The organism is Spongiimicrobium salis (assembly GCF_043678055.1).
GTDB classification, from domain to species: Bacteria; Bacteroidota; Bacteroidia; order Flavobacteriales; family Flavobacteriaceae; genus Spongiimicrobium; species Spongiimicrobium salis.
In genome coordinates, this window is sequence record NZ_JBHEQA010000003.1 from 1 (window position 1) to 163,109 (window position 163,109).

The 163,109-nt window shown below is 38.8% G+C and carries 131 protein-coding genes and 1 other RNA gene; 49 read left to right on the plus strand and 83 right to left on the minus strand.

The features are described from left to right. The 33 genes from ACEXOE_RS14940 to ACEXOE_RS15100 form a co-directional block, all read right to left on the minus strand. Positions 1-2,762: non-ribosomal peptide synthetase (locus tag ACEXOE_RS14940; protein WP_394749637.1), on the minus strand; the 2,762-nt coding region annotated here is incomplete at its 3' end. 152 nt (positions 2,763-2,914) lie between these two features. Continuing rightward, the gene (locus ACEXOE_RS14945; RefSeq protein WP_394749638.1) at positions 2,915-4,858 is read right to left on the minus strand and encodes a carbamoyltransferase family protein; all 1,944 of its coding nucleotides are present in this window, start codon (positions 4,856-4,858) and stop codon (positions 2,915-2,917) included. 232 nt (positions 4,859-5,090) lie between these two features. Continuing rightward, positions 5,091-7,547: a TonB-dependent receptor domain-containing protein gene (locus tag ACEXOE_RS14950; RefSeq protein WP_394749639.1), complete on the minus strand. Its 2,457-nt coding sequence runs from the start codon at positions 7,545-7,547 to the stop codon at positions 5,091-5,093. A 296-nt stretch (positions 7,548-7,843) separates the two neighbouring features. Further along, the gene (locus ACEXOE_RS14955; RefSeq protein ID WP_394749640.1) at positions 7,844-9,169 is read right to left on the minus strand and encodes an aspartate kinase; all 1,326 of its coding nucleotides are present in this window, start codon (positions 9,167-9,169) and stop codon (positions 7,844-7,846) included. A gap of 132 nt (positions 9,170-9,301) precedes the next feature. After that, a complete protein-coding gene (locus tag ACEXOE_RS14960) occupies positions 9,302-10,939 on the minus strand; it encodes a cyclic peptide export ABC transporter (RefSeq protein WP_394749641.1) in 1,638 nt (545 codons plus the stop codon). 196 nt (positions 10,940-11,135) lie between these two features. Beyond that, positions 11,136-11,843 carry a thioesterase II family protein gene (locus ACEXOE_RS14965; RefSeq protein ID WP_394749642.1) on the minus strand — a complete coding sequence of 236 codons (708 nt, stop codon included), beginning with the start codon at positions 11,841-11,843 and terminating at the stop codon, positions 11,136-11,138. A gap of 86 nt (positions 11,844-11,929) precedes the next feature. After that, positions 11,930-13,870 carry an alpha/beta fold hydrolase gene (locus tag ACEXOE_RS14970; RefSeq protein ID WP_394749643.1) on the minus strand — a complete coding sequence of 647 codons (1,941 nt, stop codon included), beginning with the start codon at positions 13,868-13,870 and terminating at the stop codon, positions 11,930-11,932. A gap of 33 nt (positions 13,871-13,903) precedes the next feature. Beyond that, entirely contained in the window at positions 13,904-18,349 is a 4,446-nt protein-coding gene (locus ACEXOE_RS14975) for an amino acid adenylation domain-containing protein (RefSeq protein WP_394749644.1), read from the minus strand. Positions 18,350-18,544: 195 nt separating this feature from the next. Continuing rightward, entirely contained in the window at positions 18,545-20,407 is a 1,863-nt protein-coding gene (locus tag ACEXOE_RS14980) for a lanthionine synthetase LanC family protein (RefSeq protein ID WP_394749645.1), read from the minus strand. A gap of 55 nt (positions 20,408-20,462) precedes the next feature. After that, on the minus strand, positions 20,463-21,347 hold the full coding sequence (locus tag ACEXOE_RS14985; RefSeq protein ID WP_394749646.1) for a DUF6734 family protein: 885 nt from the start codon (positions 21,345-21,347) through the stop codon (positions 20,463-20,465). 13 nt (positions 21,348-21,360) lie between these two features. Beyond that, a complete protein-coding gene (locus ACEXOE_RS14990) occupies positions 21,361-23,856 on the minus strand; it encodes a non-ribosomal peptide synthetase (protein WP_394749647.1) in 2,496 nt (831 codons plus the stop codon). A gap of 266 nt (positions 23,857-24,122) precedes the next feature. Next, on the minus strand, positions 24,123-24,473 hold the full coding sequence (panD, locus tag ACEXOE_RS14995; protein WP_394749648.1) for an aspartate 1-decarboxylase: 351 nt from the start codon (positions 24,471-24,473) through the stop codon (positions 24,123-24,125). A 231-nt stretch (positions 24,474-24,704) separates the two neighbouring features. Next, entirely contained in the window at positions 24,705-25,241 is a 537-nt protein-coding gene (locus ACEXOE_RS15000) for a UpxY family transcription antiterminator (protein WP_394749649.1), read from the minus strand. Positions 25,242-25,821: 580 nt separating this feature from the next. Beyond that, positions 25,822-26,073 (minus strand): hypothetical protein, encoded by a 252-nt coding sequence (locus ACEXOE_RS15005; RefSeq protein ID WP_394749650.1) that lies wholly within the window; start codon positions 26,071-26,073, stop codon positions 25,822-25,824. Then, complete coding sequence (locus tag ACEXOE_RS15010) at positions 26,070-26,459, minus strand: DUF4280 domain-containing protein (protein ID WP_394749651.1); 390 nt, start codon at positions 26,457-26,459, stop codon at positions 26,070-26,072. Before ACEXOE_RS15010 ends, ACEXOE_RS15005 begins: the two co-directional genes overlap by 4 nt. Positions 26,460-26,468: 9 nt before the next feature. Continuing rightward, positions 26,469-27,875, minus strand: a complete 1,407-nt coding sequence (locus tag ACEXOE_RS15015) for an ATP-binding protein (protein WP_394749652.1) — start codon at positions 27,873-27,875, stop codon at positions 26,469-26,471. Continuing rightward, on the minus strand, positions 27,812-31,564 hold the full coding sequence (locus tag ACEXOE_RS15020; protein ID WP_394749653.1) for a contractile injection system tape measure protein: 3,753 nt from the start codon (positions 31,562-31,564) through the stop codon (positions 27,812-27,814). The genes ACEXOE_RS15015 and ACEXOE_RS15020 overlap by 64 nt, the downstream gene beginning before the upstream one ends. Continuing rightward, positions 31,561-34,437: a hypothetical protein gene (locus ACEXOE_RS15025; protein ID WP_394749654.1), complete on the minus strand. Its 2,877-nt coding sequence runs from the start codon at positions 34,435-34,437 to the stop codon at positions 31,561-31,563. The genes ACEXOE_RS15020 and ACEXOE_RS15025 overlap by 4 nt, the downstream gene beginning before the upstream one ends. 7 nt (positions 34,438-34,444) lie before the next feature. Further along, positions 34,445-35,206: a hypothetical protein gene (locus tag ACEXOE_RS15030; protein WP_394749655.1), complete on the minus strand. Its 762-nt coding sequence runs from the start codon at positions 35,204-35,206 to the stop codon at positions 34,445-34,447. Positions 35,207-35,224: 18 nt separating this feature from the next. Beyond that, complete coding sequence (locus ACEXOE_RS15035; RefSeq protein WP_394749656.1) at positions 35,225-38,839, minus strand: hypothetical protein; 3,615 nt, start codon at positions 38,837-38,839, stop codon at positions 35,225-35,227. A gap of 22 nt (positions 38,840-38,861) precedes the next feature. Next, a complete protein-coding gene (locus ACEXOE_RS15040; protein ID WP_394749657.1) occupies positions 38,862-39,344 on the minus strand; it encodes a GPW/gp25 family protein in 483 nt (160 codons plus the stop codon). A gap of 11 nt (positions 39,345-39,355) precedes the next feature. After that, positions 39,356-41,140 (minus strand): type VI secretion system tip protein VgrG, encoded by a 1,785-nt coding sequence (vgrG, locus tag ACEXOE_RS15045; protein WP_394749658.1) that lies wholly within the window; start codon positions 41,138-41,140, stop codon positions 39,356-39,358. A 7-nt stretch (positions 41,141-41,147) separates the two neighbouring features. Further along, on the minus strand, positions 41,148-41,825 hold the full coding sequence (locus ACEXOE_RS15050) for a CIS tube protein (protein WP_394749659.1): 678 nt from the start codon (positions 41,823-41,825) through the stop codon (positions 41,148-41,150). 1 nt (position 41,826) lies between these two features. Then, positions 41,827-41,985 (minus strand): DUF5908 family protein, encoded by a 159-nt coding sequence (locus ACEXOE_RS15055; RefSeq protein WP_394749660.1) that lies wholly within the window; start codon positions 41,983-41,985, stop codon positions 41,827-41,829. Positions 41,986-41,989: 4 nt separating this feature from the next. Then, positions 41,990-42,436 carry a phage tail protein gene (locus tag ACEXOE_RS15060; RefSeq protein ID WP_394749661.1) on the minus strand — a complete coding sequence of 149 codons (447 nt, stop codon included), beginning with the start codon at positions 42,434-42,436 and terminating at the stop codon, positions 41,990-41,992. A gap of 2 nt (positions 42,437-42,438) precedes the next feature. Further along, positions 42,439-42,900, minus strand: a complete 462-nt coding sequence (locus ACEXOE_RS15065; protein ID WP_394749662.1) for a phage tail protein — start codon at positions 42,898-42,900, stop codon at positions 42,439-42,441. Positions 42,901-42,947: 47 nt separating this feature from the next. Beyond that, positions 42,948-44,732: a phage tail sheath family protein gene (locus ACEXOE_RS15070; RefSeq protein ID WP_394749663.1), complete on the minus strand. Its 1,785-nt coding sequence runs from the start codon at positions 44,730-44,732 to the stop codon at positions 42,948-42,950. A gap of 18 nt (positions 44,733-44,750) precedes the next feature. Next, a complete protein-coding gene (locus ACEXOE_RS15075; protein ID WP_394749664.1) occupies positions 44,751-45,767 on the minus strand; it encodes a hypothetical protein in 1,017 nt (338 codons plus the stop codon). 2 nt (positions 45,768-45,769) lie between these two features. Beyond that, positions 45,770-46,348 carry a DUF4255 domain-containing protein gene (locus ACEXOE_RS15080; RefSeq protein ID WP_394749665.1) on the minus strand — a complete coding sequence of 193 codons (579 nt, stop codon included), beginning with the start codon at positions 46,346-46,348 and terminating at the stop codon, positions 45,770-45,772. Further along, the gene (locus ACEXOE_RS15085; protein ID WP_394749666.1) at positions 46,345-46,647 is read right to left on the minus strand and encodes a hypothetical protein; all 303 of its coding nucleotides are present in this window, start codon (positions 46,645-46,647) and stop codon (positions 46,345-46,347) included. The genes ACEXOE_RS15080 and ACEXOE_RS15085 overlap by 4 nt, the downstream gene beginning before the upstream one ends. Further along, the gene (locus ACEXOE_RS15090) at positions 46,644-48,410 is read right to left on the minus strand and encodes a glycosyl hydrolase family 18 protein (protein ID WP_394749667.1); all 1,767 of its coding nucleotides are present in this window, start codon (positions 48,408-48,410) and stop codon (positions 46,644-46,646) included. Before ACEXOE_RS15090 ends, ACEXOE_RS15085 begins: the two co-directional genes overlap by 4 nt. Positions 48,411-48,815: 405 nt before the next feature. Beyond that, positions 48,816-54,320 (minus strand): ExeM/NucH family extracellular endonuclease, encoded by a 5,505-nt coding sequence (locus tag ACEXOE_RS15095; RefSeq protein ID WP_394749669.1) that lies wholly within the window; start codon positions 54,318-54,320, stop codon positions 48,816-48,818. A gap of 261 nt (positions 54,321-54,581) precedes the next feature. Next, positions 54,582-59,402 (minus strand): BspA family leucine-rich repeat surface protein, encoded by a 4,821-nt coding sequence (locus ACEXOE_RS15100; protein WP_394749670.1) that lies wholly within the window; start codon positions 59,400-59,402, stop codon positions 54,582-54,584. A 269-nt stretch (positions 59,403-59,671) separates the two neighbouring features. Here ACEXOE_RS15100 and ACEXOE_RS15105 point away from each other — a divergent pair, with 269 nt between their 5' ends. Continuing rightward, positions 59,672-60,175 (plus strand): hypothetical protein, encoded by a 504-nt coding sequence (locus tag ACEXOE_RS15105; RefSeq protein ID WP_394749671.1) that lies wholly within the window; start codon positions 59,672-59,674, stop codon positions 60,173-60,175. On the opposite strand, the gene ACEXOE_RS15110 is transcribed toward ACEXOE_RS15105, so the two are convergent. The 5 genes from ACEXOE_RS15110 to ACEXOE_RS15130 form a co-directional block, all read right to left on the minus strand. Next, positions 60,172-60,708 carry a 1-acyl-sn-glycerol-3-phosphate acyltransferase gene (locus ACEXOE_RS15110; RefSeq protein WP_394749672.1) on the minus strand — a complete coding sequence of 179 codons (537 nt, stop codon included), beginning with the start codon at positions 60,706-60,708 and terminating at the stop codon, positions 60,172-60,174. The two genes, ACEXOE_RS15105 and ACEXOE_RS15110, sit on opposite strands and share 4 nt — an antisense overlap. Before the next feature lie 163 nt (positions 60,709-60,871). Further along, positions 60,872-61,582 carry an HAD family hydrolase gene (locus ACEXOE_RS15115; RefSeq protein ID WP_394749673.1) on the minus strand — a complete coding sequence of 237 codons (711 nt, stop codon included), beginning with the start codon at positions 61,580-61,582 and terminating at the stop codon, positions 60,872-60,874. After that, on the minus strand, positions 61,573-62,301 hold the full coding sequence (kdsB, locus tag ACEXOE_RS15120) for a 3-deoxy-manno-octulosonate cytidylyltransferase (RefSeq protein ID WP_394749674.1): 729 nt from the start codon (positions 62,299-62,301) through the stop codon (positions 61,573-61,575). Before kdsB ends, ACEXOE_RS15115 begins: the two co-directional genes overlap by 10 nt. Before the next feature lie 19 nt (positions 62,302-62,320). Beyond that, positions 62,321-62,890 carry a DUF4126 domain-containing protein gene (locus ACEXOE_RS15125; protein ID WP_394749675.1) on the minus strand — a complete coding sequence of 190 codons (570 nt, stop codon included), beginning with the start codon at positions 62,888-62,890 and terminating at the stop codon, positions 62,321-62,323. A gap of 29 nt (positions 62,891-62,919) precedes the next feature. Then, the gene (locus ACEXOE_RS15130; RefSeq protein WP_394749676.1) at positions 62,920-64,356 is read right to left on the minus strand and encodes an ATP-dependent DNA helicase; all 1,437 of its coding nucleotides are present in this window, start codon (positions 64,354-64,356) and stop codon (positions 62,920-62,922) included. Between the two features lie 101 nt (positions 64,357-64,457). Between ACEXOE_RS15130 and ACEXOE_RS15135 the strand changes: the two genes are divergently transcribed. From ACEXOE_RS15135 to ACEXOE_RS15165, 7 genes are all read left to right on the plus strand, one after another. After that, a complete protein-coding gene (locus ACEXOE_RS15135; protein WP_394749677.1) occupies positions 64,458-65,108 on the plus strand; it encodes a hypothetical protein in 651 nt (216 codons plus the stop codon). Beyond that, a complete protein-coding gene (locus tag ACEXOE_RS15140) occupies positions 65,086-65,916 on the plus strand; it encodes a DUF3822 family protein (protein ID WP_394749678.1) in 831 nt (276 codons plus the stop codon). Before ACEXOE_RS15135 ends, ACEXOE_RS15140 begins: the two co-directional genes overlap by 23 nt. Then, the gene (locus tag ACEXOE_RS15145; protein ID WP_394749679.1) at positions 65,916-66,461 is read left to right on the plus strand and encodes an RsmD family RNA methyltransferase; all 546 of its coding nucleotides are present in this window, start codon (positions 65,916-65,918) and stop codon (positions 66,459-66,461) included. Before ACEXOE_RS15140 ends, ACEXOE_RS15145 begins: the two co-directional genes overlap by 1 nt. Positions 66,462-66,628: 167 nt before the next feature. After that, entirely contained in the window at positions 66,629-67,258 is a 630-nt protein-coding gene (locus ACEXOE_RS15150) for a DUF6624 domain-containing protein (RefSeq protein ID WP_394749680.1), read from the plus strand. A gap of 149 nt (positions 67,259-67,407) precedes the next feature. Further along, positions 67,408-67,884 (plus strand): hypothetical protein, encoded by a 477-nt coding sequence (locus ACEXOE_RS15155; RefSeq protein WP_394749681.1) that lies wholly within the window; start codon positions 67,408-67,410, stop codon positions 67,882-67,884. Positions 67,885-68,037: 153 nt separating this feature from the next. After that, positions 68,038-68,871 (plus strand): helix-turn-helix domain-containing protein, encoded by an 834-nt coding sequence (locus tag ACEXOE_RS15160; RefSeq protein ID WP_394749682.1) that lies wholly within the window; start codon positions 68,038-68,040, stop codon positions 68,869-68,871. 144 nt (positions 68,872-69,015) lie between these two features. Then, complete coding sequence (locus ACEXOE_RS15165; protein WP_394749683.1) at positions 69,016-69,429, plus strand: GlcG/HbpS family heme-binding protein; 414 nt, start codon at positions 69,016-69,018, stop codon at positions 69,427-69,429. Between the two features lie 110 nt (positions 69,430-69,539). Here ACEXOE_RS15165 and ACEXOE_RS15170 read toward each other — a convergent pair whose 3' ends face one another. The 4 genes from ACEXOE_RS15170 to ACEXOE_RS15185 form a co-directional block, all read right to left on the minus strand. Further along, the gene (locus tag ACEXOE_RS15170; RefSeq protein WP_394749684.1) at positions 69,540-71,414 is read right to left on the minus strand and encodes a S9 family peptidase; all 1,875 of its coding nucleotides are present in this window, start codon (positions 71,412-71,414) and stop codon (positions 69,540-69,542) included. A gap of 1 nt (position 71,415) precedes the next feature. After that, entirely contained in the window at positions 71,416-72,861 is a 1,446-nt protein-coding gene (locus ACEXOE_RS15175; protein ID WP_394749685.1) for a sodium:solute symporter family protein, read from the minus strand. Positions 72,862-72,956: 95 nt separating this feature from the next. Further along, positions 72,957-73,613 (minus strand): hypothetical protein, encoded by a 657-nt coding sequence (locus ACEXOE_RS15180; RefSeq protein WP_394749686.1) that lies wholly within the window; start codon positions 73,611-73,613, stop codon positions 72,957-72,959. Next, on the minus strand, positions 73,614-74,828 hold the full coding sequence (locus tag ACEXOE_RS15185) for a dipeptidase (RefSeq protein WP_394749687.1): 1,215 nt from the start codon (positions 74,826-74,828) through the stop codon (positions 73,614-73,616). 417 nt (positions 74,829-75,245) lie between these two features. Here ACEXOE_RS15185 and ACEXOE_RS15190 point away from each other — a divergent pair, with 417 nt between their 5' ends. From ACEXOE_RS15190 to ACEXOE_RS15210, 5 genes are all read left to right on the plus strand, one after another. Then, a complete protein-coding gene (locus tag ACEXOE_RS15190; RefSeq protein WP_394749688.1) occupies positions 75,246-77,426 on the plus strand; it encodes a polysaccharide lyase 8 family protein in 2,181 nt (726 codons plus the stop codon). 284 nt (positions 77,427-77,710) lie between these two features. Continuing rightward, a complete protein-coding gene (locus tag ACEXOE_RS15195; RefSeq protein ID WP_394749689.1) occupies positions 77,711-79,081 on the plus strand; it encodes a mercuric reductase in 1,371 nt (456 codons plus the stop codon). 121 nt (positions 79,082-79,202) lie between these two features. After that, positions 79,203-80,039 (plus strand): helix-turn-helix domain-containing protein, encoded by an 837-nt coding sequence (locus ACEXOE_RS15200; RefSeq protein ID WP_394749690.1) that lies wholly within the window; start codon positions 79,203-79,205, stop codon positions 80,037-80,039. An 89-nt stretch (positions 80,040-80,128) separates the two neighbouring features. Beyond that, positions 80,129-80,686: a YbhB/YbcL family Raf kinase inhibitor-like protein gene (locus ACEXOE_RS15205; RefSeq protein ID WP_394749691.1), complete on the plus strand. Its 558-nt coding sequence runs from the start codon at positions 80,129-80,131 to the stop codon at positions 80,684-80,686. Between the two features lie 200 nt (positions 80,687-80,886). After that, on the plus strand, positions 80,887-82,500 hold the full coding sequence (locus ACEXOE_RS15210) for an NAD-dependent malic enzyme (RefSeq protein WP_394749692.1): 1,614 nt from the start codon (positions 80,887-80,889) through the stop codon (positions 82,498-82,500). Positions 82,501-82,540: 40 nt separating this feature from the next. On the opposite strand, the gene rnpB is transcribed toward ACEXOE_RS15210, so the two are convergent. Continuing rightward, positions 82,541-82,845, minus strand: an RNA gene (gene rnpB / locus ACEXOE_RS15215) — RNase P RNA component class A. 143 nt (positions 82,846-82,988) lie between these two features. Here rnpB and ACEXOE_RS15220 point away from each other — a divergent pair. After that, positions 82,989-84,782, plus strand: a complete 1,794-nt coding sequence (locus tag ACEXOE_RS15220; protein ID WP_394749693.1) for a DNA polymerase III subunit gamma/tau — start codon at positions 82,989-82,991, stop codon at positions 84,780-84,782. Here ACEXOE_RS15220 and ACEXOE_RS15225 read toward each other — a convergent pair. Genes ACEXOE_RS15225 through ACEXOE_RS15255 form a run of 7 tightly spaced genes read right to left on the minus strand, consistent with a single transcriptional unit; the run spans position 84,771 to position 91,574 of the window. After that, positions 84,771-85,133: a transmembrane 220 family protein gene (locus tag ACEXOE_RS15225; protein ID WP_394749694.1), complete on the minus strand. Its 363-nt coding sequence runs from the start codon at positions 85,131-85,133 to the stop codon at positions 84,771-84,773. The genes ACEXOE_RS15220 and ACEXOE_RS15225 overlap by 12 nt on opposite strands. A 3-nt stretch (positions 85,134-85,136) precedes the next feature. Further along, complete coding sequence (locus ACEXOE_RS15230) at positions 85,137-86,513, minus strand: alkaline phosphatase family protein (protein ID WP_394749695.1); 1,377 nt, start codon at positions 86,511-86,513, stop codon at positions 85,137-85,139. A gap of 7 nt (positions 86,514-86,520) precedes the next feature. Next, on the minus strand, positions 86,521-87,714 hold the full coding sequence (gene eboE, locus ACEXOE_RS15235; protein ID WP_394749696.1) for a metabolite traffic protein EboE: 1,194 nt from the start codon (positions 87,712-87,714) through the stop codon (positions 86,521-86,523). 1 nt (position 87,715) lies between these two features. Next, positions 87,716-88,888, minus strand: coding sequence for a 3-dehydroquinate synthase (locus ACEXOE_RS15240; protein ID WP_394749697.1), 1,173 nt, complete (start codon positions 88,886-88,888; stop codon positions 87,716-87,718). Between the two features lie 12 nt (positions 88,889-88,900). Then, entirely contained in the window at positions 88,901-89,770 is an 870-nt protein-coding gene (eboC, locus tag ACEXOE_RS15245) for a UbiA-like protein EboC (RefSeq protein ID WP_394749698.1), read from the minus strand. A gap of 32 nt (positions 89,771-89,802) precedes the next feature. Next, a complete protein-coding gene (locus ACEXOE_RS15250; RefSeq protein WP_394749699.1) occupies positions 89,803-90,711 on the minus strand; it encodes a TatD family hydrolase in 909 nt (302 codons plus the stop codon). Continuing rightward, positions 90,711-91,574, minus strand: coding sequence for an EboA domain-containing protein (locus ACEXOE_RS15255; RefSeq protein WP_394749700.1), 864 nt, complete (start codon positions 91,572-91,574; stop codon positions 90,711-90,713). The genes ACEXOE_RS15250 and ACEXOE_RS15255 overlap by 1 nt, the downstream gene beginning before the upstream one ends. Positions 91,575-91,750: 176 nt before the next feature. Here ACEXOE_RS15255 and miaE point away from each other — a divergent pair, with 176 nt between their 5' ends. Further along, on the plus strand, positions 91,751-92,332 hold the full coding sequence (miaE, locus tag ACEXOE_RS15260) for a tRNA-(ms[2]io[6]A)-hydroxylase (RefSeq protein ID WP_394749701.1): 582 nt from the start codon (positions 91,751-91,753) through the stop codon (positions 92,330-92,332). A 54-nt stretch (positions 92,333-92,386) separates the two neighbouring features. Here miaE and ppk1 read toward each other — a convergent pair whose 3' ends face one another. From ppk1 to pyrR, 7 genes are all read right to left on the minus strand, one after another. Continuing rightward, a complete protein-coding gene (gene ppk1, locus ACEXOE_RS15265; RefSeq protein ID WP_394749702.1) occupies positions 92,387-94,459 on the minus strand; it encodes a polyphosphate kinase 1 in 2,073 nt (690 codons plus the stop codon). Between the two features lie 3 nt (positions 94,460-94,462). After that, complete coding sequence (locus tag ACEXOE_RS15270) at positions 94,463-94,948, minus strand: SixA phosphatase family protein (protein ID WP_394749703.1); 486 nt, start codon at positions 94,946-94,948, stop codon at positions 94,463-94,465. Between the two features lie 12 nt (positions 94,949-94,960). Continuing rightward, positions 94,961-95,608, minus strand: a complete 648-nt coding sequence (pdxH, locus tag ACEXOE_RS15275) for a pyridoxamine 5'-phosphate oxidase (RefSeq protein WP_394749704.1) — start codon at positions 95,606-95,608, stop codon at positions 94,961-94,963. A gap of 110 nt (positions 95,609-95,718) precedes the next feature. Beyond that, positions 95,719-96,624 (minus strand): ribonuclease Z, encoded by a 906-nt coding sequence (locus ACEXOE_RS15280; protein WP_394749705.1) that lies wholly within the window; start codon positions 96,622-96,624, stop codon positions 95,719-95,721. Positions 96,625-96,638: 14 nt separating this feature from the next. Beyond that, positions 96,639-96,971, minus strand: coding sequence for a ribonuclease Z (locus ACEXOE_RS15285; protein ID WP_394749706.1), 333 nt, complete (start codon positions 96,969-96,971; stop codon positions 96,639-96,641). Positions 96,972-96,977: 6 nt separating this feature from the next. Continuing rightward, on the minus strand, positions 96,978-97,904 hold the full coding sequence (locus tag ACEXOE_RS15290) for an aspartate carbamoyltransferase catalytic subunit (protein ID WP_394749707.1): 927 nt from the start codon (positions 97,902-97,904) through the stop codon (positions 96,978-96,980). 3 nt (positions 97,905-97,907) lie between these two features. Continuing rightward, positions 97,908-98,447, minus strand: coding sequence for a bifunctional pyr operon transcriptional regulator/uracil phosphoribosyltransferase PyrR (gene pyrR, locus ACEXOE_RS15295; RefSeq protein WP_394749708.1), 540 nt, complete (start codon positions 98,445-98,447; stop codon positions 97,908-97,910). Positions 98,448-98,760: 313 nt separating this feature from the next. On the opposite strand from pyrR, the gene ACEXOE_RS15300 reads away from it, so the two are divergent. From ACEXOE_RS15300 to ACEXOE_RS15325, 6 genes are all read left to right on the plus strand, one after another. After that, positions 98,761-99,801, plus strand: coding sequence for a sugar-transfer associated ATP-grasp domain-containing protein (locus ACEXOE_RS15300; RefSeq protein ID WP_394749709.1), 1,041 nt, complete (start codon positions 98,761-98,763; stop codon positions 99,799-99,801). Between the two features lie 80 nt (positions 99,802-99,881). After that, entirely contained in the window at positions 99,882-100,919 is a 1,038-nt protein-coding gene (locus ACEXOE_RS15305; RefSeq protein WP_394749710.1) for a sugar-transfer associated ATP-grasp domain-containing protein, read from the plus strand. Between the two features lie 111 nt (positions 100,920-101,030). Then, positions 101,031-102,617, plus strand: coding sequence for a M1 family metallopeptidase (locus ACEXOE_RS15310; protein ID WP_394749711.1), 1,587 nt, complete (start codon positions 101,031-101,033; stop codon positions 102,615-102,617). A 164-nt stretch (positions 102,618-102,781) separates the two neighbouring features. Then, positions 102,782-103,261: an RNA polymerase sigma factor gene (locus tag ACEXOE_RS15315; RefSeq protein WP_394749712.1), complete on the plus strand. Its 480-nt coding sequence runs from the start codon at positions 102,782-102,784 to the stop codon at positions 103,259-103,261. A 13-nt stretch (positions 103,262-103,274) separates the two neighbouring features. Then, positions 103,275-103,916, plus strand: a complete 642-nt coding sequence (locus tag ACEXOE_RS15320; protein ID WP_394749713.1) for a hypothetical protein — start codon at positions 103,275-103,277, stop codon at positions 103,914-103,916. Between the two features lie 216 nt (positions 103,917-104,132). After that, complete coding sequence (locus tag ACEXOE_RS15325) at positions 104,133-105,542, plus strand: alpha/beta hydrolase family protein (RefSeq protein WP_394749714.1); 1,410 nt, start codon at positions 104,133-104,135, stop codon at positions 105,540-105,542. A 74-nt stretch (positions 105,543-105,616) separates the two neighbouring features. Here ACEXOE_RS15325 and rpsA read toward each other — a convergent pair whose 3' ends face one another. After that, positions 105,617-107,464, minus strand: a complete 1,848-nt coding sequence (gene rpsA, locus ACEXOE_RS15330) for a 30S ribosomal protein S1 (protein ID WP_394749715.1) — start codon at positions 107,462-107,464, stop codon at positions 105,617-105,619. Positions 107,465-107,789: 325 nt separating this feature from the next. On the opposite strand from rpsA, the gene ACEXOE_RS15335 reads away from it, so the two are divergent. Continuing rightward, a complete protein-coding gene (locus ACEXOE_RS15335) occupies positions 107,790-108,170 on the plus strand; it encodes a LysM peptidoglycan-binding domain-containing protein (RefSeq protein WP_394749716.1) in 381 nt (126 codons plus the stop codon). A gap of 50 nt (positions 108,171-108,220) precedes the next feature. Here ACEXOE_RS15335 and cmk read toward each other — a convergent pair whose 3' ends face one another. Both cmk and lon read right to left on the minus strand, forming a co-directional pair. Then, positions 108,221-108,913 (minus strand): (d)CMP kinase, encoded by a 693-nt coding sequence (gene cmk, locus ACEXOE_RS15340; RefSeq protein WP_394749717.1) that lies wholly within the window; start codon positions 108,911-108,913, stop codon positions 108,221-108,223. Between the two features lie 163 nt (positions 108,914-109,076). Continuing rightward, positions 109,077-111,530 carry an endopeptidase La gene (gene lon / locus ACEXOE_RS15345; RefSeq protein ID WP_394750086.1) on the minus strand — a complete coding sequence of 818 codons (2,454 nt, stop codon included), beginning with the start codon at positions 111,528-111,530 and terminating at the stop codon, positions 109,077-109,079. Between the two features lie 220 nt (positions 111,531-111,750). Here lon and ACEXOE_RS15350 point away from each other — a divergent pair, with 220 nt between their 5' ends. The 4 genes from ACEXOE_RS15350 (at position 111,751) to ACEXOE_RS15365 (ending at position 114,781) form a co-directional block, all read left to right on the plus strand. Beyond that, complete coding sequence (locus tag ACEXOE_RS15350; RefSeq protein ID WP_394749718.1) at positions 111,751-112,302, plus strand: RNA polymerase sigma factor; 552 nt, start codon at positions 111,751-111,753, stop codon at positions 112,300-112,302. Between the two features lie 2 nt (positions 112,303-112,304). Then, positions 112,305-112,868 (plus strand): hypothetical protein, encoded by a 564-nt coding sequence (locus tag ACEXOE_RS15355; RefSeq protein ID WP_394749719.1) that lies wholly within the window; start codon positions 112,305-112,307, stop codon positions 112,866-112,868. A gap of 65 nt (positions 112,869-112,933) precedes the next feature. Continuing rightward, a complete protein-coding gene (locus tag ACEXOE_RS15360) occupies positions 112,934-114,022 on the plus strand; it encodes a DUF4097 family beta strand repeat-containing protein (RefSeq protein WP_394749720.1) in 1,089 nt (362 codons plus the stop codon). A gap of 27 nt (positions 114,023-114,049) precedes the next feature. Beyond that, positions 114,050-114,781: a head GIN domain-containing protein gene (locus ACEXOE_RS15365; protein ID WP_394749721.1), complete on the plus strand. Its 732-nt coding sequence runs from the start codon at positions 114,050-114,052 to the stop codon at positions 114,779-114,781. 89 nt (positions 114,782-114,870) lie between these two features. On the opposite strand, the gene ACEXOE_RS15370 is transcribed toward ACEXOE_RS15365, so the two are convergent. The 4 genes from ACEXOE_RS15370 to glgB form a co-directional block, all read right to left on the minus strand. After that, complete coding sequence (locus ACEXOE_RS15370) at positions 114,871-116,199, minus strand: MFS transporter (protein WP_394749722.1); 1,329 nt, start codon at positions 116,197-116,199, stop codon at positions 114,871-114,873. A gap of 72 nt (positions 116,200-116,271) precedes the next feature. Beyond that, entirely contained in the window at positions 116,272-117,081 is an 810-nt protein-coding gene (locus ACEXOE_RS15375; RefSeq protein ID WP_394749723.1) for a M48 family metallopeptidase, read from the minus strand. A 37-nt stretch (positions 117,082-117,118) separates the two neighbouring features. After that, complete coding sequence (locus tag ACEXOE_RS15380) at positions 117,119-119,518, minus strand: glycoside hydrolase family 31 protein (RefSeq protein ID WP_394749724.1); 2,400 nt, start codon at positions 119,516-119,518, stop codon at positions 117,119-117,121. Positions 119,519-119,619: 101 nt separating this feature from the next. Beyond that, the gene (gene glgB / locus ACEXOE_RS15385; protein WP_394749725.1) at positions 119,620-121,515 is read right to left on the minus strand and encodes a 1,4-alpha-glucan branching protein GlgB; all 1,896 of its coding nucleotides are present in this window, start codon (positions 121,513-121,515) and stop codon (positions 119,620-119,622) included. A gap of 180 nt (positions 121,516-121,695) precedes the next feature. Between glgB and ACEXOE_RS15390 the strand changes: the two genes are divergently transcribed. From ACEXOE_RS15390 to ACEXOE_RS15420, 7 genes are all read left to right on the plus strand, one after another. Next, complete coding sequence (locus ACEXOE_RS15390) at positions 121,696-122,247, plus strand: collagen-like protein (protein ID WP_394749726.1); 552 nt, start codon at positions 121,696-121,698, stop codon at positions 122,245-122,247. Positions 122,248-122,383: 136 nt separating this feature from the next. After that, entirely contained in the window at positions 122,384-122,890 is a 507-nt protein-coding gene (gene msrB, locus ACEXOE_RS15395) for a peptide-methionine (R)-S-oxide reductase MsrB (RefSeq protein ID WP_394749727.1), read from the plus strand. Positions 122,891-123,004: 114 nt separating this feature from the next. Further along, complete coding sequence (msrB, locus tag ACEXOE_RS15400) at positions 123,005-123,406, plus strand: peptide-methionine (R)-S-oxide reductase MsrB (protein ID WP_394749728.1); 402 nt, start codon at positions 123,005-123,007, stop codon at positions 123,404-123,406. 41 nt (positions 123,407-123,447) lie between these two features. Next, a complete protein-coding gene (locus tag ACEXOE_RS15405) occupies positions 123,448-123,972 on the plus strand; it encodes a DUF1572 family protein (RefSeq protein ID WP_394749729.1) in 525 nt (174 codons plus the stop codon). Positions 123,973-124,131: 159 nt separating this feature from the next. Next, positions 124,132-125,523 carry a dihydrolipoyl dehydrogenase gene (lpdA, locus tag ACEXOE_RS15410; protein ID WP_394749730.1) on the plus strand — a complete coding sequence of 464 codons (1,392 nt, stop codon included), beginning with the start codon at positions 124,132-124,134 and terminating at the stop codon, positions 125,521-125,523. 16 nt (positions 125,524-125,539) lie between these two features. Then, positions 125,540-126,091 (plus strand): PepSY-associated TM helix domain-containing protein, encoded by a 552-nt coding sequence (locus tag ACEXOE_RS15415; RefSeq protein ID WP_394749731.1) that lies wholly within the window; start codon positions 125,540-125,542, stop codon positions 126,089-126,091. 3 nt (positions 126,092-126,094) lie between these two features. Beyond that, positions 126,095-126,379, plus strand: coding sequence for a DUF3817 domain-containing protein (locus ACEXOE_RS15420; protein WP_394749732.1), 285 nt, complete (start codon positions 126,095-126,097; stop codon positions 126,377-126,379). A 7-nt stretch (positions 126,380-126,386) separates the two neighbouring features. Here ACEXOE_RS15420 and ACEXOE_RS15425 read toward each other — a convergent pair whose 3' ends face one another. The 5 genes from ACEXOE_RS15425 to ACEXOE_RS15445 all read right to left on the minus strand — a co-directional run bounded on the left by ACEXOE_RS15425 (position 126,387) and on the right by ACEXOE_RS15445 (position 130,044). Further along, the gene (locus ACEXOE_RS15425) at positions 126,387-127,577 is read right to left on the minus strand and encodes a PQQ-dependent sugar dehydrogenase (protein ID WP_394749733.1); all 1,191 of its coding nucleotides are present in this window, start codon (positions 127,575-127,577) and stop codon (positions 126,387-126,389) included. A gap of 99 nt (positions 127,578-127,676) precedes the next feature. Then, complete coding sequence (locus ACEXOE_RS15430) at positions 127,677-128,405, minus strand: Dph6-related ATP pyrophosphatase (protein WP_394749734.1); 729 nt, start codon at positions 128,403-128,405, stop codon at positions 127,677-127,679. Beyond that, on the minus strand, positions 128,406-128,819 hold the full coding sequence (aroQ, locus tag ACEXOE_RS15435; RefSeq protein ID WP_394749735.1) for a type II 3-dehydroquinate dehydratase: 414 nt from the start codon (positions 128,817-128,819) through the stop codon (positions 128,406-128,408). An 80-nt stretch (positions 128,820-128,899) separates the two neighbouring features. Beyond that, a complete protein-coding gene (locus tag ACEXOE_RS15440) occupies positions 128,900-129,364 on the minus strand; it encodes a hypothetical protein (RefSeq protein WP_394749736.1) in 465 nt (154 codons plus the stop codon). Positions 129,365-129,552: 188 nt separating this feature from the next. Then, entirely contained in the window at positions 129,553-130,044 is a 492-nt protein-coding gene (locus tag ACEXOE_RS15445; RefSeq protein WP_394749737.1) for a hypothetical protein, read from the minus strand. 176 nt (positions 130,045-130,220) lie between these two features. On the opposite strand from ACEXOE_RS15445, the gene xerD reads away from it, so the two are divergent. Both xerD and ACEXOE_RS15455 read left to right on the plus strand, forming a co-directional pair. Then, positions 130,221-131,120 carry a site-specific tyrosine recombinase XerD gene (gene xerD, locus ACEXOE_RS15450; RefSeq protein WP_394749738.1) on the plus strand — a complete coding sequence of 300 codons (900 nt, stop codon included), beginning with the start codon at positions 130,221-130,223 and terminating at the stop codon, positions 131,118-131,120. A 115-nt stretch (positions 131,121-131,235) separates the two neighbouring features. Then, entirely contained in the window at positions 131,236-132,933 is a 1,698-nt protein-coding gene (locus ACEXOE_RS15455) for a glycoside hydrolase family 13 protein (RefSeq protein ID WP_394749739.1), read from the plus strand. Positions 132,934-132,937: 4 nt separating this feature from the next. On the opposite strand, the gene ACEXOE_RS15460 is transcribed toward ACEXOE_RS15455, so the two are convergent. Beyond that, on the minus strand, positions 132,938-134,230 hold the full coding sequence (locus ACEXOE_RS15460; protein ID WP_394749740.1) for an NAD(P)/FAD-dependent oxidoreductase: 1,293 nt from the start codon (positions 134,228-134,230) through the stop codon (positions 132,938-132,940). Positions 134,231-134,366: 136 nt separating this feature from the next. On the opposite strand from ACEXOE_RS15460, the gene ACEXOE_RS15465 reads away from it, so the two are divergent. The 3 genes from ACEXOE_RS15465 to ACEXOE_RS15475 all read left to right on the plus strand — a co-directional run bounded on the left by ACEXOE_RS15465 (position 134,367) and on the right by ACEXOE_RS15475 (position 137,096). Continuing rightward, entirely contained in the window at positions 134,367-135,797 is a 1,431-nt protein-coding gene (locus ACEXOE_RS15465; protein ID WP_394749741.1) for an amidohydrolase, read from the plus strand. A gap of 140 nt (positions 135,798-135,937) precedes the next feature. Further along, entirely contained in the window at positions 135,938-136,432 is a 495-nt protein-coding gene (locus tag ACEXOE_RS15470) for an RNA polymerase sigma factor (RefSeq protein WP_394749742.1), read from the plus strand. A 4-nt stretch (positions 136,433-136,436) separates the two neighbouring features. Next, complete coding sequence (locus tag ACEXOE_RS15475; protein WP_394749743.1) at positions 136,437-137,096, plus strand: hypothetical protein; 660 nt, start codon at positions 136,437-136,439, stop codon at positions 137,094-137,096. 1 nt (position 137,097) lies between these two features. Here the strand turns inward: ACEXOE_RS15475 and ACEXOE_RS15480 are convergent, their stop codons facing one another. After that, positions 137,098-137,838 carry a lysophospholipid acyltransferase family protein gene (locus ACEXOE_RS15480; protein ID WP_394749744.1) on the minus strand — a complete coding sequence of 247 codons (741 nt, stop codon included), beginning with the start codon at positions 137,836-137,838 and terminating at the stop codon, positions 137,098-137,100. 108 nt (positions 137,839-137,946) lie between these two features. Then, a complete protein-coding gene (locus ACEXOE_RS15485; protein WP_394749745.1) occupies positions 137,947-138,588 on the minus strand; it encodes an NUDIX hydrolase in 642 nt (213 codons plus the stop codon). Between the two features lie 31 nt (positions 138,589-138,619). On the opposite strand from ACEXOE_RS15485, the gene ACEXOE_RS15490 reads away from it, so the two are divergent. After that, a complete protein-coding gene (locus tag ACEXOE_RS15490; protein WP_394749746.1) occupies positions 138,620-139,351 on the plus strand; it encodes a peptidylprolyl isomerase in 732 nt (243 codons plus the stop codon). 40 nt (positions 139,352-139,391) lie between these two features. Here ACEXOE_RS15490 and ACEXOE_RS15495 read toward each other — a convergent pair whose 3' ends face one another. Together ACEXOE_RS15495 and ACEXOE_RS15500 are read right to left on the minus strand one after the other, a co-directional pair. After that, complete coding sequence (locus ACEXOE_RS15495; protein WP_394749747.1) at positions 139,392-140,000, minus strand: trimeric intracellular cation channel family protein; 609 nt, start codon at positions 139,998-140,000, stop codon at positions 139,392-139,394. 3 nt (positions 140,001-140,003) lie between these two features. Continuing rightward, complete coding sequence (locus tag ACEXOE_RS15500) at positions 140,004-140,720, minus strand: RDD family protein (RefSeq protein ID WP_394749748.1); 717 nt, start codon at positions 140,718-140,720, stop codon at positions 140,004-140,006. Between the two features lie 34 nt (positions 140,721-140,754). On the opposite strand from ACEXOE_RS15500, the gene ACEXOE_RS15505 reads away from it, so the two are divergent. Genes ACEXOE_RS15505 through ACEXOE_RS15530 form a run of 6 tightly spaced genes read left to right on the plus strand, consistent with a single transcriptional unit; the run spans position 140,755 to position 146,858 of the window. Then, the gene (locus ACEXOE_RS15505; RefSeq protein ID WP_394749749.1) at positions 140,755-141,729 is read left to right on the plus strand and encodes a stage II sporulation protein M; all 975 of its coding nucleotides are present in this window, start codon (positions 140,755-140,757) and stop codon (positions 141,727-141,729) included. Then, positions 141,710-142,594 (plus strand): hypothetical protein, encoded by an 885-nt coding sequence (locus ACEXOE_RS15510; protein ID WP_394749750.1) that lies wholly within the window; start codon positions 141,710-141,712, stop codon positions 142,592-142,594. The genes ACEXOE_RS15505 and ACEXOE_RS15510 overlap by 20 nt, the downstream gene beginning before the upstream one ends. A 44-nt stretch (positions 142,595-142,638) precedes the next feature. Then, on the plus strand, positions 142,639-143,337 hold the full coding sequence (locus ACEXOE_RS15515) for a DUF4129 domain-containing protein (RefSeq protein WP_394749751.1): 699 nt from the start codon (positions 142,639-142,641) through the stop codon (positions 143,335-143,337). Beyond that, complete coding sequence (locus ACEXOE_RS15520) at positions 143,330-144,547, plus strand: DUF4350 domain-containing protein (protein ID WP_394749752.1); 1,218 nt, start codon at positions 143,330-143,332, stop codon at positions 144,545-144,547. The genes ACEXOE_RS15515 and ACEXOE_RS15520 overlap by 8 nt, the downstream gene beginning before the upstream one ends. Next, positions 144,537-145,520 carry an AAA family ATPase gene (locus ACEXOE_RS15525; protein WP_394749753.1) on the plus strand — a complete coding sequence of 328 codons (984 nt, stop codon included), beginning with the start codon at positions 144,537-144,539 and terminating at the stop codon, positions 145,518-145,520. The genes ACEXOE_RS15520 and ACEXOE_RS15525 overlap by 11 nt, the downstream gene beginning before the upstream one ends. Positions 145,521-145,526: 6 nt before the next feature. Next, the gene (locus ACEXOE_RS15530; protein ID WP_394749754.1) at positions 145,527-146,858 is read left to right on the plus strand and encodes a DUF58 domain-containing protein; all 1,332 of its coding nucleotides are present in this window, start codon (positions 145,527-145,529) and stop codon (positions 146,856-146,858) included. 31 nt (positions 146,859-146,889) lie between these two features. Here ACEXOE_RS15530 and ACEXOE_RS15535 read toward each other — a convergent pair whose 3' ends face one another. The 3 genes from ACEXOE_RS15535 to mnmA all read right to left on the minus strand — a co-directional run bounded on the left by ACEXOE_RS15535 (position 146,890) and on the right by mnmA (position 150,056). Next, positions 146,890-147,699, minus strand: coding sequence for a type 1 glutamine amidotransferase (locus tag ACEXOE_RS15535; protein WP_394749755.1), 810 nt, complete (start codon positions 147,697-147,699; stop codon positions 146,890-146,892). Positions 147,700-147,882: 183 nt separating this feature from the next. Beyond that, positions 147,883-148,824 (minus strand): NAD(P)H-dependent flavin oxidoreductase, encoded by a 942-nt coding sequence (locus tag ACEXOE_RS15540; protein WP_394749756.1) that lies wholly within the window; start codon positions 148,822-148,824, stop codon positions 147,883-147,885. Positions 148,825-148,865: 41 nt separating this feature from the next. Further along, positions 148,866-150,056: a tRNA 2-thiouridine(34) synthase MnmA gene (mnmA, locus tag ACEXOE_RS15545; protein ID WP_394750087.1), complete on the minus strand. Its 1,191-nt coding sequence runs from the start codon at positions 150,054-150,056 to the stop codon at positions 148,866-148,868. Positions 150,057-150,266: 210 nt separating this feature from the next. Between mnmA and ACEXOE_RS15550 the strand changes: the two genes are divergently transcribed. Next, positions 150,267-152,240, plus strand: a complete 1,974-nt coding sequence (locus ACEXOE_RS15550; RefSeq protein ID WP_394749757.1) for a fasciclin domain-containing protein — start codon at positions 150,267-150,269, stop codon at positions 152,238-152,240. A 397-nt stretch (positions 152,241-152,637) separates the two neighbouring features. Here ACEXOE_RS15550 and yidC read toward each other — a convergent pair whose 3' ends face one another. The 3 genes from yidC to ACEXOE_RS15565 form a co-directional block, all read right to left on the minus strand. Further along, positions 152,638-154,491 carry a membrane protein insertase YidC gene (gene yidC / locus ACEXOE_RS15555; protein WP_394749758.1) on the minus strand — a complete coding sequence of 618 codons (1,854 nt, stop codon included), beginning with the start codon at positions 154,489-154,491 and terminating at the stop codon, positions 152,638-152,640. Between the two features lie 67 nt (positions 154,492-154,558). Continuing rightward, complete coding sequence (locus tag ACEXOE_RS15560; RefSeq protein ID WP_394749759.1) at positions 154,559-156,196, minus strand: CTP synthase; 1,638 nt, start codon at positions 156,194-156,196, stop codon at positions 154,559-154,561. Positions 156,197-156,250: 54 nt separating this feature from the next. Next, positions 156,251-156,481 carry a DUF3820 family protein gene (locus ACEXOE_RS15565; protein WP_394749760.1) on the minus strand — a complete coding sequence of 77 codons (231 nt, stop codon included), beginning with the start codon at positions 156,479-156,481 and terminating at the stop codon, positions 156,251-156,253. 126 nt (positions 156,482-156,607) lie between these two features. Between ACEXOE_RS15565 and ACEXOE_RS15570 the strand changes: the two genes are divergently transcribed. Both ACEXOE_RS15570 and ACEXOE_RS15575 read left to right on the plus strand, forming a co-directional pair. After that, positions 156,608-157,471: a hydroxypyruvate isomerase family protein gene (locus tag ACEXOE_RS15570; protein WP_394749761.1), complete on the plus strand. Its 864-nt coding sequence runs from the start codon at positions 156,608-156,610 to the stop codon at positions 157,469-157,471. Positions 157,472-157,631: 160 nt separating this feature from the next. Further along, complete coding sequence (locus ACEXOE_RS15575; RefSeq protein WP_394749762.1) at positions 157,632-158,189, plus strand: hypothetical protein; 558 nt, start codon at positions 157,632-157,634, stop codon at positions 158,187-158,189. A 35-nt stretch (positions 158,190-158,224) separates the two neighbouring features. Here ACEXOE_RS15575 and ACEXOE_RS15580 read toward each other — a convergent pair whose 3' ends face one another. The 3 genes from ACEXOE_RS15580 to guaA form a co-directional block, all read right to left on the minus strand. Then, entirely contained in the window at positions 158,225-158,752 is a 528-nt protein-coding gene (locus ACEXOE_RS15580) for a DUF922 domain-containing protein (protein WP_394749763.1), read from the minus strand. A gap of 80 nt (positions 158,753-158,832) precedes the next feature. Then, positions 158,833-160,962, minus strand: coding sequence for a LysM peptidoglycan-binding domain-containing protein (locus ACEXOE_RS15585; protein ID WP_394749764.1), 2,130 nt, complete (start codon positions 160,960-160,962; stop codon positions 158,833-158,835). A 2-nt stretch (positions 160,963-160,964) separates the two neighbouring features. Next, positions 160,965-162,497, minus strand: coding sequence for a glutamine-hydrolyzing GMP synthase (gene guaA / locus ACEXOE_RS15590; RefSeq protein WP_394749765.1), 1,533 nt, complete (start codon positions 162,495-162,497; stop codon positions 160,965-160,967). 331 nt (positions 162,498-162,828) lie between these two features. Here guaA and ACEXOE_RS15595 point away from each other — a divergent pair, with 331 nt between their 5' ends. After that, entirely contained in the window at positions 162,829-163,023 is a 195-nt protein-coding gene (locus ACEXOE_RS15595) for a hypothetical protein (RefSeq protein ID WP_394749766.1), read from the plus strand. The last annotated feature ends 86 nt before the right edge of the window (positions 163,024-163,109 follow it).

Below are 163,109 nucleotides of genomic sequence, written 5' to 3' on the forward strand. Positions count from 1 at the left end.
CGGTGGCCGCGTACCTTCACCTGGTGGTCCATACGGCCCATGAACTCTATCGTGCCGTCAACAAGCCATCGGCCCAGATCACCCGTGCGGTACATCAGGTCCCCTTCGCAATAGGGGTTCGAAACGAACTTCTCAGAGCTCAGACCCGGATTGTTCAGGTATCCCCGTGCAAGGCCGTCACCGCTTATGCAGAGCTCCCCAACAACGCCTATCGGACAAAGACTATTCCCCATGCCCAATATATAGATACGATAATTTAATAATGGTTTGCCAATAGATAATTGATTACTCTCCTGTATTAGCAATGCATTGCTCCATAATGTTGTTTCTGTAGTTCCATATATATTATAGACTTTTGTAGTGGTTAATTTTTTTAATTTTAGATAATTATCATTAGTTAGACTTTCTCCTCCAATCAGTATAACCTTTAATTTTTTTAACGATTCAACCTTATTATCAGCAACAATCATTAATTGTTCTAAACGAGCCGGGGTAATTTGTAAAGTATCTACTTCTCCTTTTTTTATGCTTTTCAATAGGGCATTTGGATCTCCTTGTAAGAGATTAACAGACATTCCACTTGTTAAGGCACCTAATATTTCAAGTACCGATATATCAAAGGTGTAATTTGCCGCTGCAGCCCAACATGATTTAGGATGTAGACTGAAAAACTTATATATATTTTCGAAAAAAGAAACTACGGATGAATGTTCTGTCATGACCCCTTTTGGCTTGCCCGTGGAGCCCGAGGTGTAAATGACATAGGCAAGGTTCTTTGGACCGACTACGGAGGGAAGGTTCTCGCCGCTGAGCGAATCCAGCTCCTCCCTGTAAAGGGAAAGCTCATCACTATCGATCAGCACCTTACAGGCGATGTCCTCCAGCATGTAGCGGATGCGGTCCTCCGGATAGTCCGGGTCGATCGGGACATAGGCCCCGCCAGCCTTCAATATCCCCAGTATGCAGACCACCATCCAATCGCTGCGCTCCAGGCAGATCCCCACCATGTCCTCCTTCCCGATACCGTGACGGTCCCTTAGGTAACGGGCCATCCTGTTCGAGGATTCGTTGAGCTCTTGGTAGGTAATCCTTTTGTCCCCGAACACCAGGGCGGTCCCATTCGGCCTTTTATCCACCTGCTCCCCGAAGAGGTCGATGATCGTTCTCTCCCTTGGGTAATCGGCGGCCGTATCGTTGAAGGTCTCCAAAAGCTCCCTCCGCTCTTCCGCCCCAAGGTACTCCAAACGGTACAGCGGAAGCGAGGGGTCCGCTACGGCAGATCCCATCAATCGTTCAAAATGCCCCAGCATGCGCTCGATCGTCGAACGGTCATAGATATCACTGTTATACTCGATACCCATTGCGATTCCGTCATCGACTTCCTCAAACTCAAAACTCAAATCAAATTTGCTTGTTTCGTGACTTTTTCCAGAATACGGAATTATTTCAAAATTATTTGGAGATTTTTCATCCAGTGCTATATTTTGGGTATTTTGGAGCATAACCATCACATCAAAAAGTGCATTCCTGCTCATGTCTTGTTGCAAGTCCAACTGGTCCACCAGTTCGTCGAAGGGGTACGATTGGTGCTCGAAGGCACCCAGCGATACCTCGCGCACATTTGACAACAGCTCCCCGAAGCCGGACCCGCCAGCGAAACGCGTACGCAGCGCAAGCGTGTTCACATAGAAGCCGATCTGATCCTCCAGGTCCAGGTGCGATCGACCCGCTATAGGGCTACCTATGATGATGTCCTCCTGCCCAGTGTAACGGTACAACAGGCTTTTTACCCCTGCCAACAGCCCCATATAGAGCGTGCCCCCTTTTTCGCGGCAAAGATCCTTTAGAAGTTCGGTGGGGCCCGCGCCAAGGACTCCCCGTACGACCCCGCCGTTGTACGTCTTTACGGCCGGACGGGGACGGTCCGTCGCTAGGTTGAGCACAGGAAGGTCCCCCGAAAAAACATCCGACCAATAGCCCCGCCCCTTCTCAAGGGAACCCCCCTCCAATAGCGAACGTTGCCATACCGAATAGTCCTTGTACTGGATCCGCAAGGGAGGGAGAAGGCCATCGCCCCCCGTAACGAGGGAATTGTAGTACCACAGGAGCTCCCTGATCAGTACCCCGAGCGACCAGCCGTCGCTTATGATGTGGTGCATCGTATAGGTGAACAGCCATCTATCCCGGGACAGGCGGTAAATGCCAGCACGCAAAAGCGGGCCCTCCGAGAGATTGAAGGGTATCGACGCTTCGCGATCCACCAGGGATCGCACCTCTACTTTTTGTCCCTCGACATTACGCAGGTCTTCCTCCAAAAGTGAGAAGCCCGATCGATCCGAAGACGCGATATATTGCCGCACGTCCCCGTCCCCGTTCTCCCTGAAGGTCGTGCGCAGTATCTCGTGCCGATCGATCAGCCTCTCGAAGGCGGTCCGAAGGGAGGGAACGTCAACAGGGCCTTCAAAAATATAGGCACCGGGCATATTGTAGGCCACGTTCCCCTCCTCGAACTGGCTCAGTACCCATAGACGGCGCTGGGCGGACGAAAGCTCATAGTCCAATGAATCCACTGCCATGGGGAAAGGATTATCTGTAGGATTGGCTTGCTCAGTCAAATACGCGATGAGTTCAGTTTTTCTTTGCTTAATTTCCTGTAAAAGCTCTGAATCCAATCCATCTTTCGGGAATTTTAAAGAAAGTTTACCATCTACCAATTTGAGATGCATATCTTTTTCTCCTAATAAATCTAAGAATTTTCTCATGTATTAATAAGATATTTATACTTTTTAGCCATATATAGACATCAGAGAAGTATCCATATATTTATATAGCTCTTTAAAAAATGGTGAGATTGATTTTTGAAATAGTGTTACTAAAACAATACCTATTGTACTGTTTTTTATCTAGTTTGACCTTATACCATTGCCAAACATGGTTCTACCATAATAAGTCTTTGTCTCCAAATATCTTTGAATTCCGCCAAAAGAGGGGAATCACCAGAAAAATTAATAGGTTCTCCCGATTTTAAAAATTCCCATAATGCTTTTGATATTTGGATATTCTTTTTCAAATAAGAATTATGTAGAAAAAATCCAGACGTGTCTTTAAATCCATCAGATAAACTAACAAAGTCATAAAACGAACTATTGAGATAAATAGGTTTATCCTCGTTTAATACTTTTTTATGAACTATGTAGTTTTCCAAAACAATAGAATTCACATCACAAGTTAGCAGAAAACTAATTGCATTGGCAGGGGTATGAACAATAGGTTCAAAATTATTGTTGAATGAAGTATTTAACAATACCGGAGTATTTGTTTTTTCGTAAAATGAATTGATTAATTTCCAAAAGATAGTATTGTGTTCTTTTGAAACTGTTTGCACTCTTGATGTCCCATCTGTATGGACAACTGCCCCTAGATCTTGTTTATATTTTTCCTGAGCATTCAATATGAAGGTCATGAAGGGAAAACTCCTTTGTCCATTCGCTGGAATTTCAAAATATTTATCTACAAATTCTTCCAATATTGCAGGTGCGAACGGCCTAAACCCTTCCCTCATTTTAATAATTGAATTAATTCTTTCTTTATTTTCAGCGGGCCTTGGATCAGCAACTATGCTTCTATTGCCCAATGCTCTTGGCCCGTATTCTTCCCTACCTTTAAACCAACCGAGAACCTCGCCTTTGGCAAGTAGATTACCTGCATCATTATAGATATTGTCAGATCTCTCTATCTCTACAAGATCTTTCCATTTCTCCAATTCAGTTTCAATTTCCTTTAAATCAAAATCCAAACCAAGAGAGGTAGAGGTAATTTTATTATTTATAAAATTATTTTTGGTCTCTATTTGACATGCAAAAGCAGCACCCGCCGAAAGCCCATTGTCCCCAGAAGCAGGATAAACGAAAACCTCTTCAAACAAATCTGAATACAACAGCTCACCTTCCATTTTACAATTTAATGCTACACCGCCAGCAAGGCAAATTTTCTTTAAACCCGTTGATTTTTGTAGCGGGGCAATGATATGGAATATGATTTTTTCTAAAGAAGCCTGTAAAGCCGCAGCAATGTTTTTATGATTTTGATCAAATGGGTCTCCTTTTTTCCGTTTAGGGCAAATCGTATGTAACAAGTATAACTCACTGGAATTTATTTCATAATCACCATTTGGCAATAAGGTATAAAAGGACTCAAATAATTCACTATGTTCCGCAGCATCACCGTAAGGGGCCAACCCCATAACTTTATACTCATCAAAAATTTCCATACCGAGAAACTCGGTAATATCCAAATAAAAATAACCGAGGGATTTTTTGACAGGAAAATCTTTTAAAAGAGACAATCTACCGTTTTCCCCCTTATATATTGTTCCTGACAATCCATTTCCGGCACCATCAAGGGTTACTACAAGGCTTTCTTTAAATCCTGATTGACAAAATGCTGAAATGGCGTGACAGTAATGGTGATCATAAAGTTTTATCTTGTCAAAATCCATTTCATAATTTGTATGGCTTTTGAATATCTCTCTCAAAACAAATAAACCGGCATGTGGGGGAAGTGGTTCTTCCATAAATTCTTTGGCGTAACCTTCCAAGGTCTCCAAACTTATGGGAAAGGCAAAATAGTCAATGTCATCATAACTAACCGCATTATAAGCCATACACTTTTCTAATGCCATTTTCGGAAAATAATTGGTATGCTTAATTCTAGTCGCTCTTTCTTCTTCAAGAGCGAAAATTAAATTCCCATCCTTTAAAAATGCTACCGATGAATCATGTAATTGGCCATGGATAATTTCTTTTAGAAATTCATTTTCAATATGATTTGGTCCTCCATTTATTCCTAATATATTCATGTTTTTCAAATATGATTTATAAAAACTATTGGTTTTTGACTACTGGATAAAGTTGCCCGTAAAGGCTTATAATTTTGTTGAAATGTTATGTGAATCAGATGATAGGTGGTCATCGCATAGAAGCAAGGTTTTTACATTGAATACCTTCTATCCCACGATTTGGTTTCATCTTATTTTCCCCTAAAAAGGAGATTATTAAAAAATAGCGGTCTGGTGGAGCGCCTGGATAATATTAATTTTCTCTTACCCTGTTCTCTTCATTCGAAGATCCTTTACTTCTACTTCTAGGGCCTTTCACATCAGAGCTTCCAAATTTGTAGGAGACTCCCAATCTAAAAATTCGCGTCTCTTCCTTTTGGTCTAAATTGTAATTCAGTAAGGGGATTTCACTGGTAAGCCTTACAATATTTGTATTAAAGATATCGCTCACAGAAAATTTAATGCTTCCTTTTCCTTTAGCAAAGGACTTATCAATTCCGAAATCTATTGCTGTAATAGGATCAATTTTATACGTATCAACAACCTGTGAAGACACGTAAAACCCAGAAAGTTCAGCGCTTATGGTAGGACTAATTTTAATGGCATGATAGGAGCTGAATTGTAAAGAGAGTTGACTACTATTAAATGGCAATCCCATAATATTCGGTGTCTCAAAGTCATTCTGAAAAACAGTGAAATTATTGTCCGTATTCCAAAATTCGGCAATTGCAATAGGAACATTCAAACTTATATTGTAACTAGTTTTTTCTGCTAAATTCAAGGAAGTGATCGCTAGCGTACTATTGATAGGATCTGATAAAAATACATCTGAAATTACATCATTGGTCTTACTGTAACCAAGGCTCAGACTATAGGTATCCTTGTACGTCCATGACAGTTCAAATGAATTGGTATACTGAGGATTTAAAAATGGGTTTCCTTGCTCAAAAGTAAATAAATCAACAAACTCCGTAAATGGATTTAAAGCTGCGTAATCTGCTCTATCAATACGTCTATTGTAATTAAATCCAAATGCATTATTTTCTGTCAATGCTAAATTTATGGCCAAACTAGGGAAAAAATCCAGAAAGCTGCGATCTACAACAACTTGCTGGGTTATAGAGTTTGCCTCGGAATTTGTCTGTTCTGCCCGTAAACCGCCCTGTAAAGTAAGTTTTTTTAAATTTTTACTTAGACTTATATAGGCAGCATTCACATTTTCGCGATAGATAAATTGATTGCTCCTTTGGGTATCATTAACAAATTGTCCATTGATCAAGTTTTCAAAACGAAAATCATTATCCGTTTCTACCAAACTACTTTTCAAACCAGTCTCCAATTTAAAATCTTCACTAAAAGCATAACTATAGTCTATTTTGGCGGATAAAATATCTATATCTGTAGGTGAAATATTTCGAAAAACAATTTCCTCACCTTGTGGCTGTCCGGAAGCATCAAAAAAAGTATTATTGAAATTATTATTTCTTCTATTGCGATATCTACCGTAGTCCAAATCTACATTTATTTCTTGCCCTAGTGTATCCAATAGAGTGATAAAATTAAGGTTATATGCAAGATTAGAAAACCTTCCAGTTAAAGGGTTATCTGTTATTACTGTAGAATCAATGATATTAGGTTGAGAGCTAATGAATGTTTCACTGATGGAATTGGCCCTCCTTCTATTGGATTGACCATTTACCGTAAGGCCCAAAGTGTTTTTCTCATTAATGAACCAGTCAATTCCAGCTTTATAGGAATTATTGGTAAAACGATTTCTGGAGTCTCCATTTTGATCAAAAAATGTGACTTCATCGTCCAAAACATTCTCTCGCAACAAATCTAATATTGTGAGCGTGTTATTGTTAGAAAAGTTATAACTACCATGAATATTGACTTTTTCATTTCGATGATTTAAACTAAGAGATGTATTGGTCTTGGAATCTTCCCCATATCCTACACCAGCGCCTATATTTCCATTAGTGCCGTAGCTCCGATTTTTCTTAAGTTTTATATTAATAATGCCCGAACTTCCTGAAGCATCATATTTTGAGGAAGGATTTGGAATCAGTTCTATAGTACCAATGGAGTTACCGTCTGTTGTCCGTAACAGTGTTAGGAGCTCTTCTGAATTTAGGAATGTAGATTTCCCATTAATCATTACCAATATTCCCTGCCTTCCGCGCAAGCTAATATTTCCAAAATTATCTACATTTACCCCAGGGGCTCTCCGTAAAATTTCAAGTGCTGTATTTCCTGCGGACAATACGCTTTTTTCTATATTCAATACCGTCTTATCACTTCGTTTCTCAATGAATGAAGACTGCGCGGTAACAGTAACAGCATCTAATGCTATACCCGATTTTTCAAGTATAATTTTTTTCTCATTTATAGTATTCCCAGCCTCGTTAAGCGTAAAAACACGGGAACGAAATTTTTTGTATCCAACATGGGATATTTCAAGGAGGTAACTACCGAACGCTACATTTTCAAAAACAAAGTTTCCCTCTTCATCGGTAATAGATCCTTTGACCAACAATGAATCTTTTGAACTCAATAAACCAATAGTAGCATAAACTATGGGTTCTTGATCTTCATTAACAAGGCTCCCTGAAATTATTCCCTTACTTTTAATGGATTGAGAATATACCGAAGTACATATTGCCATACAAATTAAACTGGTGAATAGTAAATTTCTTGATGTTTTCTTCATAGAAAAAAGATTATGCCTTATGAATTTGTTTTATTGTTAATCTCTGTTTTAGGCCAATAGGCGTATAGATTTTTTGCGTTCTCTAATATATTAAGTTTAATAGTATAAATACATATGACATACTATTAACTTTCAAAAAAATAACTATAAAAGTCATTTTTTTGTAAATAATAAGCTACGTTTATATTAGTTATGATTTCCTTTATTTTTGTGACAAATATCTTGTGAGGCTGCCGCTTTATTATTTCAAGTTTTCGTTATTTCGAAATCATACTGCAGTGTCCATACAACTACATTTAAATTATTTCATCAATTTCTTTCAAGAAAAGTCGAGAATTTAAGCCTCTTAAAGTTTGAATTTTATTTTTTGATGGTACTAAGGTGAGTATTCCTAATTTGCTCAACGACATAACTTCGCCATTAAACGAAATATCCTTCAAAATCTCTACATGATCCGCAGTAATATTTTTATTTGATTCTTCACCCACTATGCAAATACCGCATAGATTTTTCTCTAGTTTAATGGCAACAATCTTTTCCAATTCCCTTCTTAAAAGGGCAATTTCAATATTTTGATTTATTATGACGCCTATTTGATGTTTTTTTTCATAATAAAAATATACGGGGACATTATGTTGTTTGAATACACTAATGATATCCATTTTAAGATTTTCATCAATATATTGAGAAACTGTATATAAGATCATTAAATTATCTTTGGCTGCAATTGCCTTAATACCATTATTTATCAACTTATGGTCTATAACTGTGCCTTTTCCACTACTATTGTAGGTGTTTTTTAAGTATATGGGTATGTTTAGATCTTTTGCTGGAAAGATGGTCTTCTCATGTAAAATTTTGGCTCCAAAATAAGCTAACTTGGCGGCTTCATCATAGGATAAATGTGGAATGGAATAGGTGTTCTCTACATATCTAGGGTCATTATTTTGCATACCATCGGTATCGGACCAAATTTGTATCTCTTCTGCTCTTAATGCTGCGCCAATTAAGGTGGCTGTATAGTCGCTTCCTCCGCGTTCCAAGTGCCGTACTCCCCCATTCCTGTCAATTCTAATGAACCCTTGTGTTATGAATAAATCACATGCTTCTTTTTTTTCTAGAATATTTTCCAATTTGCCTGCTATCAAGGAGATATTCGGATTATCCAAAGTCTCCACAAACATAAAATCCTTAGCATCCAACAAAATATTTTTTATACCTATTGAAGTCAAATAGCACGAGTAGATTGTAGTTAATAAAAGCTCTCCATAAGTAATTATTTCACACTCCTCATTTAAGGATAGTTCACTCTCAGAGAGTTCCAATATGTTGCCCAGTGATACATCGACGAATTCGGAAAGTGTTTTCTTCATCTTCTGGTCAAACATTAAGTCTTCAATTAAATTACAATGTTGAATTCTCAGTATTTCAATGAGACCAGGAATCAATTCTCTATGATCGTTCTTTACATTTTCTACTAGATCAACAAGGATATCCGTTACCCCAGAAATTGCTGAACACACCACAATTTTTTTTCCCTCACAGGATTTTATGATGTTTTCTATTCTAAACAACCCGACACTCTTGCCTACCGAAGACCCCCCGAATTTTAAGATTTTCATGTGTGTTTTTTCCAAAAAAGTTACCCTCTTGACCTCTTGCTATAATTCAAGGCTGCAACGAGATCTTGTGGCAAAAAAGAACATTTCCATTTAGTTGAAGCAATACAGAAGTATTTTGAAAATGTATTAAGTTTATTTCCCCCAAACCACTTCCGCAAGACTTTCATCAGTATTGATTTGAACGTCTTTTACAATTTTACCAAAATCAAACTTTACGATTCTATTTGCAAGATGGAAATAGGCATCATCATGTGTAACTGCGATAATTGTTTTTCCTTCTTTTTTTAATTTGGGTATTAATTCTTCATAAAAGAATTTTCTAAAATGTGGATCTTGATCCGCTGCCCATTCATCCAAAACTAGAATAGGTTTATCTTCCAAAAGTGCAAAAATCATTGATATACGTTTACTTTGTCCTTTAGAAAACTTTTTCCTAGCCGATTCTTCTTTATCGTCTTTTATCACCTTGTCCAATTGCATTATATTGAGTAAGTTTTGATAATCTTCATTGTTTACAAGGCTATAATTATCATAGTTATTTCCAAAAACATAATTGTTCGTGAACACGGCTGCAATAGATTCCTGTAAATCAATGTTTCCATTTGCTATGACCTCTCCATTAAAAACAATTTCTCCATCACTAGGTTTATATAGTCCGGTCAAAATGTTAATAAAGGTGCTTTTTCCAGAACCGTTTCCTCCTACTATAAAAAGTACTTCGCCCTGTTTTACTTCAAGATCTATTGGTCCTAAGGCAAAGGTTTTTTCATTATCGCCATCATCGTAATCAAAACAAATATTATTAAATTTCAAAGAATTCATTATAGGTTTACTTTCTTTTTCAATAGGAAATTTTTCTTCTTTTTCCTGAAAATCCTTCATGAAATTTTTAATCCTATTATTAGCAACTGCAAACTGCGTATAGTTCTGTTGCATGCCAATTAAACTGTTTATAGGGCCAGAAATAAAAAGTATAATCACTACATATGCTATAACATCGGCTTGTTCCAATAAGTCGAATAATGGCAAAACAAAAATAATGACCGCAATTACCATATAAAGCCCATATTGACTTATTATACTTATCGTTTGAAATACATAATTAACTCTAAAATCAACATTTTCCGAATCGTCCCTGTTTGGCCCTAGGTAGTTGTCCATAAGATTTTTTCTTCTATTTGCACTTAATTTCAACTCTTTAAACCCAAGTATCAAATCGTCAACAAGACTAAAATAACCTTCTGCAAAACCTCTTAATTTTTCCACCAGTTTGCCCATTGAATTCATAATGATAAAATAACAGGCAGCAACCAAAATGATCATGCAAACAACAATAATTGCCGCAATGGATGAAATAGTAAACATATACACAATACCTAAAATCAGAACAAGAAGGGAATTGACCGTATTTGTCATTACAAAAGGTAAATCGCTAAAGACCCTTAAATCTTCCACTGCAGTATAAAAACGCTGCGTTCCAAATTTTTCTATTCTACGCAAAGGAGCTCTAAGTACCTGTCTAAAGAGTTTCTTTTCATTTTCATACAGTATCTTATAGGTATACTTATTAAGTCCTTTCTGAAAAATAATATTGAGCAAGTAGGTATAGACAACAAGTGCTGAAAAAACGATTATCATATAATCCTTTAAAAAAGCTTCACTCCCTGCCAAGACATTATTGATGATGTAAATAATACCAAAATTCAGTATCGTATTTGGTATAGCATATAACAGTAAGTAAATAAAGTCTTTACGTTTTATTTTAAACATGTCCTTAAAATTAATTGTTAAAGTATTTTTTTCGTTTCAAGAATTCAGCAAGAAAGTGTTCTGTGCTAGATAGGCTATATTGCGTATTTTGTGATTAACATAAATTTGCTCAGAAAAAATTTTGTCATTGTACTGAACCAAACCCAAGTTGAAATTATTGGTAGCCCTTTTTGAGTCCCTATATAAATTAGCTTTGTCAGCTATGCGCTGGAGCCAACAAAGTAGATTTCATTATTTTTGAAAGTGTATCACTTTGATCATATATAAAAAAGTGTCCCCCGGGAAAAACGGTGTAGGAACAATTCTGCAAAGAGAATTTATTCCAATTGTCTATCTTATCCACGGTTTCTTCTTTATCTCCCATTAAAGCATGAATAGATGTTTTCAATAAAAGACCTTCTTCCGAATAATCATCTTCTTCCAATAATTTGAAATCGGATCTTATTATTGGATCAAAGAGTTCATACAATTCCTTGTTTTCCAAAACTTCCTCGGAAACACCACCGAATTTCAATAACATCTTTTTAAATTCTTCTTCTCCTAGTAAATATCGTTTAGGTTTCTTTTTTTCTTCTTTTATCGGTCCCGCATTGCCCGAGACCAATAAGTTTACGGGGGCATCCCCAACCTCTTCCATTTTTCCAGTAACTAAAAGCCCTAAAGCAGCTCCCATACTATGCCCATATATTAAATATGGTTTTGAATTTCTTAAACTCATAATTTGATGAACATAATCATCAACTGCTGCATTCTTATTTGTAATACACTTCTCGTTTATTCTCCCTCCTCTTCCTGGCAATTCTAATGGTATAAATTCAAATTCCTCATCGAGATATTTTTTTAAAAAATTATAGGAATACCTATTCCCTCCAGCAAAGTGCAATAAGAATATCTGTTTTTTCATTCTGGTATGCGTAAAACGGTATGTTTTAAGCCATTTTTTATGGGTTTATATGGTATCTGCGCAGCCCTTTATAAGAAGATCTTTGACTATATCATTTGCCAATAAAACAAATAAGCAGCCAAAAGAATATTTGAAAACAAAATTGAAAATACAATACTCCTATTTTTTATTTTTCTAAAACTTATGGTGAGGTATATTGTAGATAGCGCCAATAGTACCATAAAAATCAAAATTCCCGTAAAAATGTATCCATAGGACTTTGGCAGTCCAAAAACAATTGTATAAAAATTTTGTTGAGCATTCTGAACAATGGCAAATATTAGGCTAATTAGACTTGCCAGACCAACGAAAGATGTAACTACTACGAGGATTCTAACAATTTTATCCGGTATTGAAACGTATTTCTTCCTAAAAAAATTAACTAAGTGAACAAAAAAGAATACAAGGGCAATTCCCAAAGCAATAATTAGGGGTCCCAGAAAAAGTAAATTAGGTTCGATAAGACTTCTTCCAACATTTATGACCCCTGGATTCAATTTGATATCGCCGATAAACTTAGCCTTGGATTGCATAGTGAATTCATTATCATTAGGTTTGACCTCAGGATTTTTAATAAATTCTAAAGCCATTTGAACACCAGTATCTGAAAACCCAGGAACATGTCCATAGTTCGGCGCTCGTATTAAATAACCCTTTTTAAACACATCTAACATTGCTTCTCCATTTGTGGCAGGAGTAATCGGATCAAATCCTCCCGAAAAAACAAGCACTGGAATGTCCAACTCTTTTAGATTGGACAGGTCTTGCACTATACTTAAGGTATCTTTCGCATCCTTATGCCATGCCATGAATACATCAAAATCGGATTTATAAAAAGATATTCCTCCTTTCAATTCCTTGTACTTTGAGGCATCTTGTCTATAATCTGAAAAATTATTAAAGGGAAGTACCTCATTACAACTAACACTAAAGTAAACCCCATAATCCATTTCCAAGGCTTCAGAAAAAGCGGCTACCAAAGAAGCTAAAACCCCTTTATTCCGATTATGAAACTCATATATCAATAAAGGAATCACCTCAATTAAGTTTTTATCATAAAGTCCCTGTTGTAAGGCAATTTTAAAATCTTCCATGTTATAGGTAAAACTTCCAGAAGTCACAATTTCTTTATCTACCGCTACCGTGATTGGTTTTTCCTGAAGCATTGAAATAGTTTGATAGTATATTTTTTCCAAATCAGGGTACTGTGAATTACATTGGGGGTCGTTTTTACATTGCTCAAACACCTTATACAAGCTTTTTATATAGTTGCCGGTGTTTTTGGTATAATAATTTGAAATGTCCGGTATAGCAGAATCCAACACTAGCGACAGTATATCATCCGGGTACTGGCTTGTGTAAACTTGTGCCATATATGTTCCATACGAGACTGCATATACATGCCATTTAGCATATCCCAATTCCTTTTTTAACGAATTCAAATCTTTAGCTACAGATGTACTGTTATACTGAGTAACATCTATTCCTTGAACCAATAGACTATTCTTGCATGTAATAGCTGCCGCTACTTTTTGTTTTTCATCTTCAAGTATCGATTGGTCTTTGGCAAGAATTTCTAAAAAATCTTTTCCTAGATCAGGACAAAGTCTTGGTTCGGAAAACCCTGTACCTCTAATATCGAGAAGTACAATGTCATGTTGAGCTCTCAATGGATGGTTTAACCAAAATAAAATACTGGAAATACCATCTCCTCCGGGTCCCCCTGGAATATAGACTATGGCATCAGATGCAGATTTTCCTGAAGTATTTTTTAAAACTGCAACGGCCAAATGTATTTCATTACCTTTCGAATCATCCCAATTTTCTGGAACAGATATCTTACCCCAAACAATATCTTCCTGTTCAAATAAATCTGTGTCGGGGTAAAAGGAGGTTGTTTTTTGGAATTGTACTTGACCGATTGCCGATAAAGTTGCCAATAACGCAAAAATAATAGTAGCAACCCGTAACTTCATTTTAAACTTCATGTCATAAAGGTTTTAGTATTTTGGAATAATCATTTACTCAAAAGAGAAATCGATATTTATTTTCTCTTGTTCGTTTAAGTTAACTTCAGTATCAATGGAACTCATCAACACATCTGGATCCGATATAATTTGCCCCAATACTTTTTCATATATCATGGTTAAGATTGAAATCGTTTCCGTACTTAGGATATGTGGATCAAATTGAAACTTTCCAATCAATCCGTCTTTTTTCTGAATCATGGTAATTAATAGTGGAAGTCGGGCAAATTCCACGATTTCAGGTTGTATGATTAATTTCAAAAAGCTATCAACTTCAATATATCTATAATCCAAATTGAGTGTTTGCAGCGCAAATATGGTGTCTAAACGTATGTTCTTTTGAACATGATTTGGAATATCCTGATATTTATCGAGTTTCAATATATCGGCATGTGTTTTCTGCAGAAACTCAGAAATCGGCATGTTACAATCCAGTTTTGACCTTAGGGGTAATGTTTTTACGAACATCCCTATATTATTTTGAAGATCGGGGTGGTTTCTTCCCGATGATAGGGAGCCCACACAGAGGTCTTTAAGGTTTCGCATACCTCCAATAGCAATGTTAAGAGCTGAAAACAGCAAAGTATACAGGGTTATATTCTTTTCTTCGATAATCTTAAAAAGGCTATTGAGAAAATCTTTATCCCATTCAAATTGGTATAGTTCTAGTTGATATTCCGAAGCATTGGGGTTTTTCTCATTTGAAAATAAGGGCATCCAGTTATAATTCTCTAAATAAACTTCCCAGAACTTTAGGTTTTTTGGACTATTGATGAGCGCTTGTTTTTGCTGCCAATCGACATAATCTATGAATTGAACTTCCAACTCTTGAGGTTTATAAACGGTTTTTTTGCTTAAAACCCTATAATTAAAAACTACTTCATTAATTAGAAGTTCCAAAGACCATCCATCCATGATTAAGTGATGTGTATTGAACATCAATAGTTTTTCGTCGTTATTTACTTCCAATATAACTGCTTTTATCAATAACTCTTTCTCTAAATCGAAAGCTTGATTGGTATATTTTTTCTTGATATTCCCTACTTCTTGGACAGTCGTTTTTTTGATATCAATAGTAAATAATCCATCGTCATACGGTTGTATTAACTGATAAGGAATTCCATCTCTTTCAATAAAATTTGTTCGAAGTGCTTCGTGTCTTTTAATCGCATAAGCAATAGAAATTTCTAAAATCCTATATTCGATTTCCCCTCTTATTTTGTAAATAGCAGACATGTTATACGCCGCTGATCTATGATTATTTTGGGAAGCCAACCAAATGAATTCCTGTGATGGCGTAAGGGGGTAAAAAGGTTTTTTAGGTGTTTTTTTGAGCGTGTTATTAATTTTTTTTTCCTTGGACTGGAGGTAATCCGACAATTCTTTTACTGTAGGATTTTGAAATATATCCCCTAGGCTAATTTGATAGAGTAATGATTTTTCTATAAAATGGGTTAGTTTCACGGCACTTAGAGAATGACCGCCAAGTATAAAAAAGTTATCGTTGAGTCCTATTCTTTCCGTTGTTTTAAGAATTTCTTGGAAACAATCACATAATTTTGCCTGCAATTCTGTCTTAGGAGGCTGATATACTGACAATATGGGATATTCTTCTATTTCCCTTTGAGAGAGTGCTTTTCTATCTATCTTCTTATTCTGAGTCAATGGAAAGTTTTTCAAAGAAATTATCGTCTGTGGAACCATATATTCCGGCAATTCTTTTCGCAAGTCGTTTATAATTTCCAAACGGTCAAAAAAATTTGTTTTGGGAATTATAAATGCTACTAGAAAAGCATCTTCTTCCTTTTTTCTTTTGGCAATCACAACGGATGATTGGATAACATCCATTTCATCCAATTTAGCCTCTATTTCACCCAATTCTATACGGAATCCACGAATTTTAACCTGAAAATCGTTTCTCCCTATAAATTCAATTTCCCCATGCGAGTTCCACTTTCCCAAATCTCCCGTATCATATATGACTTCATCGGAGGCAAAAGGATTTGCAATAAACTTTTCCTTTGTGAGTATTTCATCCCTATAATACCCTTTGGCAAGTCCATGGCCTCCAATATAGAGTTTTCCAATACTTCCAATGGGTAATAAGTTCAGGGATTCATCAAAAATATAGAACGACGTATTGCCAATAGGTTTTCCAATATTGGATGCTTCTGAAGCTTTTAATATTCGCTTTGTACTAGACCAAATGGTAGTTTCTGTAGGTCCATACATATTCCACAGTTCACTTGTAGTACCCATTAACTTTTCTGCTAATGATTCACCTAACAGATCACCCCCACATAGTACTTTTAATTTCGTATTTCCTTGCCATCCTGCATTGTAAAGCATTTGAAAGAAGCTAGGAGTTGCTTGTATCATAGTAGGTTTCACCTTTTCAATACCTTCTATTATTTTTCTAGGGTCCTTCAATGTTTCGGTATCCGTTACGTATAGTTTTCCTCCGGAAATCAAGGGTAGAAAAAACTCCAAATAAGAAATGTCAAAGGATGGAGTAGTTACAGAATATATAACATCATGATGATTGATTCTTGGCTTTTTTTGAATGCTCAAAAGAAAATTTAACAACGACTTATGACCAATTTCCACTCCTTTTGGCTTCCCCGTTGATCCAGAAGTATATATAATATAGGCAGTATAGGATGATTTAACTTCTTTAGATATCCAATCTTCACTTAAATTTGTTGTCAGCAATTCCGATTCATTCAAGAAAGTGACGATCTGTGAACATTCTATACTGGGGGTAGATGTTCCAATTACAGCCTCAACCTTACTGTGATCAATGATGTATTCAATTCGTTGTTTTGGAAAATCAGGATCAAGGGGAATAAAGGGACGGCCAGTTTTTAAAACACCCAATATCATGGCTACCATATTTGCCGAACGTTCCATAAAAATGCCTATTGGCATTGGTTTTTTCTCCTTTAATTTTCGCCCTATTCCTATTGCTATCCTATTCGTAAGATCATTCAGCTCGGTATAGGTATATTGATATTCCCTATCTGCAATGGCTATTTTATTCGGAAAATCCTGTACTTGCCTTTGAAAGAAGTCTAAAACTGTCTTTTTTTCAGGGTATTTAAAAAATGTCTTATTAAAATCTGTTAGCAATAAACGTTCTTCCGAGGCGGTGAAATATGAGTATTCATTTAGCTTTTTTCTGGGGTTTTCAAGGATTTCAAAAAGCAGTTTTTCAAAATGTCCTACCACTAGATTGATTTGAAATTCTTCGAAATAACTAAAGTTATAATCAAAATCAATCTTCACTTCTTGTGTTTCATCAAACTCTCTTACGTATATTGATAGCGCTACACGCTCAGATTCATGGGTTAGCGGGATTACCTTTGTTTTCGTATTCTTAAAATTAGCCCCATAATTTTGCTTTTCATAAGAAAGCGTCATGTTGAACAAGCGGTCTTTTTCAAGAAAAAGACCTAACTCTTTTACCAATTTCCCAAGTGGAAAACGTTGATAACGATAATCTTGTCTAAGTTGTTTCTTAATCTGTAACAACAATTTTTCAAAAGTATCTTCAAAATCGATTTGGATTCTAAGAGGAGATACACCCATAAATAGTCCGACCGTCTTCTTAAACTTAGATTTTCCCCGATTAAGAACTGGCAACCCTATGGTTAGGTCATTGCAGTTCGTTTTTCGGCCAAAATAAGTGTATACCAATGCCAGAATCGCATGAAAAGTGGAACCGCCAAATTGCTTTGCCATACTTTCAAGCTTCTTGTATTTCGACGAATCAATAAAAAGTACTTTTCTCCCACTTTTATTTGCATTGCTTTTTTTGTCAATACGTTCAAAAATTCGATCTGGGAGCTGTTGAAATTTATCGACCCAATATTCCCTATCGTTTTTATAGGCTTCCGATGATCGATATTCCTTGTCATCAGAGACAAAATCCGAATAGGTAAATGGATATTCAGTGATTATTTTTCCTTGTTCGATCAGCTCGTTATAATTTGTTACCAATCTTTGAAACATTAAAGAGGTTCCCCAACCATCTGTAATGATATGATGGTACATGGAGAATAAATAATAAAAATCCTTTTTCACCTTAATCAAAGTAAACTCATGGAGCAATTGCTTTTTGGTAAAGCTGAACGTATTTGAAAATCTAGCCCTCATAAAATCACTTGCCTTTCCAAATGGATCATCAGTTTTTGAAAAATCTTTTGATCCCAATACGGAATTGTGCTCGGGAAGTATCATCACTTGAGCATCTGTAGTGTTGGTTAGAATCACACTTCTATATGCATCGTGTTGATCAATTAATTTTTTATACGCTTCGTTTAATATCTCGTAGCTAACTTCTCCCTTTATCTCAATTTTGGCTCCAATATTATAGATAGGATCATTTGGATAAAGGAGTTGTTCAAAATAGACATCCTGTTGTGGTAATGTCAGTTTCATCTTTTTTACTGTTTAATGCTAGGCATTTAATAAACGATATACCGCTAAAAATGAAGGCCGTGGAAAGTAGATCAAATGAGGTGAAAATTGCATGTTATTGACCAGAAATGCGGCGTGTTCATCTATGCACAATACTATAAATGGAGAATTGTTTATATTTTTAAACGATTAGGGGTAATGCTTGACCAATCCTATTCACGCAAACTTCAAAATACCATCGGCTATTAGAATTTTGATTTGATACGGAAATACAAAAGGTAATCTTCTAATAAGATCGGCTCTATTTTTAGAGTTTGAATACGTTATCAACGGATGTAATGCTTGATCATCTAGTAATTCACAGTAGTAAAGCAAATCTTTGAGAGCAGATTTAATGCATTTTGGTTTTCTAAATAAATCAAGTAAAAATTTTATTGGTTCAAGATTTATTTCAACTACTCCTTTTTCCAGATCATACTTCCAAAACATAAGTACACCCGCAGTGTTATGCGATGACGGCATAGAGCTTATGGAAATAGGGTGGAACTTCTTTAGCATTGCTGTTTCCGAAAGTATTATATCTTCTAATTCCAATCGTTCTTCAGGTATTTGCAACGCATTCATTCGAGTACCAAGGACATCCATATATTTTACATGATAATACGGGTTAAACCTTTGTTCCAATCTAAGGTGGTTTAATTGCTTTTCGTACTCAAAGATATTCCTGACCGCATTTAAAACCACTCTATCTTCATTAGTCGATTTGATTATATCCATAAAAAAAGCTTCTGGATCTCCCCAGGCTTTCCTCAGATTCCGTTCAAAATTGAGCATAGGAAGTTGATTAGTAACATCGGTTGTTTTCGGAAATCTCTTTTTGGTTAACGAATTATAAATATCCGCATCGGATAAAAATGAATTGCTTAACGAAGAGTTGGTACTGTCTGGATAGAAATCAAATTGGGGAAAATGAAAAATGCAAGAAGTCCCTTTAGACATTGCCAACCTTAATGTTGCCAAGGATATATATTCTTTTTCCCCTTTTTGTAAATTCAATTTTGACAAGAACTCCTTTGCATTTTTATAATATTCTTCATCTTTTTTTCTACTAAAGAGTTCCAATTGTATTTGTGCAATACCTATGACCTCTACACTAGAAAACAACTTTTTTTTATTATAACTTGGAATTCTATCTATTGAACCCTTATCATTTAATTGAGAATATATAATACCCGCACTACCATGGGCTATGGAATGATCTACATTAGGGTTTTTGAAAAAAGAAATCTCCCCATTTGAAAACTTCTCCATATGTTCCGCCAAATCTTTTTCATCAACAATATTCTTTCTGAAATCACACCAAGAATTGGAATTTTCGTCAAGGCATTGCTCATTTATATAAAAAAAACTTCTGTTTGCTATTTCGTTAAAGGGATCATGATTGAAATACTTACCCAATAATTGAAATACATAAGCAATTCCCGATACCCCATAACCAAATGAGCACAAAGGCCTAATTATTAATTCAAAAGGATTGTACCAGGCCAATCCACCTTTTATTTGAACTGCATTTGAAATTATTTTCCGCGATAATCGATCAATTAGGTGTAAAAGTCTTTTTTCTTTCGACAAATGAAATAGGTAGAAGGTATTGAGCAAGAGACCAGATCTCCCAGCAAAAAGACTTTCGCTAACTTGATCAGATTCTAGGAAATAATCTGTACAATTATCAATTAACAACAAGGCTTCTCTGAGGTACATATCATTTTTCGTAAGCTTATAAAGCCATACGTAAATATAAATAATCCCACTTCCTCCATCTTTAAAGCTCATATTGTTGGGAGACAAGGAATATACATTTTGCGCTTGTTTTAATAATTTATGAACTACTGACAGGTGTTCTATATTCTTTGAAATAGAAAATACCTGTAACATAAAAAAAGCTATTTCTAATCTTTTTCCGTTTTCCCGTTGACTACTATTCTCCACATCTTTCAGGAAGTTATGAGAGCAGAAATAGTCAGCATCCTCTAAAACTTGTGATTTAAATTCTTTAATTACCGTCCTATCCAAAATCATAAAAAGATATATTTAGCTCCCTGGATTGCCACTGTCTTGATGCGTTTGAAAAAAATTAAATTAAATGCTGTTTCAATGATTTTATCAGTCTGTAGTAATAATCGGGATGCGTTTTCTTCAAGGTATAATCCAGTAACTTTCCCGTTTCAATTCTTTTTTTAAAAGCGCCAACAGTATGAATATAATCTGTTTTTATTGGCGCTCCAGTTAGGTTAACGTACTGATCCAATAATTCTCTCTGATCGTTAACCAGAAAAGTAATGTTCAAAGTCTTCTGTTCTGCAAGACGTAGAAAAAGATATTGCTCGTAAAACATGTTAAAAGAGCCAGTATCCAAACCTGCCATTTTATCACTATTCTTATGAATAAAATCAAATACAACAGTAGCGTATTCCTCAAAAAAATTGATATTGTTTCCCCCCATTATTCCTGCGTTAACACTTGTTATTTGAGTTCCTTCGGAATAATTCATAAAATCGGGAAAGTAGTTAAAGTAACGTTTTACATGATTGTACACGTGTTCATAACCAGGTTCGTCTACCTCATAATTTTGTGCGCATAGCGTGGCTTTTTCTATTGCGGCGGGCAGCCTATTCCAAATAAAAACATCTCCATCAACATGTATAAAAGGTTCTTTTTGCAAACCATAAGTATATATTTTTCCCAATGCCCATAAATTATTGTGATAGCCATTTAAGTCATCCAGTTTCACCTTAACCTGGGTATATGGAAGTTTTAATTGCTCTATTAATAGGTTATATCCTGCCTCATCGGTCACCAGCTCAACCTCATTATAGAATTTGCGTAATTGCAAACAACTTAAGGTCCAACTCATATAATTATGCTTTTTCTCTAACCACCCTCCTAGATTTCTATTATTTGGATTTAAACCAGATTCATCTGAACTTGGCTTGGACCAATAACTTTGCACAATTTTCATTTAACTCTTGTTATTAAATAATGGTTTCTTCGTACTCAGAAGTCTGTGATATCCCATTGTTGTCATTGTTCCTAAGTTGAGGCTCTATTTTCTCTATAGTAGCCAACAACATAAAGTCTTTAACAGAAATGGTTTTATTCATTTTTTGTGACATCCTATTAATGATTTGCGTGACCATTAAACTATGACCTCCCAGCTCAAAAAAATCATCATTGACCCCTATTTTTTGTACGCCCAGAACATCTTGCCAAATTTCAGCAATTTCTATTTGCACCTTATTCTTTGGAGCTATATAAGGTCTCTGTATTATGTGATCGTCCAGCAAAGGAGGCAATGATTCCCTTTTCAGCTTGCCATTTTTCTTAACGGGCAAGGAATTTAAGTTTACATAAAAACTGGGAATCATATATTTTGGAAGGCTTTTTTCTAGTCGAAAATTTAAGGTTCTTTTCTCAAGTTCCATTCCCTTTTCCCAAACTATGTAGGCGGCAAGCACTTCATTTTGTTTAAAAGATTTTAAATCTACGATTGCATGCTTAATTTCGGGTTGGATCATTAAGCTTTTTTCTATTTCTCCCAACTCTATTCTGTATCCTCTTAATTTTACCTGGCTGTCCGATCTTCCAATATAATCTACGTTACCATCCTGAAGCCATTTAGCCAAATCACCAGTATCATACATTTTGGAGTTTAAGTCAAAAGGATTCACAACAAATTTTTCACTTGTAAGCTTTTGGTTATTGACATATCCTTTTGCCACTCCTACACCCGAAATAAATAGATTCCCAATAACTCCAATAGGTGCAGGTTTTTTATACTTGTCCAAAATAAACAACTTAATATTGTCTATTGGTTTTCCAATTGGTGGCACATTGTAGTCATTTTTTTCAGTACAATTAAAATAGCTCACATCTATTGTTGCTTCGGTAGGGCCGTATAAATTCATTAGAAAAACATTCGACAATAAGTTGGTAAATTTCTTCTTTACCCCTTCTGTCAGGACTTCGCCACTTGCAAAGACCTGTTTAAGGGTACTCAACTTCTTCTTTTCTTCAGGATTATCTTCTAAAAAATCCAGAAATAACGAAAGTGCAGACGGAACAAAATGAAGAACACTTACTTTATTTTTAAAAATCTCTTGAACTAAAATTTCCGGATCTTTTTCAATTCCCGGCAAAGGAACAACAAGTTTGGCACCGTACATACCCCACCAAAATATTTCCCAAACGGAAACGTCGAAGGCATAGGTCGTTTTTTGAATAAGGGTATCGGTCTTATCGAGTGAATAGGCCTTTTGCATCCATGTTAATCGATTAACAAGTGACGTATTCCGTATCATTACTCCTTTTGGAAAACCAGTTGTCCCCGAAGTATAAATAACATAGGCCAAATCATCTGGAGAGCTCTTTTCTGATAAATTTGAATCCGGATAACCCTCTTTTTCTTCCAAAAAAGATTCCATAGCCGATACATCAATTATGGTTTTACAATTTGTATCGGTTGTCATAAAATCTATTCTTTTTTGGGGATAGTTTGGATCAATTGGCATATAAGCTCCACCTGATTTAAGAATTCCATAGATGGCAATAACCATTAATTCACTTCTTTCTAGTTTAACCCCAATAATATCATTGGCCTTTACCTTGTGGTTTTCTCTCAAGTAATGCCCTAACTGATTGGTAAGCGCATTAAACGCTGCATACGTCAGCCGTATGTTCTTATGGACAAGAGCAGTATTTTCTGAAGACTTTTCAACTTGTTCTTCAAATAAGCCAATTACTGTTTTATTCTGTGGATATTGGACCTCTGTAGCATTAAATTGAGTCAAAATTTGATTTTTTTCCATGGTATCCAATAACTCAATTTCACTCAAGGGAATATTTAGAATGTTCTTGAATCCAATAAATATTTGCGCCATTTTTCTTGTGAAATGCTCCAATACAGATACATCAATAAAAGTGTGATCGTATCTAAAATTAAGTACTAGATTTCCATTATCCAAAGCTCCTACATTCAGGAGTAATCCAAAGCCATTGTTGGCAAAGCCATCACCGGTATCCATACCAAAACGACTATAATCTGAGAAAGAATTTATGCGTAACTTTTGGTATACGGTATTATTTTGATAGTTTCTGTACTTAAAACAATTTTCAAATTCATCTTTTACATTTAACAAATAATTTTTAAAGATCAAATCTTCCGTTTCGCTAAACATTAAAATCAAAGGTTTACCCTCTTCGTTAACTTCCCAATCATTTTTTAACCAAATCACATCATTAAAATCTATGAAATATTTCTTGAGAAGATATGCATATACAGCAGTGATCAAGGTTAGTTTTGATAGTGCATCATTTTTTGTAATCTTATTAAAATAGGACAGTTCTGATTCGCTAATTACAAGCGTTTTCGTTTTATAATCCTGTCGCATGAAATTAACGTAGGTTTCCTTGTTCTCTAGTTTTTTCACCCAATAATCATCTGTCAATCTGTTCTTAATAGCTACATCCATACATATAAAGCTTTCACTAAGGATTAATTTTAATGGTATCAATAATGCAAAGACCTCTAGATTTGTTTTCCATCCGTTGTTAAGATCGATGTTTTATAAAATGTCTAAAGTATTTGAATCTTAAAAAAGAAGTTTATTTTGCCAGAACTCAATATTAAACAAAAGAGTTTCTCCTGCTATTTTGAAGTGTCCAGAAGTTTGAACTCCCAAATATTTTATAATTACCTTTTCGATTCTTGTCCTAAGCTTATCCCCGTTTTCGAAAATTACTTCAACAATTTATTTTCTTCATTCGGAAATACAATTGAGGGGTTAAAGGTTTTTGCCTCCTCAATATCGAGTGTCGCATACGTTATCAAAATTAGGATATCACCAATAGCTACTCTCCTGGACGCTGCTCCATTTAAGGTTATTTCACCACTTTCACGTGGGCCGGGTATCGCGTAAGTCTCTAAACGCTCGCCGTTATTATTGTTCACTATTTGGACTTTTTCTCCTCGAATTATGTTTGCCGCATCCATTAAATTTTCATCAATTGTAATACTACCAATGTAATTTAAATCTGCCCCAGTCACCTTCACCCGGTGTATTTTTGATTTTACTACCTCGATTTTCATATGTCGTTTATTGATTAATATAATATTTGTATTTCGCGAACCTTGTAGCCCTAAAAAAGAATGAAAATCCCATAGTTTCCAGTCTTCGTTCCATAAGAATATTTCTAAAGATTTGGTGTGCTATCGTATATTGGCAAATTCAATGTTCTTTTAGAGAAAAAGATTTTTTCAGGAGATAAAATGTAGTCCATCCCAGGTCATTTTTTATTTAAAATAACGCGAACGATACATTTATAAAGCCTCTATCTTGGCATGTGAACGCTGGCATAGATATTTAAGGGGTACTATGGCTGTAATGTTCCTCTTTAAAGAATCAACTCTCACGAAGACTCTATTTTTATTATTTGTTTTGAGTACTTCACAGTTTAATCCTTTCAATGGTCCAAAATCTATTAGCATTAATTCACCCTTTGCAGGGATATTGGAAATGGTATCAATTTCAGAAACACCGTCTAAATTCAAAAAATATTTGATTTTTTCTATTTCACTATCATGTAACTTAGCATAGTTTCCTCCAAACTTGATATATTTAAAAACTCCATGAATATCCAAAACCTTAAAAAAATCCTGTTTCGAATGAATCTTTAAAAAGATATAAGTGGGAAAAAGAGGTTTAACTACTTTCTTTTTTCTATCTGCCCATTGCCGCATAACGGTTATCGTTGGCAAAAAAGACTCAAATCCTGATTCTTTCAATACTAAATCTATCCTTTTTTCGTGCTGAAATTTGACATATAGCACATACCAGCCAGAATATATATTACCCATAAGTTGTAAATGTTTAATTTTTATGTAGGGCTTCGCCTATCCGACTTACATAAAAATTATTTTAGTGAAGGTTTTATCGGGCTACTAATATAATATTTTCTTTTAATAATATATCCCATCAATGTTTTTTTTCTAAAATAATTTAAATTTGATAAATCAGGGGTTTCATGATTTTATTCAAACAATGAATTGCACCCAATGTTCAATCATACAATTGAAGTCTGATTACCAGTAATTTAACTTGTTTTCACAAGCACATTCCTTCAGCTTTTCAAACCTTATTTTTTTACTTTGTTTTGAATGAACACTTAAATATTTGCAATGAAACAAATGAAGAATATTTACTCCTAAAATAGAAACCAAACATCTTGTATTTCCAAAAATATTGTACGAAATTTTAATAAAAATCAATGCTTAAAGGATTTTAAATGGAAAGAATTTTCCTATAAAAAATTAAGGAATAGTAGTTATGATAATCCTTTTTTACATTGCAGAATGATTTCTTTTTTCGTTTTTCCTTACTTCCAAGATCAAGCAAATGAAAAAATAACAAAATGAGAAACTTTCTCGGTTGCAAAAGTCAGTTTCCCGGCTTTTTTCTAATCGTTCCATGATAAATTTTGACCCCACCTTTTACAATCTTAAAAAAAGATTGTAAAAACATAAGTATACCGTAGATTCCTATTCCGTGTTTCCAATGAATATCCAGATTTGGAACCGAATGCTTATAAATTTGTTCTACCCCCACAGCAATTAGACCTATGGATAGCACCAAATTTACATATGGGTGTTCCAACAATTTGGAAACATACCCAAAGACAAGTGATATCATGAAACTGTAGTTTTTAGTTGTCCGGCAAAACTAATGGAAATAGAACCGGCCCACATGCAATTGCAGGTACTGCCATCGTCCAAGGCCGACACCCCACCTATCTTTACATCTGCTATTCCTGGAGACCAAGGAGTAACTGTTGCCGGTATACAAGGCATGGGTGTTAATACTCCCAGGGCTGCCGTAGTTGCCGTGGCTACCACAGGATTGGATAAAGAAGAACACATTCCAAAAGTCATGATATTGACCAATGGGACATGGTCCATAATGGTTGCTGCAGGCATGACACTGGTATTTACCCTATTCAAAGGTAGTACCATTAAACTTGAAGGTGCCGCACCAAAAGAGCATGTCAGCATTGCTCCACTACATACTTGATTTGCCATAATGATATTTTAATTAAATGTTTTATTGGATTTCCGATATTCTCTTTTAATTGCCGTCATAAGATGGGCCATACTGATTTTCTTTTCTCCCTTACTGGCCGCTTTTATAGCACAGTACCTTACTACATTGATAATTTCCCCACCAGACAACTCATAATCCCTAGCAATTTTATCCAAAACCTCTTTTCCTTCGATTATCGTAAAGATATCTCCTATCAATTTTTCCCACAACAGTTTGCGTTCTTTATATTTTGGTTTAGGGAAATGCACCGTGTTTTGAAAACGCCTTAAAAAAGCTTCATCAATATTATGCTGTAAATTAGTGGCTAGAATGACCAAGCCGTCAAATTCTTCAATACGCTGCAATAAATAGGCTACTTCTTGATTTGCATGACGATCATTGGAGGAATTACTCTGTGTACGTTTACTGAACAATGCATCTGCTTCATCAAAAAATAAGATCCAATTTTTGGCTTCTGCCTCGTCAAACAAACGACCTAGATTTTTCTCGGTCTCTCCAATATATTTGGAAACCACCATAGACAAATCTACTCTAAAAACCATTTTTTGGGTTGCTTTTCCCAAAAGGGTCGCGGCCAAAGTTTTTCCGGTTCCCGGGGCTCCATAAAACAAGACTTTGTATCCAGGTTTTAGTGTTTTATGCAGCCCCCAATCGTCTAGAATTAAAGCGCTGTGTGTGAGCCAGTCTCCTATTTCTGTCAATTGTTCCTTAATATGTTGCTCTAAAATAAGATCTTCCCACTTCAATTTTGTATCGATCAAACGTGCAGGAAATTTAGAGTTATAGCTGGGAATATAGGATTTACCACTAATAATGGAACTCAAATATTCTTGGGACAACCGTAATTTTTCATGCAATGAAATTGGATAATGGTCTGCTTTCAAAATGCCTTCCCTATAGAGCAGGTAGTTTTGATTTATTTTAGCCATAAACTGGAGTCGAATGCCCAGATCATGCCCCCCTCCCAATAGAAAACAAGCCGTTTCCAAGGTTGGAACAAAACCATGAAACCCTTCCACTTTAGCACCTCCAAATTCTGCATAAGGCGCATCGAAGTTCTTATCTTTGGTCAGGAATATTGCCAAGCTCTGTGGTTTTATATAGGGCGTAATGGCCAAAATAAGGATCAAGCGTGCTTCAAAGTTCAAATCATAGGAACGAAGCAATCTATCGTATCCTGAATCCTCTTCAATGAGTGGCGGAGGTTGAATCTGGCTAATGCTCGTATAACTGCTTTCGTTTTGAAAATATAATTCCATGGCAATAGCAATCACATTTTCCAACCAAGTAAGCTCATTTTGCAATGCTGACACCTGTATACCTTTCTTCTTTATCTCCATACTATTTCCAATAATTTTTTCATCCAACTCAACTTCAACACGCTTATGTTCCACGGAATCTGATCTAATAGCATATCAAATGCCTTTTGTTCTACATGAAGCACATATTTATCTTCTTCCAGTACGATACGGCCATCCCTATTGAGAAAAGTTTCCCTGAGGCCTTCTATAGTCGTATTTCCTATAGCGGGCCAATTTGAGATCACCGCATCCAACATGCCATCGATTATTTGCATTTCGTCTTCCTTAAGCCCTTTTATTTGCTGTATGGGTTCATAAATAGACTTTCCACATATAATTTTATTCAGTACGAGCTGATGTTCCTCTGTACTTGTATTTCCCCCCACCGCATACTGCAAACTTTCCATGCCTTTCTGAAGGCAAGATTCATCTTTAAACTGTTTATTTTCAAGTAAACCCAAACGCTCAAAAAGCATAGGAATATAAGGACCCAATAAAACCATTCCCGCATTGTGGATATAGATGGATTCCCCCAAGATTTCTTCTTCCATGACCTTCTTTTTTTCTTCAATTACTTCGATGTCCCTATTCTTTTCTTCACCGCCCATCAATCTTTTTATATGCTCAACAATAACCATTTCCTTAGGATTCTTTACAAGAATTCCATGGATGATAGCTTGACCTTCTTTTTCCTTTAACACCTCTTTCATAGTATACACAAGAAGCGAGACCCATTCATTTAACGCCCATGACTTGTGTTTTCCTAAGCCTATGGCAAAAAAAATCCGATCGGCAAAAACATGCCAGACATGGGTTTTTTGGGACATTGTTAATTTTTTGTTTATTTCTTCCAGAACACTCACAATCCGTACAAAACGTTCATTTTCTCTTGTATTTAAAAATAATTTTAGTACAGTAAGATGTGTCTTTTTGTGTAAGGAGGTAATAAATTGATCCCTGAAGGGTTGCTGTTTCAATTGAGAAAGCAGGTTTTGCGGATTGGTTTTATGTGTTTGCTTTAGAACAAGTACAATTTCTTTCTCTGAAAACGCTGTAGTTTTTCTACCTATCTCGGTAATAACTTCCATGAAATGCGTCCATTGACGTTCTTGCATTGAAGACATTTTTAAAGACATTACATCTGCCGGGAAACAAGCTTCCAATTTCTTTTTTCCTTGGGTACCTATGGCGCTCTTCTTAAGTTTGTCTCGAAACATTTGCCCCATATCATATGCCTTACATGTAGCATACGTAGACAACTCTTGCACGATTTGGATAAAGATCGTTTTCAGCGGTTTATTAAAATGTGCTATCGCACTTTTAAGACTTAAATACCGTATTTCAATGGCATCCTGAGTGGACCCTCTACCAAATCCGCTTAAGTCTTCACGGAATACTTCTATCCATATTTCCTGTACTTTCAAAAATAATTGACCCACTACAGGAGCAGCATAATGACATAGCAGTTCGTAATCTTTATCATCCAATATTCCGATAATTTTTCTTTTAAAGCTCGATTTTGAAAACCAAGGTATTAGATGTTCTGGATATCCATTTAGGATCTCGGAAAAATAGATTGCAAGGATTTTCATGGAGTTACTTTCTGCCCACCATGGCAATACACCTTGTGCGCAAAAAAAGGCGACCAGATCGCGTTTATACACGATATCAGGAATTTTCACCTGATTTTTCCTGCTTTCTTCCAAAACAATCTCCTCAAAAATTTCCTGAAGCAGTAGATGTTCCCTGCTATTATCTATATATTGACCAAGTTCTTTTACGGTTTTCGCAACACTAAGGTTATACTTATCGGCAAATGCTAAAATCAACTGCCGCGCTTTCGTACTACTATTAACCATGGAATATTGATACAACTGAGCCGACAAGCGATTCACCAAAAACTGGTATGGTGGAACTATGGGTATCTGCTGTCTTTCCCTAAAGGTACTAGGTTCTCCTTTACTCAACAGGACACTTGCTATTCCATTATAGAGTTTTTCATCCACAGTAAGTAAATCCAGTACGAACAGCATTTCGCCTAAAATATCAATTGGTTTTTCTCCCTTTTTTGCAAGTTCATCTCCATGTTTTCCCAACCACTTTACAATGTCTTCTTGGGTATAACCCACATTTTTTTTAATAATATCCAACAAATAAGAAGTCCACTGTAACACCATCTTTGAGTATCCCCTTTGACATAATTGTTCATGAAATTCTGTAATGCTCTCGCTGCCATTTGCTTTATAAAAAGGATAAAGTGATTTGGAAAACCCTAGGAAGGCAAAATCATTGACTTGGGCTTCTGAAATTGGGGTTTTCCTATTTTGAAAGCCGTCCACAAAACTTTTCATGGCATTTCTTCCGGGAACCCCTCCCAATCCTTCTGTATGGGCCAAAAGTTGTACAAATTCTGGGTCAATTCCCAGTTTGCGTTGAACTTGTGATAGAAAAGCTTCAATTTCTTGATCATTGGTCATGTTATCCTTTCGAAAACAAACCTCCATCATTAACCTTCCTCGTTGCTTTTGTATCGTATTCAGCATCCTGGATTTTTTTTTGGAGTATTCCATTGATCCTGCACCTTGTTCCAAGAAGGATAAAAAATTGGAAATCGTTTTAGGTTCATACGTATCCATTAGCGTATTCAGAAAAGTATCGGGGAATTCCCGCTTTAAGCGGTAGGTAGAAGAGGTATCATTGCGCAAAACATTGAAAACTGAAACAAGGGCTTTTGGGCCTTTTTTTTCCAGATTTTCAAGAAGGTTATAAAGTTGATGTTTAGATGTAACGGATTGTCCCGTAGGGATCGCCCCGTACTTTAAATAGTACAAAAGGAGTTCAGCGGCACCCAACATATTGGCCTTGAAAGTTGTCTCGGACATCTGATGCCGCAGGGTACTATTTTTTTTGTTTTCATCTTCCCGCAAACTAAACAATATTCGCTCAAAATCAATCGCCGACCTTTGAGGTCCATTCTTCCGGGATATTCCACGGCACATCAACTGTAAGAGTGCTGCATATCCAAAACCAAAACGCCTTGCTATGTTAAGTATCACATAGTGTAGAAAGTTTTTTCTATTGGAAAAATTGGTAACCTCTGTAAAAATATACGCCAATACGATTTCCCACAAAACTTCCTTGAAGTTGCCCGAATTGGTATGCACCCATTTGTACTTCTTTTGTTGTATTTCTATGTGATTACGACAAGTATTGATGTATTCCCCCTCATCCCGCACAACAGCTACAACAATACCTTCCAAAAAAGTAGTATTCATTTGGGCAATCATCCTCTTACGAATGTGTTCTTTTGTCCCATATCGTTTTAAGATTTTCACCAATTCTTCCGGACTTTCCTGGAATAGCGTATTGAAAATATCCGTTGGACCTAGGTTATGGGCCGTATCCCATGGTAAATGTCCATATCGCAGGAAGAATTCAAACTGCTGTAAATTTCTATTGAACAACCGAATTCTTTTGCCTTTTTTTAGGGTATTCCCCTTGCTGTTGTTTTTAAAAAAATTCTGCAAGGATTCTTCAATTCTGAGGGGCAGTTCCTTTTCAAAGTTATACGGAGAAAGGGTCCCAATATCCAAAGTAACCTCTTCAAACTGATCTAGGAAATCTATATCTGAATACGAATCCATTACCCGTTGAAGCACATTTTCAATCTCGTATTTTTGCAGCAAACTTACTTTTGATTGATATTTTTGGGCTTCAGACGCCTTCTTCAAATCTATCTCATAACGTTGATTTTTAATGATATGTGTTTGCCCCTTCTTCATGAATCGGATCCATTTTCTGTCCAATTTTGGAGTAAAGTGATAAGTTTATGAGCCTGCGCAACGCGAGTTTCTATAGACTCTTTCTGTTGTAATAGTGCCAACCATCTAAGGTATAATTCCTCAAATTGACACATAGTATTGAAGTCTTTCCAAAAAAAGCTTGAGGCGATATGAATGGGCATTTCCCCATACACGGTTTGTTCAAAAATACTTTTGAAGTTTTTGCTCTGAAAACGCACAGGCCAAGACGGCGCAACAAAACTCGTGCGAAAAGAGAAAAAATCTTCGTCCACTGCTTCTTCCCCAAAAAACACTTTGCAACCTATTGAAGCTTCCAATACTTCCTTTTCAACTTCTTGAATCCCATTTTTTATTCTTTGTATTTCCTCTATGGCTTCTTGCTCGGAGCGATATTCATTTCTTGAAATGGCCAGCAATTTGTTCTTAGGAGTTTTGAGGTAGATCTTACCATTTCCTTTTTGTTCTTCCCAAATGAATTGCAATTTTCCGTTGCTCAACAAAGCCACAAGTTGCAAGACTCCATGATCTCTTTCCCTACAGGATGACAGTTGTGGTTGATGGATTTCCAAATGGGCTCCCTTAATTATCTTGGAAAAGTCCAGTTGAAATCCAAAATAATCCCCGCTGTAAGGAGGAAGCAATAACAGGTGTTCCACGACAAAGAAACCTTCACTTTTTTGATTCAATGCCACTAGGAAATCGATAGCTTTTTTTATTGCTGTTTTGGCAGCCCCCATACTCTTGGAAATATGGGCGATATTGGACTTTTGATCTCCCCGATGGTACATTACATAAAAAGTCGCTTCGTCCATAGTATCTTGTTGAATGGTATAGTTCTTCCGGAGCACCCCATTTTTTAGGACCTCTTCCAATAAGGTTTCCTGAGCGCCAACGTAATGCATGGTATTGTATAACTCTCCTTTTGTAGTGGTACTTATGCTAATTTCCTCTGTTTCTATAATATGTATCTCTCCTTCCGGAGTGTGTATATCTATCTCATTTACAATAAGCTTAAATTCTCTGGATTCAGGTTTTGGAATCAGGTTTTGATCTATGATATTCTTCGTCAATGATTTGACACCCGCTAAATTGATTCCTAAAAGAATGGCTATTTTCCGAATGGTCCCCGGAAGATTCTTTAACTGTTCTTTTTCCGTTGATGCCACATCTAGCTGATGGTAATCAAAAGATCGGGCTCTATTGTAACTTATAGATGCGTATTCCTTTATCATCCTTCGTTTGGCCCGCAGCAATTGCTTTTCAAATTTTTGAGAGGCCAAAGTTCCTCCATAACTATTGCTATTGATCTTCCTTAAGGAATAGGTTGGAAAAATCTCATCAAAGCGAGCCAATATATGATCTAGGACCGAATTAAAACGATCCATAGCCTGGGTATCGAAACGCTTGTTAAGACGTTGGAGCAATTGATTCCAATGCGCTTTAATTTCATCCGGATCCGTTTGATGTTTTGGTTTTTTAACCATATCAAGGAGGGTGTCGATATCCGGCACATTTTGGGTAAAATAAGAGCTTTTCTTTTCCTTTTCTACATCGTATAGGGCATGTACATTTTTCAATTGTGCCAAAAAATTAACCATTAGCTGATCAAATGGCATCAAATATGCTTTCAATTGCTTTACCTGTGCCTTGCGCAAAGGCGGAGCATTCGTACCAATGCCCATTTCCCCTATCCCATATACCTGTGGGAATTGTTTTCGTAAAGGGTAATAGGCCATAAAATCCTGATAGTTCCCTTTTGGAATTGTCAACTCATTTAAGGAAGTAGAAGCTTTCCGAAAATCCCCATAATTCAAAGCTTGTATAAAAGCTAGTTGTTTTTTAGTCTCTTCTAAATCCGGGTTAAAGACAACCCCTGAATTTTCAAAAATCATTTCTTTGGTATCCTTAGGAAACAAAATAGTCGCCGTGGTATATTCAGGAATATTAAAAATATCTTTAATCTTAACGTCTTCCTTCGTCGCGGTATCCTTATAGCTCAAATAAAAATGAGGCACTCCCTTCACTCCATGAATTGTAGTAATCAATGCTACAATTTCCGAAATCACAATTTGTTTACGAGGTTCTTGTAGGTCCTCATCCATAATGAATCCGCTGCTCAACAGAGGTCCATTAAAAATAGCATTTGTAGCCCTTTCTTGCTCTTTCAATTTCCAAAGGGAATAGTATTTTATTTCCGGAGCTAAATATTGATTGATCTTATTGAAAATATTTGCCAAAATCTCTTCTCCTTTCACCTCATCGGAAAGCGTAATTTTAAATTGCATGGAAACATCCAGCGGTTTAAAAATCTCTGAACTAAAGATATCTTCGCATAAATTTCGGTGTCGATGGTATACGTTTCTTACTTCTTTTCTAATTCTTATGTTATCTTCCTTTTCCTGCTCTTCATCTGTCCAGTAGGTGTACTTTTCGATAAGAACATGCAAAAGTCCTTTTGTATTTCGAATATGGTTATTGGCATTATCAATAGGATAAACCCATACATTTTTTACATTGACAATTTTATCTATCCAGAGTTTTCGGTAATCGTTAAAAGTAATGGGGCCTGTGGTAAGTATGTCCGAAGCTGTAAAAAGACCATTGTCTCCCGATTGCAATGTTTCCCCTCTTTTTGAAATCAAAAGATCTTTGATAGGAGTTCTGGATTTATAGGCCAATTCCGTAAGCGTATAGGCAATATTTTCGAGCAAAGTTACGCCAGGATCGTGTTCATTATAATCTGTCCACACCTCACCACAAAGCTTTTGAAGAATTTCCAATGCTTCCTGATGCAGGCTTTCGTATTCGCTTGCCTCCTTTTTTTTCCTGGAAATGTATCCCTGGCGCTCCATCTGTTATTTACTCGTTCTTATTAAAAAAATTCAAGGTATCGGTATCCCATAATTTGGTCATATAGAAGTTTATATGATGTCCTACACCATAGTCCGAACGTGTTTTTACTTCCAATTTAAAATTCTTGATTTTCCCACTAAATCGAATAGCGATCTTGTTCCAGAACCAACCATAATGGGCTTGCGTTCTACGAATTCTGTGATGCGACCGTCCGAACGTACTCAGGGCATGCGCATGTAGTAGTGCGTATTTGCCCGTATTCTTTTTCCCTACCTGGGCCAGGACTTCAAAGGCCACACAACCATTCAGTTCATCTGCAATAGTATGCCAATTGCCATCTGCACGTACAGAGCCCAATTTATAGGTCCCTATACGCGCGTTCATTCCCAGGGTTCCATTTACTTCCAATTGGGTTCTTGGAGTTTCTGTCCCAATACCTATGGCTCCAGATTTCTGGAAATACATAGCAGTAGTACTGTTCTCTTTAGCTGTAGGAGTCAAAATAGATAGCCCCTTGTCACCGCTTTGATTTAAAGCAATACTCCATTCTGCCAATTCGTCCTCAATATTGTCATAAAAACTAATCAAATGATCAGATTCCTTGCCTTGTGGAGATAAAATCAATCCATCTTCCGGTGTTTTGGATATCCCATCGTCTATTTTGTTGACCATGGAATCTATTAAACTGGCAAAATTACTTTCTTTGGGCCTTGCACCGGCACTGAAGAACGCTTTTAAGCTATTTCTATCCAATAGTTTTATTTTCATAGGTAAGGTATATAAGGTTTATTCTATTTTAAAAGTCAATATGCTATGATCACCCGGAGTAGGTTTTTGATCATCCTTTAGTTTTTCTTCTGACAACTCCGCCTCCCCATTCTTAACATCATCATTATTTTCACCATTATTATTTCCATCATCCTTTTCAATGATATAGTCCACGCCCACTTGAAGGTTTTGTGTCTCTATTTCTTCCATCGTTCCTTCTTCCAAAATTGTGGGTAGAAAAATATTATGTCTTGTTTCTGGAGTCAAAATGGCCCATGGGGTCGTAGGTTTCACTTCACTGTTCTCAAGATGGGTTTTCAAGCTAAACTTATTGATGCCACGCTTTACAATATGTTCAATATCCAGATTCTTTACTGATTTTATATAAGGCAGATGTTCTATATGACTCACGAGCATTCTGGGCACTACTGTGGCCCCAATCCCCATTACGGCAGTTTCTCCTGTAAGGGTAAGGGGACTCAAATATTCATTTATAACGGTATTGAGTTTATTCATGTAATAGCCCCCCATATCCTTTTCCTCAAACTCCACAACACAATTAACCAATACCCATTCAACGCTAGGGTTTCTCACTTCAACATTGATGAAAGAATTGCATTTTGTTCTAATAAATGCTTCCATTCTGTACAATTCATCCACATTAAAATACCAATGATGGTGATAGGCCCATTTTTCTCCCAAAACGACAAGGGTTACTTCTCCAGCAAGCGGATTAAAATCCTTATCTAAATTTGTGCACTTCACTACTTCTACTTCATGAAAGTATTGTAACAGCAATTGTTCATAATCTTTTAAGGTAACCGCCCTATCCTTGTGCCGTAATCGCTGGCTGACCCTGGTATAAAATTGTTCGGGTGTTCCTGCCAATTTTCCGCCATAAGAAGCCGCTGGTTGTATGAGCTGTTTTATGCCCGATATCTTATTTTTTAATTTGTTAATAGTCCCCGCGGGAAGCTGTTTCCCAATAACCTCTTCAGATTCATCCATACAACTGGCCGTTACGGCATTGGGATACAAATGGGTAATTACGGGGTAAATATAAGCATCGGCCTTAGCCATAATACGCAATTCATATATCCCATTTTCTTGAGGTTGTATGGCATTGGGAAGCACCAATTCTATGATACCCGAATTTGTCAATTGCCCTGTACCATCCGAAATAATATGTTTTTTATCCAAGGTTTCCCAACGATCTGCTGTTTTGTACTGGAGACATACATTGCCCTGCTGTCTATTATGTTCCGGATGTACATTCCACAAATCAAAATACATGGATATGGTCGTTTGAGGTTCAATTCCAGTCAAGTCAATATAAAGGTATCCCTCCCCTTCAAAACTCGGCACCATGGTATTTTTGAACACTTTGCTATCACTTATTATTTTGCGTGTTCCAAAAGGTGTTATATGAACAAAATCTCCCAATAATGTCCCTGAACTATCTGAACTGGAGAAAGATTTATTGAAATACATAACATCATTAGCGCTATAATCCAAACTTAGCTCCTTCACTTTAGGAACAAAGGGGCGTCTTGGTAGCGGAAGCATTTCTTTATGTTTTGCGTTATGCATGGCCACCTCCATATAGTTCTTTTGAAACAGATCATGGCCAAAGGCATATTCTGGAGTGTGAAGCATTAAACGTATAAATCCGCTTTCTGTATGCACATTAAATGTGAGAGGATCCTTTATGTTAAAATTCCTAGAGAACTCAAAAGGCCCCATCTCTTTTACTTCTATTTCTCGTTTAGAAACTACGATGGAGGTATCATAACCTTCAGGGCTCAGACAAGTTTCTGTTTCAAATAAATCAACAAGATGTCCATCCTTTGGATTCTCCGGAAACCAGAAGCCATTAGACAAGGCTTGTATTGCCACTTTAAAGGAAGTATTATCAAAATCTTCGGCATATGCCTCATAGTAGGTTTCAAAACCTCCATAGTTCCTTGGTATATTGTCCCATTCAATATGTATGTTGAAGTCCTTTATGGCTTTTTTGAACAACTCACTCTTTCCTATCATCAGATATCCCCCCACGGAAGGAGAAGGTCCAAAAAGATCAAATGACTTGGCTAAGGGCATTTTACCAATATTGTTATATAGCGTAAGGTTTTTGATTCCACTCACCGCTACATCGAGTTCAATGGAATACAACTCCATACCCCTAAAAAAAGAATACGCATATATTGGGGCATATTCATCCAACAACACTTTCACCATAGGCCATTTTGAATGTTGCGCTTCCGATACCAAAGAAGCCATTGGTGGAGCACTGATACCCAATACAAATTGTAAGCAAAAACTATGTTGGTCCGGATTTATGGAAAGTTCGTAAGACGTTACAGATTCCCATCCTTTTATACTGGTATAGCCTACTTTAAAACTCTTTTCAAACACCTTATTAAAAGCAATATCCAAAGGCACTTTTTCATTATTCACAATCTCTTGCAGCAACTTCCAGAAAATGCCGTTCCAAGATTCTTCTTCAAATACAAAGGTTATAGAAATGCTACGTCTTCCATCTTCCAAAGACAATATTGGCGCTCCAATCATACATCCAATATCTGCAGTGCTTTCCTTCGTGATTTCGGAAGTGATCAGAATATCCTGATCGGCGCCAAATAAGGGCCACTTTTTTTTCGCCATTCCTTTCTTACTGTTCAGCGGAATTTCTCTTTTTAAAACATTGGAAACAATAGGGCGATCAGTGCCAACTTGTATATACGGATTCTTATTAAAATAAAGCGTTCGCAATGCTGTTATGCGAATGGGATTTGCCAAAATGGGTTTTTCTGTATGAAAAAAAACGTCTTTATTACTTCCAAATAGTTTTCCGGCCGAAAGGGATGTTTCTTGTGGAATTTCAATATCCTTTGCGCCAGATGCCACTTCAAAACAAATGACCGCGGTAGTAGAAATACCTTCATCCAAAGTCTGTCTCAGTACATCTTCATAGTAAAAATCCAGATGACGTTGGGAAATGGCATTAATATCTTTCTGTATTTTCTGGTAGAGCAACGCAAAGGCAATATACATAGCACTATGGGGACTATGGTTCTTTTTTGTAAAAACGTGATGCCTCAAATAGTGACGCGTAAAATCTTGAATGTGTAGTATGGATTTCCTAAAAGTATTGCCAATCTCTTCCAAAGAAACTTGCTGTGGAGGCGCTGGAATCCCTAGAAGTTGTTCTTTTTTCTGGCTGTAGGCGCTCAACACATCCCTTTTATCCTTTAGGACATCTATCATAATATTCTTAATCTTATTGGCCAAGACCTTCTCGTTCAAATTTTTGAGATTCCTGTGCCAATCCTCTATTTTGGAGTACCAATGTAACAATACCATGATGATATGCTCATCGGGCATCTTATGCGCCCTAAGATATACCGGTTCCTCAACGATCATGGCCATATAAATTACAGGGTCGTTCAGAACCAGAGCCTCCCAATTCCCATCTAAACTATTGTCTGTATCGTAAAAATTAATATGCCTTAAGTAGGAACAGATATAGGCCAAAATAGTTTCAAAAGACCGATCATCTATCTTAAAATTTTGATGAAGGGGATGGTCCTTTTTTATATGGTTCCGTATGGTTCCTTTTCGCCTTTCTAGCATCCGACTAAATTGTGTGGGTTAATTAGGAGTCCGCAGTCCGTACTGAGGATTCATGATTTTTTACAGCCGTGGTTTTTTCTCTATATAACAATGGAATATCCGTGCCCTCGACCTTGTAATATGGAAATACCAAATTGAAGCGTGTGTTCGATAAAGGAACCTTATAATCCAGATGAATCCTAATAATTCCTTCGAGATAATCTGACTCATCCAAGCGTATTGCCAGCAATTTAATCCGAGGTTCAAATTTGAGTATGGCCGTGCGAATCACTTCTTTGATCAAATGCTCTCTGGAATTCGAAATTGATTCAAACAAATAGGTATACAGATCACAACCGTACTTAGGTTGCATAATGCGTTCCCCTAATCTGGTATGCAACAAAATTCTCAAGGATTGCCGGATATCTTCTTCATTGGACACCATGGCAACCCCGGATTTAACGTCATTGTGAAAAGTTGGCGGAAAAGCCCAGCCAGTTCCTAGGAATGATTTCTTTGTATCCATTATAATTATTTTTAATTAAGATTCACCATTGTTCCCTTTACATTGGTCTGACCGCTACTGCTCACCGTACATTCGGTATTACCGCTTATTGAAACCGATTGATTGGCCGATGCATCTATGGTACCTCCGCTAATGTCCACACTATTATCTGCCTTTACCGTTATGGAAGAAGCTTGTATTGTTAGATCATCTGCAGCTTTAATAGTCATACTCGATTTACTTTCTATAGTAATTCCGCTATCGTTCAGCTGTATTTGGTTCTCGTTCTCATCGGTGATCGTCACTCCCTTATCGGCATCACTGATTACCAAAGTATTTTTATTTGGGGTCACTAAGGTCATTACGACATTCTCATCGTCAAACTGAAATTGCAATTGACTCTTGGTCATCAACATCTTAATATTATTATTGGCATCTTCTATAGGGACAGGTGGTGGTAGAGCGCTACTATATACACTTCCAAGAATAATGGGAAATCTGGGATCTCCGTCAATAAAACCAACAATAACCTCATCGCCTTCCTCTGGGTAGAAAAAAGCACCAAAATTTTCACTTGCATAGAATGTGGAGAGTCTTGCCCACAACATTTCCGTTTTATTATTGATTACCGGAATCTGTACCTGAACCCGGAATTCCTTCTCATCTTCGTCGTATATCGATTGAACCTTTCCTACCTGAAGTCCTTTTACACCTTTTAATGCTCCGGAAGCTACAGATCCAGAGGAAGAAGCAACCTTCTCACTAAACCATTCTTTGGAGAGCCCTATGGTCACTTCCGTTTTCCATTGCCCGTCACTTAAACTATGTGATACTGCAGACACATAGGCGTTGCCATTAAACCGAGTCCCCAATCCTTCCAAAGAAATCATTGAATTTGCTTTTATACTAGATGAGCCTTGAAATGATATGTTGCCCTGAAAGCGACTCAGCCTATATTTTAGCATGGCGGCATCTGCCCAAGACTGCGTCTCTTCTTGTGTCAACGGCACGGCCGCATTTAGCTCGTTTGAGGCCGAAAGCACATCATCCAACTCGGAAACGGAAAGATCTCCCTGCTTATTCAATGATGGTTCGCTAGCAGAAACACTGACTTGCTCTTGTTGATCAACATCCCAATAACTCCCTGAAACCGATTCATATTGATCCGTAGTTTCAAGTTTGGTATCCATTTCCAGAATATCACGTCCGTATTTTAATCCTATTTCCGGAGTAGCATCCACAGGAGGTTTGGCTACAGTAAGTGTCCCCTTATCCGTAACTACCACCATACCGTTCAACTCGGCTCTATTGACGATAAAATCCCAATCGGTGGCATTGTACTGCACAATGCTCTCATGTTCCACCTCAGTCTCGGCAATGCTTTTGGAAAGTTTGAGTGTACTGGCAATCTGCTCCATAGCATCACTATCTTTTTTATTTTCCAAGACCAATTTAGATTTGGATTTTGTTGCTTTTACCACACTGTCTTTACAACTGATCTGTAGGGTGGTTCCCGAGTCTCCGATTTGGATGGATTGGGTTACTACTATACCCGAGAATACTTTTTCATTATTTCCATTATAGCCCAAACTAATCTCTATTTTCACTCCCGGTTCAAAGGTACCGGCATCTGTAATCTTGAACATTTGATCTGCTGCGTTACCATCCCTTAACGTAATCTGTGCCGTAGCGATAACATTGATCTCTTGGGATATGCTAATGCTGGTAACTCCATAGGTATCTGGAATAGGGCTACCGTCGGACTCTATGGTATACGATAAAATAGTATTTCCTTCCTGTATTGGGGAATTGGCCATATTTCAATTATTTTAGGGGAGGTAGATAGATTTCCGACCCCGGTTTCAATGTTCTGAAATTTAAAATGTTATTGTATTGGGCTACTTCCAAATAATAATCGCTATCTCCATATACCCTATAACAAATGAGTGGTAAAGTGTCCCCTTCTTTGACCACTACAAGATGGGTAAGGTCTGGTGAATGGTTATTAGCTTCCTTCGCAATAATATCTGCATCTACAGCTTCCTCAAAACTTACGGTCAACTTTGCCCTTAACGGAGTACCATCATCTTTAAACAAGGTATAAGAGATGCTCAAGGAAATCAACTTGCACTTAAAAACGAGGGATCCCCATGAAATGATCAGATAATTGGGCTCGTGAATATCCCCATTGTAGGTAAAACAAACTTCTTTGAATTTTTGTATCTGCTCGTCAACGCTGGTCGGTGAACTTAAACTGACCACCGAAGTGGGGCGAACAGCTCCCGTAGCGTCAAAATAGATATCAAAGGATACTTTTTCAGGAGGGGTACCCTTAAACCATATGGTGGTTCCCGGAGTGCCCAGTGCCTGATAATTGTTATAGTTTGTAGTATGTTCATGTGTATAAGAGGCGGGATTGATCTGTACCTCGCATTTAGAGATGCCCGAACCCGAGTATTCACTGCTCGAATATGCCGTAATTTGCATTAAGTTTTTGGCCATCTTAACGTTCTTTAATTTTTTCCAATTGCCGTTTCACTTCTTTTCTGCAGCTTTCGGCTATGGTTTTTTTAAGTGCTTCCATATTGAGAGGTGCCGTTTTTTCGGCTGTAGGTTCCCCTACTTTTACTTTTATCACAAGTTCTCTAATTTCTACAGGCATACCATTATACGATTACGGAATAGTCAAAACTGAGTTCCAGGGTTTCTATTAGAATTTCATTATTCATCGAATTCAATGGGGAAAACTCCCATTTTACCGGCCAAGCATTGATAAAACTCCAATTTTTAACGGGAATACTATTCTCATTTAAGAGACTCAACAGTACCGTCTGTGTTGTTATAGGAACAGACAACCCACCTACCAAAGTGGCTTCGCACCACAGTGATAAAGGGGAAACCAGTGTACTTACTCCTCTTTTTAATACGAGGTTCTGATATTTTGCTCCGGTAGGAACCCGGTGTTTAAACCGGTTTTCCCCACCTTCTGCAATTTCTTCGACCCCCATTTCAACTTGTAAGCCGGACACTTCTTTAAACGAGGTATCCAACAATCCAGATAAGGCTGGAATTGAAAGTCTAAAATAAAAACCTGTTATTGGATAGTCGCTCATGATCAACCGTTGGCTATGGTCAATCCTTCATGTGCCAATTCCAAGGTCTCTACGGCAACTTCATTCCCATCTGATTTTAGGTCCGTACCTGTTATTTTGGTTGGCCATGCATTCGTTAAGGTCCAAGTCATCGTAGGTGCCCCGGTCTGATCTAATAATTGAATGACCACGGTTTCTCTTTTTATGGTATTCATCTTAATAGCATCGTACCATTTCCAAAAATTATTGTCTTTTACAAAAATTCCTTTTTTCAAAGTAACGTTCCCTACCTTAGCAATACCGGGCATTTTTATCGGGCTGAACGTTTTGCTATCTCCATGCCGATATTCTATAATTTGGGTTTCCGTATCTAATCCTGATACTTCTTGAAATGAGGCCGTGTTGTCCTGAGATCCTAAATTAACGGTAAAATAAAACTTGGGCAACGGCCATACTGCACCTTGTGCTGATCCATCTTCTGCCATGATTATATATTTTTAAATTGATTATTTTGATTTTCTAAGTGATCCGATTATCCTTTTTGCATTTCCTGCTGGAAGGTAATCTCTATAAATTCTGCTGGATGCGATACGGCTACTTTCACGGCCACAATCATTTTTCCCATAAGGATGTCTTCACCGGTCATGGTGCTTCCCAATCCTACACTTACTGAAAAAGCATCTGCTGGTTTAGGTCCTACCAAACCGCCTTGGTTCCAAAGGCCCAATAAAAAGTTACTGATCATACTCTTTACGGATACCCAAGTATTTGCATCATTGGGAGCAAATACATAAGCCCTCGCCGCTTCTTTTATGGACTGTTCTATATAAATCAAGGTTCTCCTGACATTCACATAGCGCCAATCATTGGAATTTCCATCCATGGTGCGTGCCCCCCATACCAAAACGCCATATCCTGGAAAAGAGCGAATAGCACAAACGGACTTTCCGTCCAAAGGCACATTAAGATCTTCCTGTGCCTGAAGATCTATCTTCTCGGCCGGGGAGACTACACTTTGTACGGCAACATTGGCAGGCGCTACCCATACTCCTTCATTGTTATCTACCGTAGTATAGATTCCGGCCATGGCTGCACTTGGAGGCATCAAATTAAGATGGTCCAACATGTGATTCAATAACAGTTTATAGGATTTGCTCAAGTTTTTCAGTACAGCATCTGCCTTTTCCTGACTGATGGGTTTGGTTACCGGTTTTGTTGCCGTTTTAGAAGTACTCCCTTTTTTAGCAGGAGTAGTACTCTCTTCCACATCCGAAGATGCACCAAATAAAGCCGTTACATACTGTTTCATGGGATTATCCACCATATTCCCGGAAATCTTGTCTTTCACTTGTGGAAACTCATTGTTCAATATAGTCGTTACGGTACTTTGACTTTCCGTGGCTATATTTTTATAGGAAATATCTCCTAGTTGGTTCACCGAAGTATGTAACCAAGGATAATAGGCAGCAGCATAACTATTGAATTTGGGTAAAGTACCGTTGACATTATCACGAAACCCTACAACACTGGAATCTCCCACTTTAGGCTCATTAAAGCCTCCTGGCACATCCAATAATGCAACTCTCTTCAGCATCTCCCCACAATGATTGATCATTTGCGACTGAAGACCATAGCACAGTTTATATTTTTCGCCCCACTCCTTTTGGGTATCATCCTTTAATTCCACAGCATCGGGAATCACGATCATGGTAGGTTCTTCTTCTTTTTCCAACACTTTAAGGGCATCTTCAAAGGGCCCACTTTCCGATAAGGCCGTAAGCGTATAATCATAGGCCCCAGTGGAGATAATATAGCAAGTACCTCCTCCATTTTCATAGAAGAAATGAATGGCACTGTGCATACGGTAGTTTACTGTTGTGGTCGTAAGATTATAATCAGCCCCTCCAACTGAAAAATCTGGTGTTTTTGCTGTAGATGGTTCTCCCTCTGTCTTAGTTTCTCCTTTGGGATCTGCCTTCGGATCTGCTTTAGGAGCTGGCTTTGTGTCCGCTTTAGGAGCGGGCTTTAGATCTTTTTTTTCTTCTTTGGTTTCGCCATCCGTGGGAGCACCTCCTACCTGCGTGATACTGAATTGAATTTTTGGCGCCTCTTTGGCAACGTTTACAAAAATGGCATAGTAATCTGCCAAGGAGGTTATTCTCACCGCCCGATTTACTAGATTTTTACCATTGTAACTGCTCTGATCCGTATATCCTATAAAGACAGGAATCGCGGTGGGAACAGGAACAACAGCATTGCCAAAGGCATCCAACTCTTGGATATACACCCCTGGGGTCTTTCTTGCTGTTACTGACATTCTTTTAATAATTAAAGGTTAGACATAAACTATTATTTGGGAATAAAAACTATTCCCATTCGGTTCTATTTTGGTTTTCATATTTGTAATACTTGGTAAAGGCATTTTGATATCCATGTCCAATACCGTATCTGAAAAATCATTGGTATACTGCATTTTCAGCAAGGGGGACCTTGTTGCCTTTTCCTGTAATTTCAAAGGTTCTGGAGATGTGAATATTCGGGCTTTCTGTGCTCCAATAGTTTGCATCTCAGGTCCAGAGAATGGGGCACCATCAACGCCTTCCACTATAATATTTTTAATATTTATTTTTTTATCCTCAGCGACAATTACATGATATTGCCAGTACACTTGCCTTACCTCAAAATTGATGCTAAGTCCAAGTATATTATCTCCACCTAACAGAGGCAGCAGCAAAGGCATTTGAAGGTGAACAAGCCCAAAACAACCCTCTTGAACAGCTTCTGCACTGCCTATAAAGTTTTTAGACCATTTTCCATTGATCCATAGCTCATAAATTCCTGTCCCATAGACACGGAGGTCAACAATCATGACCTGCTGGTTTTCCATACTTGTCTCATTGAAAATTTCTTCCCCGTCTTTCTTTTTAACTTGTACGACAACGGGAGTAGAAGCTCCTAAATCCACAGTAAAACGCAAACCTTGCATAGGAAGATATTCCGTAGCATCTGTCATTTCCAAAGGTGCCTGTTTCTTATTGGTCAGGTAGAGTAGATTGTCTTCTTCCTTAGCTGAAGTATTTGCGGTATAGTTTCTGAAGTAAGGGTCTGTATTGATCAATTGAAAGTATAAATCCCTTGTCGGAAGGATGTCTTCCCATTTCTTGCTTGCATCCCCTTCTACATACATGAGATACCGATTATTCATAGGCCGCAAACGAATACCATAATTTTTTAGGATGCTTCCCGTATCTGACAGGGGTATCAATTGAAAAACTTTACATTCCCCTTGATCGAAATACCCGTGGGATATCTCCAAACTAAGCCAATGACGAAACGTTCCTGTTCTACTCATATCTATTTCTTTAAGGCATTTCCGGCAAGGCCGCTGACTTCTGGGATTTCTTCTTTGATTTGTCCTTTTTGTATTCCTACCATGCGTACTTTATAGATCATGGAAGGCACATACTTGGCCCCGATACCACTCCAAACATGGCTCAATTCCTGTATGGGGATGTTATATATCTCAAATGTTAAACGATCGATAGACGCATCAAGATCGGGGTAATTGGCCGTGGTAAAAATGAAAGACGATTGAAAAAATCCAATAACTGCGGAAAGCATCTTCACTGCCTCCAGATAATTTTGCGAATTGTAATTTGCCGATACCAATAAGTAAATATTCAAATAGATCGGTGGGTTTACTTTACTAAAATTTCCTTGATGATCGGGAATATATCCCCCTACATTCTTTACATTGGTCTCATGTTCCAAGTTGATGATGGAGAGCACTACTTTGTTTTCAATATTATCAGTAACGCTTCCATCCAGGTTAATGAGGCTCCCGGCTACTACAATATCATCCGTCAGACCATAGGTCATTTTCAGATTCCTGTTTAAAAAATTGGTAATAAAAAGTAATGCCTTATCTATCATTTTTTATTTTCTAAATGAGTTTTTACCGCCATGGCAACGATTCTTGAAAAATAAACCCCTATGACACATAGTATAAATAGGGTCTTGAACGAAGCGGTGTCACCAGCTATAATCTGTATCACTTCTTGAATGTTATAGAGTTTATATTGTGCAATGACATAGGAACAGATCAATGCCAACACAACACTTATCAATACTACCAGTAACAACCATAACAGTTCTTTGGATGCTATTTTTTTTAGGGTTTCAAGGAGTTTTTTAAACTTCCCTGCACTTTCTTTCAATTCCTTTTCGTTCATGGCAGGTTTTGTTTGAAATATTCTATCAATTTATTGGCGATGTAAAAGGCGAAAGCTCCGAGGACAAAACCAATGATCAATACCACAGTAATATCATTGATCAGGTCCAATAACCTGGTCACCACCACAAGAATGACCATCATAAAGCCCATATAATATGATCTTAAAGCAGTATTGCCAAAAAAGGCACTTCTGGTATTTGGCAGGAACATCGCGGCAACAAAGCCTACGCATCCAAAAAACAACATGAAAGACAAGAGGTATAGTAATACATATTTGTAATCCCCTATATCTGGTAATTTTTCCTCTACTTGATTTATGGTACCCTCGGGGTCATTGAGATGCAACATATCCGAAATGCGCTGCATCAGGGGCTTGCTCACCGTGTCCGTTGGCTGTGTTTTTTCTTCAGAACCACCTTTTTCCTTTGAACCATCATTTGGAAAAGCCTCTTCATTGCTAGCATCTGGAATACTATCCGGATGCATTGCCATTTTTTCACTAATAACCTCCCAGATATCATCATAGCCTTTGTCGTAGCCTAAGGCCCAAATGCCAAGTCCCGCCAATTTTTTATCCTTAATAAAATCAATTTTATAGCTAAAGGTGGAATCATTTTCAAACCAACATTGTCGATACCCATTTTTGCTTCCATCTATGGAATAGGCAGCATAGGCACTTTTACTTACTGGTTCGATAAAAGTAGTTGCCCTAGTTTCAATTTTGGATTTGATGTAGGAATAGGTTCGGGCACCTACATATTTCTTTACCTCGGATTTTAATTTTAAGCTTTGGGTTTCCCAAAGACTCCCATAATTGGGCAATGCCAATAGTAGTTTCGTATTGGGAATACCCTTTTTCATATAGGCATCCACTGAATACTCTAAGTCATAAGGCCACCATTCCTTTCCGCTATCCAAAGGAGCAACGGGTCCGGCTATTTTACTTGTTTTTCCATAATAATCGTATCCCATGATCACGAAACGGTCTACCACTTTAACCAGACTTCCATAGTCCAGGGATTTACTAAAATCCACACTAGGGATGGCCATGTAAATCTTATACTCCTTTAATTTATTGGCGAGGTTAATCATAAAGCTGGTATACCGATCCTTATCTTTCTTTTCCACACCCTCAAAGTCAATACAGACTCCATCTGCCCCACGTTTGGCCAACAGTTCTTGAAGATTGGTTATTAGCTTATCCATAGCCTTTGGGTTTCGTAAAAAGCGCCTGTTGTTGCGGATGCCGAAATTACTTACCGTGAGCAATACTCTTTTGTTAGGATAAGCTCGGATGGAGTCGATCAAATCCGTACTTTCCCAATCATGTGTAGAAATGGCATTTCCTGAGCTAGGGTCCACTTCATAGGAGAAATAGGCCACTGTGGAGAGTAAAGAGAAGTTAATATGCTTATAATAGTTCTTTTCCCAATAGGGATAAAAACCAAAAACCTCATAGCCCAATCGGAAGTCATCCGCAGTTTCAAAAAAAGAAGATTTCAGGTTCATGCTATCCATTCCCATAGCAAAATTCACCCTACTATCTTCTTTTAATAATTTATGGTGTTGATGAATAAATTTGCGGGCTTGTTTGGCCGAATCATTGTGTTGAAACAAGCGTTTAAAAAAACCTGGCTTTTTTGAGTTGACCTTAGCCGTGTCTTGCATAGGCATATAGGTTCCTACGGGAAACATTGCCTGGGCATTGTCCTGAATAAAAAAAATAGAGAATAGGATGAATAGCGTCCTTATCCGTCTCATCTGGAATTTGTAATCAAAGTTTGGTTCGTTATGCTCTCACGGTTCAGGTAATGGAAATCAATGCTATACCAACATGGTGATGCGGTATGCAATTAGAATTTCGATCACATGAATATTTCGGATAAAATAGTGGTCGGGAAAGCTATTTTATATCTCTACAATTTTACGTACAACAGATAGGGGCAATCTTATTAGTGTGAGGGAATATTTCTAAAATAAGATTATTAGTATTACTTTATAAAGTTAATTTTTTATTTACAGTATGCAAATAAATATGATTTAAAAGTAGGTTTTTTTTTACTTTTTAAATGAATTTAGAAGAGTGCCAAAGGTTTCCTTGGGCTATTCATTGAAAAGGCCCCTTAGAAAAGGGGCCTTATATAAATTTAGTCCGTAATGGTTTACTTAGCGTTTATCCACTAAAAGTCGTCTTTGACTCATTTTTCCTTCGCTATCTACGGTATTCACAATATACATTCCTCCTTGCATTTGATAGACCGGTAAGCGATATCCATCTGCGTTTCGTACTTCCGCCGGAGCGTATTCTGCAATCTTTCTTCCTTGCAAATCGAATATTTGTATTTTCACAATATCCACTTCCCGATCGGAAACCGTTAGATTCACATTGGTGGTGGCTGCATTCGGATATAGAGAAACAGCATAGGGGGCAATGGCATTGGATGGTGGTATAGTCTCTACTATGTCAAAGTCAATAGTAAAATTTGACCCGGACAAACCACCTCTAGCAGGTTCGGAAAAAGCTACCGCGCTGATGTTGTAGCTTCCTACTCCCAGTGTTCTGCCAAAATAATCCGGAGCTACATCGCCAAAAACTGCATAAGGTATCACATTTTCCGTTCTTACGGTACTTACAGCACCACTGAGTTGTAAACGCACACTTTGCGTATCTTCAGATGCATTGGCACGAATATTCAAAAAGTCTGTGGGCAAATCAGCGATATTGATTTGCATTCCCTCTTCCAATTGTAGAATGTCCTCATCTGTTTCCGCGTCCACCAAGGTAAAACTTATAATGGATGGTCTTTGTTCTATGAATTCAAAATTGATGGTTAAGTCTGTACCTGCATCGCCTTGCAAACCATCTTCCGCAAATGGAATTGCAAATAAAGTGTAAGTTCCCAATGCAAAATCCCGTCCATTAAAATCCCCTGCAGGAAAATCTCCCAAAAGTGCATAAGGCGCTACGTTTTCCGTTCTACTGCTATTAAAGGCTCCGCTAACTTCGAAGCGTACACTTTCAACAATGCCAGAAGTCTCTACACGAAAATTTAAATTCTGTGTAGGTAGTGAAAGTTGATCGATGACCATGCCTTCCGTTATTTCCATAATATCTTCATCCGTATCTGCATTGACTAAAACGAAACTAGTTACGGCCCTTGGTTCTACCGTATTATTATTAAGGTCCAATCCCACCACAATAGGGTCATGATCTGAAGCTCTGTAAGGATCTGCATTGTAGAACAATTCAATCTGTGCGGGAGATTGTCCGTTGACATTATAATCCAGGGCTACCGGTTCATCGGCATTGATATGCCAAACAGTACTTCCTGTAATTTGTCCCGCTAAACTACTATTGGCAAAAGCATTGTCCAAAGATCCCCATTGCCCCCTGAACACGAAGCTATAGGAATCAGAACCTTCCAATTGTACATAATCATCTTCAGTGCCCTCTGTATCGTCTGCACCAGCGCGCATCGCGGTAATAGGATCTTCCATTTGGTACGCATTGAAATCCCCTAGAACAATAAGGTCATTGTCTTCAGTTCCCGTGGGGTTCGTTGCAAACCAATCTACCATAGCTTGTGCCGCGGTAGTACGGGTAATATTACAATTTCCCTGTCCGTCTCCTGTATCTGGATCTCCAAGTGCATTACAATCGGACCCTTTGGATTTTAAATGAGTGATGGCTACCGTCAAACGCTCACCCAAATCAGGATTATTACTATCTATAACCGTGAAGGTTTGCGCCAATACAGGCCTGTTCTGATTATCGATAAAACGGGGATCTACCGAAGCATCCAATATCGCAAAAGTTCCAGATTCCTCAACAACGGCAGTTTTATAGATGATTCCTACTTTGATTTGATCTCCACCGATGATTCCCGCATCCACAAAACTCCAAGTATTGGTTCCATCCAATGCATTTAATCCATCGATCAACGATTGAAGCGAGGCCGTTGCATTATTTTCCAATTCGATCAAACCAACAATGTCTGCTCCAATAGCCGAAATGGCAGCAATAATCTTATCGCGTTGCCTATCAAACTCCAGTTCTGATTCCGCACCCCGTTGATTTAGGGTAGTAAAGAAATTCAATACATTGAAGCTTGTCACTTTGAGGTTACCTCCTACTTCTTCCGGCGTTACTGTTCTGGGATTTGAAGCCGTAAAATTCACTTCTCCTACAGGTTGAATCCTATATTCATCAAAACCTTCTCCTAGAACCCCTGTGAAGCCAGCCGGCAAGGAATCTCCGCCTCTTAAGCTGTTCAAAGCACTAAAATTACTTGGAAACACCAAAGGTTCAGGATCTCTTCCCGTTCGCCCATCATCCAAAATAATGCGGTCTAAGCTATTGGCCTGGGCCAAGGCATTTGCCGCAGCTCCCGGAGCAGCTACTGCCGTAGGCTGGAACAAACGATCTAGCTGGGATGTTAACACCACAGATCCAAATCGCGTTAAATCAAAATGTTCCGTAACATAAAGGGCATCTGCCGAGGATATTAACATGCCTTCAAAGCTTTCCAAATCGGTTAAAGCCGTTACGGGTAAGTCCAATATCGCCGGAGTAGGCAATACATTATCACTGTCAATCAGTCGAAGTCCGGTCATTACAATCTGACTTTGTCCTCCAAATTCTGCAGGAGTTCCCGTTACTTGCACTCGGTCTCCCACATTGATATCGGTAAAAGAGCCGCAATTATTGGAACCACAGAACACAAAAATACCTTCAGAAGTAGCAGCATCGGCGTCGGCATCCGCATCTTCTTCTTGTACATAAAAACCATCCAATTGATCATCATTTTGGAAATCGCCCACCACAATGGCCTCCACTGAAATTTCCTGAGTAATGGCAACTGTTGGTCCACTTCCCTGAATATCATGTATCAAGGTAATGGCCAATTCGGTATCATCATCCTGAATCGTTCCTTCCGCCGTTGCCGTTAATAAAATAGCATCGTTGGTAGGATTCGACAAGGTTACTGTAAAACTTTCGTTGGTTTCTTCCTCAAGATCCCCTGAAACGCCCAAGGTAATGGTCTGGCTAGTTTCATCGGCTACAAATTCCACCGTTCCAGAGGGTAAAGTTCCTCCAAAATCATTGGCATCAACACTTCCGCTCACGACATAATCCACAGCAGTGGTTCCTGAAGTATCTCCCCCACGCGTTACCGTGAAAGTAAAATCGGTAATTCCCTCATTTCCTTCAGATCGGGAAGCATTTTCAGGAGAAATCGCCAAGGTAATGTCATTGCCTCCAAGTGCCGCTCCAATTCGGAAAGCGTCCATAGCGATATCTTCATCTCCTGCATCCAGGCCAGAAATCGTTAATCGTAAGCTAATGGTCGCTCCTGTGGCTGCAATATTTTTAGTGAATTCTTGTGCCGTAGGCGTTAATGCTATACCATCTCCAATACCATCGAAGTCCGTATCTTCCAAAGGTTCTGTATTGGTTCCCCCCGCCGCTTCAAAAGCCAAAAGGTTTTGGAAAGCACCGCCATCAATAGCATATTCAATACGCACGGAACTATTATCGTCCCAATCTTCATTACCATCACTGGAATCATCCTCAGCGAAAAGTCCACTAAAAGCAATATCCTGTAAGCCTTCAATATTAATATCGGACCACGTTAGTTGTACTGTGGTAGGTCCGCCTTCCCCATCCAAATCTTGGGCAGCTAAAAATGAACCTTCAAAACCTGTAAACTCTGCAAAAGAACCTATGGTTGAGCCATCGGTTATCGTAAAGTAATCTCCGGCTCCATCCGTAAAGAAAGCCCCGGCAGTAATAGCAAACTGATCTTCAGTATCAAAGGGTTCAAACAGCCCTAGAGGTGCTACAGGTACATCTTCCATAATTCGGAGAGCATCAATGGCGATATCTTCATCACCTGCATCAAGACCTGCAATGGTTAATCGCAGTATTAAGTTACTTCCCGTTTCAGGGATAATTTTCATAAACTCCTGTGCAACATTCGTTAAGGCCAAGCCATCTCCAATACCATCAAAATCAGTGTCTTCCAAAGGTTCTGTATTGGTTCCCCCTGCCGCAGCAAAAGCAATTAAGTTTTGAAAAGCGCCTCCATCAATGGAATATTCCAGCAGGACAGAACTATCGGCATCCCAATCTTGATTGGCAGCGTCATCGTCCTCTGCGAAAAGACCTTTAAAAGCGATACTTTCTATTCCCTCTATATTAATATTTGACCAAGTCAATTGCACTGTAGTTGGTCCTCCTTCCCCATCCAAATCCTGTGCGGCAAGAAATGGGCCATCAAAGCCTTTTAATTCAACAAATGAACCAATATTGCTTCCATCGGTTATCGTAAAATAATCTCCGAAGGTATCTGTAAAGAAACTTCCAGCAGTAATATCGAATTGGTCCTCATTATCAAAATTTTCAACAAGTCCAAGTGGCCTGTTGACTACTTCCTCTTCTTCAATAACCAATGCATCGATCGCAATATCCTCGTCCCCAGCATCCAATCCACTAATGGTCAATCGCAATACCAAGGCACTTCCTGTTCCGATAAGTGTTTTTGTAAATTCTTGTGCCACTGCCGTTAGCGCTAGGCCGTCCCCTATACCATCGAAATCGGTATCCTCCAGAGGTTCTGTATTGGTTCCCCCGGCAGCTGCAAAAGCAATTACATTTTGAAAAGCAGCGCCATCAATCGAATATTCCAACAATACAGAACTATCCGCGTCCCAATCTTGATTGGTCCCATCATCGTCTTCTGCAAATAGTCCGCGAAAAGCAATGGTACTCAAGCCTTCGATATTAATACCGGACCAAGTTAATTGTACCGTTGCGGGCCCACCTTCTCCATCCAAATCCTGTGCCGCTAAGAACGAACCCTCAAAGCCACTTAGGTCTACGAAAGATCCAATAGTTGAACCATCGGTTATGGTGAAGTAATCTCCCGCTCCATCGGTAAAAAATGCTCCTGCCGTTATATCGAATTGTTCGTCATTATCAAAATTTTCTACAAGTCCCGTAGGGGTATTTACGACGGCGTCCCCTGTAACTTCAATACGATCAATAGCAATATCCTCATCTCCTGAATTTAAGCTAATGGTAATGCGAATATCTAAACTCGATCCCGTTCCAGCTATGACATTTCCAAAAGCGGTAAAGGTGGAGGTAATGGCTGCTCCATCTGCTACGCCATCAAAATCAGTATCGATGCCCGGTTCTTGATTAAAAGCGGTACCGTTATCGATTTCCTCAATAGCCAGAAGGTTTTGAAACCCTCCGCCATCGATTTGATATTCCACACGAAGAAAATCACTATCGTCCCAATCCTGGTTGGCAGCATCGTCATCCTCCGCAAATAAGGCGCTGAAATTTAAATTTTCAAAATTACTAATGTCAATTCCCGAAAATGTTAGCGTCTGCTGTGCTGCACTTCCTTCTCCATCGATATCCTGGGCTACAAAATAGAAATTGCCATCGGCTCCGAAAACTTCATAAAACGCGCCGATATTGCTGCCATCGGTTCGGGTAAAAAAATCTCCAAATCCGTCACTGAATTCTGGGATGGAAGTGGTGTAGCGCGTCCCGTTTCCATCGGTCTCAAAAGACTCGCCCAGTAAGACCGTTTGGGCGGTCAATGTCGCAAAAGACGCTAATGCAGTTACTAAAAGTAGCGTAATTTTCTTTATCATATGTTCTTCTTTAATTGGTTAAAATGTAGGGTTATAAAATTAGTATTGTAGTACAATTTGGCTAAAAAATACTGTTTATTTTTAAATAACGCACTAAAATACATGGAATTGATAGTTTTAATAGGGCCTATGAATAAATTTGAACCAAGGATAACCATTCCTTAATACAAAAAAAACGTGCGAAAATTGGAAATATCAAAATAAAAAAGGGACGCTACAAAAGCGTCCCTTCTTAGTATATTATTTGAACTAATTTGTTTGCTAATGGTCTACCAAGAGACGCATTTTATGAACTCCTCCCCGATCATCTATTGTGCTCACTATATACATACCTCCTTGCATGTGATATACCGGCAACGCATACCCATTCCCATTTATAACTTGATTGGGAACATATTCGCCCACTTTTCTTCCCAGCATATCATGGACTACAATCGTCTGCAATGTCCTATTTGGATCGGAAACCGAAACATTAACCGTGGTCGTTGCTTTATTGGGGTATAAGGATACTTCGTAATCACTAGTTACGGATCTACTTGGTCCTTCCAAGGAAAAGCGAATTGTTCTTGTTTCACCAGCTTCCCCTGAACCATTTGGCCCGGTATATGCAGTGACATTTAAGTTATAGGTTCCTTCAACAAATTGAATTCCATTACCACTGCTTGCTTCAAATAGTGTATATGGTGCCGTATTATCTGTAAATTCCTGATTTACAGCTCCACTTAATGAGAAAACAACACTACCTACAGTTTCTGGATTGGTATTCGCACGAATCGTATGCAGGAAATCAAACAATGTATTGACAAAATATGTTTGTTCATTTTCCAATCTAAAAAGTTCTTCATCAAAAGGTGGGAAATCGGTGATATCCAGAACTAATAGTGTTAAGGATGTAATACTTGCAGCATCATTACAATTTCGATCTCCATCGGTAATCGTCCAACCAAAATTATCCACCAATGACCGCCTAGATTCATCTCCTAAACAATATTGAATTGGATTTGCCCCTAATGTTATATTTCTAGGGATGGTTGTTTCGTTTGTGTCTAACGTTGACCATCCTATTAAGGTATTATCATAATTTTCCGAAGACAACATCGAACCACTGAGCATTTCGTCCATACTGCGCATAGCACTAATATTCCAATTCCCTAGATTTTGATTGAAAGCTGTTGCTTGGAAAAACATAAAATTCATTCGCTGAACCTGTGCAGTATCCCAATTACCAATATCTTGATTAAATTCTTCCGCTCTCGAAAACATCCCGCTCATATTCTCAACATTAGACATATTCCACCTTGATATGTCTTGATTAAAGAATGTTGCATTAGCAAACATACTCGTCATTGTAGTCACTTGACCAACATTCCAATTTCCTATATCTTCATTAAATGCTGTCCCCGCAAACATGAGGTTCATATTGATAATATTTTGAACATTCCAATTTACAAATGAAGCATTTCCTGTTAAAGAAGTACAATCCAGAAACATCCTATTTAATGACCTTACATTGGATAAATTAGGTATATCTTCTGCAAAAACTTGCATATTACCACAATATTCAAATGCATTTTCCATCGAATTCCATTCTATATCTCCCCATTGATTCACAGCTAAAAGTTTTCCATTGAAATCATCCAACGCAAAACGCGGATGGGGGAACATTCCAGAAATAGATACAGTATATGTCCCAACCGTAGTATAGGTATGGGTCATTGTTTGACTTACATTGGTATTAGAAGTACCATCTCCCCAATCAACAGTATAATTGTAGATTTCACCATCAACAACAGGAATTACTATCTGATTATTGTTTCCTGGACCGCGATTATCTGTTTTCCAAGTGGTAATAAATGATCGTTGAGGGGCTTCTACTGTAAATGAAAGGGATATAGTTTCTCCCTGTTCCCCTGTTCTATCTGGACCACTGTATGGTGTGACAGTTAGTGTATATTCCCCTTCAATCAATTCCCGACCAAAAAATTCTCCGTCAAAATCTCCAAAAAGTGTATAAGGTGATACATTTTCTGTAGCTTGTCTATTCTCTGGGCCTATTAAAGAAAAAAGAATGCTACCGCCATTTACGGGGAAAGTTTGAGCTACAATATTTATTCCTCTTCCCAAATCTTCTTGACTTATCACTGTTCCATCTGAAAGTCTGGAAATATGAATTCCTGTACCTATTTCTACAATAGTAAAATCTACAATTTCGGGAACTATTTCATTACAATTTCTTCCATCATCAAAAATCCGCCAATTAAAATTGTCGATTAAATTTTGTCTAGCATCTTCCCCCAAGCAATAATTACTTAACTCTGCCCCGAAAACAATATTTTCCGGAATTCTAGTTTCATTTTCACTTAAAGTAACCCAACCTATTAAGGTGTTATCATAATTTTCTATGGAAAGGGCATTGTTAAACATGGACTCCATGTTCACGGCATTACTGATATCCCAATTCCCCAAATTTTGATTAAAAGGAGAAAAAATAAACATTTCAAAAAAGTTAGTCACATTACTTACATCCCAATTACTGATATCCTGATTAAATGAGGAAGTGACAAACATTCTCGCCATTGTAGTTACATTACCAACATTCCAATTCCCAATATCCTGATTAAAAGAGGTGGCAAAGAAAAACATCTCTGTCATATCTCTAACATTACTTACATCCCAATTCCCAATATCCTGATTGAATGGTGTATCTGTGAACATGTTTGAAGTACTTCTTACATTACGAACATCCCAATTGCCTATTTCTTCATTAAATTTAGTGCCTTCAAATAGCCCATCCATGTCAATAATAGTGCTAACATCCCATTCTCCAAAAGCCGGGTTTCCAGAAAGGTTAAAACATTGAGAAAACATGAATTGCATTGAGGTTACATTTGATAAATCTGGTGTGTCAATTGCCGTCACATCCAATCTATCACAGTGCATAAAGGCGCCCTCCATAGACGACCATTGAATATCTCCCCACTGGTTCACTAACCTGATTTTTTCTATATTCCTGTCACTAAAATCATCATAAACAAACCTGATTCTCGGAAAAATACCACTTATGGTTACCGTGTACTCGTCCAATGTTTCATAACTATGGGAGATGTCTCCTGTTACTCCAGTATCCATGGTGCCATCACCCCAATCTACATTGTAATCATAGGTTTCTCCGGCAACAGTGGGTATGGTTATACTATTTGGCGATGCATCGTTATTCACATTCCTTAAATCCCAAGTGGTCACAAAAGGACGCATTTCGGGTGCTGATTCCCTAATCCTGAAATTTAGGCTAAGTGGAGTTCCTGCTTGACCTCCGCCTCTTTCTCCTGTAAATGCCGTAGCAGTTAACGTATATGTTCCCACAGGAAGGTTTCTTCCAAAAAATTCTCCTTGAAAATCCCCAAAAAGGGTATAGGGAGACACATTTTCCGTCATTTCCCTATTTTCAGGACCTGATAATGAAAAAACGACGCTCCCCACGGTTTCAAAATTGGTATTGGCAATAATACTCACCCCTCCGGCTGAGATTACAGTTGCTTCATCGATTACAACACCTTCTGTTAAGGGTTGTATTTCTGTACCCGTTCCCGCAGCCACCAAGGTGAAATGTACTACCTCAGGTAGAATACCATCACAATTTAGACCACCATCGGTTATGGTCCAGCCAAAAGCGTTACTCAATTCCTGTCTTGCCGTTTCAGCCAAACAAAATTGGCTACCCCCTGCATTAAAGGGTATATTTTCCGGAATCCGAGTCTCATTGGTATCTAAAGTAGCCCAGCCAATTAGCGTACTATCGTAGTTTTCTAAAGATAAACCTGCTCCTTCAAACATCTCAGACATTATAGTGACATTACTAATATCCCAATTGCCTAAATCCTGATCAAAGTTAGAAACAAAGAACATCTCTCCCATGTTTGTTACATTAGATACATCCCAAGCACTGATATCTTGATTAAACCGAGTATCTGCAAACATCAAATTCATATTCGTTACTTTAGACACATTCCAACCACTGATATCTTGATTAAAAGCTCCATTCGCAAAAAACATGCCTCCCATGTTGGTTACATTACTAACATCCCAGCCACTGATATCTTGATTGAAAAACACCTCGCCAAACATGGAGCCCATATTCGTGACATTACTAACATTCCAATTGTTGAGGTCATGATTAAAGCTAGTCAGAGAGAACAATGAGCTCATATCTTCAACAGCACTAACATCCCAATTCCCAAAGGTGGGATTTCCGAACATTCCGAAACAATTTGCGAACATTGAAGCCATAGAAGTCACCTTAGATAAGTTAGGGATATCTGTGGCCAATACATCCAAGTTTTCACAATTGACAAAGGCAAACTCCATAGAAGACCATTCATTATCTCCCCATTGGTTTACAAATCTAATTTTTTGATTATTTTCATCGCCTAAATTAGGAGCAAACCGAATTCTAGGAAAAACACCACTTATGGTAACCGTATATTCGTCCAATGTTTCATAACGATGCGTGATATCTCCAGTAACTCCAGTATCCATAGTGCCATCGCCCCAATCCACATTGTAATTATAGATTTCCCCGGGAACGGTAGGAATGGTAATGCTATTTGGTGATACACCATTATTCACGTTACGTAAATCCCATGTCGTAATAAAAGGTTTGGCATCTGGTTGGGCAACCACCCTAAAATTAATGGTAAATGGATCTCCAGGGATTCCCCCACCTCTTTCTTCCGTAAAGGCTGTAGCTGTTAAGGTATAGGCACCTTCAGGAAGGTTCTCACCAAAATACTCCCCATTGAAATCTCCAAAAAGGGCATATGGCGCAACATTCTCTGTCATATTTTTATTTAGAGGACCATTCAAGGAAAAAACAACACTGCCCACCGTAGCAGAAACAGTATTGGCTCTAATATTAATGCCACTTGCTGTTGTGGCAGTATTCAATACTGTTCCTTCTGTGAGTTCCAGTATTGTATTTCCAGAACCCGCTTCCACCAGGGTGAAGCTTCCAATCTGTTCCGCTTGTCCAAAAGAAAAAAAGGCATACAAAAAGAAGCATACCAGTAGGGTAATTTGTTTCATAAATTTGTGTTATCGTGGTTAATTTGATTTCGATACTAAAGTAGCATCATCGAATATATTATATGGAATAAATTCGACAAAATCGACAAAATACCGAATATCACGGTTAAAATACAACTGTCGATAATCTTAATCTTAAGCGAAGTTTCGTACCTTTAAGTCAGAATCTCTCAGACAAGACTCATTACAGAAAATGAAGTAGAAGAGAATTCCTTTTGTTCCCATTGTAAATAAATGTTCGGAATCCCGACCTAGTAATAAACGAAACTATGCGTTATATTTATTCTCTTGTTCTACTATTTAGTTTTTTTAGTGTTTCCCAGGCCAATGCCCAGCAAATGAATGCCGAAAAACTGGAAGAACTTATTACCCAAGTTGCAGATACGGTGCAAAAACAAGGCAATGCCTTGCAATTTATCTATAAGGAACGCGTACTGATCTGTATTTATGATACCAATGCCAATCGTATGCGTATTATATCTCCGATAGTGGAACGGGATAAAGTAGAAGAGAAGGAATTACTAAATGCCTTAGTGGCCAACTATCATTCTGCCTTGGATGTAAAATATGCCTTAAGTGATGAAATCATTTGGTCCGTATTTGCGCATCCTTTGGAAGAATTGTATGAGCACCAATTATTGGATGCCATTAATCAAGTGTTTCTTGCTGCTGCAACCTTTGGCACTACCTATTCCAGTACCAATTTGGTCTTCCCCGGAAATACACAACGCAAAGAAGAAGAGGCTCCAAAAAAGATTCTTAAGAAAACCTAGGAATACTCGGGAACCTTTCCCACAACCCCATTAAAGAATTCATGTTTTTTCTCCAATTCTCCTTCCTTAAAGGATGATATGGGATATGGATCGGATATTTTTACCTGTTTACTTCCATAATCAAAGGCCACCATCACTATGGGAACATTGGCCGCTTGTGCAATGTAATAATATCCTGTCTTCCAGGCCGACACTCGTTTTCGGGTGCCTTCAGGAGCCAAGGCCAGTCTAAAGGTATTGCGTTCCGAAAAAATTTTGGCAATGGCTTTTACCATATCATTGTTCTTACTCCTATCAATGGGCGCACCACCCATCCATTTAAAGTACCACCCGAATGGCGGTTTGAAAAGGCTTTGTTTGCCTATGAAATTAATTTCCTCATTCCATAATTTACGCACCAATATACCGATAAAAAAATCTACCCAACTGGTATGTGGTGCTACAATTATGACACATTTATCTACCTTCGGAAATGTTCCTTGAAGACGCCAGCCTAGGATTCTAAAATAGATAAATTTTGCTAGTGTTTGCATAAAATTAAAAGCAGAATTAAGCGATTCTTACTAGATATTTCAGGGTCAATATACGGTATTATTGTTGGGAAGTTATCCTAATTTTACTTTTTTGCAGTATCTAGTGTTTGAACGGTGTGGTTTCCCAAATCGCTTCCCATATCTTGTTTTCGTATTCTGTATTTCAAGTATCAAAATACTCCAAAACAGCACTAAGACGGGAAAGCGTCATATAGGCTTTCTTCCCTCTCCGCTCTTCTTCGGAAACCTCCTCATGCTGCCAAGTGGTATGAAAAGGAACATGGATGGCCTGCGCTCCGATGTTTACAAGAGGTAAGACATCTGATTTCAGTGAATTTCCTATCATTAAAAAAGAACCCACATCAATGTTCAAATGCGCCAGTAAATTTTTGTAATTGATTTCTTTTTTATCGCTCAATACTTCTACATGGTGAAAATATTTTTCCAATCCTGATTTCTCCAATTTTCGTTCCTGATCTAATAAATCCCCTTTGGTCAATACAATAAGTCGATACTTTTTACTGAGGACCTGTAGGACTTCCTCTACCCCATCCAAAAGCTCCACGGGATGATCGATCATTTCCTTCCCTATATTCAAAATAGCATTCAAAGTTGCTGGCGATACGTCATTGTTCGAAATTTCAAGGGCCGATTCGATCATAGATAGCACAAAACCTTTGATTCCATAGCCATAGAGTTGTAAATTCTCCATTTCCTTCTTGAAAAGCTCCTGATCAATCTTATTTTTGGTCTCATATTTTTCCAACAATGTGGCAAAATCTTCTTCGGCTTTTCTAAAATAGGTCTCGTTGACCCACAAGGTATCATCAGCGTCAAAGCCAATGGTTTGTATTGCACTGTAATCTACTTCCATACTTTCTTGGCTTTCTCTAAATCTTCCGGGGTATCAATTCCAATTCCCGAAACCTGGGTTTCTACCATTTTTATCTTCTTTCCATATTCCAAATATCGGATGGCCTCAATCTTTTCCGTAGCTTCCAAAGACAGCATTGGTAAACGTTGAAAATCCATTAGTGCCCTTTTTCTAAAGGCATAGATTCCTTTATGCTTATAATAGGTGCTACTGTTGCTTTTTGCCCTTGGGTATGGAATCGGAGAACGGGAAAAGTACAGAGCAAAATCTCGATTGTCCACAATTACTTTCACAGTATTGGGGTTTTTAATCTCTTCCTCATCAGTAATCCGAACCATTAGGGAAGCAAGATCGATCTCTGCTGCGGTATCCTCGTTGAAAACGGCGATTACTGCGGCCAAACTTTCGGCATCTATAAATGGTTCATCTCCTTGTACATTTACAATGATATCCACTTCCATAGGCGCCACAGCTTCTGCAATACGGTCACTACCACATTCATGTTCTTTTATACTCCTTATGACCTTTCCATTTATTTCGGAAATAGTATCCTGTATAATAGCACTATCCGTAACCACATAGACCTCATCAAACAATCCTGTATTTACAGTGGCTTCATAGGTTCGTACAATTACGGGCTTACCTCCCAAATCTTGCATTAATTTGGCAGGAAATCGAGATGCCGCATAACGCGCGGGAATCATTGCAATAGTCTTCATAAGGTTACTTTGCGCTTTTTTAGGTTTTTTTTCTAGGTCTTAGTTTCCGATATATCCGAAAAATGACAATCAAGATGATAATAACCAGTATGATGGCGATAGGAGGTATCGCTATGGCCGCTGTAGAGACCACTGCAGCTGTACCCGTTTCTATAGTGGCTACTACGGGATTGGCAACGCCGCCGGTGGTGGCCGTAGAGGTCAAGCGTGTTGTTGCCGAAGCTCCTTTGATCATTGTAGCTGTTCCTCCTCCAGCGATAATCGCCAAAGACCAAGTAACAATAGGATCCAGATTAGCGATGGTAGATACCATAACAGCCGTCCCTGCAATAGCGGCCAAAGGCACGGCCAAACTATCCAAAAGATTATCGACCCAAGGAATGAAATAAGCAAAAATTTCCACGAGCATGGCTACCCCTAAGGTGATCAATGCTGCCAAGCTACCGATCCACTGCCAATTCTCATTTAATTCCCAGACGCCCATATAAGAGGCCAAACTCAAGGCAAAAAGGGGTAAAAAGACGCGAAAACCTACCGAAGCAGCCAATCCTATTCCTAAAAAAATACTGATAATGGTTTCGGATGTCATGATAAAAAACTTTGTACTAAATTAGGCGATTAGTCCTCAACAAAAAAATCGTTTTTGAATCCGATAAGGTACAGCTGTTTTTTTGCCCGGGTAACTGCCGTATATAGCCAACGCAAATATTCCTTATCGATACCATTGGGCAAGTAAGGTTGTTCTATAAAAATAGTGTCCCATTGTCCTCCTTGGGATTTATGACAGGTAATGGCATAAGAAAACTTCACTTGTAGGGCATTAAAGTATTTGTTGTTTTTCACCGCCAGGAATTTTTTATACTTGGAAGTTTCCCCACTATAATCTTTCATTACTTCCTGATAAAGCCGATTTCCATCATCATAAGACAGGGAAGGCGTTTCTGCTTTTATGGTATCTAGCAGCAATACGGTTTCCAACGGAGGTTGTTTGGGATAATCTACCATTTTTACCTTTACTTCTGCAAAAGTAAAGCCATAGAGTTCGCGTATCCCAAAAATTTCCAAGACTTCAATAATATCCCCATTGGCAATAAATCCTGCTTCGGTATTCGGTTTTAACCAAAAGTAATTGTTCTTCACCACCATCATATAATCGCCCACAGCAATCTCATGCTCTAAGTAAAGTATCCTATTTCTAATATTTTCATTGTACAAATTTGCCCTTTTATTGGAACGTACAATGATAGAGGTTTCTTCCCTACCATGCTGTCTGTATGCATCGTCTATGGCCTCTTGAATATCATTCCCATCTATGAGGCGTACAATATCGGTAAAGGCACCAACATCAAATTTAAAGCTATCATAGAAGTTATTTTGTAATTGATGACGGAGGTTGGTGGCATTGACTAAAATTCCTGAATCCTCAGCTTGTCGCACTACTTCGTCCAACTCAATTTTCATCACTTCCTTATTATAGTTCAATCCTAAGGTTTTTTCATCCAAAGCCGGACTCAGATCCAAACGCACCGGAGGCAATTGTGCGGTATCGCCAATAAGAATTAATTTGCATTGGTGACCACTATAGACATACAACATCAAATCGTCCAGTAAAGACCCATTTTCGAACAATTTACTATCTGCAGGAGTATCTGGAATCATAGAGGCCTCATCCACAATAAAAACAGTGTTCCTATGTTTATTGGGCGCCAAGACAAATTGAACCCCTCCTCCGCTCTGCTTTTTAGGAAAGTAAATTTTTCGATGTATCGTAAAGGCTTGGGTTCTGGAGTAATTAGACATTACTTTAGCCGCTCTTCCTGTAGGGGCCATCAACACCGCCTTCATGGTTGTTTGCCATAAGCTATTCACCACGGTCCCAACAATAGTCGTTTTTCCAGTTCCGGCGAAACCTTTGAGCAAGAAGGTATGTTCTTTTTCTTTGGACAAAATAAAATTGGCCAATTGTTGCAATGCGACCTCTTGATTAAGGGTAGGTTCGTGAGGGAATTTATCCAATAAGAGCCGGTAAAAAGAGGAAGGTGTCATGGTTTTCATAGGCATCCAAAGATAATCAGGATTTTTGGGTGAAAAACTTTTACCATTAAAAAAAAATTGTAGATTTGTGTCCACCACTATATAATTAATATCATATTAGAATGAAAACCGTATTGCAAATAGTACTTTGGATCGTATGTGTAGGATTGGGATATTTAATCTACCAGTCAGTAAACGCCCCGATAGAATTTAAAAAGACGAAGGAAGATCGTTTCGGCCAAGTCATTTCGGTATTAAAAGATATCGGTAACGCTCAGGAAGCTTATAAGCGAGAAAATGGAAAATTCGCCAATGACTTTAATACCTTAATAGATTTTATAGAAAAAGGAAAGTTCACTATTACCCAGCAACGTGATTCTTCCTTTATGCAGTTTGATGAAACTTATCAAATTGATTTATTGAAGGAAGTAAAGATTATTGACACTCTAGATTTCATCTCTGTTAAGGATTCCCTCTTCAAAAAAGATGATCGTTATAAAACTTTAATGAATGTGCCTTTTGCTCCTAATGGTGAAAAGTTTGAAATGAAAGCTGCCATGATTGACAAAAGTGGTGTAAAAGCTGCTGTATTTGAAGCTAAAGTGAAGAAGAGTATTATTTTGCACGATCAACCTAAAGATTTGCTGGCAAAGGAAAATGCACATCAAAGTGTAGAGCAAGTGAAAGGGGATGAAATCAAAATTGGATCTTTATCCGAAGTAAGCACTACGGGTAACTGGCCTCCTATCTATGACAGAAAAAAAGAAAACTAATCTAGAGGATTCTATATCGAATTATCATAAATTGTCCATTCAAGTTAGCTTGAATGGACTTTCTTTTTGTGTACTCGATACGATTAACAATCATATTCTAATCTCCGAAAGCGATTCTTTTGATCGGGAACTAACTCCTTTTGAGACTCAAAAGCGCCTAGCCGATCTTTTTAAAACGCACGAAATACCTAATTATACGTTTTCGGAAGTTGTTGCCATCCATAAAAATCCATTGTTCAGCATTGTCCCCAAAGCTTTGTTCGATGTCGCCGAATTGGCCAATTATTTAAAGTTCAATACCAAGATTCTGGCCAATGACGAAGTTGCTTATGACGAAATTGAAAGTTATGATATGATGAACGTATATATCCCCTTTACCAATATCAATAATTATATTTATGATTTGTTTGGGGAGTTTGAGTATAGACACCACGGTAGCGTACTGGTACAGACCTTGCTTAATACCCATAGCAACTCCAGTACACCTGTCTGCTACGTCCACGTTTCCAAACAGCAAATGGATATTACAATCATTTCCCATAAACGATTACAGTTTTATAATAGTTTTCAATTTTTCACCAAGGAAGATTTTATTTACCATTTGTTATTTACGCTAGAGCAATTAAAGTTGGATACCGAAAAAATAAAGCTGCGTCTTTTTGGAGCTATTGAGGAAGATGATGAATTGTATTCCATTGCCTATACTTACATTCAAAACGTGGTTATCTTTATTCCTTCAAATCCGTCCTATCATTTTGGGGACCTGGAACAAGGGAGTATTGATTTTACTGTAATAAATGCCCTCTAATGCGTATCATTTCCGGACAATATAAAGGGAGGCGAATCACCGCTCCAAAAAAATTACCCGTACGTCCTACAACGGACATGGCTAAAGAAGGGCTTTTCAATATTTTGAACAATAGCTTTTATTTTGATGAAATCAGTGTATTAGATCTTTTTGCGGGCACGGGGAATATCAGTTATGAATTCGCATCCAGAGGTGCAGAGCACATTATCTGTGTGGATGCCCATTATGGTTGTATTAAATTCATTGACCAGATCGCGACACAATTGGAAGCAAACATCACTGCGATTAAGAGTGATGTCTTCAGCTATTTGGAAAAGACTCAAAAAAAACACGACATTATTTTTGCCGACCCTCCCTATGCCCTACCTGAAGAAGATTTTTCAAAAATTTCGCATTGGGTGTTTAAAAATCAGTTGTTGAAAGAAGAAGGGGTATTGATCATAGAACACTCCAAACATACGGATCTGTCCCATTTGGACTATTTTTCCAGTTCCAGAAAGTATGGTGGAAGTGTTTTTAGTTTTTTTAGTATTAGTACAGATTAAAAATCTCTTTTTCGCCTTAACCTTCCAAATTTAAGCTGTCGTGTTGCACATATGGTCGCCTATCTTCTCCTATTCCCTATATTTCAGGTATTGAATTTTTATTCAACTAAATATTTAGTTTAAACTATTTTTTTAGTTAAATTTGAATTCAAAATAACACCCTAAGAATGAAACTTGTAAAACTACTTTTGCTCTGCTCTCTGAGCATTTCCTTGTATTCCCAAACCCCTTCATCTTCGGTTGACCTATCCTCTAAAACCCTCGATTCGCTACGAACCCATCTGGAAAGCATCTTGACAAAAGACCAGGTATTTCGATCCATATACAAAGAGGCAGAAAACAAACTCGGTAAGGATTCGGCAGCAATGGAGTATTTTTGGGAAGTTGTGGAACAACAGGATAAGCTTCTGGAACAGGAAGTCACTGCCATTTTGGATCAATATGGTTGGTTGGGAATTTCACAAGTTGGCAGACGGGCCAATACCACGCTCTGGGCGGTATTGCAGCATGGTTCCGTAGCTTCCAAAGAAAAATATGCCCCTTTGCTCAAGGCATCAGTACTTAAAAAGGAATCTAGGCCAGCGCATTATGCCCGATTAATCGATCGGATGCTGATCAATAGCAAGCGCCCCCAAGAATATGGAACCCAGTATGAATATGACAAAGAAGGCAATGCCATATTTTTCCCTATTCATGCTCCCGAGTACATAGATCGAAGACGGAAGGAATTGGGGCTTTCCGGGATACAGGAATTTGCGGAACAACTTGGAATAACTTGGGCAATACCACAAAAATGACTTGTAAAACTTACCATAGACCATTGTAACTGCAATTCATCATAAGTCTATGGATTTTCGTGAAAATTCATTATTTTCAATGTACATATGTGTTACGCATATCAAAGCGGTTTTACAATCAGCTTCTTAACCAAAAATCCAACCAAAAAATGAAAACCCTTGTAGTAATCTTAACTTTGGCACTTTGCTGTTGCGCCATATCCACAGCGCAGGAAATTGAAATGAAAACAACCATATTTGGTTATCGGTTTACACAAAATGGAGCGCGCTTATCCTGGAAAGAATTGTCGTCTGCCACGGAATCAAACCTAGATGCCCATTTGCTCATTAAAAAAGCAAGGTCCCAAAATACAATTTCTTCCATTTTGTCTTTTGCTGGCGGATTTTTAATCGGCATCCCTATTGGCCAATCTATAGGGGATAGAGACCCCAATTGGTCTCTTGCCTACATTGGAGGTGGTATAGCTGCCATTGGGATTCCGTTTACGTTTAGCGCATTTAATAAAGTGAATAAGGGAATAGACACCTATAATTTATCTTTAAAAGCTACTTCGCGTTATCAATTCAAGCCCGAATTTACTATTCTAGCTAAGGGAAATGGTCTTGGCTTTATAATGCGTTTTTAGATATCCCAGAAAGGTTTTAAATGTCAACTGTTTCCTGACAGGATACGTATCTTTGAATATGTTGGTAATGTTCCCATTTTACGACTAAGCGGAACAGCATGGCGAAAAATCACGGATTGTCACTGTACATTTTCACATCCCTAAAAATAACAAATGCCCATAGATACCATTCCTGAATCCTATATACAAGGGACAAGCCTTATCCCCGATCCTTTTTTGTACGACTTTAGAATGACTGAAGATGTAGTTAAAACTAAAGTCAATCTAAGCATGCATATGTTCAGTTTCTTGCAGACCGGTAAAAAACAGGTTCATTTTGCCGATACGGCAGTATTGGTAGATAACTCCCAATCCTTACTCATAAAAAAAGGGAATTGTCTTTGGAGCGAATTATTGGACCAGGAACATATCTACTATTGCAAGCTGCTTTTCTTTTCAGAAGAGCGATTAAAGGCATTTTTGGAGAAACATCCGAGATCCGTCTCCATATCTCAAGAGACCTCGTCCTATTTCATCATTGAAAACGATGCGTACTTGGAATCCTACCTCCATTCTTTATCTGCTATCCCTTCAGCTTCCCCTACCCTTAGGAATCATCTGTATTCGGTGAAGTTTGAAGAGCTTTTAATGTATTTAATGAATAAATATGGGGATTCCTTTGAGAATTACCTGTTTTCCCTGATTACCCCAGAAAGCTCACCCTTTAAAAAGAGTGTGGAACAAAATATTCATTCTACCCTTACCCTAGAAGAAATTGCCTTTCTGTGCAATATGAGTCTTTCTACCTTTAAACGACATTTCAGTAAAGAATATGCTGTATCTCCTGGAAAATGGTTACGGGACAAGCGTTTATTGAAAGCCAAGGAATTATTGGAACGTGGAGATGTAAAATCATCGGACATTTACTTGCAATTGGGGTATAATAACCTATCCAACTTTAGTTCTGCTTTCAAAACAAAATTTGGCATTCCTCCTTCCAAAATTTAGGGGACCTTTATATTTCGGTATTTTCTAAAGAAAATCATAATGACCTTTTTTCATAAGTAATTGAACTATAATCGTAAACAAGCGAATAGTTCCCTAAACTATTTTTGCGTCATAAATTATACAATAACAGAAAAAAAACATCTTATGAATATCACATTAGAACAAGCAGAACAGCTTATTGCTGCAGCAAAATCAAGAGCACTAGCCATAGATACCAAAATGAACATCGCCGTTGTAGATGCAGGGGCCAATTTAGTAGCTTTTTCCCGTATGGATGGCGCATGGTTGGGATCTTTGGATATTTCCATCAAAAAGGCAAAGACAGCCCGTTACTTTGATATGAATACAGGGGCAATTGGTGAATTGTCGCAACCCGATGGCCCATTATTCAATATTGAGCATTCTAACAATGGTTTGATCACTTTTCCTGGAGGAATTCCTGTTAAGGATACTGAGGGTAATATCATTGGAGCCGTTGGCGTAAGTGGAAGCACCGTTGAAAATGATCATGATGTTGCCGCTGCCGGGGTTCAAGTACTTCAACCAGCAACTGTTTAATTTACGGCTAAGAAGTAGCTTAAAGCATATTTTAGGAAGGTAAAGGTAGTCGTAGATTACCTTTACCTTTTTACTATATTCAAAGGGCAATGGATAATTATCCTATGTGCTTACTGCAACCATTTTGCAAACCAAGCTTCCAATCGGGTATACATATCTACCCTATTTTGAGGGTTTCTGAACCCATGAGGTTCATTGGGATAGGATTTGCTTTCAAAGACCTTATTCCTGTCTTTCAAAATTTTAACGGCCAGCTCATACTGTCGGAAAGGCGCCCTGACATCGGCCTCTCCATGCATGATCAGTAAGGGTGTTTTTACATTTTCAACTCTAGAAAGTGCATTACTGATCGCATATACTTCCGGACGCTCCTCAGGAGATCCCCCATGTCCCGTTTTTGTAAATATTTTACCTATTCTATCTGCATTGGTGTAGGCATCCCCAAAGTCATAAATCCCGGCCATCGGTACAGCAGCATTAAACGCTTCAGGTACCCTTGTAATGGCCGCCATAGAGGTTATGCCCCCATAACTATAACCATATATCCCTACTTTTTGATTGGACCAAGCTTGTGCGCGTATAAAATCTGAAGCGGCTGCAGCATCTTTAGCCTGACCATTTCCCCAATCATTGATACTTAAATTTTGAAATGTGCGTCCAAATCCGGATCCTCCTCTATAATTGACCGCTATCACAACATAGCCCAACTGTGCCAAGTATTGTTCATTTAGGCTTAATCTTTTGTAATAGGTATTGGTACCTCCCCCGTGAACGTGCACCAAGGATGGGTAGGTTTTTGAAACATCAAAAGCTGGAGGATAGTATACGAAACCCTGAATATACAGGCCATCCCAACTCCGATAACTAATTTCTTCCGGCTCCTGTAATCCCTTCCAGTTCGTGGCAAAATAGGTCAAGCGTTTTGGGGTGCCGCCTTCTGATTTAATGTAATCTACATCATTTCCCCGTGTGGAAGTAGAACGCACAAAGACAAAAGCATCTCCATTTGACGATGCGTGATAATTAAAAAAAGTTCCTCCCATATTTGTCACTCTTGTGGCTACACCTCCAGCGGATGGAACTCGCCATAATTCCACTTCAGATCGTTCTTGATAGGGAAAAAACAACTCTTTTCCATCTCCCGACCAACTCACGGTATGATTGAACAATAAATCTGTGGCATCCACTTGCATTTTCAATTTCTTATCGGTTCCCTTTAAGGGGTCGATTAAATAGATATAGGACAAATCTTCATACCAATATTCATCTTTCGCATTGGCAAAAAGAGCTATTTGGGAACCATCGGGAGACCACACCGGTTTTGACATCGCCATTAAGTTTTGAGATACTTGTCGCTCTTTTCCCGAGACAACGTCAACAACCCAAATATCGTCTTCCCAATAGTCGCCTTTAAACGAGTAATAGGCAATCTGTTGGCTATTGGGAGACCAAGAAGGCGCAAAACGATAATCGTCTAGGGCCATAGCACCCTTTGTCAATTGTTTTAGCGTACCTGAGCCATCCGTAGCTACCATCCAGATATCCTGATATCCTGTACGACCGCTATAAAAGGCCACTGATTTTCCATCTGGAGAAGGCCTTGGTGCACGTTCGTCCAAAGTATCGTTCGTTAAACGTTTGGGTGCCTCTTCCCCTACTCCAATGGTCCAAAGGTCTCCTCCTCTAGAGAAAACAATTTTTTTATTATCCTGAAACCAAGCAGGAGCACCTCCTGCTATCCAAAATTGAGCTGGAGCTTCGTCGCCTATTCTTTTCAAAAAAATACCGCTTTGTGTTTCAGTTCTAGCTGTTATTGCTACCATTGTCCCATCTGGAGATAATACGGCTTGCCCTGCACCATAGTTCTTCGTGAATATATTTTCCCAATTTAAAGGCCGAAGGCTTTGTGCACTTAAGGTATACCCTCCTAGAAATAGCACAAAAAAGAGATATCCCAATCTCAGCTTTCCTATATGTTTTGTCATATTATTCTAAATTTTCTAAAGGTTCTTGTTTTTCAAAATAAGGTTTCCAAGCCGTATCCGCCGGAGGTTTTGTACAAAGACTGAATATGAGATATCCTGCCACACTCACAATAAAACCGGGTAATACCGGATAAATGGTGGCATCACCATAAGCTTTCCATAACATAGTAGTAGCTACTCCACCGATCATTGCCGCTATCGCACCTTGCTTTGTAGCTCTTTTCCATAAAATACCACCAACGACCGGAGTAAAAAATCCGGCAGCCATAATCGCCGTAAACAAGATGACAATAAATTGGATCAACTCTCCTTCCGCGAATCCACTGATAATGGAAATCAAAGGAATAATACCTACAATTAAAATTCCTATACGGGCTACTAAAAGCCTCTTGGACTGAGCGACTTTTTTATTCATCGCATTTTGATAAATATCTTCAGAAAGGGCCGATCCGGCAACAAGCAGTAACGAGTCAACCGTAGACATCATAGCCGAAGTAATGGCCGCCAACATAACGGTTCCTACAAAGGTGGGCAATACTGCCTTAGCCATCATAGGCATAGCCAAGTCTCCTGTTGGAAGATTGGGAAACAATACCATGGAGGCCAGACCTAAAATAAAAACCAGGAGATTGATTCCCGTAACCAGCAGAATAGCCAGTAAGATGCCCCTTCGTATGGTTTTCATATCTTTCATAGCGTACAGGCGAATCACTTTTTCCGGAGTGGCCACGGACCCCAAGAAAAAGGCCAAGCTCATTGTTATGAGCAATACGGTTGGCAAACCTCCCCACTCAAAAGTCAATGGTTTTATGAGCTCTACCTTTGTGATTAGATCGGTTAAACCATCAAAATGCATTAATGCAAGGGGTACCGCTACCAAGGTTCCAACGACCATAATAATCATCTGAAGAAAATCTGTGTATACTACGGCCAACATTCCGCCCACCAAGGTATAAAGCAATAAAATGGTCGTAAAAACGATCATCCCCGTTAGAGGCTCAATGCCAAAAACCACATTCGCCACGATACCTCCAGCAACAATTTGTGCCTGGATATAGACTACCGTGGCAATTAAAATAATAACTCCGCCAATCCCCCTGGCAGTTTTACTTTCATAACGTCGTTGTAAAAAGGCAGGCAGCGTGAGTTCTTTTACCGTGGTAAAACGTGGTGCCAAAACCGCCACCATGAACCAATAGGCCAAGGGAATCGTAATTAAAACCCAACCAAAAGACCATCCTACGGCATAGATAACACCGACGGTGCCAATGAAAGTTCCAGCACTGGTGTGTGTTGCCGCCATGGTTGCCCCTCCAATACCCCATCCCAATTTACTTCCGGCAATCCAATAATCCGCTTCAGATTTTGTCCATCGCATACTGAGCCAACCAATAAAAAAGACCAGCATAAAGTATCCTATAAAAATAACGAATTGCATATCGATCATGAGTACATTAGTTTTTAGATTCTGTCCAATACATCCAAAATACATAAGCTAGGACAATCAATCCCAATACGGCAAAGAGCCCCCAAAAAATAAACCTATCCATACGCCAAACGTTTTCTATATTTCCAAATCAAAAGACCGATTCCCACAAAAAGGAAGGCTACCATAATATCCACAATATCCATGAGGCGTGTTTCTTTTTCCCCGTAAAACAATTCCATTCGAATCAAAGAAGGTAAGGCAGGTACCTGTAATTGTACTGTTTTTACACCTGCATGGGTTTGTTCTTCTACTGGCACTCCCGGAAAATACAGATTATACCTAAGTCCTTCCGGCATTTGCATTTTCATCCTAAAAAAGTCCGTTTTAGAAGGAACAGCGGGCAATTCTGTAAAAAACAAGGGTAAATTCAATATTCCTTGCCCAATCTGAAGTTGGTAAGAAATTGTAATTTCATCAAAACCAACATCCGAACTAAGTGCCAATTGACGTAATCCATCCTGCAACTGTTCTTCAACCTTCACCGGCTTAATTCCATTGGCAGCGATTACCCCTTTAAATTCGGTTCCTTTAAACTCCAAGGCCTTTAAATGAATCTTTTGCACAGAATCCGGTACCATCATGCTGAACTGTTGCCGTACAACAACGGTAGTGCCTTTAAAATCAATATCTACCGATACCGCTTTCAAACTCGCTTGAGCTATCATAACGCATGGAAGAAATACAATAAGAATCAGTGCAATACGCTTCATTTAAACCCAGACTTCATTAAGGAGACGCAAGGTATTTTTTCCCATGACCTTAGCAATTTGCGCTTCGGAATAGCCGTGTTTCACCAACCACCGCACAATATTGTAGGATCCTTCCGTTGGGTTTTCCAATCCATCGACATAAGGAACCGGAGTATATTCCATACCTGGTTTTCCATGACTTTTTGAAGCTTTTAACGAGAGGGCCTTGGTATAAGCGGTATGTAGACCAACATGATCCCCATATAAAGTATCCGGCCCCATAGTAACATGATCAATACCTACTAGATCCTTGATATACTCAAAATGCTCCATTACCGCATCCAGATTATGAACCCTTTGACTAGGGGTCAAGGTGGTATGGGGTGCGGCCTCTATTCCAATTACCCCTCCTTTGTCGGCACAAGCCTTAAAAACATCATCAGGGGCCATTCTATTGGTATTCCATAAGGCTTTAGCGCCAATATGACTTAAAATAATGGGTTTTGTACTATGTTTGATGGTATCTAAGGCCGTTTGATCTCCGGTATGGGAACAATCGATCAACAAGCCCACTTTATTCATGCGTTCTACAGCGCGTTTTCCAAATTGCGTAAGACCACCATCCCTAGCTTCTTTTAATCCCGAACCCAAAGCATTGGATTCGCTATAGGTGATGCCCAATGAACGCAACCCAAATCCGTAGAGCAAATCAATTCGGTCCAATTCATTTTCAATCATCATAGCTCCCTCCATTACGGCCACCCAAGCAACTTTTCCTTCCTTATGGGACCTAAGAATATCGTCCACGGATTTACAGTGAATCACAAAATCCTGATGGGCAATATCACATAAACGCATGCCCAGATCATGAATGACCTCGCTCCATTTCCATCCTCCCTTGGAATGAATTTGACAAACGCCATCCATGAGGTTATCAAAAACACAATCCCAATGACTCTGGGACAATCCCTTGAAAGCAGTGGCCATACGGCCTTCTTTTACATAAGCCGGTGTTTGCATAATGTCTTTGGGAAAAGTACCCAAATGCTCATGAACACTGATCATAATATGATCTTTTAAAATTTTGGTGACCAATTGCTCTTGCTCCGGATTCAAGGGTACTTTGGTAGACGGAACGCGATCTATTTCATCTGCCAATTCAAAATGGGTATAATCAACATTTTTTTCGAGGTATTGAAAAGATTCATACCCTTTATAATTCTTGGTAAGACTCATGTATTCTATTTAGTATGTGAGCTTCTAAAATACTACAATTTCATGATATATTTAAGGCGTAAATGGGCAAAGCTTATTAAAAAAAATCAGCTTATTCAGGATTCGTTTTATTTTTCATTTTCCAGGTTTCCATTTTTACATATTAAATCGGTTAAGAAGACAACCATTCCCTATTTTATCATAAAAACTCCCTGCAAATATTTCCATTCCAGAAGACACCAATAAAAAAAGCAGTAACGTACTATCCTTTAGCATTTTAAACATGCATATCTCTGTACGATTTGTTGGATAAGATTATTCCCCTCATGATTTTCTCTCTAGGATTTTTAAGTTTTAGTATCTTCGATGAATCAATCACACATAGGACTGTGAGCCGTAGAAAAGGGTTTATAGAAAAACCAAATAGCATATGCAAAAATGAGCGTTAGATTTCAAATAGCAACAGCACTATATCTGCTATATCATATTGTCAATTTCAATGTAGACACTGATATTTCACTTTTAAAACGGCGAATTACCTCTGATTTTCTGGCTAAAGAAATAGACGCTTCCCAAATCAAAAAAATACTTAGAAAACAAGATAAAAACGGAAGTTGGAAAGACATTGACTATTCCGATTCCACAAAGTCGGAATGGAAATTAAAAAAGCACTTGGAACATATAAATGCCCTTACTTTGGCATATAAGTCTCCCAATTCCCCACTTCAAAACAACAAAAACCTAAAGCGTTCAATAATTAGTGGTCTCGATTACTGGCTAAAACATGATTTCCAAAATCCCAATTGGTGGCATAATACTATTGGCACGCCAAGGTTATTAGGTCCGGTTTTATTAACACTGCAGGACGAACTAAAAGAAGAACAGTTACAAGCTGGCATTAAAATCCTGGAACGTGGCAAAATTGGAATGACGGGGCAAAATCTTATCTGGGTAGCACTTATAAGCATTAATCGCGGTATTCTGCAGGAAGATACTGATCTTATAAAAGAAGCTTTTGACCGTATAGAAAACGTCATGCAAATCTCGGAAAAGGAAGGCATTCAACAAGATTTTAGTTTTCACCAACATGGCGCCTGTTTGTATAATCACGGTTATGGTTCGGCATTTGCAATGGATTGCACAAGAATAGCCGCTTTGGCACGAGACACGCAATTTGCGTTTTCAAAAAGAACTATTGACACCTTAACCGCCTATATTTTGGATGGATCTCAATGGTTTACTTATGGCAACACCAGTGACTATGGAGCACTGGGCCGCGTAATTGCGAGGCCGAGCTATACCATTCAAAGTGAAAATCAATCCAATGGGGCTTCCACAAAATCCAAAGATGTCATCCCTACTAAAGAAACTGCTCTCTATTTAAAAGAGGTGGTGCATAATTTAAGAAAACTATCCACGGATAGGGATGCTGAGTTAAAATTGTTCTCTGAAAGGATTTCAAACAAAGGAAAAGTCTATTCATTTAAGGGGAACAAGCATTTTTGGAGATCAGATATCATGACCCATCACCGCACCAATTATTATACTTCTACCCGAATGTATTCTACTAGAACACTGAATACAGATCATCCATATAATGGGGAAGGGCTAAAAAGTCACTTTATTGCTGAAGGTTGTAATTTCTTGTTTAGGACGGGAAAGGAATATGCCGATATCTTTCCCGTTTGGGACTGGAACAAGGTACCAGGTACTACGGTGGAGCTTCGGGATAGTGTGATGGGCACTCCTGAGCGCAAGGGAAATACAGACTATGTAGGTGGTGTTTCCGACGGAACCTTCGGCTTGGCTACCTTCCACTTAAAAAGGGATTCGCTTGTGGGGAAAAAATCTTGGTTTTTCTTTGATAAGGAATATGTATGTCTTGGCGTCGGAATTGCTTCTTCTTCCAATAGGCAGGTGATCACCACCATTAATCAATGTCATTTGAATGGCGCCGTAAAAGTACTCGATTCCAGAAAAGATACGGTACTCCCCATGGCCAAGCACCTCTTAAAATCTCCAAAATTGATTCATCATGATAGCATTGCCTATATCGTAAGCCCATCAAGCAAATTGCAGCTTCAAAATACCGCTCAAAAAGGAAGTTGGAGTGTCATTGCTGGCGCAAGTTCCAAAAAGGAAATCTCACATGAGGTGTTTACACTTAGTGTGGATCATGGTGTTTCTCCTGAAAACAGTACCTATGCGTATATGGTTCGCCCTAATATGACATATGATGAAGCTAAAAAGTATGTGCATCAAACGGAGGTAGAAATATTGAGGAATACTACAAAAATCCAGGCAGTTATGCATCGGAAATTAAAACTTTTACAGCTAAATTTTATGGAGCCTGGTAGTTTTCAACTCGATAAAGATTTTACTGTTGCCGTTTCAAATCCATGTTTGTTAATGATACAGCAAGTTGACAATGGTATTCAGCTATCCATTTCAGACCCTACCCAGAAGTTGCAGAAAACAGAGGTCCGCCTATCTGGTAAATTTCTCAGCGATCAATATGATTATGATCAGAAGAACAATATGACCGAGATACCCATAGAATTCCCTAATGGGGCATTTGCCGGGCAAAGTATCGTTCGTTTACTTCCTAAGACAAATTAGAGCTAATATGTGCTCTAGTGCCTAAAGGAGCCAGAAAAAGCAATCATCAAGAACAGGCTTAGACCTGTACTTATGGATGTGATGCCTATACTCCATGAACTTCATTTTAGGTTAATCTGAATACGGAATTTTACTTACTTTTAAGGTGAATTCGTAGATCAGTACGCGGAAGTTCGACGAACCCTATAACAGCTCATTGCATATAGGCAATGATTTGTGAAAACCCATAAAATATAATCCCCTTTCTGTAAGAAATAGAAAGCACAGTTAAAACAACAACATTCATGACACATTTTTCTCACCTTATTATTGGAACAGGCCAAGCCACGGGAACGCTACTTGGAAAATTAATCCCTACCAAAGAAAGCATTGGGGTAATTGAAGCGGACAAAGTCGGCGGTAGTTGCATAAATTATGGATGTACCCCAACTAAAACCCTAGTGTCTTCCGCTAAGGCATTTTATCAGGCCAATAGAGGCGATTTTTATGGTTTTAAAGCCTCTGATATTGTATTGGATTTCGATAAAGTCCGGGAACGCATGAACGGCATCCGAAATGGAAGTAGCAATGGTTTGACCTCTTGGATGAACAATACGCCCAATGTGAATTTGATTATGGGCAGAGCCAAGTTCACTGGAGAAAAGCAAGTAGAGGTCAATGGTGAAACCTATACCGCCGATACCATTTATATCAATGTAGGGACCCGACCTTCAGCTCCACCTATCCCAGGCCTAGATACTGTTCAGTGGCTGGATAGTGGTAGGCTTCTAGACCTTGAAAAACTACCAGAACATTTGATTGTTATAGGTGGTGGTTATATTGGCGTAGAATTTGCCCAGGTATATCGGAGGTTTGGGGCCAAGGTCAGTATTATACAACGCAATGGACAACTCATGCCGAGGGAAGATGAAGATATTGCCAGCTCGGTTCAAGAATTTCTGGAGGAAGAGGGTATTGAGGTCTATTGCAATGCTAACACCAAAAAAGTTACAGAAAAGGAGGGTTTAAAGGAAGTAGAAATAGTGATTAACGGGCATACCCAAGTATTGAAAGGAGATCATATCCTTGTTGCGGCAGGAAGAAAATCGAATAGTGATACATTAAACCTTGAAGCTACTGGAATACATGCAAACAGTCGTGGTTATATTGAAGTAGATGATTTTTGTGAAACAAATGTGCCAGGAGTCTATGCCGTCGGCGATGTTAATGGCCATGGTGGTTTTACCCATACCGCGGTAAATGATGCAGAAATTGTTTTGGATAAGCTTTACGGGGGAGATCGTAGGTTGACCACCAGGACAATGATCTATGGCTTGTTTACCGATCCTCCCCTAGGTAGGGTCGGCATGTCTGAAAAAGAGGCCCTACAAAGTGGAAAACGTGTTCTTAAAGCTGTTCGAACAATGACCAGAATTAGTAGAGCTAAAGAAATGGGAGAGACCAAGGGTTTCGTGAAAATACTTGTAGATGGAGAAACGGATCTCATTTTAGGGGCTGCCCTTTTAGGAGTTACAGGGGATGAAATCATTAATATGTTTGCTACACTCATACATTCCAACATCACCTATAAAGAATATCGAAAAGTAGTATTGGTGCACCCTACCGTCTCGGAATTGATGCCATGGACCCTAGATGCACTGCAAGAAATCAACTAAAGAAGAATGCCTTTTACCTTCCTTTTATATCGATGGTAAAAGGGGTTTTCTTATTTCATCAATTTCCTATGGAAACAAGACGTTTCCTGTACTTGAAACTGTGTAAAAAACCAACAAGAAGATGGAAATCATAACATTGCCCAATGACTTAAAAATTGCAGCTTCTTCCTTCCAAGTCTACGATTACCGCACCTCAACCTCATGTTTTAGGCAAATGGTCTCCCTAAAACAAAATACCTTTAGTTTTCTGATGGAAGGGAACAAGGAAGTCTTTTCCGATAAAACATCAACTGCCATTGAAGCATCGAGTTTTTTATTGATGAAAACAGGGCATTGTCTTATGACCGAAAAATTGTCCAATACCCAGAATAACTACAGAAGTATTTTATTTTTCTTTTCCAATGAAGCCGTTTTTGATTTTATACAAAAACACAAAATCCGTGCTACAGACGATCCCGTCCGGGAATCCATCCACCGTTTTCAATATGATAATTTCTTAAGACGATTTGTTCAGGGGCTTATTGATATCAGCACTTTAGATCCTACACTTCAAACCAAACTATTGGCATTGAAATTTGAAGAATTACCCCTATATTTACAAGAGGTCAAAGGAGTAGATTTTGTTTTTTCTTTAATTTCCGATATCGATAATAAATCACAACATTTTATTGAAGTCGTAGAAACCAATACTTTGAATAAACTAACGCTAAAAGAACTCGCCTTTTTATCTAATATGAGTGTTTCCACCTTCAAAAGAGAATTTAAAAAACATTTTAATACCCCGCCAATACGATGGTTTCAAGAAAAGAGGTTAGAACATTCCGCCTTTTTATTAAAAAGTAAATCCATACGTCCTTCAGACATCTTTGAAGAAACGGGTTATGAAAACCTTTCGAACTTCATCCAAGCCTTTAAAGCCAAATTTGGAGTCACTCCAAAACAGTATCAAACAAATTGATCTTTTATCAATACTTTTTGAACCAAATAACATACCTCGTATTTCTATATTGCCCCTAGTTTTGTAATCGTAAATAACATATAGAAATCATGAAAAAATCAAATTTTATTTTAGGACTGCTCTTCCTTTTTTGCTGCAGTGCATTTGCCCAAAACACCTTTACTTTAACCAGTACGGAATTAGGTGGGGAAGCCACAACACAGGAAGAATTTAATGGTTTTGGTTGTACGGGCAAGAACCAATCCCCACGATTATCTTGGAAAAATGCGCCAGAAGGCACCAAAAGTTTTGCCATAACCATGTATGATCCAGATGCGCCAACAGGAAGTGGATGGTGGCATTGGGTCGTCTTTGATATTCCTTCAAATACCAAAGAATTGGTAACTGGAGCAGGAAATACAAGCCTCAATTTAATGCCAAAAGGCAGTATTCAAAGCCTAACGGATTATGGAACGCCCGGATACGGTGGCCCTTGCCCCCCGGAAGGCCATGGTTTACATCAATACGTTATTACGGTTTATGCCTTAAAAACAGAGAAACTTGGATTAACTGCCACAACCAATCCTGCCGTAGTAGGGTATTATTTATGGAACAACACCCTTGCCAAGGCAAGTATAGTAACCTATTATCAGCGGTTTTCAAAATAAATTCAATAAAACAAAGAGTGCAAGCCTTGTGCTTGCACTTATTTAAACTTGGAAAAAACACTTAGCTATTGGTTTTTAATTGCACTAAAGCCTTCCTCAGGGCATGAGAACATCTATCGTATCTTTTACTACATTAGCGTGAAAGGGAACGGCTTTTAATCCGTCCTACTATCTATATGCTAACCCTCTGAAAATAAGATATGACAACCAAGAAAAGAAATTTTGACGTACTTCATGATGGTGCCTTAAACAAATCGGTAGGCTTTACTAAGGAAGAAAGGGAACAATTGGGATTGCGCGGCTTACTGCCCTATTCCATTGCCGATCAGGATATACAGGTTACCCGCGTTATGCATGGTATACGGCGAAAAGCGTACGATATTGAGCGTTATATTCTTTTGTCTTCCCTTCAAGATCGCAATGAAAAATTATTTTATCGCGTTGTCATTGATTATATTGAAGAGATAATGCCATTGATTTATACGCCTACTGTGGGTCAGGCATGCAAAGAATTTTCCCATATTTTCAGGAGGTCAAAAGGCTTTTATATTACTCCCGATGATAAAAGTGAAATTAAGGATATTTTGGACAATTGGCCCGAAAAAGATATACGGGTAATTGTGGTCACTGATGGGCAACGTATTCTTGGGTTGGGGGATTTGGGTGCCAATGGTATGGGGATTCCTATTGGAAAACTAGCCCTGTACAGTGCTGCAGCAGGCATACATCCTTCCCAATGTCTCCCAGTAATGTTGGATGTTGGCACCAATAATCAAGAAATACTGAATGATATTCTCTATTTGGGATACCCAAAACAACGCTTGGAAGGAGCGGCTTATTTTGAACTCGTAGAAGAGTTTGTAGATGCTGTACAAGATAAATATCCCAATGCCCTGATACAATTTGAAGATTTCTTGACGCCCAATGCCTATGCGTTATTGAACAAATACAAAGAAAAAATCCTTTGTTTCAATGATGACATTCAAGGTACTGCCGCCGTAGCATTGGCAGGAGTATACGCTTCAACAAGGATTACAGCGGCGTCTTTCTCCGATTTAAAAATTATGTTTTTGGGCGCAGGCTCTGCGGCTACGGGAATTGCTGATCTTATGGTCGCTGCTTTTGTAGATGCAGGATTAAGTCAGGAAGAAGCACGTAAACGCCTGTGGTTTGTAGATATCAACGGCTTAGTGGTCTCCGAAAGAAATGATTTAATGCCCCACAATTTACCTTATGCCCATGCCCATGAACCCCTTTCCTTTGTAGAAGCCATAACGGCTATTAAACCCAATGTTTTAATAGGAGCTACCGGAGCGCCAGGTACGTTTACCAAGGAGGTCATCCAAAAAATGACCACTATCAATGAACGTCCGGTTATTTTTGCATTGTCCAATCCCACTTCAAAAGCAGAATGTACGGCAGAACAGGCCTATACATGGAGTAATGGTAAGGCCATTTTCGCCAGTGGCAGTCCTTTTGATAAAGTTAGTTATCAAGGCACCACATTTCAACCAGGACAGGGCAACAATGCTTATGTTTTTCCAGGGATTGGCTTGGGGGCTATTATGGCCAAAGCCCGAATAATTCCTGATGATTTATTTTTGACCGCTGCAAAGATCTTGGCGCAATTGGTGAAAGAAGAAGACATCGCTATGGGTTCCCTATACCCAAAATTGTCTGAAATCCGAGAGATTTCATTGGAAATTGCCTTGGCCGTAGCAGAGAAAACCTTTGCCTTGAATTTGGCCCAAACCGACAAACCGGATGATTTGAGAACGTCCATCGCCGATTATATGTTTGACCCCAATTATTAGAAGATAAAAAAGAATACGAAAACGAATGTTGGATCAAATTAAAAAAAGTAGGTCATAAGCCGGATTCTGTACACAATACCAAAATATCGTGTTCCTTATCATTTATCTAGACCTTTAATTACTCAAAGGTTCTAACCGCCTACCCTTCAGCTTGGGCGTACAACCCTCAAATGCTGATTTACATGGCGTTGCACCGTATAGAGTTTACCTGATTTCACTACAGCATTACCTGTACTTGCTTTCTGTTGCACTAGTCCTCATTTCACAATGGACGGGTATTACCCGCTATACTGTACTACGGTGTCCGGACTTTCCTCTCCAAAGAGCGATAAGGCGACCTACTTTCTGCAAAGGTAGCGCAATCCTTAACAATTGTTGATAAAAAAAAGGGGAAAGCTCCCGAAAAGAACGCCGCAATACGTTCCTATTTTTATATTTGTATACTTGCTATTGTTCGTAATGCAAATCCTAAACAGAAACAAACGTACGTGGAACCTTTTGTAGTATCAGCTCGGAAATATAGACCTCAAACCTTTAAGGATGTCGTGGGGCAACAGGCAATTACCAATACGTTGTTGAACGCCATTGAGCACAATCATTTGGCACAGGCCCTTCTTTTTTGCGGACCAAGAGGCGTAGGCAAAACTACTTGTGCGCGAATTTTAGCCAAGAAGATCAATCAAGATAGTGCAGAACATAGCGATGAAGATTTTGCGTTCAATATTTTTGAACTGGATGCTGCTTCCAATAATTCTGTAGACGATATCCGTAGCTTGATCGATCAGGTTCGTATTCCTCCACAAGTAGGGACGTATAAGGTCTATATCATTGATGAAGTCCATATGCTCTCCCAATCTGCCTTCAATGCCTTTTTAAAAACATTGGAGGAACCGCCAAAACATGCCATTTTTATATTGGCAACTACAGAGAAGCATAAAATTATACCTACCATACTATCGCGTTGCCAAATTTTTGATTTCAAAAGAATTACGGTAAAGGATGCGGCCCATTATCTCAAGTATATTGCCGAAAATCAAGGCATTGAAGCCGAAGATGATGCCTTGCACATTATAGCGCAAAAGGCTGATGGTGCCATGCGGGACGCCCTTTCCATTTTTGATAGAGTGGTAAGCTTTTCGGGAAAGAACCTTACGAGAAAGGCGGTCACGGAGAATTTGAATGTTCTTGATTATGATACCTACTTTAAAGCTACCGATCATATTCTCGACAATGATATTCCCAACCTTCTCTTATTATTCAACTCCATTTTAGCCGAAGGTTTTGACGGGCATCATTTTATCAGTGGACTTGCCTCCCATTACCGAGATCTTATGGTCTGCCAACATCAAGATACCATTAATCTTTTGGAAGTAGGTGAAGAAGCTAAAAAGAATTACCTGACGCAATCCCAACGAACAAGCCCCGCTTTCTTAATGCAGGCCATTGATATTGCCAATGATGCCGACTTAAAATATAAAACCAGTAAAAATCAGCGTCTCCTCGTTGAACTTAGCTTAATGAAATTGGCCTCCATTACTTTTGATGGAGAAAAAAAAAATCCTAAGGCCGTAGCCCATGGGAATGTATTATTTCGTTTGGCTCCCGCTTCCTATTACAGGGGTTCCAAAAAAATAGTGAAGCCACAAGAAGTACCACCATCCAACGCGGAGCAAGCCCCTATTGCAAAAAGCAGTATTACAGATACTACGGTCAAAGCAGTCCCAATTAAGGAGGCTGCCAGTTCAAAAGTAACGCAGGTTCCACCTACAGTAGAACCGCCCAAAAAAGAAGTTCGCAAAATAGATATCAATGCGCCTTCCAAACGCGTATCCGGTTTATCCTTATCCAGTTTAAAAGCCAAGAAAGAACACCAGCTCAACAAAAAAGAAGAGGTCATTGATGAGAGCAAACTCCCAAAGGAAGCCTTTACCGAGGCCGACATGCAAAAGCATTGGGCTGATTTTGTACAGAAAATCGAAAATGATGGCCGTAAAATATTAGCTTCCAATCTTAATACCGATGTTCCCAAACTTCGTGATGCCCATACCATTTGGATCGAAATGCCCAACAGCACTATGAAAAAGGAAATTGAGCGGGAACAATTTGATTTGATGGAATATTTGCGACAACAACTTCACAATCATTTCATTAAGTTGCACATAACGGTTAATGAGGCTACTGCCAAAAAGTTTGCCTTCACACCCGAAGAAAAATATCAGAAACTAAGGGAGAAAAATCCAGCTATTGATGTATTGCGAAAAGAATTTGATCTAGACCTTTGATTTTTTGACCAAGTAATGTGTACGTGCGGCATAGAGTAGCATGACCAAGGAAACGATCAACATGCCCAAGGCTTCCCTACCTCGTTCAATATTTACAATATCGCCTTCACCAATGGTGACACCTTCAAATTTATCGGGCCATAAGGATAACGCATAGACCAAATAGGCTATTCCCAAAGATAAGGATAGAACACGTTTTAATTTGCCCATGAAAAACAGGAGTGAAGCCAAGGCCGCAACACCATATATTACATACCATAACATAGCATCTGGATCGTTGTACTGCACATAAGCAGACCAGATAAACAGTATAGCAAAAACAAGTGATAGGCCTTTAAAAATAATATTCATTGATCATTGGTTTTGGATATGGTCCAGCAAAATACTAAAAATTGTTGTGGCATCCACAGTTCTCGAGGAAAGCTTACCCTTGGCATTGGTTATCAGTACGGGATGATCCGCAGTATCCTCGGGCAATCTTCCATGAGATCCCTTTACCAGATTGGCATCCAATGGAATGATATCCATAAGCGTTCTAAATCCCATTTTTTTTCGTGACAACTTCCAAATTACTTTTGGCATCACAAAAGGATCATTAGGGTTGGTAAACATCTCCACGGGGTCGTAACCCGGTTTTTTATGAATGTCTACCATACGGGCAAAGTCCGGTGCTTTGGCATCCTCTAGCCAATAGTAATAGGTAAACCATGAATTTGCATCGGCCACCACTACGATATCGCCGCAACGGTCGTGCTGTAATCTTGCTTCCTTTAAACTATCATCCACTAAAACGCGTTCTACTCCCGGCACCTTGTTTAGCAGTTGAAGAACAGCCGCTTTCAAGGATTGGTCATTGAGGTAGATATGGGCCAATTGATGGTCTGCAACCGCAAAAACCTTACTGGCTCCGGCATCCAAAAGCTCTAATCCGCGCTCTATTCTAATATCCAAATAGCCTTCTTTCCGCAATATCCTATTTAAGTGTATGGGTTGTTGTACATCGGTAATACCATACTCCGAAAGAATAATCACATGAGCATCTTTCTTTTGGAAGTAGTTCACCAATTGTGCGACCACCTGATCGATTTCCCTTAAATCTTTTGCAATCTTATCAAAATCATTTCCATGACGCTGCAAATTATAATCCAAGTGTGGCAAATACACCAGAGTTAGTGTTGGATCATGTAACTGATCGGTCTTAATGGCTGCATCTGCGATCCACTGACTGGATTTAATGGAGGTTTTTGGTCCCCAAAAATGAAACAGGGGAAATGTTCCCAATGCTTCTTGCAAGGTATCCCTTAAGCAAGAGGGGTACGAATATACATCCGGAATTTTTCTGCCATCAGCTAGGTAATTGGGCCTTGGCGTAACACTAAAATCAACGGTAGAATACATATTATACCACCAAAACAGGTTGGCGCATGTAAAACTGGAATCCGCTTTTTTTAGTACCTCCCAAATTTTTTCGCTCTGTACCAATTTATTGGATTGTCTCCAGAACTTTACTTCACATTCTTCCTTAAAATACCATCCATTCCCAACAATCCCATGGGATACAGGAGGTTTTCCCGTTAGATACGTGGCTTGTGCCGAACAAGTCACCGCTGGGAGTACCGGAGTAATGGTAGCAGTACTTCCTTTCTCCTGAAAAGATGTAATAAATGGCGTATGCTCTCCAATCAATCGTTGTGACAAGCCTACTACATTAAGGACCACTGTTTTTTTCATACCTTGACTATAATTTCTCCTTCAACCAGTTGATTTCCCGAATAATGGAAGTTGTCAAATCTGTTTTCAAAGCTGTAGGCAACACTTCCCAAGTATAGGTTTCTATTTCCAAATGCTCGGAAACTTTATGGGTTTCCATATACTTTAGAAGGTTTAAAATTTGATCTTGGGTAGAATAGAGTTCGTCAAATGCCTCTAGGAAGATAGGCACATGAAAATGTGCCCTCAGTTCCGAAAAGTTACTTTTCCGAGCCAAAACCACTGGAAGGTCATTGTAGGTTCTCACAGTCCCATTAATCTTTTCCGTCACCTGATGCAAATAGGTAGGTTCATCAAATTTCGCCAAAGAATTCCATATTGCCTCCTTGTTCCCTTCTTTAAACAAAATTTTTAAAGCGGCACTGACTTGAATCTTTCCTATTTGTATCCCATGACGCTCAAATTTCTCTATGGTATATTGAGGAGCTTCATAAGCCAAAGAAAAATGGCAAATATCATAACAAATGGTTATATGCCGTAGGATTTTAGCTTTAGCCTGGCTTTCCTCAACACCCAACTGTTCCATTAGCACCGGAACAGCAATAGGCAAGAGATAGGTAGTAAAGAAATGGACTACCTCATCACTATTTTCCAGAAGCCCATCGGGTTCGGGCTCAATATCCAAGTGGAGATACTTCCCGCTTTCCTTTTCAATGGACGCTAGTTGCCATACAATTTCTGCTAGCTGTTCTGCACCTTTGACAAATGCAGCTTTTTTTGCATCCGCTCCCTGATGCCAATGTCTATAACTTATAGGAGAGGTTGAAATTCCCCCTGAAATACCCTCTGGAATCAAAAATGCCAATTGCTCAAACATTCTTTTGGTATATATCAATCTTTCAGGGGTCGTCCAGTCCGGTGCATGCACTTGATCCTTCACCCGTTCATTATGAAAGTTTCCATAAGGAAAGCCGTTCATGGTAAACACATAAACCTGCTGTTCTTCCAACCATGCTTTAAACTGGGCCCGATTGTTTCCTTCATTTAATTCTTTACTGGCGGTATTGGATAAGCGTAATCCAAGGCCAAAAGCCTTGTCATTGGATGTTGCTTTCTTTATCGCAGGAACATGTTGTTTTAGACTTTCAAAAGTACGCTTCCAATTTTGGCCCGGATGAATATTGGTGCAATAGGTCAGGTGATAGGTATTCTCTAAGTGCATATTATGAAAGGGATTTTACGCTTGCCATCGTATTCAATGTATGAATAGCTTCCTTCATTTGTTTCCTATCAATTTCATGCACGTCGTGTTTCTTTCCAATGGCACTAATAAGGGTGATGGTCAATTGCCCTCCCAAATGTTCACGAAATTCTTGAATACCCATTAAAAGTTCGTCAACATCATTTCTTTCATCAATTGGGATACGTAGATCAAATCCAATATTTTCCAATACGCTTATAATTTCCTGTAAACTTTCTTCCGAAATTAAACCTATATGATGTGCATAGACCACGTCTAGCGCAATTCCTATGGCAACGGCTTCCCCATGACGCACTTCATAGTTGGTCATATGCTCCAGTTTGTGCGCCGCCCAATGTCCAAAATCCAAAGGTCTGGAAGAACCGCTTTCAAAGGGATCTCCTCCTTTGGCAATATGCTCCATGTGCATTTGGGCACATCTGTAAATTACATATTGCATGGGTTCCATTTCTCGCTGACGGAGTGCAATGGCATTTTCCTTAATGTACTTAAAAAAAGAGGCATCCTTAATCAAAGCTACTTTTACAGCTTCCGCTACACCGGAAATCCAATCCCGATCTTCCAATGTGTGTAAGAACCGCTGATCATTAATAATGGCGTAAGGTGTGGCAAATGTTCCCAGGAAATTTTTCTTTCCAAACGTATTGATACTATTCTTCACCCCCACGGCAGCATCATTTTGCGAAAGCACCGTAGTAGGTATTCTAATCAATTTCACTCCTCTATGCGCAATAGTTGCCGCATACCCTACCATATCAATAACAGCTCCCCCGCCAATAGCCACTACAAAGGAATGTCGATCAATGCGATCTTCGTTGATTCCTTGCAAGATTCGATCTACATTGCCATGATTATTTTTACAGGCTTCCCCTCCTTCAACGATCAACAAAGATGTACAGTCTATATATTTTTTGTGATTAGAGCAATAGCTCTGAATTTCAGTACCCAAATTAGGATGTTTGGCATTGACTTCTGCATCGATAACAAATAACATCTTAACCGCTTCAACAGCCCTATACTCCTCAATGAGGTTTTTGAACAGCTCATTTTCCAAAGAAAACAGATGATTGGTAAAGTATAGCTTATACTGATATTGAACCTGAAAATTCTGTATGATGGGCGAAAAAGATTTCATTTAAAAATGCATTTAAGTCACTGAAAACAATTTAGAAAGCCAAATGGACAATGGCATTAGGCACAGTATTAACACGCCATACCACCATTCCGAAAAACCAACCGCCATTGCTGCATCCAGCACAATCAAGGAAAGTACTCCAGCAATTACCGCCTTTTTTATATGCTTAGGGGTATTGGATATGTACGCTTTTCGCAAAGGCAAAAATATCAATACCGCAAACAGCACTAAGAAAAGTAGGCTGAATATACTACGTACATTAAAATATTCCATTAGTCCAATAACGGAGAAAATGACCGTAGCATATAAAATACCGGCAAAAATAATATTCTTCTTATTATCAGCATGCACCTCCCCACGACTTATTAAGGTGATAGCAAAGATATACATCAGTGGGATTCCAATAAACCACCAATGGATCAATTGGCCAAAAACACTCATGCCAAGCAGTAAATTAAGGCTTCTGCAAATCCCCATGTTTAAAGGACCCAGAAAATCGTATTTTTTTGAGAATCCGTCATAGGTTATGATGGCCAGGGCCAAACCCAGGGCTATTTTTCCGCTTAAGGCGTTCACAAAAAAAGCTCCCACAATGCCTAAAACCAATAAGCTTGCCCCGAACAAAGCTGCTGCCCTTAATGAAACTACCCCTTTTGGAATGGGTCTTTCCGGGCGTTCAACAGCATCCAATTTTGCGTCAAAAACGTCGTTCAATACCACACCTCCGGCATATAAAAGAACAGAAGCACCTACAAGGATTATACTGTTCCAAAAATCGACACCATCAAAAAAACCAAAACCAGGGGTACTTTTAAGAATTCCTGCCATGGCAAGTCCTGCAAAAATATCGCCTGCTGCTGTGGGCAAATTTGCAGGTCGCATAAGCGTTAAGTACCCTTTTAATGTAGCATTCATTATACGATACTATCGTCTTCGATCTTAGGTTCCTGCCCTCTTAAGACACTGTTATCGTTAAACAATTCGGTTTGGTTGATTCCCTTGGCATTCAACCAATCCGATGCTTTCATTTTGCCATTCTTCCCAAAAATATCCAAGGCATTTTGATAACAAGTTTTGACTACATCTTCTTTTGAAATTCCGCTTCGCAGCATTAAACCAGCCGTTTTTGGCACGGCCAAAGGGTCGCTAACTCCCCAATCTGCCGAACTATCTACAATAATATCTGTACTTCCAAATTTTCTCACCACTTCTACCATACGCTCATTTCCCATTTTTGTTTTTGGGTAAATCGTAAATGCTGCAATAAACCCTCTGTCCAAAACTTCCTTCACCGTTTCTTCATTATTGTGATCAATAATAACGTTCGCAGGGTCCAAGCCGTGTTCCAAACAGACTTCCATACTCTTTATAGTTCCTGCTTTCTTATCTCTATGTGGAGTATGCACTTGAACGACCATATCCAATTCCTTGGCCATTTCTAGTTGCATTCTAAAATATTTATCTTCGGCAGCGGTCTGATCATCATATCCTATTTCGCCTATGGCCACTACATTTTCCTTATGCAAGTATAGCGGCAACAATTCAATAACTTGTTCTGCTAAAGGTTCATTATTTGCCTCTTTGGAGTTTAAACCTATGGTACAATAGTGCTGTATGCCAAATTGTTTGGCCCTAAAAGGTTCCCAACCCACCAAACTGCTGAAGTAATCTTGAAAAGATCCAACTTGGGTGCGCGGTTGTCCCAACCAAAATGATGGTTCAATTACGGCAACTACGCCTGCATCGGCCATTGCCTGATAATCATCCGTTGTTCTTGACGTCATATGTACGTGCGGATCAATAAACATCATTTTTTCTTTCATCAGTATGCTATATTTAAGTTATTCCAATCTATTTTTTTTTCTGCTACCGCCATCTTCAACTCAGGATGGCTTTCCAGTAATTGCAGTGCGTTGGTATTTCCGGATTCGTAACAGCAGAGTGCAGCGGCTTCCCGATCACATGGACGGTCGCTTTGTAGCAAACGCTCCATATCCCCAATACGTATATCGTCCATAAAATGGATTACAGGTCTCCAAAAATGTGGGGCCACTACCCTGGATGCCGCCCAGCGTTCATGGGCATAGTCCGATACAATCCGAGCCAATTCTGCATTCGCCATACGATCAATATCCTGAATTTGATGTAGGTCCCGCTCCATGAACGCCGCCTTAAGGAACATTTGATTCCATTCTTGAGGTTCAAAATAACAGCCAGGGTAGGGATTGTTCAGGGCTATGGCATCAAAGATGGTGGCAATGTTTGTCCTAAGGGCATCAACAGCCACCGTCTTATAGTGTTTTGCATTGGGTAGCAGTATTAGGAATTTTAGAAAAGTTTCCAACTCCCCCGTATCCGCAACCTGAATGATTCCCGCCACTTTTGATTCAAAGAAAGCAGGGTCTTTTTCCAAAACGGCCTGCAACAGGTAAATTCTTCCCAATTGCTGAATATTTGCTTGCTGTATCTTCAAAAAATCGGCCAACTCCCTATCATCAATCCCTATTTCTGCAATGGACTTGTCCATTTTGGAAGCAATTAGACTATAGGTTAGGTACAATTCCCTTGTAGCGTTCTCGTTTATTATTATATCGAGTTTTTCATGCAACCACTGCATCACTTCCGGGCTGACATTTTTTTCTATAATTTGACGCAGGTTTTTTCCTGTATTTTCAAATTGCACCATGCTACGTATTCCTAAACTATTCTAGTATTTCCAATCTATTTTGTTCAACTGGAAAAAGAAACTATAATATTAGCCATTAGGGCTTCTCTATATTCAGTATTACAAATGTACAAAGTACTTCCATCGATTGTGGGTTTAACCGTATTCTTTTTACTTTTGTATCATAAATTATTTCTATGCTTGGTTTAAAATTGCCTACAGATCCACGTTGGGTGAACATTGTGGAAAAAAATATCGACGAAATCCTTACGGATCATGCCTATTGTGAGCAAAAAGCTGCCAGTACCGCTGTGTCGCTCATCGTTTCTTTCCCAGAATATACGGAATTGGTCAAAGAAATGATTGCATTGACCCGTGAGGAAATGGGGCATTTTAAAATGGTACATGATCGTATTTTAGCCCGTGGCCAAGTCTTAGGAAGAGACAGAAAAGATGATTATGTCGTGGCTTTATTAAAATTTTTCCCCAAAGGAGGTAGCAGAACCACGCAGCTGGTGCATCGCCTGCTCTATGCGGCATTGATCGAAGCCAGAAGTTGTGAACGTTTCCGGCTATTATCTGAAGAACTGGAAGATCAAGATCTTGCCGACTTTTATCATAAATTGATGGTGAGTGAAGCCGGACATTATACCATGTTTCTCAAGTTTGCCCGACAATACGGCGAACGGGAAGAAGTAGACCAAAAATGGGAAGCCCTTTTGGAGTATGAAGCTGAAATCATGAAAGACCTTGGTAACAAGGAAACTATTCATGGCTAATACTTCCTAAAAACAAAACATATACCTTAACATACTGGTAGGCAAAGTCTTTCTTTATGCCTTTAATTTATCCTTATAATACTCGTACACGGCAAATTGAGATCGTATTTTAGGACCATCGGCAATTCTGTAAGCGTTATCCTGTTTATCGGAACCTATCCTAGCCTTGACATTATCACTCCAGGATATTTCAAAGGTATCCAATAACTCCTGTTTAATATCCTCATCATAAATAGGGCATCCAATCTCTACCCGATAATCCAGATTTCGCGTCATCCAATCTGCTGATGAAATGTATACTTTGGGATCTCCGCCATTTCCAAAAATGAATATTCGTGTATGTTCCAAAAATTTATCGACGACACTAATGACCTCAATATTCTCGCTCATTCCTTCAATTCCGGGTACCAAACAACATACCCCTCGTATAATCAATTGAATTTTTACTCCTGCATTGCTGGCCTCATATAGCTTATCGACCATTTTATAGGAGGTAAAACTGTTCATCTTGATCTTGATATAAGCTTCCTTCCCCATTTGGGCATTGGCAATTTCTAGGTCTATCAAGTTTTGGAATACTTCCATGGTGTAATGGGGCGAAACAATAAGATGCTTGTACTTTTTGATCTTATAGGTCGTTTCAAAGAAGTCGAACACTTTGTTCAACTCCTTAAGGATTTTATCATTTGCCGTAAACAAGGTGTAATCCGTATAAATTTTAGCTGTGGATTCATTAAAATTCCCCGTACTGATAAATCCGTAACGCCGTATCCCTTGTTCCTCTTCCCGTTCGATGACGCATATTTTACTATGTACTTTTAGGCCGGGAACCCCAAATATGAGATTAACTCCTTCTGCCTGCAATTGCTCGGCGTATTCTATATTGGCTTGCTCATCGAAACGCGCTTGCAACTCAATCTGCACAGTCACCTGCTTTCCATTCTTAACCGCATTGATCAGAGAAGCCGCTACCTGTGAATTTCTGGCCAAGCGATATACTGTAATTTTAATACTTCTTACTTTAGGATCCAATGCCGCTTCCCTTAAGAACCGTATGATATAAGAAAAGGTATGGTAAGGCGTGTATTGCAAGCGATCTTTGAGGGCAATCTGTTCCAGAATACTTCCTTCCAGGGATAAATTTTTGACCGGTAAAGCCGTAATCTTATCATACATCAGGTCTTTTCTCCCCAAACTTGGGAATCCCATATAATCCCTTCTGTTATGGTATCGCCCCCCTGGGATTACGCTATCCGTCCCTTCTATTCCCATCTTGTCTTTTAAGAATTGTAGGGTATCTTCTTCTATTTCCTTATCATACACAAAGCGCACAGGATCTCCTATTTTGCGGTGCTCCACACTAGAAGAAATCTTTTCGATAAAACTCTTGCTCAAATCATTATCGATATCCAACTCGGCATCCCGGGTAATCTTGATCATATGCGCCGAAATGGACTCGTAATCGAACATGGTGAATACCTTATCCAAGGAATAACGGATTACATCATCTAAAATCATAATGTAATTCTTATCGCCGTCTTTAGGCAGTACCACAAAACGATCAATGCCTTTAGGAATTTCGATCAAGGCATAGCGAATTTCTTGCTCTTCTTTTCCTTCTTCCAAGGGAAGAATCATCTTGATTGCCAAATAAGCCGCAGTATCCTTTAAGGTGGGAAACTTTCTAAGGTCATTTAAAATGATGGTCATTAACTCCGGATTGACTTCCGAAAGAAAATACTCCCTTACGAAATCTTGATGCCGTTCCGGTAGGGATTTTTCATCGACAATAAAGATATTTTGAGTTTTTAATTCCGCTACAATATCTCTCAGAATCTCTAAACTCTTGGCTTGTTGTTTAATGACAATAGCGGTGATTTCTTCCAATAAGTCTTTCGCGTTTTCACCCCCTAAAACACTTTTCCCTTTTCTTCCCGCATCAAAAATCCGTTTTACCGTCGCATAGCGTACTTTAAAAAATTCGTCTAAATTATTAGAAAAAATCCCTAAAAATCGCAAGCGCTCTATCAGTGGCACATTCGTATCCGCACTTTCTTGAAGGACTCTCGCATTAAAATGTAGCCAACTAATTTCTCTATTTATATACTGATTTTTTGTTTTGATCATTTTCTATCTAAATTGTTTTGGGAAAAGGGTTACCACCGTAGTTCCTTTAGTGATTAAACCCCAATCGTCTGTATCAAATTGCAATTGAACAAGACCAGCTGTGGGAACGTTTTCAATATAGGTATTTCCTAAAGAATTGGCAACATAGGTAAAGGCATTATTATGACCAAAAACCATGACCTTTTCTAAACTGTTGTCCAAAGATCGTATAAAGTCATTAAGACTTTGCCCGGAGAAATCATAGAGGGCTTCCGTAACTTCAAAATTGGAAAACGAAATATGGAGATCTCTCAAAAAAATCATACAGGTATGCAGGGCTCTATTCGCGGGACTACTGTAAACCGCATCTATTTTTATCTCTTTTTTTTGAAAAATTTTAGCAATTAAATGAGCATCATTAATTCCACGTTCTTGCAAAACCCTGTCCTTATCACCTACTTGGTAGTCCCAAGCCGACTTTCCATGCCTCACTAATATCAACGTCTTCATAATGCTCTTTGTTTAAGGCGCTAACCGATCTATTTTCCAATGGAAATCTTCTTGTAATTCAAAGCGGATCCTATCGTGTAACCTATTGGGTCTTCCTTGCCAAAATTCCATAGACTTCGGACGAATTAAATATCCTCCCCAATATTTAGGGCGTTCCACTTCCTTATTTTCATACTGCTGCTCCAAAAGCTTCAATTGCTCTTCCAGAATCTCTCTGGACGGTATAACGCTACTTTGATCAGATACAATTGCCCCTAACCTACTGCCCATAGGCCTGGACTCAAAATAACCGTCAGAAAGATTTTCAGGCAACTTTTCTGCTTCTCCCTTAATAATTACCTGTCTTTCCATATTGGGCCAAAAAAAAGATAGGCACACCTTGGGGTTTTGCGCTATGGCCTTGCCTTTTTCACTCTCGTAATTGGTATAACAAATAAAGCCTTCATGGGTATATTTTTTTAACAATACCACCCTGCTCTTGGGAAAACCATCTAGACCAATGGTAGACAATGTCATTGCATTGGGCTCATCTACGCCCTTGGAGGCCTCAACTTCGTAGAACCATTGCTGAAAAAGTTGCATGGGGTTATCCGATATGGCACCTTCGTGCAATGCGCTTTTTTCATACGTTTTCCTGTAATTTCCTAAATCTTTCTGCATGCTGTACACTTCTAGTACAAAATTGCACAAAAGAATGCAGACCACGAAGTTCTAAATGAATTTTAAACGAATTCTTAACCTGGGTATGTTGATCGTATAATTGTTGGAAATCAAAGTAGGAACACTTTTCCATCATCGGCCAATTCCACCTTGGAAAAAATCACTTCCGCTTCCGTTTTAAAAAGATCTATAGACTTATATCGTGTGGAATAGTGTCCTAAAATTAATTTTCCAATTTCGGCTTCCTTCGCTATGGTTGCCGCTTCTTTGGCCGTACTGTGTTTTGTTTTGGGGGCTAAATGTCCTTCTGATTCCAAAAAAGTAGATTCGTGATACATCACATCTACATTTTTGAGTTGGGGCACAATATCCGGTTTAAAGGCTGTATCGCTGCAGAAGGCATAACTTTTTGGTTTAGGGGGATCAAAAGTCAAGGCCTCGTTGGGAATCAATCTCCCATCATCCAAGGTGATATCTTTGCCATTTTTAATGTTTTGAAAATAGCAAGTTTCTATATGATATTCCCGGACCGCTTGGGCATTTAAGCTTCTTTCCCCTTCTTTTTCGCGAAAGAGAAAGCCATTGGTATATACCCTGTGATTCAGCGGAATGGTTTCTACCTTTACTTTTTCGTCCTCAAAAATGCATTCTGCGTTTTTTGAAGTCAATTCATGAAAACACAGGGGATAGTTGGTCCAAGAATCCCCTAATTTCAACAGTAGGCTAATAGCTTCTTTTATCCCCTTAGGACCATAGATATGCAATTCTTTTTCCCTACCCAATAATCTAAACGTGGAAACCAGCCCTGGCAATCCAAAAAAATGATCTCCATGCAAATGGGATATAAAGATATGATTGATTCTTGAAAATTTGATTTTATGCTTTCGCAACTGCACTTGTGTTCCCTCTCCGCAATCAATCAAAAAAAGATGGTTTTTTATTTCTAAAACCTGGGATGTTGGATTTGTGATTGTTCGTGGAGTGGCTGCGTAACAGCCCAAAATCTGTAATTTCATAAGTGTTTTTAGATCTAGATTCCCAAATCCCGTTCTATTTCCTCCATTTCTATAATATCCTTGGCCTCCTGAATGGTTGGAACAACACAGATTTCCTCTGGCACTTCGTCATAAGTGACCTTATCGGTCACAATGACAAAAGATTTGTTCGCATTGCGATGGGCGTTGGACAGCTGAAGGAATTCCAAAATATCTCCTGCCGTCAGTTTTGAAAATGAAAAAAGATTTACGATAATATGGTCGTTCTTTAATTTTGAATAGGCATTATTTAAATTCTCTAAAAAGTTCTGTATTGAGGTATCTTCCTGGAATACAGTAGTCGTTGTGCTTTCCTTAGTAAAAATCATACCGTTCTATTTTATCTTTGAAGCTAATAAATAAATCACTGCCATACGAATGGCAACGCCATTTTCTACCTGATTAAGTATAATCGATTGTTTGGAGTCTGCAACATCACTGGTAATCTCTACACCTCTGTTTATGGGACCGGGGTGCATAATAACAATCTCTTTATCCAAATTGTCCAATAAGGTTTTATTGATACCAAATTGTTGGGTATACTCCCTAGTACTGGGAAAATAGCTAATGTCCATTCGTTCATTTTGAACCCGTAACATATTGGCCACATCGCACCAATTCAATGCTTTTCTCAAATCGGTTTCCACACTTACCCCCAAAGATTCAATATGTTTTGGAAGTAAGGTTTTTGGGCCACAAACCTTCACATTGGCCCCTTGCAGCTGTAAGGCAAAAATATTGGATAAGGCTACTCTGGAATGTAAAATATCTCCGACAATGACTACATTCTTACCGCTAACATCCCCTAATTTTTCCCTTATGGAATACGAATCCAATAAAGCTTGGGTAGGATGTTCATGGGCTCCATCGCCTGCGTTAACTATGGCTGCATCGATATGCTTGGACAAAAATATCCCTGCACCGGGGTTGGGATGTCGCATTACGACCATATCTACCTTCATCGATAGAATATTGTTCACCGTGTCTATTAAAGTTTCCCCTTTCTTTACCGACGATTGCCCTGCAGAAAAATTAATAACATCGGCAGACAAACGTTTTTCGGCCAATTCAAACGAAAGCTTGGTACGCGTACTGTTTTCAAAAAAAATATTGGCAATGGTAATATCTCGTAAGGAGGGTACTTTTTTAATGGATCTATTGATCACTTCTTTAAAATGATCTGCGGTTTCAAAAATGAGCTGAATATCTTTTTCATTTAGATACTTAATCCCCAACAAGTGTTTTACACTTAATTCGCTCATACATTATTTATTTATCAAATATATCACGTCTTCTCCGTCATTTTCTTCCCACATCACCTTCACTTTTTCCTCATTAATTGCATCTACTTGCCTGCCTCTATAATTGGGCATAATGGGCAAATGCCTGCTAAAACGACGATCGATCAAGGTAAGTAGTTCTACTTCGGAAGGTCTTCCAAAAGATTGTATTGCCGTTAAAGCGGCTCTAATACTCCTACCTGTATATAAAACATCATCGATCAGCACCACCTTTTTCTCATCTACCAAGAAATCTATCTTTGTTGTATTCGCCGATAAGGTTTTATCGCTTCTTCTAAAATCATCCCTAAAAAAGGTAATATCCAGCATTCCCAAATCAATATGCTTTACCTTATAATCTTCTTTTAAAATTTTAGTGAGTCGTTCCGCCAAAAAAACACCTCGAGGTTGGATTCCAATTAATACGGTATTCTTAAAATCCAAGTGATTTTCCAATAATTGACATGCCAAACGATGTAGAATGATATGAATTTCCGTAGAAGAAAGCAGTACTTTTTGACTCATAGGTTGGTGACCGATGGTTTTGGAGTACAAAAATAGGGATTTCCGTTGAAACTTAGTTGTACGGTAAAGGAGAACATTCTTTAATTTGATGTTGGAATTTTAAATTTTTGGTTGATGGCTGTGCGCCTGGAATAGTTTTTCCTACTCCATAAAACAAATGAAGAACGCTATTAATCGATTTTTATGTTCATTTGGGCTACAACATCTGCATTAATTCAATGAATACTTTTTCTTTGTAAAACCTAAACAATGTACGCCATTGTTATTGATAGGATTTCCCCACTAGTTTTTATTTACACCTAAACCAAACCAAATGATTGATCATTTTAAAAGGATTATGGTTTTTCTTCGAGCCAAAAACAAAAAGGGTTTCCTTAAAATAATAAGGGAATGTACAGAAGTGTATCAACTGAAAAAAGAAATTCCCTTATATTACTTTGCCAAATATCTGTTTAGAGATAGCGTGGATAATCATCGTGATTATCTCAGTACAAGGGAAACAAAAAAAATACTAGAGGCATTTCGTCCTTCCTCTAAAACAAGACAAATCATTGATGACAAACTCGATTTCGGAACATATCTGAAGAGGTGCAATATGCCTACTCCTAAAATATATGGTCATAACATAAAAAAACATTTTTTTTTAGATGGCACAGCCATTGATTTACATGAAGAAAAAGAACTGACTACATATTTCAAAAAACTATTTGAACACTCCCAAAAGGGAATCCTCTTTGTAAAGCCTATTGCGGGAGGAAAGGGAGCCAATTGCTATATTTTCCATAAAGACCATATTGCGGAACAAGTTTCAGCCTTACACCCTATTCTCAGTTCGGGCTCTTTTTTATACCAAGACGTTATAGCACAGCATTCAGATATTAATGCCATTAATCCTAATAGCGTAAATACTATTCGCTTCAATTCCTATGTTGATGAACAACACAAACCCCATATTATATCTGCTTTTATGCGATTCGGTACTGCCGGAAGTGTACAAGACAATGCAAGTAGTGGCGGATTCTGTGTTCCTATTTGTTTAAACAAGGGCACTTTAGGTGAATGTGGACAGCAATTAATGAAGTATGGAGGAAGAGCATTTTTGAATCACCCAGATACCGGTTTTTCTTTCAATAATTTTAACATTCCTTTTTTTCAGGAAGCCTGCGAATTGGTTCAAAGGGCAAGTTCGCTTTTTGAAGCCAGGATATTGGGTTGGGATATTGCCATAACTCCTGAAGGTCCTATCGTGGTTGAAACCAATCATAATGTAGGAATTTTTGTAGCGGACATTATGTACGGAGGACTTAAAAAACATCCATTATTTGAGGAAATTGAGTGCTATCTTAGCCATTGACCCTATTACTCCTTTCCCTAAGGTATTGTACCTTGTTCAATATCTTGATTAATTACCAAAGTTGAAAAGTGCACTTCATTATGAATGATAACTTCGCGAGGATAGGAGTTTTTTTTAAATACAAGAACAAAAAGAACCTCTTTAAAATTGTTAAGGAATTAAGCGTTCTTCTAGTCATCAAAAAAGAAATCCCTTTCTATTATTTTGCTAAGTACCTCTACAAAAAAAACATTTCCAACTATAAAGACTTCTTAAGTAGTAGCGAAACCCGGCATATCATAAAAGCTTTCAGTCCCGAAAAAAAAATAGCAGCGATTCTCGACAATAAATTGGATTTTGCAGCACATGCCACCAGACATAAGATTTCTACTCCAAAAACGTATGGGTACAACATAGGCGATCAATTTTTTATTAATGATAAAAAGCATACTGTAAAAGATCAGCTCGAATTGGTTTCGTTTTTTGAAAAACTGTTTCAAATACAGCAAGATGATGCCATATTCATTAAACCTATGTCTGGAGGTCAAGGTAGGGATTGTCATATATTGCGGAAAGATTCCATTACTAAAAAACTAGAAGGATTTGGCCCTCAATTGTTTACAAAACCCTTTATATTTCAAAAAATCATAGCGCAGCATGAAAAAATCAATGCTATCAATCCAAATAGCATCAATACCTTAAGGATAGATTCCTATATCAATACTCAAGGAGAGCCAGAACTATTGTCCGCATTTATGCGGTTTGGCATAGCAGGGAGTATTCAAGATAATGCTAGTACGGGTGGCTTCTGTGTCCCTATTTCTTTAGAAAAAGGAACTTTGGGTCCATATGGAGAACAACTCATGAAATATGGAGGAGAGGTTTTTACCCAACACCCAAATACAGGCTATCTTCTGAATGGTTTTGAAATCCCCTTTTTCCAAGAAGCCTGTGCGCTTGTTAAAAAAGGATGTTTGGCTTTTAATTGCCGTATTCTGGGTTGGGATATCGCTGTTACTCCCAATGGACCAATTGTTATTGAAGCAAATCATAATCTGGCCTTGTTTATCTCCGATAAAATGTATGGAGGGCTCAAAAAGCATCCTCTTTTTGATGAAATTCAGGAGGTCCTACCATAATGGTATTCCGTTATCTATTAAAGGCAATGTCGTATATTTGGGATTGTTGCTAATTTTATTGTTTTTTGGAACAAAAGATGTAAGATTTGTACACCATTCAAATACCTTCAAATGATTAAAAATAATACTTTCCTCACCTTATTTATCTGCCTTAATTTTTGCTTTTCTACGGCCCAAGACCGCTATGAAAGAAATGATTCCGCAGACATTGAACATTACCGCTTTAGTTTATTCCTGAACGATACTACCAATGCCATTAAAGGAGAGGCCGAAATTACGGTGAATTTTAAACAAGGTGTTGAGCCATTCGCCCTAGATCTCATTGGGAAAGGAGAAACCTATGGTATGGAAATCACTAAAATTTCTGAAGGAAGTATTAAGGCAAATTATAATTTCAGTGATCATAAAATAAAAATAACACCCCTAAATCAAGGGGGCACTACAAGAAGTTACACCATCCATTATGAAGGTATTCCAGAAAGAGGACTCGTCATTGATACGACCAAATTTGGGCAACGTTCTTTTTTTGGAGACAACTGGCCAAATTTAGCCCGACATTGGTTGCCCAGTGTGGATCACCCTTACGACAAAGCTTCGGTTGAATTTAAGGTAACCGCTCCTGCACATTACGATGTAGTGGCTACCGGCAAAAAAATTGAAGAAAGTGCCTTGGGCAATGGATATAAGTTGACCACCTATAGCGAATCGGCCCCAGTAGCCATGAAGGGAATGACCATTGGTGTTACTCATTTCGCCACAAAACTATTGGGGTACTCCGGGACCATTCCCGTAACCGCTTGGGTATATCCCGAGAATCGATTAGACGGTTTTTCTGACTATGCCGTTGCGGTAGATATCTTGAACTATTTTGTGGACAATATTGGACCTTATGCCTATGAAAAGTTGGCCAATATGCAGGCCAAAACCCAATGGGGCGGATTGGAAAATGCCGGAACCATTTCGTATTTTGAGAATTCGGTCAATGGAAAAAATCAAGTAGAAGGGTTGATCGCCCATGAAATAGCACACCAGTGGTTTGGCAATTCTGCCACAGAAAACAGTTGGAACCATGTATGGCTCAGTGAAGGCTTTGCCACTTATTTTGCAATTCTTTATCAAGAACAACGCTATGGGAATGACAAAAGAAAGGAAGAATTGCGTTTGGATCGCAAGCAAATACATTCGTACTATGATACAAACCCTTCCCCTATCGTGGACAATACTATTATTGACCCCTTAAAGGTACTGAGTCCCAATACCTATCAAAAAGGAGGTTGGGTACTAAATATGCTGCGCCACCGCCTCGGGGATGAAACTTTCTGGAAAGGGATACGCGCCTATTATAAAACCTATGAAAACGCCAATGCCCTGACCCAAGATTTTAGAGCAGTAATGGAAACGGTTTCAGGAGAAAATCTAGAAGATTTTTTTCAACAATGGCTATTTACCAAAGGATATCCTGAAATTTCATGGAAATGGAGTTATAGAAAGGGAAAAATTACAGTTTCCATACAACAAAAACAATCCCATGCCCTATTTCATTTTCCCCTTGAAATTGGTATCACCCAAGGAGGTAAAACCGAAATAAAGAAAATACAGATCAACAGTAAACAGCAGTCTTTTGAGTTTTCTGCATCCCAAAAACCCGATAGTTTGGAACTAGATCCTGAAGTATGGTTACTTTTTCAGGAAAAATAAAGCTCCCTCTTTTTCTAAAATCGGCCTATTCCATTGCGGTATCCGATACCGGAAGATTCTGCTCATGCTCCTATTTTTAGGAAAGCATCCTAAAATTTTAAAAAAAATCCATTGGAACTGTAATAATTTTAGGGTGGGGCCACTAACCAAGAAATTATAGCAAGGTGAGTAGTGATTTTTATCAAACATCCATACTTCCACATTTAGGGATTCTCATTAAACTGTGTAGAGCGTATACCAATTCACAGGAAGATTTTGAGGACTATTTTCAGGAGGTATGCTTACAAGTCTGGCGAAGTAGAACTAGTTTTAAGGAACAATGTAAATGGTCTACCTGGGTATATCGAGTGGCTTTAAATGTATGCTTGACCTTGGTGAAGAAAAAAAAGCCAAAAGTCATGTATTCTGACAAAAATCTTCCACAATTGGAGGCCTCAGAGGATCAAAATACATTTAGCGACAGCGATTTAAATCAGTTGTATGAGGCCATTAAAAAATTATCCGAAATAGATCGGGCCATCATTACATTGTATTTGGAAGAGAAGTCCTATAAGGAAATTGCTATAATCATTGGTACGAGCCCCAATAATATTGGTGTGCGCGTCAGTCGTATCAAAGACCGTTTAAAGAAATTATTAACCTAAAATTTTTAGGAACATGAAAAGATCAATCGAAACTATTTGGAAAGAAGGCTTCTTGAACGAAGATGCCTTGATAGCCCCCAAAGTAAACAACCTATACGCCCAAAAATCCATTTATATTACAGATCGTTTTAAACGCATGTTTAAAATAAATCAACTTCTTGTGGTATTGGGAGGACTAATCTGCTTTATCATCTATGCGTTGTTGAGCGTTCCTTTTGCCGGGGCCTTTATTTTTGCCATGATGATCTTAGTTGCCGTATCAAGCAGAAAGCAAATAGCTAAAGTCCATGATTTGGAAGCTGGGCTCAATAGTTATGAATATCTAAAGTCTTTTCAAAAGTGGCTCAAGGACAGTATTTCAAGGAGTGCCAAGTTTATGCGCTTCCTGTACCCTCTGTGTTTTTTAGCGGCCATGGCCCCTATCTGGTATAGCTTTAGCACAGGAAATGAAACAAAAAAAATCCTGGAAAGCTATGCAGACAATGAACTTCTTTTTGGCATTCCCATACTATGGCTGGGCATTGTTTTGATCATTGCCCTGGTAATGACATATTTTGGAGAAAGAATTTATCGATGGGACATCAACTTGGGCTATGGTCGCATGTTCAAAAAATTGAACGAATTGATTTCAGATATCGAAGAATTGGAAGCCTAATTATTTTTTGGTAAAATAAAATGTGACAATCCTTAAATTCTGACACTAATAGAAAAAGTACTTTCATGATATGATCTATATTTTTTAAAAAGCGACTTTTCTGCAGCATTGTCGCAACTATTAGGTAAACAGTAGCACGTACATTATTGACTTTTTATGTCGAATCGTATTCGGCAAGGGAATCTTATTGACTAAAAATTACAATCCATTTATACTATGAAAACAATAGCAACTACCATTTTTTTAATTTGCTTGAATATTTTAAGCATATATGCACAGGATATTTCCGGTACCTGGAACGGAACCTATACGAATTCGGAGCAAAAAGAAATTCTTTTTATTTTCAATTTTGAAAAAAATGAAGCCGGAGTACAAGCAACATTTTCTGTCCCTACCTATCGTGTAGGCCCTATTACAGCTAAAACCGTTTCCCTTGAAAAGGATGAACTATTCGTAGATGTGTCTAATTTGGGAATTAACTATAAAGGAACTGTTCTCGAAGAAGGACAGAAAATAGAAGGAATGCTTACCGAAGGTGCCAGTATCATCCCTTTGGTCCTAAAAAAGGGAGCACGGAAAGAAATGCCATCCTTACGACGTCCCCAAGAACCTAAAAAACCCTATCCGTATTATGAAGAAGAGGTAGTTTTTGAGAATTATAATGCAAACATTTCCCTTTCAGGAACGTTTACGCGGCCTCGGGGAAATGGAAAATATCCTGTAGCTATTCTAATCAGTGGCAGCGGACCGCAGGACCGTGACGAAACTTTCCTTACCCATAAGCCCTTTTTAGTTCTTGCTGATCATCTTACACGTAAAGGTATTGCCGTATTGCGATATGATGATCGCGGCTTTGGAAAATCGACCGGAAATCACGACACGGCCACGACGGAGGATTTTGCGACAGATGTGCTTGCTGCCATAGATTATCTAGCATCTAGAAATGATATCGACACCAAACATATTGGACTCATAGGGCATAGTGAAGGAGGTATTATTGCCCCATTGGCCTCCAATAAAACCAATAAAGTCTCTTTTATGGTGCTCTTGGCCTCTACGGGGATTCCAGGAAGTGAGTTGTCTTTGATGCAAGCAAAGGAATTCCGTCCTTTCCCCGTGCCCGACGAAGACGCCTTTGAAGTCTATGTACGAAAAACCATAGCTCTTGCTTCTTCTTCCAAAGACATTGCAAGCATTCAAACAGATTTAAAAGGGCATCATGATACCTATTTAAAACCAATTCTTATGCCACTAGGGGTTTCCGAAGCCGAGTTGGACCAGATGATCGCCGGAGAAATCAAAAAAAGTACCAACCCATGGCATCGTTATTTCTTTAACTACAACCCTGCCGATGAAATTGAAAAACTACGTATTCCTGTACTCTCTTTAAACGGAAGTAAAGATACCCAGGTCATTGCGAAAGTGAATCAAGAAGGCATTCGAAATGCCTTGATCAAAGGAAAGAACAAGGATTATACGATTCAGGAAATCCCTAACTTAAATCATCTTTTTCAGGAGTGCGAAACCGGGAAAATGGCGGAATATCGCACTATAGAACAAACGATGGCTCCCGTAGTGCTAGAAAAGGTTTCTTCTTGGATCATCGATCGAACCTTAAAGAAATAGTGTTTTGGGCACTTCCCAATAAAAAAGCCCTGATCGTACGATCAGGGCTTTTAAGTATCCATTAAAATGTGAGCTTACTTCTTCTTTGAATCTGCCTCCATTTTATCTTTCAACGCTTGTAAAGCTTCATTGGCATCCCCTAAGGTTGGTTTTGCTTCTTCAGCACTAGCGGCCGCTCTTTTCACAGCTGCTTTTACATTACGTTGCTCTTCTTCTCTAAATATAGCCGTGTGACTAGCAACAACTCTTTTGAATTCTTTATTGAACTCAATAATTCTGAGTTCTGCCTCTTCACCTTTTGCCAATTTCTTACCATCTTCTTTCTCTAAGTGACGTTGCGGTACAAAAGCGGTGATGTCGTCATTGAAATCAATAGTCGCTCCTTTATCAACGATTTCAGTAATCGCTGCTTTGTGCGTAGTTCCCAATGCGAACTCCGTTTCATATTTATCCCAAGGATTTTCGGTAGTCTGTTTGTGACCTAAACTTAGTTTACGTCCATCAACATCCAATTCCAATACTTCAACTTCCAAAGTATCACCTACAGTTACAAACTCAGATGGGTGTTTGATTTTCTTCGTCCAAGAAAGATCGGAAATATAGATCAATCCGTCAATACCTTCTTCCAATTCTACGAATACACCAAAATTGGTAAAGTTTCTAACGATTCCTTTATGTTTAGATCCAACAGGATATTTAGTCGTAATATCAGTCCATGGATCTGGAGTCAATTGCTTGATACCAAGAGACATCTTACGATCTTCTCTATCCAAAGTCAATACAACCGCTTCCACTTGATCGCCAACTTTTACGAAATCCTGTGCAGAACGCAAATGCGTAGACCAAGACATTTCAGAAACGTGAATCAATCCTTCAACACCTTCAACAACTTCAATGAATGCACCGTAATCAGCGATTACAACTACTTTTCCATTTACTTTATCTCCAATTTTGATTTCTTCACTCAATGCTTCCCAAGGATGCTTCTCTAATTGTTTCAATCCTAACTGGATTCTAGACTTGTTATCATCGAAGTCCAAAATAACCACATTTAGTTTCTGATCCAATTCCACCACTTCGTTGGGGTGGTTGATTCTGCTCCAAGAAAGATCGGTAATGTGAACCAAACCATCCACGCCACCAAGATCGATAAAGACACCGTAAGAAGTAATGTTTTTCACAACACCCTCCAATACTTGACCTTTTTCCAATTGACCAATGATCTCTTTCTTTTGTTCTTCGATATCGGCTTCGATCAATGCTTTGTGTGATACCACTACGTTTTTAAACTCATGGTTGATTTTCACCACCTTGAATTCCATGGTCTTTCCAACATACTGATCGTAATCGCGGATAGGCTTCACGTCGATTTGAGATCCTGGCAAGAACGCCTCAATTCCAAATACATCTACGATCATCCCTCCTTTGGTTCTGCATTTTACAAAACCATTGACCACTTCTTCTTTATCATGGGCAGCATTTACTCTATCCCATGCTTTGATCGTTCTCGCTTTTCTATGTGAAAGTACCAATTGTCCGCTCTTGTCTTCACGGATATCGATCAATACTTCTACAGTATCCCCAACTTTTAAATCTGGATTGTAGCGGAATTCATTCAAGGAAATTACTCCTTCAGATTTTGCATTGATGTCGATAATAGCTTCACGGTCTGTGATATAAACCACTTTACCATCCACTACTTCCTCATCTGCAGTATCCACAAAATTCTCGGCTACTAACTTTTCGAACTCCTCTAACTTAGCGTCATCAACACGCTCAATTCCTTGCTCATACTTTTCCCAATTGAAATTTTCTAAAAATTCAGCCGGATCCTGTACGGGAGTTTCTACTTGTTTTGTTTCTGGGGTTGCTTCCGTAGCTGCAGTTTCTTCTACGGGTGCGTTTGTTTTTTCTTCAGCCATTGCTGATTAAATTTGTATTCCAAGGTATTACAAGAGTGAAGCAATAACCGTGGAAGCTGTTATTTTTTATCGTTTACTTAAGTCCTTTTCCTCTTGAATTTTGCTAAAAAGGAGTGCAAAAATACAACTAAATGCCCTGTATTACAACTTTATTCCCCATTTAAACGGAATAATTGCATAAATAATCGCACGATTTCATTTGAAGATAAGGAACTGATACTCAATACTCCCATAGTTTTCGTATAATTTCATAGCATTTAGTGGCAAACCCGTACAATTATTACTATCTTGAACTCACATTTTATTAACCATTAAAACAATAATTATGAGTGTTAAAGCAAAGTACCAAGGTGTTCTAGATCTTGGCCAAGAATTAGGGATTCAGGATGGAAATGTCAGTGAGGAAGGCGGAGTTCTTAAGATAAAAGGCGTGGCGAATACGCCCTATGAGAAGAACCTATTATGGGACAAAATTAAGGAATTAGGTGGCGAAAGTGCCTCTGATATACAAGCCAATATTAGCGTAGCCGATGATTCGGTATACCACAGACATACGGTAAAAGGAGGAGAATCCCTTAGTAAGATAGCGAAACACTACTATGGAGATGCCATGAAATACAAAGCAATTTTCTCTGCCAACACCAATATTTTGAGCAATCCGGATGTCATCCATCCCGATCAGGTTTTGGTGATTCCAAATCCGTAATTTGGGTACAATAACGTAAAGAAAAGGTCCGGTAAAATTCCGGACCTTTTTTATTGTTTTGCTATAATGCGAAGTGCATGATTGTAAATCCGTTCAAATTGTTCCTGCAGTCCCATATCCCCATTGTCAAATTCTATGGCGTCCTCGGCCTTCCGTAAGGGAGAAAATTCCCGATTGGAATCAATATGGTCCCTTGTTTGAACATTCTTTAATACCGCTTCATAAGTCACCTCATCCCCACGATCCAGTAATTCCTTGTACCGCCGTGCTGCCCTAGTCTCCGGAGAAGCTGTCATAAAAATTTTGAATTCTGCATCAGGTAGTACCACTGTTCCAATATCCCGACCATCCATCACCATTCCTTTATCTTTACCCATTTCTTGTTGCAATTGTACCAACTTTATGCGAACTTCTTCAATGGCGGCAACCTTGCTTACATGTCTGGATACTTCTAGGGTGCGTATCTGTTTTTCCACATTTTCCCCATTAAGGTACATTTCGGAATATCCTAAACCATCGTTGTACTGAAATCTTAAATGTATTTGCGGCAGGGAAGTCACCAAAGCATCATAATCCTCCGAAGCATGGCCGATCAGACCATTTCGCATACCAAATAAGGTCACTGCCCGGTACATAGCGCCTGTATCTACATAGATGTAGTTCAATGCTTTTGCCAACTGCTTGGCGATGGTACTTTTTCCCGTAGAGGAATATCCATCAATGGCTATGGTGATTTTTTGCATTGTTCAAAAATAGGTAGAATAGACAGGATAAAAAAGGGGGAAGCTTAAAAAGTGTATGCTAGAAAAATCCATTCTGGCTGTGAATAACAACGAAATGCAATGGGTCTACATTTTAAGTTACCATTGCATTTCTTGGTCACATTTTTATCCCAATTAAGGGTTTTTAAGCAAATTTCTTGGCATTCTTAACCTTCTGATCAAGAACCGCTATTTCTATCACTTCGTGCATTTCTTTAACATAATGGAATTTAAGTCCCTTAAGATAGGCTTCTTTAATTTCCAATACATCTTTTCTGTTCTCTTCACAAAGAATAATCTCTTTAATTTTAGCGCGTTTCGCAGCCAAGATCTTCTCTTTGATACCACCAACCGGCAATACTTTGCCTCTTAGGGTGATTTCTCCGGTCATGGCTAGGCTCTTTTTCACTTTTCGTTGGGTGAATAACGAAATTAAAGAAGTTAACATAGTTACTCCAGCACTCGGCCCATCTTTGGGCGTTGCACCCTCAGGAACATGAATATGTACATTATGCGTATCAAAAATGCTAGTGTCCAATCCAAAATTAGAAGCATTGGATTTAATATATTCCATGGCTATGGTAGCCGATTCCTTCATTACTTTTCCAAGGTTTCCCGTGATGCTCAAAGCTCCTTTACCCTTGGACAATATAGATTCAATAAAAAGAATATCCCCTCCAACACTGGTCCAAGCCAAGCCCGTGACCACTCCTGCCACGTCATTATTTTCATACTTATCGCGCTCCAAACGTGCTGGTCCCAGTACCTTTTCAACATCCTCATTGGTCACGCTAATATTATAGTCTTCCTCCATGGCAATGGATTTTGCCGCATGACGTACCATCTTGGCCACCTGTTTTTCCAAGGAACGTACACCCGATTCCCTGGTATAACCTTCCACAATTTTTTCTAGCTGGCGTTTGCCTATTTTTAAATCCTTAGTACTAAGTCCATGTTCTTTTAATTGCTTGGACAACAAATGTCGCTTAGCAATCTCCACTTTCTCCTCAATAGTATATCCGGAAACATTGATCATCTCCATGCGATCTCGCAATGCCGGTTGTATGGTAGAAAGATTATTGGCGGTAGCAATGAACATCACTTTGGAAAGATCATACCCCATTTCCAGGAAATTATCATGAAATTCACTGTTTTGTTCAGGATCCAAGACTTCCAACATCGCTGATGAAGGGTCTCCTTGATGACTATTCGATAATTTATCGATTTCATCTAAAATAAATACTGGATTTGATTTTCCCGCTTTTTTCAAGCTTTGTACAATACGGCCGGGCATGGCACCAATATAGGTTTTACGATGCCCTCTAATCTCTGCTTCATCCCGAAGTCCTCCTAAAGACATGCGCACATACTCTCTTCCGAGCGCTTCTGCAATAGATTTACCTAAAGATGTTTTTCCTACACCTGGAGGTCCATATAAGCATAGAATAGGAGATTTCATATCGTTTCTAAGCTTTAAGACCGCCAAATATTCTATAATCCTTCTCTTTACATCTTCCAGACCGTAGTGATCCCTGTCCAATATTTTTTGAGCCTGATGAAGATCAAATTTATCCTTTGAAAATTCGTTCCAAGGAAGGTCCAAAAATAAGTCCAGGTAATTCCGTTGAATGGAATATTCTGCCACTTGGGGATTCATACGCTGCATTTTAGATAATTCCTTGTCAAAATGCTCCCCTACCTTCTTATCCCATTTTTTCGTCTTGGCGCGTTTACGCATTTCATCCAATTCCTCATCGTAGGAAACCCCTCCCAGCTCTTCTTGAATGGTCTTCATTTGCTGATGCAGGAAATATTCGCGTTGTTGCTGGTCCATATCATTGCGGACCTTGGATTGAATATCATTCTTTAGTTCCAACTTTTGAAGCTCCACATTCATATACTTCAGTGTAGTCAGCGCACGCTCCTGAAGGCTACCAATTTCCAAGAGTTCCTGTTTTTCTGCAACCCCTAGATTAAGGTTGGAAGAGACAAAATTGATCAAAAAGGAATTACTTTCAATATTTTTGATTGCAAAAGAAGCTTCACTGGGAATATTGGGATTGTCCTTTATGATCTTTAAGGACAACTCTTTGATCGAATCGATGATGGCCCTAAACTCTTCGCTCTTCCGATCTGGCCTCAATTCCTTAGTTTCACTCACCCTCGCTGTGATATACGGTTTTTGATCTAATACTTCGGCGATTTCAAAACGCTTTTTCCCTTGAATGATCACCGTAGTATTCCCATCGGGCATCTGTAAAACCCTCAAAATTCTTGCAACGGTTCCAATGGTGTTGATATCCTTGACACCAGGATTCTCTGTTTCCGCATCCTTTTGTGAAACTACTCCGATTACTTTGGAACCATTATTCGCATCTTTGATTAAATTAATGGATTTATCCCTTCCTGCTGTAATGGGTATCACTACACCTGGAAATAAAACCGTATTTCTCAAAGGGAGAATAGCAAGTGTCTCCGGCAAGCTTTCATTGTTCATTTCCTCTTCATCTTCAGGCGTCATCAATGGAATCAATTCAGCATCCTCATCTATTCCCTGTAGAGACATGTTGTCAAAATTTGAAAATTTGGAATTTCCCATAGTTATATAATCGGTCATTCTGTCATTACCTGACAAAAAGATTTCTTTTTTAAAATTACACATAAACCTTTCTCAAGGCCTTATATCTGGTGAAAACCAAGCTTTCACCGCACTTATCTCCCTTTATAAAACAATTCTTATGCCAACAAATGAAAAAAAAATCTTAAAAAAGTGTAACAATGCGTAACTTGATTTATCTCTAATACAAATCATCCACTTTTTGAGCCACAAAAAAGAACATATTGATGTTTTACTGCAATTGTGTTTAGAACAAAAACAAAGTGCGCAATTGGAAGTTTACAACCGTTATTACAAAGCTATGTACAATACAGCTTTTAGGATTGTAAAGAACAGCGCCGAAGCTGAAGATGTCATGCAGGAATCGTTTTTAAACGCGTTTACGAAACTGCACACATTTAAAGGAGAGGTCACTTTTGGAGCCTGGCTAAAAAGGATTGTAGTAAACAACAGTATATATCATTACAGAAAACAACAAAAACAAAACGAAGTTGATTTAGATGATATTATGTACAAGGTCGAAGATAATGATGGAATTACCTCTGATCATGTGTTTACAGAACTAAAGGCTCAAAAAGTGATGGAGACCATGAAACAACTGAAAGATAATTACAGAGTTTCTTTGACCTTACATTTAATTGAAGGATATGACTATGAAGAAATAAGTACTATTATGAATATGAGCTATGCGAATTGTAGAACTACAATTTCCAGAGCCAAAGAAAGTTTACGAAAAAAAATACAATTTGCTTAATCATGGAAAAAGATGAATTTGAAAATCTGTTTGCTTCTCTGCACGGGACCTTCGATACGGAAGAGCCAGAGCAAGGACATCAGGCCAGGTTTTTAGAAAAATTGGAAGCTTCAACCAAAGTGGTAACGCTTCAACAAAAGAAGAGAAGTTGGTGGAAGCCCTTATCTATTGCCGCTGCTGTAGTTCTTTTGGTCAGTATTGGCTTTACCGCCTATACTGCTGAAGTCCCCACCAATGAACAGGTGGCCGAGATTTCTCCGGAAGTCTCCAAGACGGAGTTTTATTTTGCCAACCTCATTGAGGACCAAATACAAAAATTGGAGATGGAAAGCACTCCTGAAACAAAGCATATTATAGATGATGCCATGTTGCAATTGAAAAAATTGGAAAAGGACTATGATATGTTGGAACAGGATTTATTAAATGGGGGGAGCAGCAAACTTATTTTAAGTGCCATGATTACCAATTTTCAAATTAGAATAGATCTATTACAGGATGTTTTACAACAAATAGAATCCATTAAAGCTTTAGATCTTAATAGTGAAATGAGCCAAAACACTATTTAACAGCTAACAAATACCAGTGTAGACCGCTAAAAAAAATTTCATTAGAATTATTAAAGAACAAAACAATGAGTACAACAGTTTTTAAATATACCATACTGCTTTTTTTACTGCCCATAACCCTTATCGCAGGAAATGGAACCTTAAAGGGAAAGTATAAAAAGGAAAAGACCATAAAAAAAGAATTCAACGTTGCCGCTGATGCCCTTTTAAAGGTGAAAAACCGATATGGGAATCTAAATATCACCTCCTGGAACGAAAACCGGGTAGTAATTGAAGTCCATATCAAAACCAGTGGTAATAAGGAAGAGAAAGTCCAGGAACGTTTGAATGAAATCACTGTAAACTTTGAGAACAGCAATACGCTGGTAGATGCAAGAACAATGTTCAAAAAATCGAGCAATAGAGGATGGGGATGGGATCGCGGCAAACGAAATGTCAGCGTACAAGTAAATTACACCATAAAACTTCCAGTAAAAAACAGTGTGCATTTAAGCAATGACTATGGGAATATCTATCTCGATCGAATTGATGGACATGCGAAAATCAATTGTGACTATGGAAGATTGGATATTGGAGAATTGCGCGGTCGTAACAATCAACTTAATTTTGACTACACCTCCAAATCTACTATAGACTTCATTGAAAGTGGTAAAATCACGGCCGACTATTCTGGTTTTACCATAGCAAAAGCAGGAGATTTGGAAATCAATGCCGATTACACCAATTCTACCGTTGAGGAAATGGAAAATCTGGATTATACAGCTGATTATGGTAAAATCGTTATTGGAGAGGCCAATAATGTGAAAGGAAATGGAGATTATATCAATGTAAAATTAGGAATTATCCATGGCAATGTACAGGCTTCTGCGGATTATGGATCTATTAGGATAGATCGAATGGCCTCAGATGCGGGGAATATAGATATCCGAACGGATTATACCGGAATTAAAATTGGCTATGCGTCGGACTATTATTTTGATTTTGAAATTGAAACGGAGTATGCCGGTGTCAGCGGTAAAGACGATTTTGAAGTCAATATCAGTAAAGTAAAATCAAGCGAAAAATATTATAAAGGATATTACGGAAAAGCCAACAGTGGCAACCGCATCTTCATCAATAGTGAATATGGAGGAATATCATTTTTCAAAAATTAAATTCATCAACTTAATAAACACATAATCATGAAAAATTTAGCATTACTTAGTTTTATCGTATTGTTTACAGCTTCTTGTACAGCACAATGGGGCAAAAAAATCAAAGGAAATGGGAACGTTGTTACCATAGAGCGTTCTGTCGGAGATTACAATTCTGTAGCCGTATCTGGATGGTTCGATGTTATTCTTGTAGACGGGAATGAAGGAGAATTGAGCTTAAAAGGGGAAGAAAACCTGTTGGAACATATAAAAACCGAAGTCAAAAATGGAAAGCTGGTCATTAAAGTAAAGAAAGGCGTCAACCTAAGACCTTCTTCATGGAAGAGTGGCAATGGCATCTATATTACGGTTCCCGTAGAACAAATTGATGGGGTATCCTTATCCGGTTCCGGGGATATTGTTGGGAAAACCATGTTGAAATCCGATACCTTTAAAACGGCCATGTCCGGTTCCGGGGATATTACACTTAGCGTCTCGGCCCAATCCATTTCTGCCTCCATGTCAGGATCTGGAGATATTCGATTGGATGGTAAAACTACCGATTTCGATGTATCCATTTCTGGTTCCGGAGATATCAAAGCTTATGATTTGAGCGCGGATAACGTAAAAGCAAGCATATCTGGATCTGCAGATATTAAGATTACGGCAAACAAATCTATAAAGGCAAGAGTATCTGGGTCAGGAGATATCCGTTATCGAGGAAATCCTGAAAAAATTGATACCAAAACTTCTGGTTCAGGAGATATTTCAAAAGGATAATAAACCAATACCACCATAAATGTAGTACGCCTCGACCAATTTTGGTCGGGGCTTCTTTATTTAAAAACCCCAAGAGATTCGTAGTACTCCTATTCCTCTTGTCTTTGTTTGGGTACTTTTGTTAATAAAAATGCACCAATAAGAAAAAATACCCCTAAGAAAATGGTAGCATTGCGCATGGTGCTGTATTGTGCCACCAAACCATAGATTCCGGTACCAAAGACGATCCCCACTTTTTCAGCAACATCATAGAAGCTAAAAAAGGAAGTGGTATCCTCGGTTTCCGGCAGAAATTTGGAGTAGGTAGAGCGACTTAATGCTTGAATGCCTCCCATGACCAGCCCTACCAATCCTGCCGCAATATAAAAGTCGGTTGGCGTAATCAGAAAAAAGGCATAAATACAAATCAACAACCATAGTACATTGATTACAATCAATGTTCTTACATTTCCATAGGCCCTGGAAGCCCTTGCCGTAATGGTCGCTCCCAGGATAGCAATAACTTGAATGATCAAAATACTGATAATAAGGCCAAAAGTGCGCTTATCATCGGTTCCCCAATTAATTTCTTCTTCTCCAAAATAAGTCGCGATCAGCATAACCGTTTGAACGGCCATACTATATACAAAAAAAGCGATGAGATATCTTTTTAACTGGATCTCATCTCCCAATTGCCGCCATACCAATTTCAATTCCTTAAAACCATTGAGGATTACATTTTTACGATCTCCTTCCTTTTTATTTCCTTTGGGTAAATGATAAAATGTATATTGACTAAAGATGATCCACCAAATTCCCACAGTCAAAAAAGAATATTTCATGGCCTTGATCTCCGCGGCCTCTCCTGCATCACTTTCAATACCAAAAAAGGCAGGCTTCATAACCATGGCCAAATTGATCAAAAGCAATAATACACTACCCGCATAGCCCATAGAAAAGCCTTTGGCACTAATTCGATCCTGTTGCTCTGGAAAAGCCACGTCGGGCAAATACGAATTATTGATGGCGAAACTTACCCAGAAGCCCACTAAACCAAAAAAGTAGCACAGAAGACCAATATAAATATGCTCTAAGGAAAACCAATACAATCCTATGCATGAAACTCCACCTAAATAGCAAAAGAATTTCATGAACATCTTTTTATTGCCAACGTAATCTGCTATACCGGAAACCAGAGGGGTAATAATAGCTATAAAGACAAAGGCAGCCGAAGTAGTATAACTTATCAGAGGGGCTCTTGCAATCATTCCACCAAAGACTTCTACTTCCTCTATTTCCGCCACCCTGAACAATGCCCCATAAAAAATGGGGAAAATGGCAGAAGAAATCACCAGGCTGTATACAGAATTGGCCCAGTCGTAGAATGCCCATGCGTTTAATAATTTATTGCTTCCCTTAACTGCAGTTATTCTTTCCATAATATAATTTCAAAAAAAAAGCTGTTCCAATACAGAACAGCTTCTAAGGTACAATTATTACGTTAGTTTTGATTATTTGAAGGAAGTTACCCCAAATTTTCGGGCTTCTTCTTTTGCAGCTGGTGCCCATTCCGTTAAGTTATTGATACGCGTATCATTGGAAGGATGCGTACTCATAAACTCCGGCGGGGCCTCTCCTCCGCTATTTGCTTTCATACGTTTCCATAATTCTGCTGCTTCATCCGGGTTATATCCGGCTATCGCCATAATCTGTAGGCCAATACGATCTGCTTCCGTTTCATGCCCCCTACTAAAAGGAAGCATCACTCCTACCGTGGTCCCTACGCCATAAGCCTGATTAAACGTATTTACAGCTTTTTGGTCCTTGATCAGAATATTTCCTGCAAGCGCTCCCAATTGTTGTCCATAACTCGCCGTCATACGCTGTGCCCCATGATCGGCCAAAGCGTGAGCCACTTCATGCCCCATTACTACCGCGATACCCGTTTCTGTCTGCGTTATAGGCAAAATACCTGTATAAAAAACAATTTTTCCACCTGGCATACACCAAGCATTGACCGTCTTATCATTCACTAAATTATATTCCCATTGATAATCCTTAAGATATCCGGGATATCCATTGGCCGTTAACCAACGTTCCGCTGCTGATGCAATGCGCTGTCCCACACTAGTTATCATTTTTGCTTCTGCAGTGCCTTTAATCACTTTGTTTTCCCCTAAAAACTGATTGTACTGAGCAAAAGAGGAAGGAAACAACTGGCTATTGGGAAAAGCATTCAGTGTCTTCTTCCCCGTAAAGGGGTTTGTTTTACATGCGGTAACGCCTATAAACAGGGCGCATACCAAAATTATTTTTTTCATAATGATTTGTGTTTTATACCTGTAAATTACAAAAAAATTAATTTCCAATGATATGCAGAGAAGTGAAATCTTTACTAATTTGAATGCTGTTATCCCCATTCAATTTTACATCTTCAAAGGAAATACTTTCATTGTCCAATTGAATACTATCTATCTTAAATGGAAGCCCGTGAAAGTTAAGTTTAAAGGTCTCATAAGGGGTAATATAAGTTCCATTCTTAAATTGTTGTATGATCAATTCCTTTTCCTTTCCGTTCAATTTAAAGTTGCGTAAACTATAGCGTCCTTTCTTATAATCATAACCATCTTGACCATCTTCATAGACTGAAGAATTTTCGGTTCCCATTTTAAAGTATACATCCAAAACCAATTCCTCCAAAGCTACTTCCCCCACATACTGTTGTACAGGGTATTTAGGAATCATGGCTCCTTCTTTGATAAATAAAGGAATCTTATCGATATCAGCAGCGATCCAGCGTTCTTTTCCGCCTTCCACAACTTCTTCTGTCCAAAAATTATACCATCTCCCTCTGGGGATATACATTCTTCTTCCCTGGGCATTGGGTTCTTGTACAGGGCAGACCAAAATCTGTTCCCCAAAAATAAACTCATCCGTTCTAAAATGTGTCTGGGGATCCGTTTGGTCAAAATACACCAAGGATTTCAACATTGGGATACCATCTTCTGCATATTTCCAGAACATCGTATACAAATAGGGCAATAACTGATATCGTATCTCAATGAATTTCCGTACGATATCCGTTACCTCATTGTCAAAAGACCAGGGCTCCTGATCTCCATGATCTCCACTGGAATGCACTCGGCAAAATGGATGGAAGACACCCAATTGAATCCAACGGGCAAATAATTCCCCATTCGGTTGTTCAGCAAAACCACCGATATCCGAACCTACGAAAGAATAGCCGCTCATGCACATGCGTTGCATTTGTACGTTGGCAATCCAAAGATGTTCCCAAGTAGCTACATTATCCCCTGTCCATGTGCAGGCATAGCGCTGTGCTCCCGAAAACGCGGCTCTTGTAATGACAAAAGGTCGTTTGGGATACACATATTTCTTTACCCCTTCATAGGTTGCCCTCACCATTTGCGTCCCGTACACATTATGCGCTTTCCTATGACTACAAGGGTGTCCGTCGTAATCATGACGTACATCCAAAGGAGCCGTCTTAGTGGGCACTTCCATAACGGCCGGTTCATTCATATCGTTCCATACGGCATGTACTCCCGTTTCCGCCATTAATCCCTTATAGAGTCCGGCCCACCATTCCCGTACCTCAGGGTTGGTGAAATCAGGGAAATTACATTCGCCAGGCCATACTTTTCCCTTAAAATAAGGGCCATCCCCACGTTTACAGAAATAATCGTTCTGTATTGCTTCTTGGTATACCCAATATTCTTTGTCTATTTTAATCCCTGGATCGATCATGACCACGGTCTTGAAGCCGTCTTCATTCAAATCCGCAATCATTTGTTTTGGGTCTGGAAAACGATTTTTGTCCCAAGTAAAGCAACGAAACCCATCCATATAATCAATATCCAAATAAATGGCATCGCATGGAATTCTGAGATCACGGAATTTTTGAGCCACTTCTTTGACCCGGCTATCAGGAAAATAGCTCCATTTGGATTGATGATATCCTAAGGCCCACAAGGGTGGTAATTCTGGCTTCCCCGTTAAATCTGTATAATCCCGAACGACTTTTGACATTTCGGGGCCATAGAAGAAATAATAATTCATTTCGCCTCCTTCTGCCCAGAAACTAGTGGTATTTCTGCGTTCATGGGCAAAATCGAAATGCGATCTAAAACTATTATCAAAAAAGATCCCGTAAGAAATGTTCTTATGCAGTCCTATATAAAAAGGGATTGCCTTATAAAGAGGGTCTTGTTCTTTTCCGTAGGCATACTGATCCGTTACCCAATTATTGATTCTTTTTCCTTTGAGATTGGTATGCATGGCTTTATCGCCCATAGCGTAAAAACTTTCCCCGACCTGGGTAAGCTTGCTCATTTTTACGATATTGCCCCCGTAGGTATAGTTTTCTTCCCAATGAAACCCTAGTTCATCCTCATTTAAAATAGTGCCTTCCAAGTCGGAAATTTGCACACGCACTGTCTTTTTATCAACAAGCACCTTCAATTTTGAGGTTTCTATAATGTATTCCGTAGCGGTCTCCTCTACCTCCAAGTGGTTAAAGCCCTTACTGACATCTTCGCTTATGGCATAGGAAAAATCGGGTTCAAAAACGTGCTCGGTCGCATATCGGAATCGCAATACACTATCGCGCAGAATGGTAACTTCCAAAACCACACCGTTTTCCGTAGTAAAACAAACCTTATCGGTATCCCTTTGAATACTGACAATAAGATTAGGGTATAAATTTCCTTTGTATTCCAGTTCCGTATTGGTAATCATGGTGTTTTGGTTTTATTAGCCAACAAAAAAAAGACATTATGTTGTAAAAGTAAAAAGATATGCCCTCCAAATTTCAACTATTGCATTATGCGTAGTTTATCCTATTGAAAAATAACAATACCAAGCGGAGGCAGGCTTACCGTTATGGATTTTTTATGTCCATGCGCAGGAATGGCCTCTATTTTTACCGAACCATTATGCATTCCACTTCCGCCATATTCTATGGCATCACTAGAGAAAATCTCTTTGAGCTTTTTAGTCTTGGGCACTCCTATTCTATAATTTTCCCGGGGTACGGGGGTGAAGTTACAAGCAATAATTAAATCATTTTTCGCATCATGGCCCTTACGGATGTAAGTAAGTACGGAATTTTCATGATCTCCATAATCTATCCATTGAAACCCTTCTGGGCTAAATTGCTTTTCATAAAGAGCTGGATAGGTTTTGTATAAGGTATTTAAAGCTTTTATTAATTCTTGCACGCCCGAATGCACCTCGTATTGCAGTAAATGCCAATCGAGACTTTGTTGGAAATTCCATTCCGAAGACTGACCAAATTCGCCCCCCATGAAAATAAGTTTGGCTCCTGGATGGGTGTACATATAGCCAAAAAGCAAGCGCAGATTCGCAAATCGCTGCCACTCATCGCCCGGCATTCTATACAAGAGCGATTGTTTCCCATAGACCACCTCATCATGCGAAAAGGGAAGCATAAAATTCTCTGTAAACGCATAGGTCATACTAAAAGTAAGATCGTTTTGGTGATGCCTGCGATAAATAGCCTCTTTCTTGAAATATTCCAAGGTGTCGTGCATCCATCCCATCATCCATTTCATGCCAAAACCCAGTCCGCCCAAATCTACGGGACGGGAAACTTTGGAAAATGAAGTAGACTCTTCTGCAATCGTCTGCACCCCCTGAAAACTTTTATATATTTCGGCATTTAACTCCTTAATAAAGGATATGGCTGCCAAATTTTCGTTATTCCCATAAATGTTGGGTTCCCACTCCCCTTCCTCACGGGAGTAATCCAAATATAGCATGGAAGCGACCGCATCTACCCGTAATCCATCCACATGATACTGATCTAGCCAAAAAACGGCATTACTGATCAAAAAAGCCCTTACTTCATTACGTTCATAATTAAAAATTAGGCTTTTCCAATCCGGATGATACCCTTTTCTCCTATCAGGATGTTCATAGAGGGAGCTGCCATCAAAAAATCCCAGTCCATGGGCATCTTCAGGAAAATGTGAGGGCACCCAGTCCAGGATAACCCCAATATCGTGTTGATGAAAAGCGTCGATCAGCTCTTTAAAGTCTTCCGGTTTCCCAAATCTGGAGGTTGGCGCAAAATAACCTGTCAATTGATACCCCCAGGATGGATCATACGGATACTCCATCACGGGCATAAACTCCACATGGGTAAAATTCATTTCTTTTACATAGGCCACAAGATCCTCGGCCAATTCCAAATACGAAAGATAATCCGAATTTTCATTGCGTTTCCATGAACCCAAATGCACTTCATAGACCGCATAAGGTCTATCCAATCCATTTTTCTGGCTACGATACCCCATCCAACTGCCATCCTTCCATTGATAGGGCGCTTTCCAAACTATAGATGCTGTATTTGGAGGCAATTCACATCGTCTGGCAAAAGGATCCGCCTTTTCTGTAATCTGACCGTTATGATGGGAGTGTATCTTGTATTTATATAATGTACCCTGATCAACAGCAGGAATAAAACCTTCCCAGATTCCGCTTTCGTCCCACCGCACATGTAGAGGATGTTCCCCATCTACCCAATGATTAAAGTCCCCAACCACAGAAACCGCCTTTGCGGAAGGGGCCCATACCGCAAAATACGTCCCTTTTACTCCCTGAAGCTCCATAAGATGAGCTCCAAGTTTTTCATAGAGCCGATAATGCTTTCCCGATTTAAAAAGGGCAATATCAAATTCGGAGAACAAACTATGGGATACTACGGTTGGCATGGATATTTTATTTTTTTACAATATTAAACAACTTTGTTTTAAATCTGCGGTAATCATAGGTTTACTTATTAATAAGTAAAGTTTTTTTTGTGGAAGTGAAAAACTGGAACGCTTTTTGAAAGTATGCATACAATAAGTCATCATAAACTCGTTTACTAATACAGATTTTAAATTTACAGTATGAAAAAATTAAATTTACTCTTAGGCGCATTTCTAACATTGTTCATTCTTTCATGTGAAGGTCCCGAAGGCCCTCCAGGTTTTGATGGTCTCGATGGAAGGGATGGACAGGATGGTGTCAATGTTACCGGTACCGTAATTGATATTGAAGGGACTTTCGATGCAGGAAACAATTATAGAATATTCTATGAATTCCCCCAAACCATTGAAGTTTTGGAAACCGATGTTGTGTTGGTCTTTCTTCAATTTGACCAGACCAGTGATACTAATGGACAAGCCGTGGACATTTGGAGGCCCTTACCCCAAACCCTGATTGTAAATCAAGGCCTGTTGCAATACAATTTTGAGCACACCTTTTTTGACGTGGATATTTTTCTTGATGCCGATTTTGACTTCGGTTTATTACTACCAGGGGATACAGATAATCAAGTGTTCAGAATTGCCGTTATTCCAGCGGACCAACTTACGGGCAAATTAGACACCTCTAATATCAATGCCGTAATGTCTAATCTTGGAATCAGCGAAAGTGATGTTCAACGTGTAAAGCTTTAAGTATAGGATTTAACATTCGTTCTATCAGTTTTTTTTATAGTAACTATTATTATTTTTAAATAATATGCTGTTGTTTTTGAAAGGTGTAACTTCTAAATACGTCTAAGACAGTAATTTTAATTTAAACGAAAGTAGCATGTTTAGTAGAGTAATTCTTGCCCTTTATATTTTTGTCCTTGCAAGTTGTAAGGGGGTTTCACAAGAAAAAACGGTAGCAATGGAAGAAGAGCCGAAACAAGAAGAAAAGTTTACGGTAGTGAAGACGGATTTGGAATGGCGCCAACAGCTTACCGATATTCAATATAACATCTTAAGAAAAGCAGGTACGGAAAGAGCGTTCACCAGTGATTTGCTCAATAATAAACAGGAAGGCACCTATGTTTGTGCTGGTTGTAATACCGAATTATTCCGAAGCAAAGATAAGTTTGATTCCGGAACGGGATGGCCTAGTTTTGACCAAATTATTGAAGGCAATGTAGCCTTTAGCGTAGATTATAAAATAGGCTATGCACGGACAGAGGAGCATTGTGCCACTTGCGGTGGACATTTAGGCCATGTATTCAACGATGGGCCAAGACAGACTACAGGAGAACGGCATTGCATTAACGGGGCAGCTTTAAAATTCGTTCCCGCAAAAAAATAGAAAACACCCTTTTAAAAGAACATTTTTAATACTCCTAACCATATGAATTCTTGTGCTTGTCACTAAGAATTTATATGGTTATTTTTGTTTATCCCCTTTAAACCCATACGCGATATGAAAAAATACGTTGTAGAAAAGACCGAAGAAGAATGGCAACAACAACTTTCTCAGGAAGAGTTCAGAATTTTGCGAAAAAAGGGTACAGAATATCCCCATACCGGAAAATTTAACCTTCATTTTGAGAAAGGTTGGTATCACTGTAAGGCATGCCATGCCAAGTTATTTACCAGTGAACACAAATTTGAAAGTGGTTGTGGCTGGCCTTCCTTTGATCAAGCTATTGAGGGGGCCATTGAATACGTTAGGGACAATAGTCATGGAATGATACGTACAGAAACCGTATGTGCCAATTGTGGAGGTCACTTAGGTCATGTATTCAATGATGGGCCCCAAGAGACCACAGGACAACGTTACTGCATTAACTCGGCCAGTCTTGGTTTTGATTCGGAAGATTAGCTTCCGGATATCTCGGTTCATTTTATAAAAACTATGCCCTTATGACATATCCTGAACATTTTATCAAAAGTGCGCGTTTTGAATTTAAGCGCTACAAGACACTTGGCGATAAGACTTTCGCCCAACTTTCCGATCAGGATATGCTATGGCAATACCAAGAGTCCAATAGCATTGCGATTATTGTTAAACACATCGTAGGCAATATGTTGAGTAGATGGACCAATTTCCTAACAGAGGATGGAGAAAAATCTTGGCGTAATCGAGAAATGGAATTTAAAGATCCCTACAGGAAGAAAGAAGATTTAGTTGCTGCTTGGGAAGAAGGTTGGCAATGCCTTTTTACTGCCTTGGACAGTATTGATCATAACAATTTTGACACTCCCATCCGTATCCGAACCGAAGAACATTCCATTGTTGAAGCGGTACATCGGCAATTGGCCCATTATGCCAATCATGTGGGGCAAATTGTATTCATAGGTACCATGATAAAGGGTGAAGAATGGAAATCCTTATCTATTCCCAAAGGCGGTTCTGAGGAATTCAACCAAAGGAAAATGAATTCTTGAATCCGCGCTATTACAACTCTTTTTCCCAAATTTCCCTTGCCTCACTTTAGGGAAGAGAATAAGAAGTGGGGTTCTGCATATTTTCCCGTTCCTAATTGAAATTGAGGCTTCCATTTTAAGTTTCATTTCGTACCTTTGCAACTCGAAAAAAATAAATAGATGAGCAATTTTGATATTATTGTTTTGGGGAGTGGCCCCGGAGGTTATGTGACAGCGATAAGAGCATCCCAATTAGGATTTAAAACAGCGATTATAGAAAAGGAAAGCCTTGGGGGCGTCTGCTTAAATTGGGGATGTATCCCTACCAAAGCTTTATTAAAATCTGCTCAGGTTTTTGAATATTTACAACATGCCGGGGACTACGGTCTTAAGGCTGAAGGTGTGGACAAAGATTTTGATGCCGTTGTACAACGCAGCCGTGGTGTTGCTGATGGAATGAGCAAAGGCGTTCAATTTTTAATGAAAAAGAACAAAATCGAAGTAATCAACGGTTTTGGAAAGTTAAAATCCGGAAAGAAAGTAGCGGTAACGGATGCGGAGGGAAATACTACAGACTATAGTGCATCCCATATCATCATTGCCACCGGTGCACGAAGCAGGGAATTGCCGAGTTTGCCGCAAGATGGCAAAAAAGTAATCGGGTATCGGGAAGCGATGACCTTGGAGACACAACCTAAGAAGATGATTGTTGTAGGTAGTGGTGCCATTGGGATAGAATTTGCCTATTTCTACAATGCCATGGGGACCGAAGTTACGGTTGTAGAGTACCTGCCCAAAATAGTTCCGGTTGAGGATGCAGATGTTTCCAAACAATTGGAACGCAGCTTTAAAAAGACGGGGATAAAAATAAAAACTTCCGCAGAAGTGACGCATGTTGATACTTCTGGAGAAGGTGTTAAAACTACCGTTAAAACCGCCAAAGGTGAGGAAGTACTGGAAGCAGATATTGTACTTTCTGCTGTGGGCATCAAAACAAACATAGAAAATATTGGTTTGGAAGACGTAGGTATCGCTACCGATCGTGATAAAATATTGGTAAACGATTATTATCAAACCAATATCCCAGGTTATTATGCTATTGGGGATGTTACCCCAGGGCAGGCTTTAGCGCACGTTGCCTCTGCAGAAGGAATCCTTTGTGTAGAAAAAATAGCGGGAATGCATGTGGAAGCCCTAGATTACGGAAATATTCCCGGATGTACCTATTGCAGTCCCGAAATTGCCTCTGTAGGACTTACAGAAGAGCAGGCCAAGGAAAAAGGTTATGAGATCAAAGTAGGGAAATTTCCTTTCTCTGCCAGTGGAAAAGCAAAAGCTTCTGGAGCTGCAGATGGTTTTGTAAAAGTAATTTTTGATGCCAAATACGGAGAATGGTTGGGTTGTCATATGATCGGTGCGGGGGTTACCGATATGATCGCTGAAGCTGTAGTAGCCCGAAAACTGGAAACTACAGGTCATGAAATCCTTAAAGCGGTTCATCCACATCCAACCATGAGTGAAGCGGTTATGGAGGCCGTTGCCGATGCTTATGATGAGGTAATCCATTTATAGGAGATAATCCAGATATATGAAATTTACCCAAAGAAACATCCATCGGGATGTGGCTTACTTTTATATCGGATTGATCATTTCATTCTCTTTTTCGGGGATATTACTGAATCATAGACGAAGTTGGAACCCGGGAAATTACACCTATGATGCCAAAGAGGTGCAAATACCATTGCCAACAGAGGTAAAACACCTGGATGATGCTGCTTATATCAAGGATTTTTCAAAGAATTGGGATTTGGCAGAGGCCTATGACGGACATCGACTTCGAGGAGATGAATTACGGGTATACTTTGAGGATAATATAATTCTGGATGTGGATACCAATACCGGAAAAGGACTTTTGGAATACAAACGCAAGACCCCGATTATCAATCAAACTATTTTTCTTCATAAAAACACCAATAGCTTCTGGATATGGTATTCCGATGTTTTTGGGATAGCTATGCTGACCATTGCCATCACGGGCATGTTCATCACCAAAGGAAAAAATAGTTTTAAGAAACGGGGTTGGAAACTGGCCTTGGCCGGAATACTCGTTCCCCTAGTGGTTCTAATTTTATTTGGTTAAATTATGTTGAAAATATTTCGATTAACAGCTGTTCTTGAGGGAGTTTCCTATCTATTGCTTTTTGGCTTGGGCATGCCGCTTAAATATCTTGGGGATATTCCGGAACCCAATATTTACATTGGGTATGCGCATGGATTTCTATTTATTGCCTACGTGGTATTGGCCATTGTCTTCTGTATGGAAAAGAAATGGGGTTTAAAGCGCTTTATAATCTTGTTCATTGCTTCTTTATTACCGTTTGGAACCTTCTATATCGATAAAAAATACTTAAAACCTTTGGCAACATAAGCCCTCTTTAATTTTCAACAAATTTTAGAATGGTGCCATTGAAGCTACAGAGGTAGAGTTCATTGTTTGCATCGGTTCCAAAAGAGGAAATATTTTCATTGGTATCCATTAAAAGGGTATTGGTTCCTGCTTCATTTCCGTTAATACCCAGTGACCATATACGGCCAGATACAAAATCGGCATAGATATATTGCCCTTCCAGACTGGGAACGTTGGTTCCGCGGTATACATAACCTCCCGTTACGGATCGATCACCGCTTTCTTGTCCATATTCAAATACAGGCGGGGTCAGCCCGCTAGCATCACAGCTCGTCGCACTAAAACAATCTCTTCCTTCCAGGATATTCCAACCATAATTATTCCCATTTTCAATACGATTGATTTCTTCCGTCGCGTTCTGCCCTACATCGGCAGCCCATAAATCTCCCGTGACCGTATCAAAACTCATTCTCCAGGGGTTGCGCAATCCATAGGCATAAATTTCATTTCTAAAGTTTAAGTTTCCGGCATAAGGATTATCTGTAGGAATCCCATAAGTATTCCCATTCTCCGTACGGTCTATATCTATACGAAGAATATTTCCCAGTAAATTGCCTCTGTTCTGGGCATTTCCTTGTGGATCACCACCAGAACCACCATCACCTAGCGCAATATAAAGAAGGTTATCTGGCCCAAAAGCCAATTGTCCTGCATTATGATTTCCAAAAGGTTGCGGAATGCGCAGCAGCACCAATTCCGAATCTGGATCAATACGATCAGGGCTTCCGGTCATCAGCTGAAAACGAGAAATTACCGTAACAGGTCCTGAAGCGGTATAATTGACATAGATATAGCCATTGGATGCAAATTGAGGGTGAAATGCTAGGCCCAACAATCCCATTTCACTCGCAGAATCATCAACCCTATTTCTAATATCCAAGAAGGACTCGGATTGCGAAACGCTTTCATCATTTAAAAACCATAGAATTCGCCCTGCTTGTTCCACTACAAAAAGACGATTACTATCATCATTGGGGCTTTGAAAATCCACTGGCCTATCAAACCTAAGGTTCCCAAAAGCATTGACCAAAGTTAAACTTGGCGGTGAATCCATAGGATCTGTGCCGTCTTCTTGGAAAGGTGTATTGGTATCGCTTTTTCCACAGCCAATCAGCATTAAAAAGACCATTACAAAAGAAGGCTTCATCATTATTTTCATAGCAAGAATTTAGATGTTGTTATAATGATAACTCTTTTCTTAATGAAAACCCTATTGAAATAGTGTTAAAATTCCTATTTTATGTACTGTCTCTTGTATTTAGCCCTTCTTCGGTAGCAGGTCGCAATACCAAAAAGAAGTATCCCAAGAAGCATCTTTGGAAAAGCAATCGTCATCATCATTTCCAGATGGCGTATATCCTCGTTGCACTTTTTCGCCAATATCAAAGGGAATTGGTCGTGAAAAGATAGGGCCGTCAAAAACAAAGGTATGGAACTCGCCATTTTCCCCACATACATCAACATTTGCCGGTAAATCCTTTATAAAATCATGATCTAGGACACGCCCACAAAAAGAATCATCCAAATATTTGGCATTCGTACAAACCGTTATGGCCTTAAATCCTAAGTCCAAAAACTCTTCCAATAGCACTCTGGTATCTCGTTTCCACAAGGGAAAAACTCCCTTTACGCCAACTTCTGCCAATTTCTCCTCCCGATATTTTTTCAGATCTTCCAAAAAAATATCTCCGAAGATACCGTATTCATAACCTTCATTGGTCAAGGCAGACATTACTTCTTTCATTTTCGCATCATAGGCTTTCATACTAATATCACCACTTAGCGAAATCTTAAAAAGTGGCAATCCCAAAGCTTCTGCTTGTTGCTCCAATAAAGCAGTACGCAATCCATGCATGGACACCCGATCATAATCTCCATTAACGGTGGTAACCAGTTTGGAAACCTCATAAATTCCCTCATTTAAAACTTTAAACAAGGCCAGACTAGAATCTTTTCCAGTACTCCAATTAAAATACGTTTTTCTCACTTATAGGAAGCTTTGTATGGCCAGATCATAACTTTGGAGACCAAAACCTAGGATAACTCCTTTGGCTCCTGAAGAGATATAGGAATGATGTCTAAAATCTTCCCTTTTAAAAGTATTGGAGATATGAACTTCCACCACAGGGGTTTCAATGGCTTTGACCGCATCGCCAATACCTACCGAAGTATGTGTATAGGCCGCGGCATTGAGAACAATACCATCATAGGAAAAGCCTACCTCTTGCAGTTTATCTATTAGTTCCCCTTCAATATTCGATTGAAAATAATCCAATTGCAAGCCCTCGAACTTTGATTTCAATTGGGACAAATAATCCATAAAAGTAGTACTCCCATATACCTCTGGCTCTCGTTTCCCCAATAAATTAAGGTTTGGGCCATTAATAATCATTAATTTCATGATTCAAAATTAGCAAATTGTGGCGCATAAAAAAAGACAGAAGAAAACTCCTGCCTTTTAGCCGTATTATTTAATGTCCTTTAGTCAAATACATATCTGACACCTAAACCAAAGGAGCCTACTTCATTCTGCAGATCTCCCAATCCTATCAGAGGCCTCCAATCAAAAGAAAGCGCCAAAGGAACATTATTGATCTTATAATCCAAACCTGCTACGGGGCGCAAGGCCAGTTCTGTGCCAATACCGTCGCCAAAGAAGAACAGGGAAGGACCAACACCGACGAACCATTGCAAGCCTTCTGCTCCCGTAAATGCCTGGTGATACTCGTAAAGCCCTGTCAATCCGGTAACATTGGATTCAAATGTAAGTTCTGCTTGTACCGCGTGATTTCCATCAAAAAAATACTTTACACTTGGTCCTACAAAAGTAAAATCAGAGCCAAAATCTATGCCTAAACCTCCAGCAAAAGTATAGGTAGATTGGGCACTGAGCTTCATTATTCCAAATAGAGCCAAGACTACAATAAAAGAAACTAATTTTTTCATGTTTGTTGTTTAATGATTAAAAATTGATTGCACAAAGTTATTTGTTTGCACTTACTTATGTACGTAATCCATGAAAAAAAAGTCGTCCTTTTTCACGCTGCCATCAAAATTTTTCTAAACGCATAAGGTAGTCGCCTTAATATCAGTTTTTTAGGAAATACCCCCTACTACCCTATAGGTAAAGCTTGTTAGAATTTAAATCCTGACCGGATATTGAAGATGCTACCGGAGCCGATATCCAGCGCTCTGTTAAAGGTGGAAATTCTAGTGTTAAATTGGGCTTCCAAAAAAATATTCTCCTTAACATCGTATCCAAAACCACTTTTAAAATCAAGACTCGTTAGAATACGACGATCCAAATCTATATTTAAGGAAGGACCTCCCAAAACATAGAATTTATCGGAAACATAAAATTTGGCAAGGACTGGAAAACTGGTAATTCCCCTTAGGACATTAAGCTGTTCATATTGTCCTTGTAGCTGTATATTGAACCTATCTGTTAATTTAATCTCATATAAAACTTCGGATAGATATATAGAGTTTCCTACTCGATCAAAAAAGCCCTGACCCAAGGGGAATTCCTGTATCCGTGAAGCCTTTCCCAAGTTTTTGTCATTGTATTGACCATAAAAAGCCGTACAACTAAGCAAGAATACCAAAAAGCAATTCCATTTTTTCATACAAGGCAAGGGTTAGTCTTTGTTTCTTAAATTAAGTACATTTCAGCAAAATCGTCTATTTTCTTTATGAATTGTGATAAATTTAACCTGACCGGAGCCCTTAAATGAGGGGCTTTTCTTCTTTTCATGAGTCAAAAAGAATTTGAGTATTCCCAAAATAAGGATATTTTTAGCCTATGGATTGGAAAAGGGCCTTACAGGATTTTCAGTATTATCTCCAAATAGAACGAGGATTATCGGCCAATTCCATACAAAATTATGCGCTGGATATTGAAAAACTGATTTCGTACTTAGAGCAGCATCAACTCTCCGAAAGTCCCCTTAAAATTGATAAAGCAACTTTGCAACAATTTATCTATGAAATTGCAAAAGACGTAAATCCGCGTTCTCAAGCAAGAATAATTTCTGGTTTAAAAAGCTTCTTCAATTTTTTGTTGTTTGAGGATTATCGAAAAGACAATCCTATGGATTTGATCAGTTCTCCAAAAATTGGACGAAAATTACCAGATACCTTATCCGAAACAGAAATTGATGCCCTAATCAAAGCTATTGACCTTTCCAAAGCTGAAGGGGAACGAAATAGAGCCATGTTGGAAACACTCTACGGCTGCGGTTTGCGGGTATCCGAACTTATTGGACTTAAAATTTCCGATCTTTTTTTTGAAGAAGATTTTATCAAAGTTACCGGAAAAGGCGATAAGCAGCGCTTTGTTCCCATTGGCGCATTAAATAAGAAATATATTGAATTGTATCGAAAAGAAATTCGGGTTCACCTTAAGATTCAAAAAGGGTTTGAAGATATTCTTTTTTTAAATCGAAGAGGCAAACAGCTGACCAGGGCGATGATTTTCACCATTATCAAGCAATTGGCGGAAAAAATCAATTTAAAAAAGAACATTAGTCCGCATACATTTCGACATTCCTTTGCCACGCATCTTTTAAAAAATGGAGCCGATTTAAGGGCCATACAAATGATGCTGGGACATGAAAGTATTACCACAACGGAAATCTATATGCATGTGGACCGTTCTCAACTCACGGAGGTGTTGAATAGATATCACCCCAGAAACGAATAATATTCAAAAAAAACCTTTCAAAGAATAAATTTCAATAATAATTGACTTTGTTGTTCCAGCAGTCTTTTTCTTCGCACATAAAATAATATATTTACCCTTTCAATTCTAAAGTACTATGAAAGACCGTATGATACGCAAATGGTGGAAAGAAGGTGTTGTTTATCAAATTTATCCCAGAAGCTTTCAGGATTCCAATGGTGATGGTGTTGGAGATCTCAATGGCATTATAGCCCGATTGGATTATATAAAATCCCTAGGTGTAGACATTATATGGTTAAATCCAGTGTATTCTTCCCCGAATGACGATAACGGATATGATATCAGTGATTATGTAGGCATTATGGAAGAATTTGGTACCATGGACGATTTTGATCGTCTGTTAAAAGGGATGAAGGAAAGGGGATTGAAATTGGTTATGGATTTGGTTGTAAATCACAGTAGTGATGAACATCAATGGTTTATAGAATCCAAAAAATCACGTGAAAGTCCATATCGCGATTATTACCATTGGTGGCCTGCGGAGAAAGGAACACCTCCAAAGCGCTGGAGTTATTTTGATATAGAGAGTAATGCATGGAAATACGATGCCACTACAGATGCGTACTACCTGCACTATTTTTCTGTAAAACAACCCGATTTAAAGTGGGAAAATCCCAAGTTGAGGGAAGAGGTCTATAACAGCATGAAATTCTGGTTCAACAAAGGAGTGGATGGCTTTAGAATGGATGTTATTCCGTTTATTTCAAAAGATATCAGCTATCCAGAACTTCCAGAAAAATATGAGGGGAATTTTGTTCCCTTCTATGCCAATGGCCCTAGATTGCATGAGTATCTACATGAAATGAATACGGAAGTATTGAGCAAATACGATGTAATGACTGTGGGGGAAGCACCTGGCATAGGAATTGATCAAGCTTTGGATTTTGTTGATGAAGATCGTAAGGAATTGGATATGTTTTTCCATTTTGACCTTATGGCCCTAGACCGGGAACAAGACGAAGTATTTCTCATGGCAAAAACACCCTGGAAACTCACCGAATTCAAAAAGATACATTCCGACTGGGATGCAGCTTTTGCAAAAAAAGGCTGGGGAAGTATGTTTTTGTCCAATCACGATTTCCCGCGAAGTGTGAGCCGATGGGGAAATGATTCCAAAGAGCACTGGCATCACTCGGCTACAATGCTGCAGACCTTTTTATTAAGCATGCGAGGCACTCCCTATTTCTATTATGGAGAGGAAATTGGCATGACCAATATCCGATTTGACCGTATCGATAAATATAGAGATATCAATACTTTAAATCGCTATGAACTGGCCAAGGGCAATGGGGAAGATTTAGATGACTTTATTGAAAATGAGAAAGACGCCAGTCGGGATAACGCTCGTACTCCCATGCAATGGGATACTAGCCCCCAAAGTGGTTTTTCCACTGCCGAACCTTGGTTGAGCATCAATGAAAATTATGCTTCCGGGGTGAATGTCGCCGATCAGGAAAATGACAAAGATTCTGTATTAAATTACTTTAGGGACATGGTACAACTGCGGAAAGACCATTTGGCCTTAGTCTATGGTGCTTATACACTCCTGTTAAAAGAGAGTGAAACAGTCTATGCCTATACCCGAACCTTAAACGAAAATCAATACTTGGTGTTATTAAGTTTCTCTACGGAGGCAACGACGGTTCAGTTGGAGGAATTGGAATATAGCAGGGCAGAGTTGTTGATTTCCAATGACACTAATGCTAAAACCACTACCGATACAGCGTTCCATTTAGCACCGTATCAAGCTGTGATATATCGTTTACACAAGTAAGCGACTAGGATTCAAAACGCCTGTAATCCTTTTTATACGGACGAATGATCAATCGGGCCTCGCGGTCAAAACGAATGTAATTGTAGACCCAATTCACAAAGACCACTACCCTATTTCGAAAACCAATTAAAAAGAATAGGTGTACAAACATCCAGACAAACCAGGCGAAAACGCCTTGGAATTTTACATTGGGCAAATCTACCACTGCCTTATTCCTTCCCACAGTGGCCATGCTCCCTTTGTCCTTGTAAGTGAATGGTTTTAAGGGTTTATCGGCTAATAAGCGCACGAGGTTTTCCCCTAAGTTTTTCCCTTGTTGAATGGCAGGTTGGGCCATCATTGGATGTCCATAGGGGTACTCCTCACTTTGCATACAGGCAATATCGCCTATCGCAAAAATATCCTCAAAGCCATCTACTTGGTTAAATTGGTTGACTTTTAGTCGGTTTCCGCAAATCAATAGATCGGCTGCATCCACTCCTTGAATGGCCGCCCCTTTTACTCCTGCTGCCCATACCAAAGTAGCCGTTTCAAAACTTACATCGGTATCCGTGCTTACTTTTTTCCCATCATAGTCGCTCACTCGAATATCCTTCCATATTTGAACCCCCAGATTTTCCAGAAAATCCTCAGCTTTTTGCGAAGCTTTTTCACTCATTGCCTTCAAAATACGATCCCCAGATTGCACCAAATTGATCTGGGCTCTCCTTGTATCCAAATCGGGATAATCCTTGGGAAGAATTCCTTTTTTGATTTCGGCCAGTGCCCCGGCCAATTCTACACCTGTGGGGCCTCCTCCCACAATCACAAAATTCATTAAGGCATCCCGTTCATGGATATCATCCGTAAGGAGTGCCTGTTCAAAATTCTCTAGAATAAGACTTCTTAGGTTTAACGATTGGGGTATGGTCTTCATGGCCATACTATGTTTCTCTATTCCTTTGTTTCCAAAGAAGTTGGTTTCTGAACCCGTAGCCAATATCAGGTAATCATAGCTCAACTCTCCAATATCAGTGATTAATTTTTTTTCTTTGGTCTGTATTTCTTCCACATTAGTCAAACGAAAAAAGAAATTGGGATAATCTTTTAATATTTTTCGAATAGGGTAAGCAATAGAGTCCGGTTCTAGTCCTCCTGTAGAAACTTGATACAATAAGGGTTGAAAATTGTGGTAATTATGCTTGTCCAAAAGTACTACTTGGACTTCTTTCTTACTGAGTTTCTTAGCTAGGGAAATCCCTGCAAAACCACCTCCTATGATAACTATTCTTGGAAAATTGGACTTTGGTATATTCATATCGTTATTCGTATTCCAAAATTACGCATTCGTTGGCATCCTTCATAGAAGAATCTGCTGTTTTTAGTATATTTAGCCTTGGAGTCCAGCACATTATTGCCACGGAACCCAATTACCTATAAACCCAGATAATATCATGAAAAAAATAGTATTGATTGTCTTTTTTTTAACCGCTGCATTCCCTTTTTCCCTATTCGGTCAAAAAAGCAGTACCGAAATCCTCAACAGTTTAGATAAAAAGGGCACTTTTTATGGCACTATAGCTCAAAATATATGGGGCTATGCCGAAATGGGCTATCAGGAGGAAAAAAGCAGCGCCCTCTTGCAAAAAACCTTGGGAGATGCTGGTTTTAAGATTAAAACAGGCGTTGCAGGTATTCCTACAGCGTTTATTGCCGAATATGGAAGTGGTTTTCCTGTAATCGCCATTTTAGGGGAATATGATGCTTTACCTGGGCTATCCCAACAGGCGGTACCCGAAAAAAAATCGGCCAATGCCGCCGCCGGTCATGCCTGCGGCCATCATCTCTTTGGCACAGCTTCCACTGCAGCTGCGATTAGTGTAAAGGAGTGGATAGAAAAAAATAAGATCAAGGGTACCATTCGATTTTATGGCTGCCCTGCGGAAGAAGGAGGTTCTGGCAAGGTATATATGACTAGGGAAGGCCTTTTTAATGATGTTGATGCCGTATTGCATTGGCATCCCGGTTCCAGTAATGCAGCCAGTGCAGGTGCTGCTTTGGCCAATAAATCGGCTAAATTTCGTTTTTATGGAGTTTCCGCTCACGCTGCAGGCTCCCCGGAGAAAGGGCGTTCTGCTTTGGATGGTGTAGAGGCTATGAATATGATGGTCAATATGATGCGGGAGCATATACCGGAGCAATCACGTATACATTATGTTATTACCAGCGGGGGAAAAGCGCCTAATGTTGTTCCCGACTTTGCCGAAGTATATTATTACGCACGTCACAACAGTCGTGAAGTGGTCATAGATATCTTTGATCGTATGGTCAAGGCCGCTGAAGGTGCTGCTCTGGGCACAGGCACCACCATGGATTATGAAATGATTGGAGGAACGCATGAATTGCTTCCAAACCTTACTTTACAAAAAATAATGCACGAAAAGTTATCCCTTGTAGGCGGACTTGAATATACCGCTGATGAAAAGGTTTTTGCCGATAAGATCGCTCAAAGTTTAGGGTATGCCGAAGTTCATAGTGCCACGGCAAAGAACGTTCAGCCGTATCGCACCGAAGCAAAGGCCTATGGTTCTACAGATGTAGGCGACGTAAGTTTTGTGGTGCCCACCGTTGGGATGAGCGCTGCAACCTGGATTCCCGGAACTCCAGCCCATAGTTGGCAGGCTGTTGCTGCAGGAGGCACTTCCATTGGGAATAAAGGCATGATGATCGCCGCAAAAACTTTGAGTCTCACGGCAGCCTCCCTTTTTGAAAACACCAAAGTCCTCGCCAAAGCCAAAGCTGAACTGGTAGAACGTCGCGGACCTGATTTTAGGTATACGCCTTTATTGGGAAATCGACCTCCGGCACTGGATTATAGAAAGTAAAAGCAATACTACAGAAGCAAGTATATATTTTTCTTTTTTGATACTCAGAATACTAGCGATAAAAAGTGCCTTTTTTTTAAAATTCCTGTAACAAAAGTAAGAGAACATCTACTAATATATTAAACCACCTAATCCAACTAGTGAATAAAGAACTGGAACATCGTTTTGTGACGGAACTTGAGAGCAATCAGAATATTGTTCACAAAGTCTGTAGTTTATATACCAATCATAGGGATGCACACAATGATTTGTTTCAGGAGATAACCATTCAATTGTGGAAGGCCTACCCAAAATTTCGCGGGGAGTCCAAATTTAGCACTTGGATGTATCGGGTGGCTTTGAATACGGCTATAACTTTATATCGAAAATCAAAAAGGAGCGTTCCAACGCAAGATTATGATTCCGTCATTTATAAAATTAAGGCCGATGAATACGATGAGACACAAGAGCAACAATTGAAACTGATGTACAAGGCAGTAAAACAATTGGGAGATATAGATAAAGCCCTGGTTTTTCTATATCTCGAAGACAAAGATTATAGTGAGATTTCAGAGACCCTGGGGATTACGGAAGTAAATGCAAGGGTGAAAATGAATCGAATAAAGAATAAATTGCGAACCATACTTAATCCATAAGGATATGATGGATGAATTAGAATTATTAAAAAAAGACTGGCAGAAAAAAGAAGAACAGCTTCCTAAACTGTCTTATGATGAAATCTATCAGATGACCTGGCAGAAATCTTCTACCATTGTCAAAAAGATTTTTTATATCAGTATTGTGGAGCTTCTTTTTTGGATCATCCTCAATACGATTCCTTTTTTCTCCCAATCCTATAAGGACAAGTTTGGTCAATTAAAATCGGAATCCGGAGAGATGCTGTTTATTGTCCTTTCTTCCAGTTTAACCTATATTGTGCTCTCTATTTTCATCTATTACCTCTATAAATCCTATAAAGCAATTTCTGTTGTAGATAACGTAAAATCCTTGATGGAAAGCATTCTGCGTACCCGGAAGATCATTCGTTATTATGTGGGGTATAATCTTGTTATGGCCTTTATTATTGCTCTGGTCACTTTTTATATGCTCATTACGCAAGATGAAAAGGTCATTGCCATGTTGGGCACCTTGGAAGGAGATATGTCCTCCTTTAAAATGTGGTTATTCATTGGGCTATTCGCTCTATTGGGTGTGGTAATAATGCTTGCCTTTATATGGGGATTCTATAGACTTATCTATGGAATTTTATTAAAGAAGTTAAAACGCAACTACAACGAACTGAAACGCTTGGAAATCTAAATCAGCTCGTCTTCCACTTGCGTTGCTTGTTCTCTTCTTCAAAAGCCAATAAATCTTTTTTAGAAATTACTTTGAGGAAAGAAGGGTGTTGCTCAATGGCATACTCTAGTTTTTCAATGATAGATTCAAAAGATTCGTTTTCATAGTCAATATCCAAAGGCTCTTTGATGACCATGGACTGTAATATTCCCTTCTTCTTGATACGCAACCCCTTTTTATCAAAAGACCTGCGGAAGCCATCAATGACTACGGGCACTACAACAGGTTTGAATTTTTTTATGATATGGGCCGTTCCTTTTCGCAAAGGTTTCCAAGGTTTTGTTGTTCCCTGGGGAAAGGTAACCACCCAGCCATCGTTAAGTGCTGTTCCAATATTGGAAATATCACTCATCTTTACCTGGCGCTTTACATCTTTTCCATCGGCTCGCCATGTACGTTCAATACTTATAGAACCTGCATAGGCCAGGATTTTAGTCAGCAAGCTCTTTTTCATAGTTTCAGCTGCTGCCACATAATACATATTCATTTTAGGTTGCCAGATATATCCAATATTTTTAATGCTGTCTTCCCTACCACTGAGGCTAGCATTAAACACATGAAACATGGCCACCACATCGGCAAAATACGTCTGATGATTACTGACGAACAAAACATTTTTATCTGGTAAGTTTCGGATAATATCGGACCCTTCTATTTCTAATTTATTAAATCCTTTATAGCGTTGGTGCGTAATGACTGCCATAATCCGGATAAGCCATTTCTTCAAAAAAAGGATATGTCCAAAAGGGTTCTTCTTGAGCAAATGTTGTATTCTTTGGTTAATATCCAATAAAATTACAAAATATACTTCTTATAGAACCTGTTTCAGGAGGTCTTTAACTTCACTTAACATCATTGCGGTAGCTCCCCAAACTACGTAACCATTTAGTTTAAAAGCAGGTACGCTAATATTTCCAGCATAGGAAGTCAAGCGTTTTTCACCAACAATATTCTCATCATTCATAAAATCCAACAAAGGCACTTCTATAAGTGTCTCTACTTCGGATTCCTGAATCTTAAACGGAACATCCATATGATAGTACCCCATATACGGCTGTACTTCAAAATTACTGGGCGGAATGTACACCTGTGTTAATTGGCATACGGTCTTCACAGCTTCCACGGGTACTCCAACTTCTTCATAGGTTTCCCGCAAGGCAGTTTCCAATAAATCCATGTCTTGATCTTCTACCTTCCCTCCTGGAAATCCTACCTGATTGGAATGAACGCCTTGATAGGTTTTTCTTAAAATGAGGAGAAGATGGGTTTCATTGTCCTGCTTAGGATAGAACAAAGCCATAACGGCTGCTTTTTTAGCATTCTCCTTTTTAGCTCTAATTGATTTTAACTCTTTAATTCGGAGTTCAGGGGCCATTTTAAAGTGGGAAGTCTCGCCTGGAAGTGGAAGATTATTTATTTTTGATAGTTGATGTATAAAATCATCAAAATTCACAGATTTACGTTTTAAGGTTAATTGAAAGTTTATGAATGATCGTCCTATGACTTCTAGCCACTTTTTCTATGGTACAATAATACTACTATTTTTTTTAGGTGCCTGTAAAGATACCCCGCCAAGCAGCTCCACCATTCAAAAAGAAGAAGTCGTTAAAAAAGATAGTATCCCCTTGGATTCCATTCTTCCAAAAAAAGAAGAAGTTGTCGAAGAATTCAAGTTAACCGAAGAGAATGCCATCGATTTTTTCTTTGATTACAATAAGACCATAACCGAAAATAAGGTAAAGCTCACCACCAGTTTTGGGGAGTTTACCATTCAACTCTATAACAATGTCCCCTATCACAGAGCAAATTTCATTTATCTGACCAAACAAGGGTATTTTGACAATACCTATTTTCATCGTGTCGTTAAAAATTTTATCATTCAAGGAGGAAATGCCGATAATAAGGAAACTTCTATGAAAAGAAGAAAAATAGGTCGATACCTCCTTCCTCCGGATACCAGAAAAGGGCATAAACACCACAGGGGTACGATCTCTATGCCCAGCAGTGAAAATGACAATCCCCATAAATTGGCTTCTCCTTACGAATTCTTTATTGTGGTTACCAAACCGGGTTCCTATCATTTAGATGGAGATTACACTCCGTTCGGCAGGGTAATCTCAGGGATGGACGTCGTGGATAAAATCAATGCGCAACCCGTAGGTAGGGGAGATTGGCCGTCGCAAAATATTTATATTTTCAAAGCCGAAGCCTTCTAAAAAAAATTCTCTTCCTAAACTGCGCCGATCCTGAACTGGGCTACTTGGAGCGATAAATATTGGGCAAAGCGATCTTATAGCGTACAGCAATGATTCTTAGGCTTATGATTAAAAGTATGGCAATGGCATAGGCATAGGTATCTGCAAAGGGCAATTTTTGCAATACAAAATAAGCGGCGCCTCCTAAAATGCAGACGGTTGCATAAATCTCTTTCCGAAAAATCACAGGAATTTCATTGCACAAAATATCACGGATCACCCCTCCAAAACTAGCCGTAATGGTTCCCAAGGCAATACACATTACAGGTATTAAATCTGCGGCCACGCCTTTTTCCACTCCTACTAAGGTATACAATCCAAGGCCTATGGTGTCAAACAAAAAAAGGGATTTTCTAAAATATTTGAGTTTCGCCTGAAATACAATGGCAAAAAGCACACTGCCAAAGATCGTAAACATATAAACTGGCTCCTGAAGCCACACTACCGGGGTGTTGCCTATAAGTATATCCCGAAGCGTTCCACCTCCTACTGCTGTTACAAAAGCTACAATGAAAACGCCAAAAAGGTCTAGTTTTTTATCCATGGCGACGAGCACTCCGGAAATGGAGAACGCAATAGTTCCTAAAATATCGATGACAAAATAAAACATTGGCTATAATTGTTGGGTATAGTAATTATAGTCTTTCACAATGACATCTACAAAATCAATAGGATTTAAATCGGTACTAATAGAAGTCACTTTTTTGATTTGATCGCTCAAAGAAATAATGATATTATGGTCTCCTTTTCGTTTGGCTGAATCATAGAGCTCCTTAATCGTTTGCATTTCCCTGTCCTTGAACATCGTAACTTGTGGAAATTTGGGCACATAGTCCTGCGGTAAATCGCGTAACAAGGTATTTTCCAAGGTAATTTTCTTTTTTTCGCTGATTACCGTGGTACCTGCAGCAATATCCCCCACGCGTTGTCCATTTCCTCTGATTAAAATGGTTAAAACGGCCACACCTCCAGAAGTTAAGGCAACATCGAAAATACGCAATATCCAACGAATAAAATAACTGGCAAAATTAGGTTTGGATCCATCTAGTTTTACGACCCGTAAGGACATTAGACTTTTACCAACCGTTTTGCCATTGGTAAAGGTTTCCATTAATACGTAATACAGAAAAGCAGGAAGGTTCAACAAAAGATAGAGTGCCCACATATCCGCAAAATCAATTTCCAAAAAAGCTAAAAGTAAAATGGTCAAAATGATGTATACCACAATCACAAAACTATCAATAATATAAGCCAACATCCTGTCGCCAAGGTGCGCTGCATTTTGATTGATGGTTATATTTTGAGCGGTTTCTATTTGAAATTGATCCATATTTTACGTTCTTTGGGTATAAACCCCAAGGTTAATGCGTGAAGCTGCTTTTGTAAAACAAAATAAAGACAAATGGTCTACTTTTGAAAGTGTTCTTTCAAAGAATACGGAAATAAGACCAAATCAGTTGTCGGATCTCTATATTGAAATCACCGATCATCTGAGTTATGCAAAAACCTTTTATCCCAAAAGCAATACCGAATTCTATCTAAACTCCCTGGCATCGCAGGCACATCAAAAAATCTATAAAACCAAACGCGAATCCAAGAATCGTATTGTATCTTTTTGGAAAACGGAATTCCCTAGCATGTTCTATCAGCATCAGCGCGAATTGCTGATTGCTTTCCTGGTTTTCACTTTTTTTGTAGCCGTTGGAGCATTTTCTGCCGCCAATGAAGGGGATTTTGTCCGATCTATTCTCGGAGATAGTTATGTAAATATGACCTTGGACAATATTGCCAATAACGACCCTATGGCGGTGTACAAGGAACAAGGGGAGTTCAACATGTTTTTAGGAATCACCATCAATAATATTAGAGTGGCCATTATTGCCTATGGTTACGGTATCTTAGCTGGAATTGGTTCCCTTTTTGTCATGATGCAGAATGGCATCATGTTGGGGAGTTTTCAGTATTTCTTTTATGAGCAGGGGTTGTTTTGGGAATCCGTACGTACCATATGGATTCATGGGACTATAGAAATTTCTGTAATCATTATCGCTGGTTGTGCCGGATTGGTGCTTGGTAATGGCATTGTTTTTCCAGGAACCTATACGCGTTTGGAATCCTTTAAAAGAGGGGTGCTCAACGGTTTAAAAATTTTGATTAGTACCATTCCCTTTTTTGTTGTTGCAGGCTTTTTGGAAGGTTTTGTAACACGGCATACGGAAATGCCAGATTGGTTGGCTATTTTTATTATTACCAGCTCCCTTGCATTGATTATCTTTTATTACATTATATATCCACACCAACTTCATAGAAAACCACAACATGACGGAGAATTACATTGAGTTTAAAAAACAACGGGAACTAGGAGAAATCATCTCGGATACTTTTGCCTTTATTCGCGTACAATTCAAACCTTTTTTTAAAGCTTTCTTTACTATTGTTGGCCCCTATTTGTTGGCTATGCTCATTTGTTTGAGCTTTTATCTATATATCATAGGAGATCAATTTAACTTTATTGATGCTCAATATTCAGATAGCGTTCCCAATTTGTTTATGGTCTTTCTTGTAGCGCTCCTCTATATCATATCCATAGTTGCAGTATATACCATATCGCAGTCTACGGTACTTCACTATATTAAATCCTATGCCGCTTCCAACGGCCAGGTAGACATGAATGAAGTGCGGCGCAACGTCTATAAATCGTTTTGGAGTTTCATTGGTTTGGGCATCTTGGTAGGCTTATCTGTAGGTGTGGGACTTTTATTTTGTCTTATTCCCGGTATCTATTTGTATGTACCCTTATCGTTGGCTTTTAGTATTCTGGTATTTACCAATAAAGATGTCATGGATAGCTATAGCTATAGTTTTACCTTGGTGAAGGATGAATGGTGGATGACTTTTGCTGCCTTATTTGTGGTGGGAATTATTGTTACCGTGGCGTCCTATGCTTTTGCTTTACCTGCATCTATCTATAGTTTGGTCAGCACAGGAATATCTTCTGGGGAAATAGATATTGAATCCTTCTCGAATCCCACGGCCGACCCTATTCAAATTTTACTACAAATCGTTTCCACGGTAGCGCAGTTTATGCTCAATTTGATTACTATTGTTGCAGGCTGCCTAATTTACTTCAATCTCAATGAGAAAAAGAATTTTACAGGGACTTATGAGCGTATTAAAAATTTAGGAAGCACTACCGATCAATAAAAATGTATAAAATACTTCTTTGTTTCTTATTTTTTAACCTACCTATGGCATGGGCAAATATCCCTCAGGATTCCACTGGGGTGCGTTATGATGATGCTCCCATAACCTTACAGGAAATCAATGAAGAAGATCTTAGCGCCTATAGGGACGATCCCAAATTTGATTATGAACCGGTACAACATGAAGATTCCCTTTGGAATGATATCAAGAATTGGTTTCTGAACCTTCTTGCCGAATTCTTTCAATGGTTGTTTGGTGTAGAGGAAGCTGCCGGTGCCTTGGCAATATTTCTGCGTATTATCCCCTATGTGCTTTTGGGGCTTTTAATTTATCTGTTGATTCGTTTTTTCATAAAAGCCAATTCCAGGGCAATGCTTCATTCCCAAAAAAACCAGAGTGTCGTTGGCATGTCCGAAGAAGAAAATATCATCAAAAATGAAAATATCCATGAGCTCATTAAAAATGCCATTGCCGCCGGAGATTACCGGTTAGCCATACGCTATTATTACTTATCTATTTTAAAATTGATGAGCCATAAAGAATACATTGCGTGGGAGATGCAAAAAACCAATGATGACTATATCAAGGAATTAAAAGAAACGGATTTTAAGCAATCTTTTGCCAGAATCACCCATCTTTATGATTACATCTGGTACGGAAGTTTCGCTATTGACGAATCCAAATTTCGAAAAGCGGAAATCGCTTTTTCCGAATTGCAAAAAGCTATCGATAATCATGGGTAAACGAGGACTTATATATATCATCTTGGGAAGTATCGCCATTGGGGGGATATTGCTTATGGAATACACCAAACCCAAGAAAATTAATTGGTTTCCTTCCTTTGCTTCCCACCACAAAATCCCTTTTGGGACCTATGTATTCAATCAGTTGATCGAAAAAAAATTCGATGAACGTGTAAGACAGGTCAGCAGACCTCCTTACGAGTTTTTAAATAATTCAGAGGATATCCGGGGAACCTATATCTTTATTAATCAATCTGTTCAATTTGGTGATGCCGAATTGCAGTCGTTATTGGATTGGACTTCAAAAGGCAATACCCTATTCATTGCATCGGAAGGTTTTGAAGAGAATTTTATGGATGCCCTAGGCACAGATACGCGTATACTCTATGGGGATGATGGCATTGCCCACAATTATGTACACCAGTTGGTGCACCCGGAATTGAACCCAAATAGATCCTACTCCTTTGAAAAGGATTACAGCGTTACATATTTTAGTGAAATAGACACTGCAAAAACAACTATTCTAGGGGTTGTAGATAGCCAGCCTAAAGACAGTTTGGTCACTAAAACACACTACAACGGTATAGAACAAGAATATGGAGAAGGCAAAATTATCCTATCTACTTTTCCCAAGGCATTTACAAATTACTTTATCCTTAAGGAGGATAATAAAGATTATACTGCCGGACTTCTCTCTTATGTGGAGAATTCTGGAACCATTTATATGGATAATTATTACAAAGCAGGAAAAAGCTTTTACAGCTCGCCCATGTATATTTTTCTAAATAACAGAGAGTTAAAATGGGCCTATTATATGGCACTGATCGGGGTAGTTTTTTATGTGATTTTTGAGGGAAAACGCAAGCAGCGTGCTATTCCTGTGGTAAAGCCATTAAAAAACCAGACGTTGGCCTTTAGTAGAACTATAGCCGATATGTATTTTGAAAAAGGGGAACAAAAAGAAATCGCGGATTTTAAAATTGAATATTTTTTGGAGTTCATCCGTTCGCGATTTTACCTAAGCACGGTACATATTGATCAACGCTTTTATCAGAATCTGGCCTCACGAAGCAATCATTCCGTGGAAGAGATAGAAACCCTATTTTCTTTTCTTATTAGCATAAAGAACAGTAAACAAGTGAGTGACGCCAATCTAAAAAAACTAAATACTTTCATCGAAAAATTTAAAGCGAAAGCCAATGGAAAATAATGATATAAATTTTGATAATAGAATCCCACTCGAAGAATTAAAACAGGCGGTATCGGGAATAAAATCAGAATTGGCCAAAGTAATCATTGGTCAGGAAAATTTTATAGAACTGCTCATTGTCTCTCTTCTTGTAGATGGACATGTACTTATTGAAGGTGTCCCTGGAGTGGCCAAAACAATAACGGCAAAATTATTTTCCAAAACCTTAAAAACCGATTTTGGCCGGATTCAATTTACCCCGGACCTTATGCCAAGTGATATTCTGGGAACTTCCATTTTTAATTTGAAGACTTCGGAATTTGAATTTAAAAAAGGTCCTATATTTTCTAATATTATCCTTATTGATGAAATTAACAGAGCGCCCGCTAAAACCCAAGCAGCCTTGTTTGAAACTATGGAGGAGACGCAAGCTACTATTGACGGTACAACCTACCAAATGGGGGTTCCATTCATGGTTTTGGCCACACAAAATCCAATAGAACAAGAAGGTACCTATGCACTTCCGGAAGCACAATTGGATCGTTTTCTCTTTAAAATAAAAGTAGACTACCCTTCTTTGGAAGAAGAAATACAGATCATACAAACGCATCATGAAAGGAGGGGGCAAAAGCCGCAACAGATGGTAGATAGTATCCTGACACCAGAAAAACTGGACTTTTATAAGCAAAAAATCCAGGCCATCATTGTAGAGGAAAAAATCGTGCGATACATTGCCGAAGTTATCGCAAAAACAAGAAATCATCCGCATCTTTATTTAGGGGGCTCCCCAAGAGCATCCATTGCAACTTTAAATGCCTCAAAAGCATATGCAGCAATTCATGGACGCGATTTTGTAATCCCTGAAGATGTAAAAAAAGTATTGAATCCGGTCTTGAATCATAGGGTTATCTTAACTCCAGAACGTGAAATGGAAGGAATGACCACCGAAAGTGTGATCAACATGATTATGGAATCTGTTGAAATCCCAAGATAAAAGCCTATGCGTTTTTTAAAGTCTTTTTACATACATACGGCTTTCTTTAGATATATTGGGATACTCTCCGCTACCTTTGTTCTCTCGTATTGGATGCCCGTGCTCTACCCCATTGCATGGTTATTGAGTTTCTTGCTATTGGCCCTGTTTCTATTTGATAGTTATGTATTATATGCCATAAAAGAAGGCATTAAAGCAAAACGTCTGCTGCCGCAGAAGTTGTCCAATAGTGATCAAAATAAGATTCATATCACATGTACTTCTAAATACCCTTTTAAAGCATCCATTGTGCTTATCGACGAGCTTCCAATTCAATTCCAGAAACGGGATCTAGCGTACCAAGCGCAATTGATCAAGGGAGAGCCTTACCATTTTAAATATATGGTTAGGCCTGTGGAACGCGGAGAATACTTCTTTGGAAACCTCAATATCTACGTTTCTACACCTTTGCGTATTGCCAAGCGGAGATATACCTTTCAAAAAGATGAAATGGTTCCTGTATATCCGTCCATCATTCAAATGCAACAATTTGATTTTCTGGCCATCAGTAATAAACTCACCGAGATTGGCTTAAAAAAGATTCGCCGTATTGGAAATACCCAGGAATTTGAACAAATCAAGGAGTATATTAAAGGAGATGACTTTAAGACCATCAATTGGAAGGCTACAGCCAAAAAAAATCAATTGATGGTAAACCAATATCAAGATGAGCGCTCTCAGCCCATCTACTCCGTAATTGATACAGGTCGTGTCATGAAGATGCCTTTTAACGGCCTAAAATTATTGGATTATGCCATCAACTCCACCTTGGCTTTTTCCAATGTTGCTCTAAAACGCAATGACAAAACCGGAATGCTTACCTTCTCCAAAACGATAGAAGCTTTCCTTCCAGCCCTGCAAAAGTTGACGTATTTGAATACTATTATGGAAAAGTTGTACAACATTACCACAGAATATACCGATTCTGATTTTGGTCTGCTGTATGCGCATATTAAGCGAAAAATAAATCATAGAAGTTTGCTCCTTTTTTATACAAATTTTGAGCATATTTCTGCTTTAAAACGACAGCTTCCCTACTTAACAGCTATTGCAAAAAAACATGTTCTGGTGGTTATTTTCTTTGAGAATACAGAATTGGAAGCATTAATCTCTACAGATGCTGAAGATTTACAGGCCATTTACCATAAAACCATAGGAGAAAAATTTTCCCATGAGAAACGATTGATGCAAAAAGAACTGCAACGTTATGGAATTCAAACGATATTGACCAAGCCAGAAAATCTCACCATCAATACCATCAATAAGTATCTGGAGATAAAGGCAAGAGGTTTACTTTAATCCGTGTATTGTAGCTACACCCTTATGGCTTTTATTTTGCCACGAGCTTCTTGACTTCTTGTTCCAAGAAAAAATCAAAGAACACATTTACCGTATCAAAAGTGGGGCCTTCCAACACTAGGGCATCCACATCTATATTATTTTTGGAGATGAACTTTCTATCTTGTAAAAAATAGTCATTCCCATCCGTCCTATTAAACTCTGGATGGAATTGAGCGCCCAAAATTTGAGCCTCAAAATTCACATAAGCTTGTACCTCACTGTGGGCATTGCTCGCTAAAAGTTGTGACCCCTGCAGCAACTCCGTTACCTCATCAAAATGGTGCTGCCAAACTTTTTCTTCTTCACCCACTCCCAATAATTCTTTGCCAACTTCGGAAAAGAAAACCTTTCCCCATCCTACTTCAAATCCATTGGGTGAAGATCGTACAGCTTGATCTCCGACCAATGCTTTGCATACCAATTGATGTCCGTAACAAATTCCCATTTGCCATAAGCCTTTAGCCTGGGCCGCTCTTATATAGTCTACAGCCTTAGCCGTAAAAGGGGCCTCCTCGTTAATGGAAAGTGCAGAACCTGTATGGATAATATGGGTAAAATCCTGTTGTATCATATCATTTGGAAAAGATGCCGCAGTATCTATGAAGAAAGAAGAGACTTTAACGCCTTTATCCGACAATCCCTTTCGAATCACCTGGGTTTCTTTTCTATCTACCGAATAATCTAATATCAATACGCTTTTATGTTCTAATTTCACCGTCTTTTGTTCTTCTATTTCCCTAGTCTTCAAAGATACATTATGTCCTTTACATCCCGCATAAAAGAAAAAGACCTTTAACATAAATTAAAGGTCTTTTAGTGCAAAGAAATGCTTTCTTAGTTGGCAGCACCTAAAGAAGGGGTAGCTTCGGACCAATCTCCGGAGGTATTTCCATCCCCATCAAAAACAATACTTGTTCCTACCGCATTTAAGGAAACAAAATCATTTCATGTCCAGATTCCTGCCGCAGTAGGTCTGCACAGATTACCATTGCGGCAGATTGTTTTTGGCCAGTTCAAATTCTTGGATCATATCCTTAACGATGGTTGCGGCAGGTTTAATACTATGAATTAGTGCGGATACTTGGCCAATTTCCAATTCACCTTCTTCCATGTCTCCTTCAAACATTCCTTTTTTGGCCCGTGCGCGTCCCAAAACTGCCTTTAATTCTTCTACTCCTGCCCCATTGCTATAGGCTGCTTGAACATCCTGGAAGAATTTGTTTTTTAGCAAACGTACAGGCGCCAACTCTTTTAAGGTCAAATAGGTATCTCCTTCTCCCGCTTCCACGACTTTTTGTTTAAAGAGATTATGGGAAGATGCTTCATTACTTGCTACAAATCTACTTCCCACCTGCACGGCATCGGCCCCCAAAACCATCACGGCCAGCATAGCTTTTCCCGTAGCAATACCACCCGCCGCAATTAAAGGAATACGAATCTTCTCCTTTACGGCCGGAATCAAGGTCAATGTTGTGGTTTCGTCCCTTCCATTGTGGCCTCCTGCTTCAAAACCTTCGGCAACAATGGCATCAACACCAGCGGCTTCTGCTTTAAGCGCAAACTTTAAACTACTCACTACATGTACCACTGTAATTCCCTTTTCCTTCAAATAGGCCGTCCATGTTTTGGGATTGCCTGCAGAAGTAAATACAATTTTGACTTTTTCAGCAATTATAATATCCATCAATTGCTCAATATCCGGATACAACATCGGCACATTTACAGCGAAAGGACGATCGGTGGCTTCTTTACATTTCTGTATATGTTCTTTCAATATTTCAGGATACATGGATCCGGCACCAATAATACCCAATCCACCGGCATTGGAAACCGCCGAGGCCAATCGCCAACCACTGGCCCAAATCATGCCTCCTTGAATAATGGGGTATTGTATATTAAAAAGTGAGGTTATTCTATTCTGCATATGCTATAATCCTTGGGAAATTTTATATTCTTTCGTTTGTCTTATGAAATTACTCCAGAACCAAGAAGTTCATCACCAAGATGCCATGCTACAAATTGACCTTCGGTAATTGCCGATTGGGGCTCTTCAAAATCTACATACAGTCCGTTATCCACTTTATACAGTGTTGCTTTTTGCAAAGGTTGTCGGTACCGTATTCGGGCCATGACTTCCATGGTCTCATCAACTTCCAGTGCCAAATCTTCACGAATCCAATGCAATTCATCATTTCCAACAAAGAGAGTTCTTCTGTATAGTCCGGGATGGCTTTTCCCTTGCCCGGTGTAAATCACATTTTCATCCACATCTGTGGCAATGACGAACAAAGGTTCCTTGGTGCCTCCAACATTCAAGCCTTTTCGCTGTCCGTTCGTAAAATAATGTGCGCCTTGGTGCTCTCCTACAATTTTTCCATCCGTTTGGCGATATCTTTGTTTTTCAGAAAAAAAAGTAAGTTCTTCCAATTTACTCTGGAAAGTAGTTTGCTTTTTTTGGTATTGTATGGCATTCGATGGTACTTCCACGATGACCCCTTTCTTTGGTTTTAATTGCTGTTGTAGGAACTCGGGCAATCGAACCTTACCAATAAAACAAAGGCCTTGGGAATCTTTTTTATCTGCAGTGATCAATTCATTCCGAGCCGCAATTTTTCGTACCTCGGGCTTCGTAAGTTCGCCAATAGGAAACAGGGTCTTTGCCAGTTGTTCTTGTGACAGCTGGCATAAAAAGTAAGATTGATCTTTATTTCCATCAACTCCGGCCAGAAGTTGATAGGTAAGGCTTCCATCCTCATTCTTTATACTTCCCTTTCTACAATAATGTCCTGTAGCTACATAATCTGCCCCCAATTGAAGGGCAATTTTCATAAAGACATCAAACTTGATCTCTCTGTTGCATAGGACATCAGGATTAGGCGTACGGCCCATTTCATATTCACGAAACATATAATCTACAATGCGCTCCTTATAGACTTCGCTCAAATCTACGGTTTGAAAAGGAATACCTAATTTTTCCGCAACAATAAGTGCGTCATTGCTATCTTCCAGCCATGGGCATTCGGAAGAAATGGTTACAGAATCATCATGCCAATTCTTCATAAAAAGGCCAATCACCTCATACCCTTGCTCTTTTAAGAGATAGGCGGTAACACTAGAATCTACACCTCCGGAAAGCCCGACAACTACTTTTTTCATCATTCAATTTAAAGTGCAAAAATACAAAATTTAAGACGACGAAATATCCATTCGCGCATATGAAAAACTATGGATTTGATAATATAAGTATCCATAACACCCTCCAGATTTAAAGTTTCTGTAACCTATTGTTAAGGATCATTTTATCCGTACGCTAAAATCAAGAAGTATTTTAGAAAAAAATTTGAGCACTAAAAAATCATACTTAAAATGAAAAAAAATTACGGAATGCTACGATTGTTTATCCTATCGTTTACGCTCTTGTTCCTGTCTTGTGGTAAAAATGACGACAATCCATCAGAGCAGGTCCCCAATATTGTCGAATTGGCAGAATCCAAAGATGTATTAGGAAGCTTTGTAGCAGCCATAAATCAGGATCAGTCTGGTCTAAGAAATTTACTATCCGACGAAGGTACGTTCACGGTATTTGCACCATCCAACAATGCTTTCAATCGTCTTTTCCAACAATTGGAGGGATATAACTCTTTAGCCGATTTTGATACTCCTGAGGAATTGGCCCTACTTTCAGAAATCCTACGATATCATGTGGTATCCGGAACAGCCATGGAAAGCGCAGATCTTTCAGGGGCTATGGAAGTAGAAACTTTGCAATCCGAAACTTTAGACATCCGTGTAGACAACAGTATTTTTATTCAGGATAAAAGTAACGATTTAGCAGAAGTAATTGGCACGGATAATATAGCTTCCAACGGTATTGTTCATAGCATAGATAAAGTATTGATACCCCAATCTGTAATCGATGCCCTGGTACCTCCCTTACCCTCAATAGTGGGGATTGTTTCACAGGAAGATCGCCTTAGTCTATTTGAAGAAGCCTTAGTTGCTGCGAATTTAACGGACACTTTGAATGAAGATGGCCCCTATACTATTTTTGCCCCTTCCAATGCAGCTATTGAGCAATTGTTTCAGCTCTTGGGGAGTGATTTCAATAGCTTTGCCGATTTTGATGAAACTATAGAAATATTGATACTTCAAAGGATACTTTCCTACCATGTTCTAGCCACAAATTTAACCAGTGCTGATTTTTCCGAGGGAACACAGCCCACCTTGCGTGCCAATAATACCATTTCCCTGATATCCAATGCCGATCAATTTGTAGTAGGGGATGCGACTTCTACCCCAGCCAATATCGTCGATCAAGACCATCTAGCTTCCAACGGAACCGTTCACATTATTGATAAGATACTCATACCTCAAGAGGTTTTGGACTTCATTGATTTACCTGACACCCCCAACAATACGACTATTAAAGATTTGGTGTCCGCTAATGACGATTTGGAATTTTTGGAGCAGGCCTTGGAAATCACAGGGCTTTTGGATACCCTTGGCGAAGCGGGACCTTTTACTGTATTTGCCCCATCCAATGATTTTCTCACCCGAATACTAGGTCTTGTGGGGATACAATTTACAGGTATCGAAGATTTTGACACCCAAGCAAAAATTGATATTTTAAGGATGATATTACAATATCATATTGCAGCAGAATCTATTTCTTCTTCCGATTTTGCAGAACGCACCATTGCTACCTTACTCCCTGAGGGAACTATTGAAATAATACCTTTAAACAATGGTTTTGCTTTGCAAGATGCCACTGCCCTTCCCGTACAATTTTCAACTACGGATATTCCTGCCAGTAATGGGGTCATCCATTTTGTAGACCGTGTATTGATTCCACAACCATTAATTGATATGATCCGAGAAAGGATAGAAGAAGAAATCAATGAGTTTATTGATTCCCTAGGTGATTTAGACGACCTTACAGCAACCATTATCCAAATTAACAATTTCCTTTTAAACCGTTTAGACGATACTGTTGCCTTTACCCTTTTTGTTCCAAATGATACCGGACTTAGCTCCATCTTTGGGGAAGATAGTCCCATTGATTTTACTTCTGCCGAAGGCGGACGTTTGATCGGTGAAATTTTAGCCTACCATCTCGTTATCGGCGAGCGAATTTTCGCGTCCGATTTTGAGAACGGACAAGAAGTCAACACGGTACAAGGTGAAGCATTGCATATTTCCATTGATGGCAACGAAATACGTATTCAGGATAAAACCAATAGCCCTGCAGTCATTACCTATGCTGACAACGCCATTTTAAATGGGGTTGTACACCAAATCAATAAAGTTCTTCTTCCCGATACGGTCCTTTCTTCTATGTAATCAGGAAAAAATGGTAATGATTTTACAAAAAACCAAGGTCTCTGACCTTGGTTTTTTTATTTCCATTTGTTTTTAGGGTGTCCTATTGAACAATGTTCTTGGGCTACGGTCAATAAGCGCGAGGCTTTCTTTAAAATAAGGGTATTCTATAAACGTTTTCCTCCATGCCGTTCTTGTTATTTTTGTGTTTTTGGGATTGAGCAAACATCGCTCATGTAAGCATTAGCATACAAAAATGCATGCTTGACAACTAATAGTTTGTGCATCCATTAAAAAAGGTCATATTTGGAACCCCAAATCTTACCAAACTCAATCCGATTTATTGCTAAAAAAGCTCCCTAGGAATTCCTAGGGAGCTTTGTATTTTCGTACAAAAGAGTACGTGTATGGTACCTTCTTATCTATTTTTCTTCTGGGCTTCCGCCTGTTCCATCATCTCACGCATCTTACGTTGGAACTTGTTCTCTTTTTTCGGTTTCTTTTTATTCTCTTGAATTTGCGCATGGATTTTATCCTCATCCAAAATGAAGTTCTTAATGGCCAACATGATGAAAATGGTAATTAAGTTAGACACAAAATAGTACAAACTCAATCCACTTGCATAACTATTAAAGAAAACCAACATCATTAAAGGCGATAAGTACATAATGAACTTCATGTTGGGCATCCCAGGTTGGGTCTGCATGTTCTGTCCCGTAGTCATCATCATATAAAAGAAAATCGCTATGGACGCCAGTATGGGAAACAAACTTACATGATCTCCATAAAAAGGAATGGTAAAAGGCAATTGCGCAATGGTATCATAGGACGACAAATCTTCGGCCCACAAAAAGGACTTTTGACGCAGGGCAAATGAAGTTGGAAAAAACATAAAGAGTGCATAAAATATAGGCAACTGAATCAAGGCTGGGATACAACCGCTCATGGGACTTACGCCTGCTTTATTGTACAATTTCATGGTAGCCTGTTGCTTCTTCATGGCATCATCCTTGAATTTCTCTCCCAATTCCGTGATTTCTGGTTTCAATACCTTCATTTTTGCCTGGGACAAATAGGATTTATAGGTCACGGGCGACATTAACAAACGTACTAAAATGGTCATCACAACAATAGCAATTCCATAAGGTAAAAAGGAACTTAAGAAAGCATAGGTTGGTGTAAATACATATCTATTGATAAAACCAAAGATTCCCCAACCAAAGGGAATAGAATCTACTAAGCCCAAATCTTCATATTTGGATAAGACCTCAATATCAGTAGGTCCGTAATACAGATTCATGGCATAGGACAATTCTCCTCCCTGGGCTTCCAAAGGAAGTACAGCAAGGTTTTCTTTTGTAAAGCCTGCCGTTTTACTTTCTTCCTCCACCAAGTTCTTTGAGCTAAGTTCTGCTGTTTTAAAGTTTGTTTTTGTCGCTAAAATAGAACTAAAAAAATGTTGGCGGTAAGAAAGCCATTTCACATCTTCCTCGGTTTCTTCATCATCACTACTTTCGGAAAGCTTACTGATCTTACCTTCATCGTGGTTATACGTCAATCGGGTATACCTGTTCTCATAATTGATACTCTTATTATGACGTATTCCCTTTTGTCTCCATTCCAATGTAATTGGATTGTTGGTATTGATAACCCCATTGAGTCCTTGGGAACGGATGGTGAAATCGATCAAATAATCATCTGGTTTTAACTCATAGCGGTATTCCAAAAATTGATTTCCAGATACCTTGGCCCGCATGGAAAGTACATCATTATCCCCATTTTTTGTTTTTGTGGGTTCAAAAAACAAATCTTTGGTTTGTAGTACTCTATTATCCGAAGTGGAAAAATTTAACCCAAAGGAGGCATTTCCATCTTTCACCAAATATATGGGCACCGAATCATAGGCTACAAATTGTTTCATTTTGGCAGTAATCACCTGCCCTCCTTTATTACTCACCTCTATATAAACCAGATCATTTTCCAAAACTGTAGTTCCTTCCGTAGCTGTAGTAAATCCAAAGGCGCCAATAGTACTTTTGTAATTGGCCACGGCCGTAGAATCTTGAAAATCTATGGTTTTGACAGCAGTATCTAATGAGGTTTCTTTCTGGGATTCCTCTTTTGCCTTTTCAGTTGCCAGTTGTTCCTGTCTTTCTTTTTCTGCTGCAATCTGTTCTGGCGTCTGTTTATTCTGATAGAACATGAAAATCAGAATGGCAAAAATCAATACAAAGCCAATAATAGATTTAGTATCTAATTTGTTTTCTTCCATATGGAGGGACTGTGTTTCTAGTAATTATTTGATTATGAGTACGCAAATATGTGCCCAATTCCATGCTTTATGACAAACTGGCACTTGTCTCCCGTTTTTTATGCTTCAATACTGCCGCCACAAAACCTACGAAAAGTGGATGTGGATTGGCAACGGTACTCTTATATTCTGGGTGATATTGTACTCCTATAAACCAAGGGTGGGCAGGTAACTCAATAATTTCAACCAAACCTGTCTCGGTATTGATTCCAGAGGTAACCAACCCTGCTTTGGTTAATTGTTCCTTATACTCATTGTTAAATTCGTAACGATGTCTGTGACGTTCCGAAATAGAGGTTTCCTTTCCGTACATCGTATATACCAGACTATCCTTGCTAAGCTCACAATCCCATGCCCCTAAACGCATGGTTCCACCCTTATTGGTAATTGTTTTTTGCTCCTCCATTAAACCAATAACGGGATGCGGTGTATTCTCATCCATTTCGGTAGAATTCGCATCATCTAATCCCACAACATTACGGGCATATTCAATGACCGCCATCTGCATTCCCAAGCAAATCCCCAAAAATGGAATTCCCCGTTCACGGGTATATTGTACAGCTTTTATTTTTCCTTCTATTCCACGTTCACCAAAACCTGGTGCCACCAATATACCATCTAAATCTTCTAATTTATCTTCGGTATTGGTTTCTGTGAGATGTTCGGAATGAATGAATACGATATTCACCTTTACTTCATTTACTGCACCGGCATGAATAAAGGATTCCAATATGGATTTGTATGAATCCTGTAATTCCACATATTTCCCGATCAAGCCAATTTTTACATTGTTTTTAGGGTGCTTGTGTTTTTGTAAAAACTCATGCCATAGTTTCAAATCCGGACTTGTGGGGTCTGGCAAGGCCAATTTCTGCAATACTACAGTATCCAAACCTTCTTGTTGCATCAATACAGGAACATCATAAATGGTAGATGCATCAATAGATTGTATGACGGCATCTCTTTTTACATTGCAAAAGAGAGCCAGTTTCTGCTTTATTTCATCGGAAATTTCATGCTCGGTCCTACAGACCAGCACATCTGCTTTAATTCCACTTTCCATCAATGTTTTTACGGAATGCTGGGTGGGTTTTGTTTTCAATTCCCCCGCCGCAGATAAATATGGGACCAAGGTTAGGTGAATCACAATGGCATTGTTATCGCCCAATTCCCATAACAACTGCCGTACAGCTTCTATATACGGTAGGGATTCAATATCCCCTACAGTACCTCCTATTTCTGTAATGACAATATCATATTCTCCACTTCTCCCCAATAATTGTACGCGTTCCTTGATTTCATTCGTTATATGGGGAACCACTTGAACGGTTTTCCCAAGAAACTCTCCCCTACGCTCTTTTTCAATGACACTTTGATAAATTCTACCAGTAGTAACATTATTGGCCTGAGACGTAGTAACATTCAAAAAACGTTCATAGTGTCCTAAATCCAAATCGGTTTCTGCGCCATCATCCGTTACATAACATTCACCATGTTCATACGGATTTAATGTACCCGGATCAACATTAATATAGGGGTCCAATTTTTGAATCGTAGTTCTGTGACCACGAGCTTGTAACAATTTCGCCAAGGAAGCTGCAATAATTCCTTTTCCAAGAGAAGAGGTAACCCCACCGGTTACAAAAATATATTTGGTTTGTGGCATGAAGCGTTCGATTGAATTTCTAACGCAGGCAAAAATACAAATTGCCAGAAGATATTATAAGGATTCCAAAGGAAAATCTTTTTGAATTTTTCGAATTAGCGGCTCTAATCCGTTCATTTTTATTTCCAAAATCGATTTTAACATTACTCCCAATCGTCCCTTAGGGAAGCCTTTCTGTTGAAACCAGTTTAAATACGGTTCTGGTAAATCTACCAAATATCGATCTTTGAACTTGCCAAAAGGCATTTTGTAATGCGCCAAGGCAATCAGTTCTTTTTTATCCATACCTACTTTCATTATACAAAAATGAACAACTCTAGAAGAACAAAAAATTAAATGTATTTTTTACACTTAAATTTCATTCCTATCGCTAAAACATATATCTTTAAAAGGTCATTAAACATTTGGGATATGAAACGCAGAACATTTATCAACACTTCGGCAGCAGCTTCTGTTGGCTTGCTTGCGTGCAACACTGCAACCGCCACTGATAAGAAGCAAGAAGTTTTTAAACTAAAACACAATATTAACCACAGTGTTTGTCAATGGTGTTTTGGTCACCTTCCCCTAGAGGAGTTTTTGAAAATTCTTCAAGATTTGGGCATCAAAGCCATTGATCTTATAGGTCCTAAAGACTGGCCCACGCTGAAAAAATATGACATCCATTGTTCTATGTGCAATGGTGCGGAAATTAGTTTAACAGAAGGATGGAACGATCCCAAATATCACAAAACCCTTATTGCCAACTATCTGGATATTATCCCCCAGGTAGCAGCAGCGGGCTACACCAATCTTATCTGCTTTAGTGGAAACCGAAGAGGTATGGATGACGCTACGGGATTGCAACATTGTGTGGATGGGCTAAAACAAATTTTGCCCTTAGCCGAAAAGCATGGTGTCATTATACACATGGAGCTCTTCAATCAAATTGACCATCCGGATTATATGTGCGATACTTCTGCTTGGGGCGTAGCCCTCTGTAAAGCGTTAGGGTCCAATAATTTTAAATTACTCTACGACATTTACCATATGCAGATACAGGAAGGCGATATTATTCGCACCATACAAGAGAATCATACCTATTTTGGTCATTATCATACGGCAGGCGTTCCTGGAAGGCACGAAATTGATGAAACACAGGAATTGTACTATCCGGCCATCATAAAGGCTATTGTAGCTACTGGTTTTAAAGGATATCTGGCTCAAGAATTTATCCCCACCTGGGAAAATAAAGTCGATGCCCTTAAAAAAGCCTTCACGATATGTGATGTCTAATCTTCTTTTTTAAATAATTCTTCCTTCGCAGCGCATAGGAAAGATCGGTTTACATGTTCGGACACGTATGGACTTGTCCGATAAAAGGCGTTTTTTTATATCATCTTGCGGTCTCATTTTCTAATTACAGCTTTGTAGTTAGTTATAAAACCATATTAAGATGAACGTATTGAAACATCCATTTGCCTTGTTCCTAGCTATTAGTTTATGCCTAATTTCCTGTTCTAAAACAGATGATGATAGCCTTCCTGAAGAAGAAATGATGGAAATGAGTGAACCTCCTGTAGAGAACCAACAATTTTCTGCCAAGATCAACGGTGAAACTTTTACGCCCCCCAACGATTTTGTAACTGCTACTGTGGCTACCGAATCGGAGTTTTATGCTATTGGGATAGCTGCAGCCGGTCCTACTTCCTCCACTACAGCCAAAGGGATTGTTCTTGCTATGACCGGATTCAATTTTGATACTTTGGAAGCTGGAATGACCTGGAGTTTACCCACAACGGAAAGCCCTTTGGACGGTGCTACCGCTGCTTTTGGGCAAGGGAATTTGGAAACAGACGAAATTCAAGAAATATTTGTGAGGCTTACCAATATCGATAGAGTACAGCGAACAATCTCAGGTGAATTTGAATTTGTGGCTTTGGATGAGGAAACCAATAGGATATATACGGTAACGGACGGCCTATTTAGGAATGTGGTATATGATCTAAATTAAAGCTTTTTCCTATTGCGAAAAGGTCCAATGCCTATTTATTGCAGTGCTTTATTTATTTTCTCGACCCATAACAATTGTTGCTCCCTGTTTCTAGAGAAATTCGTAGCCCTATCATACTCTCTCTGATATGCTTGAAGTGCTTTTATAGTGCTTTGGTATACTTGACGTATTTCTTTTTTTACATTCTTGGAAAATGTCATTTTTGAAAGTTGTGCTCTCATTTTCCGGGCAAAGAGTTCTGCTATATCAAAATGCAATTGTTCGTGGCTCAATATAAGATCACTGGATAAGCTCGGTTTATACCAAGACTCATTGGGGTAAAAAAAGGCATTTACTTCATAGTCCACTACAGTATTTCCCCGGCTGTCCATTTGGGCAGAAAAGCCATAACTGATTCCACTTGCAGTGGTCGCAGCAGCATCAGAATTATTTTGCGGTGCACCTTTAAAGTCGGTCCAAACCAGTTTTCTGCTTGCACTCCAAGGTATCTCTTCTTCTTGGGAAAAACCAATACTACAAATCAGTAAGAGTATCCCAAATCCTATATTTTTTAGTGTACGCATGAACCTAGCATATGCTATTGAATACTTCTCATCTTATGGGATTCCAAGTAGGGCCTTTCTTGTATACCCATTAAAAAATATTATTTTATTTCTTTAATGTGCATTTCCTCAAATTTCATGATATAGGATGCCTTATTAAAATACCCTGCATTAAATTCTTTGCTATATTGAAATTTGTGCCCTGTATATTCCGTTTCCCCAATGGTCTGGGAAGCTTCAAAAAGATTGTTTTTATAGGCCAGTTTCAACAAGAGATCATAGGTAATATCAAAACCACGGATGGCATATTTGTCTGGTTCCGAGCCAAACCTCGCTGTATATCTTTTTACAAATCCATCGTTCCCCACTTCTCTATAAGGGGAAGGATAAGAGAAATTTAAATTGGAAAGATGGGAGGTAGAGACTGCATTATTATCCTCAAAAGCTCTATTCTTATTGGTCGTAAGCATTCTAACCTTGATTTCTTCGGTATTCGATGAATTCAAAATGGAACTTATACTGGATACAATATTACTTTTCATTGTTTCTACAAAAACCCAATTTTCATTTTGCTCCGAGAGCAATAATTCAAATTTATCACGATCAATGGCTATGTTCTTCTCTTCCTCGATAAGCTCAATGAGTTTTGCATCCGGAAATTTCTGTTTGATCAAACTGGCTACTTCCTTATTTTCTTTATCCGCAATGACAATTATATTTTCAGAAGTACGATGTTCTGCAATATAATTCAACATTTTTTCCCGTAGTACTTGGGTATCGGTTATAGGAAAAAATACGTTTCTAAGATTGGCACTACTTTTTGAAGCCAAGGGAGTAATCACTGGAATTTGATAATTCGCAGCCATTTGTGCTACTTCCGGCAAAAATTTGGAATCTAGAGGGCCAAATATGGCACTGACGTTTCTAAGGTCTGTATTCGACAAAATTTCCCTCGTTTTTGCTGCATTCTTTTCGGTGTCAAAAGTGGTGACATCCACGGAGATTCCCAACTTGGCTATAGAGTCTATAGCTACAAGGGCCCCGGTATATAGTCCCAAACTGATTTTGATATCATTGCGATTCTCAATAAGTTTCTGTGTTGCTTTCCTATTTGCCGTATTGATCTTGTCCAATCGGAAAGGCAGCATAAAGACCAATTTTGGCCGATTTGCCACATCTATACTATCCAATAGGTTAATACGATCTAGAATTAAGGCATCCTTAACTTCAAAGTCGCCCACTTGATCTTTTGGAATCTTTAAAATCATGCCCGCTTTAAAGCCATCTTTTATTGCCGGATTCAAGGCCAGGATTTCTTCATAGGTCATTCCAAATTTTCTAGTCAGTCGAAATTCATTCTGCTTTGGCTTCACCTGGTAGAAAATGTAATTGTCCGTATTTATAGCTCCGAAATCCGTTTTCTTCTGTGGAATACGAAGGACCATACCTTCCTTTAACCCTCCTCGTTCCACAATTTCGGGGTTCAACTTCATCAATTCATCTGCAGTAACCCCAAATTCTTTTTCCAATCGGTAAAATCCAATCTTCGGAGGTACGGTGTACGAAGTATACAATTGTGTCTCTGTGTTTTCTACAGAACTTCCGGCTATCTTAGGCAATTTTAACTCCGCTCCTTCTGCAAGATCACTGTTTAGCTTAGATAACTGGGGGTTTAGGGCCAGAAGGCTATCCATAGTAATATTACGGGTATGAGCAATACTCCAACGTGTTTCTTTAGCCTTTACAATATACGTTTCATAATCTTCTTCATTGATCGTATGCTCTGCTTTTTTAACACGTTTGTATTTAGGAATCTTCAGCACCATGCCCCTTTTTAAACGAGAGGCGTACAATTTGCTATTATACCGTTTTAATTCTGCTTCCGAAATTTTATAGCGTTGGGTGATGCTATACAGTGTTTCCCTTTTTCGTACTCTATGTTTCCCAAAACCAACAGGCTCTTCCTGATCTTCTTTTTCTGCAGAACTATCTGCCGCACCAGTGGCTGAAGGAATCACTAAAATTGTATTGGGACGTAAACTATCTCCTTTTTTAAGCTCTTTATTGTAGGTCAGGATATTGTCTACGCTAAGATTGTATTGGCGGGCAATGCCTTCCAAAGTTTCGCCGTTCTTTACTTTATGCGTTTTATATTGCTGCCCTATTGCTACAGAACAGCTTAGCATACTAATAACCAACGTTACAATAAAAATCTTGGGCACTCTGCTCATATTTATTCCCATTCTATGGTAGCCGGAGGTTTTGAACTAATGTCATATACGACCCTATTTACTCCTTTTACCTTATTAATTATTTCATTCGATGTCTTCTGCAAAAATTCATAGGGTAAATTTACCCAATCTGCAGTCATTCCGTCCGTACTCTCCACTGCTCGTAAAGCTACGCATTTTTCATAAGTCCGTTCATCTCCCATAACCCCTACACTATTTACGGGCAAAAGCATGGCTCCGGCCTGCCAAACCTTATCATAAAGGCCATTTTTTTTCAATCCATTGATAAAAATGGCATCTACATCCTGTAAAATGGCCACTTTTTCTGGAGTAATGTCCCCCAAAATACGTATAGCCAGACCTGGTCCCGGAAAAGGATGTCTTCCCAATAACGCTGGATCTATGCCCATACTTGCTCCCACTCTTCTCACCTCATCCTTAAAGAGCATTCGCAACGGTTCTACAACCTTTAATTTCATATAATCTGGCAAACCGCCTACATTATGATGGCTCTTAATTGTTGCCGATGGACCTCCGGTTGCAGAAACTGATTCTATAACATCAGGATAAATGGTCCCTTGAGCCAACCATTTAGCATCCTCTACCAATTGGGATTCATCATCAAAAACTTCAATAAAGACCCTTCCAATGGTTTTACGTTTTTTCTCCGGATCGCTCTCTCCTGCCAAATTATCCAAAAAACGTGCCGAAGCGTCTACTCCTTTTACATTGAGTCCCATTCCTTGGTACTGTTCCAAGACATCATTAAACTCATTTTTACGCAGAAGTCCGTTGTTTACAAAAATACAATGGAGGTTCTTTCCTATGGCCTTATGCAACAAAATAGCTGCAACAGAAGAATCAACACCTCCGGACAATCCGAGAATCACTTTGTCATTTCCAATCTTTTCCTTCAACTCCTTTACCGTAGTATCCACAAAGGAATCTGGCGTCCAAGTTTGGGCAACCCCTGCTATATTAACTAAAAAATTTTGCAATAATTGTTTTCCATCCGTAGTATGATACACTTCGGGGTGAAATTGTATGGCATAGGTATCTTCATCGGCTATCTTATATGCAGCATTTTCCACATCATGCGTACTTGCCAAAAGCACCGCTTTTTCGGGCAATGTCTTGATAGTATCACTATGGCTCATCCATACTTGACTTCCTACTGTAATGTTATTCAAGAAAGCAGCTTCTTGATCTACAAAAGAAAGGTTGGCTCTACCGTATTCCCTTGTATTGGATGGCGCTACATTTCCACCGTTGAAATGTGCTATGTATTGGGCCCCGTAACAGACTGCCAATAAAGGTTTCTTTCCCTTAATTTCCGATAAATCCACATGAGGGGCATCTTCCGCTCGCACAGAGAAAGGAGAACCTGAAAGAATAACGGCTTTGTATGACGAAATATCTTCAGGAAGATGGTTATAGGGTTTAATTTCACAAAAAATATTAAGTTCCCGTACTCTTCTAGCGATGAGTTGTGTATACTGAGAACCAAAATCTAAAATTAGGACGTTGTTTTGCATGGGCAAAAATAATCAAATCAACGTTTTGGGAAAACTTCTAAAGGAATATTTATGGAAAGGTTTTCAACAGAAGTAAAAACGTCTATTTAGCAGCGATTACGCATAAGTAATCCATACATCCCTTAAGCTAAAGGCCGCTGAAAATTGCATTTAAAATGCCTACCATTTCAGAAAATAGATAGGCAAAGAAGAAGAGATTTACATGCATTAACTTAAACTATTTCTATACAGTTGCAACATATTTACATACAGAATATATAAAATAATGGGTAAGTGGAATTTGCATAGCACAAAAAAGTATTTTTAGTCTTCACTATAAAAATGTAAAATCATGAAGAAAAAAGAAACTACAAGGCTACATTTATTAAAAGAAAAAGTAACCGTACTTACAAGGGTTACAGATTTGATCAAGGGTGGAGATGACACCACGCGACCCGCAGGAAGGGATACTACACGTCCTAATAGGAGAGATACTACACGTCCAAGCAATCTTAACACGACCAATACTTGGGCAACCCTAGGATAAAAATGGGTGTATTATAATGGTTTACACCCCACACTATGGTCCATGCCATCTATAAACGAAGAAAGTCTGGGAACCACCCCGGAAAA

Excerpts from the sequence above, each read along its gene's own strand:
- miaE (WP_394749701.1), top strand. The coding sequence starts at position 91,751 with ATGCTTGGTTTAAAATTGCCTACAGATCCACGTTGGGTGAACATTGTG.
- ACEXOE_RS15420 (WP_394749732.1), top strand. The coding sequence starts at position 126,095 with ATGTTGAAAATATTTCGATTAACAGCTGTTCTTGAGGGAGTTTCCTAT.
- ACEXOE_RS15510 (WP_394749750.1), top strand. The coding sequence starts at position 141,710 with ATGACGGAGAATTACATTGAGTTTAAAAAACAACGGGAACTAGGAGAA.
- lon (WP_394750086.1), bottom strand. The coding sequence starts at position 111,530 with ATGGGAAATTCCAAATTTTCAAATTTTGACAACATGTCTCTACAGGGA.
- ACEXOE_RS15475 (WP_394749743.1), top strand. The coding sequence starts at position 136,437 with ATGATGGATGAATTAGAATTATTAAAAAAAGACTGGCAGAAAAAAGAA.
- ACEXOE_RS15180 (WP_394749686.1), bottom strand. The coding sequence starts at position 73,613 with ATGAAGCGTATTGCACTGATTCTTATTGTATTTCTTCCATGCGTTATG.
- ACEXOE_RS15050 (WP_394749659.1), bottom strand. The coding sequence starts at position 41,825 with ATGGCCAAAAACTTAATGCAAATTACGGCATATTCGAGCAGTGAATAC.
- lpdA (WP_394749730.1), top strand. The coding sequence starts at position 124,132 with ATGAGCAATTTTGATATTATTGTTTTGGGGAGTGGCCCCGGAGGTTAT.
- guaA (WP_394749765.1), bottom strand. The coding sequence starts at position 162,497 with ATGCAAAACAACGTCCTAATTTTAGATTTTGGTTCTCAGTATACACAA.
- ACEXOE_RS15105 (WP_394749671.1), top strand. The coding sequence starts at position 59,672 with ATGCGTTATATTTATTCTCTTGTTCTACTATTTAGTTTTTTTAGTGTT.
- eboE (WP_394749696.1), bottom strand. The coding sequence starts at position 87,714 with ATGCACTTAGAGAATACCTATCACCTGACCTATTGCACCAATATTCAT.
- ACEXOE_RS15565 (WP_394749760.1), bottom strand. The coding sequence starts at position 156,481 with ATGGATAAAAAAGAACTGATTGCCTTGGCGCATTACAAAATGCCTTTT.
- ACEXOE_RS15075 (WP_394749664.1), bottom strand. The coding sequence starts at position 45,767 with ATGAGTAGAACAGGAACGTTTCGTCATTGGCTTAGTTTGGAGATATCC.
- ACEXOE_RS15375 (WP_394749723.1), bottom strand. The coding sequence starts at position 117,081 with ATGAAAAAAATAATTTTGGTATGCGCCCTGTTTATAGGCGTTACCGCA.
- ACEXOE_RS15095 (WP_394749669.1), bottom strand. The coding sequence starts at position 54,320 with ATGATAAAGAAAATTACGCTACTTTTAGTAACTGCATTAGCGTCTTTT.
- ACEXOE_RS15085 (WP_394749666.1), bottom strand. The coding sequence starts at position 46,647 with ATGAACGAAAAGGAATTGAAAGAAAGTGCAGGGAAGTTTAAAAAACTC.
- ACEXOE_RS15230 (WP_394749695.1), bottom strand. The coding sequence starts at position 86,513 with ATGAAAAAAACAGTGGTCCTTAATGTAGTAGGCTTGTCACAACGATTG.
- ACEXOE_RS15495 (WP_394749747.1), bottom strand. The coding sequence starts at position 140,000 with ATGTTTTATTTTGTCATCGATATTTTAGGAACTATTGCGTTCTCCATT.
- ACEXOE_RS15390 (WP_394749726.1), top strand. The coding sequence starts at position 121,696 with ATGAAAAAATTAAATTTACTCTTAGGCGCATTTCTAACATTGTTCATT.
- ACEXOE_RS15255 (WP_394749700.1), bottom strand. The coding sequence starts at position 91,574 with ATGGTGCAATTTGAAAATACAGGAAAAAACCTGCGTCAAATTATAGAA.
- ppk1 (WP_394749702.1), bottom strand. The coding sequence starts at position 94,459 with ATGATCAAAACAAAAAATCAGTATATAAATAGAGAAATTAGTTGGCTA.
- ACEXOE_RS15270 (WP_394749703.1), bottom strand. The coding sequence starts at position 94,948 with ATGAAGACGTTGATATTAGTGAGGCATGGAAAGTCGGCTTGGGACTAC.
- ACEXOE_RS15480 (WP_394749744.1), bottom strand. The coding sequence starts at position 137,838 with ATGGCAGTCATTACGCACCAACGCTATAAAGGATTTAATAAATTAGAA.
- ACEXOE_RS15055 (WP_394749660.1), bottom strand. The coding sequence starts at position 41,985 with ATGCCTGTAGAAATTAGAGAACTTGTGATAAAAGTAAAAGTAGGGGAA.
- ACEXOE_RS15305 (WP_394749710.1), top strand. The coding sequence starts at position 99,882 with ATGAATGATAACTTCGCGAGGATAGGAGTTTTTTTTAAATACAAGAAC.
- ACEXOE_RS15010 (WP_394749651.1), bottom strand. The coding sequence starts at position 26,459 with ATGGCAAATCAAGTATGTAGTGGAGCAATGCTGACATGCTCTTTTGGT.
- ACEXOE_RS15065 (WP_394749662.1), bottom strand. The coding sequence starts at position 42,900 with ATGGCAGAAGATGGATCAGCACAAGGTGCAGTATGGCCGTTGCCCAAG.
- ACEXOE_RS15530 (WP_394749754.1), top strand. The coding sequence starts at position 145,527 with ATGCGTTTTTTAAAGTCTTTTTACATACATACGGCTTTCTTTAGATAT.
- ACEXOE_RS15210 (WP_394749692.1), top strand. The coding sequence starts at position 80,887 with ATGACAACCAAGAAAAGAAATTTTGACGTACTTCATGATGGTGCCTTA.
- ACEXOE_RS15140 (WP_394749678.1), top strand. The coding sequence starts at position 65,086 with ATGACAGAAAAAAAGAAAACTAATCTAGAGGATTCTATATCGAATTAT.
- ACEXOE_RS15280 (WP_394749705.1), bottom strand. The coding sequence starts at position 96,624 with ATGAAATTACAGATTTTGGGCTGTTACGCAGCCACTCCACGAACAATC.
- rpsA (WP_394749715.1), bottom strand. The coding sequence starts at position 107,464 with ATGGCTGAAGAAAAAACAAACGCACCCGTAGAAGAAACTGCAGCTACG.
- ACEXOE_RS15150 (WP_394749680.1), top strand. The coding sequence starts at position 66,629 with ATGAAACTTGTAAAACTACTTTTGCTCTGCTCTCTGAGCATTTCCTTG.
- ACEXOE_RS15165 (WP_394749683.1), top strand. The coding sequence starts at position 69,016 with ATGAATATCACATTAGAACAAGCAGAACAGCTTATTGCTGCAGCAAAA.
- xerD (WP_394749738.1), top strand. The coding sequence starts at position 130,221 with ATGGATTGGAAAAGGGCCTTACAGGATTTTCAGTATTATCTCCAAATA.
- ACEXOE_RS15310 (WP_394749711.1), top strand. The coding sequence starts at position 101,031 with ATGATTAAAAATAATACTTTCCTCACCTTATTTATCTGCCTTAATTTT.
- ACEXOE_RS15020 (WP_394749653.1), bottom strand. The coding sequence starts at position 31,564 with ATGAAGAAGGGGCAAACACATATCATTAAAAATCAACGTTATGAGATA.
- ACEXOE_RS15440 (WP_394749736.1), bottom strand. The coding sequence starts at position 129,364 with ATGAAAAAATTAGTTTCTTTTATTGTAGTCTTGGCTCTATTTGGAATA.
- ACEXOE_RS15575 (WP_394749762.1), top strand. The coding sequence starts at position 157,632 with ATGAACGTATTGAAACATCCATTTGCCTTGTTCCTAGCTATTAGTTTA.
- ACEXOE_RS15595 (WP_394749766.1), top strand. The coding sequence starts at position 162,829 with ATGAAGAAAAAAGAAACTACAAGGCTACATTTATTAAAAGAAAAAGTA.
- ACEXOE_RS15460 (WP_394749740.1), bottom strand. The coding sequence starts at position 134,230 with ATGAATATACCAAAGTCCAATTTTCCAAGAATAGTTATCATAGGAGGT.
- vgrG (WP_394749658.1), bottom strand. The coding sequence starts at position 41,140 with ATGGCCAATTCCCCAATACAGGAAGGAAATACTATTTTATCGTATACC.
- ACEXOE_RS15290 (WP_394749707.1), bottom strand. The coding sequence starts at position 97,904 with ATGAGCGAATTAAGTGTAAAACACTTGTTGGGGATTAAGTATCTAAAT.
- ACEXOE_RS15155 (WP_394749681.1), top strand. The coding sequence starts at position 67,408 with ATGAAAACCCTTGTAGTAATCTTAACTTTGGCACTTTGCTGTTGCGCC.
- ACEXOE_RS15195 (WP_394749689.1), top strand. The coding sequence starts at position 77,711 with ATGACACATTTTTCTCACCTTATTATTGGAACAGGCCAAGCCACGGGA.
- msrB (WP_394749727.1), top strand. The coding sequence starts at position 122,384 with ATGTTTAGTAGAGTAATTCTTGCCCTTTATATTTTTGTCCTTGCAAGT.
- ACEXOE_RS15490 (WP_394749746.1), top strand. The coding sequence starts at position 138,620 with ATGAATGATCGTCCTATGACTTCTAGCCACTTTTTCTATGGTACAATA.
- ACEXOE_RS15240 (WP_394749697.1), bottom strand. The coding sequence starts at position 88,888 with ATGAAATCTTTTTCGCCCATCATACAGAATTTTCAGGTTCAATATCAG.
- ACEXOE_RS15465 (WP_394749741.1), top strand. The coding sequence starts at position 134,367 with ATGAAAAAAATAGTATTGATTGTCTTTTTTTTAACCGCTGCATTCCCT.
- ACEXOE_RS15320 (WP_394749713.1), top strand. The coding sequence starts at position 103,275 with ATGAAAAGATCAATCGAAACTATTTGGAAAGAAGGCTTCTTGAACGAA.
- ACEXOE_RS14975 (WP_394749644.1), bottom strand. The coding sequence starts at position 18,349 with ATGAAACTGACATTACCACAACAGGATGTCTATTTTGAACAACTCCTT.
- ACEXOE_RS15425 (WP_394749733.1), bottom strand. The coding sequence starts at position 127,577 with ATGAAAATAATGATGAAGCCTTCTTTTGTAATGGTCTTTTTAATGCTG.
- ACEXOE_RS15445 (WP_394749737.1), bottom strand. The coding sequence starts at position 130,044 with ATGAAAAAATGGAATTGCTTTTTGGTATTCTTGCTTAGTTGTACGGCT.
- ACEXOE_RS15005 (WP_394749650.1), bottom strand. The coding sequence starts at position 26,073 with ATGATATCACTTGTCTTTGGGTATGTTTCCAAATTGTTGGAACACCCA.
- ACEXOE_RS15225 (WP_394749694.1), bottom strand. The coding sequence starts at position 85,133 with ATGAATATTATTTTTAAAGGCCTATCACTTGTTTTTGCTATACTGTTT.
- ACEXOE_RS15570 (WP_394749761.1), top strand. The coding sequence starts at position 156,608 with ATGAAACGCAGAACATTTATCAACACTTCGGCAGCAGCTTCTGTTGGC.
- ACEXOE_RS15285 (WP_394749706.1), bottom strand. The coding sequence starts at position 96,971 with ATGATTTTTACTAAGGAAAGCACAACGACTACTGTATTCCAGGAAGAT.
- ACEXOE_RS15380 (WP_394749724.1), bottom strand. The coding sequence starts at position 119,518 with ATGATTACCAATACGGAACTGGAATACAAAGGAAATTTATACCCTAAT.
- ACEXOE_RS15550 (WP_394749757.1), top strand. The coding sequence starts at position 150,267 with ATGAAAAAAAATTACGGAATGCTACGATTGTTTATCCTATCGTTTACG.
- ACEXOE_RS15560 (WP_394749759.1), bottom strand. The coding sequence starts at position 156,196 with ATGCCACAAACCAAATATATTTTTGTAACCGGTGGGGTTACCTCTTCT.
- mnmA (WP_394750087.1), bottom strand. The coding sequence starts at position 150,056 with ATGAAAAAAGTAGTTGTCGGGCTTTCCGGAGGTGTAGATTCTAGTGTT.
- ACEXOE_RS15090 (WP_394749667.1), bottom strand. The coding sequence starts at position 48,410 with ATGAGACGGATAAGGACGCTATTCATCCTATTCTCTATTTTTTTTATT.
- yidC (WP_394749758.1), bottom strand. The coding sequence starts at position 154,491 with ATGGAAGAAAACAAATTAGATACTAAATCTATTATTGGCTTTGTATTG.
- ACEXOE_RS15355 (WP_394749719.1), top strand. The coding sequence starts at position 112,305 with ATGGAAAAAGATGAATTTGAAAATCTGTTTGCTTCTCTGCACGGGACC.
- panD (WP_394749648.1), bottom strand. The coding sequence starts at position 24,473 with ATGAAAATCGAGGTAGTAAAATCAAAAATACACCGGGTGAAGGTGACT.
- ACEXOE_RS15455 (WP_394749739.1), top strand. The coding sequence starts at position 131,236 with ATGAAAGACCGTATGATACGCAAATGGTGGAAAGAAGGTGTTGTTTAT.
- ACEXOE_RS14970 (WP_394749643.1), bottom strand. The coding sequence starts at position 13,870 with ATGAAGTTTAAAATGAAGTTACGGGTTGCTACTATTATTTTTGCGTTA.
- cmk (WP_394749717.1), bottom strand. The coding sequence starts at position 108,913 with ATGCAAAAAATCACCATAGCCATTGATGGATATTCCTCTACGGGAAAA.
- ACEXOE_RS15360 (WP_394749720.1), top strand. The coding sequence starts at position 112,934 with ATGAGTACAACAGTTTTTAAATATACCATACTGCTTTTTTTACTGCCC.
- glgB (WP_394749725.1), bottom strand. The coding sequence starts at position 121,515 with ATGCCAACCGTAGTATCCCATAGTTTGTTCTCCGAATTTGATATTGCC.
- ACEXOE_RS14955 (WP_394749640.1), bottom strand. The coding sequence starts at position 9,169 with ATGAAAATCTTAAAATTCGGGGGGTCTTCGGTAGGCAAGAGTGTCGGG.
- ACEXOE_RS15070 (WP_394749663.1), bottom strand. The coding sequence starts at position 44,732 with ATGTCAGTAACAGCAAGAAAGACCCCAGGGGTGTATATCCAAGAGTTG.
- msrB (WP_394749728.1), top strand. The coding sequence starts at position 123,005 with ATGAAAAAATACGTTGTAGAAAAGACCGAAGAAGAATGGCAACAACAA.
- ACEXOE_RS15130 (WP_394749676.1), bottom strand. The coding sequence starts at position 64,356 with ATGAAAACCATGACACCTTCCTCTTTTTACCGGCTCTTATTGGATAAA.
- ACEXOE_RS15115 (WP_394749673.1), bottom strand. The coding sequence starts at position 61,582 with ATGGAAGTAGATTACAGTGCAATACAAACCATTGGCTTTGACGCTGAT.
- ACEXOE_RS14960 (WP_394749641.1), bottom strand. The coding sequence starts at position 10,939 with ATGTTTAAAATAAAACGTAAAGACTTTATTTACTTACTGTTATATGCT.
- ACEXOE_RS15525 (WP_394749753.1), top strand. The coding sequence starts at position 144,537 with ATGGAAAATAATGATATAAATTTTGATAATAGAATCCCACTCGAAGAA.
- ACEXOE_RS15585 (WP_394749764.1), bottom strand. The coding sequence starts at position 160,962 with ATGAGCAGAGTGCCCAAGATTTTTATTGTAACGTTGGTTATTAGTATG.
- ACEXOE_RS15080 (WP_394749665.1), bottom strand. The coding sequence starts at position 46,348 with ATGATAGATAAGGCATTACTTTTTATTACCAATTTTTTAAACAGGAAT.
- ACEXOE_RS15535 (WP_394749755.1), bottom strand. The coding sequence starts at position 147,699 with ATGTTAAAGGTCTTTTTCTTTTATGCGGGATGTAAAGGACATAATGTA.
- ACEXOE_RS14950 (WP_394749639.1), bottom strand. The coding sequence starts at position 7,547 with ATGAAGAAAACATCAAGAAATTTACTATTCACCAGTTTAATTTGTATG.
- ACEXOE_RS15100 (WP_394749670.1), bottom strand. The coding sequence starts at position 59,402 with ATGAAACAAATTACCCTACTGGTATGCTTCTTTTTGTATGCCTTTTTT.
- pyrR (WP_394749708.1), bottom strand. The coding sequence starts at position 98,447 with ATGAGTCAAAAAGTACTGCTTTCTTCTACGGAAATTCATATCATTCTA.
- ACEXOE_RS15325 (WP_394749714.1), top strand. The coding sequence starts at position 104,133 with ATGAAAACAATAGCAACTACCATTTTTTTAATTTGCTTGAATATTTTA.
- ACEXOE_RS15025 (WP_394749654.1), bottom strand. The coding sequence starts at position 34,437 with ATGGAGCGCCAGGGATACATTTCCAGGAAAAAAAAGGAGGCAAGCGAA.
- ACEXOE_RS15190 (WP_394749688.1), top strand. The coding sequence starts at position 75,246 with ATGAGCGTTAGATTTCAAATAGCAACAGCACTATATCTGCTATATCAT.
- ACEXOE_RS15415 (WP_394749731.1), top strand. The coding sequence starts at position 125,540 with ATGAAATTTACCCAAAGAAACATCCATCGGGATGTGGCTTACTTTTAT.
- ACEXOE_RS15000 (WP_394749649.1), bottom strand. The coding sequence starts at position 25,241 with ATGGGTAATATATATTCTGGCTGGTATGTGCTATATGTCAAATTTCAG.
- ACEXOE_RS15540 (WP_394749756.1), bottom strand. The coding sequence starts at position 148,824 with ATGCAGAATAGAATAACCTCACTTTTTAATATACAATACCCCATTATT.
- ACEXOE_RS15110 (WP_394749672.1), bottom strand. The coding sequence starts at position 60,708 with ATGCAAACACTAGCAAAATTTATCTATTTTAGAATCCTAGGCTGGCGT.
- ACEXOE_RS15300 (WP_394749709.1), top strand. The coding sequence starts at position 98,761 with ATGATTGATCATTTTAAAAGGATTATGGTTTTTCTTCGAGCCAAAAAC.
- ACEXOE_RS15030 (WP_394749655.1), bottom strand. The coding sequence starts at position 35,206 with ATGAAAATAAAACTATTGGATAGAAATAGCTTAAAAGCGTTCTTCAGT.
- kdsB (WP_394749674.1), bottom strand. The coding sequence starts at position 62,301 with ATGAAGACTATTGCAATGATTCCCGCGCGTTATGCGGCATCTCGATTT.
- ACEXOE_RS15175 (WP_394749685.1), bottom strand. The coding sequence starts at position 72,861 with ATGATCGATATGCAATTCGTTATTTTTATAGGATACTTTATGCTGGTC.
- ACEXOE_RS15515 (WP_394749751.1), top strand. The coding sequence starts at position 142,639 with ATGGCATGGGCAAATATCCCTCAGGATTCCACTGGGGTGCGTTATGAT.
- ACEXOE_RS15405 (WP_394749729.1), top strand. The coding sequence starts at position 123,448 with ATGACATATCCTGAACATTTTATCAAAAGTGCGCGTTTTGAATTTAAG.
- ACEXOE_RS15500 (WP_394749748.1), bottom strand. The coding sequence starts at position 140,720 with ATGGATCAATTTCAAATAGAAACCGCTCAAAATATAACCATCAATCAA.
- ACEXOE_RS15170 (WP_394749684.1), bottom strand. The coding sequence starts at position 71,414 with ATGACAAAACATATAGGAAAGCTGAGATTGGGATATCTCTTTTTTGTG.
- ACEXOE_RS15365 (WP_394749721.1), top strand. The coding sequence starts at position 114,050 with ATGAAAAATTTAGCATTACTTAGTTTTATCGTATTGTTTACAGCTTCT.
- ACEXOE_RS15040 (WP_394749657.1), bottom strand. The coding sequence starts at position 39,344 with ATGGATACAAAGAAATCATTCCTAGGAACTGGCTGGGCTTTTCCGCCA.
- ACEXOE_RS15505 (WP_394749749.1), top strand. The coding sequence starts at position 140,755 with ATGCGTGAAGCTGCTTTTGTAAAACAAAATAAAGACAAATGGTCTACT.
- ACEXOE_RS14965 (WP_394749642.1), bottom strand. The coding sequence starts at position 11,843 with ATGAAAAAACAGATATTCTTATTGCACTTTGCTGGAGGGAATAGGTAT.
- ACEXOE_RS14980 (WP_394749645.1), bottom strand. The coding sequence starts at position 20,407 with ATGATTTTGGATAGGACGGTAATTAAAGAATTTAAATCACAAGTTTTA.
- ACEXOE_RS15125 (WP_394749675.1), bottom strand. The coding sequence starts at position 62,890 with ATGACATCCGAAACCATTATCAGTATTTTTTTAGGAATAGGATTGGCT.
- ACEXOE_RS14985 (WP_394749646.1), bottom strand. The coding sequence starts at position 21,347 with ATGAAAATTGTGCAAAGTTATTGGTCCAAGCCAAGTTCAGATGAATCT.
- ACEXOE_RS15205 (WP_394749691.1), top strand. The coding sequence starts at position 80,129 with ATGAAAAAATCAAATTTTATTTTAGGACTGCTCTTCCTTTTTTGCTGC.
- ACEXOE_RS14945 (WP_394749638.1), bottom strand. The coding sequence starts at position 4,858 with ATGAATATATTAGGAATAAATGGAGGACCAAATCATATTGAAAATGAA.
- eboC (WP_394749698.1), bottom strand. The coding sequence starts at position 89,770 with ATGCGACCTGCAAATTTGCCCACAGCAGCAGGCGATATTTTTGCAGGA.
- ACEXOE_RS15520 (WP_394749752.1), top strand. The coding sequence starts at position 143,330 with ATGGGTAAACGAGGACTTATATATATCATCTTGGGAAGTATCGCCATT.
- ACEXOE_RS15200 (WP_394749690.1), top strand. The coding sequence starts at position 79,203 with ATGGAAATCATAACATTGCCCAATGACTTAAAAATTGCAGCTTCTTCC.
- ACEXOE_RS15250 (WP_394749699.1), bottom strand. The coding sequence starts at position 90,711 with ATGAAAGAAAAAATGATGTTTATTGATCCGCACGTACATATGACGTCA.
- ACEXOE_RS15145 (WP_394749679.1), top strand. The coding sequence starts at position 65,916 with ATGCGTATCATTTCCGGACAATATAAAGGGAGGCGAATCACCGCTCCA.
- ACEXOE_RS15185 (WP_394749687.1), bottom strand. The coding sequence starts at position 74,828 with ATGAGTCTTACCAAGAATTATAAAGGGTATGAATCTTTTCAATACCTC.
- pdxH (WP_394749704.1), bottom strand. The coding sequence starts at position 95,608 with ATGCAGAAAGATTTAGGAAATTACAGGAAAACGTATGAAAAAAGCGCA.
- aroQ (WP_394749735.1), bottom strand. The coding sequence starts at position 128,819 with ATGAAATTAATGATTATTAATGGCCCAAACCTTAATTTATTGGGGAAA.
- ACEXOE_RS14990 (WP_394749647.1), bottom strand. The coding sequence starts at position 23,856 with ATGGATGTAGCTATTAAGAACAGATTGACAGATGATTATTGGGTGAAA.
- ACEXOE_RS15135 (WP_394749677.1), top strand. The coding sequence starts at position 64,458 with ATGAAAACCGTATTGCAAATAGTACTTTGGATCGTATGTGTAGGATTG.
- ACEXOE_RS15580 (WP_394749763.1), bottom strand. The coding sequence starts at position 158,752 with ATGCGTACACTAAAAAATATAGGATTTGGGATACTCTTACTGATTTGT.
- ACEXOE_RS15060 (WP_394749661.1), bottom strand. The coding sequence starts at position 42,436 with ATGAGCGACTATCCAATAACAGGTTTTTATTTTAGACTTTCAATTCCA.
- ACEXOE_RS15160 (WP_394749682.1), top strand. The coding sequence starts at position 68,038 with ATGCCCATAGATACCATTCCTGAATCCTATATACAAGGGACAAGCCTT.
- ACEXOE_RS15335 (WP_394749716.1), top strand. The coding sequence starts at position 107,790 with ATGAGTGTTAAAGCAAAGTACCAAGGTGTTCTAGATCTTGGCCAAGAA.
- ACEXOE_RS15035 (WP_394749656.1), bottom strand. The coding sequence starts at position 38,839 with ATGCTAGAAAGGCGAAAAGGAACCATACGGAACCATATAAAAAAGGAC.
- ACEXOE_RS15370 (WP_394749722.1), bottom strand. The coding sequence starts at position 116,199 with ATGGAAAGAATAACTGCAGTTAAGGGAAGCAATAAATTATTAAACGCA.